Annotated in this window: 210 protein-coding genes, 5 tRNA genes, 4 other RNA genes and 1 pseudogene (2 of these 220 only partly in view); 133 read left to right on the top strand and 87 right to left on the bottom strand. The window is 64.4% G+C overall.

Annotation, left to right across the window (positions count from 1 at the left end):
• The 8 genes from RQH86_RS07405 to RQH86_RS07370 form a co-directional block, all read left to right on the top strand.
• A protein-coding gene (locus RQH86_RS07405; RefSeq protein WP_311239795.1) for a prolyl oligopeptidase family serine peptidase crosses the window boundary here: on the top strand, positions 1-94 show its end. It extends 2,351 nt beyond the left edge of the window; 94 of the gene's 2,445 nt are visible here — the last part of the coding sequence; its start codon lies beyond the left edge, outside the window; it ends in the stop codon at positions 92-94.
• 431 nt (positions 95-525) lie between these two features.
• Positions 526-3,240 (top strand): phosphoenolpyruvate carboxylase, encoded by a 2,715-nt coding sequence (ppc, locus tag RQH86_RS07400; RefSeq protein WP_311239779.1) that lies wholly within the window; start codon positions 526-528, stop codon positions 3,238-3,240.
• Positions 3,241-3,333: 93 nt separating this feature from the next.
• On the top strand, positions 3,334-3,906 hold the full coding sequence (locus RQH86_RS07395) for a TetR/AcrR family transcriptional regulator (protein ID WP_115512493.1): 573 nt from the start codon (positions 3,334-3,336) through the stop codon (positions 3,904-3,906).
• Positions 3,903-4,940: a DUF4105 domain-containing protein gene (locus RQH86_RS07390; RefSeq protein ID WP_115553052.1), complete on the top strand. Its 1,038-nt coding sequence runs from the start codon at positions 3,903-3,905 to the stop codon at positions 4,938-4,940. The genes RQH86_RS07395 and RQH86_RS07390 overlap by 4 nt, the downstream gene beginning before the upstream one ends.
• Positions 4,940-6,970 carry an alpha/beta hydrolase gene (locus RQH86_RS07385; RefSeq protein ID WP_311239778.1) on the top strand — a complete coding sequence of 677 codons (2,031 nt, stop codon included), beginning with the start codon at positions 4,940-4,942 and terminating at the stop codon, positions 6,968-6,970. The genes RQH86_RS07390 and RQH86_RS07385 overlap by 1 nt, the downstream gene beginning before the upstream one ends.
• A gap of 335 nt (positions 6,971-7,305) precedes the next feature.
• Positions 7,306-8,562: an OmpA family protein gene (locus RQH86_RS07380; RefSeq protein WP_311239777.1), complete on the top strand. Its 1,257-nt coding sequence runs from the start codon at positions 7,306-7,308 to the stop codon at positions 8,560-8,562.
• Positions 8,563-9,129: 567 nt separating this feature from the next.
• Positions 9,130-11,904, top strand: coding sequence for a TonB-dependent receptor (locus RQH86_RS07375; protein WP_311239776.1), 2,775 nt, complete (start codon positions 9,130-9,132; stop codon positions 11,902-11,904).
• A 22-nt stretch (positions 11,905-11,926) separates the two neighbouring features.
• Positions 11,927-13,432, top strand: a complete 1,506-nt coding sequence (locus RQH86_RS07370; RefSeq protein WP_311239794.1) for a histidine-type phosphatase — start codon at positions 11,927-11,929, stop codon at positions 13,430-13,432.
• Positions 13,433-13,817: 385 nt separating this feature from the next.
• On the opposite strand, the gene metK is transcribed toward RQH86_RS07370, so the two are convergent.
• Both metK and RQH86_RS07360 read right to left on the bottom strand, forming a co-directional pair.
• The gene (metK, locus tag RQH86_RS07365; RefSeq protein WP_055851016.1) at positions 13,818-15,029 is read right to left on the bottom strand and encodes a methionine adenosyltransferase; all 1,212 of its coding nucleotides are present in this window, start codon (positions 15,027-15,029) and stop codon (positions 13,818-13,820) included.
• A gap of 357 nt (positions 15,030-15,386) precedes the next feature.
• Positions 15,387-15,872: an OsmC family protein gene (locus RQH86_RS07360; RefSeq protein ID WP_311239775.1), complete on the bottom strand. Its 486-nt coding sequence runs from the start codon at positions 15,870-15,872 to the stop codon at positions 15,387-15,389.
• A 483-nt stretch (positions 15,873-16,355) separates the two neighbouring features.
• Here RQH86_RS07360 and RQH86_RS07355 point away from each other — a divergent pair, with 483 nt between their 5' ends.
• A complete protein-coding gene (locus RQH86_RS07355; RefSeq protein WP_311239774.1) occupies positions 16,356-17,456 on the top strand; it encodes a metal-dependent hydrolase in 1,101 nt (366 codons plus the stop codon).
• 214 nt (positions 17,457-17,670) lie between these two features.
• Here RQH86_RS07355 and dusB read toward each other — a convergent pair whose 3' ends face one another.
• The 4 genes from dusB to RQH86_RS07335 form a co-directional block, all read right to left on the bottom strand.
• A complete protein-coding gene (dusB, locus tag RQH86_RS07350) occupies positions 17,671-18,669 on the bottom strand; it encodes a tRNA dihydrouridine synthase DusB (protein ID WP_311239773.1) in 999 nt (332 codons plus the stop codon).
• 148 nt (positions 18,670-18,817) lie between these two features.
• Entirely contained in the window at positions 18,818-19,420 is a 603-nt protein-coding gene (locus RQH86_RS07345; protein WP_311239772.1) for a DUF4893 domain-containing protein, read from the bottom strand.
• Between the two features lie 104 nt (positions 19,421-19,524).
• Positions 19,525-20,478, bottom strand: coding sequence for a ribokinase (locus tag RQH86_RS07340; protein ID WP_115512485.1), 954 nt, complete (start codon positions 20,476-20,478; stop codon positions 19,525-19,527).
• Positions 20,479-20,557: 79 nt separating this feature from the next.
• Positions 20,558-21,856, bottom strand: a complete 1,299-nt coding sequence (locus RQH86_RS07335) for a nucleoside transporter C-terminal domain-containing protein (protein ID WP_055851040.1) — start codon at positions 21,854-21,856, stop codon at positions 20,558-20,560.
• Between the two features lie 169 nt (positions 21,857-22,025).
• Between RQH86_RS07335 and RQH86_RS07330 the strand changes: the two genes are divergently transcribed.
• From RQH86_RS07330 to RQH86_RS07310, 5 genes are all read left to right on the top strand, one after another.
• On the top strand, positions 22,026-22,994 hold the full coding sequence (locus RQH86_RS07330; RefSeq protein WP_115527128.1) for an aldo/keto reductase: 969 nt from the start codon (positions 22,026-22,028) through the stop codon (positions 22,992-22,994).
• 100 nt (positions 22,995-23,094) lie between these two features.
• On the top strand, positions 23,095-23,334 hold the full coding sequence (locus RQH86_RS07325; protein WP_005991480.1) for a hemin uptake protein HemP: 240 nt from the start codon (positions 23,095-23,097) through the stop codon (positions 23,332-23,334).
• Positions 23,335-23,606: 272 nt separating this feature from the next.
• Complete coding sequence (locus RQH86_RS07320) at positions 23,607-25,838, top strand: TonB-dependent hemoglobin/transferrin/lactoferrin family receptor (protein WP_311239771.1); 2,232 nt, start codon at positions 23,607-23,609, stop codon at positions 25,836-25,838.
• 5 nt (positions 25,839-25,843) lie between these two features.
• A complete protein-coding gene (locus RQH86_RS07315; RefSeq protein ID WP_311239770.1) occupies positions 25,844-26,476 on the top strand; it encodes a Hemin transport protein in 633 nt (210 codons plus the stop codon).
• 29 nt (positions 26,477-26,505) lie between these two features.
• The gene (locus RQH86_RS07310) at positions 26,506-27,447 is read left to right on the top strand and encodes a DUF6607 family protein (protein WP_311239769.1); all 942 of its coding nucleotides are present in this window, start codon (positions 26,506-26,508) and stop codon (positions 27,445-27,447) included.
• A 553-nt stretch (positions 27,448-28,000) separates the two neighbouring features.
• Here RQH86_RS07310 and RQH86_RS07305 read toward each other — a convergent pair.
• From RQH86_RS07305 to RQH86_RS07275, 7 genes are all read right to left on the bottom strand, one after another.
• Entirely contained in the window at positions 28,001-28,354 is a 354-nt protein-coding gene (locus RQH86_RS07305) for a DMT family protein (protein ID WP_055851451.1), read from the bottom strand.
• Positions 28,355-28,529: 175 nt separating this feature from the next.
• On the bottom strand, positions 28,530-29,414 hold the full coding sequence (locus RQH86_RS07300; RefSeq protein WP_311239733.1) for an ABC transporter permease: 885 nt from the start codon (positions 29,412-29,414) through the stop codon (positions 28,530-28,532).
• A complete protein-coding gene (locus tag RQH86_RS07295) occupies positions 29,411-30,244 on the bottom strand; it encodes an ABC transporter ATP-binding protein (protein WP_311239734.1) in 834 nt (277 codons plus the stop codon). Before RQH86_RS07295 ends, RQH86_RS07300 begins: the two co-directional genes overlap by 4 nt.
• Positions 30,245-30,247: 3 nt before the next feature.
• The gene (locus RQH86_RS07290; protein WP_311239735.1) at positions 30,248-31,294 is read right to left on the bottom strand and encodes an ABC transporter substrate-binding protein; all 1,047 of its coding nucleotides are present in this window, start codon (positions 31,292-31,294) and stop codon (positions 30,248-30,250) included.
• 43 nt (positions 31,295-31,337) lie between these two features.
• A complete protein-coding gene (locus RQH86_RS07285; protein ID WP_311239736.1) occupies positions 31,338-32,255 on the bottom strand; it encodes a TauD/TfdA family dioxygenase in 918 nt (305 codons plus the stop codon).
• A 249-nt stretch (positions 32,256-32,504) separates the two neighbouring features.
• Positions 32,505-34,988: an FtsX-like permease family protein gene (locus RQH86_RS07280; protein WP_311239737.1), complete on the bottom strand. Its 2,484-nt coding sequence runs from the start codon at positions 34,986-34,988 to the stop codon at positions 32,505-32,507.
• On the bottom strand, positions 34,985-35,584 hold the full coding sequence (locus tag RQH86_RS07275; RefSeq protein WP_055851076.1) for an ATP-binding cassette domain-containing protein: 600 nt from the start codon (positions 35,582-35,584) through the stop codon (positions 34,985-34,987). The genes RQH86_RS07280 and RQH86_RS07275 overlap by 4 nt, the downstream gene beginning before the upstream one ends.
• A gap of 109 nt (positions 35,585-35,693) precedes the next feature.
• On the opposite strand from RQH86_RS07275, the gene RQH86_RS07270 reads away from it, so the two are divergent.
• From RQH86_RS07270 to RQH86_RS07260, 3 genes are all read left to right on the top strand, one after another.
• On the top strand, positions 35,694-36,362 hold the full coding sequence (locus RQH86_RS07270) for an arylesterase (RefSeq protein ID WP_311239767.1): 669 nt from the start codon (positions 35,694-35,696) through the stop codon (positions 36,360-36,362).
• 91 nt (positions 36,363-36,453) lie between these two features.
• Positions 36,454-37,167, top strand: coding sequence for a response regulator transcription factor (locus RQH86_RS07265; protein WP_002811889.1), 714 nt, complete (start codon positions 36,454-36,456; stop codon positions 37,165-37,167).
• A 142-nt stretch (positions 37,168-37,309) separates the two neighbouring features.
• The gene (locus tag RQH86_RS07260) at positions 37,310-38,581 is read left to right on the top strand and encodes a HAMP domain-containing sensor histidine kinase (protein ID WP_311239738.1); all 1,272 of its coding nucleotides are present in this window, start codon (positions 37,310-37,312) and stop codon (positions 38,579-38,581) included.
• Positions 38,582-38,662: 81 nt separating this feature from the next.
• Here RQH86_RS07260 and RQH86_RS07255 read toward each other — a convergent pair whose 3' ends face one another.
• Positions 38,663-39,373 (bottom strand): SGNH/GDSL hydrolase family protein, encoded by a 711-nt coding sequence (locus RQH86_RS07255; RefSeq protein ID WP_311239739.1) that lies wholly within the window; start codon positions 39,371-39,373, stop codon positions 38,663-38,665.
• A gap of 183 nt (positions 39,374-39,556) precedes the next feature.
• On the opposite strand from RQH86_RS07255, the gene RQH86_RS07250 reads away from it, so the two are divergent.
• The 9 genes from RQH86_RS07250 (at position 39,557) to RQH86_RS07210 (ending at position 45,660) form a co-directional block, all read left to right on the top strand.
• Positions 39,557-39,937: a diacylglycerol kinase gene (locus RQH86_RS07250; protein ID WP_311239740.1), complete on the top strand. Its 381-nt coding sequence runs from the start codon at positions 39,557-39,559 to the stop codon at positions 39,935-39,937.
• A gap of 439 nt (positions 39,938-40,376) precedes the next feature.
• A complete protein-coding gene (locus RQH86_RS07245; protein WP_311239741.1) occupies positions 40,377-41,012 on the top strand; it encodes a LemA family protein in 636 nt (211 codons plus the stop codon).
• A gap of 326 nt (positions 41,013-41,338) precedes the next feature.
• Positions 41,339-41,413: non-coding RNA, sX9 sRNA (locus RQH86_RS07240), on the top strand.
• A 52-nt stretch (positions 41,414-41,465) separates the two neighbouring features.
• Entirely contained in the window at positions 41,466-42,362 is an 897-nt protein-coding gene (locus RQH86_RS07235; RefSeq protein WP_311239742.1) for a TPM domain-containing protein, read from the top strand.
• Positions 42,362-42,853: a TPM domain-containing protein gene (locus RQH86_RS07230; protein ID WP_311239743.1), complete on the top strand. Its 492-nt coding sequence runs from the start codon at positions 42,362-42,364 to the stop codon at positions 42,851-42,853. The genes RQH86_RS07235 and RQH86_RS07230 overlap by 1 nt, the downstream gene beginning before the upstream one ends.
• Before the next feature lie 54 nt (positions 42,854-42,907).
• A complete protein-coding gene (gene lgt / locus RQH86_RS07225; protein ID WP_055851103.1) occupies positions 42,908-43,798 on the top strand; it encodes a prolipoprotein diacylglyceryl transferase in 891 nt (296 codons plus the stop codon).
• Positions 43,795-44,589 (top strand): thymidylate synthase, encoded by a 795-nt coding sequence (locus RQH86_RS07220; RefSeq protein WP_311239744.1) that lies wholly within the window; start codon positions 43,795-43,797, stop codon positions 44,587-44,589. Before lgt ends, RQH86_RS07220 begins: the two co-directional genes overlap by 4 nt.
• A gap of 25 nt (positions 44,590-44,614) precedes the next feature.
• Positions 44,615-45,163: a hypothetical protein gene (locus RQH86_RS07215; RefSeq protein ID WP_311239745.1), complete on the top strand. Its 549-nt coding sequence runs from the start codon at positions 44,615-44,617 to the stop codon at positions 45,161-45,163.
• A 2-nt stretch (positions 45,164-45,165) separates the two neighbouring features.
• Positions 45,166-45,660: a dihydrofolate reductase gene (locus tag RQH86_RS07210; protein ID WP_115528209.1), complete on the top strand. Its 495-nt coding sequence runs from the start codon at positions 45,166-45,168 to the stop codon at positions 45,658-45,660.
• A gap of 56 nt (positions 45,661-45,716) precedes the next feature.
• On the opposite strand, the gene RQH86_RS07205 is transcribed toward RQH86_RS07210, so the two are convergent.
• The 10 genes from RQH86_RS07205 to RQH86_RS07160 form a co-directional block, all read right to left on the bottom strand.
• Positions 45,717-45,791: non-coding RNA, sX9 sRNA (locus RQH86_RS07205), on the bottom strand.
• A 57-nt stretch (positions 45,792-45,848) separates the two neighbouring features.
• Positions 45,849-46,865 carry a symmetrical bis(5'-nucleosyl)-tetraphosphatase gene (locus RQH86_RS07200; RefSeq protein ID WP_311239746.1) on the bottom strand — a complete coding sequence of 339 codons (1,017 nt, stop codon included), beginning with the start codon at positions 46,863-46,865 and terminating at the stop codon, positions 45,849-45,851.
• Between the two features lie 28 nt (positions 46,866-46,893).
• Positions 46,894-47,277: a Co2+/Mg2+ efflux protein ApaG gene (gene apaG, locus RQH86_RS07195; protein WP_046964432.1), complete on the bottom strand. Its 384-nt coding sequence runs from the start codon at positions 47,275-47,277 to the stop codon at positions 46,894-46,896.
• 36 nt (positions 47,278-47,313) lie between these two features.
• Positions 47,314-48,102: a 16S rRNA (adenine(1518)-N(6)/adenine(1519)-N(6))-dimethyltransferase RsmA gene (rsmA, locus tag RQH86_RS07190; protein WP_055851119.1), complete on the bottom strand. Its 789-nt coding sequence runs from the start codon at positions 48,100-48,102 to the stop codon at positions 47,314-47,316.
• A gap of 115 nt (positions 48,103-48,217) precedes the next feature.
• A complete protein-coding gene (pdxA, locus tag RQH86_RS07185; protein WP_311239747.1) occupies positions 48,218-49,189 on the bottom strand; it encodes a 4-hydroxythreonine-4-phosphate dehydrogenase PdxA in 972 nt (323 codons plus the stop codon).
• Positions 49,190-49,193: 4 nt separating this feature from the next.
• A complete protein-coding gene (locus RQH86_RS07180; protein ID WP_311239748.1) occupies positions 49,194-50,585 on the bottom strand; it encodes a peptidylprolyl isomerase in 1,392 nt (463 codons plus the stop codon).
• Positions 50,582-53,026, bottom strand: coding sequence for an LPS-assembly protein LptD (gene lptD / locus RQH86_RS07175; RefSeq protein ID WP_311239749.1), 2,445 nt, complete (start codon positions 53,024-53,026; stop codon positions 50,582-50,584). Before lptD ends, RQH86_RS07180 begins: the two co-directional genes overlap by 4 nt.
• 115 nt (positions 53,027-53,141) lie before the next feature.
• On the bottom strand, positions 53,142-54,050 hold the full coding sequence (locus RQH86_RS07170) for a histone deacetylase family protein (protein WP_311239750.1): 909 nt from the start codon (positions 54,048-54,050) through the stop codon (positions 53,142-53,144).
• Positions 54,051-54,088: 38 nt separating this feature from the next.
• On the bottom strand, positions 54,089-54,646 hold the full coding sequence (locus RQH86_RS07165) for a cob(I)yrinic acid a,c-diamide adenosyltransferase (protein WP_115561359.1): 558 nt from the start codon (positions 54,644-54,646) through the stop codon (positions 54,089-54,091).
• A 3-nt stretch (positions 54,647-54,649) separates the two neighbouring features.
• Entirely contained in the window at positions 54,650-55,228 is a 579-nt protein-coding gene (locus tag RQH86_RS07160) for a hypothetical protein (RefSeq protein WP_055851139.1), read from the bottom strand.
• Positions 55,229-55,410: 182 nt separating this feature from the next.
• On the opposite strand from RQH86_RS07160, the gene ubiH reads away from it, so the two are divergent.
• The 5 genes from ubiH (at position 55,411) to RQH86_RS07135 (ending at position 60,330) form a co-directional block, all read left to right on the top strand.
• Positions 55,411-56,619 (top strand): 2-octaprenyl-6-methoxyphenyl hydroxylase, encoded by a 1,209-nt coding sequence (ubiH, locus tag RQH86_RS07155; RefSeq protein ID WP_311239751.1) that lies wholly within the window; start codon positions 55,411-55,413, stop codon positions 56,617-56,619.
• Entirely contained in the window at positions 56,616-57,797 is a 1,182-nt protein-coding gene (locus RQH86_RS07150) for a UbiH/UbiF family hydroxylase (protein WP_311239752.1), read from the top strand. Before ubiH ends, RQH86_RS07150 begins: the two co-directional genes overlap by 4 nt.
• 126 nt (positions 57,798-57,923) lie before the next feature.
• The gene (locus RQH86_RS07145; protein ID WP_311239753.1) at positions 57,924-58,640 is read left to right on the top strand and encodes an alpha/beta fold hydrolase; all 717 of its coding nucleotides are present in this window, start codon (positions 57,924-57,926) and stop codon (positions 58,638-58,640) included.
• 108 nt (positions 58,641-58,748) lie between these two features.
• Positions 58,749-59,180 (top strand): nuclear transport factor 2 family protein, encoded by a 432-nt coding sequence (locus RQH86_RS07140; RefSeq protein ID WP_311239754.1) that lies wholly within the window; start codon positions 58,749-58,751, stop codon positions 59,178-59,180.
• 121 nt (positions 59,181-59,301) lie between these two features.
• The gene (locus RQH86_RS07135; protein WP_311239755.1) at positions 59,302-60,330 is read left to right on the top strand and encodes a transporter; all 1,029 of its coding nucleotides are present in this window, start codon (positions 59,302-59,304) and stop codon (positions 60,328-60,330) included.
• Between the two features lie 163 nt (positions 60,331-60,493).
• Here RQH86_RS07135 and RQH86_RS07130 read toward each other — a convergent pair whose 3' ends face one another.
• Complete coding sequence (locus RQH86_RS07130; RefSeq protein ID WP_311239768.1) at positions 60,494-61,168, bottom strand: GntR family transcriptional regulator; 675 nt, start codon at positions 61,166-61,168, stop codon at positions 60,494-60,496.
• A gap of 231 nt (positions 61,169-61,399) precedes the next feature.
• Here RQH86_RS07130 and RQH86_RS07125 point away from each other — a divergent pair, with 231 nt between their 5' ends.
• The 3 genes from RQH86_RS07125 to RQH86_RS07115 all read left to right on the top strand — a co-directional run bounded on the left by RQH86_RS07125 (position 61,400) and on the right by RQH86_RS07115 (position 63,732).
• Complete coding sequence (locus tag RQH86_RS07125; RefSeq protein ID WP_055851163.1) at positions 61,400-62,296, top strand: gallate dioxygenase; 897 nt, start codon at positions 61,400-61,402, stop codon at positions 62,294-62,296.
• A gap of 10 nt (positions 62,297-62,306) precedes the next feature.
• A complete protein-coding gene (locus RQH86_RS07120) occupies positions 62,307-62,666 on the top strand; it encodes a protocatechuate 3,4-dioxygenase (RefSeq protein WP_115512460.1) in 360 nt (119 codons plus the stop codon).
• Positions 62,667-62,730: 64 nt separating this feature from the next.
• The gene (locus tag RQH86_RS07115) at positions 62,731-63,732 is read left to right on the top strand and encodes a LysR substrate-binding domain-containing protein (RefSeq protein WP_055851169.1); all 1,002 of its coding nucleotides are present in this window, start codon (positions 62,731-62,733) and stop codon (positions 63,730-63,732) included.
• A 249-nt stretch (positions 63,733-63,981) separates the two neighbouring features.
• Here the strand turns inward: RQH86_RS07115 and RQH86_RS07110 are convergent, their stop codons facing one another.
• From RQH86_RS07110 to RQH86_RS07080, 7 genes are all read right to left on the bottom strand, one after another.
• Positions 63,982-65,460 carry an AMP-binding protein gene (locus RQH86_RS07110; protein WP_311239756.1) on the bottom strand — a complete coding sequence of 493 codons (1,479 nt, stop codon included), beginning with the start codon at positions 65,458-65,460 and terminating at the stop codon, positions 63,982-63,984.
• A 205-nt stretch (positions 65,461-65,665) separates the two neighbouring features.
• Positions 65,666-67,135, bottom strand: a complete 1,470-nt coding sequence (locus RQH86_RS07105; RefSeq protein WP_311239757.1) for an aldehyde dehydrogenase — start codon at positions 67,133-67,135, stop codon at positions 65,666-65,668.
• Between the two features lie 83 nt (positions 67,136-67,218).
• Positions 67,219-68,046, bottom strand: a complete 828-nt coding sequence (locus RQH86_RS07100) for a p-hydroxycinnamoyl CoA hydratase/lyase (protein ID WP_115561367.1) — start codon at positions 68,044-68,046, stop codon at positions 67,219-67,221.
• Between the two features lie 32 nt (positions 68,047-68,078).
• Positions 68,079-68,552 (bottom strand): MarR family transcriptional regulator, encoded by a 474-nt coding sequence (locus RQH86_RS07095; RefSeq protein ID WP_311239758.1) that lies wholly within the window; start codon positions 68,550-68,552, stop codon positions 68,079-68,081.
• Between the two features lie 143 nt (positions 68,553-68,695).
• Positions 68,696-69,091, bottom strand: a complete 396-nt coding sequence (locus RQH86_RS07090) for an EF-hand domain-containing protein (protein ID WP_311239759.1) — start codon at positions 69,089-69,091, stop codon at positions 68,696-68,698.
• A 189-nt stretch (positions 69,092-69,280) separates the two neighbouring features.
• A complete protein-coding gene (locus RQH86_RS07085) occupies positions 69,281-70,003 on the bottom strand; it encodes a hypothetical protein (RefSeq protein WP_115512455.1) in 723 nt (240 codons plus the stop codon).
• An 82-nt stretch (positions 70,004-70,085) separates the two neighbouring features.
• On the bottom strand, positions 70,086-70,991 hold the full coding sequence (locus RQH86_RS07080; RefSeq protein ID WP_311239760.1) for an SMP-30/gluconolactonase/LRE family protein: 906 nt from the start codon (positions 70,989-70,991) through the stop codon (positions 70,086-70,088).
• 256 nt (positions 70,992-71,247) lie between these two features.
• Between RQH86_RS07080 and RQH86_RS07075 the strand changes: the two genes are divergently transcribed.
• Complete coding sequence (locus RQH86_RS07075; RefSeq protein ID WP_115527161.1) at positions 71,248-72,357, top strand: Gfo/Idh/MocA family oxidoreductase; 1,110 nt, start codon at positions 71,248-71,250, stop codon at positions 72,355-72,357.
• A gap of 421 nt (positions 72,358-72,778) precedes the next feature.
• Here RQH86_RS07075 and rlmM read toward each other — a convergent pair whose 3' ends face one another.
• The 4 genes from rlmM to RQH86_RS07055 all read right to left on the bottom strand — a co-directional run bounded on the left by rlmM (position 72,779) and on the right by RQH86_RS07055 (position 76,292).
• Entirely contained in the window at positions 72,779-73,822 is a 1,044-nt protein-coding gene (gene rlmM / locus RQH86_RS07070) for a 23S rRNA (cytidine(2498)-2'-O)-methyltransferase RlmM (protein WP_311239761.1), read from the bottom strand.
• A gap of 21 nt (positions 73,823-73,843) precedes the next feature.
• Complete coding sequence (locus RQH86_RS07065) at positions 73,844-74,404, bottom strand: nucleoside deaminase (RefSeq protein WP_311239762.1); 561 nt, start codon at positions 74,402-74,404, stop codon at positions 73,844-73,846.
• A 24-nt stretch (positions 74,405-74,428) separates the two neighbouring features.
• Complete coding sequence (locus RQH86_RS07060; RefSeq protein WP_082473551.1) at positions 74,429-74,797, bottom strand: hypothetical protein; 369 nt, start codon at positions 74,795-74,797, stop codon at positions 74,429-74,431.
• A 565-nt stretch (positions 74,798-75,362) separates the two neighbouring features.
• Entirely contained in the window at positions 75,363-76,292 is a 930-nt protein-coding gene (locus RQH86_RS07055; RefSeq protein WP_311239763.1) for a DMT family transporter, read from the bottom strand.
• Between the two features lie 380 nt (positions 76,293-76,672).
• Between RQH86_RS07055 and RQH86_RS07050 the strand changes: the two genes are divergently transcribed.
• Positions 76,673-76,749: non-coding RNA, sX9 sRNA (locus RQH86_RS07050), on the top strand.
• A gap of 59 nt (positions 76,750-76,808) precedes the next feature.
• Here the strand turns inward: RQH86_RS07050 and RQH86_RS07045 are convergent.
• Positions 76,809-78,548 carry a glutamine--tRNA ligase/YqeY domain fusion protein gene (locus tag RQH86_RS07045; RefSeq protein ID WP_311239764.1) on the bottom strand — a complete coding sequence of 580 codons (1,740 nt, stop codon included), beginning with the start codon at positions 78,546-78,548 and terminating at the stop codon, positions 76,809-76,811.
• A 309-nt stretch (positions 78,549-78,857) separates the two neighbouring features.
• Between RQH86_RS07045 and RQH86_RS07040 the strand changes: the two genes are divergently transcribed.
• Positions 78,858-79,499: a glutathione S-transferase family protein gene (locus RQH86_RS07040; protein ID WP_311239765.1), complete on the top strand. Its 642-nt coding sequence runs from the start codon at positions 78,858-78,860 to the stop codon at positions 79,497-79,499.
• Positions 79,499-79,729: a DUF2007 domain-containing protein gene (locus RQH86_RS07035; RefSeq protein WP_181109036.1), complete on the top strand. Its 231-nt coding sequence runs from the start codon at positions 79,499-79,501 to the stop codon at positions 79,727-79,729. Before RQH86_RS07040 ends, RQH86_RS07035 begins: the two co-directional genes overlap by 1 nt.
• A gap of 151 nt (positions 79,730-79,880) precedes the next feature.
• Here RQH86_RS07035 and RQH86_RS07030 read toward each other — a convergent pair whose 3' ends face one another.
• From RQH86_RS07030 to RQH86_RS07020, 3 genes are read right to left on the bottom strand one after another with little or no spacing between them, the layout of a single operon-like run.
• A complete protein-coding gene (locus RQH86_RS07030) occupies positions 79,881-80,345 on the bottom strand; it encodes a response regulator (protein ID WP_055851215.1) in 465 nt (154 codons plus the stop codon).
• Positions 80,342-82,252, bottom strand: coding sequence for an ATP-binding protein (locus tag RQH86_RS07025; protein WP_055851218.1), 1,911 nt, complete (start codon positions 82,250-82,252; stop codon positions 80,342-80,344). Before RQH86_RS07025 ends, RQH86_RS07030 begins: the two co-directional genes overlap by 4 nt.
• The gene (locus RQH86_RS07020) at positions 82,249-82,956 is read right to left on the bottom strand and encodes a response regulator transcription factor (RefSeq protein WP_115527166.1); all 708 of its coding nucleotides are present in this window, start codon (positions 82,954-82,956) and stop codon (positions 82,249-82,251) included. The genes RQH86_RS07025 and RQH86_RS07020 overlap by 4 nt, the downstream gene beginning before the upstream one ends.
• Positions 82,957-83,080: 124 nt before the next feature.
• Here RQH86_RS07020 and RQH86_RS07015 point away from each other — a divergent pair, with 124 nt between their 5' ends.
• Entirely contained in the window at positions 83,081-83,596 is a 516-nt protein-coding gene (locus tag RQH86_RS07015) for an SgcJ/EcaC family oxidoreductase (protein ID WP_055851222.1), read from the top strand.
• A 96-nt stretch (positions 83,597-83,692) separates the two neighbouring features.
• Entirely contained in the window at positions 83,693-84,343 is a 651-nt protein-coding gene (msrA, locus tag RQH86_RS07010; RefSeq protein ID WP_055851225.1) for a peptide-methionine (S)-S-oxide reductase MsrA, read from the top strand.
• Between the two features lie 313 nt (positions 84,344-84,656).
• Here msrA and RQH86_RS07005 read toward each other — a convergent pair whose 3' ends face one another.
• From RQH86_RS07005 to ahpC, 6 genes are all read right to left on the bottom strand, one after another.
• Positions 84,657-85,226: a type 1 glutamine amidotransferase family protein gene (locus RQH86_RS07005; RefSeq protein WP_115553097.1), complete on the bottom strand. Its 570-nt coding sequence runs from the start codon at positions 85,224-85,226 to the stop codon at positions 84,657-84,659.
• Between the two features lie 426 nt (positions 85,227-85,652).
• Positions 85,653-86,621 (bottom strand): transaldolase, encoded by a 969-nt coding sequence (gene tal, locus RQH86_RS07000; RefSeq protein WP_115512445.1) that lies wholly within the window; start codon positions 86,619-86,621, stop codon positions 85,653-85,655.
• A 51-nt stretch (positions 86,622-86,672) separates the two neighbouring features.
• Positions 86,673-87,113 carry a nucleoside diphosphate kinase regulator gene (gene rnk, locus RQH86_RS06995; RefSeq protein ID WP_055851460.1) on the bottom strand — a complete coding sequence of 147 codons (441 nt, stop codon included), beginning with the start codon at positions 87,111-87,113 and terminating at the stop codon, positions 86,673-86,675.
• A 411-nt stretch (positions 87,114-87,524) separates the two neighbouring features.
• Positions 87,525-88,466 carry a LysR substrate-binding domain-containing protein gene (locus RQH86_RS06990; protein WP_055851233.1) on the bottom strand — a complete coding sequence of 314 codons (942 nt, stop codon included), beginning with the start codon at positions 88,464-88,466 and terminating at the stop codon, positions 87,525-87,527.
• 90 nt (positions 88,467-88,556) lie between these two features.
• Positions 88,557-90,149 carry an alkyl hydroperoxide reductase subunit F gene (gene ahpF / locus RQH86_RS06985; protein WP_055851236.1) on the bottom strand — a complete coding sequence of 531 codons (1,593 nt, stop codon included), beginning with the start codon at positions 90,147-90,149 and terminating at the stop codon, positions 88,557-88,559.
• 190 nt (positions 90,150-90,339) lie between these two features.
• Positions 90,340-90,903 (bottom strand): alkyl hydroperoxide reductase subunit C, encoded by a 564-nt coding sequence (gene ahpC / locus RQH86_RS06980; protein ID WP_011036070.1) that lies wholly within the window; start codon positions 90,901-90,903, stop codon positions 90,340-90,342.
• Positions 90,904-91,106: 203 nt separating this feature from the next.
• On the opposite strand from ahpC, the gene prmC reads away from it, so the two are divergent.
• Entirely contained in the window at positions 91,107-91,961 is an 855-nt protein-coding gene (gene prmC / locus RQH86_RS06975) for a peptide chain release factor N(5)-glutamine methyltransferase (RefSeq protein ID WP_311240395.1), read from the top strand.
• Between the two features lie 135 nt (positions 91,962-92,096).
• Entirely contained in the window at positions 92,097-93,038 is a 942-nt protein-coding gene (pip, locus tag RQH86_RS06970; RefSeq protein WP_115512442.1) for a prolyl aminopeptidase, read from the top strand.
• A 136-nt stretch (positions 93,039-93,174) separates the two neighbouring features.
• On the opposite strand, the gene RQH86_RS06965 is transcribed toward pip, so the two are convergent.
• From RQH86_RS06965 to RQH86_RS06950, 4 genes are read right to left on the bottom strand one after another with little or no spacing between them, the layout of a single operon-like run.
• Entirely contained in the window at positions 93,175-93,972 is a 798-nt protein-coding gene (locus tag RQH86_RS06965) for an N-formylglutamate amidohydrolase (RefSeq protein WP_311240394.1), read from the bottom strand.
• Entirely contained in the window at positions 93,953-94,504 is a 552-nt protein-coding gene (locus tag RQH86_RS06960; protein ID WP_005988855.1) for an NUDIX hydrolase, read from the bottom strand. Before RQH86_RS06960 ends, RQH86_RS06965 begins: the two co-directional genes overlap by 20 nt.
• On the bottom strand, positions 94,501-95,487 hold the full coding sequence (locus RQH86_RS06955) for a 5'-3' exonuclease H3TH domain-containing protein (RefSeq protein WP_115512441.1): 987 nt from the start codon (positions 95,485-95,487) through the stop codon (positions 94,501-94,503). The genes RQH86_RS06960 and RQH86_RS06955 overlap by 4 nt, the downstream gene beginning before the upstream one ends.
• The gene (locus RQH86_RS06950; protein WP_311240393.1) at positions 95,484-96,059 is read right to left on the bottom strand and encodes a nitroreductase; all 576 of its coding nucleotides are present in this window, start codon (positions 96,057-96,059) and stop codon (positions 95,484-95,486) included. The genes RQH86_RS06955 and RQH86_RS06950 overlap by 4 nt, the downstream gene beginning before the upstream one ends.
• Before the next feature lie 133 nt (positions 96,060-96,192).
• On the opposite strand from RQH86_RS06950, the gene RQH86_RS06945 reads away from it, so the two are divergent.
• Positions 96,193-98,442 (top strand): DUF1631 domain-containing protein, encoded by a 2,250-nt coding sequence (locus tag RQH86_RS06945; protein WP_311240392.1) that lies wholly within the window; start codon positions 96,193-96,195, stop codon positions 98,440-98,442.
• 205 nt (positions 98,443-98,647) lie between these two features.
• Positions 98,648-101,005 (top strand): DUF1631 domain-containing protein, encoded by a 2,358-nt coding sequence (locus RQH86_RS06940; protein WP_311240391.1) that lies wholly within the window; start codon positions 98,648-98,650, stop codon positions 101,003-101,005.
• 332 nt (positions 101,006-101,337) lie between these two features.
• Here RQH86_RS06940 and RQH86_RS06935 read toward each other — a convergent pair.
• Positions 101,338-101,413, bottom strand: a non-coding RNA gene (locus RQH86_RS06935) — sX9 sRNA.
• A 136-nt stretch (positions 101,414-101,549) separates the two neighbouring features.
• Positions 101,550-102,413: an alpha/beta fold hydrolase gene (locus RQH86_RS06930; protein WP_311240390.1), complete on the bottom strand. Its 864-nt coding sequence runs from the start codon at positions 102,411-102,413 to the stop codon at positions 101,550-101,552.
• 130 nt (positions 102,414-102,543) lie between these two features.
• Here RQH86_RS06930 and RQH86_RS06925 point away from each other — a divergent pair, with 130 nt between their 5' ends.
• Both RQH86_RS06925 and RQH86_RS06920 read left to right on the top strand, forming a co-directional pair.
• Complete coding sequence (locus RQH86_RS06925; protein ID WP_115512436.1) at positions 102,544-103,143, top strand: TetR/AcrR family transcriptional regulator; 600 nt, start codon at positions 102,544-102,546, stop codon at positions 103,141-103,143.
• Positions 103,144-103,275: 132 nt separating this feature from the next.
• Positions 103,276-104,367: an NAD(P) transhydrogenase subunit alpha gene (locus RQH86_RS06920; RefSeq protein WP_311240389.1), complete on the top strand. Its 1,092-nt coding sequence runs from the start codon at positions 103,276-103,278 to the stop codon at positions 104,365-104,367.
• 119 nt (positions 104,368-104,486) lie between these two features.
• Here the strand turns inward: RQH86_RS06920 and RQH86_RS06915 are convergent, their stop codons facing one another.
• The 3 genes from RQH86_RS06915 to RQH86_RS06905 are packed head-to-tail and all read right to left on the bottom strand — an operon-like array spanning position 104,487 to position 105,891.
• The gene (locus RQH86_RS06915; protein ID WP_055851463.1) at positions 104,487-104,978 is read right to left on the bottom strand and encodes a DUF3106 domain-containing protein; all 492 of its coding nucleotides are present in this window, start codon (positions 104,976-104,978) and stop codon (positions 104,487-104,489) included.
• Positions 104,979-104,983: 5 nt separating this feature from the next.
• Entirely contained in the window at positions 104,984-105,331 is a 348-nt protein-coding gene (locus RQH86_RS06910; RefSeq protein WP_311240388.1) for a hypothetical protein, read from the bottom strand.
• Positions 105,328-105,891, bottom strand: coding sequence for an RNA polymerase sigma factor (locus RQH86_RS06905; RefSeq protein ID WP_311240387.1), 564 nt, complete (start codon positions 105,889-105,891; stop codon positions 105,328-105,330). The genes RQH86_RS06910 and RQH86_RS06905 overlap by 4 nt, the downstream gene beginning before the upstream one ends.
• 113 nt (positions 105,892-106,004) lie before the next feature.
• On the opposite strand from RQH86_RS06905, the gene RQH86_RS06900 reads away from it, so the two are divergent.
• Together RQH86_RS06900 and RQH86_RS06895 are read left to right on the top strand one after the other, a co-directional pair.
• The gene (locus RQH86_RS06900; protein ID WP_055851467.1) at positions 106,005-106,316 is read left to right on the top strand and encodes an NAD(P) transhydrogenase subunit alpha; all 312 of its coding nucleotides are present in this window, start codon (positions 106,005-106,007) and stop codon (positions 106,314-106,316) included.
• A gap of 104 nt (positions 106,317-106,420) precedes the next feature.
• Positions 106,421-107,890, top strand: a complete 1,470-nt coding sequence (locus tag RQH86_RS06895) for an NAD(P)(+) transhydrogenase (Re/Si-specific) subunit beta (protein ID WP_115514445.1) — start codon at positions 106,421-106,423, stop codon at positions 107,888-107,890.
• A 772-nt stretch (positions 107,891-108,662) separates the two neighbouring features.
• Here the strand turns inward: RQH86_RS06895 and RQH86_RS06890 are convergent.
• Complete coding sequence (locus tag RQH86_RS06890) at positions 108,663-109,082, bottom strand: hypothetical protein (RefSeq protein ID WP_311240280.1); 420 nt, start codon at positions 109,080-109,082, stop codon at positions 108,663-108,665.
• 174 nt (positions 109,083-109,256) lie between these two features.
• On the opposite strand from RQH86_RS06890, the gene sufT reads away from it, so the two are divergent.
• The 5 genes from sufT (at position 109,257) to RQH86_RS06865 (ending at position 116,735) form a co-directional block, all read left to right on the top strand.
• On the top strand, positions 109,257-109,811 hold the full coding sequence (gene sufT / locus RQH86_RS06885; protein WP_011260066.1) for a putative Fe-S cluster assembly protein SufT: 555 nt from the start codon (positions 109,257-109,259) through the stop codon (positions 109,809-109,811).
• 66 nt (positions 109,812-109,877) lie between these two features.
• Positions 109,878-110,963 (top strand): branched-chain amino acid aminotransferase, encoded by a 1,086-nt coding sequence (locus RQH86_RS06880; protein WP_311240281.1) that lies wholly within the window; start codon positions 109,878-109,880, stop codon positions 110,961-110,963.
• A gap of 314 nt (positions 110,964-111,277) precedes the next feature.
• The gene (locus RQH86_RS06875; protein WP_311240282.1) at positions 111,278-113,023 is read left to right on the top strand and encodes a S8 family peptidase; all 1,746 of its coding nucleotides are present in this window, start codon (positions 111,278-111,280) and stop codon (positions 113,021-113,023) included.
• 263 nt (positions 113,024-113,286) lie between these two features.
• Positions 113,287-114,696, top strand: coding sequence for a S8 family peptidase (locus RQH86_RS06870; RefSeq protein WP_161961589.1), 1,410 nt, complete (start codon positions 113,287-113,289; stop codon positions 114,694-114,696).
• A 341-nt stretch (positions 114,697-115,037) separates the two neighbouring features.
• Positions 115,038-116,735: a S8 family peptidase gene (locus RQH86_RS06865; RefSeq protein WP_311240283.1), complete on the top strand. Its 1,698-nt coding sequence runs from the start codon at positions 115,038-115,040 to the stop codon at positions 116,733-116,735.
• Positions 116,736-116,910: 175 nt separating this feature from the next.
• Here the strand turns inward: RQH86_RS06865 and ybaK are convergent, their stop codons facing one another.
• The 6 genes from ybaK to wrbA all read right to left on the bottom strand — a co-directional run bounded on the left by ybaK (position 116,911) and on the right by wrbA (position 121,675).
• Positions 116,911-117,384, bottom strand: a complete 474-nt coding sequence (gene ybaK, locus RQH86_RS06860; RefSeq protein ID WP_311240284.1) for a Cys-tRNA(Pro) deacylase — start codon at positions 117,382-117,384, stop codon at positions 116,911-116,913.
• 4 nt (positions 117,385-117,388) lie between these two features.
• Positions 117,389-117,874, bottom strand: coding sequence for an asparaginase domain-containing protein (locus RQH86_RS06855; RefSeq protein WP_055851295.1), 486 nt, complete (start codon positions 117,872-117,874; stop codon positions 117,389-117,391).
• A gap of 289 nt (positions 117,875-118,163) precedes the next feature.
• Complete coding sequence (locus RQH86_RS06850; protein ID WP_311240285.1) at positions 118,164-118,766, bottom strand: hypothetical protein; 603 nt, start codon at positions 118,764-118,766, stop codon at positions 118,164-118,166.
• 215 nt (positions 118,767-118,981) lie between these two features.
• Positions 118,982-119,989 carry a hypothetical protein gene (locus tag RQH86_RS06845; RefSeq protein ID WP_311240286.1) on the bottom strand — a complete coding sequence of 336 codons (1,008 nt, stop codon included), beginning with the start codon at positions 119,987-119,989 and terminating at the stop codon, positions 118,982-118,984.
• A gap of 748 nt (positions 119,990-120,737) precedes the next feature.
• A complete protein-coding gene (locus RQH86_RS06840; protein WP_311240287.1) occupies positions 120,738-121,082 on the bottom strand; it encodes a DUF2069 domain-containing protein in 345 nt (114 codons plus the stop codon).
• A complete protein-coding gene (wrbA, locus tag RQH86_RS06835; RefSeq protein ID WP_005988829.1) occupies positions 121,079-121,675 on the bottom strand; it encodes an NAD(P)H:quinone oxidoreductase in 597 nt (198 codons plus the stop codon). Before wrbA ends, RQH86_RS06840 begins: the two co-directional genes overlap by 4 nt.
• Positions 121,676-121,785: 110 nt before the next feature.
• On the opposite strand from wrbA, the gene RQH86_RS06830 reads away from it, so the two are divergent.
• From RQH86_RS06830 to RQH86_RS06815, 4 genes are all read left to right on the top strand, one after another.
• Complete coding sequence (locus RQH86_RS06830; RefSeq protein ID WP_115527186.1) at positions 121,786-123,063, top strand: YihY family inner membrane protein; 1,278 nt, start codon at positions 121,786-121,788, stop codon at positions 123,061-123,063.
• Complete coding sequence (locus RQH86_RS06825) at positions 123,060-123,668, top strand: TlpA disulfide reductase family protein (RefSeq protein ID WP_115553114.1); 609 nt, start codon at positions 123,060-123,062, stop codon at positions 123,666-123,668. Before RQH86_RS06830 ends, RQH86_RS06825 begins: the two co-directional genes overlap by 4 nt.
• Positions 123,668-123,934, top strand: coding sequence for an acylphosphatase (locus RQH86_RS06820; protein WP_115553115.1), 267 nt, complete (start codon positions 123,668-123,670; stop codon positions 123,932-123,934). Before RQH86_RS06825 ends, RQH86_RS06820 begins: the two co-directional genes overlap by 1 nt.
• 84 nt (positions 123,935-124,018) lie before the next feature.
• Positions 124,019-125,248 carry a hypothetical protein gene (locus tag RQH86_RS06815; protein ID WP_311240288.1) on the top strand — a complete coding sequence of 410 codons (1,230 nt, stop codon included), beginning with the start codon at positions 124,019-124,021 and terminating at the stop codon, positions 125,246-125,248.
• Here the strand turns inward: RQH86_RS06815 and ppk2 are convergent.
• From ppk2 to hemA, 5 genes are all read right to left on the bottom strand, one after another.
• The gene (gene ppk2, locus RQH86_RS06810) at positions 125,230-126,012 is read right to left on the bottom strand and encodes a polyphosphate kinase 2 (RefSeq protein WP_311240289.1); all 783 of its coding nucleotides are present in this window, start codon (positions 126,010-126,012) and stop codon (positions 125,230-125,232) included. The genes RQH86_RS06815 and ppk2 overlap by 19 nt on opposite strands.
• Before the next feature lie 31 nt (positions 126,013-126,043).
• Entirely contained in the window at positions 126,044-126,562 is a 519-nt protein-coding gene (gene moaB / locus RQH86_RS06805; protein WP_115561393.1) for a molybdenum cofactor biosynthesis protein B, read from the bottom strand.
• A gap of 407 nt (positions 126,563-126,969) precedes the next feature.
• Entirely contained in the window at positions 126,970-128,676 is a 1,707-nt protein-coding gene (locus tag RQH86_RS06800; protein ID WP_311240290.1) for a tetratricopeptide repeat protein, read from the bottom strand.
• Positions 128,673-129,758, bottom strand: a complete 1,086-nt coding sequence (gene prfA, locus RQH86_RS06795; protein ID WP_055851331.1) for a peptide chain release factor 1 — start codon at positions 129,756-129,758, stop codon at positions 128,673-128,675. Before prfA ends, RQH86_RS06800 begins: the two co-directional genes overlap by 4 nt.
• The gene (hemA, locus tag RQH86_RS06790; RefSeq protein WP_055851334.1) at positions 129,736-131,034 is read right to left on the bottom strand and encodes a glutamyl-tRNA reductase; all 1,299 of its coding nucleotides are present in this window, start codon (positions 131,032-131,034) and stop codon (positions 129,736-129,738) included. Before hemA ends, prfA begins: the two co-directional genes overlap by 23 nt.
• A gap of 65 nt (positions 131,035-131,099) precedes the next feature.
• Between hemA and RQH86_RS06785 the strand changes: the two genes are divergently transcribed.
• The 53 genes from RQH86_RS06785 to RQH86_RS06525 all read left to right on the top strand — a co-directional run bounded on the left by RQH86_RS06785 (position 131,100) and on the right by RQH86_RS06525 (position 173,057).
• Positions 131,100-132,788 (top strand): tetratricopeptide repeat protein, encoded by a 1,689-nt coding sequence (locus tag RQH86_RS06785; protein WP_311240291.1) that lies wholly within the window; start codon positions 131,100-131,102, stop codon positions 132,786-132,788.
• Entirely contained in the window at positions 132,785-133,438 is a 654-nt protein-coding gene (lolB, locus tag RQH86_RS06780; RefSeq protein WP_311240292.1) for a lipoprotein insertase outer membrane protein LolB, read from the top strand. The genes RQH86_RS06785 and lolB overlap by 4 nt, the downstream gene beginning before the upstream one ends.
• Complete coding sequence (gene ispE / locus RQH86_RS06775; RefSeq protein WP_311240293.1) at positions 133,420-134,304, top strand: 4-(cytidine 5'-diphospho)-2-C-methyl-D-erythritol kinase; 885 nt, start codon at positions 133,420-133,422, stop codon at positions 134,302-134,304. The genes lolB and ispE overlap by 19 nt, the downstream gene beginning before the upstream one ends.
• Positions 134,305-134,307: 3 nt before the next feature.
• Positions 134,308-134,384 (top strand) — tRNA-Gln (locus RQH86_RS06770).
• A 160-nt stretch (positions 134,385-134,544) separates the two neighbouring features.
• Positions 134,545-135,504 carry a ribose-phosphate diphosphokinase gene (locus RQH86_RS06765; RefSeq protein WP_055851346.1) on the top strand — a complete coding sequence of 320 codons (960 nt, stop codon included), beginning with the start codon at positions 134,545-134,547 and terminating at the stop codon, positions 135,502-135,504.
• Between the two features lie 109 nt (positions 135,505-135,613).
• Positions 135,614-136,249 carry a 50S ribosomal protein L25/general stress protein Ctc gene (locus tag RQH86_RS06760; protein ID WP_023902813.1) on the top strand — a complete coding sequence of 212 codons (636 nt, stop codon included), beginning with the start codon at positions 135,614-135,616 and terminating at the stop codon, positions 136,247-136,249.
• A gap of 50 nt (positions 136,250-136,299) precedes the next feature.
• On the top strand, positions 136,300-136,884 hold the full coding sequence (pth, locus tag RQH86_RS06755) for an aminoacyl-tRNA hydrolase (RefSeq protein ID WP_311240294.1): 585 nt from the start codon (positions 136,300-136,302) through the stop codon (positions 136,882-136,884).
• 71 nt (positions 136,885-136,955) lie between these two features.
• The gene (gene ychF, locus RQH86_RS06750; RefSeq protein ID WP_055851351.1) at positions 136,956-138,047 is read left to right on the top strand and encodes a redox-regulated ATPase YchF; all 1,092 of its coding nucleotides are present in this window, start codon (positions 136,956-136,958) and stop codon (positions 138,045-138,047) included.
• Positions 138,048-138,200: 153 nt separating this feature from the next.
• Positions 138,201-138,286: transfer RNA gene (locus RQH86_RS06745), tRNA-Tyr, on the top strand.
• Between the two features lie 29 nt (positions 138,287-138,315).
• Positions 138,316-138,389, top strand: a tRNA-Gly gene (locus RQH86_RS06740).
• 33 nt (positions 138,390-138,422) lie between these two features.
• Positions 138,423-138,498, top strand: a tRNA-Thr gene (locus RQH86_RS06735).
• A gap of 46 nt (positions 138,499-138,544) precedes the next feature.
• Positions 138,545-139,735, top strand: coding sequence for an elongation factor Tu (tuf, locus tag RQH86_RS06730; protein ID WP_115527199.1), 1,191 nt, complete (start codon positions 138,545-138,547; stop codon positions 139,733-139,735).
• A 108-nt stretch (positions 139,736-139,843) separates the two neighbouring features.
• Positions 139,844-139,919, top strand: a tRNA-Trp gene (locus RQH86_RS06725).
• A 49-nt stretch (positions 139,920-139,968) separates the two neighbouring features.
• The gene (secE, locus tag RQH86_RS06720) at positions 139,969-140,379 is read left to right on the top strand and encodes a preprotein translocase subunit SecE (RefSeq protein ID WP_055846620.1); all 411 of its coding nucleotides are present in this window, start codon (positions 139,969-139,971) and stop codon (positions 140,377-140,379) included.
• Between the two features lie 13 nt (positions 140,380-140,392).
• The gene (gene nusG, locus RQH86_RS06715; RefSeq protein WP_005993332.1) at positions 140,393-140,950 is read left to right on the top strand and encodes a transcription termination/antitermination protein NusG; all 558 of its coding nucleotides are present in this window, start codon (positions 140,393-140,395) and stop codon (positions 140,948-140,950) included.
• A 197-nt stretch (positions 140,951-141,147) separates the two neighbouring features.
• The gene (rplK, locus tag RQH86_RS06710) at positions 141,148-141,576 is read left to right on the top strand and encodes a 50S ribosomal protein L11 (protein WP_055846621.1); all 429 of its coding nucleotides are present in this window, start codon (positions 141,148-141,150) and stop codon (positions 141,574-141,576) included.
• Between the two features lie 3 nt (positions 141,577-141,579).
• On the top strand, positions 141,580-142,278 hold the full coding sequence (rplA, locus tag RQH86_RS06705) for a 50S ribosomal protein L1 (RefSeq protein WP_055846624.1): 699 nt from the start codon (positions 141,580-141,582) through the stop codon (positions 142,276-142,278).
• A 546-nt stretch (positions 142,279-142,824) separates the two neighbouring features.
• On the top strand, positions 142,825-143,358 hold the full coding sequence (rplJ, locus tag RQH86_RS06700; RefSeq protein WP_055846625.1) for a 50S ribosomal protein L10: 534 nt from the start codon (positions 142,825-142,827) through the stop codon (positions 143,356-143,358).
• 55 nt (positions 143,359-143,413) lie between these two features.
• Positions 143,414-143,779 carry a 50S ribosomal protein L7/L12 gene (rplL, locus tag RQH86_RS06695; RefSeq protein ID WP_055846628.1) on the top strand — a complete coding sequence of 122 codons (366 nt, stop codon included), beginning with the start codon at positions 143,414-143,416 and terminating at the stop codon, positions 143,777-143,779.
• Positions 143,780-144,077: 298 nt separating this feature from the next.
• Positions 144,078-148,229: a DNA-directed RNA polymerase subunit beta gene (rpoB, locus tag RQH86_RS06690; protein ID WP_115512412.1), complete on the top strand. Its 4,152-nt coding sequence runs from the start codon at positions 144,078-144,080 to the stop codon at positions 148,227-148,229.
• 155 nt (positions 148,230-148,384) lie between these two features.
• Positions 148,385-152,602: a DNA-directed RNA polymerase subunit beta' gene (rpoC, locus tag RQH86_RS06685; protein WP_055846634.1), complete on the top strand. Its 4,218-nt coding sequence runs from the start codon at positions 148,385-148,387 to the stop codon at positions 152,600-152,602.
• A 223-nt stretch (positions 152,603-152,825) separates the two neighbouring features.
• Entirely contained in the window at positions 152,826-153,200 is a 375-nt protein-coding gene (gene rpsL, locus RQH86_RS06680) for a 30S ribosomal protein S12 (protein WP_002811712.1), read from the top strand.
• A gap of 12 nt (positions 153,201-153,212) precedes the next feature.
• The gene (gene rpsG, locus RQH86_RS06675) at positions 153,213-153,680 is read left to right on the top strand and encodes a 30S ribosomal protein S7 (protein ID WP_006450629.1); all 468 of its coding nucleotides are present in this window, start codon (positions 153,213-153,215) and stop codon (positions 153,678-153,680) included.
• A 137-nt stretch (positions 153,681-153,817) separates the two neighbouring features.
• The gene (gene fusA / locus RQH86_RS06670) at positions 153,818-155,935 is read left to right on the top strand and encodes an elongation factor G (protein ID WP_055846638.1); all 2,118 of its coding nucleotides are present in this window, start codon (positions 153,818-153,820) and stop codon (positions 155,933-155,935) included.
• 46 nt (positions 155,936-155,981) lie between these two features.
• Positions 155,982-157,172 (top strand): elongation factor Tu, encoded by a 1,191-nt coding sequence (gene tuf / locus RQH86_RS06665; RefSeq protein ID WP_115527199.1) that lies wholly within the window; start codon positions 155,982-155,984, stop codon positions 157,170-157,172.
• Positions 157,173-157,636: 464 nt separating this feature from the next.
• On the top strand, positions 157,637-157,948 hold the full coding sequence (gene rpsJ, locus RQH86_RS06660) for a 30S ribosomal protein S10 (RefSeq protein ID WP_003486723.1): 312 nt from the start codon (positions 157,637-157,639) through the stop codon (positions 157,946-157,948).
• An 11-nt stretch (positions 157,949-157,959) separates the two neighbouring features.
• On the top strand, positions 157,960-158,610 hold the full coding sequence (gene rplC / locus RQH86_RS06655; RefSeq protein WP_055846123.1) for a 50S ribosomal protein L3: 651 nt from the start codon (positions 157,960-157,962) through the stop codon (positions 158,608-158,610).
• 12 nt (positions 158,611-158,622) lie between these two features.
• Positions 158,623-159,228 carry a 50S ribosomal protein L4 gene (rplD, locus tag RQH86_RS06650; protein WP_055846344.1) on the top strand — a complete coding sequence of 202 codons (606 nt, stop codon included), beginning with the start codon at positions 158,623-158,625 and terminating at the stop codon, positions 159,226-159,228.
• Entirely contained in the window at positions 159,225-159,524 is a 300-nt protein-coding gene (rplW, locus tag RQH86_RS06645; protein WP_002811694.1) for a 50S ribosomal protein L23, read from the top strand. The genes rplD and rplW overlap by 4 nt, the downstream gene beginning before the upstream one ends.
• A 10-nt stretch (positions 159,525-159,534) precedes the next feature.
• Positions 159,535-160,362, top strand: a complete 828-nt coding sequence (rplB, locus tag RQH86_RS06640) for a 50S ribosomal protein L2 (protein WP_003486715.1) — start codon at positions 159,535-159,537, stop codon at positions 160,360-160,362.
• Between the two features lie 6 nt (positions 160,363-160,368).
• Entirely contained in the window at positions 160,369-160,638 is a 270-nt protein-coding gene (gene rpsS / locus RQH86_RS06635; RefSeq protein WP_005993369.1) for a 30S ribosomal protein S19, read from the top strand.
• Positions 160,639-160,650: 12 nt separating this feature from the next.
• A complete protein-coding gene (gene rplV, locus RQH86_RS06630; RefSeq protein WP_002811686.1) occupies positions 160,651-160,986 on the top strand; it encodes a 50S ribosomal protein L22 in 336 nt (111 codons plus the stop codon).
• 17 nt (positions 160,987-161,003) lie between these two features.
• Positions 161,004-161,738: a 30S ribosomal protein S3 gene (rpsC, locus tag RQH86_RS06625; protein ID WP_005993372.1), complete on the top strand. Its 735-nt coding sequence runs from the start codon at positions 161,004-161,006 to the stop codon at positions 161,736-161,738.
• A 5-nt stretch (positions 161,739-161,743) separates the two neighbouring features.
• Entirely contained in the window at positions 161,744-162,157 is a 414-nt protein-coding gene (gene rplP, locus RQH86_RS06620) for a 50S ribosomal protein L16 (RefSeq protein WP_003486706.1), read from the top strand.
• On the top strand, positions 162,157-162,342 hold the full coding sequence (gene rpmC, locus RQH86_RS06615) for a 50S ribosomal protein L29 (protein WP_055846121.1): 186 nt from the start codon (positions 162,157-162,159) through the stop codon (positions 162,340-162,342). Before rplP ends, rpmC begins: the two co-directional genes overlap by 1 nt.
• Before the next feature lie 11 nt (positions 162,343-162,353).
• Positions 162,354-162,623 (top strand): 30S ribosomal protein S17, encoded by a 270-nt coding sequence (gene rpsQ / locus RQH86_RS06610; RefSeq protein WP_065466070.1) that lies wholly within the window; start codon positions 162,354-162,356, stop codon positions 162,621-162,623.
• 14 nt (positions 162,624-162,637) lie between these two features.
• Positions 162,638-163,006, top strand: coding sequence for a 50S ribosomal protein L14 (rplN, locus tag RQH86_RS06605; protein ID WP_003486699.1), 369 nt, complete (start codon positions 162,638-162,640; stop codon positions 163,004-163,006).
• Between the two features lie 15 nt (positions 163,007-163,021).
• A complete protein-coding gene (gene rplX, locus RQH86_RS06600) occupies positions 163,022-163,339 on the top strand; it encodes a 50S ribosomal protein L24 (RefSeq protein WP_006450639.1) in 318 nt (105 codons plus the stop codon).
• Between the two features lie 11 nt (positions 163,340-163,350).
• On the top strand, positions 163,351-163,893 hold the full coding sequence (gene rplE / locus RQH86_RS06595) for a 50S ribosomal protein L5 (RefSeq protein ID WP_055846118.1): 543 nt from the start codon (positions 163,351-163,353) through the stop codon (positions 163,891-163,893).
• 18 nt (positions 163,894-163,911) lie between these two features.
• Positions 163,912-164,217 (top strand): 30S ribosomal protein S14, encoded by a 306-nt coding sequence (gene rpsN, locus RQH86_RS06590; RefSeq protein ID WP_005917137.1) that lies wholly within the window; start codon positions 163,912-163,914, stop codon positions 164,215-164,217.
• A gap of 204 nt (positions 164,218-164,421) precedes the next feature.
• Positions 164,422-164,820, top strand: coding sequence for a 30S ribosomal protein S8 (rpsH, locus tag RQH86_RS06585; RefSeq protein WP_055846115.1), 399 nt, complete (start codon positions 164,422-164,424; stop codon positions 164,818-164,820).
• Between the two features lie 15 nt (positions 164,821-164,835).
• Positions 164,836-165,363 carry a 50S ribosomal protein L6 gene (gene rplF / locus RQH86_RS06580; protein ID WP_055846112.1) on the top strand — a complete coding sequence of 176 codons (528 nt, stop codon included), beginning with the start codon at positions 164,836-164,838 and terminating at the stop codon, positions 165,361-165,363.
• Between the two features lie 88 nt (positions 165,364-165,451).
• Complete coding sequence (gene rplR / locus RQH86_RS06575) at positions 165,452-165,811, top strand: 50S ribosomal protein L18 (RefSeq protein WP_082473395.1); 360 nt, start codon at positions 165,452-165,454, stop codon at positions 165,809-165,811.
• 158 nt (positions 165,812-165,969) lie between these two features.
• Positions 165,970-166,512: a 30S ribosomal protein S5 gene (rpsE, locus tag RQH86_RS06570; protein ID WP_055846109.1), complete on the top strand. Its 543-nt coding sequence runs from the start codon at positions 165,970-165,972 to the stop codon at positions 166,510-166,512.
• Complete coding sequence (gene rpmD, locus RQH86_RS06565; protein ID WP_006450646.1) at positions 166,505-166,696, top strand: 50S ribosomal protein L30; 192 nt, start codon at positions 166,505-166,507, stop codon at positions 166,694-166,696. Before rpsE ends, rpmD begins: the two co-directional genes overlap by 8 nt.
• A gap of 4 nt (positions 166,697-166,700) precedes the next feature.
• Positions 166,701-167,144 (top strand): 50S ribosomal protein L15, encoded by a 444-nt coding sequence (gene rplO, locus RQH86_RS06560; RefSeq protein ID WP_012439114.1) that lies wholly within the window; start codon positions 166,701-166,703, stop codon positions 167,142-167,144.
• 7 nt (positions 167,145-167,151) lie between these two features.
• Positions 167,152-168,519, top strand: a complete 1,368-nt coding sequence (secY, locus tag RQH86_RS06555; protein ID WP_023902825.1) for a preprotein translocase subunit SecY — start codon at positions 167,152-167,154, stop codon at positions 168,517-168,519.
• Positions 168,520-168,852: 333 nt separating this feature from the next.
• Positions 168,853-169,209 carry a 30S ribosomal protein S13 gene (gene rpsM, locus RQH86_RS06550; protein WP_003486672.1) on the top strand — a complete coding sequence of 119 codons (357 nt, stop codon included), beginning with the start codon at positions 168,853-168,855 and terminating at the stop codon, positions 169,207-169,209.
• Positions 169,210-169,219: 10 nt separating this feature from the next.
• Positions 169,220-169,612 (top strand): 30S ribosomal protein S11, encoded by a 393-nt coding sequence (rpsK, locus tag RQH86_RS06545; RefSeq protein WP_003486671.1) that lies wholly within the window; start codon positions 169,220-169,222, stop codon positions 169,610-169,612.
• A gap of 15 nt (positions 169,613-169,627) precedes the next feature.
• Entirely contained in the window at positions 169,628-170,254 is a 627-nt protein-coding gene (gene rpsD, locus RQH86_RS06540; RefSeq protein ID WP_002811641.1) for a 30S ribosomal protein S4, read from the top strand.
• Between the two features lie 53 nt (positions 170,255-170,307).
• Positions 170,308-171,306, top strand: coding sequence for a DNA-directed RNA polymerase subunit alpha (rpoA, locus tag RQH86_RS06535; RefSeq protein ID WP_002811635.1), 999 nt, complete (start codon positions 170,308-170,310; stop codon positions 171,304-171,306).
• A gap of 180 nt (positions 171,307-171,486) precedes the next feature.
• On the top strand, positions 171,487-171,870 hold the full coding sequence (gene rplQ, locus RQH86_RS06530) for a 50S ribosomal protein L17 (RefSeq protein WP_003486665.1): 384 nt from the start codon (positions 171,487-171,489) through the stop codon (positions 171,868-171,870).
• 668 nt (positions 171,871-172,538) lie between these two features.
• Positions 172,539-173,057 (top strand): disulfide bond formation protein B, encoded by a 519-nt coding sequence (locus tag RQH86_RS06525; RefSeq protein WP_055846102.1) that lies wholly within the window; start codon positions 172,539-172,541, stop codon positions 173,055-173,057.
• Between the two features lie 453 nt (positions 173,058-173,510).
• Here the strand turns inward: RQH86_RS06525 and RQH86_RS06520 are convergent, their stop codons facing one another.
• A complete protein-coding gene (locus RQH86_RS06520; protein WP_311239730.1) occupies positions 173,511-175,634 on the bottom strand; it encodes a TonB-dependent receptor in 2,124 nt (707 codons plus the stop codon).
• Positions 175,635-175,879: 245 nt separating this feature from the next.
• On the opposite strand from RQH86_RS06520, the gene RQH86_RS06515 reads away from it, so the two are divergent.
• On the top strand, positions 175,880-177,277 hold the full coding sequence (locus RQH86_RS06515) for a 3-deoxy-7-phosphoheptulonate synthase class II (RefSeq protein WP_115561491.1): 1,398 nt from the start codon (positions 175,880-175,882) through the stop codon (positions 177,275-177,277).
• A gap of 85 nt (positions 177,278-177,362) precedes the next feature.
• Positions 177,363-178,490, top strand: a complete 1,128-nt coding sequence (locus RQH86_RS06510; RefSeq protein WP_115512406.1) for a mechanosensitive ion channel domain-containing protein — start codon at positions 177,363-177,365, stop codon at positions 178,488-178,490.
• Positions 178,491-178,581: 91 nt separating this feature from the next.
• Here the strand turns inward: RQH86_RS06510 and RQH86_RS06505 are convergent, their stop codons facing one another.
• The 3 genes from RQH86_RS06505 to typA all read right to left on the bottom strand — a co-directional run bounded on the left by RQH86_RS06505 (position 178,582) and on the right by typA (position 182,620).
• The gene (locus RQH86_RS06505) at positions 178,582-180,195 is read right to left on the bottom strand and encodes an amidase (protein ID WP_311239731.1); all 1,614 of its coding nucleotides are present in this window, start codon (positions 180,193-180,195) and stop codon (positions 178,582-178,584) included.
• A gap of 103 nt (positions 180,196-180,298) precedes the next feature.
• Positions 180,299-180,769, bottom strand: a complete 471-nt coding sequence (locus RQH86_RS06500; protein WP_055846090.1) for a DUF2127 domain-containing protein — start codon at positions 180,767-180,769, stop codon at positions 180,299-180,301.
• A gap of 21 nt (positions 180,770-180,790) precedes the next feature.
• The gene (gene typA / locus RQH86_RS06495) at positions 180,791-182,620 is read right to left on the bottom strand and encodes a translational GTPase TypA (protein ID WP_055846087.1); all 1,830 of its coding nucleotides are present in this window, start codon (positions 182,618-182,620) and stop codon (positions 180,791-180,793) included.
• Between the two features lie 243 nt (positions 182,621-182,863).
• Between typA and RQH86_RS06490 the strand changes: the two genes are divergently transcribed.
• A complete protein-coding gene (locus RQH86_RS06490; RefSeq protein ID WP_055846084.1) occupies positions 182,864-183,358 on the top strand; it encodes a peptidylprolyl isomerase in 495 nt (164 codons plus the stop codon).
• Between the two features lie 118 nt (positions 183,359-183,476).
• On the top strand, positions 183,477-184,463 hold the full coding sequence (locus tag RQH86_RS06485) for a malate dehydrogenase (protein WP_115512404.1): 987 nt from the start codon (positions 183,477-183,479) through the stop codon (positions 184,461-184,463).
• A 200-nt stretch (positions 184,464-184,663) separates the two neighbouring features.
• On the opposite strand, the gene RQH86_RS06480 is transcribed toward RQH86_RS06485, so the two are convergent.
• The 5 genes from RQH86_RS06480 to RQH86_RS06460 all read right to left on the bottom strand — a co-directional run bounded on the left by RQH86_RS06480 (position 184,664) and on the right by RQH86_RS06460 (position 192,103).
• Complete coding sequence (locus tag RQH86_RS06480) at positions 184,664-185,278, bottom strand: glutathione binding-like protein (protein WP_311239729.1); 615 nt, start codon at positions 185,276-185,278, stop codon at positions 184,664-184,666.
• Positions 185,279-185,802: 524 nt separating this feature from the next.
• Positions 185,803-186,264, bottom strand: a complete 462-nt coding sequence (locus RQH86_RS06475; protein ID WP_055846073.1) for a cell wall hydrolase — start codon at positions 186,262-186,264, stop codon at positions 185,803-185,805.
• A gap of 979 nt (positions 186,265-187,243) precedes the next feature.
• Positions 187,244-188,524: an MFS transporter gene (locus RQH86_RS06470; protein WP_311239728.1), complete on the bottom strand. Its 1,281-nt coding sequence runs from the start codon at positions 188,522-188,524 to the stop codon at positions 187,244-187,246.
• A 248-nt stretch (positions 188,525-188,772) separates the two neighbouring features.
• Positions 188,773-190,812, bottom strand: coding sequence for an NADPH-dependent 2,4-dienoyl-CoA reductase (locus RQH86_RS06465; protein WP_311239727.1), 2,040 nt, complete (start codon positions 190,810-190,812; stop codon positions 188,773-188,775).
• Between the two features lie 268 nt (positions 190,813-191,080).
• A complete protein-coding gene (locus tag RQH86_RS06460; protein ID WP_311239726.1) occupies positions 191,081-192,103 on the bottom strand; it encodes a zinc-binding alcohol dehydrogenase family protein in 1,023 nt (340 codons plus the stop codon).
• Between the two features lie 413 nt (positions 192,104-192,516).
• Here RQH86_RS06460 and RQH86_RS06455 point away from each other — a divergent pair, with 413 nt between their 5' ends.
• The 3 genes from RQH86_RS06455 (at position 192,517) to RQH86_RS06445 (ending at position 195,196) form a co-directional block, all read left to right on the top strand.
• Entirely contained in the window at positions 192,517-193,614 is a 1,098-nt protein-coding gene (locus RQH86_RS06455; protein ID WP_055846063.1) for an OmpA family protein, read from the top strand.
• Positions 193,615-193,815: 201 nt separating this feature from the next.
• Entirely contained in the window at positions 193,816-194,316 is a 501-nt protein-coding gene (locus RQH86_RS06450; RefSeq protein WP_055846060.1) for a hypothetical protein, read from the top strand.
• Positions 194,317-194,335: 19 nt separating this feature from the next.
• Positions 194,336-195,196 (top strand): pseudouridine synthase, encoded by an 861-nt coding sequence (locus tag RQH86_RS06445; RefSeq protein WP_311239725.1) that lies wholly within the window; start codon positions 194,336-194,338, stop codon positions 195,194-195,196.
• Here RQH86_RS06445 and RQH86_RS06440 read toward each other — a convergent pair.
• Both RQH86_RS06440 and kbl read right to left on the bottom strand, forming a co-directional pair.
• Positions 195,135-195,539 (bottom strand): HNH endonuclease, encoded by a 405-nt coding sequence (locus tag RQH86_RS06440; protein WP_311239724.1) that lies wholly within the window; start codon positions 195,537-195,539, stop codon positions 195,135-195,137. The two genes, RQH86_RS06445 and RQH86_RS06440, sit on opposite strands and share 62 nt — an antisense overlap.
• Positions 195,540-195,541: 2 nt before the next feature.
• The gene (gene kbl, locus RQH86_RS06435) at positions 195,542-196,750 is read right to left on the bottom strand and encodes a glycine C-acetyltransferase (RefSeq protein WP_311239723.1); all 1,209 of its coding nucleotides are present in this window, start codon (positions 196,748-196,750) and stop codon (positions 195,542-195,544) included.
• A gap of 92 nt (positions 196,751-196,842) precedes the next feature.
• On the opposite strand from kbl, the pseudogene RQH86_RS06430 reads away from it, so the two are divergent.
• From RQH86_RS06430 to RQH86_RS06410, 5 genes and pseudogenes are all read left to right on the top strand, one after another.
• Positions 196,843-197,939, top strand: a pseudogene (locus RQH86_RS06430) (sulfate ABC transporter substrate-binding protein).
• 2 nt (positions 197,940-197,941) lie between these two features.
• Positions 197,942-198,799: a sulfate ABC transporter permease subunit CysT gene (gene cysT, locus RQH86_RS06425; RefSeq protein WP_055846046.1), complete on the top strand. Its 858-nt coding sequence runs from the start codon at positions 197,942-197,944 to the stop codon at positions 198,797-198,799.
• Entirely contained in the window at positions 198,796-199,749 is a 954-nt protein-coding gene (cysW, locus tag RQH86_RS06420) for a sulfate ABC transporter permease subunit CysW (RefSeq protein ID WP_055846044.1), read from the top strand. The genes cysT and cysW overlap by 4 nt, the downstream gene beginning before the upstream one ends.
• Before the next feature lie 7 nt (positions 199,750-199,756).
• Positions 199,757-200,788 carry a sulfate/molybdate ABC transporter ATP-binding protein gene (locus RQH86_RS06415; protein WP_311239722.1) on the top strand — a complete coding sequence of 344 codons (1,032 nt, stop codon included), beginning with the start codon at positions 199,757-199,759 and terminating at the stop codon, positions 200,786-200,788.
• A gap of 286 nt (positions 200,789-201,074) precedes the next feature.
• Entirely contained in the window at positions 201,075-201,794 is a 720-nt protein-coding gene (locus RQH86_RS06410) for a TorF family putative porin (protein ID WP_115512395.1), read from the top strand.
• A 137-nt stretch (positions 201,795-201,931) separates the two neighbouring features.
• On the opposite strand, the gene tdh is transcribed toward RQH86_RS06410, so the two are convergent.
• Positions 201,932-202,966, bottom strand: a complete 1,035-nt coding sequence (gene tdh / locus RQH86_RS06405; RefSeq protein WP_193552432.1) for an L-threonine 3-dehydrogenase — start codon at positions 202,964-202,966, stop codon at positions 201,932-201,934.
• Between the two features lie 601 nt (positions 202,967-203,567).
• Positions 203,568-205,982: a TonB-dependent receptor gene (locus tag RQH86_RS06400; protein ID WP_311239721.1), complete on the bottom strand. Its 2,415-nt coding sequence runs from the start codon at positions 205,980-205,982 to the stop codon at positions 203,568-203,570.
• A gap of 104 nt (positions 205,983-206,086) precedes the next feature.
• Here RQH86_RS06400 and RQH86_RS06395 point away from each other — a divergent pair, with 104 nt between their 5' ends.
• The 11 genes from RQH86_RS06395 to RQH86_RS06345 all read left to right on the top strand — a co-directional run bounded on the left by RQH86_RS06395 (position 206,087) and on the right by RQH86_RS06345 (position 219,381).
• Positions 206,087-208,168 (top strand): phospholipase C, phosphocholine-specific, encoded by a 2,082-nt coding sequence (locus tag RQH86_RS06395; RefSeq protein ID WP_311239720.1) that lies wholly within the window; start codon positions 206,087-206,089, stop codon positions 208,166-208,168.
• 386 nt (positions 208,169-208,554) lie between these two features.
• On the top strand, positions 208,555-209,199 hold the full coding sequence (locus tag RQH86_RS06390) for a histidine phosphatase family protein (RefSeq protein ID WP_055846033.1): 645 nt from the start codon (positions 208,555-208,557) through the stop codon (positions 209,197-209,199).
• Positions 209,200-209,367: 168 nt separating this feature from the next.
• On the top strand, positions 209,368-209,940 hold the full coding sequence (locus tag RQH86_RS06385) for a hypothetical protein (protein ID WP_311239719.1): 573 nt from the start codon (positions 209,368-209,370) through the stop codon (positions 209,938-209,940).
• 160 nt (positions 209,941-210,100) lie between these two features.
• Complete coding sequence (gene folC / locus RQH86_RS06380; RefSeq protein ID WP_311239718.1) at positions 210,101-211,369, top strand: bifunctional tetrahydrofolate synthase/dihydrofolate synthase; 1,269 nt, start codon at positions 210,101-210,103, stop codon at positions 211,367-211,369.
• 67 nt (positions 211,370-211,436) lie between these two features.
• Positions 211,437-212,498 carry an SPOR domain-containing protein gene (locus tag RQH86_RS06375; RefSeq protein WP_311239717.1) on the top strand — a complete coding sequence of 354 codons (1,062 nt, stop codon included), beginning with the start codon at positions 211,437-211,439 and terminating at the stop codon, positions 212,496-212,498.
• Positions 212,499-212,724: 226 nt separating this feature from the next.
• Positions 212,725-213,480 carry a CvpA family protein gene (locus RQH86_RS06370; RefSeq protein ID WP_115527219.1) on the top strand — a complete coding sequence of 252 codons (756 nt, stop codon included), beginning with the start codon at positions 212,725-212,727 and terminating at the stop codon, positions 213,478-213,480.
• A gap of 30 nt (positions 213,481-213,510) precedes the next feature.
• A complete protein-coding gene (gene purF, locus RQH86_RS06365; RefSeq protein ID WP_055846019.1) occupies positions 213,511-214,977 on the top strand; it encodes an amidophosphoribosyltransferase in 1,467 nt (488 codons plus the stop codon).
• Positions 214,952-215,557 carry a hypothetical protein gene (locus RQH86_RS06360; protein WP_311239716.1) on the top strand — a complete coding sequence of 202 codons (606 nt, stop codon included), beginning with the start codon at positions 214,952-214,954 and terminating at the stop codon, positions 215,555-215,557. Before purF ends, RQH86_RS06360 begins: the two co-directional genes overlap by 26 nt.
• Positions 215,554-216,360, top strand: a complete 807-nt coding sequence (locus tag RQH86_RS06355; protein ID WP_311239715.1) for a ferritin-like domain-containing protein — start codon at positions 215,554-215,556, stop codon at positions 216,358-216,360. Before RQH86_RS06360 ends, RQH86_RS06355 begins: the two co-directional genes overlap by 4 nt.
• A 1,199-nt stretch (positions 216,361-217,559) precedes the next feature.
• On the top strand, positions 217,560-218,813 hold the full coding sequence (locus tag RQH86_RS06350; protein WP_055846011.1) for a zinc-dependent metalloprotease: 1,254 nt from the start codon (positions 217,560-217,562) through the stop codon (positions 218,811-218,813).
• 148 nt (positions 218,814-218,961) lie between these two features.
• Positions 218,962-219,381: a hypothetical protein gene (locus tag RQH86_RS06345; RefSeq protein ID WP_115512385.1), complete on the top strand. Its 420-nt coding sequence runs from the start codon at positions 218,962-218,964 to the stop codon at positions 219,379-219,381.
• Positions 219,382-219,803: 422 nt separating this feature from the next.
• Here the strand turns inward: RQH86_RS06345 and lpxH are convergent, their stop codons facing one another.
• The 7 genes from lpxH to phoB form a co-directional block, all read right to left on the bottom strand.
• On the bottom strand, positions 219,804-220,547 hold the full coding sequence (lpxH, locus tag RQH86_RS06340) for a UDP-2,3-diacylglucosamine diphosphatase (protein WP_311240561.1): 744 nt from the start codon (positions 220,545-220,547) through the stop codon (positions 219,804-219,806).
• Positions 220,548-220,740: 193 nt separating this feature from the next.
• Positions 220,741-221,283 (bottom strand): phosphatase PAP2 family protein, encoded by a 543-nt coding sequence (locus RQH86_RS06335; protein WP_115527224.1) that lies wholly within the window; start codon positions 221,281-221,283, stop codon positions 220,741-220,743.
• A complete protein-coding gene (locus RQH86_RS06330) occupies positions 221,264-222,400 on the bottom strand; it encodes a glycosyltransferase family 1 protein (RefSeq protein WP_311240560.1) in 1,137 nt (378 codons plus the stop codon). The genes RQH86_RS06335 and RQH86_RS06330 overlap by 20 nt, the downstream gene beginning before the upstream one ends.
• Positions 222,401-222,629: 229 nt before the next feature.
• Positions 222,630-224,150 carry an exopolyphosphatase gene (ppx, locus tag RQH86_RS06325; RefSeq protein WP_311240562.1) on the bottom strand — a complete coding sequence of 507 codons (1,521 nt, stop codon included), beginning with the start codon at positions 224,148-224,150 and terminating at the stop codon, positions 222,630-222,632.
• Between the two features lie 63 nt (positions 224,151-224,213).
• Complete coding sequence (ppk1, locus tag RQH86_RS06320; protein ID WP_055846336.1) at positions 224,214-226,316, bottom strand: polyphosphate kinase 1; 2,103 nt, start codon at positions 226,314-226,316, stop codon at positions 224,214-224,216.
• Between the two features lie 120 nt (positions 226,317-226,436).
• The gene (gene phoR / locus RQH86_RS06315) at positions 226,437-227,765 is read right to left on the bottom strand and encodes a phosphate regulon sensor histidine kinase PhoR (RefSeq protein ID WP_055845995.1); all 1,329 of its coding nucleotides are present in this window, start codon (positions 227,763-227,765) and stop codon (positions 226,437-226,439) included.
• A gap of 76 nt (positions 227,766-227,841) precedes the next feature.
• Positions 227,842-228,173, bottom strand: the 3' portion of a protein-coding gene (gene phoB / locus RQH86_RS06310) for a phosphate regulon transcriptional regulator PhoB (RefSeq protein ID WP_002806631.1). The gene runs 358 nt beyond the window's last position; the window shows 332 of its 690 coding nt (coding positions 359-690); the start codon falls outside the window, past its right edge — the gene reads right to left on this strand; the stop codon is at positions 227,842-227,844.

Genomic DNA, 228,173 nt, shown 5'->3' with positions numbered 1-228,173 from the left:
ATCGATCCTGCAGATGCTGGCCGAGAGCGAGCAGTGGTTGCAGAGCAATCTTGGTGAGCCGGTGAAGGAGAAGGGTGCTCCGCGCACGCGTTGATCGAGGGTGCGGAGCTGCGCGCGATGAGGTGTTACCGATCAAGCCTCGTCGCGCCCGGGTGCGCTCCTACGAGGGCGGTGCCTATGTGGTCGCAGGATGCGTGTGGCGCTCAGTGCGGAGTGGCGCTGCACGCGTGCGTTGGCGTGCGCGATCGGAGAGTGCGTCGATCAGGCCTCGTCGCGCCCTGGTGCGCTCCTACGAGGGCAGTGGCCTATGTGTTCGCAGGATGCGTGTGGCGTGTAGTGCGGAGGGGCGCTGCACGCGTGCGTCGGCGTTCGCGATCGGAGAGTGCGTCGATCACGCGCTGCTACGCAAGTCGTCGTGCTTGGGTGCGATGGTTCGTGCTGAAACCGTCGCGCTTGTCGCAACCCTCTAATCCTTTTGGGTTAGTCTTCGACGACTTTGCGCTTTGATGAGGGTGTGCGTTTCCGATGAATGAGTACCGCAGCAGTCTTGTGTTCGCTACCCCCGATCTTCCCTTGCGCGACGATGTGCGTCGCCTGGGTGCACTGGTTGGCGATCTGCTCGCCGAGCAGGTGTCTGCGGAATTCCTCGATGAAATCGAACGCGTCCGTACCACCGCCATTGCGCGGCGCGAGAGCGATGCGCCGCCCTCTACGCTGAGCGAGCAGCTGACCGGCCGTGAGCCGCGCGATGCCGAGTCGCTGGTGCGGGCCTTCAGCACGTATTTTCAGGTGGTCAACATCGCCGAGCGTGTGCATCGTATCCGCCGCCGCCGCGAGTACCAGCGCAGCGGCATCGATACGCCGCAGCCCGATGGCCTGCACGATGCCCTGCGCCGGCTCAAGGCGCAGGGCGTGACGCTGGAAGAACTCAGCGAGTGGTTGCCGCGCATCGACGTGGAGCCGGTATTCACCGCGCATCCCACCGAAGCGGTACGCCGCGCGCTGCTGGAAAAAGAACAGTTGATGGTCGCCAGCCTGGTCGACAACCTCGACGGCATGCGCACGCCCAACGAGCGCGCCAGCGATGCGGCGCGTTTTCGTATGGCTCTGACTGCTTCGTGGCAGACCGCCGACTCCTCGCCGGTGCGTCCCACCGTGGACGACGAACGCGAGCACGTTGGGTTCTATCTCACCCAGGTGCTCTATCGCGTCATCCCGGTGATGTACGAAACCCTCGAACACGCCATCGAAGAAACCTACGGCAGCGTGCCGACCCTGCCGCGCCTGCTGCGCTTCGGCACCTGGGTGGGCGGCGATATGGATGGCAATCCCAATGTGGATGCCACCACCATCGCCGGCACGCTGGATGCGCAGCGCCGCGCGGTGCTGGACCGCTATCAGAAAGAACTCTGGCAACTGGCCAGCCTGCTCAGTCAGTCGACCACGCTGGTGGCGGTGAGCCCGGCGTTGAGCGCACAACTGGAGCGTTATCGCGCCTTGCTGCCGGACGCTGCCGCACGCTCGCGCCCGCGCCACGGCGACATGCCGTACCGGCTGCTCAACGACCTGATGCGCGCGCGTCTGCAGGCCACGCTGGACGATGCCGATGGCGCCTACAGCGCACCGACGGAGCTGGAACACGATCTGCAACTGATCCTGGACAGCCTGCAGGCCAACAGGGGTCTGCACGCCGGCTGGTTTGCGGTGCGCCGGCTGTTGTGGCGCGTGCGCAGCTTCGGGTTCCATCTGGCGCGGCTGGATGTGCGTCAGGAATCGAGCGTGCATGCGCGCGCGGTGGCCGATGCCTTGGGCCAGGACGACTGGGACGCACAGGACGCCACACAGCGCGCCGCGCTGCTGGGCCCTTACGCGTCCGGCGAACAGGCATTGCCGCAAGTGGACGATGAAGGCAACGCGCGGCTGGATGCGGTGTTTGCCGCACTCGCCGATGCACGCACGCGCCACGGCGCCGATGCGCTGGGCAGTTACATCATCTCGATGGCGCATAACCGCGCCGATGTGCTCACCGTGCTCGCCCTGGCGCGGCGTGGTGGCTTGATCGATGACGCCGGTGCGGTGCCGCTGGATATCGTGCCGCTGTTCGAAACCGTGGACGATCTGCGGGGCGGGACCGGCACCGTGCAGGACCTGCTGGCCGACCCGGTATACCGCCAGCACTTGGCCGCGCGTGGCGATACGCAGATGGTGATGCTGGGCTATTCGGACAGCGGCAAGGACGGCGGCATCGCGGCCTCGCGCTGGGGCCTGCAGCGTGCGCAGGTCGAGCTGCTGGAAGCAGCCGCCGAGCTTGGTGTGCGGCTCACGTTTTTCCATGGCCGCGGCGGCTCGATCGCCCGTGGCGGCGGCAAGACCAGCCGTGCGCTGGATGCCGCGCCGCGCGGCAGCGTCGATGGTCGTTTGCGCGTCACCGAGCAGGGCGAGGTGATCCATCGCAAGTACGGCATTCGCGCGCTGGCATTGCGCTCGCTGGAGCAGATGACCAGCGCGGTGTTGTTGTCCAGCCTGCGTCCGCGCGCACCCGAGCCGCGCGAGGACAACTGGCGGCCGGTGATGGATCTGGTTGCCGAACGCAGCACGGTGGCGTATCGCGCCTTCGTCGGTGCGCCGGATTTCATGCAGTACTTCCGCCTGGCTACGCCGATCGATGTGATCGAACGCATGACGCTGGGCTCGCGTCCATCGCGTCGCTTGGGCCAGGACGCGGCGCTGTCGAATCTGCGCGCGATTCCGTGGGTGTTTGCCTGGAGCCAGGCGCGTGCGGTGATTCCGGGTTGGTACGGCGTGGGCAGCGGCTTGCAGGCGGCGGTGGATGCCGGGCATGAAGACAGCTTGCGCGAGATGGCGCAGGACTGGCCGTTCTTCCGCACCTTCCTGGACGACATCGCGATGGTGCTGTCCAAGGGCGACCTCAACATCGCCGAACTGTTCTCGCGCTTGTCGGGCGACCTGCACACGCGGTTTTTCCCGCAGATTCGCGACGAACTGGCGCTGACCAAGCGCTGGGTCAAGGCGCTGCTGCAACAGCAATCGTTGCTGCAGCACGACCCGCGGCTGGCGTTGTCGATCCGCCTGCGCAACCCCTATATCGACCCGATCAGCGTGTTGCAGGTCGACCTGCTGCAACGCTGGCGTGCCACCGATGGCGAAGACGACGACTTGCTGCGCGCGCTGGTCGCCTGCGTCAACGGCGTCTCGCAAGGCGTGCAGAACACCGGCTGATTCGACCGGCTGATCCGACCGTTGGTCGGAGAAGGGGCGGAATCGTCAAGCGGACTCTGGCATTAACGGACAAATCTGTCCGATAATGCCGGGATGACGACTCCCCGCCCTGATGCCGCGCTTCGCCGCCGGCAGATTCTCGATGCAGCCGACGAAGTGTTCAGCGAACACGGCGTCAATGCCCCGTTGGAACTGGTGGTGGAGCGTGCCGGCCTTGGCCGCGCCACCCTGTACCGCAATTTCCCGGACCGCGAGGCACTGATGACCGCCTTGATGGCGCGCGGGCTGGATGGCCTGGAGCGGCTGGCCGCCGATCTGGCCGACCGCCCGGATGGGTTGGCCGTGCTGCTGCACGACGTGGCCGAGCACATTGCCCAGTCTGCGCCGCTGGTAGATTTCTGGCGCTCGATGGAGCGCGCAAACCCGGCGGTGGAAGCGGCCGACCGGCGCGCGGTGGCGATCTTCCTGCCGTTCGTGCACCGCGCCCGCGACGCCGGCCTGTGCCGGGCCGATGTCGACGACGAGCAGTTGCTGCTGGTGATCGACATGCTGGGCAGCTGCCTGCGTGGTCACGACGAAGCGGAACGCAAACGTCTGGCGCATCGCTCGGCGGACCTGCTGATGCACGCGCTGGGCATGCACGTGCCGGAAGGCGGCACTCGATGACACCGGCCACCCGCGCGGTGATCGGCCGCTGGGCGCTGCGCGCGCTGCTGGTGCTGGCGGCGCTGTGGGGCGGCCTGGCGATTTATTTCGCGCTCACCGGCAACGCCTTGGTGCGTGGCGGCTGGGTGGCATCGTGGTGCGCGATGGCGTTGGCGGCGTTGTGGGGCTTGCGCCGTGGCCGCGAGAACTGGGCCCTGGTGGGCATCTTCGGTGCCGCGTTCGTGGTGCTGGCGGTGTCGTGGGGGTTCATGCAGCCCAGCCAGGACCGCGACTGGGCCGACGATGTCGCCCAGCGTCTGCAACCGGAGGTGCACGGCAACATCGTCACCCTGCACAACGTGCGTAATTTCGATTGGCATAGCGAAACCAACTACGTCCCGCGTTGGGAAACCCGCCAGTACGATCTGGATCGCCTGGTCAGCGCCGATCTGGCGTTGTCGTACTGGATGGGCCCGGCGATTGCGCACACGCTGGTGTCGTTCGGTTTCGACGACGGCTCGCACGTGGTGTTTTCGCTGGAAATCCGCAAGGAACGCGGCGAGTCGTTTTCTGCAGTGGGTGGGTTCTTTCGCAGCTTCGAAGAAACTCTGGTGGCCGCCGACGAGCGCGACATCCTGCGCGTGCGCACCAATGCGCGCGGCGAAGACATGTATCTGTATCGCCTGGCCATTCCCAAGGCCGGCCTGCGCCGCATGTTCATGGGCTACGTGGGGCTGGCTAACGATTTGAATCGCAAGCCGGCCTTCTACAACACGCTGACCAGCAACTGCACCACGATCGTGTTTGCCCTGGTGCGCCAGCTGCAGCCCACCTTGCCGCTGGATCACCGCTTGCTGCTGTCCGGCTACGCCGATGAATATGCGTACGACCATCACGGGCTGATGCCGGGTTACGACTTTGCGACGTTGAAGCAGCGTGGACATTTCACCGCGCGTGCCATCGCCGCCGACACCGCGGTGGACTTTTCCAAACGCATCCGCGCCGGCATGCCGCAGGCGCCAGCGCCCGGCGCGTCGACGAGTGCAGCGCGGTGATGTTGCACAGGCGTCTGCGTCGCGCCGCCATGGGGTTGGCGGCGGTACTGATGTGCATGTGGTTGAGCGGCTGCGCGATGGTCACGGTGCAATCGCGCAACAGCGGCGACTACATCGCGCAGACGCGCGGCGATGTGCTCAGCACCGGTGCGCTCAGTCAGGCCGGCAGCGAGACCTTGCAGGTGGCTGGGCTGCAACCCAAGACGTGCCGCAAGCAACCACTGCCTTGCGTGCAGCAGCTCACGAATGTAGCGGGTATCGGCGATGAGCGCCGCCTCGCCACGCAAGCCGAACTGTGGACCGCGCACGCGATCGACCTGAGTGGTCGCCACCCGGCGCAGATGAGCGACGCAGCGGTGCAGGCCTGGCTGGAAGCCGCGCGGCATGCCTACGCCTATCTGTTCTTTACCGCGCGTGCGCCGAGTGCGCGCGCATTCGAAAACCGCCAGACGCAGGTGCGCGACTACTACAACTACGCCGTGCAACAGGTAGTCGAGCGTTTGTTTGCGCGCGCCCAGCAGGCCGGCGTCACCGTGCCCACACCGACGCAGGTGGGCCGTTGGCAGGTGGCCGTCGATATGTCCGCGTATCGGCTGCCGGGTGGCGGCAACACGCCGCGTGCGATCTTTGCCGCTTCGGCGCTGCGCTTCAATGGATTGCGCAGCACCTACCGCCGCGATGGCTTCGGTGCCGAACTGGTGGCCGAAGTGGACCCGCAGGTGGTCGGCGACCCGGCCGGGCTGGCCTTGCAGCAAGCCATCCCCGCAAGTGCCTCGCCCGAACGCCCGCTGCCGACCTTCAGCGAGATGCCGTACGCACCGGCAACGCTGCTGTTGCGCTTCGATGGCGACACCCTGGATGCGGTGTTGCGGACCGATGCGGTGACCGTGGTGCCGTACGACCCGTATCGCCAGAACGAGGTGGTGCTGCATGGTCAGCACGTACCGCTGGCGGCCAACTTCACCGCTGCCTACGGGCTGTGGCTGGCCAAGTCGGGCTTTGCTGCGCAATCGCTGCGCTCGATGCTGGGCAGCGCGCGTGGCATCGATCGCCCGCATCTGTATCTGATGCAGCCTTACGACCCCAACCGCCGCGTACTGCTGATGCTGCACGGGCTGGCCAGCAGCCCGGAAGCGTGGGTCAACGTGGCCAATGAAGTGATGGGCGATGAAACCCTGCGTCAGCACTATCAGATCTGGCAGGTGTATTACCCGACCAACGCGCCGATTGCGGTCAATCGTGCGGAGATCCAGGCATTGGTGGAGCGCAGCCTGCGCCACTTCGATCCGTCCGGCACCGCGATCGCTTCGCACGACATGGTGTTGATCGGCCACAGCATGGGCGGCGTGATCGGGCGTTTGCTGGTGTCTGCGTCCGGCGAACAGCTGTGGAATTCGCTGCTGCAGGACTATCGGCTGGAGGGCGAGCGCGGCGCACGGGTGCGCGCGAAATTGTCGCCATTGCTGCATTTTTCGCCAATGCCGCAGATCGATCGCGCCATCTTCATCGCCGCACCGCACCGCGGCACGCCATTGGCCGAAGGTGGACTGGGGCGCTTCGTCGGACGTCTGGTGCGGCTGCCGATTGCCTTGCTGGATCGCTTCAGCGATGTGCTGCAGGATCTGGCCAACAGCGAGCGTGAGGGGCACGGCGGCGAGCACCGGCATAAGGGGCGCCTGCTGCCGCCCACCAGTATCGACAACCTGCGCGATACCGACCCGTTCGTCCGCGCCACGATGGATCTGCCGATCTCGCCACAGGTGCAGTACCACACCATCATCGGCCGCGAAAAACCGCAGGTGCCGCTGGCCGAGTCCGACGATGGACTGGTGCCGTATCGCAGCGCGCATCTGGACGGCGCTGCGTCCGAACTGGTGGTGACCTCCTGGCACAGCGTTCAGGAAACCCCGCAGGCGATTCTGGAGATTCGCCGCATCCTGCATGCGCAGCTGCAGGCCGAAGCCGGCGAGGCACCTGCGCAGGGTCAGTCGCCCGCACCCGTGCCCGCGGCGACGCCTGTGACGTTATAGGGGGACGCCACGCGCGATTGGTGGACGCTGCGGGCAGTTGCCGACAAATGCAGTGAAGCAGCAATGCAGCTGCGCGCGATGTCTACTGCACCTGGTGACGCGTGCGATGTACGCGACGGACGCCTGATGGTCGCGGCCCCCGCCTTTCATCCAGCAGCTACCCCTCTGACAACATCCTTGTGTTGTCGCTTGTCGCTTGTCGCTTGTCGCTTGTCGCGCTGCCGTGCCACCGTGCCACTGCACGGTCGGTCTCCGGTCGCGCAGCAATAGTGCGCAGGCACTTGCCGATAGCGCTGCCAGTGCTCTCGGCACGCATCCGCACTGGCCTTAGCACCTTGTTTACCGCGCTCGTGCTATCAGGCACGTCTCGTACAGACTCGAACAAGGAAGAGACGATGCGCAAGCTGTCGGCAGTGCTGTGGGTGCCCCTGTTGCTGGTTGGCTGCGGCCGTGGCGAAGGTCCGAAGGATGCAGCCGGTGCTGCCGCTGCCGCACCTGCGGCGAGCGAGGCTGCGCGCGCTCCGGATGCGCCGGCAGCAGCGGATGACAGCGTGCCGGAATTTCCGGCCATCCCCACCATCGTCATCCCCGAGATCGTCGGCGTGACCCCGGCGCAACGCGCGCTGGAGGCCTCGCTGCAGGATATCCTCGACCCGATCGAAGGCGTCAGCGTCGCACCTGCACGCTGCGGCGATGGCGGCACCTTGATCAACGATGCCGGCATTACCAGCATGGATGCCAACGGCAACCTGCTGCGCAACGGCGACGGCGGCCTGTTCAACCTCAAGGCCGACGGCAGCGGTACCGCCAACTTCGATGGCGGCCTGGTCAACGTCAATGCCGATGGCAGCGGCACCATCAACGCGTCCGGACAGGATGGCGACGACGCCCTCATCGACGTGCAGTCCAACGGCGGCGGCACCTACAACGGCCCGGCCGGCCTGATCAGTTTGAATGGCAAGGGCGCAGGCACCTGGAACAGCGACAAGAGCGGCCTGATCGATAATCACGGCGATGGCAGCGGCACCTGGAATGGGCCGCGCGGCCTGGTCACCATCAACGCCGATGGCTCCGGCACCTGGAACGGACCGGATGGTCTGGTGCAGAACCGCGGCGACGGCACCGGCACGGTCGGCACCCCGCCGCGCGAAGTGCGCATGCCGCCGCTGCCGAAAGTACCGCCGGCCGGCCGCTTCCCACCGCTGCAAAAGTTCGCCCCGTCCGGTGCAGCATGCGGCTATCTGATCACCTTGAACGACCGCATCCTGTTCGACTTCGACAAGTCCGACATCCGCCCCGATGCCGCGCGCGTGCTCGACACGCTGGCCGCCGCGCTCGGCAAGGTGACAACCCAAGAGATGGAAGTGCGCGGACATACCGATGCCAAGGGCGATGACGCCTACAACCAGGCGCTGTCCGAGCGCCGGGCCAATGCGGTGCTAGCCGCGTTGCGCACGCGCGGCGCCGCACAGGGCGCCGGCGCAAAGGGCTATGGCGAATCGCAACCGGTGGCGCCCAACACCGTCAACGGGCAGGACAATCCGGGGGGGCGTCAGCTCAATCGGCGGGTCGAGATCTTCTTGCGCTCGTGAATGAGGCTTGCAGCATCAGGTAAGCGGTATCGGGTGGGCGTGCGCGTTGCACTGGCGCCGGCATCGGCCACTCGATGCTGGTTTCGCGCACTGCCGCGCAGGGTGGTCGTGACGTCATCGTGGTCTCGGCCGCGACGCCGCACGTGACGTAATCGCTTGTGCCCACAGAAACCTTTAACCGCGTTTCGGGTGCTGTCTGCAAACACGGCAGGCGCCTTGCTGCGAGAGGCGTCGCTGACAATTCATGACGCCTCGGCAGCATGCGTTGTCATGTCGCGTTTTGCGAAGATGCGTGTGCGCCCGCGCCAGTAACCGTATGCGCATGCCGGCAGCGATACGCGCTTCCATACGCCAGCGACTATGCCGACTTGCGCGCTTGCTGCGCGCATTTGTCATGTCTGTAGCGTGCGTCATGGTTTTGAAATATGCCGTCACCACCATGCGCGGCGCCTGCTTGCAGGTGTGACGCAGGTCCGCTGCCAAAGGCCACGTCGCTCTCTCACACATCGTGGTGGCGCCGCCGTGGCTTAAGTCCATGGCGCGTTGCTGCACGCATCGGATTTGATCATGATCGCTCGTTCTTCGTTGCTGCGTCCTTCGCGCTTGTCGCAGGCCTTATGCGTGTCGTTGTCGATTTTTTGCGGCCATGCTGCCGCGCAATCCGCACAGGCTGCCGCAACCCCTGCGCAAGGCGAAATGGCCACGTTGGACAAGGTCACCGTCGCCGCCACCCGTTACAACGCGACCGACATGCAGATGGCCGCAACCAACACCGTCAACGTGTTGTCGGCCGACGATCTCAAGACCACTGCGGTACACAACGTGGCCGAAGCATTGGGCCTGATGCCGGGCGTCAACGTGATCAACACCGGGCAGTCGTATTTCGGCGGCATCGATGGCGCGGCGCGTGGCGAAGGTATGTTTTCATCCGTGCGCGGTCTCAATGCCGAATACAACGTCAACCTGATCAATGGCATCAACGTGGCACAGGGCATGCCGTATAGCCGTGGCGTGCAATTGAGTCTGTTGCCGCCATCGGGGCTGCAGACCATCGTGTTGAACAAGACGTCCACCGCCGACATGGATGGTGATGCGATCGGCGGCACCATCGACTACCGCACGCCCAGCGCCTTCGACTCGTCCGATCGCCAGGGCGGCAGCGTGACCTTGAGCGGACGCATGGAAAGCCGCGCACGCGACTACGGCGATTCCGGACTGGGAAGCGGCGCAGCCGGCGATTGGCATGCACGTTTTGGCGATGCCGGGCAGTTCGGTGTAGCGGTCAGCGCGTATTACGACGAGCGTCATTTCGTCAACAGCGAAGTGGCCGGCGCGTCTGCGGCGCGCAACGATGGGTCCTGGGAATTCGCGCGTGCCGATGCCAGCGGCAATCTGGCCGCAGGGAGCGACCCGCAACAGGTGCTGCAGAGCACGGGCATCAACATCGGATACTCGCAGGGCGACACCCGCCGCTACGGTGGCAATGCTGCCTTCGATTGGCGTGTGGACCCCAGCCTGCATCTGTATGCGCGCATGACCTACGCCTTCGCCAAGACCGAGCAGAACACCGGTTACACGCAGTTCGTGCCGGCCAATGTCAGCTTCACCCAGATCGGCACCAGTGGTGTGTATCAGCCGCAGATCAATCGCGTCGCAGTGCGCTACTGGTACGAAACCAACCCGGAAGAAGCAGACCTTGCCACCGTCCAGCTGGGTGCGGAAAAACAGCTGGGGCATTGGACGTTCGCGCCGAACATTTTCTACGGCACCGGCAACAACGATCGCCCGGATCACGTGGAAATTTCCGCACGCAACGATCAATACACCTCGACCAACTTCGCCTACGGCGCCAACCGCTTCATCAGTTACGACGGCGACGGCTTCCCGATCCCGTTGCTGACCCCGGCGATGCAGGCGCAGGCGTCCGATGTGGGCAGCCTGTTCGCGCGCCGCACCGGTCAACTTTCCAAACAGTACAGCGGCCAGGACAAGGGGGGCGGCAAGTTCGATGTGGGCTACGATTTCGATGACGGCCTGCTCAGCCGCATCGCGTTCGGCGTGAAGTATGTCGACAGCTCGCGCAGCTTCACCGATCGCAACTGGACCAATGCCAAGTACACCGACGGCACCTTGTTGCGCGACACCGGGTTGATCGCGCAGCGCTACGATGCGGTGTATCCGGGGCAATACGCACTGCCCACGGTGCGCTTGAGCAACGCCGCGCTCAACGACCTGATCGCACGCACGCTGACGCCGGCCAGCTTTGATAGTTGCGGGCAGCTGGCGGTCAACAACCTCAACTGCAACACCATGCGCGCCACCGAAGCAGTCAGCGCTGCCTACGCGATGGCGACACTGCGTACCGGAGATTGGGAAATCCTGCCGGGCGTGCGCTTCGAACATACCGCCATCACCAATACGTTCTGGGCGCAGCCGGCGGCCGTCAACGGGGCCGAGCAGGTCGGCGCATTTGCCAACAACCACACGCGTTACAACGTGGTCTTGCCGAGCGTGTTCGTGAACTACCGGCCCGCGGGCGACAGCGCGGTGTATCGCGGCTCGGTGTGGACCAGTTACACCCGTCCAGCGTTCGTGCAGCTGGGCGGTGGCCGCTCCACGGATATTTCCAGCGACGGCCAGACCATCATCACCGAAGGCAACCCGGATCTGAAACCGATCAAGTCGCTCAATGTGGATCTGTCCGGCGAATGGCAGAACGAGACCGGCGGTCACGCGATGCTGGCCGGCTATTACAAGCGCCTGACCGACTACATCTACGAGAGCGGTTCCAATGCGGCCAATGCCGGCGAAAGCGGCACTGCGAGTACGCGCTTCGTGCGTCCGCAAAACGGTGGCGACGGCCGCGTGCTGGGCATGGAAGCTGCTGTGCGGCAGACCTTCCAGGGTCTGCCCGCACCGCTGGATGGCATCGGCATCGGCGCCAATGTCACCCGACAGAGCACGCGCGTGGATCTGGGCGTAGCAGGCTTTGCGCACGAACGCATCCAGAATGCCCCGAACCTGCTCGCCAACGCAGAGCTGTTCTACGAAAAGGGACCGTGGTCGATCAATCTGAGCTACCACTACTCTGGCGAATACGTGTCGGTGTACGACTATCTCAATCAGGGCGCGCGCTGGGACAACCTGTGGATCAAGCCGATCACCCGCGTGGACCTGCACCTGGGCTATGCGCCGAGCGAGCATCTGCGCGTGGATCTGTCGGTTGCCAACCTCACCAAACAGCACAGCTATTGGGCGCATGTGGGGCACGACACCACGGCGATTTCCGACATCGTCGATTCGGGCATGACCAGCCTGGTGACCGCCAAATATGTGTTCTGAGTCTGATCGTGCAGGGTGGGGCATCTCAGCGCAGGTGCAGCAGCACGACAACGCCGCTGCGGGATGGGTCGACAACGCGGGGCAGGGCGCATCGCGCGGCGGCACGTTGGCTGGCGATGGGGAGCCGCTGTGGTCCGCAGGATATGGCGCGGGTGGGCGTGACGCGATGGGGATCGCGTCACCTTCGCTAAGCGCAGCGCCGGGGCGGCGTGGTGGTGGCGCGCTTGCGATCACCGGTGTCTGCCTGCTGCTGACGCTTGCAGCGGTGTTGGGTGGCTGTGCATCGCCGACGCGCAGCGCATCGGCAGGTCATGCAAGTGATCGATTGCCCGCTGACTCCCGCGGTGCCGCTGCCGTCGCGGATCGGCAGCCGGGGCAGACCGAGCAGTTGGAACGCGTGGTGGTGGTGTTCCGCCACGGTGTGCGTGCGCCGCTGCAGGGTGAAGCGGCCGCCGCGCAGTACGCCGACCAACCCTGGCCGCAGTGGTCAACCCCGGCCAGTCTGCTCACCCCGCGCGGGCGCAAGGCGGTGCGATTGAGCGGCGCGTATCTGCGTCAATGGTTGACGCAGCAGACGCTGCTGCCGCACACGGGATGCCCGGCGGCGGGGAGTGTGTCGGTCTGGGCCAATACCGATCAGCGCACCATCGACAGCGGTGCCTTGCTGGCCGATGCATTGGCGCCCGGCTGCGGCATCGTCGCCGGGCACCGCGAGGCGGGCAGTAACGACCCGTTGTTCCGGCCGATCGAGGCAGGCGCGGTGCCGTTCGATGCGGCTGCCGCAGTGGCATCGATCCAGCAGCAGACCGGCGGCCCTGCCGCAGTGCTGCAAGGCCATGCGGCCGAGTTGCAGGCGATGCAGCAGATCCTGGGCTGCACACGCACGCCCTGCGACTTTGCGCGCATGCCGTCCACGCTGGCGCCATCGGCCAATGGGCGTGGACTGGCCTTGGGTGGGCCGATTGACCTGACCTCCGGCACCGGCGAGGTGCTGTTGCTGCAGTACGCCGACGGTCTGCCGCTGTCGCAGGTCGGCTGGGGCCGCACCACCCCCGAACGCCTGGCGCAGGTCTCGCGCCTGCATGCGCTGCTGTTCGATATCTACGCGCGCCCGCACTACATGGCGCAGCGTTCCGGTGCTCCGCTGGCACGCGAGGTGCTGCAACGGTTCGGCGACGCGCAGTCGCCCACGCTGTCGGTGTTCGTCGGCAGCGACACGCATATCGCCGCGCTGAGCAGTTTGCTCGGTGTGCACTTCCATCTGCCCGGCTACGGCGCCGACGATCCACCACCGGGCGGTGCGTTGCTGCTCGGTCTGTGGCGGCAACCTGACGGAACGCGCGTGGTGCGTGCCCGCTACCTGGCGCAATCGCTGGATCAACTGCGCACCCTGGCACCGCTGGACCTGGCACACCCGCCGCTGCAACAGGAACTGGCACTGGATGTCTGTGCGCCCGAACAGCGCATGGCGTGCCCATTGCCGGCGTTTGCGCAGGCGCTGGAGCAACAGCTGCAGCTGGATCCGTAGGTGCGGTAGTGCGACGTCAGGTTGAAGCGCGCCTTTCTACCTGAAGCAACCGAATCGACGTGCCGTGCAGCGCGGCTTCGCCCCGCACCCTCACCCCAACCCCTCTCCCGCAGGGCGAGGGGCTTTGAATCCCTTCTCCCGCCGGGAGAAGGTGCCCCGCAGGGGCGGATGAGGGTGCGCGCGCAGCCTAATGGACGTGCCATGCAGCGCGGCTTCGCCCCGCACCCTCACCCCAACCCCTCTCCCGCAGGGAGAAGGTCTTTGAATCCCATCTCCCGGCGGGAGAGGGCCCCCACAGGGACGAATGCTGGCGCTAGGCCTCAAAACGCAATGGGCCGCGTTAGCGGCCCATTGCGACACACCCACGCTCCAAAGAGCGCGTGGCTTACTTCAGCTTCGCATCGGCGCGCAGGGCGTCTGCGCGGTCGGTCTTTTCCCACGAGAACGCGGTCGCGCTGTGCTGCGCGCCGGTGGCGTCGGTGTAGGTGAAATCCTTCGGCTTGCGGCCGAAGTGACCGTAAGACGCGGTCTGCTGATACATCGGGTGGATCAGGTCGAGCATCTGGATGATGCCGAACGGACGCAGGTCGAAATGCTTGCGGATCAGCTTTTCGATCTGCTCGTCGGCGATCTTGCCGGTGCCGAACGTGGTGACCGAGATCGAGGTCGGCTCGGCCACGCCGATGGCGTAGGAGACCTGCACTTCGCAACGGTCGGCCAAGCCGGCGGCCACGACGTTCTTGGCTACATAGCGTGCGGCATAGGCGGCCGAGCGGTCGACCTTGGACGGATCCTTGCCCGAGAACGCGCCGCCACCATGACGGGCCCAGCCGCCGTAGGTGTCGACGATGATCTTGCGGCCGGTCAGGCCGCAATCGCCCACGGGGCCGCCGATCACGAACTTGCCGGTCGGGTTGATGTGGAACTTGGTGCCCTTGTGCAGCCACTTGGCCGGCAGCACCGGCTTGAGAATCTCTTCGCGCACCGCTTCGATCAGGTCTTTCTGCTTGATGCCCGGGTCGTGCTGGGTCGACAGCACCACCGCGTCGATCGCGGTCGCAACGCCGTCTTCATAGCGCAGGGTGACCTGCGACTTGGCATCCGGACGCAGCCAGGACAGTGCCGAGTTCTTCTTCTTGCGGATCTTGGCCTGCTGCTCGACCAAGCGGTGCGCCAGGTGGATCGCGGCCGGCATGTAGCTGTCGGTTTCGTTGGTGGCATAGCCGAACATCAGGCCCTGGTCGCCGGCACCCTGCTGTTCGGGGTTCTTGCGGTCCACGCCCTGGTTGATGTCCGGCGACTGCTTGCCGATCAGGTTGAGCACGCCACAGGTCTCGCCGTCGAAGCCGACGTCGGAGCTGTTGTAGCCGATGTCCAGGATCACCTTGCGGGTCAGCGCTTCCAGGTCGATCCAGGCGCTGGTGGTCACTTCGCCGGCAACGATCGCAACACCGGTCTTGACCATGGTCTCGCAGGCCACGCGGGCACGCTTGTCCTGGGCCAGGATGGCGTCGAGCACGGCGTCGGAGATCTGGTCGGCGATCTTGTCCGGATGGCCTTCGGAGACCGATTCGGAGGTGAACAGGTAGCTGGACATCAGGCTTATATCCCTTAATTCGGATGAAAAGATGGCTGCGGATGATACACGCCCCGTGTGTCCGTTGCATTGTGCGCCTGAACGCGATGCCTTGGGGTTAAGCACAACCGACAAAACGCCCCGGCAGCGGGCTATGAGGTGTCTACATCACGCAACGGCGGCAATGCGCGAGCGAGGCATGCCGATCCCCACCGGCCAGTGCCGTCCCTTCGACAGCACGGCGGGCAAGGAGGGCGTCTGTCACTGCACGAGCTGCTCGAACATCTGGCGTGCACCGGTGTCGAGCGGCAAACGCTGTGGTCGGTGTTGGGCAGCTATCCCAGACAGCAACCGCTACAGCCTTGAGCAACCCACCGCTCAGGCCGATTCGGCCAATTGCAGCTGGGGTTCGTGGCTGACCGGGAAATTCATCGAGCGGGCGATGAAGCATTTTTCATGCGCGGTGTGGTGCAGCGCCCTGGCTTGCGCGAGATCGCTGCCCGGTGCCAGGGTCACCAGCGGGCGCAGCACCACCGAGGTGAACTGCCCGGCGCCATCGGCCTGCTCCAGCATGGCGCCTTCGGCGTTGTCCTCGTAGGCCTGCACGATGATGCCGGCATCGGCGCACAACCCCAGATACCAGAGCTTGTGGCAGGCCGACAGCGAGGCGACCAGCAGGTCTTCGGGGTTCCAGCGTGCCGGGTCGCCGCGGAAGCCAGGATCTGACGAGCCGTCGATCGCACTGGCCTTGCCCTCGGCCTCGATACGGTGGTCACGACTATAGGCGCGATACCCCGAGGTGCCGCTGCCCTGGTTGCCGGTCCAGGTGACCTTCACGCTGTACTGGTGCTGTTTGTCTGGCATTGCCGCACTCCTTGTCTGCGGCGCACAGTGTGCGCCTTCAACCCTGGCAGACAGGGTATTCGACCGCCCCGGTCTCTACCGGGGGCGGCACTTCCCAACGGTGGACCATCCGCGTCAGGTCGTTGTTGCGCAGGCTGCTGTCGCGCTGTCGCGCTGGCAGTGACGCCGATACATCTCTTTCTCTGTCTGCTCCAGCTAGCAGCGAGTCAATGGCGCGGGGTCGCTATGTAGCAGGTCGAGGGCCTTCCTGCGCATCTGCCGCGAAAGATGCGTAGCGTTCCCTACGAACGGCTGCCGCTCGTCCAGGCCGCGCTTGCGTATGCCTATCCACTGCAGCAGCGCAGCGTGCCGGCTGCTGCGATGCGATGCCGGTCGCCCCGGTGTGTCTCTTCAAGACCCGCCTTCGCAGACGCAGGTGTGTGCCGACCGAAAGCGCGTGGGTCGATGCCTATCCGTGCATGTCGGGCCTGCTAGCATCGGCCGATGGATTCCCTGACCCAGATCGTTCTTGGTGGCGCAATCGCCGCTGCCATTGCGCCGCCCGGACAGCGGCGTGCCGCGTTGTTGGCCGGCGCGGCCCTGGGCACCTTGCCCGACCTCGATGCGCTGGCGCTGCTGACGCTGACCGACGACCCGGTCACCCTGATGACCGTGCATCGCAGCGTGAGCCATTCGCTGTTTGTGCTGCCGCTGGTCGGCTGGCTGATCTGGTGGCTGTTCCGGCGCTACGGCAACGGGCGCGTGGCCAGTGCACCCACGCGCTGGTTCTGGGCGATCCAGCTGGCCTTGATCACCCATCCGCTGCTGGACGCCTTCACCGTGTACGGCACCCAGCTGTGGTGGCCGCTGCAGCCGCATCCGACCATGTGGTCGAGCGTCTTCATCATCGACCCTGCCTACACGCTATGGCTGCTGCTGGCTTGCGCGGTTGCCTGGTTCGCGCGCGCGCGCCCGCTGGCGCAGCACGTGCTGGTGATCGGGTTGGTGGCAAGTTCGGCCTATCTGGGCTGGTCGCTGATCGCCAAGCATCTGGTCGATCAGGAAGCCGACCGCGCGCTGGCGGCGATGGGGCTGTCCGATGCGCCACGCTTCTCGGTACCGATGCCGCTTAACACCTTGCTGTGGCGGGTGGTGGCGATGACGCCGAATGGCTATGTGATCGGCGAGCGTTCGCTGGTGGCCGACACCGGACCGATGCAGTTCCGTGGGTTTTCCAGCAATACCCAGGCACTGGGCGAAGTGGCGGCATTCGATTCGGTGCGCCGGTTGACCTGGTTCAATCGCGGCTTCATGCGTGCACGCCTGGTCGACGACGATTTGATGCTCAGCGATCTGCGCATGGGCCTGGAGCCGGACTACAACTTCAACTTCGTTGTGGCGCATCGCGACGGTGGGCAGTGGCAGCCCATCGTCCCGCGCCAGGTCCAGGCGGCCTATCGCGCACCGGTGGCACGCGATCAGATCGGTGCGGTGCTGGCGCAGATGTGGCACCGCATCTGGCATGCGCCGGCCGGCACGGCGCTGACTGGCGATCTGGAACAGATCGATACGCCGGTGGCTACGCCGGCAGCGTCGACGCAATAAGAGTCGCCCACAAAACGACTGTGCAGCCGCCAGGCGGGCGCTGCATGTGTCCGGTGCGGCATGTGGCGCTCGCACTGCGCTTGAGCGAGCCGCCTACACCCAGCTGACGCCTGCGCGCCAGGTGGGTTAGCCACGTCACGCCATGGCGCGCAGCGGATGGCAGCACGCGGCGCACGCATCGTGCAGGCGCGCATGCGAGCGCAGCCGGGATAGCTCAGGCGGCGTTCGGCAGCGGTGGCGCGACGCCGGCAATCAAGGCGTCGAAGTAATCGCGGGTCAGCGCCAGCTGCGCTTCGGGCGTTTCGGCGCGATTGACCACCGCGCGGAAGTCGGCGCTTTGCAGGTGATCCTTGGCGTACCAGCCCAGATGCTTGCGCGCGATGCGCACGCCCTGCGGTTGGCCGTAAAACGCGTGCAGCGCGTGTAGATGGTCGAGCAGGGTGTCGCGGACGAAGGACAACGTCGGCGCCGGCAACAGCGTGCCGGTGGCCAGGTAATGCGCCACCTCGCCGAAGATCCACGGCCGCCCCTGCGCGGCGCGGCCGATCATCACCGCATCCACGCCGGTCTCGCGCAGCACCAGCGCCGCCTTCTGCGGCGAATCGATATCGCCGTTGGCGATCACCGGGATCTCCAACGCGGCCTTGATCTGCGCAATCGTCGCGTACTCTGCGCTGCCGGTGTAATGCTGGTCGCGGGTGCGTCCGTGCACCGCCAGCGCAGCGATGCCGCACTCCTGTGCGATGCGTGCGATGGTCGGGCCGTTGCGATGGTCGCAATCCCAGCCAGTGCGGATCTTCAGCGTCACCGGCACATCCACTGCCTGCACCACTGCGCGCAGGATCCGCGCCACCAACGCCTCGTCGCGCATCAACGCCGAGCCGGCCCAGGCATTGCAGACCTTCTTGGCCGGGCAGCCCATGTTGATGTCGATCAGCTGCGCGCCATGGTCCACGTTGTAGCGCGCCGCGTCGGCCAGCTGCTGCGGCTCGGTACCGGCGATCTGCACGCTGATCGGGTCGGGCTCACCGGCATGGTCCATGCGGTGCAGCGACTTGCGCGTGCCCCAGAAGCGCGGATCGGAAATGGTCATCTCCGACACCGCCAGCCCGGCACCCAGCCGCTTGCACAGCAGCCGGAACGGCTTGTCGGTGACGCCCGCCATGGGCGCGAGGATCACCTTGGGGGCGATGGAGTAGGGGCCGATCTGCATGCGGGCATTGTCGCTGCGGTTGCCGCTGCTGCCAACTCGGGCGCCGCCGGAGGGGTGCATGCAGTAGCGAACGCGGACCTAGATTGCAGCAAGCCAGCGCACGCGTCAGCCGGATCGCGCGAAGGCGACCGGGCCGAACATTCCAGGATCAGCGGATCAGCTGATACAGCTCGAAGCCCTTGGCGCCACCGTCCAGGATCAGCAGTAGTTCGTCCGGTCCCAGTGCGACCAAGCGGCCGACGCTGTTGCCGTTGGTGCCGTCGGAGATGTTGCCGGGCGCGTAGCGGCCTTCCGGTTCGTCGTTGACCGTGCTGGCACCAAGGAATGCGAACTCGCGGCTGTCCTTGGCCAGTGGATACAGCGTGCCGCTGCGACGCTGCGAGCCGCTGACCTTGCTGAAACGATAGCCGCAGGCATCGCGGCTGATCTCGGCCTTGAAGTACGGGTAGGCATAGGCAAACCGCTGGTCGACCTGGATCGAGCGCACCTTCCAGCGGCCGTCCAGCTTGCCCGGCAGCTGCGGCGACTGCGCACGCTGCAGCAGCGTGCGCGCCAGCGCGGCGCCGTCTTCCTGCTCGGCATCGTCGTAGTGCGGTGCGATCGCCTGTTGCAGGCTGTCTGCAGACACGGTCACCGCCGCGCGGTCGGCATCGCTGGCAGTACCGTTCCAGTCGCAGCGCTGCGCAGCGGCCGACAGCGGGACAAGCAGGGCGCACAGCGCAGCGAACGGGATCAGGGAACAACGACGCATCGAACACTCCTTGTCGTAATGCAGGCCCGTCGCGGCGACGGGCGGTCAGTTATGGCGTGGCGGGGTGAGTGAACGCGAACCGATGCCGCTACAGGCGCAGGCAGTTAGCCGGCGTCCGGCAGCAGTCGCGGCATCGACGCGGCCGCACCTTCCACTTCGGTGGAGCGCGCTGCGTAGCGGGTGGCAAAACGCACGTGGGTGATGAAGCTGGCGCCCGGCGACTGCGCCAGCGAGGCCACCAGCGCGCCGTTGAAGGCGTCGCCGGCACCGGTGGTGTCCACCGTCTGCGCGCTTTCTGCGCCCACGCGGTAATGCGCGGCGGTGTCGCCGCGCAGCTGTTCTTCGGCGTGCGAAATGAAGGCGCCCACTGCGCCCAACGTCACTACCACGGTGCCACCCGGCAGCAACTTGCGGCACAGCGAATGCAGCGTGTTGCCGTCCAGCGCCGCGACATCGTCGGCGTTGATGCGCTCGCCGACGTGGCGGCCGAGCAGCGCAGCGAATTCGGTTTCGTTGGGGGTCAATACGTCGGACAGTTTGAGCAGGCCGATCGAGGTCGGGGCGTTGGCCGGCGCGGCATTGAGCACGGTCAGCACGCCGCATTCGCGCGCCAGTGCCAGCGCCGACTCGATCGTCTCGGCCGGCGATTCCAGCTGCGCCAGCAGCACGCGTGCCGAGGCGACCAGCGCGCGCTGGTTCTCGACGAACCCCGGGCTCAGCACCGAGTTGGCGCCGGCGCCGATCACAATCGTGTTGCGCCCGTGGCCGTCGACATAGATGCCGCCGGTGCCGGTGGGTTCATTGCTCGGTTCGGCGATCAGCGTAAAGCCGTCGTGCGCCGCCAGCGAGCGCGCCAGCGCGCCGCCGGCATCGTCGCCCAGCGCGCACAAAAAGTGCGTCTTGGCGCCGGCACGTGCGGCCGCGACCGCCTGGTTGAACCCTTTGCCACCCGGGCCGGTGCTGTAGCGGCCGGCGATGGTGGCACCCGGCGCAGGCAGCACATCGCAGCGCCACACGTGATCGACATTGAAAGACCCGACAACGACGACCGAACTCATAAATACCTGCTTGCTTGAATGACTTGAAGAAACGTGGCGTCCGGCGATTAGACCGTGACGCCGATGAACCCGCGCCGCCTCAACCGAAGTGCGAGAGCACGCCGGCAATGGTAGCGGTCATGAAGGTGGCGATCGAACCGCCGAGCACCGCACGCAGGCCGAATTTGGCCAGATCGTGACGACGTTCCGGCGCCAGCCCGCCAATGCCGCCGATCTGGATCGCGATCGAGCTGAAGTTGGCAAAGCCGCACAGGGCATACGTGGCAATCAAGCGGCCTTCGTCGCTCAGGCCTACGCCCGGCACTTCGCCCTTCACGATCCGCGACAGCTCGCTGTAGGCGACGAACTCGTTGATCACCACTTTCTGGCCGATCAGCGACCCGACCGTGGTGGCATCCACCCACGGCGTGCCGATCACCCAGGCGATCGGTGCCAGCACGTAACCGAAGATCGTGGACAGGTTGGTCGGCCGCCCCAGCGCTGCAGCGGCGCCAGTCACCTCGCCCAGCCAGGTCAGCGGTGCGTTGATCAAGGCGATCAGCGCGATGAAGGCCAGCAGCATCGCGCCGATGTTCAGCGCCAGGCGCAAGCCATCGCCGGCGCCGGCCGCAGCCGCATCGATGATGTTGCTGGTGGTTTTTTCCACTTCCATCTTGACCGTGCCGCGGGTCAGCGGCGTGCCGGTTTCCGGCACCAGCAGCTTGGCGACCACCAGCGTGGCCGGCGCGGCCATGATGCTGGCGGCCAGCAGATGCTTGGCGTAGAACGCCTGCTGCGCAGGATCGCTGCCGCCGAGCATGCCCACGTATGCGGCCAGCACGCCGCCGGCGATATGCGCCATGCCGCCGATCATCATCGTCAGCAATTCGGACTGGGTCATCTTGGGGATGTAGGGGCGCACCGTCAGCGGCGCCTCGGTCTGGCCGATGAAGACGCTGGCGCAGACGCTGGTGGTTTCTGCGCCAGACACGCGCATCACCTTGGTGATCGCCCAGGCCATCGCACGCACCACCACCTGCATCACGCCCAGGTGGTACAGCACGCCCATCAGCGCGGAGAAGAAGATGATGGTGGGCAGCACCTGAAACGCGAAGATAAAGCCGTAGCTTTCGATGTTCATCAGGCTGCCGAAAATGAAGGTGGAGCCTTCATTGACGAAGCTCAGCACCTTCACAAAGCCCTTGCCCAGCGAGTCGAACACGTCGCGCCCGCCCGGTACCAGCAGCACCAGCGAGGCGAACGAGATCTGCAGCAACAGGCCGGTGCCGACCAGCTTCCAGTCAATCGCGCGGCGGTTGGTCGAAAACAGCCAGGTGATGCCGATGAGCACCGCCAGACCGAACAGGCCGAAACCGATCCTTCCTAAACCTTCGACCATTCCATTCCCCAGGCTGCCAACGGCAAAACGATGAAGCCTAGAGCAGGGGGTGTCGGCGGGCAAGGCGAGCGGCATTCAGAAGGCCGGCACAGGGTTGCGCGGGCGCCCGGCCCGGTAAACTGCGCAAGCCGGTCCGGGGCAGGCGCCCCGGAGGTCGCAGGAGTTCGCCATGCTTTACCGTCGTCTGGGTTCCACCGGGCTGCAGCTATCGGCCGTGTCGTTCGGGGCCTGGGTGACCTTCGGCAAGCAGATCGGGCGCGGCGAGGCGCGCAACCTGATCGCCGCCGCCTGGGACAACGGCATCAATTTTTTCGACAACGCCGAGGTCTACGCACGTGGCCGCGCCGAAGAGGTGATGGGCGATGTGATCGCCGATCTGCGCTTGCCGCGCGATGGCTACTGCGTGTCGAGCAAGGTGTTCTTCGGTGCGGTGGACAGCCCGCGCCCGACCCAGCGCGGGCTCTCGCGCAAGCACGTCACCGACGCCTGCCATGCGGCGCTCAAGCGCTTGCGCGTGGAGTATCTGGATCTGTATTTCTGCCACCGGCCCGACCCGGACACGCCGATCCAGGAAACCGTGCGTGCGATGGACGCGCTGATCCGTCAGGGCAAGGTGCTGTACTGGGGCACCTCCGAGTGGAGCGCCGAGCAGTTGCGTGCGGCCATCGCGATCGCCGAGCAGGAACACCTGCATGCCCCGGCGATGGAGCAGCCGCAGTACAACCTGCTGCACCGGCAGCGGCTGGAGCGCGAGTACGCGCCACTGTGCGAGGCCGGGCTGGGGACCACCATCTGGTCGCCGCTGGCGTCGGGCCTGTTGACCGGCAAATACAACGGCGGCGTGGAGGCCGACAGCCGCCTGGGCCAGCCGGAGAATGCCTGGCTGCAGGACGAAGTGCTGGGCACACCGGAGTCGCGCCGTCTCGAGCGGGCCCGCGCGTTTTGCGCAGTGGCTGCCGAGCTCGGGCAGTCTCCGGCGCGGCTGGCCATCGCCTGGTGCCTGCGCAACCCGCATGTGTCCACGGTGATCCTGGGCGCGAGCCGGGTCTCTCAACTGGAAGAAAACCTGGGGGCGCTGGAGACCTTGGTGCAGGTGGATGCCGCGGGCTGGGAGCGGGTGGACGCGGCGACGCGTTGAGCGATGCGCCGCAAACGATTGGTTAGGTCAATCGAAAGGTGTAAAGCGATGCAAAGATCGAGAGCCTCAAATGAGAATGGCTCTTGATCATTAAATGAGAATGGTTATTATTTGTCTGGCCAACCGACTGGAGAACCAGATCATGACCGCTCATCCCGTGCTGCTCCGCTCCGAACCGGTCAACCTGCGCGACCGCGCCGTGCCGCGTGTTGTGCCTGCCGAAGACCTCATCAGCAGCGAGGCGCTGCTCAAGGGCCGTCGCGAAGTGCTGATCCAGCATGGCGACCGCGTCTATCGCCTGCGCCATACCAGTAACGACAAGCTCATTCTGACCAAGTAAGTCCTGCCGAGCCGACGCGGGCGACCCGATGCGGGTCGTCCGGCCACGGCCCTGAGGCAGACGCGTCGCGCAACCGTTCCAGGCGCGCCACGCAGTGATTGCGTGTTCGCAGCCGACGTTGCGCTGCGCAGTGCGGCCGTGCCGACCGGCATCCGCACAACACCACCGATGTGGGCACGCCGCCGCTGCCCACCACTGACCTCTCCACCCCGGTTGCCGCATGCGGCATGCCGCAGCGTGCGCTGCCGGGGGGCTCCCACAAAGGTTCCTAGATGATTCGCCTGCATCCGCTGGTGGTCGCGCTGTCGCTTGCGCTGCCTGCTGTTCCGTTGTGTGCACATGCTGCCGAATCAGACGCCGGCGGCGATGCTGCGCGTGAGGTGCACGACTTCGATCGCCTGCAGGTCACCGCCACGCGCACCCAGCGCGCACTGATCGATGTGCCGGCCACGGTGGATGTGATCGACCGCGAACAACTGGATAACCAGCTGGTGCGCGAACTCAAGGACCTGTTCCGCTACACGCCCGGGGTGTCGGTGACCAGCAACAGCGGTCGCTTTGCCGGCGCCAGCGGTATTCGCATTCGCGGGCTGGATGGCAACCGCGTTGCGATCCTGGTGGACAACGTACCGGTGTCGGACACCTTTGCCTTCGGCAGCTACCTCAATGCCAACCGCAATTTTGTCGACCTCGAAACGCTCAAGTGGGTAGAGGTTGTCCGTGGGCCGGCCAGCTCGCTGTACGGCTCCGATGCGCTGGGTGGCGTGGTGGCCTTTGTCACCAAGGACCCGTCGGATTATCTGAGCGCCGACAAGCGCAGCTATGTCGGGCTGAAGTTCGGTTACGAAGGCGACTGGAATGGTTTGTTTGCCGGTGCGACCGCCGCATTCGGTGGCGAGCGCTGGAGCGGCATGGTGGCCGTAGCGCATCGCCAGGGGCAAGAAGCGCAAAACCAGGGCGATAACCGCAGCCGCGACTTCACGCGCACCGCCGCCAATCCGCAGACCATCGACGGGCGCAGCGTGCTGGCCAAACTGGTGTACGCACCGAACGCGCAGCAGCGGTTCAAGCTCACTGTCGAAGGTAACGAGGACTATGGCAGCATCGAAGCGTTGAGCGGCATCGACCCGCGTGTGACCACGCCATCGCTGCGCATCCTGTCGCAGGACGGTCGCGATCACCAGACGCGCGCGCGGGTGTCGCTGCGGCATGAGCTGGACGCGCTGGATGCAGCGCTCGCCGACGATCTGCAATGGCAGTTCTATCGCCAGGACAGCGACAGCCTGCAACGCACCGACGAATTGCGTGGCAACAACACGCGCCGCCACAACGAACACACTTTCGATCAGCGCGTGTACGGGTTGCTGGTCAACGCGCACAAGCGCATCGAAACCGCGGCGTCGATCCACGACATCACCTACGGCCTGGACGGCACCTGGACCGATACGCGCGCCAAGCGCGATGGGTATTCGGTGAATCTGGCCAATGGCGCGATCACCAACCGCGTTGGCCAGGACGTGTTTCCGGTGCGCGATTTCCCCAAGAGCGAAACCACCAAGCTCGGTCTGTATGCGCAGGACGAAATCGATCTGCTGGATGGCAGGTTGTCGCTGACCCCGGGCGTGCGCGTGGATTATTTCCGTCTGGCGCCGCAGCTGGATGACATCTTTCGCGAAGACAATCCCGGCGTGGCGGTGGCAACCATCGACCAGACGCAGGTGTCGCCGAAATTCGGCGCGGTGTGGCGGTTCTCGCAAGCCTGGTCGGCGTATGCCAACTATGCGCACGGCTTTCGCGCGCCGCCCTACAACGATGTCAATATCGGCTTTACCAATCTGCAGGCGCGCTACACCGCCATCGCCAACCCGGAGTTGAAATCGGAGACCAGTCGCGGCGGCGAGCTGGGGCTGCGCTTCAACGATGCCGTCGGCTATCTGGGGGTGAGCGTGTACTACACCGACTACCGCAACTTCATCGAATCGTATGCACCGGCTGGCGTCAACGCGGAGGGTTTACTGCTGTTCCAGTCGCGCAATGTGGACGACGTGGTGATCAAGGGTGCCGAAGCGCGCGGCGGGCTGGATCTGGGCGCGCTGGCCGGCTGGCAGGGTTGGTCGTTGAACAGCGCGGTGGCCTATTCGGAAGGCGACAACCTCACCGACGACACGCCACTCAATTCGGTCGACCCGTTGCGCGGTACGCTCGGCGTCGCCTTCGACAGCGATGCTTTGGGTGCGGAATTGATCGGCACCTTTGTCGCACGCAAGCGCCGGCCGCAGCTGGACAGCTATTACACGCCGGCCGGCTATGCCACGCTGGACTTGATGGGCCATTGGGAATTCGCACCAGGCGCCAAGGTCACTGCAGGCATTTTTAATTTGGCCGACCGCCGCTACGTGGACTGGAATGTGCTGCCCAACGGCACGCTGGCCAGCAACACGGTGCTGGATCGGTTCACCGGCGCCGGCCGCACGGCGTCGGTCAGTCTGGCCGTGAGTTGGTAGCCGCCATGCCCATCGCCCGCTCACTCCCGTTGTCCTCGGCTGCACGTGCCGACCGCGCCGCATTGCCGCGCGCACCGCAGTTATCGGCGCTGGGCACGGTGCTGTGTTTGTATCGTCCCGCGCTGGGCAATGAACTCGATGGCTGGCAGCACGCGGTCGATGCCGCCGCCTCGCGCCTGGTGGACAGCGATGGCGTGCGCGAAAGCATCTGGTTCTTCGGCGCCGACGGCCAATGCTGCTGGCGGCTGTATCTATTGCCGGATAGCGATTTTTTGAGTTGGGATCGCCTGGTCTCGCGCTTGCCGCCACTACCGACGGAGACGCACGGCCTGGGCGTCGGCGAACGCTTATGGCGTCGTCTGGCTGGACGCATGCGCGGTGAGAGCTGGCGGTTAAGCGCACTGCGCCTGCAGTCCATCGCCAACCGCCAGCAGTCGCTGGCCGCCAATCTTGCGACCGTGTCTGCGCTGGGTGCGGACGTCGCCGCGCGCCTGGCCCGCGAAGAAGGCATCGACGGACGTGTGGCAGTGGACGATTGCTGCTGCGCACGCGCTGCCGCCTCGCGCGCTGCGCAGGCCACCTCACGCGGTACCGACCCCGCCGACATGACCACGTCGCTGCTGCGCTTGCGCCGCTGACGTTCCCACGACCACGACCGAGAATTCCGATGAGCCGATTGTTTCCGTATTTCCCTGCAGTGATGCTGAGCCTGTTACCGGTGGTCGCCACTGCGGCCGCAGAGCCCGAACGCGAACGCGATCGCGATCGCCAGAGCGTCCTGGCGATGCAGGGCGAATACGCGGTGGATTTCGCCTTCGACGAAACCGTGTTGCTCAAGCCCGGTTACGAGCGCGCATCGGCGATGCGCAGCGCTGCCAACGAAGTGGTGATCGTGGTGGAAGACACGCCACGCAAGATCGTGTTGCAACATTTGCTGGTGGATGAAAAAACCAAGCATGTGACCAAGCACTGGCGGCAGGATTGGGTCTACCAAGCGCCGCAGCGTTTTGAATTCAGCTCCGACCAGACCTGGCGGGTGCGCGCAGTGCCGGCAACGACGACTGCAGGTGCATGGACGCAATGCGTGTTCGAGGTGAGCGATGCGCCGCGTTATTGCGGCACCGGACGCTGGGACTACGCCGATGGTCACCCGACCTGGACCAGCGATCTGAGCTGGCGCCCGTTACCGCGCCGCGAATACACCAAGCGCAGCGACTACAACGCGCTGTCGGTGATCAATCGCCACACGCTCACGCCTAACGGCTGGACGCACGAACAGTTCAACACCAAGGTGCTGCGCAAGCTGGATGGAAGTCAGCAGGCCATCGCACGTGAGTTCGGCTTCAACGATTACCGCAAGACCAGCGACGTCGACTTCGCTCCGGCCTACGCCTACTGGAAGGGCACGCAAGGCTACTGGGCCAAGGTGCGCACGCGCTGGGCCGCATTCCTGGACACGCCACCGGGCCTGCATCTGAAAACCAAACCCGATGGCATGGCGATGATAATGCCGATGTTCGAACAAGCCGACACCGTGCAGAAGGGCAAGCCGGTCAAGGACGCGCAACTCGACGCGGTCTTCGCGCAGTGGGTGGAACCTGCGAACTAACCACCGGCTATCGTAGGAGCGCACCCGGGCGCGACGTGGTCTTCCTGGTAATGCCCGTCGCGCCCAGGTGCGCTCCTACGGGCAAGGCAGACGTTATTCCTTGAACATCAAAAACGCCGCCACCAGGATCAGGTCGAACGCGGTCTAGTGATTCCACTTCAACGACGTAAGGTCGAGAAGCCGGCAAATACCAGCAACCTGATCACCTCGTGTCGAGCCGATGAATGACGCACGAGAACGTCGTAGGAGCGCACCCGGGCGCGACGCGGCCTTCCTGGTAATGCCCGTCGCGCCCAGGTGCGCTCCTACGGGCAAGACCGCCGTTATTCCTTGAACATCAAAAATGCCGCTACCAGGATCAGGCCGAATGCGGCCCAGTGAGTGCACTTCAGCGACGTAAGGTCGAGAAGCCGGCAAATACCAGCAACCTGATCACCTCGTGTCGAATCGATGAATGACGCACAAGAACGTCGTAGGAGCGCACCCGGGCGCGACGCGGCTTTCCTGGTAATGCCCGTCGCGCCCAGGTGCGCTCCTACGGGCAAGGCAGACGTTATTCCTTGAACATCAAAAACGCCGCCACCAGGATCAGGCCGAACGCGGCCCAGTGATTCCACTTCAGCGACTGGCCCAGGTAGAAGGTCGAGAAGCCGGCGAATACCAGCAACGTGATCACTTCCTGCATGCCCTTGAGCTGCGGCGCCGAATACACCGCGCTGCCCATGCGGTTACCCGGTACCTGCAGGCAGTATTCGAAAAATGCGATACCCCAGCTGACCAGGATCGCGATCATCAGCGGCGTGCTTTTGTACTTCAGATGCCCGTACCAGGCGAAGGTCATGAACACGTTGCTGGCGAGCAGCAGCAGGATTGGGTACAGGTACGCAGTGAAGGCGGTCGTGGGCATGACGGCGGACGGCAGGAAAGGGGCCGGCAGCATAAGCCAGCGCCGTTAAGCGCACGCGACCGTTTCGATGCGCCGGGCGCAGGCTAAGGCGGTCGGAAGCCTGTGCGAAACGCTGGTCTGCAGCAGGGCCATGCAAAACGACTCGTCTTACGTCGCGGCCCCCACGCTCACCCTGCTAGCGCTGCATACCCCAGCGTCGCACGGTGAGCCGTTCGATGGCCTGGAACACCACGCCTTCCACCAGCAGACCCAGTACGATCACCATGGCCAGGCCGGCGAACACCTTGTCGGTGTACAGCTCGTTGCGGTTCTGGAAGATGTACCAACCCAGGCCGCCCTGGCCGGAGGTGGCGCCGAACACCAGCTCCGCTGCGATCAGGGTGCGCCAGGCGAACGCCCAACCGATCTTCAGGCCGGACAGGATCGCCGGCAGCGCGGCCGGGATCAGCAACTGCGCCACATAGCGTGGACCACGCAAGCCGTAGTTGCGGCCGGCCATGCGCAGGGTCTCAGGCACCGCCTGGAAGCCGGCGTAGGTGGTCAGCGCCAGCGGCCACAGCACCGAATGCACCAGCACGAACACCAGGCTACCGGTGCCCAGCCCGAACCACAGCAAGGCCAGCGGCAACAGCGCGATGGCCGGCAGCGGGTTGAACATCGCCGTCAGCGTGCCCAGCACATCGCGGCCCCAGCGTGTGGAGGCGGCCAGGGCGGTCAGCACGAAAGCCAGCACCACGCCGAGCACATAGCCCTGCGCCAGCACCTTTAGCGAGGCACCCACCCGGCGCAGCAATTCGCCCGACAGCAGCCCCTCATAAAACGCGCGTGCGGTCTGCCATGCGCTGGGCAGCATCAGATCGTCGCCGACCACGCGCGCGGCGATTTCCCACACCGCCACCAGCACCGCCAGCACCAGCGCCTTGCGCAGCCATGGCGGCGCCTGCCAGCGCGCGGGCGCGGCCGTGGCGATCAGTGCGGGGTCCAACGGCTGGACAGCCAGCTCGTACTCGGCGCGCACCGGCGGGAGCGGTGGCAGCCTGGCGGCAGGGCTGCGGCTCATGGCAGCGCCTCGCGTTGACGCATGGCCGGGCGACGCAAAGGCGCCACCTTGTCGTTGTCGAGCGTGGCGTCGGGCAGGTCGAACAGCAAGCGGTGAATGCGCTGCGCGGTCTGTTGAAACGCCACGCTGCCGGCGCTATGCGGGCCAAATGCGTGCGCGTTGAGTTCGGCGCGTACCTGGCCGGGGTGCGGCGACAGCAGCAACACACGGTTACCGACCACCAGCGCTTCTTCGATGGAGTGGGTGACAAACAACAGCGTGAAGCGCAATTGCTCCCACAGCTCCAGCACCTGCTCCTGCATGCGCGAGCGCGTCAGCGCGTCCAGCGCGGCGAACGGCTCGTCCATCAATAGCACGCGCGGGCGCATCGCCAGTGCGCGTGCAATGGCAACGCGTTGCTTCATGCCACCGGACAAGGTATGCGGGTAGGCCTCGGCAAACGCGCTCAACCCGACCTGCGCCAGACTTTCGTCGGCACGCTCGCGCGCTTCGGCGCGGCTGAGCTTGCGTGCTGCGCGCAGGCCGAAGATCACGTTCTCGCGCACGGTCTTCCACGGTGCCAGTTGATCGAACTCCTGGAACACCACCACTCGATCCGGCCCCGGTCCGGTCAGTGCGCGCCCGTCCAGACGGATCTGCCCTTCGCGCGGACTGACGAAGCCGGCCACCGCCTTGAGCAAGGTGGACTTGCCGCATCCCGACGGCCCCAGCAGCACAAAACGATCGGCTTCATGCACATCAAAGCGCACCCGATGCGTCGCGCGCACCACGCGCTGCGCGGATGCGTATTCCAGGCTGACATGATCGACTTGCAGCAACGGTGTGCTCATCGCTCAGCTCCCGCCTGCAATCAGCGGATCATCGAAGAAATAGTCGCCCACCTTGGCAGGCGCCTGCTTGATCGCACCGCTGTGCTGCATGAACTTGCCCAGCTTCAGCGTGTTCTGCGGCGCCACGGTGAACTGCACCTTGGGGTCCTTGAGAATCTGCAAGACCAATGCACGGTCGATGCTCGAACCGTTACGACGCAGGAAGATATCTGCCGCCTGTTCCGGATGCGCGGTGACGAATGTCGCCGCCTGATCCAGTGCGGCGACAAAGGCGCGATAGGTCTTGGGATTATCGCTGCGGAATTTTTCGGTGGCGTACAACACCGTGGCCGACGAAGGGCCGCCTTCGATGTCATAGGAACTGGTCACGATATGCGCGGCCGGGTTGCGCGCCAGTTCCTGTTCCTGAAACGGCGGGCTGGCGAAATGCGCGGTGATTTCGGTGCGGCCACGGATGATCGCTGCGGCGGCATCCGGGTGCGGCAATGCCACCTGCAGTGGGTCCAGCTGATGGGTGCCCTTGTCGCCCCAGCGTTGTTGAGAGGCATGCTGCAGAAACCGCGATTGCACCGACACGCCAGTGGCGGGCACCGCAATACGATCCTGCGGCGTGAAGTCGCCGATGCTCTTGATGCGCGGGTTATTGCTGATCAGGTAGTACGGAAAATTGCCCAGCGAGGCCACTCCACGCACATTCTGCCGACCACGCGTGCGGTCCCAGATGGTAAACAACGGCCCGACGCCTGCGCCTGCGATATCGATCGAACCGGTGAGCAAGGCATCGTTGACCGCCGCGCCGCCGGACAACTGCAGAAACTGCACATCGATGTCCACGCCAGCGGCCTTGCCTTGCTGCTCGATCAGCTTCTGGTCCTGTGCCACATCCAGCAGCAAGTAAACGATGCCGAACTGCTTGGCGATGCGCAGTTTTCCTTCTGCCTGCGCGGTGGCGCTCAGCAGCAACGGCAGTGCTGCCAGCAGCAACGCCGCGACGCGCCTTGAGACTGTGCGGCGCTGCGAAGGTGCGTGAGAAGTGACGGTCAAACGCATGCGGCGCTCCAGTCGAAAGGGGGAGGAGGGGACAGGCGCACGCTCAGAACGGCGCGTCGCCTTCGATGGTGGTGCGGTTGAGCCGGCGGCGCAGGTGATCGGGCGTGCCGGCGGCCAAATGCATCACCGAGCGGTTGTCCCAGAACACCATGTCGTGCGCCTGCCATCGATGCCGGTAGACCAATGCATCGCGGGTACTGTGTTCGAACAAGGTCTGCAGCAACGCAGCACTTTCGTCGTCGGGCAAGCCGACGACACGGGTGGTGAAGTGTTCGCTGACGAACAGCGCTTTTTGCCCGGTTTCCGGGTGCGTGCGCACGATGGGGTGCTGCACCGGCTTTACTTCGGCAATCTGTTCGGGCGTCAGCGCCGGGCGCCACGGATTGCGCGCGCGCAGCGCTTCGTACTTGGCGAGATAACTATGTTCGGCACGCAGGTCCTGCACGCGGCGCTTGAGCGGCTCGGGCAGCGTTTGCCAGGCCAGATGCTGATTGGCGAACAGTGTGTCGCCGCCGTCGCTGGGCAGTTCCTGCGCATGCAGCAGCGAGCCCAGGCTGGGCGTTTCCTTGTAGGACAGATCCGAGTGCCAGTAATGCCCGGCATCGCCCAGCCCGATCGGCTCACCGTTCTCCTTGATGTTGGACACCACCAGCACTTCCGGATGCCCGCGCAGCTGAAAGTTGCGCAGCACATGGATCTGCAACGGCCCGAAACGGCGGCTGAAATCCACCTGCTGCGCAGGCGTGATGCGTTGATCGCGGAACACCAGCACGTGATGGTCCAGATGTGCCTGATGGATGCGCGCAAAGGTGGCGGCATCCAGCGGCTGCGACAGATCCAGCCCGATGACTTCCGCACCCAGCGGCGCGTCGAATGGCACGATTCGCACGCCGGACGTCTGCACGGCGGCGGCATCGTTGCGCGGCGATTGCACGCGCGCTGCAGAACTCACGCTGGCCATGACGGTGGCACCTCGACGACAGCTAAAGGCCGCCCGAACGGCGACCGGACTGGTCACTCTAGGCAGTCGTGCCGCCGCTGCGAACGTACGATTGGCAAGGTGCTTATGCGCTGCAGGTATATGCGTTGCGACACAGGCGATGCCGATCGCTGCCGAAGACACAGCGCTGCATGACAGTGGGTCATACAGCGCATTTCGCGTCGCAGCACGCGGCCATTGGCCAACACTCGGCCGCGTCTAGCGCCGGCCTTACTCCGTGCGCAGCGCCAACGCAGGTGGCGTGGACAGAATGCGGCGGGTGCCCGACCAGCCCGCCAACAGGCTCAACGCCAGCCCGAATGCGCCGCCCAGCAGCAACCGCGGCCAATCCGGCGCAAGTGCGATGTCGAAGGCCTGCTGCCCGACCACCGCACCGATGACGGCGGCAGCCGTCACTGCCAGGCCCGCGGCCAGCAGCCCCAATGCGCCGAATTCCACCAACACCGCGCCACGGAGCTGCCCGCGCCGCGCACCCAAGGTACGCAGCACCGCGCTGTCGTAGCGGCGCTCGCCTGCCGTGGCCTGCAACGCGGCCAGCAGCACCAGCACACCGGCCAGCAGGCTGAAGCCCATCACCAGTTGCACGGCCTGCGCCACCTGGTCGATCACCTCGCGCACGCGGCCGAGAATCGCGTCGATATCCAACACCGAAATATTGGGGTAGTCGCGGCTCAGCGACGCCAGCTTGGGTGCATTGCCGGGTGGCAGATGAAAGGCGGAAATCAGGTTGTACGGCGCATCGCCCACCGCGCCCTGGTTGAGCAGCAGGAAGAAGTTGACCCGGAACGAATCCCAATCGGCCTTGCGGATGCTGGTGACGGTGAAGCTGCGCTGTTGTTCGCCCAGCAACAAGGTGATGCGGTCGCCGAGCTTGAGCTGATAGCGCTGTGCCCAGCCTTCTTCCACCGACGCCTCGGCCTGCGTGCTGTCGGCGCTCCAGAATTTGCCTTGCAACAAGGTGTTGGCCGGCGGAAATGCATGCCGCCAGGAAAAATTGACCGGGCGGTTGTCGCCATCGCCATCGTCTTGCGGGTCGCGGTCGCCGCGCACCGGGGGCTTGTCGTTGATCGCGATCAGCCGCCCGGTGGAAAACGGCTCCACCGCCGCGTTGTCCACGCCCAGACCGCGCAAGGTCTGCAGTACCGGCTCGGTCTGCTCGGGCTGGATGTTCATCAGGAAGTAGTTGGGTGTATCCGCAGGCAAGCGGTCGCGCCATTGGCCAAGCAGGCCCGGGCCGACCACCGCCAGCAGCAACAGCGCGCACAGCGACAGCGACAGGCCGACCAACTGCACCACGCTCAACCCGCGTCGGCGCGTCAGCGAGGCCAGGCCCAGCTTCCAGGCCCCGCGCAGGCGGTGCTGGATCGGTCGCAACAACGTCAGCAATCCCAGCCCCAGCAGCATCGCCACCACCGCCAGCGCCGCCAGGCCGCCCAACACCCAGCCGGCCAGCACCAGGTTGCCGGTGGCATAGACGGTGAGCGCCAGTGTGGCGGCCAACGCGGCCGCATACACCAGCAACGAACTCGGCGGCACCGCGGCAAAGCTGCGGTTGAGCACGCGCATCGGCGGCACGTTACGCAGCCGCAGTAGCGGCGGCAGGCCGAAGCCCAGCAGCAGCACAAGGCCGATGCCTGCACCTGCCAGCGCAGGGGTGGCCTGCGGCAGCGGCAGCCGGTTCGGGATCAGGCTGCCCAGCGCCTGCACCAGGCCTTCCTGCGCCAGCATGCCCAAGCCAATGCCGACCAGGCAGGCCGGGATGGCGGTCAACAGCAATTGCAGCGACAGCATCGCCAGGATGTCGCGCTGTTTTGCGCCAAGGCAGCGCAGCACCGCCACGGTGTCGATGCGCCGCATCGCAAAGCGGTTGGCTGCCAGTGCGGTGGCCACGCCGGACAGCAACACCGCCAGCAATGCCGACAGGGCCAGGAAACGCCCGGCGCGATCGAACGCGGCGCGCATGCCGCGCTGGGTGTCTTCGATGCCGACCAGGCGGTACTCGCTGGCGCGGGGCTTGAGCCACGCGCGCAGGTCGGCGATCGCGTTCGGCGCACCGGCAAACATCAGCCGGTACGAGGCGCGACTGCCCGGCCCCAGCAGACCGGCGCCCTCGATGTCGGTGCGGTTGACCAGCAGCGGCGGTGACAGCTGCATCAATTCGCCGGAGGCATCCGGCTCGGCGCGCAGCACGCCGGTAATGGTCAGATGGCCGGCGCCGAACTCCAGCTGTTCGCCTACGCGCAGGCCCAGGGCTTCCAGCAGGCGCGGGTCGGCATAGGCCTGGCCCGGCGGCGGTGCAGTGGCGGGGGTGCCTTCCGGGTCGCTACTGCCTTTGGAGACCAGCAACTGACCGCGCAGCGGATAGCCGGGACCCACGCCGCGGATATTTGCCATCTGGCTGGCCTCGCCATGAAACAACACGCTCGGGAAGCTGACCATGCGCGTGCTTTGCAGCCCACGTCGCTGCGCCTCGTCGGTGAAGTTGGCAGGGATCTCCTGGCGTCCGGTGACACCCAGATCGCCGCCCAGCACTTCGGCCGCGCTGGAGGTCAGCGCCAGGGTCACCCGGTCCACCAGGGTCCCGACCGCAGTCATCACCGCCACGCCCAGTACCAACGCGGCGAACACGGTCAGCAGGTCGCCTGCCAGGAATTCCCGCCGTACCGCACGTGCAGCCTGCCGCAGTACGTTCATGCGGTCGGGCCGGTCTGTGCGTGCAAACGGCCGCTGTCGATGCGGTAGATGTGATGGCAGCGCTGCGCCAGGGTCATGTCGTGGGTCACCAGCACCAGGGTGGTGTCGCTGGTGGCGTTGAGCGCGAACAACAGGTCGCTGATCTGCGCGCCGGTGGTTTGGTCCAGGCTACCGGTGGGCTCGTCGGCAAACAGAATGCGCGGCTTGGCCACGAACGCGCGCGCCAGCGCCACGCGCTGCTGCTCGCCGCCGGACAGCTGGCGCGGGTAATGCCGCGCACGTGCGCTCAGGCCGACCGCCTCCAGCACTTCACGCACTCGCGCCGGATCTTCGCGCCCGGCCAGTTCCAGTGGCAGCGCGATGTTTTCCTCGGCGGTGAGCGCCGGCAATAGATGAAAGCTCTGGAACACGAAGCCGACCTCGCGGGCGCGCAAGGCTGCGCGCGCTTCTTCGTCGAGCTGGCCCAGGTCCTGCCCGGACAGCGCAATGCTGCCGCGGGTGGGCAGGTCCAGCCCGGCGAGCAGGCCGAGCAGGGTGGTCTTGCCCGAACCGGACGCCCCAACGATGGCGATGCTGTCGCCTTCACTGACGGTCAAGCTGACGTTGTCGAGGATGTGGAGTGTTCCCTCCGGTCCACTGACGGATTTGCCGACCTCGCGGACGTCGATGGCGGTGCGGGTGCTGGAGCGGGGGGCCAGACTGTCGATGAGGAATCTCCGAATGCGTGAAAGAACACTGCGATATGGCGCGCTGGCCCTGTGGCTGCTGACACTGTCCCTGCTTGCGCCGGGAATTGCCTCTGCCAAAAGTCCGGCTGCGACCGCACCGATCCTGGTGGTCGGCGACAGCCTCAGCGCTGCGCACAACATCCCGGTGCAGTCCGGCTGGGTCACCTTGCTCGACCAACGCCTGAAACGTGACATGGCGACGCCACCGCCGGTCGTCAATGCCAGCATCAGCGGCGAGACCACATCGGGCGCGCTGACCCGGTTGCCTGGCCTGCTGCAAAAGCACCACCCCGGCGTCGTGGTGATCGAATTGGGTGGCAACGATGCCCTGCGCGGGCTGACCCCGGCCCAGCTCAAGGGCAACCTGGAAAAGATGATCCAGCTCAGCCAGCAGGCCGGCGCCAAGGTGCTGTTGCTGGGCATCGATGTGCCGCCGAACTACGGACCGGCCTACCGCGAGCGCCTGAAAGCCACTTACGCCGACCTGTCTAAACAGTACAACACCGCGTTGGTGCCGTTCTTCCTGGAGAAGGTCGCATTACAGCCCGGCTTGATGCAGGCCGACGGCCTGCATCCGACCGCGGCGGCGCAGCCCAAGGTGCTGGAAACGGTGTGGCCCGCGCTGCGCCCGCTGCTGGCGCGCTGAACTAGGCGCTTCATGTAACGTTATTTGGTCTTCACATACTTTCCACCGCCGATCCGGCATGTTTCACAAAGCTGAAGACCGAGGAAAGTCCATGCGTCAGACCAAGGAAACGTCCGGCCTCGTGCTGGTCGTCGAAGACAACCGCAATATCTCCGAAATGATCGGCGAGTACCTGGAAGGCCGTGGCTTCGAGGTCGACTATGCACAGGACGGACTGGACGGTTACCGTCTGGCCGCCGAGAACAGCTACGACGTAGTCGTGCTGGACCTCATGCTGCCACGCCTGGACGGGATCGAAGTGTGCCGCCGTCTGCGTAACGACGCACGCAAGTCCACTCCGGTGCTGATGCTGACCGCCCGCGACACGCTGGACGACAAGCTCACCGGCCTGGGTTTTGGCGCAGACGATTACCTGACAAAGCCGTTCGCGATTCAGGAACTGGAAGCGCGCCTGCGTGCCCTGATCCGCCGCGAGCGTCGTCAGGTGGGCTCGGAAGTGCTCAAGGTCGCCGACCTGGTGCTCGACCCGGTCAGCATGCGCGCCACCCGTGCCGGCACCGAGCTGCAGCTCTCGCCGATCGGCCTGCGTCTGCTCACCATCCTGATGCGCGAATCGCCGCGCGTGGTGACACGCCAGGAAATTGAGCGCGAGATCTGGGGCAATGGGCTGCCGGATTCGGACACCCTGCGCAGCCATCTGTACAACCTGCGCAAGATCATCGACAAGCCGTTCGACCGCCCGCTGCTGCATACCGTGCAGAGCGCCGGCTATCGCATTGCCGACATCGCCCAACCGATGGCCTGATGTCGCCGGCCGGCTGCCGACTGGCTGCCGGCCGATCCTGTAGGCGCACACGCGCCGCTCGTTCTCCCGTGCTGCCGTTTGGCTGCACGACGGACTCACGGAAGCGTTGCTTATAATCCGGCGCTCTCCCCTGGATGCAGCAATGCCACACGGGCTCCCGCGAAAAATACGTCTCGCCTTCCTGCTGCAGGTCGCGCTGGCGAGCTTGGCGATTGTGCTGGGCGGGTATCTGATTTCCTTCGTGATCAAGTACAGCCTGGTGCGCACCGTACTCGCCGATGAGGCAGTGCACTTCTGGCGCATGCAGCGCAGCGCGCCGGATCATCCGCCGCCGGATACGCGCAATATTCAAGGGTATTTCTCGCCGGCCGGTACGGGCCGCGACACCGCGCCGCGCGTGCTGCAGCGGTTGTCTCCCGGCTTTAGCGAAGTCGCCGCAGCCGATGCGCTGGTGTATGTCGATCAACGCCCCGAAGGCCGGTTGTATCTGGTGTTTCCGCGCGCGCGCGCGGCCCACCTGACGCTGTGGTTTGGCGTGGTGCCGGCGATCGTGGTGCTGTTGGGAATCTACGGGGTGTCCTGGTTTACTTACCGGGTTTCCAAGCGCCTGGTGTCGCCGATCAGCTGGCTGGCGCGGCGCGTTTCGCAGTGGGACCCACGCAACCCCGATGTGGACGAACTGGCACCCGAGCGGCTGCCTGCGGAACTGCAGGGCGAAACGCGGCAATTGGCTGCGGCCTTGCACACGCTCGGGCAAAAGGTCAGCGACCACGTCGCGCGCGAGCGCAACTTCACCCGCGATGCCAGTCATGAATTACGCACGCCGCTGACCGTGATTCGTGTGGCCAGCGACATGGCGCTGGCCGACGAGGAGCTGTCGCAACGTACCCAGCGCAGCCTGCGCCGCATCCAGCGCGCCGGCCGCGACATGGAAGCGGTGATCGACGCGTTCCTGATCCTGGCGCGCGAAGCAGAGATCGATCCGCAAAGCGAGACCTTCGATGCGGCCGAACTGGCGGGCGAAGAAGTCGAAAGCGCCCGCGAGTTACTCGGCGACAAGCCGGTATCGCTGCGGATGATCGGCGACGGTAGCCTGCAGATGTTCGCGCCGCCACGGGTGATGCGGGTGGTGCTCAGCAATCTGCTGCGCAACGCCTGCGCCTACACCGACACCGGCAGCATCGAAGTGGAAGTCAGCCAGGACCGCATCGTGGTGCGCGATACCGGCATCGGCATGAGCGAAGAGGCGCGTGCGCGTGCGTTCGAGCCGTTCTTTCGTGCCGACCCTACGCGCCCGCAGGGCACCGGTCTGGGCTTGTCGATCGTACGGCGTCTTTGCGATCGCTTCGGTTGGCGGATCGAGCTGCACAGCGAGGCAGGTCTAGGGACCTCGGTGGCGGTAGTGGTGGCGTAGGTCGGGTGGTGCTTGCCAGGCGCGTTGTCGCCGTTCGATAGCTTCGGCATGAGCTGTTCCACCAGATCGCTTCGCTGATCCTTATTTTTGCTCCAACACCGGCGCCACGGCCTTGCGCCAGAGCGCATAGCCGTCTGCAGTCATGTGCAGCATGTCCTCGCGAAACAGCGCAGGGCGCGGCTTGCCATTGGCATCGAGCATAGGCGTGTAGACATCCACAAAATCCACGCGCGGCAGCGGCGCAAGTGCGTCCTTGATCAAGCGATTGGCGGCGATGACCGACGGCAGCAACTGCGCACGCGAGGGACTGGGTTTGATCGACAGATAACTGATGCGCGTATCGGGCAGGTCGCGCCGAATGCGCGCGACGAATGCCACCACGTCATCGCGAACCTGCTCGGGCGTGCGGCCGCTGTTGAGATCGTTATCGCCGGCATACAGCAGCACCTGGCGTGGCGCATACGGAATCACGATGCGGTCGGCGTACCAGGTGCTGTCACGCACCTCCGAGCCGCCGAAGCCGCGATTGATCACCGGTTTGCCGGGGAAATCCTGTGCCAGCGTGTCCCAGAAGCGGATCGACGAACTACCGACAAACACGATGCCATGCTTGGGCGGCGGCTGGCGCGCATCGTTGGCGGCAAAGCGCTGCATATCGTCTTCCCAAGCCGCATTGGACACCTGCGCGGGCACCGCAGGCGCGGCGTGTGGGGCCTGATGGGCCTGCGCGATGGCCTGGCTGGACAGCAGTGCGAGGGTGCACAGCAGTGTGCGCAAGACGCGTCGAGTCATACGGAAACCTGCAGCGAGAGAGCGGGCTGCCCATGGTGCAGCAGTCTGCAAGCTGAGGGCAAACCGGGCCGTGGCTGGCGATGCGCAGCGTCACGGTGCAAGATTCGCACTTTCCCCAGCAGCGATCATGCCATGCGTTCTTCTTGTCCCCTGACGTGCCCTCGCGGCCGGAAGCACTGACGCATGGCCGATCAATTGGGACACGTGCCGCGCGGACCGCGCCGCATGCTCAAGGCTGCGATCTGGTCGTGGCAGGGCTTACGTGCAGCTTGGCTGCATGAATCCTCATTCCGGCTGGAAGTCTGCCTGGCCGTGGTGATGGCGCCGTTGGGCAGCTGGCTCGGTCAGTCGCCGCTGGAACGCATCGCGCTGATCGCGCCGTTGTTGATCGTGTTGGCGGCCGAGCTGTTGAATTCGGCCATCGAAGCGGTGATCGAACGCTATGGCCCCGAGCACCACGTGCTCGCCGGCCGCGCCAAGGACATGGGATCGGCAGCGGTGTTTCTGCTGCTGATCAATGTGCTGCTGTGCTGGGGGTTGATTCTGCTGCCGCGGGTGTTTTGAAACGCGTGCGATCTTGACGGTCATCTGGTCGCACGCCACATCCTGATTAATCACGCAGACGCGCAGACGCACCACCGCCTGGCGATCCTGCGTCGGCAGCCGCGCGCTGCTGTGCTCGGCAGGGATGGGCACGTCTTGCTCGACCGTGCGCGCGCCTCGCGTCACGACATTCGCACCTAGCGCTTGGGGCACTCAGGGTGGAGCGGGACGTGAGCTCGCGCGGCACGCATGGCCTGTCAATGCGCGGTGCGATGCGTCGATGGGCTCGCCTCAGGGTGCGAGCGCCGTCGCCACGGACCGCAGATCGACGTGGTTGCTCATCAGGGACTGCCGGTCGTTTCGGGGCGCACTACCCCTCGCACGCCTGGCAGGCGCATGTGCATGCGGGTTTGACTTGGCGCGTGGCATGCTGCGGCTCTCTTTCAACGGAATCGCCTGCATGTCTGTCCTGATGCGCGCTGTGGTGTTGCTGATCCTGACCGCCTCGCTGTCGGGGTGCGGGTACAACGCGATCCAGCAAAAAGAAGAAGGCGTCAAAGCCGGTTGGTCGGAAGTCCTGAACCAGTACCAGCGCCGTGCCGACCTGATTCCCAACCTGGTACGCACCGTGCAGGGCTATGCGCAGCAGGAGCGTCAGGTGCTGACCGAAGTCACCAATGCGCGCGCACGCGTCGGGCAGATCCAGGTCAATGCCGACGATGAAGCCTCGCTCAAGAGTTTTCAGCAGGCGCAGGGCGAACTGGGCAGTGCGCTGTCGCGGTTGCTGGTGGTCAGCGAAAACTACCCACAGCTCAAGTCCGACCAGTCGTTCCGCGATCTACAGGTGCAGCTGGAAGGCACCGAAAATCGCATCACCGTGGCACGCGGCCGTTATATCCAGACCGTGCAGGACTACAACACCTATATCCGCTCGTTTCCGCAGGTGATCACCGCCAAGATCTTCGGCTACCAGCCCAAGCCGAATTTCAGCGTGGAGAACGAAGCGCAGATTTCGCGCGCGCCGCAGGTGGACTTCGGCAATCAGCAAGCGCCGCAGCAACAACCGCCACAGCCGCAGCCGCAGCCGGCACAGTAGATACATGCACCGCGCAGTCTCAACTACTGCGCGGTGTGCTGCACGGCATGTCGAGGCAATCGCTACGTTTGCGATGGCAAGCAACCTATCGCCTGCGTGATCAACCAACGTTCAAATGCGCGGCATCAAGCCCCTCTCTCCTCGGAAGAGGGGTGGGGTGAGGGTACGGGACCAAGCCGTCGTGTAACGACACTGCACGTAGCTTCGCTCGTTCCTGCATTTTCCCCCTTCGGGGCACCTTCTCCGCAGGGAGAAGGGAAGCCAAGAGCGGCCAACACAACGACTGTGCTCACCGCCAGGCGGGCGCGGCCGGTGCTTGGTGCGGCATGGTCCACTCGTACACTTCGGTCTGAGCACGCCGTCCACACCCACCTGACGACTGCTCGCTACGTTTATTAGCAAAGCTTAAGTGTCAGTGCTGATTCACTGTCAGTACTTATCAAGGAGTTGGTAATGCGGAAAACGCACATGTGGGTGTTTTGGATGATGGCGCTACTGCTGCTGCCCGCCTCGGTGCTGGCGCAGGATCTTGCAGCCATCCCTCCACTGCGCTCTCCGGTGGTCGATGTCACCGGCACCCTGGATGCGGCGCAGATCCAGCAGCTTGAGCAGCAGGCGCTGGCGTTGCAGCAGCGCAAGGGCGCGCAGCTGCAGATCCTGATCGTGCCGACCACACAGCCGGAGGCGATCGAGCAGTACACCCAGCGCGTGTTCGATCAATGGAAGATCGGGCGCAAGGGCGTCGACGACGGTGTGCTGCTGCTGGTGGCCAAGGACGATCGCCGCGTGCGCATCCAGCCCGGTTATGGCCTGGAAGGCGCCATTCCCGACATCGTGGCCAACCGGATCATCCAGGAGTACCTGGCGCCGAGGTTCCGCGAGGGCGACTACGGCGGCGGTATCCGCGATGCGACCGCGACGCTGGCGGGCCTGATCGAAGGAGAAGCTCTCCCGGAACCGGTCAGCGGGCACGCCGAGGGTGGCGTCGGCAATGGGGCAGGCGGGAGTGGCTGGATCATGGCGCTGTTTATCGGTTTTGTGGTCGCGATGGTGGCGCGCGGCATCCTCGGCGCCCTGCCGCGTCCGCTGCGCGCCGTGCTGACCGGCGTTGCGTCCGGGGGCGCCGCCTTGCTGTTTACCTCGTTGCTGTTCGCCAGCGCCGGTGCAGCCGTCATCGGTCTGTTGGCGGGCCTGGTCTCCGGCTCACCGGGGCGCTTTGTCGGCGGCGGTGGCTGGGGCGGTGGTGGATTCGGAGGATTCGGGGGCGGTGGCCGTGGTGGTTTTGGCGGCGGCGGCTGGGGCGGCGGCGGTGGATCATCGGGAGGCGGTGGCGCCTCGGGGAGCTGGTAATGCGGTGGCTCAAGCATCTTTTTGCGCCGTCGGCGCAACGCAGGTTTCCTACCAGTTGCATGGATGCGATCACGGCGGCGGTGGCCGCCAGCGAGCGCAGCCATACCGGCCAGATCATGGTGGCGGTCGAAGCGGACCTGCCGCTAGGGGCGCTGTGGAGCGCACACACCGCTCGCCAGCGCGCCGATCAGGCGTTCGCGCAGCTGCGCACCTGGGACACCGAAGCCAATAACGGAGTGCTGATCTATCTGTTGCTGGCCGACCACGCCATCGAAGTGGTTGCCGACCGCGGCTTGCGCAGCCAGGTGCCGGAGGCGCAGTGGACGGAAGTGTGCCGGCGCATGCAGCAGTTCCTGCGCGAGCGCCAGTACGAGGTGGCCGTCCTGGCGGGGATCGAAGCGGTGACCGAGCTGCTGGTCGAGCATTTCCCGCGTGGCGCGGAAATGCAGCATGAAGACGAGCTGCCCGATCGGCCCCAGCTCTTAGGCTGAAGGCGTGCGAGGTGTCAGAATAGACGCCTCGCTTTTTTGTGATACGCGGTCCGCATGATCTATCTGCACGCCATCGACCCCATCGCCTTCTCGCTTGGCCCGGTGCAGGTGCACTGGTACGGCTTGATGTATCTGGCCGCCTTCTTCTCGGCCTGGGCGCTGGGCCGCTCGCGCATCTTGCGCGGCCGTCTGCCCGGCGTGGACATGGACGGTTTTTCCGACCTGTTGTTCTACGGCATGCTCGGCGTGGTGCTGGGCGGGCGCATCGGCTACATGCTGTTTTATGCGTTCGAGACCTTCCTGGCCAATCCGCTGATTTTGTTCAAGGTGTGGGAAGGCGGCATGAGCTTCCACGGTGGGCTGCTGGGCGTGTTGATCGCCTGCTGGCTGTGGGCTCGCAAGCATCGCCTGCACTTCTTCGACGTGATGGATTTTGTCGCGCCGTTGGTGCCGTTGGGCCTTGGTTTCGGGAGGCTCGGCAATTTTGTCGGCGGCGAGTTGTGGGGCAAGTTCACGCAGGCCGGCTGGGGCGTGATCTTCCCGCATGCGCCGGAACTGGCCGATATCGCACCAGCGCAGATTCACGCGCAGTACGCCGCCGGCGCATTGGATCGGTTCGCGCGTCACCCGTCGCAGCTGTATGAAGCCGCGTTGGAAGGCGTGGTGATGTTTGTCGTGTTGTGGGCGTTCTCGATGAAGCCGCGCGCGCGCTATGCGGTGTCGGGGCTGTTTGCGCTGCTGTATGGCGTGTTCCGCTTCATCGTGGAATTCGTGCGTGTGCCGGATGCGCCGATCGGCTATCTGGCCTTCAACTGGCTGACGATGGGCCAGATTCTGAGCTTGCCGTTGATCGCGGTGGGCCTGGTTTTGCTGGCGATGTCGCGCCGCGCGCCGGTGTTGCAGCCGGTGGTGCCGACCGCCGTAACGGTGGAGGCGGCGAAGTGAAGCCGTATCTGGATCTGCTGCAGCACGTGCTGGAACACGGTGCCGAAAAGTCCGACCGCACCGGTACCGGCACGCGCAGCGTGTTCGGCTGGCAGATGCGCTTCGATCTCACTGCCGGCTTTCCGCTGGTCACCACCAAGAAGCTGCATCTGCGCTCGATCATCCACGAGCTGCTGTGGTTTCTGCAGGGCGATACCAACATCGGGTATCTGAAAGACAACCAGGTGCGTATCTGGGACGAATGGGCCGACGACAATGGCGACCTTGGCCCGGTGTACGGCAAGCAGTGGCGGCGTTGGACCGGCCCGGACGGCGTCGAGATCGACCAGATGCAGTGGCTGGTCGATGAGATCAAACGCAACCCGGATTCGCGCCGGCTGGTGATCAGCGCCTGGAACGTCGGCGAGCTGCCACAGATGGCATTGATGCCATGCCACAGCCTGTTCCAGTTCTACGTGGTCGACGGCAAACTGAGTTGCCAGCTCTACCAGCGCAGCGGCGACCTCTTTCTGGGGGTGCCGTTCAATATCGCCAGTTACGCGCTGCTGACCCATCTGGTGGCGCAGGCCACCGGCCTGGGCGTGGGCGATTTCGTGCACACGTTGGGCGATGCGCATCTGTATTCGAATCACTTCGAACAGGCGCGCGAGCAGCTGACGCGCACCCCGCGCGCATTGCCGACCTTGCGCCTGAATCCCGAAGTGACAGACCTGTTCGCGTTCCGCTTCGAGGACATCGCGATCGAAGGCTATGACCCGCATCCGGCGATCAAGGCGCCGGTGGCGGTCTAGGAGTCACGTCATCAAGGAGGAGCGTATGCAGATGCGTTTGCTGGTTTTCATCGGCTTTATCGGGCTGGCGTCGACGAATGCAGTGGCGTTCGCCGAAACCGTGCGTGGTCCGGCCGGTCGCATGCAGTTGCCCGATGGTGTGACTGCGACGGTCGCGCCGTCCAATCCGACGCATCCGAATGTCGACGCCAGCGCGATCATCACGCTGACCAACGTGCAGCCCGGTGCGATCGGGCCGGTCACGATTGAAATGAGTTGCCCACCGGCAATCGGCCAACTGAATTCGGCCAAGGGCATGGAGCGATTGGCCGCCGTGACGTTTCAGTTGGACAAGACGCTGACACGTGAAAAGGCCGAATGGGTCGAACTCGATGCGCAGCAGACTTACCGTACCGATGCCTCGCGTGCCGATGGCACGCGGTTGACGCAGTGGCTGGTGCCCTTGGGTACCTCGTTTGCCTGGATCAAATTCGACAGGCCGGGCGCAGCGCCACTGCAGCAGGACGTGCTGGATGCCATCTCCGGGATCAAACTCCTGTGCGGTTCCATGGCTGAAAACAAGAAGGTCCAGTGATGTTGAAGCTTTCGCTCGTGGTGGCGCTGGACCGCAACAACGCCATTGGGCGCGATAACGATCTGCCGTGGAAACTGCCGGACGATCTCAAGCGCTTCAAGGCGCTGACGATGGGCAAGCCGATCCTGATGGGGCGCAAGACAGCGCAATCGCTCGGGCGTGCATTGCCGGGGCGCTTGAACCTGGTGCTGACGCGCTCGGGGCAAGTGCCGTTCGAGGGCATGCAGGCGGTGGCGTCGGTCGATCAGGCGATCGAACGTGCCGAGCAGGAGGGCGCGCAGGAGTTATGCGTGATCGGCGGCGGCGAGGTATATCGCCTGACGATGGCGCGCGCCGACGTGCTGGCGGTGACCGAGGTCGACACCGCGGTGGATGGCGCCGACACGCACTTTCCACCGATCGACCCGGCGGTATGGGTGCCAGCGCATCGCCAGACGCATGCGGCCGATGACCGCCATGCGTTTGCGTTTTCCTTTGTGGATTACCTGCGTCGCTAAGCCGGCAAGGACGCAGCGCGCGATCAGCGCGCCCGATTGCATGCAACTAAGCGCCGGTAAAGAAAAACCTAGCGAGCGGCTACCCGATGACCGTGGACGGCGCACCGGAGCGCAGCGTACGCGTGGCACATGCCGGTCCGAGCACCGGCTGCGCCCGCATGGGGGCGCAGCCGGTTGGTGAGTCGCTCTTACTCAGGAACAACGCCACCCTGTGGCTTGGCCGGTGCAGCCGTGCAGCTACCCGCATTTCCCGCGTTGTTGCCGCCACCGCCATTGCCACCGCCATTGCCGCCACCATTGCCACGTCCGCGGCCACGCCCGCGCGGGCGGCCCTGACCTTCGCGTGGACGCCGTGGAGCATTCGCGGCAGGTGTGGTCGGGGCAGTGACTTCGCGCCCCGGAACCTGCACCACGCGCAATTCGTCGGTATCCAGTTGCAGGGCGGTGAGCTTGCCACCCCACACCGCGCCGGTATCGATGGCATGCACGCCCTGGGTGATCGTCAATCCCAGCGCGGACCAATGCCCGCACACGATCTTGAGATCGCGCTCGACCCGGCCCGGTACCTCGAACCACGGGTAGAGTCCTTGTGCCTGCGTGCCCGGCGTGCCCTTGTCGTCGGTGGCGATGCGGCCGCGCGGCGTGCAATAGCGCATGCGCGTGAACAGGTTGATGATCGCGCGGCTGCGGTCGTACCCGCTCAGGCCCGGCGACCATCCCGGCTGATCGCCGTACATGTTGCGCAACAGTTTGCGATAGCCGCCGCCTTGCAGCTGCTGTTCGACTTCGCGCGCATGTTTTTCGGCCAGCTGCGTGGTCCACTTCGGCGCCAGCCCGGCGTGGACCATCATCCAGCCCAGCTCGCGATCCACGTGGGCCAGCTTCTGCATGCGCAGCCAGTCCAGCAGCACGTCGCGGTCCTCGGCCAGCACGACGCGCTGCAGATCCGGATTGACCTTGCGCTGCTCTTCCTCCGAGCGCGCACCGATCGCCAGCAGCGACAGATCGTGATTGCCCAGCACCACCACGCTGTGCGCGCGCAGCGAATGCACCAGACGCAGCGTTTCCAGCGATTGCCCGCCGCGGTTGACCAGATCGCCGCAGAACCACAGCGTGTCCTGTGCGGGGTCGAAATTGATCTTTTCCAGCAACCGCTGGGTAATGTCGTAGCACCCTTGCAGGTCGCCAATTGCCCAGACGCTCATCGCGTGCGCTCCATCAATCCAGCAGTCATCAGTGCAGCGTCCTGGGTACGCTCAGCACGAAGGCGGCGATCGGGGCGGTGAATTCGGTGCCATCGTCGGCCACCATGTCGTAGTGACCTTGCATCTGTCCCTGCTCGGTTTCCAGCAGCACACCGGAGGTGTAATGAAAGGCTTCGCCGGGGCGTAGCCATGGCTGCTCGCCGACCACGCCTTCGCCATCCACCTGCTCGGTGCGGCCGTTGGCGTCGGTGATCTGCCAATGGCGCGCGATCAGGCGTGCAGGCACGGCGCCCGCGTTGTGGATGCGGATGCTGTAGGCGAAGGCATAGCGGCCTTCTTCCGGGGTCGATTGATGAGCGAGGAAGCGCGGCGACACCTCGACCTCGACCCGATAGCGCGGATCATCTTGCATGGGAAAAGTCTAAATAAAACGGTGTGGGAGCGGCGCTCAAGCCAGCTCGACATTGGCCAGCCGAATGAAATCGGCGACCTCGAGTTGTTCGGCGCGGGCATCCGGACGCACGCCGGCTGCCTCGAAATGCGCGGGTTCGCAGACGGTGGACATGGCATTGCGCAGGGTCTTGCGGCGCTGCCCGAAGCCGGCGCGCACCACATCGGCGAAGCGACGGCGGTCGTTGATCATCACCGTGGCCGGGTCGCGCGGCACCAGTCGCACCACTGCCGAGTCCACCTTCGGTGGCGGCCGGAACGCGCCAGGTGGCACCACGAACAGCGCGGTGACCTCGCAGTACGCCTGCAGCATCACGCTGAGCCGGCCGTAGACCTTGCTGCCGGGACCGGCGGCCATGCGGTCGACCACTTCCTTCTGCAGCATGAAGTGCATGTCGGCCACCGCAGCGGCATGGTCCAGCGCATGGAACAGGATCGGCGAGGAGATGTTGTAAGGCAGGTTGCCGACCAGGCGGATCGGCGTGCCGTTGGCCAGTTCGGTGAAATCCACGCTGAGCACGTCGCGATGGATGATGCTCAGTTCGCCGATCGGTGCGGCGGCCTCGGTCAACGGAGCAATCAGGTCGCGATCGAACTCGATCACCGTCAACGCGCCATGCTTGCGCAGCAGCGGGAAGGTGATCGCGCCCTGACCGGGGCCGATTTCGACCAGGTGCTGGCCGGCGCGCGGGTCCACCGCCTGGACGATCCGGTCGATGTAATACCGGTCGGCAAGAAAGTGCTGGCCAAGCGACTTCTTGGCCGGTGCGCTGAAGGAATAATTCATGCGCGCAGTTTAACGGAGCCGGCGGCTGCACGCGGTGTCGGTGCTGCGCGTCCAGGCTGTCACAGTAAGGTAAGACGCTCATAACCTGCGGCGATCGCGCAGGTGGGGCGCGCGCTTAGCCGCGTGCCGCCAAGCGTGCGCACAACGCGGTTGCCGCCATCAGGCTGGATGGATCGGCGATGCCGCGTCCGGCCAGTTCCAGCGCGGTGCCGTGATCCACCGCCACGCGCGGGTAGGGCAGGCCCAGGGTGATGTTCACCGCCTGCTCGAAACCGCTGTACTTGAGCACCGGCAGGCCCTGGTCGTGGTACATCGCCACTACCGCGTCGAAGCCGCTCAATTTCTGTGGCAGGAAGGCAGTGTCCGCCGGTAACGGGCCGATCAGCTGCATGCCTTCGCCGCGCAGCTGCTCCAGCACCGGGATGATGATGTCCAGTTCTTCGCGGCCCAGGTGGCCGTCTTCGCCCGCGTGGGGATTGAGGCCGAGCACGGCGATACGTGGGTGCTCCAGGCCGAAGTCGCGACGCATCGCGGCGTGGGTGATGCGCAGGCAGCGCGCAACGGCGTCGGCGGTGATCGCATCGGCCACTGCACGCAGCGGCAGGTGTGTGGTCACCAGTGCCACGCGCACGATGCTGTTGGCCAGCATCATCACCACCGGGCAGTCGGCCTGATCGGCCAGCAATTCGGTGGTGCCGGTGTAGGCGATCCCGCCGGCGTTGATGACTGCCTTGTGCACCGGGCCGGTCACGATGCCTTGCCGTCGGCCGGCAAGACAGTCGCCGGCAGCGGTAAGCAGGCCGGCAATCACGGCCGCTGCATTGGCCGGGTCAGCAGTGCCGAAGCGGGTCGGGACGGGCTGGCGAATCGGAAACAGCGGTAGGTCGCCCGGCATGCGTGCCGGCTGATCGGGGTCGAGCAGGCGCACAGACAAAGACAGCGCCTTTGCGGCGCTGTTCAGGGTGTCGGGATCGGCATACGCAACCAGCTGTGCATCGGAGCGCGGCTGCTGGGCGAGCCGGATGCACAGCTCCGGCCCGATCCCGGCCGGCTCGCCTGGCACCAGCGCGAGCGACGGGACCATCATCGACTCAGCGCGCCGGCTGTGCCGGCGGCGGGGTCGGGGCCGCGGGTTCTGCCGGCTTGGTCGGCTCGGCGGTGGCATTGCCGTCGGCGCGATCGCCGGTGCGGTAGCTCACATAGGCCTCGCCACGCAGTTCCTGCAGGTAGCGGTTGTATTCCTCCTCCAGCTTGCGACGGCCGATCGTTTCACGGACCTGTGCACGTTGGTTTTCGGCACTGACGTCGGTCTGGCGGCTGCCGACGCGCTGCACGACATGCCAACCGGCTTGCGTGCGGAACGGCTCGGACACGGCGCCATCGGCCAAGCCCTCAACCTGCTTGCCGAAATCCGGGCCGAACGCATCGGCCGGGAACCAACCCAGGTCGCCACCCTGGCCGCGGCTGTTGGTGTCCTCGGAGGACTCCTTGGCCGTCGCCTGGAAATCAGCGCCGCCGGCAACGCGGGCGCGCAGCGTGTCGATCTTGGCCTTGGCCTGCGCGTCGGTCTGGTTGTCACCGATGCGGACCAGGATGTGGCGCGCGTTGTACTCGGTGACCATCTTCTTTTCGCCGCCGGCATTGGCGTCGCGCATTTCCACCAGCTTGAGCAGCTGGAAACCGCTTGGACCACGCAGCGGGCCGGCCACCTGACCAGGCTGCATGTCACGGATCAGCTGGGCAAATGCGTTGGGGATTTCGTCCAGGCTGCGCCAGCCCAGGTCGCCGCCTTCCAGCGCGTTCGGGCTATCCGAATAACGCACCGCTGCGGCGGAGAAGTCCAACTCGCCCTTGTCGATCAAGGCCTTGACGCCATCGACCTTCTTTTGACCGGTGGCGATCTGGTCGGCGTTCGCGCCTTCCGGCAGGCCCACCAGGATATGCGCCAGGTGATACTGGCTACCGGTGGTGGCCTGTTGGGCCAGTGCGGTATCCACCTCGCCTTCGCTCACGCTGATACGGCTCTGCGCAAAGCTCTGGCGCAGGCGCTGCACGATGATTTCGTCGCGCACCGAGGCGCGGAAATCGCCGTAGGCCATGCCGTCGGCCGCCAGCTTCTGGCGCAAGCCATCCACGGTGGTGCCGTTCTGCTGGGCGATGCTGGCAACGGCGCGGTTGAGTTCCTCGTCGCTGACGCGGATGCCGCTGCCGTCGGCACGGCCGATCTGCAGCTTGACCAGCACCAGGCGCTCAAGCACCTGCCGCTGCAAGACATCGTCAGGCGGCAGCTGGTTTTCACGACCGGCGTACTGCGACTTGACGTTGCGCACAGCGCGATCGAGCTCGCTCTGCAGCACCACGTCTTCGTCCACGATAGCGGCGATACGATCCAGCGGCTGGGATTGCTGCGCCGATGCCACCGGCGAGACCGTGCTGGTGATTACCAGCAACGAGGCAAGAAGAACAGAGAAAGGCTTGGTCATGGAATCAGGTTCGGATCGTAATCGTCCGGATTGGTCGTGGTGTTGCTGGGCGGGACCAGGTACAGGTCGTCGCGGTAATAGCCGAGAATAGCACGGCGCAAAGTGCGGTCCGTGTTCTGGCCAAACGAGCTCAAGCCCTTGAGCACGAACTCGAACTGGATGGAGTTGTCCATCTCGCCGTCGCGGTTACGCACGAACCGGCGTACCAGCGCGCGCACTGCCAGGCAACAGCTGTCCCACTGCACGCCGCCGATGATTTCCAGCGGTGTGCGGTCCAGCAGCGAGTAGTAGTAGCGACCGACCGCACTCCAGGTGGGATTGATCGGATACAGGAACGAGAAGTCGGCTTGCTTGAGCTGGTCGCTGTTGTCGATGAGGTTGCGACGGTAGCGGTAGGCCAGGTTGATGATGCCGTCGTTGTTGAGCAAATAGCGGGTGCGCAGGCTGGCAAGATCTTCCTTGCGCGAGTTCGGGTTCCACTGATAGGTGGCGCCCATCGACCAGCGGTCGTTGATCATGTAGTTGGCATCGGCCACCCAGGCGGACTTACCCTGCTCGATGGGCTGTTCGCTGCCGGCAGCGGAATTGGTGCTGTTGTTGATGGTGACCAGCGAGTCGTTGAAGTACAGGATCTGGCCAGCGCTCAGCGACAATTTCTCGCGGCCGTCGTCCTGGCGCAGCCAACGCGACGTCACCGCCAGGGTCAGCTGGTTGGCATCGTTCTGACGGTCGGCGCCGGTATAGCGGCTGTCGCGGAACAGCTGGCCATAGCTGAAGGTAAACGGACGGGTGTCGAAGACCGGCAGGTCGTCCTGGTCGCGGTAGGGCACGTACAGGTAGTACATGCGCGGTTCCAGCGTATTGAGATAGTTGGTGCCGAACAGCGAGGTCTCGCGATCGAAATACAGGCCGGCGTCCAGCGAAGCAATGGGCAGGCTGCGCGTGGGCGAACGGTCGCCGGTCAGTGGCGCAGTATTGGCCAGCGTCGAATCGAGTTGGTAGGCGGTGTAACGCCAGGCCACCGTCGGGGTCACGAACCATGCCGCACCCGACAACGGCATAGAGATATAGGGTTTGACGTCCAGGCGCGAGCCGCTGCCATAGTCAAAGTTACGGATATTGGTCCGGACGTATTCGTCGCCGTTGTTGTTGTTATTGCCGTTGGTGTTCGGGACGAAGTTCACCTGATATGAGTCGTCATGCGTAAATCGCACCGCCTCGGCATAGACACCGGCTTCGAAAATACCGAATGGCTTTTCCCAAGTGAAAAAGGCACGCGGCTGCCGGTTATAGGGCAGGGCTCGCTCGTCCAGGGTGTAGTCGGTCAGCTGCCAGCGGTCGGCCATCAGGCCGGCGGTCCAGGTTTCGCCGGTGCCGTAGATCCCGATGGTGCTCTGCAGGCTGGACGCCGAGCCCATGCCGTTCAAGCGGCTGGTGAAGTCTTCCACATAGCGGGTGTCGCTGACCCAGGAAATGCTGCTGCGCGCCTGCCAATGGCTGTTGACGTTGTGGTAGCCGCTGTAGAAAACGCTGCCACGGTCCTTCTCGCGCAACTTGTCGTTGGGCAGGTAGTTGCCGGTGATTTCGCCGCGACCGCCGTCGTACAGATACCGGAACTCGGTGCCGAACATGAAACCGCGCTTGCTCATATAGCGCGGCAACAAGGTGGCGTCGTAATTGGGCGCCAGATTCAAGTAGATCGGCTGCAGGTAGTCGAACCCGTTACGCCCGGACAGGCCGAACTGCGGAAACAGTAGGCCGGTCTGGCGACGGTCGTCGATCGGGAACTTGAACCACGGGAAGTACAGCACCGGCACCTTGCCGATCTGCAGCACGGCGTTACGCGCCGTACCGAAGCCTTCTTCGTTGTCGACGTCGATCTCGGGCGCGCGCACCCGCCAGATCGGCTGCGAGGGATCGCAGGTGGTGTAGGTCGAGCGATGCATCTGGCCGACCTGGCCCTGCAGGTCCACCGATTCCGCCACGCCATTGCCGCGGCGGTCGACCATCTGATACTGGATGTTGGAGACCTTGTGGGCGTCGGTGTCCTGATTACCCTCGGCGCGGTCGGCGACCATACGGAAGGAGGTGTCCTGGTAGCGGACATTGCCTTCGGCGATGTAGTTGCCGGTCTCGGTATCCATGCGCAGGTTGTCCGCGCCCAGGAACTGGTCGCCGCGCTTGAGCGCCACGTTGCCCTGGTACTGCGGGGTGGTGCTGGTGCCGGACAGCTGGTCGCCTTCGATGTCGGTCGGCAGCTGCTGGCGCATTTCGGCAGCCTTAGGGTCGGCGGCGGGCGCGCCATCGAAACCAGGCAGCGGGTCCACGGCCGGGCACAGTCCCCAATTCAACGGCTTGTCGGCAGCCATGGCCGGAAGGCAGATGGCGATGCTCAAGGGCAGGGGCAGCAGGCGGAGAACTCGGCGCACGCGTGGATTCAACCAGTAAAATGGCGACTAGCTTGCCGCATACCCCGCATAGGGGCAATGAAGAGCTCCAGCGTGAAGAGGACGAGGTTCATCGCAAACCGTGGCGCGACCGGCGTGCCGCGGCGGGTCAGCGCAGTGCGGCGACGTGGGCAACACTGCTTTCGCGCAAGGCCTGCAGGTCGTAACCGCCTTCCAGCATGGACACCACCCGGCCACGCGCATGCCGCTCGGCCAGGGTGCGTAGCGCGCCGGTCAGCCAGGCGAAATCATCGTCGTCCAGCATCAGATCGGCCAGCGGATCGCGCAGATGCGCGTCGAAGCCGGCCGAAATCAGGATCAGCTGCGGGCGGAAGGCATCGATCAGCGGCAGCATCTCGTCTTCCCACACGTTGCGGAAGCGCAAGCCATCGCTGCCTGGCGGCAGCAACAGATTGTGGATATTGCCAACGCCGCGCTCATGGACGCTGCCCGAATGCGGGTACAGCCCGGACTGATGCGTGCTCAGATACTGCACGGCCGGGTCGCGTTCGAAGATCGCCTGGGTGCCGTTGCCGTGGTGCACGTCGAAATCGACGATGGTGATGCGCTCCAGCCCGTGCCGGTCGCGTGCATGGGCGGCGGCCACGGCGATGTTGTTGAACAGGCAGAACCCCATCGACACCTGCGCGGTGGCGTGATGGCCGGGTGGGCGGACAGCGCAAAAGGCGGTGCGGGTGAGGTCCTGCATCACCGCGTCCACGGCGGCGATGCCGGCACCGGCGGCGCGCAGGGCAGCCGCGCGCGAGGCCGGCACCATGCGGGTGTCCATATCCAGTTGGCGATAGCCTTCGAACGCGGTCTCCAGCACCGCGTCCACCTGCTCGCGCTCGTGCACGCGGCACAGGTCGCCCAGCTTGGCCAGCGGCGCCTCGCGCCAGTCCAGGTCCGGAAAGGCCGCACGCAGAGCGTCGACGACCGCCTCCAGGCGGGCGGGGCTTTCGGGGTGCTCAGGGCCGGCGTCGTGACCGAGACAGGCGGGATGGGTAAAGACCAGCATGAGATGACTTTAGCCTGTCCGCCGCGCCAGGCACATGCTCAACCGCGCCGGCGGTCGTGCCGCCACAGCACTTCCTGCTGACCATCCACGCGTGCCAGCACGCGGGCCAGCACGAACAGCAGGTCGGAGAGCCGATTGAGATAGCCGATCGCCTCGCTGCGCACCGACTCCTGGCGCGACAGCGCAACGGTCTCGCGCTCGGCCCGGCGCACGATGGTGCGCGCCAGGTGGCAGCGCGCGGCCGCTTCGCCACCGGCCGGCAAGATGAACTCCTGCAGCGGCGGCAAGCTGTCGTTGAAGTGGTCCAGGTGGCGTTCCAGGGCCTGGATGTCGGCCGCCTCGATGGCGGCATGGCCGGGGATGCAGAGCTCGCCGCCCAGGTCGAACAGCTGATGCTGCACGGTGGTCAGCAGCTCGGCAATCGCAGTGGGCACGCCGGGTGCGGCCAGCAGCACGCCGAGCGCCGAATTGGCCTCGTCCACGGTGCCGTAGGCGTTGACGCGCAAGGCGTCCTTGCCGGTCCGGCTGCCATCGCCCAACCCGGTGCTGCCGTCGTCGCCGGTACGCGTATAGATACGTGAGAGCCGGTTGCCCATGGCTCAGCCGGCCTGGCGCTGGCGATGGGGCGCAGCCAGGCGCTCGGCAACCACCTGGATGACGGCTGCGGCCGCGACGTACAGCGCTGCGCTGCGCAGGTACGGCCAGAGCCAGTCGCTGTAGTTCTTGAACCAGCCGGCGAGGGTGGGTTCGCTCACGCTGGCGCTGATCCAGTAAAAGCTGCCCTGGGCGATCAGCTGACACAGCGCCACGGCGATGAGCAGGGCAGGCACCAGCGCGACCAGCGCAGTCCATTGGGCCCCGTGATAGTGCCGGCGCAGCCACACACCCCCGGCCCACAGCGCGAAGTACGCCGGGATCAGGCACCAGTACGCCGGCGACACACAGTAGTGCTGCCAGAAGCTCATGCCTTGCTGGGTGATGACCAGCCAGTCCACCGCGACCGCCAGGCCCATCAGCAGCGGAAACGCCAGTTTGCTGCGCGCAGCCAGATGAAACCCGCCGATGAAAAACACCGCCCAGGACGCGTCCGGGACCGGCGCGAAGTGATTGATCCGTGTGGCCGCCATCAGGACGGCGAGCAGGCTCAAAATCAGGGTGTCGTGCGAGCGAGAAGTCATGCGCGGGGGTTGCCGGATTACAGGTGCGGGAGTGTAGCGTGGAACCTGGCGTGCCCGCGCCACTGCCTGGCCTACGCTGCGCCGGGCATCGGCAGGCATGACAACGGCATACCGGCTGGACGCGTCAACGTGTCTCATCCGGCGCGCGCGATGCGCTGCGGGCGAGGGCTTATCATGGGCGAATGACATATCCACATGACGTTTTGATCGTTGGCGGCGGCCTGGTCGGCTCCAGCCTGGCGATTGCGCTGGACCGCCTCGGCCTGGATGTCGGGCTGGTGGAAGCCACGCCAGCCGGCACGCCGCCGGCCGTGTTCGATCAACGCAATCTGAGTTTCGCCGCCGCCACCGTCAACGCCTTGGGCGTGCTGGGCGTCATGGCCAAGTTGCGTAGCCCGCCCGGGCCGATCCGGCGCATCCACGTCAGTCGTGCCGGCGATTTCGGGCGCGTGCAACTGGACGCCGCCGATTACGGACGCGACAGCTTTGGGCAAGTGGTGGTGGCCCGCGACTTCGGCGACGCCCTGCAGGCACGCCTGGACGAATTGACGCAGCTGCGCCGGTATCGCCCGGCGCGCTGCATCGGCGTGGAACCGGTGCAGGATGGCGTGCGCACGCTACGGCTGGCGACCGACGACGGCGAGCAGCGCGTCCGCGCCAGGCTGGTGGTCGGTGCCGATGGCAGCCACAGCGCAGTGCGCGAACTGCTGCATATCCAGACCGACACGCACGATTTCCTGCAGACCTTGTTCGTGGCGCGCGTGCGCGCCTCCAGGCCGCCGGATGGCACCGCGTGGGAGCGCTTCGGCGAGCACGGGCCGACCGCGCTGTTGCCGCGGGGCGACCGTCATTACGGCGCAATCCACTGTGTGGCGCGCGCCGAGGCCGATGCGGTCGCCGCGCTCGACGAGGCTGGCTGGCTGGCCCGGCTGCAGCGCGCGGCCGGCTGGCGCGCCGGGCGCTTTGTCGCCAGCGGCGAACGCAGTGCATATCCGCTGGTGCAGGTGCTGGCCAACAACCTGATCGCCGAGCGCGTGGTGTTGCTCGGCAACGCCGCGCAGACGCTGCACCCCATCGGTGCGCAGGGCTTCAATCTGGGATTGCGCGACGCGCTGACCTTGGCAGAGCTGATCGAACACGATCGCAGCGATGCCGGGGCCGGCGCGCTGCTGGCCGACTATGTGGCGCGTCGACGCGTGGACCGCGAGCAGACGATCGGCTTCTCCAGCGGGCTGGCGCGGCTGACCGGCAATCCGGCACCGTTGCTGCGGCCGCTGCGCAGCCTGGGATTGCTCGCGACCTCGCAGGCCGCGCCGCTGCAATCGATGCTGGTCGGCGGGGCGATGGGGTTCCGTGGCGATGTGCCGCAGCTGTGCCGGGGGATCGCATGAGCCGCCGCGGTACGCGCGATGCGGTGATCGTCGGCGGTGGCGTGGTTGGTGCCGCCTGTGCGCTGGCGCTGGCCGACGCGGGTTTGAGCGTTGCGCTGGTGGAAGGGCGCGAGCCCGCGCGCTGGCATGCCGATCAGCCCGACCTGCGGGTCTATGCCTTCGCCGCCGACAACGCCGCGCTGCTCGACAGTCTTGGCGTGTGGGCCAGTGTGCGTGCGGGGCGCGTGCAGCCGTATCGGCGCATGCGGGTCTGGGATGCCGGCGGTGGCGGCGAGCTGCGCTTCGATGCCGACACCTTGGGCCGCGAACAACTTGGCTGGATCGTCGAACATGCGCTGCTGGTCGATCGCCTGTGGGCGGCCGTGCATAGCGCGGGGATCGAAGTGCATTGCCCGGCGCGCGTGGCCGAACTGGAGCAGGACGCCAACAGCGTGCGCCTGCGGCTGGACGATGGCAGTCGGCTGGAAGCGGCGATTGCCATCGCCGCCGATGGCGCGTCGTCCACCTTGCGCGACTTGACCGGCTTGCCAGTGTCGCGGCACGCCTACGCACAACGCGGCGTGGTTGCCTTCGTGGAGACCGAACAACCGCACCAGGCCACGGCCTGGCAGCGCTTTCTGACCACTGGGCCGCTGGCATTCCTGCCGTTTGCCGAAGGCCGCAGTTCGATTGTCTGGACCTTGCCCGATCGCGAGGCCGAGCGCGTGCTGGCGCTCGACGATGCGGCGTTCTCGCGCGAGCTGACCCAAGCCTTTGCCGCGCGTCTGGGCGAGGTGCGTGTGACATCCGCACGCGCTGCATTCCCACTGCAACGGCAGTTGGTGGAGCAGTACGTCAGTGGCCGCGTGCTGACCCTGGGAGACGCTGCGCATGTGGTGCATCCATTGGCGGGGCAGGGCGTCAACCTCGGCCTGCGCGATGTCGCTGCGCTGCGCGAGGAAGTGCGCGGCGCGCTCGCCAAACGTGCGGACTGGGCCGCGCCGCATCGCCTGCAACGCTGGGCGCGCACCCGCCGCAGCGACAATACCGTGGCCGCCTATGGCTTCGATGCGATCAATACGGTGTTCTCCAACGACGAAATGCACCTGACCCTGTTGCGCGGTGCCGCGCTTGGCCTCGCCGGCAGGTTGCCGCCGCTGGTCGATGTGCTGTGGAAGCGCGCCTCCGGCGGCGCGTAAGCCACCTCGCGTCTGCCGGCCTGCGCTGTGGCTAGCCGGCATAGCTGACGATCTATGTCTATTGGCTTATAGCGTAGGCCGCATCTTCCATACGACGCATGCGGCCGGCGTGGCTACAGTCGCGCCATGACTTCCGTTTCGCACACCTCCAGACCCACCTTGCTGCTGCTCTGCGGCCTGCTCTGCGACGCCGCCATCTGGCAACCGCAGCGCGACGCGCTGGCGGATCTGGCCGATGTGCAGGTGCTGGATTTCCCCGGATTCGACAGCATTGTGCAGATGGCGGCCCACGTGCTGGCTGGCGCACCGCCACAGTTTGCGTTGGCCGGGCATTCGATGGGCGGGCGGGTTGCGCTGGACATCATGCGTCAGGCGCCCGAGCGGGTGACGCAGCTGGCACTGCTCGATACCGGCATTGCACCGCGTCGCGATGGCGAACGCGAGGAGCGCCAAGCGCTGGTGGATCTGGCACAGACGCAAGGCATGCATGCGCTGGCGCTGGCCTGGTTGCCACCGATGCTGCACCCCGCACGCAGCGCCGATACCGGTTTGATGCAAGACCTCAGCGCAATGGTGCAGCGGCAGAGCGCGCAGAGTTTCGCTGGCCAGGTCAACGCGTTGCTGGAGCGCCCGGATGCCGCGCCGGTGCTTGCGCAGATTCGCTGCCCCACCTTGCTAGGGGTCGGGCGCCAGGATGCCTGGAGCCCGCTGGCACGGCATCAGGATATGGCGCGGCAGATTCCGCAGGCGCGCCTGGTCGTATTCGAAGATTGCGGGCATATGGCGCCGGTGGAAGCGCCCGCTGCGGTGAGCACCGCGCTGCGCGAGTGGCTGAGCACGTGATCGCCCGTACCGCAGGCGGCGGCAGTTCGGTCGTCTCGGTCATTGCCCTGCGCTGAAGTATCGCTAGCGCTTTGTTTGTGTCATTCCACCGCCAAGGGAGGCTGCTGCGTGTCTGCAGATATTTCGATCATCGTTGCGTGCGAACAGCTGATTCGCCGGTTCGCCCTGCATAACGACCGCCATGAGCACCAGGCGTTGGCTGCGCTGTTCACTGCCGACGGCGTCTTTGCACGACCGAGCGCGCCGGATGTGCCCGTGCATGGACGCGAAGCGATCTTGGAGGCCTTCCGCGCTCGCGCGCCACGCAACACCTGTCATTTGATGCTCAATACCCTGGTCAGCGTCCAATCGAGCACGCTGGCCCATGCGCAGAGCCATGTGCTGCTCTACAGCGCACCGCAGGCCGACGCGTCTGTCCCCTGGACGGCGCAGGCGCCTGCACTGATCGGCACCTTCGACGATGTGCTGGTGCACCAGGACAACCAATGGTTGTTCAAGCAACGCCTCGGCGCATTGCTGCTGCGCGTCGAGGCGCACTGACCGAGATTGATCGCTGTCTGTCTGTTCAACGATGCCGCCGGCCCTTACAGGCGACATCTCGACACTGCTCTCCCCCCAGTCGCGTTGCCTCAATCGCCCATCTTCGTTGGAGAATCGCCTAGTGGAACGCGCATGTTCGTCTGTTGGTCGTCGTCGCTCATCGCTCCGGTCGCATCGCCTGCGCGCCGGCAGCTTGACTCTGCTACTGGGTGCGCTGGCGCCGGCGGCGGCCTTCGCACAGGCCGTGCCTGACACAGTTCCGGTGCCGCAAGGCATCAACCTGGGGGGCACCAGTTTTTTCGATGGTTTTGGCTCCACCCAACCTGGCTGGACGGTGATCGAGTATCTGCGCCATGCGCACCTGAATGCCGTGCTGGATGCGCAAGGCAACGATTCGCCGGCGTTTCGTGATCCGAAGATCAGCAGCTCGGCAGCGCTGACCCAGCTCATCTACGTGACGCCCTACAAATGGTTGGGCGGCACGATTTCCGTCGATGCCATCGTGCCGCTGGTCAACCAAAATGCCTCGTTTGCCGCCGACAGCCCGGTGCGGTTGAGCGACAACGGATTCGGCGTTGGCGATATCGCGGTCGGGGCGGCGTTGCAGATGCCGCCGGTGATGCGCAACGACCGGATCTTGCTGTTTCAGCGCTTCGCACTGGTGGCATTTGCACCGGTGGGCAAGTTCGATCGCGACATCGCGATCAACCAGAGCACCGGCTACTGGTCGTTCTCGCCGCATTGGGCATTCACGGTACAGCCCACCGATAACTGGGAGGTCAGCATGCGGCTGCATTACATGTACAACTTCCGCACCGACCGTGCCGGTGGAGTGCCGCCAATTCCCGGTTTCCAGTTCCGCAACGGCCAGGCAGGCGATCTGGCGTGGCTGAATTTTGCCAGCTCGGTGAAGGTGACCGAGCAGCTGCGGGTCGGTGTCAACGGCTTCTACCTGCGGCAGCTGCAAGACAACCGGACCAATGGCCAGCGCGTGCCCGACAGCAAACGCACGCAGTTCTACATGGGGCCAGGGCTCTCGTGGCGGTTGGACCCGAAGAACGTGCTCAATTTCAATGTCTACCTGCCGGTCGAGGTCAAGAACTCGGTGGCCGGAAACACCTTCAACCTGATGTTCGTGCACTCGCTATAGCGCAAGCAAGCTGCCCTGCACGCCGACCGTCTTGGTCGGCGTGCATGGTCGAATGTAGCCATGTTTTGCTCTATGCGTGGTCCTGCGTCGCAGGTATGGCCGACATCTGCTCCACGCGCATCGATGCCATTGCCACTGCTCGGCCCCGTGCACCTACAAGGCATCACATGCCCATGCTGTGCCGTTGCGTATTGGCATGTTCGCGGAACAGCAACTCCGCCCGCGCGCCATCGCGTTGTTCGATGGCAGAGACGATCGCGCCATGCTGCCGGTGTCCATAATAAAGATCGTCGTAAGCCAGGGTGGCCGAGCGCTGACCGAACACCACGTTGACCGGGCTGACGAACGGCACCAGCGTGCAGCGGTCTACCGTCTCGGTGAGGATCGGTTTGTTCGCCGCCACCACGATGGCGCGATGGAAACGGGCATTGATCGCGCCGTAGGTCTGCTCATCGCCGGCATCGAGGCTGCGCTTGGCAAACAGCCGGTCGCCTTCGCACAGACAGGCGTGCAGGGTGGACAGCAATGCGGTCGACGCGCCCTGTTCGGCCACCGTACGCGCCGCCATGCCCTCCATCAGTGCGCGCACCTCCAGTGCATCCAGGCTTTCCTGTTGGCTGAAACGCCGTACCGCATAGCCACGGTTGCCGACCTGCACCAGCAGACCCTCCTGGCACAACGCCGGCAATGCCTGGCGGATGGGCGTGCGCGAGATGGCCAGGCGCTCGGCCAGGGCCGCCTCGGTGATGCGCTCGCCCGGGGCAAAAGCGCCGCACAGGATCAATTCGCGTAGCTGCTGGACCGCTTGCAATCGGTGGTTGTTCGCCATTGGCTCCATTCTCTCGCGCCGTACCGCAGCGCACGTTCCTTCGAAGGGGAAACTAGCAATTACTTGTATAAAAACCTTGCGGATGAGATCGCTTGATGGCACTTTGGATCCCAAGGATACCGTTTTGGAGATCCGCAGTGGTTGGTCGTCCGTGTTGGGATCCATTGCATCGTCGATCCTGACTCAATCAATGACGTGCGCTCTGCCTCTCCTGGCAGTGGTGCGCAGCAGGAGCAAAGCATGGCTAGCATCATCGGCGGCATCGGAACCTCGCACGTTCCCACCATCGGAGTGGCCTACGACAAGGGCAAACAACAGGATCCAGTGTGGAAGCCCTTGTTCGACGGCTACACGCCGGTGGCCGAGTGGCTGGCCGAACAACGGGCCGACGTGCTGGTGTTTTTTTACAACGACCACTGCACGACCTTCTTCTTCGATCTCTATCCGACCTTCGCCCTGGGCGTGGGTGAGCGCTTTCCGGTCGCCGACGAGGGCGCAGGGCTGCGCAACCTGCCTCCGATCCGTGGCGATGTACAGCTGCAGGCGCATATCGCCGAATGCCTGGTCAACGACGAATTCGACCTGACCGTATTTCAGGACAAGCCGATCGACCACGGCTGTGCGGCGCCGTTGCCGCTGCTGTGGCCGCATGTGCCGGACTGGCCGGGCACGGTGGTGCCGATTGCGATCAACGTCCTGCAGTACCCGCTGCCGACCGCACGCCGCTGTTTCCGCCTGGGCCAGGCGGTGCGCCGTGCGATCGAGTCATACCCGGAAGATCTCAGAGTGGTGGTGGTCGGCACCGGCGGGTTGTCGCACCAGATCCATGGCGAGCGCACCGGTTTCAACAACACCGACTGGGACATGGAGTTTCTGGACCGCTTTCAGCACGCGCCGGAAACGCTGACCGATCTCACCCATACCGACTATGTGCGTCTGGGCGGTGCCGAGAGCGTGGAGCAGATCATGTGGCTGGCAATGCGCGGTGCGTTGGATGGGCCGATCCGCAAACTGCATCAGAACTACTACCTGATGACGACGACCGCGATGACCGTGGTGCTGTACGAGCCGGGCGAAGAACGCGCCGATGCGCCGCGCTCGGCAGAGCTGCTGGCGCGCACCGCCAACGCGGCATGAGGGCCTGCATATGAATCCGCAAGTACACGGCATGGACAAGATCGACGGCACTTACCTGTTCGATCTGCGCACCAGCAATCGCGCACTGCGCCTCAATCGTTTCTTCTGGCATATGATCCGCGCCCCGTGGCGCGATCGTTTTTTGCAGGACGCGGAAGTGTTGATGCAGGAAGCCGAGCTCACCGAACACGAGAAAGCGCTGATCCGTGCGCGCGACTGGCTCGGACTGGTGCAGTACGGCGCCAATTTTTTTGTGATCGAAAAGTTCGCCCGCGTGGTGCGCACGACCAATCTGCAGGTCTACGCCATCATGCGCGGCGAGTCGTTCGAAGACTTCATGCAGACCCGGCGTGTGCCCGAGGCACGCTGAGCTGCGCGTCCCGGTCGCTGGCCGGGCGTTGCCATCCGACTTTCCAACGTAAGGCCCACCCCCTATGACCATGTCCTCCGTGTTCTTCGAACACCGCATCAAGGTCCGGCATCTACGTGTCATCGAGGCGCTGGATCGGCAAAAAAGCCTGCTCCGCGCCTCACGCGTATTGAACGTCACCCAACCTGCACTCACGCGTGCCTTGCAGGAGATCGAAGAGATCGTCGGTGCGCCCCTGTTCGAACGCCATTCGCGTGGCGTGCGTCCCAATGCGATGGGCGAGGTGCTGGTGCAGACCGCGCACGTTGTGCTCGGCCAGCTGCGCCGCGCACAGGACACCTTCGAAGGGCTGCTGCAGGACGATGCGCTCACCATCACCGTCGGCGCGTTGCCGGTGGCGGCGAGCGGCCTGCTACCGTCGGTGCTGGCTGCCTTATACCGTGCAGAGCCCACGCTGCGTGTGCGCCTGCTGCATGGCCGTACCGATGAGTTGCTGCCCAAGCTCGCCGGAAACGAGGTGGATCTGGTCGTTGGCCGGTTGTATCCGCTGGCCCGCTACGATGCGTTGGTCCGCAAGGTGCTGTACCAGGATCCGATTGCGCTGGTGGCGCGGAGCGACCATCCCTTGTTTGCCAATGGTCCGGTGCGCATCGCCGAAGCGGCCGCGTACCGACAGGTGTTGCCGACGCTGAGTCAGCATGTGGAGCGCGACGTGGCGCAGGTCATGCGCGAACATGGGCTGGCCACACGCGATCAACTGCGTTCCAGCTCTGCAAGCTTCACGCGCGAGATTCTGCTCGGCACCGACAGCATTGCGGTGATGCCAAGCATGATGGTGGCAGGCGACATCGCACGCGGCGAGTTGCGGGCCTTCCAGCTGCAGCAGCCGTCGCAGGCGCGCGCAGGTGGCGTGATCTATCGCGACAGCAGCGCCATCCTAAAACCCGGTGTGCGGTTGTTGATGCGCGAGCTGGAACACCAGCTGGCGCTCATGGCCCAGCAAGGCGCGGTGTGGGTGGACGACCAGATTGGCGAGCACGATATCCTGCTGGATGCGTCTGCATAACCGACGATGGAATCCCACAAGCGGGAGCTGCATCGTCGACCGGGACGGATGCGATGCAGCACTGGCCTGGGGAGTTGCACTGTGCGGCCGTATTCGCGGAATGCGAGGCGCGCTGAATTGAACGCTGCATGGTGCCCGGCTGGTCCCGCACCGGAATACTCGAGCAATATTCATCGCGGTGATCCGAGTAAGCAAAGTCCAAGTGTGGGCGGCAATGCGCACGCCCACGCCGCACATTTGCTACCGCTATCAGGCATCGTTTGCCAAGGCATCCTTCAACCGCGCCTTCTGCAGCTTGCCGGTTGCCGTACGTGGTAAGGCCTCGACCAGGCGTAGGTGTTTGGGGACCTTGTACTTGGCCAGGCGCTCGACCAGATAGCTGCGGATCTGCTCCAGATCCGTCGCCTCAGCGGCTGGCACGATCGCCAGGTAGCCCACCTCGCCCCATTGTGGGTCGGCGATGCCGACCACGGCGCATTCGCGGATGTCCGGGTGATCCGCCAGTACCGCTTCGATCTCGGCGGGATACACGTTTTCACCGCCGGAAATGAACATGTCCTTCTTGCGGTCCACCACCCAGAAAAAGCCGTCGGCATCGCGCTTGACGATATCGCCGGTGCGGAACCAGCCCTGTGCGTCGCGCATCTCCGCAGTGGCCTGCGGGTCGCGCCAATAGCCGGTGCTGAGGTTGGGGCCGCGCAATAACAGTTCGCCAGGCATACCCGCCGGGCAGTCGTTGCCATCGCCATCCACCACCCGCGTTTGCACGCCCGGCGACGAAATCCCCGCCGCACCGAGCTTGCGACGAATCACGTCGCAATCCACCGACATGCCGAACACCGTACCGGCTTCGCTCATGCCGAAGCCGCAGACCATGGGGATGCCATCGTCCAGCCAACCGAGCAGATCGTCGCTGGCATGCGGCGCGCCGCCGCTGACCAGCGCGGTGAGGTGACGCAGCGTTGACGGATCGAAACCGGGCTGGCTGCGGAACGCCTGCATCATCTGCGGCACGCCGACGTAGTGGGTAATGCCCAGCGCCGGGTTGCCGAGCCAGCTCAATGTACGCTTCGGTTCGAAGCCGCTAGACACCTGGATCGACCCGCCAAGCGCCAGCGCCGGCCGCACATTGGTCGCCAGGCCGATGATGTGGAACATCGGCGCTTCGCACAGGAAACTGCTGTTGCCATCCACACGTGTGGTCACGCCGAAGTTGTGGGCCACCTGCTGCAGATTCTGCTCATTCAACATCACGCCCTTGGGTTGGCCGGACGTGCCCGAGGTGAACAGGATCAGGCTCACGCGCTCGGGCGGGATGTAGGACGTTTCGGCGGGCGCCAGCGCCTTGGCACTGTCGATGAAGCTCGATAGCGCTTCCGCATGAGCGCGTCCGGCAGCGACATCGTCGCCCAGCAGCAGATGCGGCTGCGCACGCTGCAGCAAGGTGTCCAGCTCGGTGCCGCTCAGTCGCCAGTTGAGCGGCACATAGATCGCGCCGACCCGCGCACAGGCGAAGTGCAGCGCGACCTGCCAGACCGAATTGCGGGCGAGCACGGCCAGCCGTTCGCCGTCGACACAGCCGCGCATCTGCAGCAGGGCGGCGAGCTGGCCGATCAAGGTGTCCAGTTCGGCATATGTCCATTCCTGCTCCAGCAACAGGTCGCGCGCGGCAAGCCGGTGCGGTGTGAGGCGGGCATGGAAGGAAATCGAGTCGGTCGGCATGGTCATGGCGCTGTCTTTCCGAATGCAGAATGGGGAGTGACGGGCGTGAGTGCAACGGAGATGGCTGGAAGGTTGACGCGTGCGCGCAACCACGCATCACGCGTTCACAGACACGTTGCTAACACACCACCGGAGATGACGTGCCGTGGTGTACGGCACGGTGCATTGCGGCGACGCAGGCATGCTTGCCGCGTAGCCGGTGACGTAAAACTCAACCGAGATAGACGGTCTTGGTTTCGAGAAACGCATGCAGTCCTTCGATGCCGCCTTCGCGACCGATTCCGGAATGCTTGACCCCGCCGAACGGCATCTCGATATCCACCCACATGCCATTGATCGAATGGCTGCCGCTGCGCACGCGGCGTGCAATGCGATACGCGCGATCAACATCCTCGCTATAGACGGTGCCGTGCAAGCCGTAGTCGCTTGCATTGGCCTTGGCGATCATGTCGGCCTCATCGTGATAGTCGATGAAGCTCACCACCGGGCCGAAGATTTCTTCGCGGGCAATGGTCATGTCCGGCGTGACGTTGGCGAACACCGTCGGCTCGATGAAGAATCCACGCGGCAAATGCGCCGGGCGGTTGCCACCCATCACCAGCTGCGCACCTTCGGCGCTGCCCTGTGCGATGTAGGACTGCACGCGTTCCAGTTGCCGGCCGAGCGCCAGCGGACCCATGCCGGTGTCGGCGGCGAACGGGTCGCCGAGCTTAACTGCGCTCAGTGCCGCGCAATATGCCTGCAGGACTTCTTCGCGCCGCTGCGCCGGTACCAGTACGCGGGTCAGCGCGAAACATACCTGCCCGGTGATCGGCATGGAGTAGGGCACCAGGCTGGGCAGCACTTTGGCGAGGTCGGCGTCTTCGAGCACGATGGCGGCCGACTTGCCGCCCAGCTCCAGGCCGACCCGCGCCAGGCGTTCGGCGCAGGCCACGCCGATCAGTCGCCCGGCCTGGGTGGAGCCGGTGAAGCTGACCTTGTCGACCAGCGGGTGCCGGATCAGCTGTTCGCCGACCTCGCGACCGGCCGGCAACAGATTGAACACGCCATCGGGCACGCCTGCGGCGCTGATGCATTCGGCCAGGATGTACGCATCGATCGGGGTCTCTGGCGAGGGCTTGGCCACCACCGTGCATCCGGCAGCCAGCGCAGCGGCGACTTTGTAACAGAGCAAGACCAGTGGCGCGTTCCAGGGCGTGATCGCCACGACCACACCGACCGGTTCCTGCACCACATGCACGCGGCCGCCACTGGAGCGTTCGCGCGGCTCGACGAACGGATGCATGGCGATCAGATCGCCGTAGTAGTCGAACAGGCCGGGCGCCTGTTGCGAGGCGCGTCGGCTGAAACCGATGGTGGCGCCAACCTGGCCGGTCCAGGCTTCAGCCAGCTCCGGCATGCGTGCGCGCAGCTGGTCGGCGACGCGCTTGAGTATCACCCCGCGCTCGGGTGGCGACAGCTGCGGCCAGGGGCCGGTGTCGAAGGCGGCACGTGCCGCAGCCACCGCGGCTTCGGTATCTGCGTGCGATGGTTCGGTGTAGCGCAGCAGGCGTTCTTCGGTATGCGGGGCGATCACATCGACATGGCGATCGCCGGTGCTTGCGCGCCACTGGCCGTCGATGAACAGGCCCAACGGCCCACGCGCGGCAATCCCGCGCAGTGTTGCGGATAAGGCTTCCATACTCCCTCCTCGGTGCAGAAAACCACTGGCAGCGCCAGCGATGCGTGGGTTGCACGCATCGCTTCAGGCGCCGTAGGACGTGCTTAGGCGCTGTTTTTCTTGAGGTCGTATTCGCCCAGGCCAGGTTTGTAGCTCTTCTCGTCGATGAACTGACGGATGCCTTCCTTGCGGGCGTTGTTGTCGAACGAGTTGGCCGCTTCCTGCATGCGCACCAGATAATCTTCGGCTTCGTCGTATGTCATGGTGCCCACGCGGCGCACGGCGTCTTTGGCGTATTTCAGCGCGATCGGGTTCTTGCGCAGCAACAGCTCGGCCACTTCGCGCGTGCGTGCTTCCAGTCGCTCCAGCGGCACGCTTTCGTTGACCAGGCGCCATTCGGCCGCTTTCTTGCCGTCGACCATTTCGCCGGTCAGCGTCATCCACATCGCATCGCGCATGGATAGCAGTTCGACCGCCACCTTGGTCACGCCGCCGCCCGGCAGGATGCCCCAGTTGATCTCCGACAGGCCGAACTGCGCTTCATCGGCGGCAATGGCCAGATCGCAGGCGAACAAGGGGCCGAAGCCGCCACCGAAACACCAGCCGTTGACCATCGCGATGGTGGGCTTTTGATACCAACGCAGGCGCCGGAACCAGCCGTAGGACTCGCGTTGTGAACGGCGTACGCCGCGCATGCCCTGTGCTTCGGTTTCGCGGAAGTACTCTTTCAGATCCATACCGGCCGACCAGGCAGTGCCTTCGCCGCCGAGCACCAGCACGCCGACGCTGTCGTCGAATTCCAGCTCGTCCAGTACATCCATCATGCGGCGGTTGAGCGCCGGGCTCATCGCGTTGCGCTTGTCCGGGCGTGCAAACTTCACCCAGGCAATGCGGTTTTCGATGCGAACCGATACCACGTCATGCTCGTTCAAGCGGCGTCTCCTTCAAGTCGGGGGCTGCGGGTTTAGAGGTCTTCGGCCAACGCGGTCTCTGCCACGGTTGTCCGCTCCAGCGTGGCGCTGGCGTTCAATTTGCAGAGCAGGCGGAGCAGGGTTTGTTGCTCGGCGGCCTGCAGGCCGGTGCAGGTACGCGCGACGGCGCGCGCCAGGCAGGCCTGTGCCACCTCAAGCGTGCGGTGGCCCTGGTAGGTCAGATACAGGCCTTTACTGCGACGGTCGCGGCCGGCCAGGCGTTCGATCAAGCCTTGCTCGGCCAGCGCGTTGGCGATCTTCATGCCGGCGGCGCGGTTGACCAGCAGGCGGTTGCCGAGTTCAGTCTGGTCGCAACCGGGCTGGTCGCGGATGTGGATCAACGCAGTGACGCGTGCCGGGGTGAGATGCAGCTCGGCCAGTTCCTGGCGGGCGGCATGGCTGGACGCCAAGGTGGCCAGTTGCAGTTGGTAGCCGAGGTCTTTGGCAAGTGCCAGGCGAGCGGTCATCGATCCATCCAAATTGTATCCGTTAAATACAATCTAGCCGACCGAAGCGGGCGCTGCAAGGGGGACGGGCGTCGAAAACTGAAGTGCGGTGCGCGCCCGCGTAATACCGGCGCGCCTGCGTGCCGCCGAGCTGTGCGACGTGATTACTGGGTCAGCCAGCCGGCCAGCTGCTCGCGGGTCAGATAGCCGCTGTGGCGGGTGTCGAGTGCATCGAATTCATCGGCCAGCGCGGGGTTGGTCTGGGCTTCGGCACGGCTGATGCGGCCATCGCCATCCACGTCCATCGCCTGGAAATCGATGCGGTAGCTGCCGACCACGCTGCTGGGCTGGATCGAGCGCACGATCACGCTGGACTCGCCGCGCGGGCGTTCCAGTTGGGTCTGGTGCGTGATTTCACCGCTGGACAGCGGTTGGGTGCGGATGACGTTGGGCACATCGATCAGCGGCATGCTGCTGGCCGGCGTAGGTGCCTGCTGGGCGGAGGCGGTGCCGCAAACGAGCAGCAGTGCGGTGAGTGTGGCGATACAGCGAATGGTCATCAGATCCCCCTGATGTGGAACAGCCGGTAAGGATAGAGGGTGTGGGCAGCTTGCGGTGGGTGGCATGCGGGTGGGATGTGGCGCATCGCCAGATCCCTTGCGCAAGCTGGCCGCAGCGGGCGGGGCAGCGTCGGCATCAACGCTGAATCTGGCGGGGCGACGGCACGCTGCTGTCACCTTGCAGGTCACTCAGCCGGGGATGAAGGGAAACACGATCTTGAGCAAGCCCTTCAAGCCGCCTTCGGCGGTGCTGGCCACTGCCTTGGCGCCCAGACTGTTGAGTGCGCGACGCACATCGTCCCAGCGCAGCTGCGCAATGTCCTTTTTCAGCAAATCCGCCACTTCTTCGGCGGTGGGCGTGAGCTTCTGCAATTCGCGTACCGCCGCCTGCGGATCCTGCTGCAGATAGCCCCAGCGTTCGGCGATTTTCAGCAGCGTGTCGAAGCGCACCGCCACCACTTCGCGATTGCGTTCGTATACCGGCAACGCGCCGACATCGAGAATGGCTTGCTCGAATTGCTGTGCGTCGTCGGGATGTTCGATCCGCACCGCCAGGAACCCTTCTTTGCGGCTGCGTTCGCTGACGTGTTTGGCACCGGAGCGCAGATTGTCTTCGGTGAGCACGTTGGCCACGATGCGCTGCATCGCCGCGTCGCCTTCTTCGGGCACCAACGCGCGCCAGCGGGCATAGCCATCGCGACGCAAGGCCTTGACCTTGGCCGAGGTGACACGTAACTGCAGTGCGACAAGGGCGTTGGAGCTATTGCGCGAGATGGCGCCATCGCGCTCCAGCAGCACGAAGATCAACAGTTCCAGGTCGCGTTTGGTCAGCGACTGAAACCCCTGCAACAGGGTCAATCGCAGGAATTCGCTGCCAAAGGCGGCCGCGTCCTTGAGTTCGATGGGTTGCATGGGGGAGTCCTCCGCGGGTGACCTGCAGGATGCCAGGATGCTGTTGCGCGGCCTGAGAACCAATGCGACGCGCGCAGCAGTTTCAGCGTCCGGTTTCGCGCCCGGGGCGATCGGATCTGAACGTTTCAACTGCGCCGCGATCCTGCAACGTCACGAACACCTGTTTGCCGTCGCTGCCACCGAAGGCCACGTTGCTGGCCTTGCGGCCTTTCAGCGCGACCGTGCGCAGCAACTTGCCTGCCGGCGACACCACCGCGATCTGTCCGGCATCGTAACGGGCGATGTACAGATTGCCGTCGGCATCGCAGCGCATGCCGTCCATGCCGAAATCGGGAAACGCGATCAGCAGACGTTTGTTGCGCACGCTGCCATCGTCCAGGCGGTCGTACACCCACACCTTGCGCGACATGCTTTCGTTGACGTAGAGGTGCTTGCCGTCCGGGCTGACGTCCAGGCCATTCGGGGTGGTCATGCCTGATTCCAGCAGCCGCACTGCGCCATCGCGACTGATGTGCCACAAACGGCCGCTGTTGTCTTTCCAGTTCGGGTCGCTGGCATAGAAACTGCCATCGGGTGCCAGTGCCAGATCGTTGGGACCATCGGAATCGGGCAGTGAGGCGAAGGTGCTCACCGCGCGCGTCTGTAAATTCACTTGCAGGATCTTGTGGCTGGTGTAATCGGCCACGTACATTGCGCCGTCGCGAAAGCGAATGCCGTTGCCGGTGCTGCCGGCAGGCAAGGTGACAAACACCTCGGCAGTTGCGCTGCCGTCTGTTTGCAACGCGATGCGTGCAATGGTGCCGTCTTTGCCCAGATTCACCGCATACAGCGCGCCGTCCGGGCCTGCTGCCGGGCCCTCTGCGTTATGCGTGAATGCGCCTTCGCCAATCAGATCGCGCGCAACGAACGGCGGATCGGCAGCGGTGGCGAGCGAGCTGGACAACAATAGCGCCAGTGGCAGGAAACGATGGCGGGCAGCAGCGGTCATGCGGAGTCCTCCAGAGATGATCGTTGGCAGTGTGCCAGACCGTGCAGCGCGACCATGGCGATGATCACGTGCGATCAAGTAAGGTGCGCGGGCAGTGGTGGATCGGAGCGGCCGATACATGACGGCGTGTCGTCGAGCCGATGTGGCCGATGCGTGCCATGTCGCGCCTGCATCGCAATGTCCGCTGCGCTAATGCTGTCTGCACGATGCCGCTTGCCAAACGCTGGTCGCTATTCTCTCTAAGAAGGAGGTTTGCATGTCCGTGGAATCCTTGACACGTCGCCGCTTGCTTGCCGCCTTCGGCAGCGCCGGCATCCTGCTTGGCGCACCTGCATGGGCGTTGCCGAAAAAGAAGCCGGGAAAACCGCTCAATGTGGCACTGGCAGGGTTGGGGAGTTATGCCAGCGAGCAACTCGCGCCGGGCCTGGCTTTGACCAAACACTGCAAGCTGGCGGGCATCGTGACCGGCACGCCGTCGAAGATTGGGCAGTGGCAATCCAAGTACGGCATTGCCGATCGCAATGTCTACAACTACGACAACTTCGACCGTATCGCCGACAACGACGACATCGATGTGGTCTACATCGTCACGCCTACTCACATGCATGCACCGCTGGCATTGCGAGCGGCGGCGGCCGGCAAGCACGTGTGGTGCGAAAAGCCGATGGCGATGCATGCGGGCGAATGCGAGGCGATGATTGCCGCCTGCAAACGTAACAAGGTTGCATTGACGATCGGCTACCGCATGCAGCACGAACCCAATACGCGGCGCCTGATTGCGATGGCCGGCGAGAAGCCGTTCGGCGCGATGCAACGCGTGCGTGCCGAAGCCGGTTACAACGGCTATCGCGATACGACCAAGGCCGATCGCCCGTGGCGGCTGCGCTCGGAATTCGGTGGCGGTGCGATGTACGACATGGGCGTGTATCCGCTCAATGCCGCGCGGTACACCGTGGGCGCCGAGCCGCTGGCGGTGACCGCCAAGCGCTGGACCGACCGTCCCGAGTTGTTCGACGAGGTCGACGAACATATGGATTTCACGCTGGAATTTCCCAATGCCGTGCGTGCGGCATGCAAGACCAGCTTCGGTGCCAACATGAATGTGCTGCGCGCCGACTGCGAGCGAGGCTGGTACGAGCTGTCGCCGTTTCAGAGCTATCAAGGCGTCACCGGCAAGGCCAGCGACGGCCGCGTCTTCGATGTCAAAGTGCCGCATCAGCAGGCATTGCAGATGGACGAAGACGCCTTGGCGATCATCAATGGCACGCCGTTGCGTGCGCCAGGCGAAGAAGGCTTGCGGGATATCCGTATCGTCGATGCGATCTACCGCTCCGCGCGTGAAGGCAGCAAGCGCATCGTGCTGTAAGTCGGCAGGTTTCGGCGGTCGCTGGGCCGCCGAAACAATGAAGCAGCAAGTCGTGGCAACTAGCGGCCGGAGCATGGGGGTGGAAGCTTCCAGCACCCTTCAAGATCCACCACCAGCCACCGCTGCTCCAATTCCATTCCAACACCTCTGCACGCTAGGCACAGAGCTCACCGCGCAACGACTGGCGGAATTCATGGCTAACACGTGCCGGCAACGCGCCGATCAACCGCTTCTACGAATCCCGAGTCTCGAGCTCCCGCATCCCCGCATCCCCGCATCCGCTCCAGCGTCTGCACGGGCATCACACACACCGTGCTCACTGTGCAATGACTGCCGGAATCTACGGCCAACATGCGCAAACAACGCGCCGACCAACCGCTTTTACCATTTCCCAATCCCGACTCCCCAATCCCAGCTCAGCTCAGTCACGCATCGCCAGCACGGTGATCTCTTCGCGATCGTGATACAGCTGCTTGGCACGCACGGTCAGCGATTTTTCGGCCTGCTGTTCGAACAGGTCCAGGCACAGGCGCGTCTCGTCCCAGCGCTTTTTCATCGGCAGTTTGAGGTTGAAGATGGTGTGGCGGCACCAGCCTTCGCGTACCCAGGTGGCCATGCGTTCGGCCACGCGGCGCGGTTGCTCGACCATGTCGCAGACCATCCAGTCGAGCGGTTGCGCCGGCTTCCAGTGAAAGCCGTCGGCGCGCAGATGTTCGACCAGACCGGTTTCCAGCACATGCTCGCGTAGCGGGCCGTTGTCGACGCTGGTCACATGCACATGCTGGCGGGTGAGCACCCAGGTCCAGCCGCCGGGAGCGGCGCCCAGATCGGCCGCTCGCATGCCGGGTTTGACCAGACGCTCGCGTTCCTCGGGCGTGAGCAGGGTGAGCAGCGCTTCGTCGAGCTTCAGTGCCGAGCGCGATGGCGCTTCCGGCAGCAACTTCAGGCGCGGAATGCCCAGTGGCCACGGCGCACTGTCGTCGGCATCGGCTACCGCCAGCAGTGCGTGGTCGCCATCGAGAAAACACACATGCAAGCGCGGCAGTCGCGGTTGCGGCTTGTCGGTGAGCAGGCCGGCCTTGCGCAGTGCCGGGCGCAACGCATTGCCGAAGCTGCGCGCCAGGCCCGCCAGCGGTTTGCCGGCGTCCGAATCCGGGTGCTCCACCCACAGATCGCCAAAGCGCGTCTGCCCTTCCAGTGCGGCAAGAATCGGGGTGATGCGGTCCTTGGGGTCGATGCCCTTGAGTTCGGCCAGTACCACCAGTTTCTGTCGCGCGAAGATCAGCTCGCGCCAATGCAGCTTTGCCGCCAGTTGCGCGGCCTCATCGCAGACGAACAGCACATAGCCATCGTTGCGCTGCGTACGCGCATAGCCGGCGATGCCGACGAACGCGGCGCGCGCACTCAGTTCGGCCGCCAGTTCCGGCTCGAAGCCTTGGCGGCAATAACACAGCAGCCCGCTCATCGCAGCGCTCGCAAGGACAGGTCAATAATGATCACCGCCGCCCTCGCCGTAACTACGCAGCACCGCACAGGCCTGTTCGCGTTGCACATCGCGGACCACCTCAATGCCGCGGCGGGTGAGCTCGCCCACCCAGTCGACAGGCAGCGGGCCTTCATCGAATTCGGTCAGTGCCATCACGTCTTCGGCGCGTGCGCCGATCAACAGGCGGTCGATACCGGCCCATACCGTGGCGCCATAGCACTGGCAACACGGCTGCGCAGAAGTGGCCAGCGTCACCGGCGACAGCACGTCGTTCAAGCGTGGCGTCTGCAGGCGCTGCTGCGCGAGCATGTAGGCCATGTTCTCTGCATGCGCCAGCGAGGTGTTTTGCGGCACCACGCGGTTGACCGCAGCCGCGATGATGTGATGATCCGGACCGAACACGACAGCGCCAAACGGGCCGCCGCTGCGCGCTTCCACGTTCATCCGCGACAGTGCGATGGCCAGCGCCACCTTGTCGTCGTCGCCGGGATAGGCGCGGCTGGCGTCTACAAACTCATGAATCCAGGCGGGCAGGGTGAGGTGGACTTGCGCGTAGAGCATCAGTGGACCGGTTGCTGAGACGAATCAAGGTCTCAGTGTATCGGTCGTTGCCCGCGTTGCGGCACATTGGCCGGAAACGCACTGGCAGGCGTCGATCGGGCGGAAGCCGCAGACACCCACCATCCCGCTGGCCTGGCATTGCGCCGCAACGGCCTTGGGGTTGGTGGGGCTGTTGACGTTGACGCAGGCCGGCAACTTGCCGCAACAGCTGCCCACGTCCTTGACCATGCAGTCGGCATCGGTGCGGCAGGTGGTATTCACCTGGGCGAGCTTGATCGGCGACACCGCCGGACGGGTTGCCGCTTCGGTGGGCGGGGCAGTCACACAGCCCATCAGAACCAGGGATGCGATCAGGAACAGACTGCTCAGACACCAGGACAAGGCACGGGACATGTGGCTGCTCCGATCACGGTAAGTGAGTTTCATGGTAAGCCCTGGCCGCCGCGGATGTGGTCCGTATGACACCTGACGCATCGCAGAGTGCCTGGCCGGGTGACGCACTGCGCCATTTGCCGGTCACAACGCGCGCAAGAGCGAGCCGGCCGTAGAAGCGCGCGCCGATATGCAGTGGTGAAACGCGCATTGGTCATCGCAGTGGCGGGCGCCGTCACAGGCAATCGCCATTCGCTGGTGGGGACTGCCGGTTCTTGCGACGTCATCATCGGCGCCGACGCAGTGCAGAGCTGCAACGGTTGGCAAGCGCTAACTGCTGCATGCTTTCATCGCGGTCGGCGTTGGGCAGCTCGGCGTCGGGCGGGTTGGGGACGAACATGCACAGCACGTCGGCCGGAGTGACCGCTTGTACGGTTTGCTGCGGCTGCGAGCAGCCCGCCAAACCGATCGAAAGTGAAAAGACCGCTCCGTAGAGCGCTCGCTTGCCTTGTCGTGGGAGGCACATGGTGGTGTTCCATTGAAGACAGCGTGCAATCTAGGCCGATGCGCGCGCAGGCCGGTTGCGTCAATTCGCTTCCGCATGCAGCGCTGCGCACCACAGCACGCCGACCAGCAGGCAGGCGATCGCTGCCAGCTCCAGTGGCGTGGGCAGGCGCATTTCCCAGGCAAACCCGTAGAGCAGCGCAAACACGGTTTCGAACACGATCATCTGCCCGACCAGGGTCAGTGGCAGCACGCGGCTGGCGCGGTTCCATAAGGCATTGCCGATCACCGATGCCAGGATGCCCAGCAGCAGCGAAACACCCCAGAAACTGGCCCAATCGATCGTTGCATGCGCTGCGCTGCCAATCATCGCCGCCGGCGCCAGCAACGCGGCCAGTGCGCCGGTGACCACACCGGTCAGCAGCGACCAGTCGCCACCGGACAGGTCGGGACGGCGACGCAACCAGCGCGCATTGGCGATCGAATACGCCGACCACGAGACCAGTGCACCAACTGCGCACAGCAAGCCGGCGATGCGGGTGAGGCGGTCGCTCGCCTGTTGCCCGGAGTCGTCCTGCACGGTGTCCAGCGCCACCAGCGCCACGCCGATGACGCACAGCGCGCACGGCGCGGCAAGCCGCCGCAGTTGCACCGCGCCGGCAGCGCGCGTACCGATGATGGTGACCACCACCGGCAGCAACCCGATGATCAGCGCCGTGGCCGCGCTACCGGCCCACTGCACGGCGCTGCCAAGCAATATGTAATAAATTAGATTGCCCATCAGACTCAGACGGACCAGCGCCCACCACTCGGCGCGGCCCAACCGGGCGGCGGTTTGTCGTGCACGCGGTGCCAGCACCAGCGCGGCGACCGCGCCATACGACAGGTAGCGCGCCACTGCCAATTGCAGCGGAGTAAACGCCGACAACAACTGCGGCGCCAGAAACACCAGTCCCCACAACGCGCCCGCACCGATGCCGCAGGCGACGCCCATCATCATGCGCTCACGCATCGTGCGTCTCCTTCATGCCATCCACCGCAGCGTGCAGTGCAGCGCGGCGTTGATCAAGCTCGCCGATCACGCATGCTTGCCGCCCTGAGATGGCTGTGTGTCGCGATAAAGGGGGGCAACAGTCGTGCGCCCGTAAGCAGCGTGCCCTATGCGATCTGGCATTCCCTCAGCGATCGTTCAATTGCCGACGTCGCGCCGGACGATTGGCCGCCGCGTGCACGGGTGGGCATCGCGACTACGACACCGCAGCGATCAGCAGCCGAATGGCCGCAAGCTGGCTGTTCGAACAACGTGGGTGAACGCTTGCATGCGCACATTCAGAGCAGCTAGCAACGCTTCTTTGCAGCCGCCAGGCGAGCGAGGCCGCTGGCCGGTACGGCATGGACCACTCGTACACGCCGCTTCTGAGTGCGTCGTCCGCACCCACTTCACGATTGCTCGCTACGTTTTGTTGGCCGCTCCAACCACTCAGCGACGCCTGCGTTGCCGCAAGCATCGCCGAAGTGGTTGCCGTACTTACTTGGCCCAGGTATCGCGCAAGGTCACGCTGCGGTTGAACACCGGCGTGGCCGCGCTGTGATCGCGGCGGTCGGCAACAAAGTAACCGGTGCGTTCGAACTGGAACGCCTGCTCCGGTGCCGCCTGCGTCGCCGACGGTTCCACATAGCCGCGCACGCTGCGCTTGGACTCGGGGTTGAGATAGTCGCGGTAGGTCTTGCCTTCGGATTCGTCGTCGGGTTTTTCCACCGAAAACAGACGGTCGTACAGGCGGATTTCCGCTTCCACCGCATGCACCGCGCTGACCCAATGGATGGTGCCCTTGACCTTGCGGTTCGCGCCTTCCATGCCAGGGCGCGATTCCGGATCCAGCCAGCCGCGCAGCTCGACGATCTGCCCGGTGTCGTTCTTGATCACCTCGTCCACGCGCGCGATGCCGGCGCCACGCAGACGGATTTCGCCGCCCGGCACCAACCGCTTCCAGCCCTTGGGCGGGACTTCGGCAAAATCTTCGCGATCGATCCACAGCTCGCGTGCGAACGGCACCTCACGTGTGCCGAAGCTCTCGTCCTTGGGATGATTGGAAAACTGCAGTGTCTCGGTATGGCCGTCGGGCAGGTTGGTCAGCACCAGCTTGAGCGGGTCGATCACCGCCATGCGGCGCGCTGCGGTGGTATCCAGATCTTCGCGCAGGCAGCCTTCCAGTACCGAGAAGTCGATCAGCGAGTTCTGCTTGCTGATGCCCACGCGGTCCACAAACAGGCGCATCGCCGCCGGCGTATAGCCGCGACGACGCAGGCCCTGCAACGTGTACATGCGTGGGTCGTCCCAGCCATCCACCAACTGTTCTTCCACCAGCGCGGTGAGCTTGCGCTTGCTCATCACCGTGAAGTTGATGTTGAGGCGCGAAAACTCGATCTGACGCGGCTTGGCGGCTTCGCGCGGCAGGCCCTTGTCCAGCAGCGGCTGCAGCAGCGCCGGATGCCCGGCCAGGTCCACCTTGTCCACGCACCAGTCGTACAGCGGGCGGTGGTCTTCGAATTCCAGCGTGCACAGCGAGTGGGTGATGCCTTCCACCGCATCGCCCAGCGAATGCGCAAAGTCGTACATCGGATAGATCGGCCAGGCGTTGCCGGTGTTCTGATGCTCCACATGCTTGATGCGGTACAGCGCCGGGTCGCGCAGATTGATATTGCCGCTGGCCATGTCGATCTTGGCGCGCAGCGTGCGTGCGCCATCGGGGAATTCGCCGGCGCGCATGCGGCCGAACAGGTCCAGGTTTTCTTCGACGCTGCGCTCGCGGTATGGCGAATTGCGGCCCGGCTCGGTCAAGGTGCCGCGGTATTCGCGCACCTGCTCTGCACTCAGATCGCAAACGAACGCGTGGCCGTCGCGAATCAGCTTCTGCGCAGCCAGGTAATACACATCGAAGTAGTCCGACGCGTGGCGCAGCTGCGCCCATTCGTAGCCCAGCCAGCGCACGTCGTCCTGGATGGCGGCCGCAAACTCGGGGTCTTCCTTGGCCGGATTGGTGTCGTCCAGGCGCAGATTGCATAGCCCGCCGAACTCGGCTGCCAGGCCGAAGTCCAGGCAGATCGCCTTGGCGTGGCCGATGTGCAGGTAGCCATTGGGCTCGGGCGGGAAGCGGGTGCGGATGACCGTGTGCTTGCCGCTGGCCAGGTCCTCGCGAACGATCTGGCGGATGAAGTCTTTCTTCTCCGCCGGGGCGGTGGCGTCGGTGGCTGGAATCTCGGACATGCGGGGCATCGGCAATAAGTAAACCGCAAGTTTAGGCGGTGGCACCGGTTAGGGGTAGGCTGTGGGGCAGTGCGGTGCGTTTTGCGATGTTTTTACCGCAGTCGGCACCGTCAGTGGGCTCCGCGCGCCCGGCTAGCAGTGACATCCCGTGGTCAAGGGCCAGTCTTAGACCTTATCGAAGGACGTGGTGGCAGGCGGTGACGCCGTCGCGGCCGTGCGTGAAGGGCGCTGACAGCACCCGATCGGCCACGGCTGGCGGTGGCCGGCCCCGACGCGTACGCTGCGCCGACCCTCTGCAGCGAGCTGCGCATGCCCTTGCCCCGTCTGGTGATCGGCGACAAAACCCTGTCTTCCTGGTCGTTGCGGCCGTGGCTGCTATTGCGGCATTTCCAGGTGCCGTTCGACGAAGTCTGCCTGCCGCTGGACACGCCGCAGTTCCAGACGCGCATCGCCGGTTATTCGCCCACTCGCAGGGTGCCGGTGCTGTGGGACGACACCCTGCATGTCTGGGATTCGCTGGCGATTTGCGAATACATCAACGAGCGCTGGCTCGACGGCCGCGGCTGGCCGGCGGATCTGGCGGTGCGGGCCCAGGCACGCGCGGCTGCGGCCGAAATGCATTCGGGCTTTGCCGCCCTGCGCACGCAGCTGCCGATGGATCTGGCCCGTCCCCCCGGCCCGGCGCAGTGGGATGCAGCGGCCGAGCGCGACATCACCCGCATCCAGGCCCTGTGGGCCAGCCTGCGTGCCGAGCACGGCCATGCCGGTAACTTCCTGTGCGGCGAATTCGGCATCGTCGATGCGATGTACGCCCCGGTGGCGCTGCGCTTTGCCAGCTATGGCGTACCGCTGTTCGAGGCCGCTGGCGATTACCTGGCCGCTCTGGATGCGCTGCCGGCGCTACGCGAATGGCGCAACGGCGCAGAACGCGAACGCGCGGAGCGCGGTTGATGCAGATCGCCTATCGCGCCAGTCACATCATCGATGCGCATCTGGCCAAGCATGCACTGGAAGATGCCGGCATCACCGCCTTCGTGTTCGGCGAATCGCTGCTGGGCGGCGCCGGCGAATTGCCGGCCTTCGGGGTGCTGCAGGTGTGCGTGGCCGATCTGCAGCTGAGTCAGGCGCAGGCGGTGCTGGCCGAGATCGGCCTGTGCGGCGAGGTCACCCGCGCGCTATAGCGTTGAAGCAGCGCAGCGCCCCCCGTAGGAGCGCACCTGGGCGCGACGAGGCGTTTATCGGCAAAGCTTCATCGCGCCCAGGTGCGAACCTGCGCGGGCGTTATCGGCAAAGCCCGGTCGCGCCCCGCTGCGCTCCTACGACGCGCACGCATCATTCCGACTGACGCCATCCTGGCGGCGCGGCCTCTGGCGCGGCCAGCGCACGCAGGCGTTTGAACAGCACCGTGGTTTCGGCCACGTTCCAGACCCGCAGCGCGACTTCGAAGGTATCCAACGGCTTGGTCAAGAAGTCCTTGGCGCCCAGGCCCAGGGCGCGGTGGCGCGCGCTGCGGCTGGGGTCGGCGGTGAGCACGATCACCGGCAAGAAATGCCCCGGATCGGACAGCCGCGCCAGCTGTTCCAGCAACGCATAGCCGTCCAGCTCGGGCATCTTCAGATCCAGCAGGATCAGGTCCGGCGCGAACGCCGACACCAGCCCCATGACCCGCAGCGGATCGGTGGTGGCGATGACCTGCTGGAAGCCTTCGCGCTGCAGCAGGTCTTCGAGCAGCCGCACATTGGCCGGCTCGTCGTCGACGATGAGGATGCGGGAGCCCAGGATTTCGTCGCGTGTCATGCCAGCAGCCTGTCGATCACGGTGAAGAATTCCGCCACGTCGAGCGGTTTGGTCAGATACGCACGTACGCCCTGATTGCCGACGCGCGCCAGGGTGGCGGTGGTGGCATCGGCGCTGATCACCACTACCGGCACCTGCGCAGTGGCCGGCTGCGCTTGCAACTCGCGCAACAGCTCCTCGCCGTTGCCGTCGCTCAGGTGCAGATCCAGCAGGATCAGATCCGGCACGCCCTGCTGCAACAACTCGCGCGCCTGCGCCAGGCTGGCGGCTTCGAGCAAGTGCCATTGCGGGCGGCGCTCGGTGAGGGTGCGGATCAGCGCCTGGTTGGACGGGTTGTCCTCGATGCTCAGCAGCCGGCACACCGCGCTGCCGCTGGTGCTGGGCGGCAGCAGGATGCGTGCTGGCTCGTTGGGTTGCGGCTCGCCTTGCGGTAGCGAGATCCAGAAGCGTGCGCCATCGCGGCTGCTGTCCACGCCGATCTGCCCACCCATCGCCTCGATCAGGCGCTTGCTCAGTGCCAGGCCCAGACCCGTCCCTTCCACGGCCGATCGCTCGGCACCCAGTCGCTCGAACGGCGTAAACAAGCGCTCGATCTGCGCAGGCGTCAGCCCCGTGCCCTGATCGGCCACGGTGATGCGCAGTTGTTCGCCATCTGCCTGTGCGGTGACCTGCACCTGACCGCCGGGGCGATTGAACTTGACCGCGTTCGACAGCAGATTGAGCAGCACCTGACGCAGCCGCTGCGCGTCGGCGCGGACCGTCCACGGCCCCTCGATGGCGGCCGGTTGCAATGCAATGCCGTACTTGTCGGCATCCGGCGCGATCAGGCCCAGCGCTTCGTGCACGGCCGCGCGCACCGAAATGGGTTCCGGGCTGAGATCCAGTTGATCGGCTTCGATCCGCGCGATGTCCAGCAACTCGGTGATCAGCCCCAGCAAGTGCCGGCCGGCGCCCAGAATGTGCTGCAGATGGCGGCGGTGGCCCGGTTCGGGCAGGTCCATTTCCAGCACCTGCGCATAGCCCAGAATTGCGTTGAGCGGCGTGCGCAGTTCATGGCTGCTGCGCGAGAGAAATTCGGTTTTCGCGCGGTTGGCGGTTTCTGCATCGCGCCGTGCCAGTTGCGCTTCGGCCGCGCGTGCGGCCAACAATTCGCTGGCCTGCGCTAGCCGCTGGCCAACCTGGCCCAACTCATCGCCGGCGCGCGGTTGCGGTGCCAGCGGCAGGCCTTCGCCCAGGCGGTCGGCGTTGGCCGCCAGCGTGCGTAGCCGCCCGGACAAGGCCGAGGCGAACCACGCCACTGCAAACACTGCGCCCAGGCCGCCGAGCATGGCCGCGCTCAGGGTGATGATCAGATTGCGCTGGCGCAGCCCTTGCGCCTTGGCGGTGCGCACTTGCAACTGTGCGGTTTCGTAATTACGCAACTCGCGCAGTTCCGCACGCAGAATGTCGAGCTTGTACTTGCCGTCCCAGAGCTGACGGATCTCTTCTTCGCGGCTCAGGTCCGGTGCCAGCAAACGACGCCAACCCTGCATTTTTTCCGCAAATAGCGGCTTGATGCGCGCAAATCGCTGCGCCTGCACCGGGTCGGTGATGCGTTGCGAGAGCCGTTCGGCCACGCGTTGCAACCGCGGTTCGGCATCGCGGTACGGGGTGAGGAATTCATCGCGGCGCACCAGGCGATAGCCGCGCACACCGGCTGCTGTTTCGGCCAATAGCGCATGTGCTTCGTACAGGTCGCTCAACACTTCCAGTGTCTGGCGCACATCGTTTTCGGCGGCGATGTTCTGCCGCTCCACGCTATAGATCGCCATCAGCGCCACGGCCAGCAACAGCAACGGCAGTGTCACCACCGCCAGACTTTTACGGGTGATTGGCCAATCGTTCCAACGCACTGCCAATGCATTCATAGCGCGAGTCCGGCATGGACCGCGTACACCGCGGCCTGGGTGCGATCTTTTACCTCAAGTTTCTGCAGGATTCGCTCCACATGCACTTTTACCGTGCCGGGAGAAATCCCCAGTTCAGCTGCCAGCGTGGCATTGGTGAGTCCGCGTGGCAGCAGCGACAAGACCTGTTTCTCGCGTTTGCTCAGCGCACTGAGGCGGTCGTCCTGCTGGGGTTTGCGCCGACGCGTGGCGATCGGCTTGGCCGGTTCGGCCACCATCGCCGGCAGCAATAGTGCGAAGGCCTGCAGCGCCTGCACGTCATCGTTGCCGGGTGCGGTGCGGCTGTCGGTCCAGGCCACGCACAGCATGCCGTGGGTGGTGCCCAGGGCATGGATCGGTACTTTGGCTTCGCGCATGTCGCTTGGGCGCGGCGGCATCAGCCAGGCGGCTTCGTGACCGTCGCCGGCCGCACTGGCACCGGGCGGCAGTGCCCGCCCGCGGCTGGCAAGCACCTGCGCGCGCGGCCCGCGCTGCGCCAGCACGGCGCCGTGCTCCAGGCCCAGTAACAGCAGCACGCGGCCCAGTACTGCATCGCAGGCTTGCTCCGGCGTGTGGGCCTGACGCAGGGCCGCGGCCGCCTCCCAGAGCGCCTGCCAACGTGCGCTGTCTGAGGCCTCGCGCCGCAAGGTCAGGCGCCAATCGCCAGCATTGGTAGGGGCTTCCATAGGTTCGCTCTAGGCCGATCAGCATATTTGAGTATATGCCAATCGGCAGAATTGTTGGGGGTGCTTGATTTCGATACTGAGCTTGCCCGATGAGGCACCCACAACAACCTAACGGAGATTTTCCATGCGCCGCACCCTGTTCTCTTTGGTTCTGGCTCTGGCTGCCACCCCGGCGCTGGCTGGCGGTGTGATGCACTACGCAGACAAGGCCGCACTGCCGGCTGGCGGCGAAGAGCGCGAAGTCGCTGCGCTGTTCGACACCTGGAATGCCGCGCTGGCGACAGGTAACCCGCACAAGGTGGCCGATCTGTACGCGCCGGACGGCGTGCTGCTGCCGACGGTCTCCAACGAAGTGCGCGCCTCGCGCGAGCAGATCGAAAACTACTTCGAAATGTTCCTGACCAAAAAGCCCAAGGGCGTGATCAATTACCGCACCGTGCGCGTGCTCGATGACGACAGCGCGGTGGATGCCGGCGTCTACACCTTCACGCTGACCGACAAGAGCGGCAAGAAGAGCGATGTGCAGGCGCGCTACACCTTCGTCTACGAGAAGCGCGACGGCAAGTGGCTGATCATCAACCATCACAGCTCGGCGATGCCGGAAGTCGATACGCGTGCGGCGGTCGCCAAGGCCAAGTAAGCGCTGCATCGGCGGCGAGCGCCGGTCGGGCAGGCTTGAAAGCTGCTGCGGCCGGCGCCATCCAGCAGGCAATCCTCACGATTGCGGAGTTGCACCATGCTGGGAATCGGCGCCTTTAAACAACGTATGCCACGTCCGGGCGAGGCACTGCCAGGACGCGAGCAAGCGCTGCCGCTACACAACACGCACCTGATCAACGGTCACCCGTTGCGCGGGGAATTTACCGGCCTGGCCCAGGTGCAATTCGGGCTTGGTTGCTTCTGGGGCGCGGAACGCAAGTTCTGGAGCGTGCCTGGGGTGTACACCACCGCAGTGGGCTATGCGGGCGGCGAGACACCCAATGCGACCTACGCGGAAGTGTGCTCCGGACAGACCGGCCATACCGAAGCGGTGTTGGTGGTGTACGACGAAGCATCGGCGTCGTTTGCGCAGTTGCTGCGCACGTTCTGGGAAAGCCATGACCCCACCCAGGGCATGCAGCAAGGCAACGATGTCGGCACGCAATACCGTTCTGCAATTTATTGCACGACGCAGGCGCAATACGACGCGGCACTTGCCAGCCGCGACGCCTATCAGCAGCAGCTGGATGCCGCAGGGTATGGCGCAATCACCACGGAGATCCGTTTCCCGGCGCCCACGTTCTACTACGCCGAAGACGATCACCAGCAGTATCTCGCCAAGCACCCCAATGGCTATTGCGGGCTTGGCGGCACGGGAGTGAGCTGCCCGATCGGGCTGGATGCCTGACGGAAAGGCAGGCCGGATTGAAGCGCTGTCAACCACGTGATCGTGGCAGCGCGCCGATGGCCAATAGTGACCGGCAGCGTTATCACGATCAGGCAGCGCATGGGAGTGCATGCCAGGCAACTTGAATGGCTACGTCGGAGACGACGTAGCCATCTTTTTTTTGCGGCGTGCGCAAGACGCGCTGCCGTCGCCGTGTGTGGTTGATAAGCAAACTGGCCAGCGGATCATTGCAGCCAATCGCTGCAATGCATCGGTGCGGCGAATCACAGCACTCAGTGAGTGCAACGCGCTGGGCGTGCTTGAATCCGTGGACTCAGACGAATTCGCCGGCAAACATGCCGCGCAGCTGCGCAAGCGTATCGGTGCGTTCGGGATGCAGCAGACGCATGCAGGCCAGCGCAAAGCCGACCGGGCTGGTGCCGGGTGCGGTGATGACGCTGTCAGCGGTGACGACTTTCTCGTGGCGATACTGTGCGGCCCCGGCATAGGGCACCACATGTTCCTGCAAAAACGCCAGCGCGTTGCTGGTATGCGCGCGGTCGTCGAGCAGGCCGGCATAGGCCAAAGCGATGGTGGCGCCGCAGATGGCGGCGACCGGGCGCTGGTGTTGCACGCGCTCCACCAAGAGACCACTTAAGCCGGGGATTTCGCCTGCCTGCCAGCGCTCGCTGCCGGGCAGGATCCACAGGTCCGCGTCCAGCGGCGCCAGATCCGAGAGCGCGAATTCCGGAGCGATCCGCAGCCCGCCGATGGACTGCACCGGCTGACCATCGATGCTGGCAATGGCTACCTGATCGCCAAACCACTCGCGCGCCGCTGGCAGCACCACACCGATTTCCCAATCGGCTACACCATCGACCATCACCACTGCAATGTTTGCCATTGTCCGCTACACCAGTTGAGGTCTCTGGATTCTAGGCAGTGCGCGCGCGGCGATTGTAAGCAAGGTGTGCAGACGCGCAGGGGGCGGGCGGTATCGCGGCCTGGTCCATCGGCTGCTCGAACGGAGCTTGCTTGACAGATGCGCGGGGCGGCAGAGGATGGCCACGCTGTGCGAGGCACGCAGTGTCGATCAGATCCGTCGCGTTACCTGCGTTACCTCACTAGACCGCGTGGGCCAGCGCCAGAGAGGTGCGCGACGCAGCGGCATCGACTTGCGGGTGTTGTATCGGATACGCGGGAAGTCGTATCCGACCGGGATTCCACGCCCCGGTGCGACTGCCGCTGCAACCCCTTAGCAACCCCGTAAACGACAACGCCCGCAGCATCGGCCGCGGGCGTCGGTGGTCGCACTTGTACGTTGAGACGATCAGCCGGCCAGCTTGTCGGCGATGGTCTTGCGCAGGGCCTGCAGATCCTTGGCGAAGGTGTCGATGCCGCCGGCCAGCTTTTCGGTGGCCATGGGGTCGGCCGCCAGGTCGGTGGCGAAACTGTCGCTATTGATCGGCGTGATCTGCACGGTTTCGGCTTTGGCCGGGGAGAGCTTGCGCGGCAACTCGCCGTGTTCGGCGTCGAGCTTTTCCAGCAGATCCGGCGAGATGGTCAGGCGGTCGCAGCCGGCCAGCGCTTCAATCTGCGCGGTGGAGCGGAACGAGGCGCCCATCACCACGGTCGACGAGCCGCGTCGCTTGAACTCGTTGTAGACGGTGCGCACGAACACCACGCCCGGGTCTTCATCGATGTTGGCCGGGGTCTGCCCCTGGGCGACGTAGTAATCCAGGATGCGGCCCACGAACGGGGAAATCAGGAACACGCCGGCTTCCGCGCAGGCCAGCGCCTGCGAGTGGTTGAAGATCAGCGTGAGGTTGCAGTCGATGCCTTCGCGTTGCAGCTGACGGGCGGCTTCGATGCCTTCCCAGGTCGCTGCGATCTTGATCAGGATCTTGTCCTTGGACACGCCACGCTCGGCGTACATCGCAATGAACTTGCGCGCCTTGGCGATGGTGGCCTCGGTGTCGTGAGCCAGGTCGGCGTCCACTTCGGTAGACACGCGCCCCGGTACCAGTTCGGCGAGCTTGACGCCCACGCCGATGGTGAGACGGTCGGCGACCTCGTGGATGGTGGCGGTGCGATCGTCGCCGCCGTGCTCGCGGCCCCAGGCCAGTTCGCGCTCGATCAGATCGGCATAGACCGGCAGGTCCAGCGCCTTCTTGACCAGGGTGGGATTGGTGGTGCAGTCGACCGGCTTCAGTCGCTTGATGGCGTCGTAATCGCCGGTGTCGGCAACAACGACAGACAGGTCGCGCAGTTGGGCAAGCTTGGAGGGGGATGCAGTCATGCGGGTTCTCTCGAATCGTGGAACGGGTCGGGGATGACGCAGCGCGCTACGTTAGCGCGCCGCGCGCTGGAAGTCGCCCGCGGCTGCGGGTTGATCGTGCACGGCGGTCACGCGCAGGCGCAGGTCGCGCCCGTCAGGCGTGCGCCAGTCGATGCTCTGGCCGACCGACAGGCCAAGCAGCGCACTGCCCACCGGCGCGAGCACCGAGATGCGGCTGTGCTGGACATCGGCTTCATGCGGGTACACAAGGGTGAGCGTATGCCGTTCGCCGTGCAGCTGGTCTTCGCATTCGATGCGCGAGTGCATGGTGACGACATCGCCGGGAATCTGGTCGGGCGGCAGCACACGTGCGCGGCCCAGTTCGTCGCTCAGCGCAGTGGCGGCGGGATGCTTGTTGAAGGCGGGGGAATCGAGCAAGGCCTCAAGCCGCGCGAGGTCGTGGCTGGAAACAAGGATGGATGGCGGCAAGCCGCTGTGATGTTGGGAAGTCATGGCACTCTCCTGACGAATACGGCTCGCCAACATGGCAAGCGACACCGACAAGATGAGGGCGCCGTTGGCCGATCCCAATACATGCTGCCCGGCGGAAACATGTGGTGACTTGGGGCAGGCCGACGGGGTTCTTTTTTCAAGCCACTGGCGTTAACGCGGCGATCAAGCGAGCGCTGCGAGAGAGTTCTAAGGGCGCAGATGGCAGCATCAAATGCCTGCCCAGGTAAGCCAGACGGAGTGGCTACACCGACGAATCTGCAGCCGAAGAAAAACACCAGCTGGAAAAAACAAAAGGCGCCGCTTGCGCGCCGCCGATGTTTGTTGTCTACGCCTGTTGCGCAAAGCGACCACAGCCATGAAACGCTTTTGCGACTCCCGACTCCCGACTCCCGACTCCCGATTCCCGATTCCCTAAGCCGCCACCGCCTTGGGACCTGTCGCAGGCTGATCCAGCGTAAACAGGCTCTCCGGCAATTCCTTGAACAACTGCGACAGCTGCTCCAGGAAGGCGGTCATGGCCGAGCTGCGACGCCACGCCATGGCAATGCGACGGCTGGGTTGCTTGTCTTCGCGGAAGCGAATCAGGCGGATGTTTTCCGAGCGGGCGACCGGCGGCTTGACTGCCAGAAGCGGTAGCAGGGTGACGCCGACATTGGCAGCGACCATCTGACGCAAGGTTTCCAGGCTGGTGGCCTGGAATTCCGACTTCTCCAACGCGCCGGCCAGATGGCAGACATCCAGCGCCTGTTCGCGCAGGCAGTGGCCGTCTTCCAGCAACAACAGGCGTTGTTCGGACAGATCGTCCAGCGTCATGCTGTCGTGGCGCGACAGCGGATGGCCTTCCGGCACTGCCAGCACAAAGGGTTCTTCGAACAAGAATTCCGCATGCAGCTGATCGTCTTGCAACGGCAGCGCCAGCAGCGCCGCATCCAGGCGGCCTTCGCGCAACTGGTGCATCAGTCGGTCGCTTTTTTCTTCGATCAACAGCAGCTCCAGCCGCGGAAACCGCTCGCGGATGCGCGGCACCACATGCGGCAACAAATAGGGCGCCAGCGTGGGGAAGATGCCCAGCCGCACGGTACCCGCTTCCGGATCCTGGCTGCGCCGCGCGGCTTCCTTCATCTGTTCCACTTCGGCAACGATGCCGCGTGCACGCATCGCCGCTTCGCGGCCGGCCGGCGTCAGCATCACCTTGCGCGGTGCGCGCTCTACCAGCGGCACACCCAACTCGTCCTCGAGTTTCTTGATCTGGGTGGACAGCGTCGGTTGACTGACGAAACACGCCGTCGCGGCGCGTCCGAAATGCTTGTGGTCGGCCAGGGCTACCAGATACTTCAAGTCACGCAGATTCATGTGCAGCAGCCCTCAAGGCGGTGACGGTTAACGACTGACGCGTGATGCAGCTTAGCGCCCGGCATGGCCGGGCGATGGCTGTCGTTGCGCTTATGCGGCCTGCGCAACGTTTTCGGCGCTGACCGGTGCGCTGGAGCGGATCAGGTGATCGAATGCGCTCAGTGCGGCCTTGGAGCCTTCGCCCATCGCGATCACGATCTGCTTGTACGGCACCGTGGTGGCATCGCCTGCCGCAAACACGCCCGGCACGCTGGTCTGGCCACGGTCGTCGACGATGATCTCGCCGCGCGGCGACAGCTCTACCGTGCCACGCAGGAACTCGGTATTGGGCAGCAGGCCGATCTGCACGAACACGCCTTCCAGATCGATGTGCTGGCTGTCGCCGCCGGTACGGTCCTTGTAGACCAGGCCGGTGACCTTTTGCCCGTCGCCCAGCACTTCGGTGGTCTGTGCGCTGGTGATGATGCGCACGTTGTGCAGGCTGCGTAGCTTGCGCTGCAGTACCTCATCGGCACGCAGCTTGTCGTCGAACTCCACCAGGGTGACATGCGCCACGATACCGGCCAGGTCGATCGCCGCTTCCACACCCGAGTTACCGCCACCGATCACCGCCACGCGCTTGCCCTTGAACAGCGGGCCATCGCAGTGCGGGCAATAGGCCACGCCCTTGTTCTTGTACTGGTCTTCGCCCGGCACGTTCATCTGCCTCCAGCGCGCACCGGTGGACAGGATCACGGTCTTGCTCTTGAGCGAAGCGCCATTGGCCAGCTTGATCTCGACCAGGCCATCGGCACCGGCCGGGATCAGCTGCTCGGCGCGCTGCAGATTCATGATGTCCACATCGTACTGACGCACGTGCTGTTCGAGCGCGGCCGCCATCTTCGGGCCTTCGGTTTCCTGCACGGAGATGAAGTTTTCGATCGACATGGTGTCCAGCACCTGCCCACCGAAGCGCTCGGCGGCCACACCGGTGCGGATGCCCTTGCGCGCGGCATACACCGCTGCTGCCGCGCCGGCCGGGCCACCGCCGATCACCAACACGTCGAAGGCGTCCTTGGCGGCGATCTTGGCGGCATCACGCTTTGCGGCATTGGTGTCGAGCTTGGCGACGATCTGCTCCAGCGTCATGCGGCCCTGGTCGAACAGCTCGCCGTTCAAGTAGACGGTGGGCACCGACATGATCTGGCGGGTTTCGACCTCGTCCTGGAACCATGCGCCATCGATGGCGACATGCTTGATGCGCGGGTTGAGCACGGCCGCCAGATTCAGCGCCTGCACCACGTCCGGGCAGTTCTGGCACGACAGCGAGAAATAGGTTTCGAACTGGTAGTCGCCATCCAGATGCTGCACCTGCTCGATCAGCTCGGCGGCAGCCTTGGACGGGTGACCGCCCACCTGCAGCAGCGCCAGCACCAGCGAGGTGAACTCGTGGCCCATCGGCAGGCCGGCAAAGCGCAGTGAGATGTCCTGGCCCGGCGAGGTCAGCGCGAACGAGGGCTTGCGCTGGTTGTCATCGCGGTGGACGTCCAGGCTGATCTTGTCCGACAGCAGCACCAGGTCTTCGAGCAGGTCGAGCATTTCGCGCGAGCCGTCGCTGTCGTCGATCGAGGCGTGGATCTGGATCGGGCGCGTGACCCGTTCCAGGTAGGCAGTCAGCTGGGTCTTGAGATTGGCATCCAACATGGAAAACTCCTGGGAATGGGCAAGGGGAGGGCGTGGCGTCGCTGCCGAAGGGCAGGTCGCCGGGGAAGGAAGGAGGTGAACCGCAGCCGGCGCGAGGTCGGGATGCGTGCTGGCGATGGCTGGCGGGCAGCCTGGCACCGGCTCCGGTTCACCCCCGGCCCGATGAACCGGGCCAGGGATGCGCGGCGGCTTAGATCTTGCCGACCAGGTCCAGCGACGGAGCCAGGGTCTTGGCGCCTTCCTTCCACTTGGCCGGGCAGACCTGGCCAGGATTGTTGGCCACGAACTGCGCTGCGGTCAGCTTGCGCAGCGTCTCGGTGACGTCGCGGGCGATGGAGTTGTCGTGGATTTCCAGGGTCTTGATCACGCCTTCCGGATTGATGATGAAGGTGCCGCGCAGGGCCAGGCCTTCTTCTTCAATGTGCACGCCAAAGGCGCGGGTCAGCTTGTGGGCCGGGTCGCCGATCAGCGGGAACTGCGCCTTGCCCACGGCCGGCGAGGTCTCGTGCCACACCTTGTGCGAGAAGTGCGTGTCGGTGGTGACGATGTACACCTCGGCGCCAGCCTTCTGGAACGCGGCATAGTTGTCGGCGGCGTCTTCCACTTCGGTCGGGCAATTGAAGGTGAATGCGGCGGGCATGAAAATCAGCACCGACCACTTGCCCTTCAGGCTGGCCTCGGTGACTTCGATGAAGTTGCCGTTGTGGTACGCATTCGCCTTGAACGGCTGGACCTGGGTGTTGATGAGAGACATTGAGTTTCCTCGTGCGATGAAAGGGGGGCAGGGGATGGAACAGCGGTCATGGTAGGCAGGATCGATAGATTTCTCAAATCGATTAATGGAATTGCATAGATAGGTTTTGGCTATCGATATTGCAGACGGCATCTGGCGCTGCGGGTGGGCCGTTCCATCTCCGATAATGGTCGGCCGATGTTTCGCATGAGTGAATGACCCGTATGAGCGACGATCCTGCAGGCATCCCCGCCGAACAGCTGCTGCGGCAGGCTGCGCTGCGGATCGAGCGTGCCGATGCCGAGCCGCTGCTGCTGCATGCACTGGGCCGCGACCGCGCCTGGCTGTTCGCGCACGGCCGCGACCCGGTGCCGCCGACCATCGCGCAGGCCTTCGACGCCTTGGTGCAGCGGCGGCAGGCTGGCGAGCCAGTTGCCTACCTGACCGGTTCGCGCGGGTTCTGGACCCTGGACCTGGCCGTCTCCACGGCCACGCTGATTCCGCGTGCCGACACCGAAGCGCTGGTCGAGCTGGCGCTGGAGCGTCTGGACCAGGCGCCCGGCCGGCGCGTGGCCGATCTGGGTACCGGCAGCGGCGCGATCGCGCTGGCGATCGCCAGCGAGCGGCCGCAGGCGCAGGTGATCGCCACCGACGCCAGCGCGGCCGCGCTCGCCATCGCCCAGCGCAACGCCGACAGCCACCGCCTATCGAACGTGGAGTGCCGGCAGGGCAGCTGGTTCGTACCACTGGCCGGCGAGCGCTTCGATCTGATCGCCAGCAACCCGCCGTATATCGCAGCCGGCGACCCACATCTTGCGCAGGGCGATCTGCGTTACGAGCCGGCCAGTGCACTGGCCTCCGGCAGCGACGGGCTGGATGACATTCGTTCGATCGTGGCCGATGCGCCCGCACATCTGCGCGCAGGCGGCTGGCTGCTGCTTGAGCATGGCTGGGATCAGGGCGCGGCCGTGGCCGAGTTGCTGCGCACGCGCGGGTTTACGCAGGTGGCCACGCATCAGGATCTGGAACAGCGCGATCGGGTGACGTTGGGCTGCTGGGAGGAGGGCGCGACGCGGTAGTTCTGGCTGGTGCAACGTCGCCGACGGTGCAGTCATTGCGCGCCGGCATGCGCAGTCACACCTCGCCACGGGAAGACACCGCCGTTGGCTCCATCGTCGATCGCTACAATGCGGGTTTTCGCCCAGGACCGACGCATGCGCACGCTCTATCCCGAGATCACGCCCTACGAGCAGGGCAGCCTGAAGGTCGACGACCGCCACACGCTGTATTTCGAACAGTGCGGCAACCCGCAGGGCAAACCGGTGGTGATGCTGCACGGCGGCCCGGGCGGCGGCTGCAACGACAAGATGCGGCGCTTCCACGACCCGGCCAAGTACCGCATCGTGCTGTTCGATCAGCGCGGCTCCGGTCGGTCTACCCCGCATGCCGATCTCACCGACAACACCACCTGGGATCTGGTTGCCGACATCGAGCGCTTGCGCACGCAGTTGGGCATCGACCGCTGGCAGGTGTTCGGCGGTAGCTGGGGCTCGACGCTGGCCTTGGCGTATGCGCAAACCCACCCGCAGCAGGTCACCGAGCTGGTGCTGCGCGGCATCTTTTTGCTGCGTCGTTTCGAGTTGGACTGGTTCTATCAGGAAGGCGCCAGCCGGCTGTTCCCGGATGCATGGGAGCACTACATCAACGCCATCCCGGCCGACGAACGCGGCGATCTGGTCGCCGCCTTCCATCGCCGCCTGACCAGCGACGACGAGGCCACGCGTCTGGCCGCGGCCAAGGCCTGGAGCGTGTGGGAGGGTGCCACCAGCTTTCTGCATGTGGACGAAGACTTCGTCACCGGGCATGAGGACGCGCACTTTGCGTTGGCCTTCGCACGTATCGAAAACCACTACTTCGTCAACAAGGGCTTCTTCGAGGTGGAAGGCCAGTTGTTGCGCGATGCGCACCGCATTGCCGACATCCCCGGGGTGATCGTGCATGGCCGCTACGATGTGGTGTGCCCACTGCAAAGCGCCTGGGATCTGCACAAGGCGTGGCCGAAGGCGCAGCTGCAGATCAGCCCGGCATCGGGGCATTCGGCCTTCGAGCCGGAAAATGTCGATGCACTGGTGCGCGCGACCGACGGGTTTGCTTGAGCGAGCCGGTCGGGCGCAGGCGAGTGATGTGCCAGCTCACGCTGGTGCATGACCCGTAGGAGCGTGCCCGCGCGCGATGAGGCGTTATCGATAACGCTTCCTCGCGCGCAGGCACGCTCCTACGGGGGTTGTCGTTTCAGCGTTGCAACAGCGCCTGGGCCAGCGGCGGCAGGATGCGCGCCAATCGATCTGCCCATGCCTGTTGCCCGGTGGCGTCGCCAATCAGGTCCTGGCGGATTTCCAGTTCCACATGCAGCAGGTCGCGGCCTTCGCCATGGACCGGGATGGCGTAGTCGGTGGCATCGCTCACCGCATACGGTTGATTGTCGCCAACCACCAGATCCGGTTCTGCACGCAAGGCATCCAGCAAGCGATGCGCCAGTCGCGTGTCGCGGTGGTACAGCACGCCGGCATGCCAGGGACGTTCGTTGCCGGCCATCACCGGGGTGAAGCTGTGCATCGACACCAGCAGCGTCGGCTGGGCGCGCTGTGCGCGTGCATCCAGTTCGGCCGCGATGCGTGCGTGGTAGGGCGCGAAGATCGCATCGATACGTTGCTGGCGATCGGCGTCGGTCAACGCCAGGTTACCGGGAATGGATGTGCCGTCGCTGATCTCCGGCATTCGGCTGGCCGCGCCATCGGGCCGGTTGCAGTCGATCACCAGGCGCGAATAGGTCTGGGTGATGGCGATCGCATCCAGCGCGTTGGCCAGCAGGCGGGTGACCTGTGCGATGCCGATATCCCAGCCGATATGGCGGTCCAGCTCCTGCTGCGGCAGGCCCAGATTTGCCAGCCGTGCGGGCACGCGCTGGCCGGCGTGATCGGCGATCAACAGCCACGGCGATGCCGCCTGCGCGTTGTGCACGGTGAACGCTGGCGGATCCTCGGGGCCAAGCAAGTGACCGGCAGCGGCATCAACCACGCGGCGTGCCATCCAGTGCGTGATCGACCAGATACAGCCCGGCCCACAACTTGGGATCCATCTGATAGCCCTCGGCCATCTTCTGCACCAGCCACGCGCCGACTTGCGCGCGCGGGATTTCGTGCACGGTAATGTCTTCGCTGGCATCGCCGCCGCCTGCGCCGACTTTGCGCAGCCCGGTGGCGCGCACGAACGCGATCTTCTCGCTGCTCGCGCCGGCCGAGGTGGGGCCGATCATCAGCACTTCGGCGTGCTCGGCGGTCCAGCCGGTTTCTTCTTCCAGTTCACGGATCGCCGACAGCTCGATCGACTCATCGGCATGCACATCGCCGACCAGCCCGGCCGGCATTTCGATGGTGCGCGCTTGTAACGGTACGCGAAATTGCTCGACGAACAACATCGCATCGTCCGGCGTCACCGCCACGATGATCGCGGCCAGGCCGCCGGCGTGCACACGCTCGGAATATTCCCAGGTGCCGCGCACGACCATGCGCTGGTACTTGCCTTCGTAAACCACGGTGGGCGGGGTGTCGTGTCGGTTCATGGGTAGGTGCCTTGAGACAGGGAAGCGGGAGGGGGCGGCAGTGCGGCGCCGTCGCACACGGCCAGCAGGCGGCGGCGCGTGAGCGGCCCGAAACGCAGGCTGTCGCATAAGCCGATCAGCATGTCCGCATCGGCCTGCGTGCGCGTGAAGCCGGCATCGGTCAAGCCGAGCGGTGCGTCCAATGCGATGGTGGTGAGCTGGCGCCATAACAACGCATGGTCGCGCTGTTCGCGCAGCCGCACGGCCATTTGCGCGGCGCCGCGCAAGCGCAGAAACGGGATCTCGTCGATGCGCTCCAGCAAGGCATCCAGGCTGCCGAAATGCGCCAGCAGCACGGCTGCCGATTTTGCGCCGATGCCGGTGATGCCAGGAATGTTGTCGATCGCATCGCCGCACAGCGCCAGATAGTCGGCAATCTGATGCGCATGCACGCCATGGCGCGCCTTTACCCCGTCCATGCCCCAGCGCAAGTTGCGCGCGTAATCCCACTGTTCGTCATGCTCGAACAGCAACTGCGACAGATCCTTGTCGGCCGACACGATCACCCCGCGCAAGCCTTGCGCGCGCACGCTGTGCAAGGCGCTGCCGATCAGATCGTCGGCCTCGTACTCGCGGTGCGCCAGCACGCTCAGGCCCAGTGCCGCGCACAGTGCCTTGCAATGCGCAAACTGGCGCCGCAATGCATCCGGCGCCGGCTCGCGGTTGCCTTTGTAGGCTGGGTAGATGGCATGCCGAAAGCAGCTGTCCAACGCTTCGTCGAAGGCGATGGTGATGTACTGCGGGCGCTCGCGTTCCAGCAGGTCCAGCAGAAAACGCGCAAAGCCGTGCACCGCATTGGTCGGCCAGCCTTGCGCGTCCTGAAACTCGTCCGGGATCGAATGCCAGGCGCGAAACACGTACAGGCTGGCATCGATCAGATACAGCGGCTCCGGGCGCGGACCGCCCGGCAGCGCCGCGGCAATGGCACCCGGCAGCGTACTCATGGAGTCCAGTCGCGCAACAAGGCGCGCGGGTCCGGACGCTCGCGCTCGGGCACCTGCATGCGCGGCGTGCCGATATGAATGAAGCCGGCGATGCGCTCGTTTTCGCCCAGGCCCAGATAGCCGCTGACGGCCGGGTCGTAGGCCATCCAGGCGGTCAGCCACTGCGCGCCGAAGCCATGCGCCTGCGCGGCCTGCAGCAATGCAAAACACACGCAGCCGGCGGTGAGCAGCTGTTCCTGCTCGGGCACCTTGTGCTCGGGGCGCAGCGAGGCGATGACCACGATCGCCAACGGTGCGTCGCAGAAGCGGTTGCGGTCTTTTTCGACCGCCGCGGGCGGTGCCAGCGGATCGGCGGCCTGGGTGCGTTCGGCCAGAAAGTCGCCCAGGGCATGCCGCGCGTCGCCGCTGATGCGCAGGAAACGGAACGGCACCAGCTTGCCGTGGTCGGGCACCCGCACGGCCGATGTCAGCATGCGCAGCAAGGTGTCTTCATCCGGGCCGGGCTCGCCCAATTGTTTGGAGGGGACCGAACGACGCGCGTCCAGCGCCTGTAGCGAATACGGTGCATGCATAATTTGCGGTTCTGGGCGACGAATAAGTCAATTATAGACGGGCCCTTCCCAACGCCCGCCGCATGATGGCCGGCCGGGTGACGCCTGCTGCAACGGCATCACTCCTTCCTGCCCGCTCTTTCAGCGTTGTCCGATGACCCAGTTCGTGTCCACCGATCCTCTGCCCAGCCGCAACCCGCAACTACTCGATCAGGTGCGCGATATCGTGCTGGTGCCGCTGGCCGATGCATTCATCGACGTGCAGGACGCGCTGGCCGAGGCGTTGTTCCGCCTGGCGGCCGATGCCGGCGCGGCCCAGAACGATTTCATGGAAGCCATCCAGGCCTTGCGGCAGCAGCGCGAGCCGATCACCGCGCGTTTTCGCGGGCATCTGGCCAAGGCCTGGCAGGGCCTGGAGTCCGCGCGGCCGTTGTCGGCCGAACGCACGTTGGCACGCGGCGCGGCCGGGCTGACCCTGTTACCCGAACAGGATCTTGAAGTCCGGCTGGCGGTGCGCAATCTGGCCGGCGCGTTGCAGCATCAATGGCGGCCGGAATTGATGCGGCTCAATCGCTATCTGGGCTTCATCGCCGGCGGGCTGCGCATCGATGGCGACAGCAATCCCTTCGGGCCTGAGCACTTGGGCGTGGCGCTGTACGAGGCCTTCCAGGGCGTGACGCTGGCGGCGAAGGTGCATCTGGCGGTCATCAAGGTCTGCGAGCAGCAGCTGATGCCGCGCGTAGGCCAGCGTTACGCAGAGCTGGAACAGGCGTTGGCGCAGGTTGCCAGCCTGCGCGAGTTGCCGCAGGCGCGCCATCGCCGCGGCGGCATCCCGCGCCAGGGCAAGACCGGCAACGAGGACACCCCCGAGACGCCGGACTGGATCGCACGGTTCTTTGCCGACTGGTCCGGCGGGCAGGGGGCATTGGTCGGCGTCAAGGTGATCGACGTGCATCTGCGCAGCGGCCGCGAAGTGCTGCCGGCCGCGTTGCACCAGCGTCTGCAACAGGCGCGCCACCTGCGCGAGCCCGATGCCGGGCGGTTGGAGTCGTCTGCGCAGCGGCGGCTGTCGCCGCGTGAGGTGGTTTCGGCGTTGTCGCTGCTGCAGACCATGCCCGGCGCCGGGTTCGACAGCATCGACGACGGGCAGCGCGGCTTGCCGCACGCACTGCGGCAGCACCTCATGCGCGCGGCTGCCTCGCTTGGCGTCGACCCGGTCACCACCTGCCTGGACCCCAACGATGCCGATGCGCTGGACCTGATCGCGCTGCTGTTCGACGCGATCCTGGTGCAGAGTCAGCTTTCCGATGCGCAACGCCGCCTGCTGGGGCAGTTGCTGGTGCCGATGGCCAAGATGGCGATGCTCGACGGCCATCTGTTCGTGCGCGATGGCCACCCGGCGCGTCGTCTACTCAATCTGCTGGTGGATGCCTGCGACGGCAATGGCGGCGAAAGCGCGGCCGAACAGGCCTTGCTGGCGCAGGTGGAGGCGGCAGTCGTCACCATCGTGCGCGACTTCGACGAGCATCCAGCGGTGTTCTTGGCGTTGGAAGCCGAGTTCGGCGCCAGTTACGAGCAGTACCGGCGACGCGTGGAGATTGCCGAGCGCCGCGCCAACGAATTGCAACGTGCCGAAGAACGCCGCGAACGGGCACGCAGTATTGCCGCCCAGGCGCTGGCAGAGCGGCTGGCACGCGGATCGCTGTCGCCGGTGGTGGAGCACTTTCTCAGCCGCGTCTGGCATCCGAGCGTGCAACAGGCTGCGTTGCGCGCCGATGGCGCCGGCCCGGCCCTGGACGCCGCCATTGCGGTGGGCGACGCCGTGTTGGCGCAGCTGACGCCCGCGCGCAGCGATACCGGGCTGGATGCGCAGCGTGCGCCGTTGCTGCAGGCGTTTGCGCTGGCCGGGTTGGGGCCGCGCGAGGCTGAGCAGGCCTTGCAGGAATTGCTGCGCGCGCTGGCGCCCACGCCAGCTGCTGCCCATGCGGAAGCGCTTGCCCCCACCCTGACCGCATTGCGCTTGGTGCCCAGCCCCGCCGACCCGGTGGCAGAGCCGTTGACTCCGATGCTCGATGCGGGCGGGCAGGTGGAGTTCGACCGCATCACCGCTGACTTCTTTCGCGCCATGGCAATCGGCACCAGCCTGGACTTCGTCGACCGCGAAGGCCGCGTCCAACCGGGCAAACTGTCGTGGATCAGCCCGATTTCCGGGCGGCTGATGTTCGTCAATCGGCGCGGCGGGCGGCTGTGCGTGTCCTCGCCGGAAGAGCTGGCCATGATGGTCTGGCTGGACCGCCTGCGCCTGCACCGTGAAGAAGACGCTTTCTACAGCGCGATGCAGGACGTGGTCGACGGGCTGGACGCGTCTGACCCCCCTCAAGGCTTAACCCCCGCAGGCGTATAACGGGTGCCGGCAGGCTCCACCGCAAGGTTGCGGGCTACGATGTCTCCTTGACACGCAAACCCTGGGCGGTCACGAGTAAAGTGAGAGCTGCATCACACTTAACGAGCGAGCGAAACGCCTACCATGCGAGGGCGGAATTTGGGGCCGCGTCTGTTTTTACTCGTTTGAATATTTTCACGCCTGCAGAGGCGGGGAGCCTTTGCGCATGACTTTTCAGCCCAGTCCGTCGGGACAGCCGGGCCGTGACCAACGCTTGCTCGAGCAGGCGCACGACGCGTTCGTGCCCGCGCTGGTGCAGGTGTTTGCAGCTGCAGTCGCACATTTCGATGATGTCCTGTTCGATCGCGCCGAATCCGCCGGCGCGTCACAGTTGCTGTTTCTCGATGGCATGCGCGAGTTGCGCCGCAAGCGCGAAGACGTGACCACCCAATTCCGCCAACAGCTGGAAGACGGCTGGCAGGCGCTGTTGCTCGGCACGCCGTTGTCGGCCGAAGTGGTACTGGCCGGCGACATGGGCACCGGCCCGCTCAGTCTGGTGCCCGAGCACGTACTCGAATCGCGGCTGGCAGTGCGCAACCTTGCCACCGTGCTGCTGCGCGATTTCAAGCAGGTGCTGGCGCGTGTCGACCGCCGCCTGGGCTGGATTGCCGGTGGCCTGGAACTGGTGGCCGACACCAATCCGTTCGGTCCGGAACATCTTGGCGTGGCGATCCACGAAGCGTTCGCCACCTGCGATCTGGCGCCGGAAGTGCGCTTGGTATTGATCAAGCTATGCGAGCGCGACTTGGCCGAACCGATCGGCAAGTTGTATGCGCGTCTGGACGAAACCCTGGTCAAGGCCGGCGTGATGCCGGAAATTTCGCAGCCCAAGCGCCCGCCGCCGCGCATGCAGCCACGTGGCGAGACGCCCGAAGCGCGCGCGCAGGCCGACGCTTATGGCGGCGATGCCGAAATGGGCGGCGACGATCAAAACGACCAATACGCGCCAGCCTGGGCCAATCGCTTTCTGGACCGCTGGGCGCATAGCCGCGGCCGCATGCAGGCCGCTGCGCAGCGCGGCCATGCCGATGGTGGCGGCGCTGGCGGTATGGAAGGCGAGGCCGATCATCCTGGCGGCAGCCAGGGCATGCTGCTGGATGCCCTGCATGAACTGTTGCAGCAGACCCGTAGCGTGCGCGACAGCACGGCCTCGGCTGCGTCGGTGGCAGTGGGCCAGCAACGCCCGCTGAGCCAGCGCGAAATGATGTCGGTGCTGTCGTTGCTGCAGGCCACGCCCAGCGCAACGCTGCAGGCGGCCATCGGCGACGACAACGAATCGCTTGCGCAGCGTCTGAAAAACGAAGTGCTCAACAGCGCTACGCGTCTGGGCGTGGACCCGGCCACCGCAAAGCTGGACCCGATGGACGAGGATGCGATCGATCTGGTCGGCATGCTGTTCGACGTGATGCTGGACGAGCGCGATCTGGAAAATCGCTCGCGCGAGATGATCGGCCGGCTGGTGGTGCCCTTCGTCAAGGTGGCACTGCTGGACCGCAAGATGTTCGTGCAGAAGACTCACCCGGCGCGGCGCCTGCTCAATTCGCTGGCCGAGGCCTGCGAGGGCAACAACGGCGACAGCGCCGCCGAGCGCGTGCTGATGGGCAAGGTCGAAGAAATCGTCGACCGTCTGGTGGCCGAATTCAACGAGAACCTGGCGATCTTCCTGACCCTGGAAGAAGAGTTCCGTGACTTCCTGTCGCAGCACCGCCGCCGTGTGGAAATCGCCGAGCGCCGCGCCACCGAAACCCAGCGCGGCCAGGAAAAACTGGAGTTGGCGCGCAACCGCGCGCTGGCGGAGCTGGAGCAGCGCGTGCTGGCCGGTGCGCCGTTGCCCAAGGCGGTGGAAGACTTCCTGCGCCAGCCTTGGCTGCATCACCTGACCATGGCGATCCTGCGCGACGGCGACGAAGGTCCCGGCACGGTCGAGGCATTGGCGCTGGCCGATGGCGTGCTGGAAGAACTGAGCGAGGCGCGCCGCCACATCATCGGCAAGCCGTGGCTGCAGGTCTGGCAACCGGCGCTGCATCGCGTATTCGCCAGCGTGGGCCTGCATGGCGACGCGGTGGTGGTGGCGATCACGGCATTGCACGACACCTTGCAGGCCATCGCCGAGGCACGCCCGGAGCTGGAAAAAGCCTTGCCGGAATTGCCGCAGGTCAACCTGCCGCCGCCAGCGGCCGAAAGCGTCAGCGTAGTGCTGGGTGCCGAAGCGGTGGCGCAGAGCATCGACAGTGCCGACGCCGAACGGTTCCGTGCGATGGACATCGGCACCTGGCTGGATTTCGTCGACAAGGACGGCAAGGTGCAGGCCGGCAAGCTGTCGTGGGTCAGCCCGATTTCGCAGCGGCTATTGTTCGTCAACCGCCGCGGTGTGCGTTTCTGCGTCGCCTCGCCGGAAGAACTGGCGGTGATGGTGCGGCTGGGGCGCCTGCGCGAACACATCAACGACGGCGCGTTCGACAGCGCGATGCAGGGCGTGATCGACCGGCTGGATCCGCTGCACAACAACGGCACGGTGCACTGAGCGATTGCATCGATTGCGCAGCGCTTTCGCTGCGCGGCTGAGGCTGTATCGCTGCCTTCGGCGAGCGTGCTTTGAAGAATGGATGTGCGTCGCTGGCGTGACCGTTGCGAGGGTCTTGCTGTGCCGGCGTTTGGGCTCCTGGAGCCGTCGGGCTGCTGCAGCAGACGCCGGATGTTTGCGGCGTCGTGGCGGTTCGGATGGCCAGGCGACTCTTTCGAAGTGACTCATCGGCAGGCGCGGAATCATTGCAGCAGCAAACGCGACGTGTGCTGCCTTGTCGCGTAATACGTGAGCGCTGCATTTGCGATCGGATTGCGCAACACGCTTAGAACGGCTAACCAAACGTAACGAGCAGTCGCCAGGTGGGTGTGGACGGCCCGGAAGAACCGGAGCGTATGAGTGGCACATGCGGCACCGAGCACCGGCCGCGCCCGCTTGGCGGTGAGCACAGTCCTTTTTGTCAGCCGCTCTTACCCGATGCAGTTGCCTTGATCCTCGCACTCCGGCAATCACGCCCGCGATGACCGCATCCAGAGCGCAATTCTCAGCCGGATGCCGGGCCAATGAACTCCAGCGCCCGCGCGATCACCGAGGCGTGATCGACCATGCGGTTATGGCCCAGTCCTTCGGTACTGAACAGCTGCGCGCCTGGCCAGAGTGCGGCAAAGCGTGCGCCTTCTTCCCACGGCGTCTCGCGGTCGCGGCGGTCGTGGATGATCAGCGCCGGGCGATCGAAGTGCGGCAGGTGCGCGGTCGCATCGAAGTCGGCAAAACATTTGCCGGTGAGCTGGATCAGCCAGTTTTCGAACGGTGCGAATGCGCCGGGTGCAATACCGAACGCGCGGAACTGACGTTGCGCGCTGGCGGCCGGCGCCACCAGCGGGGCGATCAACACATAACGGGCCGGACGCCATGCCGGGTCGTCGGCAAACACCACCGAGGCTGCACCCAGCGAGTGGCCGATGAACACTGCAGGGCGGCCAAAGCGCTCGCCGATCTGGCGCAGTATCTTGACGAAATGCGGCATGTTGCTGATCTTGCCGCTGCTCAGGCCATGTGCCGCCTGGTCGAACGCGACCACCGCATAGCCAAGCGCGCGCAGCTGCGGCACCCAGGCCGCAAAGCGCAGGCCGTAGCTGGCCCAGCCATGCGACAGCAGCACATACGGCTGCTGCGCGGGGTCGCCCCATTGGTAGACGGCGATGTCGATGCCGTCGACGCGCAGGGTCTGCTGTTGCACATCGGTCAACGTCGCGGCGATGGTAGCCGCCTGCCGACGCCCTGCCGCACCCGGGGTGACGAAACGGCGCGCCAGAGAGCGGCCCGTCGGGCCGGGAGCCAGGCGACTGACTGTGCGCATCAGGCCGCGGAGCAGCCGCGCACGCAATTTGGCGATGGACGAGCTCATGGGGGAGTCCTTGTAGGGGAGGGCACGTCGCACATCTTGTCGCCGACAAGATGCGACACAAGTCTGCCGATTGAATCTTGTCAGCGTCAAGATGATCTGCTCCACTGAGCTCCCGATAAACGAAGCCGCCATGTCGCGATCAGACGTTCCTGCTGGCTATCACCACGGCGATCTGCCGGCCGCATTGCGTCGCGCTGGCTGGGAGCTGGTCGGCGAATCGGGCGTGCGTGGGCTGACCTTGCGCGAATGTGCGCGCCGCGCCGGGGTCTCGCATGCCGCACCCGCGCACCACTTCGGCTCGCTGGACGGGTTGTTGGCGGAAGTGGCGGCCGATGGCTACGAACGCATGCTCGCACGCATCCACGCAACCCAGCAGGAACTCGCCAACCCGCTGCTGGGCTGTGGACTGGGCTACCTGCGATTTGCCATCGACTATCCGCAGCAGTTCCGGCTGATGTTGGGCCTGGACCTGCGTTCGCGCAGCCTGCCACGGCTGCTGCAGGCCAGCGAGGCAGCCATGGCCTGCCTGCGCGACACGGTGCGCACACAGTGGAGTGCCCGTCACGGCAGCGCGCCAGACGCCGAGCTGCTGGAACAGCGCACCCTGCTGGCGTGGAGTGCAGTGCACGGCTATGCGTCGCTTGCGATCGACCGCAAGCATGACGCCTTGCGCGCGTTTGCGCCGGAACTGGTGTTCGCCCCGTTGCTGCATGCGGTGCTTGAACCCTGAGGCGCGATCTGCGGGGAAAACGCGGTACAGGCTGACGTGCGACCTGGCCGACAGCCAGCGCAGCACACGTGCCAGGCGCCGCGGCCACGCTCTGCTAGCATCGCCGCACTGAGCGCGAGACCGGAGCAACCCATGGCTGTGCAGGTGCTGGTGCTGAAAGAACAGGCAGCGGGCGAACGTCGGGTGGCGGCAACGCCGGAAACGGTCAAGAAGCTGGTCGCGCTCGGCGCCCATGTGTGGATCGAGCCGGACGCCGGCCGCGCCAGCAGCATGGACGATGCGGCGTATCTGCAGGCCGGTGCGCAACTTGCCAGCGCACACACGCTTGATCAGGCCGACATGCTGCTCTGCGTGCAGGCGCCGCCGACCGAGGTCCTGCTGCACTGCAAGCCGCAGACGGTGGTGATCGGCATGCTCGCACCCGATGCCGACCCGGCGCGTGCGCAGGCATTTGCCACGCGCGAACTGGTCGCGTTTCCGCTGGAGCGCCTGCCGCGTACCACGCGCGCGCAGTCGATGGACGTGCTGAGTTCGCAAGCCGGCATGGCCGGTTACAAGGTCGTGTTACTGGCCGCGCAACTGGCGCCGCGGTTCTTCCCGATGCTCACTACTGCCGCGGGCACGATGCGCCCCTGCAAGGTGGTGGTAATCGGTGCGGGCGTGGCCGGCTTGCAGGCGATCGCCACTGCCAAACGGCTGGGCGCGCAGGTGGAAGGTTTCGATGTGCGCCCGGAAACCCGCGAGCAGATCGCGTCCCTGGGTGCGCGCTTTCTGGATCTGGGCGTCAGCGCTGCCGGCGAAGGCGGCTACGCACGCCAACTCACCGACGACGAACGCGCCGAGCAGCAGCGCCGCCTGGCCGAGCATCTCAAAGGCGTGGATGTGGTGGTCTGCACTGCGGCCGTGCCGGGGCGACCAGCGCCAAAGATCGTGACCACGGAGATGGTGCAGGGCATGCGCGCCGGCAGCGTGATCGTGGATCTGGCTGCGGAAACCGGCGGCAATTGCGCGGCCACGCGTCCGGGCGAAACCGTCGATCTCGATGGCGTGGTGGTCGCCGGGCCGCTCAATCTGGCAAGCCAGGGCGCCGTGCATGCCAGCGAGATGTTTGCGCGCAACGTCTACGCGTTCGCCGCGTTGTTGATCAGCGACGGTGCGCTGTCATTCGACTGGGACGATGAGTTGCTGGCGAAGACGCGTTGGTCGGCCACACCGGCGACGTAAGGCGCCGTCTGTCTGCAACGCACGCGGCGACTTTCGAAGACCCGCTGGCGCGTGCTGGTGTCTGAACTCTGAAGGTGTGATCGCACGCCGGAGCATCCGGGCGGCGAGTGCAGCAGCGTTCAATCGTCCGTCGGCGGGTGGTCGCGTAACCAGGCGCTGCGTTCGGCCGGGCTCATCTTCTGCCAGCGTTGTTGCAGCTCATTGCGCTGTTGCGGGTTGAGCGCGCGCATGCGGTCGAACAAGGCCTTGGCTTCGCGGCGCTGGTCCGGGCTCATGTTGCGGAAGCGGTCCATGCCGGCCTTGGCCTGCTTGCGTTGTTCGGGGGTCATGTCCAGCCAGCGACTGGCGTGCCGGTACATGCGCGGGCGTTCTTCGGGCACATCGTTCCAACGCTCGCGCAGCGCATCGATCAGCACCTGGCGCTGTTGCTGGGTCAGCTTGTCCCACTCCGGCATCGGTGTCTCGTTGCGTGGGCCCGGGCCATGCGGGCCGTGTCCGTCCATCGGCGGTGGCCCCGGCGGGCCCGGCGGCGGGCGATCCTGCGCCAACAGCGACGCGCACGGCCCGGCGCAGAGCAGCAGGGTCAACAGCAGGCGGGTGGTGCGGGTCATCGTGCTCATTCCATGGCCAAAGCGGTATCGGACCCGAGCCAGACATACAGGTCGGGGTTCTGGGTCAGCAGGTCGTCGGTGTCGGTGCCGGCGCTGTTGCCGGCCACTGCCTGGGTCGCCGCGACGCTTGTGGGTGCAGTGTCGCCCGGTCGCAGTTGCAGGCCGATAGCGATGGCCAGCAGACCCGAACAGGCGGTGGCCAGCAACCAGTAACCGCGGCGTGGACGCGGCGCCGACGCGTGGCGTGCCTGGCGCAGGCGTGCCAGGGTCTGCGGCGGCAGGCTGGTGAGCGCGGCGGCGTGCAGGTGGCGCAGTTGCGCATCGAACTGGGCCGGATCGTGGGAGCGGTTCACAGGAAATCCTCGAACTGTTTTTGTAACGCGTCGCGCGCGCGCGACAGGTGAGTTTTGACCGAGCCTTCGGAGCAGCCCATCGCCTTGGCGGTGGTGGCCACATCCAGGTCTTCCAGCACGCGCAGCGTGAATGCCTCGCGCTGGCGCGCCGGCAAGCTACGCAACGCCTCAACCAGCCGTTGGTAGGCCTGCTGATGTTGCTGCACGCCGACCGGGCCGATGCCGGGGTCGGCCCACTCGATCGGGCCTTCGTCATCGGCGCGCTCGGCCGGTGCCCAGAATTTCAGCCGGAACGTGCGGCGGCGCTGCAGGTCGATGATGCGGCTGCGCAGGATGCTCCAGAACAGCGGCGTCCATTCCTCGGCCGGCCGCTCGCGGTAGCCGAGCAGCTTGACCATGGCGTCCTGCACGGCATCCAGTGCGTCTTCGCGGTGACGCAGACCGGCCTCGGCAAAACGGAACGCACGCGGACCGATGCCGGCCAAAAAGGCGTCCAGCGACACCGGAACGGCGGCGGCCGTTGTAGAAGGCTGCGGATCGAAAGGGGTTCCCACCAGCACAGCGTAGCTTCCGCGAAGACGATACGACGTCAACGGCCCAGCGCCGATTCGGTTGACATGCCCGATGCGTGGGTATGATCGGCGGGCCGCACCGGCCAGTGGAGCGAAAGACGATGAGCGACGGGTTCGTAGCGCTGTACATCTTCATGCTGGCGGCCATCGCCGGCCACGTGATCATCTCGCGGGTGCCGGTGATCCTGCATACCCCGCTGATGTCCGGCTCCAACTTCATCCACGGCATCGTGCTGATCGGCGCGATGGTGGTGCTTGGGCATGCCGATACCACGCTGGAAAAAGCGCTGGGGTTCGTCGCGGTGGTGCTGGGCGCGGGCAATGCAGCTGGCGGCTATGTGGTGACCGAGCGGATGCTGGACATGTTCAAATCCAGCAAGCCGGATCCGGCCAAGCGCGACGCGAAAGATTGAACGTACGGCGCCTACGCATCGCAGCGGTGCTGGCCGCGGCCGTGCTTGTCCCGCTGCTCGGCTTCGCGCTGGGCTTCCTGGTTTATGTGCTGCCGTTCGGGCAGATGTCCTTCTCTGGAGCGTGGCTGCTGATGCACCTTTTGCCGATCCTCATCAAGAGTAGCTACCTGATCGCCGCGACCCTGTTCCTGCTCGGCCTGCAACGCATGGCCTCTCCCAGGACCGCGCGTAGCGGCATCCGCTGGGCCGGCGCCGGCATGCTGATCGCCACGGTGGCCACGTTCTTCCTGCCGGAACTGCACAACGTGCCGCTGATCCTGGCAGCGCTGGCGATCGGCACCGGGGTGGCGTGGTGGTCGGCCAAGAAGGTGGCCATCACCGACATGCCGCAAATGGTGGCGCTGTACAACGGCATGGGCGGCGGCTCGGCGGCGGCGATCGGCGCGGTGGAGCTGCTGCGGTTTTCCTTCTTCGCCAATCGCGACACTGCGCACTGGAGCGCGCAGGCGATCGCCGAACTGGCAGCGCGGCGTCCGGACACCACCACGGTGATGCTGGCAGTGATCGGCTCGGCGATCGGTGCGGTGTCGTTGTCCGGCTCGATCATCGCCTGGGCCAAACTGGACGGCCGGCTTGACCGACGGGTGACATTTCCCGGTCAGCAGGCGGTCAATCTGCTGGTGGCGCTGGCAGTCCTGGCACTCGGCATCTGGGCCGCCACCAGCCTGCAGCCGCTGGCGATCATCGCCTTCTTCGCCGTGGCGCTCGCGCTGGGCGTGTTGATGACGCTGCCGATCGGCGGTGCCGACATGCCGGTGGTGATTTCGCTCTACAACGCCTTTACCGGCCTGGCGGTGGCGTTCGAAGGCTATGTGCTGGGCAACGAGGCGCTGATCATCGCCGGCATGATGGTGGGCGCGGCCGGCATCCTGCTGACGCGGTTGATGGCCAAGGCGATGAACCGGCCGATCAGCGGCGTGCTGTTTTCCAACTTCGGTGGGGGCGGGCAGGCGCAGGAGATCAGCGGCGCGCAAAAACCCATCGAGGCCAGTGATGTGGCCGCGATGATGGCCTTCGCCGAACGAGTGGTGATCGTGCCCGGCTACGGCATGGCGGTGGCGCAGGCGCAGCACAAGATCTGGGAGCTGGCGCAGCGGCTGATCGCGCGCGGGGTCAAGGTGAAGTTTGCGATCCACCCGGTCGCCGGGCGCATGCCCGGGCATATGAACGTGCTGCTGGCCGAAGCCGGCGTGCCGTACGACCTGATCGCCGACATGGACGACATCAATCCCGAGTTCGCCAGCACCGATGTGTCGCTGGTGATTGGCGCTAACGACGTGGTCAACCCGGTCGCCAAGACCGACCCGGCCAGCCCGATCTACGGCATGCCGATCCTGGACGTGGTCAATTCACGCAATACGGTGGTGATCAAGCGCGGCAAAGGCACCGGCTTTGCCGGCATCGAAAATGCGCTGTTCTACGCCGACAACACCCGCATGCTCTACGGCGACGGTGCCGAAGCGGCCAGCGCGCTGGTCAGCGAGTTGAAGGCGCTGGATGGGGGCGGGCATTGAGACCTCGTACGACTGATGTCGCGGATGCACTTGAGAAGCCGATTGGTCGAGGGCGGTGTGCTCTCTGCCAAGTTCCTTGCAGCTGAGGCGCAGATCGGCAGCTCACGCGTGATCTATCCGCAATCTCCAGCCAGTCGCACATAACCTGCCGAGTTTTCGAATCGCAGCAGTGTCCAGAGGTAGTCCAACGCTCAGCTCGTCGAGGGCGCGGTGCCCTCACCGCTTGCGGGACACGCCGTGAATCCGTTCCTGGAGGCTCCTTGGCGGCATCCATGCCGCCAAGGGTCCCGCAATCGGCGAGGACACCGCACCAGAGAGTTGGTCGGCTGCTTTCTTCAAAGCGTGCTGCGGGTCATGCGCTGCGCTATGCAAATGAAAGTGTTTGGATTGCGTGTTTGAAGCCGGTCTGCTGCTCGGCTTGCGATGAGAAGGTGGTGAGAAGCTGGTCGACGCACAGTGACCCGATCAGCGCACGCCATGCCCTGCTCGCAACCACACACACCGACCAGCTTGACTGGTCCTTGCCCACCCACCGTCGCGGGACCTTTGGCGGCATTGATGCCGCCAAAGAGCTTACAAGGACGTACTTGCAGCGTGTCCCGCGAGGGTGGGCGGGTAAGGGCCCTGCAGCCAAGTCGCAGAGCTCCAGGCATCGCTGCGTCGGCACAATGAGCAAGACAGTCTTCGAAGAACAGCGCCATCTGGATCTGTGTGATCGAGGCATCCGCTTCAACGCATCGCTGCTTCGGCTACCGCGACAACTGCGCCTTGCTCAGCGCGCAGCCCACCACGCCACGAGCACCGCTGCGAAATAACACAGCAGGTCGAACGCATTATTGGCCAGTTGCAGCAGGGTCCAGGCCAGGCGAGGGCCCATTTTCTGGGCCGAGGTCCACGGGTCCAGGCCCAGCGATCCGCCCAGTTGCGCCGAGGCAATGCCCCAGTTGGCGCCGACGATGATCAATGCGGTGGTCGCCACCGCCACGCCGATACGCAACCGGCCGGCGCGCAGTGTGCCCAGGCGCAGCATCCAGACCACTTCCAGTGCGACCAGTACCGCCATCCAGCCGGCCTGGTTGCCGAGCGCAAGGGCGATGAGCAGCCAGGCGATGAGGGCGGTGACGCTTCCCAGCAACAGGAGCGGGGGCCAGAGCCAGTGGGCGCTTCTGGCGGACGCGGGGGTGGGCGGCATTGGAGCTCCTGACAGTGCGCACATGATAGAGCGCATGCCGCACTTTGCGACGCACTGCATCGGCAGATGGAATGCAGCGTCGTTGAAGGGATTGGCGGCCAGCGGCGGCGGCGCCATCGCGGTCGGCTAGAATGGCCGACTTGCGCGCGTCCGGCGCGGCCCCATATCCAGCCCATGTACTCCCGTAGCAGCGAACCCGTCCAGTTCGAACGCGATTGCGATGCCGTCATGGTGCCGCAGGGCGATTCGGTGACCCTGCCCGCAGGCAGTTATGGCTATATCACCCAGGCCCTGGGTGGCAGCTACACGGTCTTTGTCGAAGGCAATCTGTTCCGCATTGCCGGCAAGGATGGCGATGCGATCGGCAAGGAGGCCCCGCCGGGGCTGGAATTGCCCGCCAACGCCAGCGACGAAGAAGTGGAAGCGCTGGTGTGGCAGCAGTTGCGCACCTGCTTCGACCCGGAAATTCCGTTCAATATCGTCGATCTGGGCCTGGTCTACGAAGCGGTGGTCAGCCATCGCGAAGAGGACAACCAGCGCCGGGTGGACGTCAAGATGACGCTCACCGCACCCGGCTGCGGCATGGGCGAGATCCTGGTCGACGACGTGCGCAGCAAGGTGGAAATGATCCCGACCATTGCCGAGGCCGATGTCGAGCTGGTGTTCGACCCGCCGTGGGGCCGGCATATGATGTCCGAAGCGGCCCGTCTCGAGACCGGCATGCTCTGATCGTCAAGGCGCCATGTCCGCAGATGTGGCGCCGCGTCCTTTCGCCCGCCATACAGGAATCTTCCGGTGTCCGTGTCCTTCGCTTCCACCCGTTCTCCGTCGCCGCGCAGTGCCGACGAACTGTCCGTGATCCTGGCCGCGCCCGGTTTCGGGCTTCACTTCACCGACCACATGGTCGCCATTTCCTGGAACAACGAGCAGGGCTGGCACGACGCGCAAGTGCGTGCCTACGGCCCGCTGCAGTTGGACCCGGCCGCGTCGGTGCTGCATTACGGCCAGGAGATCTTCGAAGGCATCAAGGCCTACCGGCATGCCGATGGCTCGATCTGGACCTTCCGCCCGCAGTCCAACGGCGAACGCCTGCAGCGCTCGGCGCGTCGTCTGGCGCTGCCGGAATTGCCGGTGGACCTGTTTGTCGAATCGCTGCGCCAGCTGGTGGCCGTGGACGCCGGCTGGGTGCCGTCGGCGCCGGAGACCAGCCTGTATTTCCGCCCGTTCATGATCGCCGACGAGGCCTTTCTGGGCGTGCGCGCCGCGCACAAGGCCTCGTATTACGTGATCGCCAGTCCGGCCGGTCCGTACTTCGCCAAGGGCGTGGCGCCGGTGTCGATCTGGTTGTCCACCGAATACGCACGTGCGGCCAAGGGCGGCACCGGCGCGGCCAAGTGCGGCGGCAACTATGCCGCTTCGCTGCTGCCGCAGCAGAAAGCCTATGCGCAGGGCTGCTCGCAGGTGCTGTTTCTGGATCCGGTCGAAGGCAAGTACATCGAAGAACTGGGCGGCATGAACGTGTTCCTGGTCTACCAGGACGGCACCTTGGTGACCCCGGAACTGTCCGGCAGCATCCTGGAAGGCATCACCCGCGACAGCATCCTGCAGCTGGCGCGCGACCGCGGCATGCGCGTGGTCGAGCGCAAGGTGTCCATCGACGAATGGAAGCAGGGCGTGACATCGGGCGAGATTGTCGAAGTGTTTGCCTGCGGCACTGCCGCGGTGGTTACCCCGATCGGTGAGCTCAAGGGCGACGGCTTTGCGGTGGGCGATCTGTCCGCGCCGGCGGGCGAGGTGACCATGTCGCTGCGCCAGGAATTGACCGATATCCAGTACGGCCGCGTGCCGGACCGGCATGGCTGGTTGGTACGTTTGTCCTGAGTCAGCGCTACAGCGTCAAAAACAGGCCTCTGCGCGTCAGCGCAGGGGCTTTTTTTTGCCTGCCATGCAGCAGGGCGACATGCATCCCGTCAAAAAACTGTGGGAAGCGGACTGAACAGATATGACGCTTGTCACAAAACTGATATTTAAGTTTCAAAAGTGTCGATTTCGTATTGTCCAGTTTGGTTGGAGTGGGATAGGTTCGCTGAACGGATCAATAACAGGGGATTGATTCGGGGACTCGGCGCCGACCTATGCAGGCGGTGCCGGATTACACCGCCAAGGCGGTTCTCTTTGATTTGGAAGGGAATTCGATGTCGAACGAGTCATTCCGCAAGCGTCCTCGCACGCTTACCGTCCTGGGCGCCACCGCGCTGACCTCCCTGTTGCTGGCAACACCTGCGTTTGCCGGTGAGGTCTACCTGGACGGTCTTGCCACTGCCCAGACCCACCAGAAATTCATCGTGACCTACAAGGACGGCAGCACTGCGCTGGCCAGTCCCACCGTGCTGAGCACCTCGCTGCGCACCGCCGCACGCGCGGTTCCTGCCAAGACCGGCAAGGCGCTGGGGCTGAACGCGGTGCGCCGCCTGGCGCTGGGGCCCGAGCTGATCAAGGCCGACCGCGCGCTGGACCGTGCCGAGGCCGAGACCCTGATGCGTCAACTGGCCGCCGACCCGAACGTGCAGAGCGTGGAAGTCGACCAGATCCTGCGCGCCACGCTGACCCCGAACGACACCCGGCTGTCCGAGCAGTGGGGCTTTGGCACCACCAATGCCGGCCTCAACATCCGTCCGGCCTGGGACAAGGCCACCGGGTCCGGCGTCGTGGTCGCGGTGATCGACACCGGCATCACCACGCATGCCGACCTCAGCGCCAACATCCTGCCCGGCTACGACTTCATCAGCGACGCGACGGCTGCGCGCGATGGCAATGGCCGCGACAGCAACCCTGCAGACGAGGGCGACTGGTATGCCGCCAGCGAGTGCGGCACCGGGATTCCGGCCTCCAACTCCAGCTGGCACGGCACCCATGTGGCTGGCACGGTCGCTGCGGTGACCAACAACAACACCGGCGTGGCCGGTACCGCCTACAACGCCAAGGTCGTGCCGGTGCGCGTGCTCGGCAAGTGCGGCGGCTCGTTGTCGGACATCTCCGACGCCATCGTGTGGGCGTCGGGCGGCAGCGTCAGCGGCATTCCGGCCAACGCCAACCCGGCTGAAGTCATCAATATGTCGCTCGGCGGCGGCGGTGCCTGCTCGACCACCATGCAGAACGCCATCAGCGGTGCGGTGTCGCGCGGCACTACTGTGGTGGTGGCGGCCGGCAACAGCTCGGCCAACGTGTCCGGCTCGCTGCCGGCCAACTGCGCCAACGTGATCGCGGTGGCGGCCACCACCTCGGCGGGTGCCAAGGCCAGCTATTCCAACTTCGGCGCCGGCATCGATGTATCCGCGCCGGGCTCGGCGATCCTGTCCACGCTCAATAGCGGCACCACCACCCCGGGCAACGCCAGCTACGCGTCCTACAACGGCACCTCGATGGCGGCGCCGCATGTGGCCGGCGTGGTCGCGCTGGTGCAGTCGGTCGCGCCGACCGCGCTCACTCCGGCAGCGGTGGAAACCTTGCTGAAAAACACCGCACGCGCGTTGCCGGGTGCCTGTTCCGGCGGTTGTGGTGCGGGCATCGTCAATGCCGACGCCGCGGTGACGGCGGCCATCAGCGGTAGCAACGGTGGTGGCGGTGGCGGAACCGGCAACACGCTGACCAACGGCACGCCGGTCACCGGCCTGGGTGCGGCCAGCGGTGCAGAGCTGAACTACACCATCGCCGTTCCGGCTGGCAGCGGCACGCTGACCGTGGCGATCAGCGGCGGCACCGGCGATGCAGACCTGTACGTGCGCGCCGGCAGTGCACCGACCGACACCACCTACGCCTGCCGTCCGTACCTCAGCGGCAATACCGAAACCTGCAACATCAGCGTGCCCTCCGGCACGTATTACGTGCGGGTCAAGGCGTACAGCACGTTCTCTGGCGTGACCTTGAGCGCCAGCTACTAAACGTTGCCGTTCGACGCTGTTGCGCTGTCTGGCCGCGTGGCCAGGCAGCGCTGTCCCAGCGCGACACCCCATCTGCGATGTCCGCCCACGTCTGCCGTTTCGGCAGGCGCAGGCAGGGCATTGCCGCTCGGCCGGAATGGACACCGGTCAGTCGTTTCGACGGGCGCCAGCGCCCGTTTCGTCCGGCCCGATCCGCGGTGTTGCGGCAAGGGCTCGGTCATCTCGCCGCAGCTGCGGCACTTCTACTTCTTGAGGAACGATCGATGTCCAATGTGTCGCAACGTCGTGCACCTGCACGCGCACTGGTGGTGCTGGGTGTTTCCGCGCTGACCTCCCTGCTGGCCGTGCCGGCGTTTGCCGGTCAGGTCAATCTGTCCGGTCTGGAATCGCAGCCCACGCTGGACCGCTTCATCGTCAAGTACAAGGACGGCAGCAGCCCGACAGTGAGCCCGACGTCGATGCGCGCATCGCTCAATTCGGTCGCCTCAGCCGTGCCGGCCCGCGCCGGTCGCGCGCTGGGTCTGAGCCACGTGCGCCGCACCGCGCTGGGGTCGGAAGTGCTCAAGGCCAGCCGTGGCCTGGACCGTGCCGAAGCCGAGACGCTGATGCGCCGCATCGCCGCCGATCCGAGCGTGGATTACGTGGAAATCGATCAGATCATGTATCCGACGCTGACCCCGAACGACACGCGGCTGTCCGAGCAGTGGGGCTTCGGCACCACCGCATCCAGCATCAACGTGCGTCCGGCCTGGGACACCGCCACCGGCACCGGCGTGGTGGTGGCGGTGATCGACACCGGCATTACCAGCCACCCGGATCTCAATGCCAACGTGCTGCCGGGCTACGATTTCATCAGCGATGCCACGCGAGCGCGCGACAACAACGGCCGCGACAATAATCCGGCTGACCAGGGCGACTGGAGCACGGCCAACCAGTGCTTCTCGGGTTCGCCGGCCTCCAACTCGAGCTGGCACGGCACCCACGTGGCCGGCACGATAGCCGCAGTCACCAACAACAACACCGGCGTAGCCGGCACCGCATTCAATGCGCGCATCGTGCCGGTTCGCGCGTTGGGCCGGTGTGGCGGCTCCACCTCCGATATCGCCGACGCCATCGTGTGGGCCTCCGGCGGCACGGTGTCCGGCGTACCGGCCAACGCCAATCCGGCCGAGGTGATCAACATGTCGCTGGGCGGCAACGGCACCTGTTCCAGCACCTACCAGAACGCCATCAACGGTGCGGTGTCGCGCGGCACCACGGTGGTGGTGGCGGCCGGCAACAGCAATGCCAACGTGGCCAACTTCACCCCGGCCAGCTGCGCCAACGTGATCTCGGTGGCGTCGATCACCTCGGCCGGTGCGCGTTCGAGCTTCTCCAACTTCGGCACCACCATCGACATCTCCGGCCCGGGCTCGGCGATCCTGTCGACCTTGAACAGCGGCACCACCACGCCGGGCAGCGCCAGCTACGCGTCCTACAACGGCACCTCGATGGCGGCCCCGCACGTGGCCGGCGTGGTTGCGCTGGTCCAATCGGCGGCCAGCCGTCCGCTGACGCCGGCGGCAGTGGAAACCCTGTTGAAGAACACCGCACGTCCGTTGCCGGGCGCCTGCTCGGGCGGCTGCGGCGCCGGTATCGTCAACGCGGCGGGTGCGGTCAGCCAGACTCCGTAAGGCGAAGGCAAGGCGCGATGCCGGACTGACCGTCGGCATCGACGTCGGGCCGGCCCCGACGCCGCTGTCGGTGTTTTGAATCCTGCACTGCCCCGCTTCGGCGGGGCAGTGTGCGTTTGGGCATAGGCCACGACTGGGCGTCGGCCAACCGGCGGCGGCAATGGCTGAACAAAGCGCATGGAGCAGCCTTGCTGCCGCTTCAGCCCCGCAAACGGCGCGCCGATAGCCACCGCACGTGAGGCATGGCCGTGTGCAACCGCCCCACGATCAGGCAGTGCGCGTCGCAGAGGGCGTCAGCGCGTTGTCTTCCGAATTTTCAGCTCCTTGGGGAGGGTTGATCCATGTCGCATGTCTCGGTTGGTGTGCTGCGCCACGCTGCGTTTGTCTGTGCGTTGTCCTGCACGTTTTATGCCACTGCCGGCGAGGTCAGCCTGCAAGGGCTGGCGTCCAGTTCCACCCATCAACGTTTCATCGTCAGCTACAAGGACCGTGTCGGCAGCAGCCGTGCGACCGGCCTGTCTGCGCCGTGGCGCGAGATCGCCAGCGCCGTGCCTGCACAGCGCGGGCGCGCGCTGGGGTTGTCCGCTACGCGCCGGCTCAGCACCGGCCCGATGCTGTTGGTGGCCGATCGCAAACTTGATCGCGTGGATGCGGAAAGCCTGATGCGGCGCCTTGCCGCCGACCCGGCCGTCAAACGTGTGGAAGTGGACGTATTGATGCGCCCCTTACTGGTGCCCAACGATCCCGGCGTGCCGCAGCAGTGGGCGATGGGTACCAGCACCGCCGGTCTCAACATCCGGCCGGCATGGGACCGCACCACCGGCAAGGGCATCGTGGTGGCGGTGATCGATACCGGCATCACCAAGCATCCGGATCTGGACGCCAATGTGCTGCCCGGCTACGACTTCATCGTCGACCCGGCGACGGCGCGCGACGGCAATGCGCGCGATGCCAATGCCGCCGACCAGGGCGACTGGACGGCGGCAAACGAATGCGGGCCCGGTGCGTCCGCCTCCAGCTCCAGCTGGCATGGCACACATGTGGCCGGCATCGCGGCGGCGGTCGGCAACAATGCAGGCGGCGTGGTCGGCACGGCGTTCAATGCCAAGTTGCTGCCGCTGCGCGTATTAGGCCGCTGCGGCGGGTACATGTCCGATATCGCCGATGCGATCGTCTGGGCATCGGGCGGCAAGGTCACCGGTGTGCCGGCCAATCCGAATCCGGCCACGGTGATCAACCTGTCGCTGGGTGGTGCGGGGAATTGTTCGACAACGCTGAGCACGGCCATCGCCGGTGCGGTGACGCGCGGTAGCTCGGTGGTGGTGGCGGCAGGCAACAGCAATATGGATGTGGCCACCAGCGTGCCGGCCAATTGCCCGAACGTGATCGCAGTGGCGGCCACCACCTCGGCGGGCGCCAAGGCCAGCTTCTCCAACTTCGGCAAAGGCGTGGATATTGCAGCGCCGGGGCAGGCCATCGTCTCCACGCTCAATAGCGGCACCACGGTGCCGGGGAATGCGGCGTACGCGTCGTACAGCGGCACCTCGATGGCTGCACCGCATGTGGCTGGTGTGGTGGCGCTGATGCAGTCGGCGGCACTGAATCCGCTCACGCCGGCCATGGTGAAAGCCCTGCTCAAAAGTAGCGCCCGGCCGTTGCCGGTTGCCTGCACGCAGGGGTGCGGTGCGGGGCTGGTCAATGCCGATGGCGCGGTGGCGGCGGTGATCGCGTCGACCACCTTGGACAGGAATGTGGCACGTACCGGTTTGAGTGCAGCGCAGTCGGACGTGCTGTATTACCAGATCAACGTGCCGGCCGGTACGCGCTCGCTCAAGGTGGCGCTCAACGGAGGCAGCGGCAATGCGGATCTGTCGCTACGCGCAGCTGCACTGCCCACCGACACCGCCTACACCTGCCGCAGTCTGCTGCCGGGCAATGCCGACAGCTGCACATTGAACGCACCGGCGGCCGGCACGTATTACGTGCGGTTGAAGGCGACGCTGGCGTTTTCAGGGGTCAGCGTCACGGCGACGTACTGAGCATCGCGGGAGCACGGCTCCCGATGCGGCTTAAGACCGCCGACACACCGGCTGCGCTCGCCACCAGGTGGGCGCGGCCGATGCTGGGTGCGGGATGTACCACGCCTACGTTCCGGTGCTGAGCATGCCGTCCATGCGGACCTGACAAGTGCGCGCTAAGGTTTGGTGGCCGCTGTTACTCGCACAGCACGCAGGCGCGTGCAGTGAGTGCCTGCAGCAGCTGCGCGCCGGGCAATTCCAGCAGCAAGCCACGCTGGCCGGCATTGATCCACAGTGCCGGTGCGTCCAGCGCGGTGGCTTCGATCAGCACCGGCGCCTGCCGCTGCTGACCGAGCGGGCTGATACCGCCCACTTTGTAACCGGTGCGGCGTTCGGCATCGGCCACGTCCATCATGCGTGCGGACTTTCCACCGCACGCGCTGGCCAGTTGTTTCAGCGACAGGCGCCGGTTGCAGGGAATGACTGCGCACACGGCCAGGTCGTCGACCCAGGCCATCAATGTTTTCAGTACCGTCTGCGGTGCCAGCCCAAGCGCGTTTGCCGCCTGCAGGCCTTTGGCGTCTGCGTCGGGTTGATAGTCGTAACGGTGCAGCACGTAGGCCACGCCGGCAGCATCCAATGCCTTGGTCGCGCGAGTGGCCTTGCTCATGACCTCAGAGCGATTCGAAACGGTTGGCAGCGACGTTCTTGCGCACCTGTTCCGGATTCCAGATCCGCCCGTTCATGGCGATATACACGCCGGCCGGCAGCGACTGCACCGCACCGACCGCGCAACCGATATTGAACTCCGCATCCGAGCCGCGGAAACGCGCCGGGTTGAGCGCGCCGGTCATCACGATGGTCTTGTCGGCGATCGACTGCAGCACCTTGCCGGTTGCCACCATCGAATCGGTGCCATGGGTGATCAACACGTGGCGGGTCGGTTGGGCGGCAATGGTGGCGCGGATCAGCTCGCGATCAGCCTCGGTGATGTGCAACGAATCCTTGCGGATGATCGGAATGACCGAGAAGCGGAAGGTCACGCCCAGCTCTTTGAGGATCTGGCCAATCTGCGGGTCGCCGATCTGGTAGTCGGATTTGTCGTCGAAGTAGATCTTGTCGATCGTGCCACCGGTGGTGACGATCAGGAGGTCTTCCATTGCTGCGGATCCTGTAGGGCCGGCACGGTGCGGGCCGCGCAAGGCCGTCATGATACGGCCCCGGCCGGCGCCCTGCAGGGCGCTGCATCAGCAGTGCAAGGCACCCCAATTGGATGAGGTTGTCATGATGTGGCTGCCCGCCGCAGTGATGCAGTTGGATGGGCACCTGTACAAAGTCCGTGCTTGCTAGGCAAGCACGGACTCCTTGTGTCACACACTTCAGGTCACGCAAACACGCCGAGGGTGCAAGGCCCGACGCATGACGGTCGAGTGCCCAGACGCGATGCGATCAGTTCACCCACGGGCGAACATACTGGCATCCATAGGCTCTGTACTCGGGAAGATAGCCTTGCGTGATGATTGGCGCTCCCGTGTATTGCCAGATCTTGCGGCCTTGATAATTGCTTACAAAGTGATTGGCTTCCACCTTGACAAAGGGAATCGCAAACACGCCCAGATACTTCGTTCGGCCAATGCGCTCGCTCACCAAAACCGCTGTTCCGCCCTTGAATCCTACATGGGGCGTACATTCGGTCGATTCGGAGCGTTCGTTGCACTCGGTCCAGCTATGGCTGGCACTTCCGCTCAACGACAATCCTGGGATCTTCATCGGTAGCTCCCAGTCTGCGCCGATACCGAATTCGGTACTCCGGCACGCGCCAACGGTGGAGGACTTGGTGCTGGCGCTGCAGCTTCCGTTGGTCGAGCTGAAGCAAGTGGACCAATTCTTGAAATCGCCGTCTTCATAGAACGCCTTTTGCGTCTTGCCGACCCAGCCATTGAATAACTCGATATCCTTCGCATGGATGGTTGCGGCATTGGCGCAACTGCTTGCAAACAAAACAGCCGCCGCAGCAATCAACCAAGTGGTTTTGAATTTTTTATTCAGCATTTTTCAACTCCGTTGAGAATGATAAGTTTTTGAATATTTGAGCGTGCGCACGGCTTAGGCCGGAGGGCTTTAAGTCATTGGGGATGCACCTTGAGTGATTTAGCGGCTTAACGACGTACGCATTCCATCCAGATCAGGCGGCGACGCCGTTCATGACCGGCGACCACGATGATGTGGTGTCATGCACTTCCCCCTCGTTCACGGTGAAAGCAGTCCTACGAGCCGCGTGCCTTGGTCAACGCGGCAAAACTTTGTATTTCCGATTGGGATGCCTGTGGACGGGACACGGCTGCGGCAAGTTTGGATCTGAGTGGCGGAGTCAGCTCCACATCTCCGCTGCGCACCGAATTGAGCGTTTCCATTACCAACGGATTGCTCGGGTTATGCGAAAGATAGTTGGTGGCTGCCTCTGCAGCCGCCTCTGGGGAAGACAGGCGATAGACTTTTTGAGCGGCAATGGCGCGCACGGTGTCGTCGCCATCGCCTCTGATCAGGGACTCCAATTGCGACAGTGCGCTTTGTCGAAGCGCGGCACCTTCGATGGAGGTGTCCTGTTCCAGGGTCCCGATGAAGTTCAGTGCTGAAATCGACGGATAGTCGCCATTGCTGCGCTCGCCTAGCGAGGAAATCGCATCGGCCAGGATGTTAGGAGAAGCAGTCCCGGGCATGTTGGCATATGTCATGTACATGCCCCGATACAGTGTCTTGTCCTTGCTTTGCCAAATGCGGTTTGCCTCGGTAACCAGCATCTCCCTGCCGGTTGCGTTAAGCACCAGCATGTTGCCAAGTTCGTCCCGGAGCATGTCATCAGGCATCTTGCTGAGGTAGTCTGAAACGGCAAGCTTCGCTTTGTAATCGGCCTCAATGCTTGCAACTAGACGTGCCGCGAACGCGCTGCGCTGTGCATCGGAGAGCGATGGGTCGGACAGTAGGCGTTCGAAATACTCCTTGACCCGGGATGCGATCTCGTCAGCAGAAAAGATGCCTTCATCCTGCGGTGACAGTGGATTTTCAGAGGCCAGGGCACGCGCATCGGTGGCGGGTGGCGAAAAATAATTGCGTGAAGAAGAAGCTTTTTTACTCAAAGAACTCCCGCTGGTTGAATTGCCGTATTTCCCATTGGGTGAAGGGGTGCCGGAGTAACTGTAGATCGCTATGCAGGCGATCACGCTGCCGATAGCGACGAATAAAAGATTTCGGCGTCGCGGTGTGTATTGGTGCATCGTTGAATGTCCCAGGAAGAGTGGGGTGCTCGGTTATAATCGCGCAGTTCGTGCCGGATAGTGATTGAGGTTGGCAAGTAAAACGGGACCGCGACGACGTGATTTATTCCGTCGTTACAGATTCACATTTTTACGAAAGGCAGTGCGTACTTAAGTTGAAGCGGGTGCCGCCCTGCGTCGCAAACGTACTGGTGCCTTTGATTGGCTACGTGTCATCGACTGACACTGTGTGTCGCTGCGCTAAAGATTCAGGCAAAGATAAAAATTAGATAGTTCGTTTAAATAATACTACTTCGCCAGGCCGTTTTGCGGTTATTGATTGGTCTCTAGGTGTGGTCATGTCTCCTGTGGCGATAGCCGGTTGGGCAGGAGAATATTTGATCATTTTAACGAAGCATTAAGCCAGTGGCTTTGAGTGTTGTGGAATCGATCTATTCCGTGTTGCGAGAATGTATTGGGGATCCGCACGGAAAGACAAACTCTGTTTTGTAGGAGTGGTCTCTAATATTTTCTTTATCTCTAATAATTCGGAGATGGATGTGTCGGCAAAAAATTAACGTCGTGTTCTTAAAAAATCCCGCGGTGTTTGGTGATTCGGCACACCAAGGGCAGTCTGGCGCTAGTGCCAATGATCAACATCAACGCCTGGCGCGCTTGCCGGTGACTGGTGGTGGCGTGCAACAGCGCCCGCCCGCCGCTTGGCAACGGGGGTGTTCCAGTACGTTGAGTGCCCGCGTGTCGCTTGCGGTTAGGGTGTCGGGCGGCGCTTACCGAAGCGCGCGGCAACGCCGGGCCCGCTGACCAGCCCGATGACCAATAGCGCCAGCAGCAGCTCCAGCCATGCCAGCCCACGGACGTGGGGCTGGCTCCAGGCCGCCATCACGCCGTGACTGAACCAGCCCAGCGCAAAGGTGCCGGCCCAGAAGCGGGCACGGGCACTGCGCACAGCCAGCAGGCCGGTCAGTGCCGGCGGCAGCGCGAAGACCAGCAAGGCGGCGGTGCGACGCGGGTCGTCGTGAAACCAGATCACGTACACCACAGTCAGCGCCAGCAGCGCAAACGTCAGCGACCAATGCACGGCGCGCAGGCTCACGGCGCGGCGAGCCGGCGTGCGATGTCGGCCACGCGGCGGCCGAGCGCGCGCGCCAGCAGGGCTTCGTCCTCGCTGGGTTGCGGGTCGCCACCGGCGCCGGACACATGGCTGGCGCCGTACGGGGTGCCACCACTGGTGGTGTGGCTGAGCGCGGCCTCGGTAAACGGGATGCCGACGATCAAGCAACCGTGGTGCAGCAGCGGCAGGTGCATCGATAGCAGGGTGGATTCCTGGCCGCCATGCATCGAGGCGGTGGAGGTGAACACGCCTGCCGGCTTGCCGGCCAGGGTGCCGGTGGCCCATTCGGCGCCCAGGCTGTCGAGGAAGTGTTTCATCGGTGCGGCCATGTTGCCGAAGCGGGTCGGGCTGCCCAGCAGCAAGCCGCTGCATTCGGCCAGATCGGCGCGGTCCACATACGGCGCGCCTTCGTCCGGCACCGGCGGGGCGCTGGTCTGGGTCACCGCAGCCACCGGCGGCACCGTGCGCAGCCGCGCACTCATGCCCGGCACCTCACCGATGCCGCGCGCGATCTGCCGCGCCAGCCGCGCCACCGAGCCGCCGCGGCTGTAATACAGCACCAGAATCTCCGCCATCGTGCCTCTGCCGCCTGTTGAGTTGCCGCAGTATCGGCCATGCCGCCGCCTGCCTGCACGCCGCAGGTGCGACAAGGCCGCGATGACGGCGCATCGGGTACCCTTGCGCGATGTCGCGTGTGAACAAACTCCACCAATGGAAAGAGCGTCTGCGCGATCGCGCGCGGACGGTGAGCTTCGGGCGCTTTCTGTGGCGCCGCTTTCTGGACGACCGCCTGTTCCAGGCAGCGGCCTCGCTGGCCTACACCACGGTGTTTGCGCTGGTGCCGCTGGCAATCGTGGTGTTCGGCGTGTTGTCGGCGTTTCCTGCATTCAACGAATGGAAGGACGCGCTCACCGACTTCATCTTCAACAACTTCGTGCCCGGCGCTGCGCGCTCGGTGCAGAACTATCTCAACCGTTCGCTGGAAGATCTGGGCAAGTTCACCGTCGCCGGTATGGTGGCGCTGGTGGCCTCGTTGTTGATCACCCTGCACAGCATCGAACAGACCTTCAACAGCATCTGGCGGGTGGCTGCCGCGCGGCCCAAGGTGACCCGGTTTTTGATTTACTGGACCGTGCTGACACTGGGTACGATGCTCGCCGCCGCCTCGATGGCGATGGCGGCCTATGTGTTCGCGCTGCCGCTGTTCCGCACCACCGAAGGCCAGTGGCTGGCCGAATTCGCCTGGCGGCTGGCGCCGATGGCGGTGGAGTTCGTCTGCATCGTACTGATCTACCGCGTGGTGCCGCAGCATGTGGTGCGCCTGCGTCACGCGCTGCCTGGCGCGCTGCTGGCGGTGATCCTGATGGAAATCGTCAAATGGGGCTTTGGCTTCTATCTGGGCAATTTCCAGACCTATCAGCGCATCTACGGCGCGCTGTCGGCGCTGCCGATCCTGCTGCTGTGGATTTATCTCAGCTGGGTGTCGGTGTTGCTGGGCGCGTCGCTGGCATCGTCGATGTCCGCGTTCCGCTATCAGCCCGAAGCCATGCGCCTGCCGCCGGGCTTCGAAATTTATGGCCTGCTGCGTCTGCTCGGCCGTTTCCGGCAGGCACGCATCCACGGCAACGGCCTGGACGAAGACCGCATTCTTGCGCTGGAGCCGATGCTCACCGATACGCTGATGCAGGAGCTGCTGTGCGAGCTCAAACGCATCCGCCTGCTGCGGCGCGACGAGCGCGGCCAATGGCTGCTGGCGCGCGATCTGGACGTGGTGCCGTTGGCCGAACTCTACGAAAACTGCCAGCTGCGCGTGCCGATCGAAGACCGCCCGCTACCGTGCCGCGACGATGCCTACGGCCAGGCCGCCGCCGCCGCGCTGGAACAATTGCGTCAACCGTTGCGCGGCGTGCTGGCGCAACCGGTCGGCGACCTCTACACCCACCTCCCCGGAGATCCTCCATGACGATGCGTCTTGTGCGCGGCGCGTGCGCGCTGCTGTTGCCGCTGTTGCTGCTGACCGCCTGCAAGCCCACCGGCGAGGGCACGCCCGCTGCGGCCGATTCCGCGGTTACGCCTGCCACGGCCACCCAGGCACCCGAAAAACCCGCCGCTGACCCGGCCAGCGTGGCCAACACCTCGGTGGTGCAGCAGACCGCCGAGATGCCCAAGCTGTCGCTGCCCACAGTGTCGGGAGAGACCTACGACCTGGCCGCGCATCGCGGCAAGTGGGTGGTGGTCAACTTCTGGGCCACCTGGTGCGCGCCTTGCCTGAAGGAAATGCCGGAGCTGTCGGCACTGCACACCATGCGCGACAGCGTCGAAGTGGTGGGCCTGGCCTACGAAGACATCACCGCCGCCGACATGCTGGCGTTTTTGAAGGATCACCCAGTGTCCTACCCGGTAGCGATCCTGGACCCGTATCAGCCGCCGCAGGACTTCGCCACGCCACGCGGCCTGCCAATGACCTATTTGATCGGCCCGGACGGCAAGGTCGCCAAGCAGTTCCTCGGCCCGGTCACCGCCCGCGACATCGAAGCGGCGGTCGGCATCACCGGCAAGGCGGGGTGATGCAGGCGGCGCGTTTTGTGGTCAGCGGGACAGTGCAGGGCGTGTGGTACCGCGCCTCCACCCGCGAGCGCGCGCTGGCGCTGGGTGTGTACGGGCACGCCCGCAACCAGCCGGACGGCAGCGTGGAGGTGGTCGCCGTCGGCAGCCAGGCCGCACTGGATGCGTTGGAAACCTGGCTGTGGCAAGGCCCGCCAGCGGCGCAGGTGACGTCGGTGACACGCACGGCGTGCGCGGTTCCGCCGACTGAAGAATTTGTAACTGGCTGAGTGCGTGCCGCCACGGCGGGGCAACAGAGTTGCGTTGCTTCGCCGATAACCTTCTCAACGCGATCAGGCGTTCAGGGGAATGTAATGGCCGCTCCATCTCAAGATCACAACGACGGGCACGCTCCGGCGGCACATCGCCGCAATCACCAGCTGACGCAGTTCGGGCCGTGGCTGTATCTCGGCGCGCTGCTGGGCAGTGGCTGGTTGCTGTTCGTGCAGCCGTCCACCCGCGTCCTGCAACCCGAACAGGCGGCTACCAGCTGGCTGCTGGCGTGGACGTTTGGCGGCATCGTGATCGGTGCGGTGGCGTGGAGCCTGCGTCTGGCGCGTCGCGGTCTGGCGCAGCCGGCGGCGACCTACCCGATGTCGGCACGCCTGCCCGAATCGTGGACCGATGCCTACGCGGCGCTGCTGCGCCCGGCGGCTCCGGTAGTGCCTGCCACCCCCCGCCTCGACCCGACCGACACCCAGCGTGGCGCCGCCTGGCACCGCTTTGGCGCCGGCATGCTCAGTGCCGAAACTTTCGACCCCAACGATGCCACCCGCGCGCCGTGGGATGGAATGGATGCCCAGGCCTGCATCGCACGTCTGGACGAGGTGCGCACCGCCTGGCAGAACGCCTCGGTCAACCGCGCGCTGCAGCAGGATCGCCGCTACTGGCTCGACGTGGTGCTGTCGCTGCTCGATCACGGTGTGATGCGCCCGCTGCAGGACGGTTATCTGCCGGATACCGCCGCGTTGCGCACCGAGCGTTTCCTGCTGGGTGCCGATGCGGGCCCGGTGGTCCTGGCCGATGTGCCGGCCCTGTTCTCGCGCCGCCTGGCACTGGCGATCGAAGCGATGCCGACCGCACAACGCGACGCGGCCGGCGTGCAGTGGCGGCTGCTGCAGCAACTGCATGCATTGGTGGCCGAAGGCCGCATGCTGGACGAGCGCTCGCAGGTGATCCAGGTGCTGGCATGGAACCCGGACGTGGACCTGGACCAGGTCGAAGTGGCCTACATCCTGGCCGCCGAATACCGCGAAGGCATGCGCGACTGGTTGCGTCGCGCTGCGCTGGTCCGTTTGCCCGACAGCGCCTTACGCCTGGACGAAGTGCTGTTGTCGTCCTGCAGCCCGCTCGGCGCACAAGCCGACGATGTGGACTACATGGAAGCGATGCGCCCGCTGCACCGCGGTTTCATGCAGTTGTTCAGTCAGCGCCTGAGCCAGCTGGTGCTGCAGGCCGAGCAGGCCGAACGTCAGGCCGGCCTGCATCCGCTGCCGCGCGCCACCACGGCCAGCGACGAAGTTTCTCAGGACTGGCCGGCGTAATCGTCGATCGGTTCCAGCACGCCGTAGCGCTCCTTGTGCGGCTTGCCGTGCAGGGGCGGCAGCGCTAGCGGCTCGTCGGGCACCGCGGTGTCCGGCAGCCGATCCAGCAGATCGCGGATCAGGCTCAGCCGGCCACGTTTCTGGTCGTTGAAGTCCACCAGCGTCCACGGCGCATCCGGAATATGGGTCACTTCGAGCATGCGCTCGCGGGCGGCGGTGTAATCGTCGTATTTGGTGCGCGATTGCAGATCCACCGGCGACAGCTTCCAGCCCTTGAGCGGGTCTTCGTGACGCTCGGCAAAGCGGTCTTCCTGCTCGGCCTGGTCCACGCACAACCAGTACTTGAACAGCAGAATGCCGTCATCGACCAGCATCTGTTCAAAGCGTGGCGCCTGCTCCAGAAACGCCTCGTATTGCGCGTCGGTGCAATAGCCCATCACCCGTTCCACGCCGGCGCGGTTGTACCAACTGCGGTCCATCAGGACCAACTCGCCGCCGGCCGGCAGATGCGTTACATAGCGCTGGAAATACCATTGCGTGCTTTCGCGGTCGTTGGGCTTGGGCAGCGCCACCACCCGGCACTGGCGCGGGTTGAGGTGGCTGGCGATGGTCTGGATCACGCCGCCCTTGCCGGCGGTGTCGCGGCCTTCCACCAGCACCAGGGCGCGTTGATTGGTGTGGCGCAACCAGCGCGCCATGCCGACCAGCTCCAACTGCAGCGGTGCCAGCAACTTTTTATAGGCCTTGCGTTTCAGGTGCGACATGCGGGTTCCGTTCGACGATCGAACGCGCAGGCTATTCGCCCAGCCGTGGACGCAATGTCGCCAGATTGCATGGCTTGGTGCGCGCATCCAGCTGCGCACGCACGATCTTTTCCCACGCCGTGCGGCACGCCGAGGTGGAACCGGGCAGGCAGAACACGAAGCTGTGATTGGCCAGCCCCGCAAACGCGCGCGATTGCAGCGAAGACGTGCCGATTTCTTCCACGCTGATGGCGCGGAACATCTCGCCGAAGCCCGGCATGATCTTGTCCAGCAGCGGCGTGATCGCCTCAGGCGTGCTGTCGCGGCCCGTAAAGCCAGTGCCGCCGGTGACCAGGATGCCGTCCACCTGCGCATCGGCAATCCATGCCGACACGACCGCACGCATGCGGTAACGGTCGTCCGGACATAGCGCACGGTCGTGCAGCACATGGCCTTCCTGGGTGAGGGCGTCGGCCAGGTAATCGCCGGAACGGTCGTCGGCCAGCGTGCGGCTGTCGGACACCGTCAGCACGCACAGGCGCAGGGGAATGAAGTCTGGAGTAGAAGGCATGCCGCAGCGTAACCAGCTGCAGCGGCCGGGTACAGCGCCGCAGTGTGAATTTGAAGGAAGCCTAGCGGTGGAGATCGATCACTGCTGGAATTCGTTCAATGTTGGACGTCGATCAGTGTTGGACTATCAAGCGTCAGCCACTACGCGCGCTGCGACTCTCGGCGCGCAGTGAAAAAAGCCCCTCTCCTGCGGGAGAGGGGTTGGGGTGAGAGTACGGGCGAAGCCTGCATGGCAACACTTGCTACATGGGGTGAGCACAAGGCAGCAGCGCTCAGTAGAGTCTCGAGCATTGACGATCGGTCGCAGCCTGCGCATTGCAGGCTTGCTCGCACCCTCATCCGGCGCTGCGCGCCACCTTCTCCCGACGGGAGAAGGGAGTAGGTCTATCGGCAGTGTTTGGCCTACATCTAAACCCCCAACCAACCACGCTCCCGCGCCATCGTCTGCAGCAGGGCCGCAAGATCGTCCGCAAACCCATCCATATCGAAAACGCCACTGCGCTGCCGTTGCTCAGCCAGCCGCGCACGCAGATCGGCCAACGCATCCGCATCGCTTGCCAATGCCACCGCCTTGGCCACAAACGCCGCGTCGTCGGCCACGTTCATCTCTTCCAGCCCCAGATGCTGATTGAGGCTGCCCGCGACCCGCGCGGCAAACGTCTCGCCGGGCGTGGTCAGCACCGGACAACCCGTCCACAACGCATCGGAGGCGGTGGTGTGCGCGTTATAAGGATGCGTATCCAGAAACAGATCCGCGTGCCGGTAACGTGCCAGATACTGCGGGTGAGGCAACTTCGGCATGAAGACCAGGCGCTGCGCATCCACGCCCTGCGCCTGTGCTGCCGCTCGCAACCGCGCATCGGCCTGGCCCGGCCCCGACAACAGCCACAGCACGCTGCCGGGCACCGCATGCAGTACCGCCAGCATGCGCGCCATGCTGCGCGGATTGAGTTTGTAGCTATTGTTGAAACAGCAAAACACCGTGCCCTGCGCGGGTAACCCACACGCGGCGCGTGACGGCGGTTCGCCAAGCGTGCGCGTGGTGTCCGACGGCTGAAACGCGCGGTTCAAGCGCAGCACCTGCTCGCTGTAAAACGGCACCAGCGACGGTGGCAATGCAAACGCGTCGCCCAGTACGTAATCCATCCACGGTGCACCGGAGGTGCCCGGGTACGCCAGCCAATTGATCTGCACCGGCGCCGGCCGCAGCGCGAACACTTCCGGGCGTCCGCCACCGCCCCAGCCGCGCAGATCGAACAACACGTCGATGCCCTGCGCACGGATGTGCTGCGCGGTGGCCAGATGCTCAAGCGCGGTGACATCGTGCAGGGTCGTGGCCTGCGTCAAGCGCGCGCGAATCGCGCTGCCGTCGTCCTGGCTGGTCGCGAACAGGTGCAGCTGCAGCTCCGGTTGGCGCCGCTGCAATGCCTCCAACAATGCCACCGTCAACACACCGGTGGGATGTGCGCCGAAGCCATTGGATACGAAGCCCACGCGCAACCCGCCGCGGCTGCGTAGCGCAACTGGTGGCAGTGGCTGCAGGCTTGAAGCGATCGCCTGCGCACGCGTGCGCGCACAGGCCAGTTGCTCGGCCGCAGTGGCGTCTTCGCTCAGAAACGCGAACGGCTCCACCGCCGCGGCGCCCTGTGCCACGGCGTTGCGGACCTGCGCGGCCAAGGCATCCAGGCCGCGCCAATCGCATAAACGACGTCGCCAGTTGAGCAGCTGCGCGGCGATGTACGGCTCGTCGGGCAGCAGGTGATACGCGCGTGTGTAGGCCGCTGCCGCTTGCTCCGGCTGATCGGCGTCTTCCAAGGCATGGCCCAGCCACAGCGCAATGCCTGGATGCTGCGGCACCAGGTCCGATGCCTGCTGCAGCAGACGCGACGCCTCGGCATGCCGCTGTTGCGCCCAACGCACGCGCCCAAGCCGCGCAATCGCTTCCGGGTGGCCGGGATGCAAGGCCAACGCGCGTTGCACGGCCAACTCGCCAGCAGCGATGCCGCCCATGCCGAGTTCGGCATCGGCCAGCATCAACCATGCAACGAAATCGCCGGGCTGCCGCTGCACCGCCTCGCGCAGCTGCAGCAGCTCGCGCGGGACGTTGGCACTCACGGGCTGTCGCTCAACCGCGCCAGTTCGTCGGCCTGATGCTCGTGCAGCAACCGTGCGACCAACGCATCCAGATCGCCTTCGATGATGTTGGGCAGGTCGTACAGGGTCAGCCCCTCCACGCGGTGGTCGGTGATGCGGCCCTGCGGAAAGCTGTAGGTACGGATGCGCTGGCTGCGGTCGCCGCTGCCCACCTGCAACTTGCGCGTGTGCGCTTCGGCGGCCGCGGCCTTGCTGCGTTCGGCTTCCACCAATTGCGCCTTCAGGCGCTTCATCGCCTTGTCGCGATTGGCGTGCTGGCTGCGCTCGGTCTGGCATTCCACCACCACGCCGCTGGGCACGTGGGTGATGCGGATGGCCGATTCAGTCTTGTTGACGTGCTGGCCGCCGGCGCCGGACGAGCGGAAGGTATCCACCTTCAAATCCGCCGGGTTGATCACGATCTCTTCCACGTCGTCGGCTTCGGGAATGATCGCCACCGTCGCCGCCGAGGTATGGATACGGCCCTGCGACTCGGTTGCGGGCACACGTTGCACGCGATGGGTACCGGATTCGAACTTCAGCCGCGAATACGCGCCGCGCCCGACCACGCGTGCCACCACTTCTTTGTAGCCGCCGTGTTCGCCGGGGCTGTCGGATTCGATTTCGACCTTCCAGCCCTGGCGCTCGGCATAGCGCGCGTACATGCGGAACAGGTCGCCGGCAAAGATCGCCGCCTCATCGCCGCCGGTACCGGCGCGTACTTCCAGAAACAGGTTGCCGTCGTCTCGCGGATCGCGCGGGACCAGCAGCAATGCCAGCTGTGCATCCAGTTCGTCCAGGCGCGCCTGTGCCGCAGCGATTTCCTCTTCGGCCAACTCGCGCATTTCCGGATCGTTGCGCATGGCTTCGGCAGCGCTCAGGTCGGCCTTGGCGCGCGCCTCGTCTTCCAGCGCTACGGCCACCGGCTCCAGTTGCGACAGTTCGCGCGACAAGCTGCGGAACTTGTCGTTGTTGTTGACCACGTCCGGGTCGGACAACAGGTGCTGCAGTTCTTCGCGGCGCTCGGCCAGCGCTTCGAGCTTACGGCGCAGGGTCGGCGTCATCAGTCCTCACGATCGGGGTAGCTACAGGGGGATGTGGGTAACCGGGTTTTTCCGGGAACAGCCGGTCGGCCGCGCTGGTCAATTCCAGGTCGTTGTTGAGCGCGGCATCGCGCAGCGCGGCGGTCGGCGGGTGCAACAGGCGATTGGTCAGCGCATGCGCCAGTTGCTCCAGTACTTCGTCGGCCGGCTTGCCGTTGCTCAACTGTTGACGCGCCTTGGCCAGCAGTTCGTCGCGGGTGCTGTCGCCGAACGCGCGCAGCCGCTTGAGCGGTGCCTGGCGCGCGTTGGCCTGCACGGTCTCGACATAGCGCGCCACCTGCAGGTCGATGATCGCCTCGGCCTGGTCTGCGGCTTCGCGGCGGCTGCGGCGGTTGTCTTCGACCGCGCGTTCCAGATCGTCCACGGTGTACAGGTAGGCATCGCTCAGCGTCGCCACCGAGGCTTCGATATCGCGCGGCACCGCCAGGTCGAACAACAACATCGGCTTGCGTTTGCGCGCGCGCAGCGCCTGTTCCACCTGCACCCGCGTGATGACCGGCTCGCGCGCGGCGGTGGCCGAAAACACCACATCGGCCTCGGCCAGATGGCGTTCCAGATCCGTCAGCGGCAAGGCATAGCCGCCGTGCTGGCTGGCCAGTGTCTGCGCATGCGCAAGCGTGCGATTGGCGATCAACAGGCGCCGCACGCGTCCTTCGCTCAGGTGCTTGGCGGCCAGCTCGATGGTTTCACCGGCGCCGACCAGCAACACGGTCGATTCGTTGAGCCGGGCAAAGGACTCCTGTGCCAGGCGCACGGCGGTGGAGGCCACCGACACCGGATTGGCGCCGACACGGGTATCGGTCCGCGCGCGCTTGGCTACCGAAAAGGTCTGCTGGAACAACCGATCCAACCCGCTTCCCAGTGCGCCATGCGCGCGCGCCACCGCCCAGGCATCCTTCACCTGGCCCAGGATCTGCGGCTCGCCCAGCACCATCGAATCCAGCCCGGTAGCGACCCGGAACAAGTGGCGCACCGCGTCGGCATCCTGATGCTGGTACAGATAGCTACTCAGTCCCGGCGCATGCGCGTCCAGCCAGCCGGCCAGCGCCTGCACGTCGTCCGCCATCGCATACAGCTCGGTGCGGTTGCAGGTGGACAGCAGCGCGGCCTCACGCACCTGCGGCAAGGCCCGCAACGATTCGAGCGCGCGCGGCAACGCGTCACCTGCGAACGCCGCGCGTTCGCGCAGGTCCACAGGTGCGGTCTGGTGATTCAGTCCGAGCACCCACAACGTCATTGTTCAGTTGCTTGCGATAAGCTGGCGGCCATTCAGGGCCCCATTTTACGGCCCGGTTGCCCCCGATGCCTGTACCGATTCGCATCCTGAGTGTTCTTTTGCTGGTAGCAGTGTCCGCCAACGCCACGGCAGCACCCAAAAAAGCACCGCCCGCTCCACCCGCCAGCAGTGCCGGCGCCACCTCGCTGGAACCTGTGCTCGCCGGCGAATTCGCCTTGCAGGCCGGGCAGCTGGACGAAGCCGCCCGCGCCTATCTGGACGCCGCCAAGGCCGAAGCCGGCGACGCCGGGCTGGCTGAACGTGCCGCCCGTATCGCCATGCTGGCCAATGACGACCCGCGTGCCATCGAAGCCCTGGCGCTGTGGCGCGCCCGTGCGCCGGCCTCGATGTCGATGCGCAGCACCGAAGCCTCGCTGGCCCTGCGCCGCAACGATCTGCGCACCGCGCGCCGCGACTTGCTGGGCCTGCTCAAAGAACCCGACCCGCGCGGCTGGCGTTTTGCATTGATCGCGCTGGCCAACGGCGGCCGCGAGCCGGAAGCCTCCGCCGACGTACTCGAAGACCTGGTCAAGGCCGGCGCCATCCCCAACCAGATCGAGGTGTGGCAGGAATTCGGCCGGCTCGCGCTGCGCATGGAGCGCCCGGCGCTGGCCAAACGCATCGTCGACGAAGTGGTGCGCCGCTTCCCCGAGGAGCCGCGCGTGGCCTTGCTGCATGCCACCCAGCTGCAGCAGGAAGGCAAGAACGACGAAGCGCTGGCGCTGCTGAAGAATGTCGAACCGCAGGCGGTGAAGGATTCCGAGCTGCGCGGCGCGCTGGCTTTCGCCTACGACGCCATGGGCCAGACCGAAGCGGCGGCGCGTGTGCTGTCCACCGGCCCGCAGGACACCCAGACCTACGGGCTGCGCGCGTCCATGCTCGCCAAAGAGAAGGACCGCACCGCGTTGGAAGCGCTGTATGGCGAGCTCAAGAGCAACGCCACCAAGCCCGACCCGGATCGCCGCCTGCTGCTGGGCAAGATCGCCGAATTCCTCAAGCGCTATGACGAAGCCGTTGAGTGGTACCGCGGCGTACCCGGCGGGCCGCAGATGAGCGAAGCGCGCTTGCGCGCCGCCAGCGCGCTGTACGAGCTGGGCCGCAAGCCCGAAGCCTTGGCCGAAGTACGTGCATTGCAGGGCGATGCCAGCGCCGACGACGATGCCCGTCGCGATGCCTATGTGCTGGAAGCCGAGCTGCATCAGCGCGCCGACGATGCCCCGGGCGAGCTGGATGCCTTCGAACGTGGCTTGGCCGCCTACCCGGACGACAGCGCGTTGCTGTACGCCCGCGGCCTGGCCTGGGAGCGTCGCGACGACGTGGCGCGCGCCGAGGCCGACCTGCGCAAGATCCTGGTCGCCGAGCCGGAAAACGTGGCGGCCTTGAACGCGCTGGGCTACACCCTGGCCGACCGCACCACCCGCTACAAGGAAGCGCTGGCGCTGATCGATCGCGCCCGCACCGCCGACCCGGACAACCCGGCCATCGTCGACAGCTATGGCTGGGTGCTGTATCGCATGGGCCGCACCAAGGAAGCGCTGGTGCAGCTGCGCCGCGCCTGGGCGCTGGTCAAGGACCCGGAGATTGCCGCGCACGTGGGCGAGGTGCTGTGGGTCAGCGGCAAGCAGGACGAGGCGCGGCGCTACTTCGACGAAGCCCGCCGGTTGGATCCTGACAACCGCGCGCTGCAACGCGCCGTGGAAAAGTTCGGGCTATGAGCGCTGCACGACGCGCGCTGGCCCTGAGCGGGCTGGTGCTGGTCGGCCTGTCCGGCTGCGTCAGCGTGCCGCGCGGGCAGGGTGGCGGCGCGGCGGTGGTCGAGCGCGTCTCCGATGAAGCACGTAACGCCGAAGCTGCGCGCCAGGCCTGGTTGCAGGCCCACCCACAGTGGTCGTTCCAGGGGCGGGTGGCGATCAGCAAGGACCGCAACGGCGGCAGCGGGCGCATCGACTGGCAGCAGAACGGCCCGCAGTACCGCGTGCAGCTCAGTGCCCCGGTGACCCGGCAGAGCTGGGTGCTCACCGGCGATACCACCACCGGCGCCGGTCGGCTCGAAGGGCTGGACGGCGGTCCGCGCAGCGGCCCAGATGCCGAACAGGTCTTGCTGGAAGCGACCGGCTGGACCATCCCGGTCAATCAGATGCCGGACTGGGTGCGCGCGCTGCGCATTGCCGATGCCGGCGCGCAGCGCGTCGATCTCGACGCTGCCGGGCGCCCGCGCACCGTGCAACAGGATGGCTGGACCATCGAATTTCTCGCTTGGGCGCCTGCCAGCGACGGCCAGCCCGCGCTGCCGCAGCGCATCGAAGCCCATAACGGCACCGCCAAGGTCCGCCTGTTGGTCGATCAATGGACGGTATCGCCCTGATGGCAGCGCTGGATAGCTGGTCGGCGTGGCCTGCGCCGGCCAAGCTGAACCTGTTTCTGCAGATCGTCGGGCGCCGTGCCGACGGCTACCACCTGCTGCAGACCGTGTTCCGGCTGCTGGACTGGGGGGACACCATTCATCTTCGTTTGCGCAGCGACGGCCTGATCCGGCGCATCGGCGACAGTTTGCCTGGCGTTGCCGAAGACGATGACCTGGTGATCCGCGCCGCACGCCTGCTGCAATCGTCTACCGGCACACGGGCGGGCGCGGAGATCCGCGTCGACAAGCGCATCCCCGCCGGTGGCGGATTTGGTGGCGGCTCGTCGGACGCAGCAACCGTGCTGGTCGCGCTCAATGCCTTATGGCGCCTGGGCTTGCCGGTCGATGCATTGGCCGCGCTGGGTCTGCGGCTGGGTGCGGACGTGCCGGTGTTCGTCCGCGGACACAACGCCTGGGCCGAAGGCGTGGGCGAGCAACTCACCCCGATTGCGCTTCCCGACGCCGCCTATGTGCTGGTCGATCCAGGCGTCCACGTGCCGACGCCGGCGTTATTTCAATCACAGGAATTGACGCGGGATGCTGCGCCCGTGAAAATAGCGGACTTCGCTTCCGGTTCTCTGCTCGACAATGCGTTCGAGCCGGTCCTGCGGCGCCGCGAACCTGCCGTCGAGGCCGTGTTCCAGGCGTTGTCCCAGATCGGCACGCCACGTTTGACCGGGTCAGGGAGTGGGTGTTTCGTCGAATTCGCCACGCGCGCTGCTGCAGAGCAGGCCTTGGCGCAATTGCCGGACAGCCTGCGGGCGTGGGTGGTGGAGGGTGCAGCGCACTCGCCATTGCTCGACGCACTGGACGCAACAAAGGTTTGATGCAGGGGCGTCGCCAAGAGGCCCAAGGCACCAGGTTTTGATCCTGGCATTCGTAGGTTCGAATCCTACCGCCCCTGCCAATGTACCGATGCAGGTCGCCCTGCAAGAGTTGTAGACGCAGATTCTTCTGCAAACGCCCGCACATCCACGTGCGGAGATCGAGGAACGGCCGGGCAACGGCTTGGCTCGTCTGCTCTTTCACCCACCCGCACGCTCTATCGCCGCCGCCTGAGAGATCCCATGCAAGACCAACGTAATCTGCTGGTGTTCTCCGGCAATGCCAACAAGCCGCTTGCCCAGAGCATCTGCAAGGAGCTGGGCGTTCGCATGGGCAAGGCGCTGGTCACGCGCTTTTCCGATGGCGAAGTGCAGGTTGAGATCGAAGAAAGCGTGCGCCGGCAGGAAGTGTTCGTCATCCAGCCGACCTGCGCGCCGAGCGCGGAAAACCTGATGGAGCTGCTGGTGCTGATCGACGCGCTCAAGCGCGCCAGCGCCGCCTCGGTGACTGCGGTGATTCCGTATTTCGGCTATTCGCGTCAGGACCGTCGCATGCGCTCCTCGCGCGTGCCGATCACCGCCAAGGTCGCCGCCAAGATGATCTGCGCGATGGAGGCCGACCGCGTGCTGACGGTCGACTTGCATGCCGACCAGATCCAGGGCTTCTTCGATGTCCCGGTCGACAACGTCTACGCCTCGCCGCTGCTGCTGGCCGACATCTGGCGCGCCTACGGCACCGACAACCTGATCGTGGTCTCGCCCGACGTGGGTGGTGTGGTGCGCGCGCGCGCCGTCGCCAAGCGCCTGGACGACGCCGATCTGGCCATCATCGACAAGCGCCGTCCGCGCGCCAATGTTGCCACCGTGATGAACATCATCGGCGACGTGCAGGGCAAGACCTGCGTGCTGGTCGACGACCTGGTCGATACCGCCGGCACCCTGTGTGCGGCCGCCGCAGCGCTCAAGCAGCGCGGCGCGCTCAAGGTGGTGGCCTACATCACCCACCCGGTGCTGTCCGGCCCGGCGGTGGACAACATCAATAACTCGCAGCTCGACGAGCTGGTGGTCACCGACACGATCCCGTTGAACGAAGCGGCGCGTACCTGCCCGAAGATTCGTCAGCTGAGCGTGGCCGAACTGCTGGCAGAGACCATCCGCCGCATCGCCTTCGGCGAATCGGTCAGCTCGCTCTACGTCGACTGATATCCCATTCGGCGCCCGGATCTCCGGGTGCCGTACTACGTCTCTCCTGGTCGCGGGTGAGACGCTTCATCGCCGCGAGGCGGTATTCCAATCTAGGTAGTGAAACAACATGGCAAAGACTCACGAAATCAAGGTCGAGCGCCGCGCGAACGAGGGGAAGGGTGCGAGCCGCCGCCTACGTCACGCTGGCGTCATTCCGGCCATCGTCTACGGTGGCGAACTCGAGCCGGTCAGCATCCAGCTCAACCACGAGCAGATCTGGCTCGCCCAGCAGAACGAGTGGTTCTACTCGTCGATCCTGGACCTGAACCTCAATGGCGACGTGCAGCAGGTGCTGCTGCGTGACATGCAGCGCCATCCGTTCAAGCAGTTGATCATCCACATCGACTTCCAGCGCGTCAGCGCCAACGAGAAGCTCAGCGCCGCGGTGCCGTTGCACTTCGTCAACGAAGCAACTTCGCCGGCTGGTAAGTCGAGCGAAGTGGTCGTGACCCACGAGCTCAACGAAGTCCAGGTGGTCTGCCTGCCGAAGGATCTGCCGGAGTTCATCGAAGTCGACCTCGGTGCGCTGGAAGTGGGCAATGTGATCCACTTGTCCGAAATCAAGCTGCCGGCCGGTGTGGAAATCCCCGAGCTGAAGCTGGGCAAGGAACACGATGTCGCCGTGGTTGCTGCCAAGCACGTGCGTATCGAAGAAGAAGACGCTGCCGGTGAAGAAGGCAGCGAAGGCGCAGAAACCAAGTAATCCGTCGGCCGGTTCCTCGTATCTGCGGGGAATCGGCTGCGGTGACTGGCATGTCTGCACTTCGGCTGATCGTCGGGCTCGGGAATCCGGGTCCGGAACACGCGCAAACCCGGCACAACGCCGGGTTTCGTTTCGTCGATGCCCTCATCGAGCGCAGTGGCGCCCGCTGGGGTCTGGACAGCAAGTTGTTCGGCGAAACGGCCAAGGTCGATATCGCAGGACAGCCGGTCTGGCTGCTCAAGCCGGCCACTTTCATGAATCTCAGTGGCAAATCGATCACCGCCGCCCTGCGGTTCTGGAAGATCGAACCGGAGCAGATGCTCGTCGCTCACGACGAACTGGATCTGGCGCCGGGCACGGCACGGCTCAAGTTCGACGGCGGACACGGTGGGCAGAACGGCCTGCGTGACACGATCCGCCTGCTCGGGCATGGCAAATTTCACCGCTTGCGCGTCGGCATCGGTCACCCTGGTCACAAGGACCGTGTGGTGCCGTGGGTGCTGGGGCGGGCAGGGCGTGACGATGATGCGGCGATCGGTAGTGCGGTGGATGCGGCCATCGATGTCCTGCCGTTGGCGATGGACGGCAATTTCAACCAGGCGATGAAGCGGCTGCATACCGCCAGGGACGCGTGATTGGGGAGTGGGGATTCGCAGCCGTAGGCGACGAATCTCCACTCCCGAATCCCGAATCCCGGATGTGACCCATGGGTATCAAATGCGGCATCGTCGGCCTGCCCAACGTCGGCAAGTCGACCCTGTTCAATGCGCTGACCAAGGCGGGCATCGCTGCGGCCAACTTTCCGTTCTGCACCATCGAGCCGAACGTCGGCATCGTGCCGGTGCCGGATCCGCGCCTCAACCAGCTGGCCGAGATCGTCAAGCCGCAAAAGTTGATTCCCACCGCGGTCGAGTTCGTCGATATCGCCGGCCTGGTTGCCGGTGCGGCGAGCGGCGAAGGGCTGGGTAACAAGTTCCTGGCGCACATCCGCGAAGTCGATGCGATCACCCACGTGGTGCGTTGCTTCGAGAACGACGACGTCATCCACGTCAACAACAAGGTCGACCCGATCGCCGATATCGAAACCATCGATACCGAACTGGCGCTGGCCGACCTGGACAGCGTGGAAAAGGCGCTCAATCGCGCCGAACGCAGTGCCAAAGGCGGCGACAAGGACGCAGCGGCACGCAAGCCGGTGCTGGCCAAGTTGCAGGCCGCGCTGGCCGAGGGTAAATCCGGCCGTGCAGCGGGTCTGGATGAGGAAGAGAAGGCGCTGGTGCGCGATCTGTTCCTGCTGACGCTCAAGCCGGTGCTGTACATCGCCAACGTGCTCGAAGACGGCTTTGAAAATAATCCGCACCTGGACGCAGTGCGCGCGCATGCCGCCGCCGAAGGTGCAGAAGTGGTGCCGGTCTCGGCCGCCATCGAAGAAGAACTGTCCCAGCTCGACGACGAGGACCGCGACACCTTCCTTGCCGATCTCGGCCTGAGCGAGCCCGGCCTGAATCGCGTCATTCGCGCGGCCTACAAGCTGCTCGGCCTGCAAACCTACTTCACTGCGGGCGTCAAGGAAGTGCGCGCGTGGACGGTCAGGGCCGGCTCCACTGCACCGCAGGCGGCGGCGGTGATCCATACCGATTTCGAGAAGGGCTTCATTCGCGCCGAGACGATCGGCTTTGATGATTTCATCAAGTATCGCGGCGAAGCTGGCGCGCGAGACGCGGGTCGTCTGCGCCTGGAAGGCAAGGAATACCGGGTCCAGGAAGGCGACGTGCTGCACTTCCGTTTCAACGTCTGATCCGGTGCGCGCGGCGCTGAGCGTCGCGCGTATTCAGTGGTGACGAAGAGTTCAAAATTTTTGTTGACACCGGGTGCGTCCCACAACAAAATAACGGGCTGCTTCACCCCGAACCGATTCGCCTCACGGCGCAACGGTCCGGTAGTAAAAGCTGGAGGGATACCCAAGCGGCCAACGGGGGCAGACTGTAAATCTGCTGGCTTACGCCTTCGGTGGTTCGAATCCACCTCCCTCCACCAGTTTAACGTTGTGGCATGCAGTTCCCGGCGCGGGAGTAGTTCAACGGTAGAACCTCAGCCTTCCAAGCTGATGGTGCGGGTTCGATTCCCGTCTCCCGCTCCATTGAACGCAAATGCATGGCATAATGCAAAACTCGCTCACGTAGCTCAGTCGGTAGAGCACCTCCTTGGTAAGGAGGAGGTCGAAGGTTCGATTCCTTTCGTGAGCACCATTACTCAATCGTCTTAAACTCCAAACGATTACCGAGACCTGCACCCATGGCAAAAGCTAAATTCGAGCGCAACAAGCTGCACGTCAATGTCGGCACCATTGGTCACGTTGACCATGGCAAGACCACGTTGACCGCTGCGCTGACCAAGATCGGTGCTGAGCGTTTCGGTGGTGAGTTCAAGGCGTACGACGCGATCGACGCAGCGCCGGAAGAGAAGGCGCGTGGTATCACGATCTCGACCGCGCACGTCGAATACGAATCCCCGAACCGTCACTACGCACACGTTGACTGCCCCGGCCACGCCGACTACGTCAAGAACATGATCACCGGTGCTGCGCAGATGGACGGCGCGATTCTGGTGTGTTCGGCCGCTGACGGCCCGATGCCGCAGACCCGTGAGCACATCCTGCTGTCGCGTCAGGTCGGCGTGCCGCACATCGTGGTGTTCCTGAACAAGGCTGACATGGTCGACGACGCCGAGCTGCTCGAGCTGGTCGAAATGGAAGTGCGCGAGCTGCTGAGCAAGTACGACTTCCCGGGCGACGACACCCCGATCATTCATGGTTCGGCGCGTCTGGCGCTGGACGGTGATCAGAGCGAAATCGGCGTGCCGGCGATCCTGAAGCTGGTCGATGCACTGGACAGCTTCATTCCGGATCCGACCCGCGACGTGGACCGCCCGTTCCTGATGCCGGTCGAAGACGTGTTCTCGATCTCCGGCCGCGGCACCGTGGTGACCGGTCGTATCGAGCGCGGCATCATCAAGGTTGGCGACGAAATCGAAATCGTCGGTATCCGTGATACGCAGAAGACCACCGTCACCGGCGTGGAAATGTTCCGCAAGCTGCTGGACCAGGGTCAGGCAGGCGACAACGCCGGTCTGCTGCTGCGCGGCACCAAGCGTGACGACGTCGAGCGCGGCCAGGTGCTGTGCAAGCCGGGTTCGATCAAGCCGCATACCGAGTTTGAAGCCGAAGTTTACGTGCTGTCCAAGGATGAGGGTGGTCGTCATACCCCGTTCTTCAAGGGCTACCGTCCGCAGTTCTACTTCCGTACCACCGACATCACTGGCGCGTGCCAGCTGCCGGAAGGCGTGGAGATGGTGATGCCGGGCGACAACGTGAAGATGGTCGTGACGCTGATCAACCCGGTCGCGATGGATGAAGGTCTGCGCTTCGCAATTCGCGAAGGCGGCCGGACCGTCGGCGCTGGTGTGGTTGCCAAGATCGTCAAGTAAGCAATGCCTGCAGTTCGGCGGCTTTGGCCGCCGACACTGCGCGAATGGCGGGCCGGCTGAACATCGGTCCGCCTTCGTTGTCTTGGGGTTTGCGGTAAACGAGTACATACGCCAGTAGCTCAATTGGCAGAGCAGCGGTCTCCAAAACCGCAGGTTGGGGGTTCGAGTCCCTCCTGGCGTGCCACTCCTCTTTCCGGCCCAGCGACTCGGGTCAGATCGGTAACTAGAGCCGGATGAATAGCAAAATCGAGCCTTCCAAAAGCGCGTCTTCTGCCAGCGCTGATATTGTGAAATACGTTCTCTCCGCGATCCTGGTGGTTGCGGGGTTGTTTGTGTGGTTCTGGTTTTCTGCGCCCGAGCGCGCCACGCAGTTGGGAGCCTGGACGCCGCAGTTGCGCGCGCTGGCTGTCATTGTTGGATTGGCGGCGGGTGCATTTGTGTTTTTGGGGACTGGCAAAGGCCGGGAAACCCGCGAATTCATGTCCGAATCCAGGTTTGAGTTGCGCAAGGTGGTCTGGCCGACGCGTCAGGAAGCCATTCGCACTACCTGGGTGGTGATTGTTGTTGTGATCATTCTGAGTTTGCTGTTGGGCGGCTTCGACTTCGTCATCCAGAAGCTCACGCAGTGGTTCCTGGCTCGTTAAGGAGAATCAAGCAGTGAAGCGTTGGTATGTCGTTCACGCCTATTCAGGCTTTGAAAAATCGGTTGCGCAGGCATTGCGCGATCGCATCGTTCGCACCGAAATGGAAGATCGTTTTGGTGACGTGCTGGTGCCGACCGAAGAAGTGATTGAAATGCGCGCCGGCCAGAAGCGTCGGTCCGAGCGCAAGTTCTTCCCCGGCTACGTGCTGGTGCAGATCGAAACCCACGAAGAAGCCGGTATTCCGCGCATCGACAATGAAAGCTGGCACTTGGTGAAGGAAACTTCCAAGGTCATGGGTTTCATCGGCGGTACGGCTGATCGTCCATTGCCGATTCGCGACGAAGAGGCTGATGCGATCCTGCAGCGTGTGCAGGATGGCGTCGAAAAGCCGCGTCCGAAGGTGCTGTTCGAGCCGGGTCAGATGGTGCGCGTCACCGATGGTCCGTTCAACGATTTCAATGGCGTTGTCGAAGAAGTCAACTACGAGAAGAGCCGGTTGCGTGTCGCCGTGCTCATCTTTGGTCGCTCCACGCCGGTCGAGCTCGAGTTCGGCCAGGTCGAGAAGGGCTGACCTGGGCGGGCGCCTGCTAGGCGCCTGCTTTAAATACTGCTATAGTGCGCGGCTCGCTGACCTGGCGACCGCCGGGAAATAATGGCTGCCGCATGGCAGCCATCTGCGTGTGGTACACAGCGCGACGCCGGGACGCGTGATTCTCCCGGTCCGATGGGGAGCCTGTTGTCAGGCGTTAGCACCCGGAGAGCATCGAAATGGCTAAGAAGATTACTTCCTACATCAAGTTGCAGGTTAAGGCCGGCCAGGCCAATCCTGCACCGCCGGTCGGCCCTGCACTGGGTCAGCGTGGTTTGAACATCATGGAATTCTGCAAAGCGTTCAACGCTGCGACTTCCAAGCTGGAGCCGGGTCTGCCGACGCCAGTGATCATCACCGCGTATTCCGACCGTACCTTCACCTTCGTCACCAAGAGCACGCCCGCCAGCGTGTTGCTCAAGAAGGTGGCAGGTGTTACTTCCGGTTCGAAGCGTCCCAATACCGACAAGGTCGGCAAGGTGACACGCAAGCAGCTGGAAGAGATCGCCAAGACCAAGGAAGCCGATCTGACGGCAGCCGAGCTCGAAGCGGCAGTTCGCACGATTGCGGGTACTGCCCGCAGCATGGGTTTGACGGTGGAGGGCTAAGACATGGCACAGAATAAGCGCGTTAAGGCCATTGCGGCCGCTGTCGTCCCGGGCAAGAACTATGCCTTCGAAGACGCAATCAAGATCCTGAAGACCGCCACCAAGGCCAAGTTCGTCGAATCCATCGACGTTGCTGTGCGCCTGGGCGTGGACGCCAAGAAGTCCGACCAGCAGGTGCGCGGTTCGACCGTGCTGCCGGCCGGTACCGGCAAGAGCGTGCGCGTTGCGGTGTTCGCACCGGCGGGCGCCAAGGCTGACGAAGCCCTGGCTGCAGGCGCCGAGGCAGTGGGCATGGACGACCTGGCCGAGAAGATGCAGGCCGGCGATCTGAACTACGACGTGGTCATCGCGACCCCGGATGCCATGCGCGTTGTCGGTAAGCTCGGCACCCTGCTGGGTCCGCGCGGTCTGATGCCGAATCCGAAGGTCGGCACCGTGTCGGCGAACCCGGGCGAAGCGGTCAAGAACGCCAAGTCGGGCCAGGTGCGTTACCGCACCGACAAGGCCGGCATCATCCACTGCACCATCGGCAAGGCCAGCTTCGACGACGAAGCGCTGAAGTCGAACCTGCAGGCGCTGCTGCTGGACCTGATCAAGGCCAAGCCGGCCACCTCGAAGGGGACCTACCTGCAGAAGGTATCGGTCAGCTCGACCATGGGTCCGGGCGTGACGGTTGATCAGTCGAGCCTGTCGCTGAAGTAATTGAATTCGTCGGGCGTCATGCGCCTGACGTGTTTGTGCAGTACTGCATTGTTTTTCCGGCCCGGGTAACCGTGTGCTGGGAGTCCGTTCCCTCCTTTGGGGTAACGGACATTTTGAAGGCGATCGCCGGCATGTCCGGCGGTAGCCGTCAAAGACCGCAGGCGCGGTCAGCGCAGATCGGCGACGGGCAGGGATGCTCGCACTGGCATGGAGTCGCCGTCGATGCAGCGGGATCGCTTAATTGGTTCGTTTCGAACTGGCCGGCGTAGATGGTGTCGCCCTTCTGGAGTTTTCTGGTTTACGCGCGTCTGGGACATCCCGGATCGAGTCCACTCCAGGTCTAGAACGGCCACCAAAGGAACATCGGTCGATGTTCCCGGCTTCCAGGATGGAAGCTGCCCTGGACCGCAACCGGCAGGAGCCGCGAGCGGAGTAGTTTGAAGCGGGGATGAAAGGGTCGGCATTGGGGATTTTCAGGGCTGCTGCATGGCCTTCGGCGAATCCCGAATCGCAAATCTCGCGTCCCAGCTTTAACGGAGGAGTGCAATGGCTCTCAATCTGTCCCAGAAGCAAGAAGTAGTCGCCGAGCTGGCAGACATCGCCGCCAAGGCCCACTCCCTGATCGCCGCCGAATACGCTGGCACCACGGTCTCCCAGATGACCGCGATGCGCAAGCAGGCCCGCGAAACCGGTGTGTTCTTGAAAGTTGTCAAGAACACCCTGGCTGTGCGTGCCGTCGAAGGTACCGAATTTGCTGTCGCGTCTGACAAGCTGGTCGGTCCTTTGGTGTATGCGTTTTCGATGGAGGAGCCCGGCGCTGCCGGTCGCCTGATCAAGGAATTCGCCAAGAGCAACGACAAGCTGCAGGCCAAGGTTGTGGCAATCGGCGGGGAACTGTTCCCGGCGAGCCACGTTGACGTGTTGGCTTCGCTGCCGACCCGTGACCAGGCTCTGGCCATGCTGGCCCGCGTGCTGTCCGAACCGGCTGCCATGTTCGCCCGTGCCGTCAAGGCCGTTGGCGACAAGCAGGGCGGTGGCGACGAAGCCGCCGAGCCGGTCGCCGAGACTGCCGAAGCTTGATGTCCTAGCGTCTGCTAGAAACCATTCCAGAATTAATTTCTAAAAGGTAATCACAATGTCCCTTACCAACGAACAGATCGTCGACGCCATCGCCGAGAAGTCCCTGATGGAAGTGATGGAGCTGGTCAAGGCCATCGAAGAGAAGTTCGGCGTCTCCGCCGCCGCTCCGGTCGCTGCCGCTGCAGCTGGCCCGGCTGCTGTGGTCGAAGAGCAGACCGAGTTCAACGTGGTGCTGGTCAACTGCGGCACCAATAAGGTCGGCGTCATTAAGGCCGTCCGTGCCGTGACCGGCCTGGGTCTGAAGGAAGCCAAGGATCTGACCGAAGCCGGTGGCATCCTGAAGGAAGGCGCGTCCAAGGACGAAGCCGAGAAGATCAAGAAGGAATTGACCGAAGCCGGCGCGACCGTCGAAGTCAAGTAAGCAGCATCTTGCATCGCCAGCGTTTTACGGTGATGCACTGAAGGCTGGGGGCCCAAAGCCCCCGGCCTTTGGCCGTTTCGGACGTGAGTCGGGAATGGGAGTTGGAGATCTGCAACTGCGAGGTTGCGCTTTTCCGAATCCCACATCTCCACTCCCGATTCGCGGCCTCACCGAGTTGGTAGTTGGAAGTAGCAAGAGAAGGCGTGCTGGTGCCGGCAATACCAGCGACTTCCAACTGACAATTTTGTTATTTCAGGGCCGCCGCGACGCGGCCCCCGCAGCCTAGGGTGAAGACCTCATGACGTCTTATTCGTTCACCGAAAAAAAGCGTATCCGCAAGGATTTCGGTAAGCAGCGCTCGATTCTCGAAGTGCCGTTTTTGCTTGCCATCCAGGTGGATTCCTATCGCGAATTCCTGCAGGAAGATGTGGAGCCGACCAAGCGCAAGGACCTCGGTCTGCATGCTGCTCTGAAGTCGGTGTTCCCGATCTCCAGCTACAGTGGCAACGCTGCGCTCGAGTACGTGGGCTACAAGCTGGGTCAGCCGGTGTTTGACGAGCGCGAATGCCGTCAGCGCGGCATGAGCTATGGCGCGCCGCTGCGCGTGACCGTGCGTCTGGTGATCTACGACCGCGAGTCGTCGACCAAGGCCATCAAGTACGTGAAGGAGCAGGAGGTCTATCTCGGCGAAATCCCGCTGATGACCGGCAACGGTACCTTCATCGTCAACGGCACCGAGCGCGTGATCGTGTCGCAGCTGCACCGCTCGCCGGGCGTGTTCTTCGACCACGACCGTGGCAAGACCCACAGCTCGGGCAAGCTGCTGTACAGCGCCCGCATCATTCCGTACCGCGGTTCCTGGTTGGACTTCGAGTTCGATCCGAAGGACGCGCTGTTCACCCGTATCGACCGTCGCCGCAAGCTGCCGGTGTCGATCCTGTTGCGCGCGCTTGGCTACAACAACGAAGAGATGTTGGCCGAGTTCTTCGAGATCAACACGTTCCATATCAATCCGGACGAAGGCGTGCAGCTGGAGCTGGTGCCGGAGCGTCTGCGTGGTGAAACGCTGAACTTCGACCTGGCCGATGGCGACAAGGTCATCGTGGAAGCGGGCAAGCGCATCACCGCCCGTCACGTCAAGCAGCTGGAAGCCGCCGGCGTTGCCGCGCTGGCCGTGCCGGACGACTATTTGGTCGGCCGCATCCTGTCGCACGACGTGGTCGATGGTTCGACCGGCGAACTGCTGGCCAATGCCAACGACGAGATCAGCGAAGACCAGTTGGCTGCCTTCCGTAAGGCCGGCGTCGACGCGGTTGGCACCCTGTGGGTGAACGATCTGGATCGCGGTCCGTACCTGTCCAACACCTTGCGCATCGATCCGACCAAGACGCAGCTCGAAGCGCTGGTCGAAATCTACCGCATGATGCGTCCGGGCGAGCCGCCGACCAAGGAAGCCGCGCAGAACCTGTTCCACAACCTGTTCTTCACCTTCGAGCGCTACGACCTGTCCACGGTCGGCCGCATGAAGTTCAACCGTCGCGTCGGCCGCAAGGAAGTGCTGGGCGAGTCGGTGCTGTACGACAAGAAGTATTTTGCCGAGCGTAACGACGAAGAATCCAAGCGTCTGGTCGCCGAGCACACCGACACCTCCGACATCCTGGAAGTGATCAAGGTGCTCACCGAAATCCGTAACGGTCGCGGCGTGGTCGATGACATCGATCACCTGGGTAACCGTCGCGTGCGTTCGGTCGGCGAAATGGCCGAGAACGTGTTCCGCGTGGGCCTGGTCCGCGTCGAGCGCGCGGTCAAGGAGCGTCTGTCGATGGCGGAGTCGGAAGGTCTGACCCCGCAGGAATTGATCAACGCCAAGCCGGTGGCCGCAGCGATCAAGGAATTCTTCGGTTCCTCGCAGCTGTCGCAGTTCATGGATCAGAACAACCCGCTGTCGGAAGTGACGCACAAGCGTCGCGTCTCCGCACTGGGCCCGGGCGGTCTGACCCGCGAGCGTGCAGGCTTCGAAGTGCGCGACGTGCATCCGACCCATTACGGCCGCGTCTGCACCATCGAAACGCCGGAAGGCCCGAACATCGGCCTGATCAACTCGCTGGCCGTGTTCGCCCGCACCAATCAGTACGGCTTCCTCGAGACGCCGTACCGGAAGGTGCTGGACGGCAAGGTGTCCGACGACGTCGAATACCTGTCGGCGATCGAAGAAAACGAGTACGTGATCGCCCAGGCGAACGCGTTGACCGACGTCAAGAACATGCTCACCGAGCAGTTCGTGCCGTGCCGGTTCCAGGGTGAGTCGCTGCTCAAGCCGCCGGCAGAAGTCCACTTCATGGACGTCTCGCCAATGCAGACCGTGTCGGTCGCAGCGGCGCTGGTGCCGTTCCTGGAACACGATGACGCGAACCGCGCACTGATGGGCGCCAACATGCAGCGCCAGGCCGTGCCGACGTTGCGTTCGCAGAAGCCGCTGGTCGGTACCGGCATCGAGCGTGCGGTTGCGCGCGACTCGGGCGTGACCGTCAACGCGCTGCGTGGTGGCGTGATCGAGCAGATCGATGCAGCCCGCATCGTGGTCAAGGTCAACGAGGCAGAAATTGGCGGCGGCACTGATGCCGGCGTGGATATCTACAACCTGATCAAGTACACCCGCTCCAACCAGAACACCTGCATCAACCAGCGTCCGCTGGTGAATGTGGGCGACGTGATCGCGCGCGGCGACGTGCTGGCCGACGGCCCGTCCACCGACATCGGTGAGCTGGCGCTGGGTCAGAACATGCTGATCGCCTTCATGCCGTGGAACGGCTACAACTTCGAAGACTCCATCCTGCTATCCGAGCGCGTGGTGGAAGAGGATCGTTACACCACGATCCACATCGAAGAACTGACCTGCGTTGCACGCGACACCAAGCTGGGGCCGGAGGAAATTTCCGCCGACATTCCGAACGTGTCCGAGCAGGCCTTGAACCGTCTGGACGAAAGCGGCGTGGTGTACATCGGTGCGGAAGTGCGCGCTGGCGACATCATGGTCGGCAAGGTCACACCGAAGGGCGAAAGCCAGCTGACCCCGGAAGAGAAGCTGCTGCGTGCGATCTTCGGTGAGAAGGCGTCCGACGTGAAGGACAGCTCGCTGCGCGTGCCCCCGGGCATGGACGGCACCGTCATCGATGTGCAGGTCTTCACCCGCGACGGCATCGAGAAGGACAAGCGTGCGCGCCAGATCGAAGAATCCGAGATCAAGCGCGTCAAGAAGGACTTCGACGACCAGTTCCGCATTCTGGAAGCGGCCATCTACGCACGTCTGCGCTCGCAGATCGTGGGCAAGGTCGCCAATGGCGGTCCGAACCTGAAGAAGGGCGACAACGTCACCGACGCGTATCTGGACGGACTGAAGAAGTCCGATTGGTTCCAGCTGCGCATGAAGGACGAAGACGCTGCCGACGCCATCGAACGCGCGCAGAAGCAGATCCAGGCGCACGAGAAGGAATTCGAAGCACGCTTTGCCGACAAGCGCGGCAAGATCACCCAGGGCGACGACCTCGCACCGGGCGTGCTGAAGATGGTCAAGGTGTTCCTGGCGGTGAAGCGCCGCATCCAGCCGGGCGACAAGATGGCAGGCCGCCACGGCAACAAGGGTGTGGTCTCCAACGTCGTGCCTGTCGAAGACATGCCGTACATGGCGACCGGCGAGCCGGTGGACATCGTGCTGAACCCGCTCGGCGTGCCGTCGCGTATGAATATCGGCCAGATTCTGGAAGTGCATCTGGGCTGGGCCGCCAAGGGCCTGGGTCGCAAGATCCAGCGCATGCTGGAAGCGCAGACCGCGGTCAGCGAGCTGCGCAAGTTCCTGGACGACATCTACAACCACGACAGCGCGATCAATGCGCAGCGTGTGGATCTGTCGCAGTTCAGCGATGAGGAACTGCTCAACCTGGGCAAGAACCTGATCGACGGCGTGCCGATGGCCACCCCGGTGTTCGACGGCGCCAGCGAAGCGGAAATCAAGCGCATGCTGGAACTGGCCGAACTGCCGCAGAGCGGTCAGACCCAGCTGTACGACGGTCGCACTGGCGAAGCGTTCGATCGCAAGACCACCGTTGGCTACATGCATTACCTGAAGTTGAACCACTTGGTCGACGACAAGATGCATGCCCGTTCGACCGGCCCGTACTCGCTCGTGACCCAGCAGCCGCTGGGCGGCAAGGCGCAGTTCGGTGGTCAGCGCTTCGGCGAAATGGAAGTCTGGGCGCTGGAAGCCTACGGCGCGGCCTACACCCTGCAGGAAATGCTGACGGTGAAGTCCGACGACGTGCAGGGCCGCAACCAGATGTACAAGAACATCGTCGATGGTGAGCACGAGATGGTCGCGGGCATGCCGGAGTCCTTCAACGTGTTGGTGAAGGAAATCCGCTCGCTGGCGATCAACATGGAACTGGAAGAGTAAGAGCCGGGACCCGGGACAAGGGGACCGGGGACCCGGGAAAGACAAGAGCCCAGCGCTCTTGATCTTCCGGGTCCCCGGGCCCGGGTCCCCAGTCCCGAACAGAGTTCTTCGCGTTTCATCTCAGATACGAAATTCCTCCGACCCGGAGATATCCAATGAAAGACCTGCTCAACCTCTTCAATCAACAGCGCCAGACGCTGGATTTCGACGCGATCAAGATCGCGCTGGCATCGCCTGACCTGATCCGTTCGTGGTCCTACGGCGAAGTGAAGAAGCCCGAAACCATCAACTACCGCACCTTCAAGCCGGAGCGTGACGGCCTGTTCTGCGCCGCGATCTTTGGCCCGATCAAGGATTACGAGTGCCTGTGCGGCAAGTACAAGCGCATGAAGCACCGCGGTGTGGTCTGCGAAAAGTGCGGCACCGAAGTCACCCTGGCCAAGGTGCGTCGCGAGCGCATGGGTCACATCGACCTGGCCTCGCCGGTCGCGCACATCTGGTTCCTCAAGTCGCTGCCCTCGCGTATCGGTTTGATGCTGGACATGACCCTGCGTGACATCGAGCGCGTGCTGTACTTCGAAGCCTACGTGGTCACCGAGCCGGGCCTCACCCCGCTCGAGCGCCGCCAGCTGCTGACCGAAGAGCAGTACCTGACCGCACGCCAGGAGTACAACGACGACTTCGACGCCGCCATGGGCGCCGAGGCCGTGTACGAGCTGCTGCGCACGATCGACCTGCAGTCGGAAATGACCCGCCTGCGCGAAGAAATCGCCAGCACCGGTTCGGAAACCAAGCTCAAGCGCCTGACCAAGCGCATCAAGTTGATCGAAGCCTTCCTGGAATCGGGTAACCGTCCGGAGTGGATGGTCATGACCGTGCTTCCCGTGCTGCCGCCGGACCTGCGTCCGCTGGTGCCGCTGGACGGCGGCCGCTTCGCGACCTCGGATCTGAACGATCTGTACCGCCGCGTGATCAACCGCAACAACCGTCTGCGTCGCCTGCTGGAGCTCAACGCGCCGGACATCATCGTGCGCAACGAAAAGCGCATGTTGCAGGAATCGGTCGATGCGCTGCTGGACAACGGCCGTCGCGGCCGTGCCATCACCGGCACCAATAAGCGTCCGCTGAAGTCGCTGGCCGACATGATCAAGGGCAAGCAGGGTCGGTTCCGTCAGAACCTGCTCGGCAAGCGCGTGGATTACTCCGGTCGTTCGGTCATCACCGTCGGTCCGTACCTCAAGCTGCACCAGTGCGGCCTGCCGAAGAAGATGGCGCTCGAGCTGTTCAAGCCGTTCGTGTTCGCCAAGCTGCAGCGTCGTGGCCTGGCCACCACCATCAAGGCCGCTAAGAAGCTCGTCGAGCGCGAAGAGGCCGAGGTGTGGGACATCCTCGAAGAAGTCATTCGCGAGCATCCGGTGCTGCTGAACCGTGCGCCGACCCTGCACCGTCTGGGCATCCAGGCGTTCGAGCCGGTGTTGATCGAAGGCAAGGCCATCCAGCTGCATCCGCTGGTATGTACCGCCTTCAACGCCGACTTCGACGGTGACCAGATGGCCGTCCACGTGCCGCTTTCGCTGGAAGCCCAGCTGGAAGCGCGTGCGCTGATGATGTCCACCAACAACATCCTGTCGCCGGCCAACGGCGAGCCGATCATCGTGCCGTCGCAGGACGTGGTGTTGGGCCTGTACTACATGAGCCGCGCCCTGGAGAACAAGAAGGGCGAGGGCATGGTGTTTGCGAACACCAGCGAAGTGAAGCGCGCCTACGACAACCGCGTGGTGGAACTGCACGCCAAGGTCAAGGTTCGCATCACCCAGGTGGACGTCGACGCCGTCGACGGCAAGCGCACCAGCGGCACCTCGATCGTGGACACCACGGTCGGTCGTGCGTTGCTGAGCGAAATCCTGCCCGAAGGCCTGCCGTTCCAGCTGGCCAACACCGAGATGACCAAGAAGAACATCTCGCGTCTGATCAACTCCAGCTACCGTCTGCTGGGCTTGAAGGACACCGTCGTGTTCGCCGACAAGCTGATGTACACCGGCTATGCCTACGCCACCCGCGCAGGCGTGTCGATCGGCATCGACGACATGCTGATCCCGGACGAGAAGAAGGGCATCCTCACCGAGGCAGAAGCCGAAGTGCTGGAAATCCAGGAGCAGTATCAGTCGGGCCTGGTCACCGCCGGCGAGCGTTACAACAAGGTCGTGGACATCTGGTCGCGTACCAGCGAGCGCATCGCCAAGGCGATGATGGACACCATCGGTACCGAGAAGGTCGAGAATGCCAAGGGCGAAACCATCGACCAGAAGTCGATGAACTCGCTCTACATCATGGCCGACTCCGGTGCGCGTGGTAGCCAGGCGCAGATCCGTCAGCTGGCCGGTATGCGCGGCCTGATGGCGCGTCCGGACGGCTCGATCATCGAGACGCCCATCAAGGCGAACTTCCGCGAAGGCTTGAACGTGCAGGAGTACTTCAACTCCACCCACGGTGCGCGTAAGGGTCTGGCCGATACCGCGTTGAAGACCGCGAACTCGGGTTACCTGACCCGTCGTCTGGTCGACGTCGCGCAGGACGTGGTGATCACCGAAGTCGATTGCGGCACCACCGAAGGGTTGATCATGACCCCGATCGTGGAAGGCGGCGACGTGGTGGAGCCGTTGAAGGAGCGCGTGCTGGGCCGTGTCGTGGCCGAGGACGTGTACCTGCCGGGCAACGACGAAGAGCCGATCGTCACCCGCAATACGCTGCTCGACGAAGCCTGGGTTGCCAAGCTGGAAGACGCCAGCGTGCAGTCGGTGAAGGTGCGTTCGACCATCAGCTGCGAATCGTCGTTCGGCGTGTGCGCACGTTGCTACGGTCGCGATCTTGCACGTGGTCACCAGGTCAACATCGGTGAAGCGGTCGGCGTCATCGCCGCCCAGTCCATCGGTGAGCCGGGTACCCAGCTGACCATGCGTACGTTCCACATCGGTGGTGCGGCATCGCGTGCGGCTGCGGTGGACAACATCACCGTCAAGACCACCGGTTCGGTGAAGTTCAACAACCTCAAGTCGGTGGCGCATGCCAGCGGCGCACTGGTTGCGGTCTCGCGTTCTGGCGAACTGTCCGTGCTCGATGGCCATGGCCGCGAGCGCGAGCGTTACAAGCTGCCGTACGGCGCCACCATCACCGCCAAAGACGGCGATGCGGTCAAGGCCGGGCAGGGCGTTGCCAACTGGGATCCGCATAACCACCCGATCGTGTCGGAAGTGGCCGGTTTCATTCGCTTCATCGACTTCGTCGACGGCGTCACCGTCATCGAGAAGACCGACGAACTGACTGGCCTGGCCTCGCGCGAAATCACCGACCCGAAGCGTCGCGGTGCGCATGCCAAGGAACTGCGCCCGATCGTGCGCATCGTCGATGGCAAGGGCAACGACCTGACGATCCCGAATACGGATCTGCCGGCGCAGTACCTGTTGCCGCCGCGCTCCATCGTCAACCTGCAGGACGGCGCCGCTGTCGGCGTGGGCGACGTGGTCGCAAAGATCCCGCAGGAAGCGTCCAAGACCCGCGACATTACCGGTGGTCTGCCGCGCGTTGCCGACTTGTTCGAAGCACGCAAGCCGAAGGATCCGGCGATCCTGGCCGAGCGCTCGGGCATCATCAGCTTCGGTAAGGACACCAAGGGCAAGCAGCGTCTGATCATCAAGGACACCGATGGCAGTGAACACGAAGAGCTGATCCCGAAGTACCGCCAGATCATCGTGTTCGAAGGCGAGCATGTGACCAAGGGCGAGACCGTGGTGGACGGCGAGCCGAGCCCGCAGGACATCCTGCGTCTGCTGGGTGTCGAGCCGCTGGCCGCGTATCTGGTCAAGGAAATCCAGGACGTGTATCGCCTGCAGGGCGTGAAGATCAACGACAAGCACATCGAGGTGATCACTCGCCAGATGCTGCGCAAGGTCGAGATCACCGACCAGGGCACCAGCAAGTTCCTCAATGGCGAGCAGGTCGAGCGTCAGCGCGTCATCGAGGAAAATGTCCGCCTGGTCAAGCGCAACGAACTGCCGGCCAAGTACGATCCGGTGCTGCTGGGTATCACCAAGGCCTCGCTGGCCACCGAGTCGTTCATCTCGGCGGCCTCGTTCCAGGAGACCACGCGTGTGTTGACCGAGGCTGCCGTGCGCGGTACCCGCGACAACCTGCGCGGTCTGAAGGAAAACGTGATCGTGGGTCGCCTGATCCCGGCCGGTACCGGTCTTGCCTACCACGCCGGGCGGCGTAAATCGTCCGGTCTGACCGACTCGGAAATGGAAACCTTGTCGGGCAAGCCGACGGTTGCTGAACCGGTCGTCGCTGTGGCGGACGCCGGCGCGGACGAGGAGTAAGCGCTTGCGACGGCGCTCGCAAGAGCGCCGTCAGCCAAGCGAGAGGAGGGCAGGAGGCCCTCCGTTTTCGGGCCTTTGGACGGGCCAGCAGGGTTGGGTTTCCGTGAAGTTGACGGAGTTTCGTCCTGCCAGCTATACTTCCCTGTCTCGGCGGGCCGTTTTTCGGCCTGCCTTCGTTTTCGTGCAAGGCCGTCTCGGCCTCTCTAATCAGAAGAATCAACTGATGACGACGATCAATCAGCTGGTCCGCAAGCCTCGGCAAGCGACCACCTACAAGAGTGCCTCCCCGGCACTGGACAAGTGTCCGCAGCGCCGCGGCGTCTGCACACGCGTCTATACCACTACCCCGAAGAAGCCGAACTCGGCCCTGCGTAAGGTTGCCAAAGTGCGCCTGACCAATCAGGAAGAGGTCATCAGCTACATCGGTGGTGAAGGTCACAACCTGCAGGAGCACTCCGTGGTCCTGATTCGTGGTGGCCGCGTCAAGGATCTTCCCGGTGTGCGTTATCACACCGTCCGTGGTTCGCTGGACGCCGCCGGCGTCGCAAAGCGCCGTCAAGGTCGTTCCAAGTACGGCGCCAAGCGCCCGAAGAGCTAAGGAAATACTCCAATGTCCCGTAAAGGTTCTACTCCGCAGCGCACCGTCCTGCCTGATCCAAAGCATGGCAGCGAAACCATTGCCCGCTTCATCAATATGGTGATGCAAAGTGGCAAGAAGTCGGTTGCTGAGAAAATTGTCTATGGCGCGATGGACGTCATTGGCGAAAAGAATCCGAATGCCGTCGAGCTAGTGCAGAAAGCACTGGACAACGTGGCCCCGGCTGTCGAAGTTAAATCGCGTCGCGTTGGTGGTGCTACCTATCAGGTGCCCGTCGAAGTGCGCTCCTCCCGTCGCACGGCGCTGGCAATGCGCTGGTTGATCGATTCCGCGCGCAAGCGTGGCGAGAACACCATGCCGCGCAAGCTGGCTGCAGAACTGTTGGACGCCTCGGAAAGCCGTGGCGGCGCGATCAAGAAGCGCGAAGAGACTCACCGTATGGCGGAAGCGAACAAGGCGTTCGCACACTACCGCTGGTGACCTCGGGGGCCTTGGTAACGGGGCCCTTCAGCACCATATGAGTGCTGTTTGCGACGCGTCTCGCGTCGCATTCAATCCGAAGGCCGCCGAAAGGCGGCGTTCGGCCATCCGAAATCCAAGAAATTGAGAGGCTCCCCGTGGCCCGCACCACCCCTATCGAGCGTTACCGCAACTTCGGCATCATGGCCCACATCGATGCCGGCAAGACCACCACTTCCGAGCGCATCCTGTTCTACACCGGTGTCAGTCACAAGATCGGCGAAGTCCATGACGGCGCTGCAGTGATGGACTGGATGGAGCAGGAGCAGGAGCGTGGTATTACCATCACCTCCGCTGCGACCACCGCGTTCTGGTCGGGTATGGACAAGTCCATGCCGCAGCATCGCCTGAACATCATCGACACCCCCGGGCACGTCGACTTCACCATCGAAGTGGAGCGCTCCTTGCGCGTGCTCGACGGTGCGGTGTTCGTGCTGTGCGCCGTGGGTGGCGTGCAGCCGCAGTCCGAGACTGTGTGGCGCCAGGCCAACAAGTATTCCGTGCCGCGCATGGCCTTCGTCAACAAGATGGATCGTACCGGTGCCAACTTCGACAAGGTCGTTGAGCAGCTGAGAGCCCGTCTGGGTGCCTACGCCGTGCCGATGCAGGTGCCGATCGGCGCCGAAGACGGTTTCGAGGGCGTGGTCGACCTGTTGAAGATGAAGGCGATTCATTGGGATATCGCGTCGCAGGGCACCACCTTTGAATACGGCGACATCCCGGCTGACCTGGTCGAGATTGCGACCGAGGCGCGTTCGTTCATGGTCGAAGCGGCTGCAGAAGCCAGCGAAGAACTCATGGACAAGTACCTCAACGAAGGCGACCTGAGCGAAGAAGAGATCCTGGTGGGTCTGCGCGAGCGCACCCTGAAGGTCGAGATCGTGCCGGTGTTCTGCGGCTCGGCGTTCAAGAACAAGGGCGTGCAGGCCATGCTCGACGGCGTCGTGCATCTGCTGCCGTCGCCGGCCGACCGTCCGCCGGTTGCCGGCATCGACGAAGACGAGAAGGAAGACAGCCGTCCTGCGACCGACACCGCGCCGTTCTCGGCGTTGGCGTTCAAGATCATGACCGATCCGTTCGTGGGCTCGCTGACGTTCTTCCGTGTCTACTCAGGCACGCTGAACTCCGGTGACCAGGTCTATAACCCGGTCAAGTCGAAGAAAGAGCGCGTGGGCCGCATCCTGCAGATGCATTCCAACAATCGCGAAGAGATCAAGGAAGTGCGCGCTGGTGACATCGCCGCGGCCGTGGGTCTGAAGGACGTCACCACCGGCGATACGCTGTGTGCGCAGGACAAGATCATCACCCTGGAGCGCATGATTTTCCCGGAGCCGGTGATCTCGATGGCGGTGGAGCCCAAGACCAAGTCGGACCAGGAAAAGATGGGTACGGCGCTGGGTCGTCTGGCGCAGGAAGATCCCTCGTTCCGCGTCAAGACCGACGAAGAATCCGGCCAGACCATCATCTCCGGCATGGGCGAGTTGCACCTGGACATCATCGTCGACCGCATGCGTCGCGAGTTCAATGTCGAGGCCAACGTTGGCAAGCCGCAGGTTGCGTATCGCGAAACGATCCGCAAGACCGACGTCAAGTCCGACTACAAGCACGCCAAGCAGTCCGGTGGTAAGGGGCAGTACGGTCACGTCGTGATCGAGCTGTCGCCGATGACCGAAGAAGATCGTAAGAACGATAGCGTCAAGGACGATTTCCTCTTCATCAACGACATCACCGGCGGCATCATTCCGAAGGAATTCATCCCCTCGGTCGAGAAGGGTCTGCGCGAAACGATCACCAGCGGTCCCATCGCTGGCTTCCCGGTGGTGGGTGTCAAGGTCAAGCTGGTGTTCGGCTCGTACCATGACGTCGACTCCTCGGAAATGGCGTTCAAGCTGGCCGCGTCGATGGCGTTCAAGCAGGGCTTTGCGAAAGCCAGCCCGGTGTTGCTCGAGCCGATCATGAAAGTCGAGATCGTCAGCCCGGAGGATTACCTGGGCGACGTGATGGGCGACGTGAGCCGCCGTCGCGGCGTGTTGCAGGGTCAGGACGACAGCCCGTCGGGCAAGATCATCAATGCGATGATTCCGCTGGGTGAGATGTTCGGTTACGCGACCTCGCTGCGCTCGATGAGCCAGGGGCGCGCAACGTTCTCAATGGAATTCGACCATTACGAAGAGGCGCCGACCAACATCGCCGACGCCGTCACCAAGAAGGGCTGAGTTCGCTCAGCCGCTTCAAAAATTTTCTAATTAGAGGTAGCAAGTCATGGCAAAAGCTAAATTCGAGCGCAACAAGCTGCACGTCAATGTCGGCACCATTGGTCACGTTGACCATGGCAAGACCACGTTGACCGCTGCGCTGACCAAGATCGGTGCTGAGCGTTTCGGTGGTGAGTTCAAGGCGTACGACGCGATCGACGCAGCGCCGGAAGAGAAGGCGCGTGGTATCACGATCTCGACCGCGCACGTCGAATACGAATCCCCGAACCGTCACTACGCACACGTTGACTGCCCCGGCCACGCCGACTACGTCAAGAACATGATCACCGGTGCTGCGCAGATGGACGGCGCGATTCTGGTGTGTTCGGCCGCTGACGGCCCGATGCCGCAGACCCGTGAGCACATCCTGCTGTCGCGTCAGGTCGGCGTGCCGCACATCGTGGTGTTCCTGAACAAGGCTGACATGGTCGACGACGCCGAGCTGCTCGAGCTGGTCGAAATGGAAGTGCGCGAGCTGCTGAGCAAGTACGACTTCCCGGGCGACGACACCCCGATCATTCATGGTTCGGCGCGTCTGGCGCTGGACGGTGATCAGAGCGAAATCGGCGTGCCGGCGATCCTGAAGCTGGTCGATGCACTGGACAGCTTCATTCCGGATCCGACCCGCGACGTGGACCGCCCGTTCCTGATGCCGGTCGAAGACGTGTTCTCGATCTCCGGCCGCGGCACCGTGGTGACCGGTCGTATCGAGCGCGGCATCATCAAGGTTGGCGACGAAATCGAAATCGTCGGTATCCGTGATACGCAGAAGACCACCGTCACCGGCGTGGAAATGTTCCGCAAGCTGCTGGACCAGGGTCAGGCAGGCGACAACGCCGGTCTGCTGCTGCGCGGCACCAAGCGTGACGACGTCGAGCGCGGCCAGGTGCTGTGCAAGCCGGGTTCGATCAAGCCGCATACCGAGTTTGAAGCCGAAGTTTACGTGCTGTCCAAGGATGAGGGTGGTCGTCATACCCCGTTCTTCAAGGGCTACCGTCCGCAGTTCTACTTCCGTACCACCGACATCACTGGCGCGTGCCAGCTGCCGGAAGGCGTGGAGATGGTGATGCCGGGCGACAACGTGAAGATGGTCGTGACGCTGATCAACCCGGTCGCGATGGATGAAGGTCTGCGCTTCGCAATTCGCGAAGGCGGCCGGACCGTCGGCGCTGGTGTGGTTGCCAAGATCGTCAAGTAAGCAATGCCTGCAGTTCGGCGACTCTGGTCGCCGGCGCAAATGAAAAAGGGTCGGCGCAAGCCGGCCCTTTTTTTTGGTAGCGGGTAGGTCAGGTGGGCGAGAAGCAGGATTAATTGAATGGACGCTTGTGCACCTAGATATCGCTCGCTATAATGCGCGGCTCGGTGTCCCTGGGTAGGGCGCTGAGTTCACAGCGAAAAGAACGGCAGGAAGCCGCTCGTGTTCGCCAGACCGGGAAGGTCGCGTTGCATGGAGCACTCAACAACTCAGTCGTTGTTGACCGTGCTCTAGCTGCGCATTATACTTTTCCGTCTGGGCAGGCCGGTTTACCGGGCTGCCTCAGTTTTTGGGCGGAGGAAAGCCCTCGTCGGCAGGATGTCTGGCGATTTCACCAATGCAGGAATACCGGGGCAGGTATCCCAGAGGCCTTGCCCGTCGCTCTTTTAACGAAGGAAGCTTCCGTCATGTCGGAACAAAAGATCCGGATTCGGTTGAAGGCGTTCGATCATCGTTTGATCGACCGTTCGGCCAGCGAGATCGTCGAAACGGCTAAGCGGACCGGCGCGCAAGTGCGTGGCCCGATCCCGTTGCCGACCAAGATCGAACGTTACACCATCCTCGTATCCCCGCATGCCGACAAGGATGCGCGTGACCAATACGAAACCCGCACGCATAAGCGTGTGCTCGATATCGTCGACCCGAACGACAAGACCGTGGACGCGCTGATGAAGCTCGAACTCGCGGCTGGCGTCGACGTACAGATCAAGTTGACCTGAGGACTACGACCATGACGAAGAAATATTCGTTGGGCTTCGTAGGCCGCAAGGCTGGCATGAGCCGCGTCTTCACTGAAGATGGCCGCTCCGTGCCGGTTACGCTGATCGAAGCAACTCCGAACCGCATCGCGCAGATCAAGACCGTTGAAACCGACGGCTACAGCGCAGTGCAGATTACCGTTGGCGCGCGTCGCGCCGCACTGGTCAACAAGCCGGCCTCCGGTCACTTCGCCAAGGCGAAGGTCGAAGCGGGTCGCGGCTTGTGGGAATTCCGCGTTGAAGATGCGCAGCTCGGCGATTTCGCCGTCGGCGGCGAAATCAAGGCGGACATCTTTGAGGTCGGCCAAAAGGTCGACGTCCAGGGCGTCACCAAGGGTAAGGGTTTCCAGGGCACCATCAAGCGCTACAACTTCCGTATGGGCGATGCAACTCACGGTAACTCGCTGTCGCATCGCGCGCCGGGTTCGTTGGGTCAGCGCCAGACCCCGGGTCGCGTTTTCCCGGGTAAGAAGATGTCGGGCCACATGGGCGCCGTGCAGCAAAGCACGCTGAACCTGGAAGTGGTCAAGGTCGACGTCGAGCGTGGTCTGATTGCTATCCGCGGCGCCGTGCCTGGCGCAGCTGGTGGCGACGTGATCGTCCGTCCGGCGAGCAAGGCATAAGGAGAGATGACGATGGAACTCGTTATCACGGGTAGCAATAACAAGGTCTCGGTCTCCGATGCCGTGTTCGGTCGCGAATTCAGCGAAGATCTGGTTCACCAGGTCGTCGTCGCTTATCGCAACGCCGGTCGCGCTGGTACCAAGGCACAGAAGACGCGTTCGGAAGTTGCGGGCACGACCAAGAAGTCGAAGAAGCAGAAGGGCGGCGGTGCGCGTCACGGCGCGTTGACGGCTCCAATCTTCGTCGGCGGCGGCGTGACCTTCGCGGCCAAGCCGCGCAGCTTCGAGCAGAAAGTCAACCGCAAGATGTACCGTGCGGCCATCTGCGCGATCTTCTCTGAGCTTAATCGCCAGGGTCGCCTGATGATCGTCGATGCGTTCGACGTCGAAACCACCAAGACCCAGGGTCTGATCGAGAAGTTGAAGGGACTGGATGTGGGCAAGCGCCCGCTGATCGTCACCGAAGAAGCTTCCGAGCACCTGTATCTGTCCGCTCGCAATCTGCCGTATGTGCAGGTGCGTGATGTGCAGGGTCTGGATCCGGTCGCTTTGGTCGGGGCCGATACGGTCGTGATCACCGCCGATGCGGTCAAGAAGATCGAGGAGTGGCTGGCATGAGCAGCAACGAAAAAATCTTCAGCGTGCTGCGTGCTCCGCGAGTCTCTGAAAAGACCGCGCGCCTGCAGGAAATCTCCAACCAGTATGTCTTCGAAGTTTCGAACGAAGCCACCAAGGCCGATGTAAAGGCCGCGGTTGAGCAGCTGTTCGACGTCAAGGTCAAGGCAGTCAACGTGGTCAACGTCAAGGGCAAGAGCAAGTCCTTCCGTAACCGTGCTGGCAGCCGTGGCAATTGGCGCAAGGCGTACGTCCGCCTGGTTGATGGTCAGTCCATCGACGTAACGGCCAAGGCCTGAGGTCCATCCCATGCCATTGATGAAGTTCAAACCCACCTCTCCCGGCCGTCGTTCCGCCGTGCGCGTGGTTACTCCCGATCTGCACAAGGGCGCACCGCACGCGGCGCTGCTCGATTCGCAGAGCAAGTCCGGTGGTCGTAACCACCATGGCCGCATCACCGTGCGTCACGTCGGTGGTGGCCACAAGCAGCACTACCGCATCATCGACTTCAAGCGCAACAAGGAAGGTATTCCGGCGCGTGTGGAGCGGATCGAATACGATCCGAACCGTACCGCTCATATCGCCCTGCTGTGCTATGTCGACGGCGAGCGTCGCTACATCATCGCCCCCAAGGGCCTGAAGGCTGGCGACCAGGTTATTGCCGGTGCCAATGCACCGATCAAGACTGGTAACACGCTGCCGCTGCGTAACATCCCGGTCGGTACGACGGTGCACGGTATCGAGCTGAAGCCGGGTAAGGGCGCTCAGATCGCACGTGCTGCCGGTGCAGCTGTCCAGCTGGTCGCTCGCGAAGGCATCTATGCCACGCTGCGTCTGCGCTCGGGCGAAATGCGCAAGGTGCCTGTCGAATGCCGTGCCACCATCGGTGAAGTCGGCAACGACGAGCACAACCTCGAGAAGTTGGGCAAGGCCGGCGCCAAGCGTTGGCGCGGTGTTCGCCCGACCGTTCGCGGTGCGGCCATGAACCCGGTCGATCACCCGCACGGTGGTGGTGAAGCGAAGGCTGGTCAGGGTAATCCGCATCCGGTCACCCCGTGGGGTGTTCCGACCAAGGGTTACAAGACGCGCAAGAACAAGCGCACCCAGCAATTCATCGTCCGCGATCGTAGGGGCTAATCGACCATGGCACGTTCACTTAAGAAGGGCCCGTTCGTCGATCACCACCTTGCAAAGAAGGTGGAGTCCGCTGCGGGTAGCAAGAAGCCGATCAAGACCTGGTCGCGCCGTTCGATGATCCTGCCGGAAATGGTAGGCATAACCATCGCCGTGCATAACGGCAAGAACCACATTCCGGTGCTCGTCAACGAGAATATGGTCGGCCACAAGCTTGGCGAATTTGCCGTCACCCGGACCTTCAAGGGTCACGGTGGCGACAAGAAGTCGAGCAGGTAAGGAGAGATGACGATGGAAGCGAAAGCAATCCTGCGCACCGCGCGCATCTCCCCGCAGAAGGCCCGCCTGGTCGCTGACCAGGTGCGTGGTTTGTCCGCCGAGCGTGCGGTCAATCTGCTGAAGTTCTCGGACAAAAAGGCTGCACACCTGATCAAAAAGGTTGTGGAGTCGGCTATTGCCAATGCCGAGAACAATCAGGGCGCGGATGTCGACGAGCTGAAGGTCAAGACCATCATGGTTGATGAAGGTCCGTCCCTGAAGCGTTTCATGGCGCGGGCGAAAGGCCGCGGTACCCGCATCCTCAAGCGCACCAGTCACATCACTGTGATTGTTGGCGCCGCCAAGTAAGCGGAAAGGAAAAGACCATGGGTCATAAAGTTCATCCGACTGGAATCCGTCTTGGTATCTCCAAAGACTGGAATTCCAAGTGGTACGCAAACAAGGGCGATTTCGCTGCCTATTTGGCAGCCGACCTGAAAGTGCGTGAAATGCTGCGCAAGAAGCTCGCGCAGGCAGGTGTCAGCAAGATCTTGATCGAGCGCCCTGCCAAAACCGCCCGCGTGACGATTCACACTGCCCGTCCGGGCGTGGTGATCGGCAAGCGTGGCGAGGACATCGAAAAGCTGCGTAAGGAAGTGAGCGAGCTGATGGGCGTTCCGGCGCACATCAACGTCACCGAAGTGCGCAAGCCGGAGCTGGATGCGCAGCTGGTCGCTGAATCGATCGCGCAGCAGCTTGAGCGTCGCATCATGTTCCGCCGCGCAATGAAGCGCTCGGTCGGTAACGCGATGCGCTTGGGTGCCCTGGGCATCAAGGTCAATGTGGCTGGCCGCCTCAACGGTGCAGAAATCGCCCGTTCGGAGTGGTACCGCGAAGGCCGCGTGCCGCTGCACACGCTACGTGCCGACATTGATTACGGTTTTGCCGAGGCGTCCACGACGTACGGCATCATCGGCATCAAGGTCTGGATCTATAAGGGCGAAGTCTTCGACTTCTCTCAGGTTGGCCAGGAAAAGCAGGACGACAGCCCGCGCAACGATCGTAACGATCGTGGCGACCGTGGTGACCGCCCGTCGCGCCCGGCTCGTGAAGCGAGGTAACGGCAATGTTGCAACCCAAGCGAACCAAATATCGCAAGATGCACAAGGGCCGCAATGACGGCCTGGCATGGAGCGGAAACGCCGTCAGCTTCGGCGAATACGGTCTGAAGGCCACGGCGCACGGTCAGCTGACCGCACGCCAGATTGAAGCAGCACGCCGCACGATCAGCCGCCACGTCAAAAAGGGCGGCAAGATGTGGATCCGTGTGTTCCCCGACAAGCCGATCACCAAGAAGCCGATCGAAGTCCGCATGGGCTCCGGTAAGGGCAACGTGGAGTACTGGGTCGCGCAGATTCAGCCGGGCCGCATGATCTATGAAATCGAGGGTATTCCCGAAGAGACTGCACGTGAGGCGTTCCGCCTTGCCGCTGCCAAGCTCTCGGTGACGACCACTTTCGTGACCCGGACGGTGCGCTGATGGATATCAAACAACTCCGCGAGAAGTCGGCTGACGAACTGAAGGCCCACCTGACCGATCTGCGTAAGGAGCAGTTCTCGCTCCGCATGCAGCAGGTCACCGGCCAGCTGCCGAAGACCCACGATACCCGCCGGGTGCGCCGCGAGATTGCTCGCGTCAAGCACCTGCTCGGCAGCACCAAGTAAGGACGGCCGCGATGAGCGACAACAACGAAAAGCAAACGCTGCGCACGGTCGAAGGCCGTGTCGTCAGCAACAAGATGGACAAGACGGTCACCGTGTTGGTGGAGCGCCAGGTCAAGCATGCTCTGTACGGTAAGTACATCAAGCGCTCGACCAAGCTGCACGCACACGATGCCGACAATGCCTGTAATGAAGGCGACGTCGTGCGTGTGACCGAGATTGCTCCAATGTCCAAGACCAAGAACTGGCGGGTGGTCGAAATCGTCACCCGTTCGGCCGGCTAAGGGAGATCTGAATCATGATCCAGATGCAGAGCTACCTCGATGTGGCCGACAATTCGGGCGCCAAGGAAGTGATGTGCATCAAGGTGCTGGGCGGCTCGAAGCGCCGCTACGCACACATTGGTGACATCATCAAGGTGACCGTCAAGGACGCCATTCCGCGTGGCAAGGTCAAGAAAGGCGAAGTCTACGACGCCGTCGTGGTGCGTACCCGCAAGGGTGTGCGCCGTCCCGACGGTTCGCTGATCCGCTTCGATGGCAATGCCGCTGTGCTGTTGAACAATAAGCAGGAGCCGATCGGGACCCGCATCTTCGGGCCGGTGACGCGCGAGCTGCGTTCCGAGAAGTTCATGAAGATCGTCTCGCTCGCTCCCGAAGTGCTGTGAGCGGAGGACATACACATGGCTAACCGTATAAAGAAGGGCGACCAGGTCGTCATCAACACCGGCAAGGACAAGGGTAAGCAGGGTGAAGTTGTGCGTGTGGATGGCGATCGCGTGATCGTCTCCAATGCCAACATCATCAAGCGCCACACCAAGCCGAACCCGCAGGCGGGTGTCGCCGGCGGCGTGGTCGAGCGTGAAGCGTCGATCCATATCTCCAACGTCAATATCGTCAACCCGGCAACGGGCAAGGGCGAGCGCGTTGGCTTCAAGGTGCTGGAGGATGGACGCAAATTGCGTGTGTTCCGCTCCAGCGGTGAGGCGCTCGACGCCTGAGGAATGAGATCATGAACACTCGTCTCGAAAAGTTTTACAAGGAAAACGTGGTGCCGGCCCTGATGAAGGAATTCGGCTACTCCAATCCGATGGAAGTGCCGAAGCTGGTCAAGGTCACGCTCAACATGGGCGTGGGTGAGGCGGCTACCAACAAGAAGATTCTTGAAAATGCGGTCGCCGACATGTCCAAGATCTCCGGTCAAAAGCCGGTGGTCACCAAGTCGCGCGTTTCGGTCGCATCGTTCAAGATTCGTGACGGTTGGCCGATCGGCTGCAAGACCACCTTGCGTCGCGCCAAGATGTACGAGTTCCTGGATCGCCTGATCAACATCTCGTTGCCGCGCGTGCGCGACTTCCGTGGTGTGTCCGGTCGTTCCTTCGACGGTCGTGGCAACTTCAACATGGGTGTGAAGGAACAGATCATCTTCCCGGAAATCGACTTCGACGCCGTCGATGCGATTCGCGGTATGGATATCGCCATCACCACCACCGCCAAGACAGATGCGGAAGCGAAGGCGCTGCTGGCAGCGTTCAAGTTCCCGTTCCGTAACTGACCGTCGAGGACATCCGAAATGGCAAAGACCTCCATGATCCACCGCGACATCAAGCGTGCAAAGTTGGCGAAGAAATTCGCCGGCAAGCGTGATGCGCTGAAGAAGATCCTCTCCAGTCAGGATGCGTCCTACGAAGAGAAGATCGATGCTTCGACCAAGTTGCAGAAGCTGCCGCGCGATTCGTCGCCGAGCCGCCACCGCAACCGTTGCGAGCTGTCCGGTCGTCCGCGCGGTGTGTACCGCAAGTTCGGTCTGGGTCGCAACATGCTCCGCAAGGCCACGATGAACGGTGACGTTCCGGGTCTGCGTAAGGCAAGCTGGTAACAGCATTCCGGCCGTTCGCGGCCGGTTTGAGCAGGATTGTTCTGTTCAACAAGGGAGTCCGACGCAAGTCGGGCTCTTTTGTCGTATACTTCCGCTTCTGTCTTGCCCGTACGGGCTCGGCGTAGCGTCAAGGGTCCTGGCCCATCCCCAGGAAAACACAAGATTTTCGCGAAAGCGGATATCGGTGCACTCAAAGGTACTCACATGAGCATGACTGATCCCATCGCCGACCTGCTGGTTCGCATCAAGAATGCGGCCGCGGTTGGTAAGCAGACGGTGAAATTGCCGTCATCCAAGATCAAGGTTGCGATCGCCCAAGTCCTGAAGGACGAGGGTTACATCACCGACCTGCGCGTAACGGCCACCGAGAACAATAAATCGGAGCTGGAAATCGTGCTGAAGTATTTCGAAGGCCGTCCGGTCATCGAGTCCCTGAAGCGTTTCTCGCGCTCGGGTCTGCGTCAGTACCGCGGCAAGACCGAGCTGCCCAAGGTCCTCGGTGGCCTGGGTATCGCCATCATCTCCACGTCGAAGGGCATCATGACCGATGCGCAGGCTCGCGAAGCCGGCGTTGGTGGTGAAGTCCTGTGCTTCGTGGCCTAAGGGAAGGAATCGAACATGTCCCGTGTAGCCAAGAAGCCTGTATCCCTTCCGAAGGGTGTTGAGCTCAACGTCCAGCCTGAGCTGGTTAGCGTCAAGGGCCCGAAGGGCACGTTGACCCTGCCGAAGCCGGTGGGCGTCGAAATCGCCATCGACGGCGATGTTGCAACCCTGTCGGCCAACGATCCGTCGCAGCTCGCCATCACCGGCACTGTGCGCGCCATCCTTGCCAATATGGTCAAGGGTGTGTCCGAAGGTTTCGAGCGCAAGCTCGAGCTCGTCGGCGTCGGTTACCGTGCTGCCATGCAGGGCAAGGATCTGAGCCTGGCGCTCGGTTTCTCGCACCCGCTGGTGTTCGTGGCGCCGGAAGGCATCACGTTGTCGACCCCGACCCAGACCGAAATTCTGGTCCAGGGCGCCGACAAGCAGCGCGTCGGCGAAGTTGCCGCCAAGATTCGCGGTTTCCGTCCGCCGGAGCCCTACAAGGGCAAGGGTGTGAAGTACGCCGGTGAAGTCATCATTCGCAAGGAAGCCAAGAAGGCTTAATGGCGAGTCCCTCGCAAGAGCCCGCACATCCATGTGCGGACTTTTAACAGGAGCGCGCTTTCCCTTCAGCTTCCGTAGGATAAATATCATGAGCATCAACAAGAACATCGCCCGTCTGCGTCGCGCCAAATCCACCCGCTCGCACATCCGCGAACTGGGTGTCGCCCGTCTGTCGGTGCTGCGCACCGGTCAGCACCTATATGCACAGGTCTTCACTGCCGATGGTTCCAAGGTGATCGCTGCGGCGAATACCCTGCAGGCCGACGTCAAGGATGGTCTCAAGAACGGCAAGAACAGCGATGCAGCCGTCAAGGTTGGCAGGTTGATCGCCGAGCGCGCCAAGGCTGCTGGTATCGAGAAGGTCGCATTCGATCGCTCGGGCTACCGCTACCACGGCCGCATCAAGGCGCTGGCCGATGCAGCTCGCGAAGGCGGCCTGCAGTTCTAAGCACTGCTGCGGATGTGGCCATCGGCTGCATCCGCGTTTCCGCCGGCAGGGAGATGCCGGACCGTCCTGTTCTTTTGTAGCGGCTACGGGAACACCGCTTCACTCCACAACCATAAGCGGCCTAGAGCCGTACATACTCAATCAATCAAGGAATCAAGATGGCAGAAGAACGTGCACCGCGGGGTCGTGATCGCGACCGTAACCGCGAAGAGAAAGTCGACGATGGCATGATCGAAAAGCTGGTCGCGGTTAATCGCGTCAGCAAGACGGTCAAGGGCGGTCGTCAGTTCACCTTTACCGCGCTGACCGTGGTCGGCGATGGTTTGGGCAAGGTTGGTTTTGGTTATGGCAAGGCGCGTGAAGTGCCGGTCGCCATCCAGAAGTCGATGGAACAGGCGCGCAAGAACCTGGCCAGCGTCGATCTGAATAACGGCACCTTGTGGCACGCCGTCAAGTCCGGCCATGGCGCAGCGCGTGTTTACATGCAGCCCGCCTCGGAAGGTACTGGCGTCATTGCTGGTGGCGCCATGCGCGCTGTGCTGGAAGCGGTTGGCGTGAAGAACGTGCTGGCCAAGGCAGTTGGTTCGCGTAATCCGATCAACCTGGTCCGTGCAACCCTGAAGGGTCTGTCGGAAGTGCAGTCGCCGACGCGTGTTGCGGCCAAGCGCGGCAAGAAGGTGGAGGAGCTCAACCATGGCTAAGGACACTGGCAAGACTGTGAAGGTGCGCCTGGTGCGCGGCCTGCGTGGTACCCAGTCGCGTCACCGCTTGTCGGTGCATGCGTTGGGCCTGAATAAGATCAACGATGTGCGTGAACTCAAGGACAGCCCGCAGGTGCGCGGCCTGATCAATACGGTTCACTACCTCGTCAAGGTTGAGGACTAATCCAATGACTATGCATCTCAATGACCTCAAGCCTGCCGATGGTGCCCGTACCGAGCGTACGCGCGTCGGTCGCGGCATCGGTTCTGGCCTTGGCAAGACCTGTGGCCGTGGCCACAAGGGCTCGTTCGCGCGTAAGGGCGGCGGCAAGATCAAGGCTGGCTTCGAAGGCGGCCAGACTCCGATGCAGCGTCGTCTGCCGAAGATCGGTTTCCGCTCCAAGATGGCGCGCGACAGCGCAGAAGTGCTGTCCTACCAGCTGGATAAGCTGGAAGCAGGTGAAATCGACTTTGCAGCGCTGCGTGCGGCCAATCTGGTCCCGAGCCGCGCCAAGAAGGCGAAGATCGTGCTGAAGGGCGAGCTGAGCAAGAAGTTCGTGCTGAAGGGCGTTGCGGCTACCGCAGGCGCCAAGGCAGCAATCGAAGCTGCCGGCGGCAGCGTAGAGGAGTAATCGGCAGATGGCGCAGGCTGGCATTGGTAACCTCGGTGGCGGGCTCGGCAAGTTCACGGAACTTCGTCAGCGGCTACTGTTCGTCCTCGGGGCATTGATCGTCTATCGCATCGGCTGCTATGTGCCGGTGCCGGGCGTGAATCCCGATGCCATGCTTTCGTTGATGCAGGCGCAGGGTGGCGGCATCGTGGACATGTTCAACATGTTCTCGGGCGGCGCCCTGCACCGTTTCAGCATTTTTGCATTGAACGTCATGCCGTACATTTCGGCATCGATCGTGATTCAGTTGGCCACGCACATCTTTCCCGCCCTCAAGGCGATGCAGAAGGAAGGCGAGTCCGGTCGACGCAAGATCACCCAATATTCGCGTATCGGCGCGGTGCTTCTGGCAGTAGTGCAGGGCGGCAGTATTGCGCTCGCGCTGCAGAACCAGACGGCGCCAGGCGGCGCTCCGGTTGTGTACGCGCCAGGCATGGGCTTCGTGCTGACCGCGGTCATTGCGTTGACCGCCGGCACTATCTTTTTGATGTGGGTTGGCGAGCAGGTTACCGAGCGCGGTATCGGTAACGGCGTGTCGCTGATCATCTTTGCCGGCATCGTTGCTGGTCTGCCGTCGGGCGCGATTCAAACCGTCGAAGCATTCCGCGAAGGCAACCTGAGCTTCATCTCGCTGTTGCTGATCGTCATCACCATTTTGGCGTTTACGCTGTTTGTGGTGTTCGTCGAACGCGGGCAACGGCGTATTACGGTCAACTACGCGCGCCGCCAGGGCGGTCGCAATGCGTATATGAATCAGACCTCGTTCCTGCCCTTGAAGCTCAATATGGCAGGCGTGATTCCGCCGATCTTCGCGTCGAGCATCCTGGCATTTCCCGCCACTTTGTCGATGTGGTCCGGTCAGGCTGCATCGGGTAGTGGTGTAGGCTCGTGGCTGCAGAAGATCGCCAATGCGCTTGGACCGGGTGAGCCGGTGCACATGTTGGTGTTCGCGGCACTGATCATCGGCTTCGCGTTCTTCTACACGGCGCTGGTATTCAACTCACAGGAAACCGCCGACAACCTCAAGAAGTCTGGCGCGTTGATTCCGGGTATCCGTCCGGGCAAGGCCACGGCCGATTATGTCGATGGCGTGCTGACGCGGCTGACGGCGGCGGGTTCGTTGTACCTGGTGATCGTCTGCTTGCTGCCGGAAATCATGCGCACGCAGCTCGGCACGTCGTTTCACTTCGGCGGCACCTCGCTGTTGATTGCGGTGGTGGTGGTGATGGATTTCATTGCACAGATCCAGGCGCACCTGATGTCGCATCAGTATGAGAGCTTGCTGAAGAAGGCCAACCTGAAGGGCGGCTCGCGCGGCGGTCTCGCTCGCGGTTAAGTGGTACACTAGATCTTCATTACGTGAAGACGGCCTGGTTCCCGGGCCACGATCTTCCGATCAGAAGGGCGGCTCGCGCGACGTCTCGCGCGCGGGTGTGACGGGGTGGTCCTGTGCGGGAGTAGCACAGGCGATTCGGAGAAGTTTTCTGGATCAACACCGTCCGGCGCCGGAGCGAGGGCACACTCCCCACGCCGGGTCCATGGAACTTCTGGTTCCACGGGCTTCAAAGCAATCCGAGGCCTTGCTATAATTCCGAGTTCACTTTTTGATCCATCCTGCCGGATGGCGCCTGGGCGCTGTCGGGCCATCACTCAGTTGGAGAATCGCGTCATGGCGCGTATTGCAGGCGTCAACCTGCCAGCCCAGAAGCACGTCTGGGTCGGGTTGCAAAGCATCTACGGCATCGGCCGTACCCGTTCGAAGAAGCTCTGCGAATCCGCAGGCGTTACCTCGACCACGAAGATTCGTGATCTGTCCGAACCCGAAATCGAGCGCCTGCGCGCCGAAGTCGGCAAGTATGTCGTCGAAGGCGACCTGCGCCGCGAAATCGGTATCGCGATCAAGCGACTGATGGACCTGGGCTGCTATCGCGGTCTGCGTCATCGCCGTGGTCTCCCGCTGCGTGGTCAGCGCACCCGTACCAACGCCCGCACCCGTAAGGGTCCGCGCAAGGCGATCAGGAAGTAAGGGATAGATCATGGCAAAGCCAGCAGAAAAGAAAACGAAGAAGAAGATCAAGCGCGTCATCACTGACGGCGTTGCTCACGTCCATGCTTCGTTCAACAACACCATCGTCACCATCACCGATCGCCAGGGCAACGCCTTGTCGTGGGCTACGTCCGGCGGCGCCGGGTTCCGTGGTTCGCGTAAGTCGACCCCGTTCGCTGCTCAGGTTGCCGCCGAAAAGGCTGGCCGCGCTGCGCTCGACTACGGCGTGAAGTCGCTGGAAGTACGTATCAAGGGTCCGGGTCCGGGCCGTGAGTCGGCCGTGCGTTCGTTGAACAACGTGGGCTACAAGATCACCAACATCATCGACGTGACGCCAATCCCGCACAACGGGTGCCGTCCGCCGAAGAAGCGTCGCGTCTAAAGGGAGCGATAAGAAATGGCTCGTTATATCGGTCCTACCTGTAAGCTCGCGCGCCGTGAAGGCGCCGACCTTTCCCTCAAGAGCCCGGCGCGTGCGCTGGACTCCAAGTGCAAGCTTGAGCAGAAGCCCGGCCAACACGGCGCGGCTCGCAAGGGCAAGCTCTCCGACTACGCTACCCAGCTGCGTGAAAAGCAGAAGGTCAAGCGTATTTACGGTCTGCTGGAACGTCAGTTCCGCAACTACTACAAGAAGGCCTCGACCAAGAAGGGCAACACCGGCGAGAACCTGCTGCAGTTGTTGGAAACCCGTCTGGACAACGTCTGCTACCGCATGGGCTTTGCCGTCACCCGTCCGGCCGCGCGCCAGCTGGTGTCGCACCGTGGCGTGCTGGTCAATGGCAAGTCGGTGAATCTGGCTTCGTACCAGATCAAGGCTGGCGATGCGATCACGCTGTCGGAGAAGGCACAGAAGCAGCTCCGCGTGCAGGAAGCCCTGACCGTGGCTGAGCAGCACGACATGACGCCGTCGTGGGTCGAAGTCGATTCGAAGAAGTTCAGCGGCGTGTTCAAGGCCGTGCCGGATCGCGCTGACCTGCCTTCGGATATCAACGAAGCGCTGATCGTCGAGTTGTATTCGAAGTAATTCACATTGGAGAGCCTCCGGCACTGCCGGAGGTTCGCAGGAGACCCCGCAACATGACGGTTACCGCCAACCAGGTTCTGCGCCCTCGTGGTCCGCAGATCGAACGTCTTACCGACAACCGTGCCAAGGTCGTGATCGAGCCCTTGGAGCGCGGTTACGGGCACACGCTGGGCAATGCCCTGCGTCGTGTGCTGTTGTCGTCGATCCCCGGTTTTGCGATTACCGAGGTCGAAATCGACGGCGTGCTGCACGAGTACACCACGGTCGAGGGTTTGCAGGAAGACGTGCTTGACGTCCTGCTGAACCTGAAAGACGTGGCGATTCGTATGCACAGTGGCGACAGCGCCACGCTTTCGCTGTCCAAGCAGGGTCCGGGTACGGTCACTGCGGCCGACATCAGGACCGATCACAACGTTGAGATCATCAACGGTGACCACGTGATCTGCCACCTGACCAAAGACACCGCACTGAACATGCGTTTGAAGATCGAGCGTGGGTTCGGCTATCAGCCGGCTGCTGCACGTCGTCGTCCGGACGAAGAGACCCGTACCATCGGTCGCCTGATGCTGGATGCGTCGTTCTCGCCGGTGCGTCGCGTTGCCTACGCCGTGGAAGCTGCACGTGTCGAACAGCGCACCGACCTCGACAAGCTGGTCATCGATATCGAAACCAACGGCACGATCGATGCCGAGGAAGCCGTGCGCACCGCCGCCGACATCCTCAGCGATCAGCTCTCGGTGTTTGGTGACTTCACCCACCGCGATCGCGGTGCGGCCAAGCCGGCTGCCAGCGGCGTGGATCCGGTGCTGCTGCGCCCGATCGACGACCTCGAGCTGACCGTGCGTTCGGCCAACTGCCTCAAGGCCGAGAGCATCTATTACATCGGCGATCTGATCCAGAAGACCGAAGTTGAACTGCTCAAGACCCCGAATCTGGGCAAGAAGTCGCTGACCGAAATCAAGGAAGTGCTTGCACAGCGCGGCCTTGCATTGGGCATGAAGCTGGAAAACTGGCCGCCGGCCGGTGTCGCCCAGCACGGCATGCTTGGTTAATGTTTCAAGGCATGGGCGTCTTCGGGCGCCCATGTTTGTTTTTCCACATCGACGGGCCAAAGCCCGCGATGACACCCGGTCGAAGGACGGCCGGTTCGGACCAACCGCAGTCCATTCAACAGCGCCAGGATGGCGACAACGTCTTTCAGTAGTCTCAACATTCCTTAGGAAATCACACTCATGCGTCACCAGAAATCCGGTCGTAAGTTCAACCGCACCAGCGCGCACCGCGAAGCCATGTTCCGCAACATGGCGGCTTCGCTGTTCAAGCACGAGCTGATCAAGACCACCTTGCCGAAGGCCAAGGAACTGCGTCGCGTCGCCGAGCCGCTGATCACCATCGGCAAGGTCGATGGCGTGGCCAATCGTCGTCTGGCGTTTGCTCGCCTGCGCGACAAGGAAGCCGTGGGCAAGCTGTTCGTCGAACTGGGCCCGCGTTACGCGACCCGTCCCGGCGGCTACCTGCGCATCCTGAAGGCCGGCTTCCGTGCCGGTGACAATGCGCCGATGGCGTATGTCGAGCTGGTCGACCGTCCGGTCGTGGCAGAAGAAGTGGCCGAGTAATCGGATCGCTTCACACAGATTCTCGAAAAAGCCCGGCTCACGCCGGGCTTTTTTATTGGGGCGTTTGGATTATCGATGGACGCGGCATGGGGTGCGCGGTTGGTTTGGTGCGCTTACGTGGCGCTGCGGTACTGCCTGCGTGGGTTGAAGAATCCGCAAATTCGTGTCGCCTGGGTTTGAATGCAGAAATGCGAGTTTGGAGCCGGGGAAGTTGGAGTGTGTGGGATAGGCGAGGCGGTATTGGGGCGCTGGAGCGACGCGCCGCAGATCAAGTGAGAGCCATCAACGTCGTGGATGGGGCGTGGGTCGACGGCTTGTTTCCGGCATCCGTTGGGCTCCCAGGTACCTGGTGGAGAGCGCAGATGGGGAGGTGGCGGATTCCCCGTGTAACGCCTTCATCTGTGTCCGTGTCAGGCAGTTAGCGGTGATGTGGTCAATGTGCGTCACCTGTTCGTGCCCGACCCCAGTCACCATCCACGCCGAGCGATCTGGATGGCTCGCCATCCGGGAGGGTCGCCTGAGTGCTCTGCACCTAAGCGATAAAGCCGACAGCACCACAGAGGTGTTGCAGCGCTTCGCAGCAGGCGCTCCGTCAGACGCATGCATCCGTGGTCATGGCGGCGGTCATGGCTGATAATCGACGCCTTGGTCCTAGGCAAGCAGTCACGATGAATCCATTCCGTTGGGGTTTCCGGGCACAGTTTCTGTTGGGGTTTGTTGCTTGCGCAGGGCTGCTGGCCTACGCGATCTATGTGCAATTGCACCTGGGGCTCGAGCCTTGCCCGCTGTGTATTTTTCAGCGGATCGCGTTTGCCGCGCTGGCGGTGTTTTTCCTGCTGGGTGCGCTGCACGGGCCGCGTGCTGCCGGTGGGCGCAAGGTATATGGCGTGCTGAGTTTCATCGCCGCCGGTGTGGGTATGGGTATCGCGGCACGGCACGTCTGGGTGCAGATCCGGCCCAAGGACATGATGTCGTCATGCGGCCCGCCGCTGAGCTTTCTGAGCGAGACGATGGGGCCGTTCGAAGTGTTCCGCACCGTGCTGACCGGCACCGGGGATTGCGGCAACATCGACTGGCGGTTTCTGGGCCTGAGCATGCCGATGTGGAGCATGGTCTGGTTCGTGTCGCTGGCCTTGTGGGCGCTGTACGCCGGCTTCAAAGCACGCCGGACGTCTGTGCATCACTGACGGACGTTGATCGCCGGCGATCAACTGCTCCGATGACCGGGGCAGTAGGACCGCTGCGCGAAATCGCGTTCTGTAAGCAGTCCGCTTCTGTGCGCAGTGCGCTGCGCGCTCACTCTCCGCTTGCTGGCCGTTACTCGTCGCGTAAGCCTGTGCCGTGGGTTGCGCATAGGTGATGCGGCTGGTTTGGTTGAGCATGTCGCTTCCGTGAGGTCGGCCGATTGCGTCAGCGATGGCACCGGCACGCGCTGGTCGGCGCCTGGGCAAGGCGTTACGTTGATGGACGTTACGACGCGCCGAAGCGCTGAGCTTGAGCCAGGAACATGGCAGGGACAGGCGTTTGACTACTCAGATCCAATACCCTGATTTTCGTTGTGCCTGAAAAAGCAGAAGGACCCGGAATCGACCAGGTCCTTTTGCTGCGTTGCGCAGTTACCGGTGCGCCGCGTGTTGCGCTCAGAATGTCTGCTGCAGACTCAGGTAAACACCACGGCGCGGCGCCCATTGCGGGGCGAACACGCCGATGCCGCCGCCGTCGCGTAGCTGGTAGCTGCGATCGAGCACGTTGAGGACGGCCAGTTGCGCGTGCAGCGGATGCGCGGTAAGCGCGAAATCGTGCCCTGCGCTGAGATTCAACTGGAAGTACGAGGGCAGTTCGCCGCCATTGGGCACAGTGTCGGTATCGGTGCGCAAGCCGCTGCCGTAGAGGTAATTCGCACCGATCCGGCTGCTGTCGCTGATGGCGTAGTTGATGCCGCCGGAGGAGGTCAGCTTCTGGTCGTGGTCCAGATGGATCCAGTTGTTTTGCGCGTACGCCAATGCGTCCGGGTCGAAGTTGTACAGGCTGGTCAGGACCTGTTTGCCCATCGCCTTGCTGTAGGCCAGATTGAAATATGCGGTGACCGGGCCATTGCTGTAGTCAGCGCTGAACTCGGCACCACGGATGCGGCCGTTGCGGTAGTTGAAGGTGGAATAGACATAAGCGGCGCCGAACTGGCCTTCGTCCTGCAACCGGGCGGCTTTGCGGTAGTAAGTATCCAGGCCAAGGGTCAGGTGATCGCTCACCACTTGCGAGATGCCGAGGTCGTAGTAATCGCTGCGTTCGCTGAGCGGCGTGGTCGGTCCGCCGTCGGTGGACTGCTGGTTGGTGGTGCCGTCGTACAGCGCGATATCACTGGTAGAGATCAGCTCGCTGGCAGGCGGCGTGAAGTAGCGCGCGTAGCCCGCATGCACGGTGGTGCTGTCGCTTGCTGTCCAGACCACGCCCAGGCGCGGGCTGAGCTGGCCCTCGCTTGCCCCGAAGGCCTTGTAACGGTCGCCACGCACGCCGTAGTTGACGGTCCAGTCGTCGCCGATCTTCCATTCGTCCTGCAGATACAGCGCGTACGTGCTGGCGTGGAAGCGGCTGCCATCGGCAATGAACACCGGCACGTTGCTGCTCTGGTTGCCGTCGGTATCGGCCGGGAAGATAAAAGAATTGTTGCTGGCGATGGCGTGTTCAAAATTGCCGTACAGGCCATAGCGCAGCGTGTGCGCATTGCCCCAGGGCGTGGAGAAATCCGCCTGCACGGTGTTGGCGCGATTGCTGCGGTCCACCTGGGAGGCGATGCCGTTGAAGATCAGATCGCCAGCCACATCGGGCGAGAAGGCGACGCTGCTGTAACGCTGGCCAGCCGACAGCTGATAGCTGGTGTCGCCGAGCATGCCCTGCAGTGCCAAGGTGCCAAAACGGGTGGTTTCGCGCTGGTTTTCGTCCAGGCGCGAGGAATCGAAATCGGTGGTGCCGAGGTAATCGAACGCCGGAGTCTGGCCGGGATTATTGGGAATCTGAAAGCGATTGTTGGCATAGCCGACCAACAGGCTGAGGCGGGTATTTTCGTCGATCAGATAGCTCAGATCGGCAAAGCCTTTGCCCTGATGGGTCTTGTCGTGGTCGGGCGAGCGGCTGTCGATCGGGTTTTCCAGCCCGTGGCTGTTCTGTTCGTAGTCGCCGGTCACGAACCAGCTCCAGCGCCCACTGCTGCCCCACAGCGAGGCGTTTGGATTGACGGTGTCGTAGGAGCCGCCGGTGATGCCGACGCTGCCGCCATTGCCCAGCTCGGCGCCGTTCTTGGTGGTGATGTCCACAACTGCGGCGGTGCGGTCGCCGAACTGCGCGGGCAAGGCGCCATCGAGCAGTTTGAGGTTCTTGATGATGCGCGGCTCCAGGCTCTGGCCGAAGCCGGAGATGGATTCGGGCAACATCACGCCATTGATGCGGTACTGCAGGTTGGCATGATCGCCGCGCACGTGAATGCCGCCGTACGAGTCCTGTACCACGCCCGGCGCTTGCAGCAGCACCTGGTTGAGCGGTGTGGAGGCGCCGAGTGGAAGGCGGTCGATGTCTTCGGCAGTGATGGTGTACTGGCTGCTGCCGATATCCGGGGACAAGGCGTTGCGCGCCGCCTCGAGCTTGGCGATGACGTTGACGGTGTCCAAATCGGTGGTTTGGTCGGCAACGGCATCTGCGGCGATTGCGGTACCGGCACAGGAAGACAGCAGGATGGAAACGATGGCGGCTGGGAGGCGGCGAGGGGTCATGGCGGTCGCAGGACGGCTAGGGAGGAGGGTGTTACCTCGTAACATTCTGCTTACGGGCGGGCGCTAGCGTAGGCCGAAAGTCATGCCTGGCCCGACGGCTTTGCTTGCGGTTCAGTCGCTCGCAACCGCTTGGCAGGCATTGCCGCGCCAACAGTGCTTTCGTCCCTGGGCGGCATCGGTGCAGAGCGCTTTGCGGGACGCGCCGGCTCTGCCACCATCGCAGGCTGTCCAGGAGTGCTGTTGCCATGAATCTTTCCGCCCCTTCTCCCGTTTCCGATTCCGCTGCCTCGGCGTGGGCGCCCGGTAGCTGGCGTGGCAAACCCGCGCTGCAGCTGCCGGTGTATCCGGATCAAGCCGCACTGCAGAGCGCCATGGACGAGTTGGGGCAGTTGCCACCGTTGGTGACCTCCTGGGAGATCTTCGCGCTCAAACGCCAGCTGGCAGAAGCGCAGGAGGGCAAGCGCTTCCTGCTGCAGGGCGGCGATTGCGCGGAGAACTTCAGCGATTGCGAGTCGGGCACGATCTCCAATCGGCTGAAAGTGCTGCTGCAAATGAGCCTGGTGCTGGTGCATGGCCTGCACCTGCCGGTGGTGCGGGTAGGGCGCTTTGCCGGGCAGTACGCCAAGCCGCGATCGGCCGATACCGAAACGCGCGATGGCGTGACCTTGCCCAGCTACCGCGGCGATGTGATCAATGCGCCGGCCTTCACCGAGGCGGCGCGTGTGCCTGATCCGCGCCGCATGATCACCGCGCACTCGCGTTCGGCGATGACGATGAACTTCGTACGCGCGTTGATCGATGGAGGCTTCGCCGACCTGCATCACCCCGAATACTGGAATCTGGATTGGGTGGGCTATTCGCCGCTGGCGGCGGACTACCAGAAGATGGTTGCGTCGATCGGCGATGCAGTGCGCTTCATGGAAACCCTGTCCGGATCGGAGGTGTACAACCTCAATCGCATCGATTTCTATACGTCTCACGAAGCATTGTTGCTGCCGTACGAAGAAGGCCTGACCCGGCAGGTGCCGCGCCAGTGGGGCTGGTTCAATCTCAGCACGCATTACCCATGGATTGGCATGCGTACCGCGGCGCTGGATGGCGCGCACGTGGAGTATCTGCGTGGCGTGCGCAATCCGATCGCGATCAAGGTGGGACCGTCGGTGCAGCCGGACCAGTTGCTGCGCCTGATCGATGTGCTCAATCCGGAAGACGAACCTGGCCGCCTGAGTTTCATTCATCGCATGGGTGCCACGCAGATTGCCGAGAAACTGCCGCCGTTGCTGGATGCGGTCAAGCGCGATGGCCGACGCGTGCTATGGGTCTGCGATGCGATGCATGGCAACACCGAAAGCACCGGAAATGGCTATAAAACAAGGCGTTTCGACAATATTCGCAGCGAAGTGGAAACCTCGTTCGATCTGCATGCGGCGGCCGGCACGCGGCTGGGTGGCGTGCATCTGGAACTCACCGGCGAAGATGTCACCGAATGCACTGGCGGCGCGCGCGAGTTGACCGAGCGCGATCTGGAGCGTGCGTATCGCTCCAGCGTGGACCCGCGCTTGAACTACGAGCAGTCGCTGGAAATCGCGATGGCGATCGTGCGCAAGCAGCAACAGGTGGCATCGCAGCCGCTGGGCGCATGAAGTCACTGTGCGTATGACGTGATGCTCATGCCGCATGCGGCATGCTCTTGCAGCCATCCCTCTTTCCCCCCACAGGAGGAACGGTTTGACTGCCGATTGGAACGTCATCCGCGAATACGCAATCCCGCTGGGCGCCGCGCTGCTGGCGGGCGTCGTTACCTGGTCGCTGATGCTGTGGCTGTTTCGCCGCATGCAGGGCCGCGATTACCGTCGCGCACGCATCATTCGCGTGGTCACGCTGCCGGCGGCCTTTATTCTGCCGCTGCTGTTTCTGGGTATCGCCACCGAGGCCACGCCGTTATCCGGCAAGGCGCTGGCCGCGGTGCAGCACTTGTTGCATGTCGGCATTGTCGGCTGCGTCACCTGGTTGTTGGTGCGTGCGGTCGCCGCCGGCGAAATGGCGATCCTGCGCAGCAATCCGATCGAGGTGTCGGACAATCTCACCGCGCGGCGTATCCAGACCCAGACACGGGTCTTGAGTCGCGTGGTGATGGGCACGGTGATCCTGCTCGGTATCTCGGTGGTGCTGCTCGGTTTTGAGCAGGTGCGCCAGATCGGCAAGACGCTGCTGGCGTCGGCGGGGATCATCGGGCTGGTGGCCGGTATTGCGGCCAAGCCGGTGTTCGGCAACCTGATCGCCGGCTTGCAGATTGCGCTGACTCAGCCGATCCGCCTGGATGACGTGGTGATCGTGGAAGGGGAATGGGGCCGTATCGAAGAGATCGGCAGCTCGTACGTGGTGGTGCGGATCTGGGACGAACGGCGCATGGTGGTCCCGTTGACCTGGTTCATCGAAAACCCGTTTCAGAACTGGACGCGCGCCAGTGCGGACCTGCTCGGTACCGCGTTCCTGTGGCTGGATTACCGCACGCCGATTGCGGCAGTGCGCGCGGAACTGGAACGCATCTGCCACAGCGAGCCGTTATGGGATGGGCGCGTCTGCGTCACCCAGATCACCGACACCAGCGACAACACCATCCAGGTGCGTTTGCTGGTGAGCGCGCGCAATTCCGGCGATGCGTTCGATCTGCGTTGCTTGGTGCGCGAACGCATGATCGATTTTCTGACCCGCGAGCACGCCTACGCGCTGCCCAGAATCCGCGCCGAGATTGCAACGCAGGAAAAACCGTCATCAGGCGCGAAGGAGCCGATCGCACCGGACAGCGTGCGTTCGCCAGGTGCAGAAGACGGCGAGCCTGCGGCTTCGATCTAGCTGTGCCTGCCGACAGGCTGCGGCAGGTTCGGTTGTGCGGCGTGCGGCATGCGTATCAATCGATGACCAGTGCTGCTTTACGGATTCTCAGTCAGTCGGGCGCCTTCGGCTGCGGTGCGGCCGGTGCCGCCGGCGATGCGCTGGGCGCATAGCTGGGCGCAAATCGCGCGTGGCTGCGTTGCTCATAGGCGTAGGCCAGTTCGATCAGGCGCGGCTCGCTCCAGGCGGTGCCCATGAACAGCAATCCGAGCGGCAGACCCTGGGTCTGCCCCATCGGCACGTTCAGGCTGGGATACCCGGCCACTGCTGCGGCGCCGTAGCCGGCACCGGGAAAGGTGTCGCCCTTGCCGAGCGTGGTGACCCAGGCAGCGCCGGTGGTCGGCACGATCAGTGCGTCCAGGCGGTCGGCTTTCAGGGCTGCGTCGATGCCTTGCTCGCCAGCGAGCCGCCTGGCGCTGGCGCGCGCGCTCAAATAGCCCGGGTCCTTCAGGCCGGGCGCAGCCTGCGCCTGTTCGAACAATTCCTGTCCGAAGTAGGGCATTTCACGCTGTGCATTGGCGCGATTGAAGGCGATCAGCGCGTCCAGATCTTTGATCGGCGCAGCGTGGCTGCGCAGATAGGCATTCAAACCGGCCTTGAATTCGACCAGTAAGACCGTCTGCTCAGCAGCATCCCACTTGCCATCCGTGACCAGGGCGGTCTCAACTACCGTGGCGCCGGCCGCGCGCAAGGTCTGTACGGCGCGATCCAAAGCTGCGGCGATCGCGGGATCCTCGCGCAGTGGATTGCGCAGCAGGCCCAGACGCGCGCCGCGCAGGCCATCGGGCTTGAGGTGGGCGAGATAGTTTGGTGTGGACGACGGCGCATGGCGCGTGGCCGGGTCCTGCGGATCGGGCGCGGCGATCGCCTGCAGCAGCGCGGCGGCGTCGGCGACGCTGCGGGTCATCGGGCCGGCGGTGTCCTGGCTGGCCGAGATCGGAATGATGCCGTCGCGGCTGACCAGGCCGACGGTGGGTTTGAGCCCGACCAGGCCATTGACCGCAGCCGGGCAGGTGATGCTGCCGTCAGTTTCGGTGCCGATGCCTACCGTGGCCAGGCTGGCAGCGATTGCTGCGCCGGTGCCGGCGCTGGAGCCGCACGGATTGCGATCCAGCGCATAGGGATTGCGGGTCAGCCCGCCGCGGGCGCTCCAGCCGGAGCTGGACTGGGTGGAACGGAAGTTGGCCCATTCGCTCAGGTTGGTCTTGCCCAGGATCACCGCACCGGCCGCGCGCAGGCGCTGCACCAGAAACGCATCGCGAGCAGGGCGAAACTCGGCCAGTGCCAGCGAGCCTGCACTGTTGACCATCGGCAGCGCGTCGATGTTGTCCTTGAGCAGCACCGGGATGCCGTGCAGCGGTCCGCGCACGCGGCCGGCGGCACGTTCTGCGTCCAGGGTGCGGGCGTCCGTTTCGGCCTGCGCATTGCGCTCGATCACGGCGTTGAGCGTGGGGCCGGCGCGGTCGATGGTCTCGATGCGCTGCAGATAGGCGCGCGTCAGTGCCAGGCTGGTGGTGTCGCCACGGGCCATGCGCGCTTGCAGGCCGGCGACGTCGGCATCGATCAGGTCGAGCGGTTTGGCAGCCGAAGCGGCGTCGGTTGCCGGACGCATCGTGTCATCGGCATGCGCACAGCCGCACAACGCCAGCAGCAGCGCAAAAGACAGGGTGGTGGAGCGCATGGTGGTTTTCCGCGGGGACTTTCCGCAGGCTAACGTCGCTGCGTCGGGGTGACAACGTGATCGCGCGCCCGTGGACGGGCAGGCAGGGTCAGCGACGTCGGCGCTTGACCAGATCGCGTGCCAGTACGCCGACCACGATCAGGTTGATCGCCAGCACGGCCCAAGCGGTCCAGCCAGGATGGCGGACGATGGCGTAGATATCGAAGGGCAGATAGATGGCCGCCGACAGGCAGCCCAGTACCGAGGCCCAGGCCTTGGCACGCCACAGACCCCAGGCTTCCACCACATGCAGCAGGCCGTAGGCCAGCATTGCGGCGGCCGCCAGATGCACCGCATCGGGGCTGATGGTCTTGAGTAACGACGGCAATGCGCCGTGGTCCGGATCTAGGTTGAAGCGGCGAATCAGCGTACTGACCGCATGTTGCAGCGGGAGCGGGCCCAGAATTTCCAGGCCCGTCGCCGCCAATAGCGCAAGCCCGCCCTTGACCGCCTCTAGCAAGGCGATCGCGTGGAGGCCCGGATGCGCGCGCGGATCCGGGCTGTAAGGCTTGTTGCTCACGACTGTGGCTTAGTCAGTAACTCAGCCGGAACGGCCAGAGCGCTTACGGTCGCTTTCGGTCAAACCCTTCTTGCGCAGACGGATTTCCTTCGGGGTGACTTCGACCAGCTCGTCGTCCTCGATGAAGTCCAGTGCCTGCTCCAGCGTGTACTTGATCGCAGGGGTCAGCTTGATCGCATCGTCCTTGCCCGAAGCACGCATGTTGGTCAGCGGCTTGGTCTTGATCGCGTTGACGGTCAGATCGTTGTCCTTGGAGTGGATACCGATCAGCTGACCTTCGTACACGTTGTCGCCTTCAGCGGCGAACAGACGGCCACGCTCTTCCAACGGCCCCAGCGCATAGGCCGGAGTGGCGCCCGGTGCGTTGGCAATCATCACGCCGTTCTGGCGCTTGGCGATGGCGCCCTGTTCCTTCGGGCCGTAATGGTCGAAAACGTGGAACAGCAGGCCCGAGCCCTGGGTCAGGGTGCGGAACTCGTTCTGGAAGCCGATCAAGCCACGCGCCGGGATCATGTAATCCAGACGCACGCGGCCCTTGCCGTCCGACTCCATGTTCTTCAGCTGGCCCTTGCGGCTGCCCAGCTTTTCCATCACGCCGCCCTGGTGCTGTTCTTCGATGTCCACCACGAGCTGTTCGATCGGCTCCATCTGCTTGCCGTCGATCTCCTTGATGATCACTTCCGGACGCGACACGGCCAGTTCGTAGCCTTCACGACGCATGTTTTCGATCAGCACCGACAGATGCAGTTCGCCACGGCCGGAGACCAGGAACTTGTCGGCGTCGGAACCTTCCTCGACCTTCAGTGCCACGTTGTGCACCTGCTCGCGGTCCAGACGATCGCGCAGCTGGCGGCTGGTCAGGAACTTGCCACCGGACAGGTCCTTGTTGCCGGCGAACGGCGAGTTGTTGACCTGGAAGGTCATCGAGATGGTCGGCTCGTCCACGGTCAGCGGCGGCAGGCCTTCCGGGGCGTCAAGCGCACACACGGTGTCGGAGATGGTCAGCTCGGCCACGCCGGAGATGGCGACGATGTCGCCGGCCTCGGCGGTGTCCTGCTCGATGCGCTCCAGGCCGAGGAAGCCCAGCACCTGCAGCACCTTGCCCTGACGCTTCTTGCCTTCGCGGTCGATCACGCTGACCGGCATGTTCTTCTTCAACACGCCGCGCTGGATGCGGCCGATGCCGATCACACCGACAAAATTGTTGTAATCCAGCTGGCTGATGCGCATCTGGAACGGGCCGTCCGGATCAACGTCCGGTGCCGACACGTGCTGCATGATCGCTTCGTACAGCGGGGTCATGTCGCCGTCGCGCACGTCCGAATCCAGGCTGGCGTAGCCGTTCAATGCGGAGGTGTAGACGATCGGGAAGTCCAGCTGCTCGTCGGTTGCGCCGAGCTTGTCGAACAGGTCGAACACCTGGTCGATCACCCAGTCCGGACGTGCGCCGGGACGGTCGATCTTGTTGACCACCACGATCGGCTTGAAGCCCATCGCAAAGGCCTTCTGGGTCACGAAGCGCGTCTGCGGCATCGGGCCGTCCATCGCGTCGACCAGGATCAGCACCGAGTCCACCATCGACAGCACGCGCTCGACTTCGCCACCGAAGTCGGCGTGTCCCGGGGTGTCGACGATGTTAATGCGGTTGCCCTGCCAGGTGATGGCCGTGTTCTTGGCCAGGATCGTGATGCCACGTTCCTTTTCCTGATCATTGCTGTCCATCACACGCTCAGCCAAGACGGTGCGTTCGGACAGGGTGCCGGACTGCTTCAGCAGGCAGTCGACGAGGGTGGTCTTGCCATGGTCGACGTGCGCGACGATGGCGATATTGCGGAGTTTTTCAATGGACATGCGGAAAGGGCCCCTGTCTGGCGCCAGTCTTGAGATGAGGTAAGCCGAATATTATAGCGGTTTCGTTGCGCTGCCGTTGCGGATTAGCTGAAGGCAATTCAGATCCCCCATTCAGGCAGCGTGACGGCGGGCGGATCCAGGCCCGGCGACGGCCTTGGACCATGGTCGTAACTGCGCGGTCGTCCACGCGCCCGGGTGTATCCTAATGGGCTGTTGATCACCCCAGAACCTGCAAGGATTTCCATGTCCCTGATCGCCACTTTCGACACGTCCCGCGGCCCGATCGTTGTTGAGCTGTACCCGGAGAAGGCACCGCTCACCGTCGCCAACTTCGTCAACTTGGCCAAGCGCGGCTTCTACAACGGCCTGAGCTTCCACCGCGTCATCGCCGACTTCATGGTCCAGGGCGGTTGCCCGGAAGGTTCCGGCCGCGGCGGCCCGGGCTATCGCTTCGAAGACGAAACCAACAATGGCGTCGGCCACGAGCGCGGCGTGCTGTCCATGGCCAATGCCGGCCCGAACACCAATGGCAGCCAGTTTTTCATCACCCACACCGCCACCCCGTGGCTGGACGGCAAGCACACCGTGTTCGGCAAGGTTACCCAGGGCCTGGACGTGGTGGATAGCGTTGCCCAGGGCGACACCATCAACACGCTCACCATTGAAGGCGACACCGACGCCGTGCTGGCCGCCAAGGCCGACCGCGTTGCGGAGTGGAACAAGATCCTCGCCGCCTGATCGCACCCCATCGAACGGCCGCCATGTGCGGCCGTTTGCTTGTCAAAGCGCGCCGCCAGGCCTTGCGCCACGCCAGCGCGCGACCCCCACCAACGCTTTTTAGCAGAGGAAACACCCCATGAAAGCACCTGTTCGTGTTGCTGTGACCGGCGCTGCCGGCCAGATCGGCTACGCCCTGCTGTTCCGTATCGCTTCGGGCGAAATGCTGGGCAAGGATCAGCCGGTGATCCTGCAATTGCTGGAACTGTCCAACGAGAAGGCCCAGGCCGCGCTCAAGGGCGTGATGATGGAGCTGGAAGACTGCGCGTTCCCGCTGCTGGCCGGCATGGTCGGCACCGACGACGCCGAAGTGGCGTTCAAGGACATCGACGTGGCCCTGCTGGTCGGCGCGCGTCCGCGCGGCCCGGGCATGGAGCGCAAGGACCTGCTGCTGGAGAACGCCAAGATCTTCACCGCGCAGGGCGCGGCGTTGAACAAGGTGGCCAAGCGTGACGTCAAGGTGCTGGTGGTCGGTAACCCGGCCAACACCAATGCCTACATCGCAATGAAGTCGGCGCCGGATCTGAACCCGAAGAACTTCACCGCCATGCTGCGTCTGGACCACAACCGCGCCCTGAGCCAGCTCTCGCTCAAGCTCGGCAAGCCGGTCGGCGGCATCGAAAAGCTGGTGGTGTGGGGCAACCACAGCCCGACCATGTACCCGGACTACCGTTTCGCCACCTCCGATGGCGCGTCCATCGGCGATGCGATCAACGACCAGGAATGGAACGCGTCTACCTTTATCCCGACCGTGGGCAAGCGCGGCGCGGCGATCATCGAAGCGCGCGGCCTGTCGTCGGCCGCATCGGCTGCCAATGCCGCCATCGATCACGTGCGTGATTGGGTGCTGGGCAGCAACGGCAAGTGGGTCACCATGGGCGTGCCGTCCGACGGTTCCTACGGGATTCCGGAAGGCGTGATCTTCGGCTTCCCGGTGATCACCGAAAATGGCCAGTACACCCTGGTCAAGGATTTGCCGATCGACGACTTCAGCCAGAAGTACATCGACAAGACCCTGGCCGAGCTGGAAGAAGAGCGCAGCGGCGTGTCGCACCTGCTGGGCTGAGGTTCGCAGCTGTAGTTGCTACAAGAACGCCGGGCACTGCCCGGCGTTTTTTTGTCTGCATGCAGGCGATGAACGTGCATGCGGAGTTCGATCTGCTGCGATGGTCTGCGGGCGACACAGCGCGATGATCTGCACGCGCTGCGATGCGCTGCCTTATCGTGTGACGTGGCATCACGTCACCCGTTACACCGCAGTGCCGATTACGACAGACCTTCGGCGTTCAGCGCGGCCTGTACATCCGCATCGGCCTGCATGCGCTTGAAGAACGCATCCAGTGCGGTCAGGCCGCTGAGGTCCACGCCTGCCTTATTGGCCCAGCGCAAGGTCACGAACAGATAGGCATCGGCGCCGGTATGGCTGTCGCCGGCCAACCACTCGCGGCCCTGCAGATGCGCATCGACGCGCGTGTAGAGCGCGCGCAACTTGCTGCGTGCATCGTCGTGACTGCGCGCGATCAATGCCTCGTCCTGCAGATACGCGGTGCTGCCGAAGATCGGCTTGAAGGTCGGATGCACATCGGCATTCGAAAAGGCGATCCAGCGATTGATTTCGGCGCGGCTACGCGCACTGCCGTCACCGCCCAGGCTGGTGAGCGGCGCAACATCGGCGACGTAATTCAGGATGGCCGCGTTCTGGGTCAACGCCCAATCATCGACTACCAGCAACGGCACGGCGCCTGCGGGATTGAGCTGCAGATACTCGGGCGACTTCATGGTGGCTGCATCGACCACGACCAGGTCGAACGGCAGCCCGGACCAACGCAGCACAATGTGGTCTGCAAGTGAACAGGCGCCGGGCTTGGTGTATAGCTTCATGTGCATCCAGGGAGGACTAGGGGATGCAAGCTTAGCCGGGTTGGGCGGCCAGCTGTGCTGCCATGAGATCAACGGCAATGCGCTGTAACGCTCGGCGCACTGCGACCTGCAGCGCGACGTGTAGCGCACTGCGTAACGTGGAAAAGCGTTTTCGTTCGAGACGACATGGCCGCGTGCACTGACGCTGTTGCCGCGTCGATGGCGATCGCATCAGTGCTGCAATCGCGCACGTGCGGCGCGGCCGTTGTCATGGGCGAACAGCATTCGCTACGCGACGCAGCCGATCACATGGCCGGCGCCGATGTTGGGTGCTTGTTGTCGCGGTCGCGCCACAAATGCTGCGCGTCATCGGCGTCATACGAGTAGCGATTTGCCGGCAGCGCACAAGTGGCGCTTGCGTGCATCGCGAGACACCGTGCGTAGAGCTACGCACTGATCGGCTCGTGCGAAAACGCGGCGTTATCAGCCGAATGCGGTATCGCAACGGTGTGGACACGTTGCACCGCGATCAGCCCACGAGGTCGTTACGACGCAGTGCGCGGCCGCAACTTCTGCACGCGGTAGAACGTGTGATCGCCGATGGTGGCAACCTGATACGCATTCCGCCAACTCGGGCTAGCAATCGCGCTCGCGGCAAAGTGGCTGGCGCCAGGCACGATCTCCTTGCGCTGACCCACAGGCAACGCCCAGTTACGTTCTGCGGCGAGTGCAACGCCCAATGCCTTGTTCCAGGCATCGTCGTTCTTCAACTGCGTGCCCGGCGCGACGATTGTCGGTGCGAACTGCTTGCGTGCAGTGACTACCTCGCACATCGAGTCGCCCCACAAACCGCTATCCAGTCGACGCAACGCAACTTCCGCAACAGCCTGCTGGCCGCGCAAGGTCTGGTCGCGCGCTTCCAGATAAACGGTCGTGCTCAAACACAGCGAATCTGCAGCTGGCTGCGGCATCAACTGCGCCAGCCAGAATATCCAAATCATCTTCATACAACTCCTTGCTCCGTATGGGCCGGTTCGTAGAGCATCCAAAGTGGATGCACCAGTACGAAAGGCTTGGCGTCATGGGGAGGCGACCTGTCACGGGCCGCCCGGTCTTCGGTGAAAGAGAGATCTACCGAAGGTGCCCACCAAATGAGGTGGGTCAAAAAGTTGGCGCAAGGTAGGCGCCAATCACACAATCTTGGCTGAATGGGCGGGGTTGACGCGGGCTTGCCTCGGCTGCGTCTAGGTTGCGTCAGTGATGCCTCACGCATCGCACCATGCGATGCGCGTCGCATTCGCGCGGCGACAGGGGATCATGTGCGTTGGGTGTGTTTTGACATTACGCAGATGGCACACCTGGATCGTTGGTGAGTTCTGCTTTCACGCTGGCTGCACGCGTTATCTGGGAACGAAAAAAACAGTCATTGAATTCGGGTGTCGTTGAAGTGGACGCACACAAGCAGTCGCACGTTTTGTACGCGTCGGCGCCGCACATCCTGCGGCATTGTTGAGCGAGCAGTTGTCTGCCCATGTACGCATGAAGTGTCGTAGACGATTACAAAACTGCGCTGCTGCATCGGTGTCGCAACGATCTCCACGACCCTCTCGTCGCAATCATCATTTGCTCAACTGTAGCGAGATCTGCGCGGGGTCTTGTTGGCTGGGCGGATATCCGAGATCGCCACATCTTATGGCGTGGTCGTCGCGGTCATGCGTCATCAGTGATCGATGTACACGGCCCTATCTACGATCACGCGTATTGCTCAGATTCGCATGTTCGAGGTGGCGCAATGATTCGGACGATTGCGTGTCTTGATTGCGAACGTGGTGTTGGCTAATGCAGCGACTGGATCTGCATCGTGCTTCGGCAATGGCGGCTAACACGACAGTGACGCGTGCGTGTCTGGTGCGCACCAACGACACGTTTTCGCACGGTAATCGTCGAGGAAATGCGTAACGTGCAACTAGGTGTGCGCGGTCAAGTTTATAGCGGTGTCGGTGTTGTTTCTGCAGGCAATCGCCGTGCAAGCGAGAAGGCGCGGGTGCTCCAGGCCAGCAGCAGGCAGGCCAAGCCGCAGGCGATGGGCCCGAGCGCCATCGACCATGCCAGGGACTCTTGAGGTGCATCGTGGTCGTTGTAGAGATGGAGCAGCAGCCCGACCACAGCACTGCCTAGCGCAAGCGCAATCTGTGCGACGGCGGTCAGCATGGCAAAGCGGCGAGCTTGGTGCGCCGGGTCGTAGTGCATGGAGAGTTCGGCATGACGCGCCCACACCCAGTTCCCCACGCTGCCCGCCGCCATGCCCACGCCAAGGGCCAGTGCTGCATCCGGCCAGACGCTGCGCGTTGTTTGCAATGCAAACAGCAGCCCGCAGCCGACCAACGCGATACCGCTGTATCCCAGTCGCTGGCGCGCGCTGGTAGGCAGGCGCGCGGCCAGCGGTTGTACGACCACGGAGCCAATGGCGTAGCTGATCAGGAGCGCGCTACCCCAACGCTGCGAGATGACCAGCGTCTGCGCCAGATACGGCGCCAGTTTGGTAAACGTCGGCAAGGCCAGCGACAGCAGCGCAATCACCACTATCGGCAACAGTGGATGGCTACGCGACGATGCGATCGATCGATCGGCAGGTGGGCTACTAACGCGCTGCGTGTGCGTCTGCAGCGTCTGGCGCAGCCACCAGGACGAGGTCATTGCGATGGTACTCACCGTGCCCACAACCGTCATTGCAGTCGCGGCCCCAGCATGATGCCCTGTGTGCAACAGCAGCCCGATCGCTGCACTCATCAATAATGCGGCCAAGCCGCTGCCGATCAATCGCAGCGCACTCACGCCTTGCGCTCCGCGCCATGGCCAACGGCACAGTCCAAGCAACGTGTTCTGCGCGACGTCACCCATGGCGTAGGCCGCACGAAACGGCAGGCTGAGTAACAGCACGCAAGGCAGGCGTGCAGGTGGTGGCAACACCGGTACCAGAAACAACAACGACATCGTCACTGCCGCCAGCGACATGCCTCGCCATTGCACGCGCCCCGCCCATGCGAGGCTGACACCCGCACGCCAGCGGTGCGCAGCGAACACCCCCATGCCTGCACTGACGAGCAGCCCGGCTGCAACCGACAAGCCGGCAGCGGTTGCACTCAGTTCCACGTATTCGGTCAAGGCGAAGATCAGCAACAATTCGCCGGTGTACCAGAGCAGGCTTTTGCCGAAGTGTGCAGCCGTATACGCCAGCAACGTGTCCGTTGACAGGGGAGGGAGCAAGCGCGTTGTCGGTGACGTCCGCATCCGCCGCTTATAGCCCCGATCCAAGACAATAAGAAGAACGCTGCATGCCACGGCAGCGAGAAGGCGATGAGGGCGTTATTGCAGGCGAGGGTCGCAGCCGTTCCGCTGCAACGTCAACGCCGCTTTCCCGTGGAGAAAGCGGCCTGCCGCTCGATTGCTATCGCGACTGGACGGTGCACCACAACCTTATCCCGGCCTTGTCTGGTGCGTCATCGGCTCACGCATTACAACGCCGCAGCGAGTCGGCTGGCCTGGTTGATCGCACGTTTGGCGTCCAGTTCGGCGGCCACGTCCGCGCCGCCGATCAGGTGCGGTTGCTGACCATTGGCCTGCAGGGCGGCCAGCAGCTCGCGTCGCGGTTCCTGACCGGCACAGATCACCACCGTGCCGACATCGAGCAATTGCTCGGCGCCGTCCACGCGAATGCGCAGGCCGGCATCGTCCACGCCCAGGTACTCCACGCCACCGAGCATCTTGACGCCCTTGGCCTTGAGCGTTGCGCGGTGGATCCAGCCGGTGGTCTTGCCCAGGCGGGCACCGGGGCGGCCGGAGCTGCGCTGCAGCAGCCAGACCTGACGGGTAGGGGGCTCGGGTTGCGGTTTGGCCAGCGCGCCGCGCGCTTCGAAGGTCGGGTCCACGCCCCATTCGGCCATCCAGCGCTGCGGATCCAGCGCTGGCGACTCCCCGGCGTGCACCAGAAATTCGCCGACATCGAAACCGATGCCACCCGCGCCGATGATCGCCACCTTGGTGGCGGCCACATGCCGACCCAGCACCACATCCAGGTAGTTCACCACCATCGGGTGATCGGCGCCGGGGAAGTCGACCTTGCGCGGCTCGATGCCGGTCGCCAATACAACCTCGTCGAAGTCCTTGAGGTCCGCTGCCTGCACGTGCGTGTCCAGACGCAGCTGGACGCCAGTCGCTTCGATGCGGTGACGGAAATAGCGCAGCGTTTCGTTGAATTCTTCCTTGCCGGGGATACGCCTGGCGACATTGAACTGCCCGCCAATCTCGCTGCTCGCATCGAACAAGGTGACGCGATGCCCGCGCTCGGCCGCCACCGTCGCGCACGCCAGCCCCGCCGGTCCGGCGCCGACCACGGCAATGCGCTTGGGTGTCGTGGTGGGCGTATAGATCAGCTCGGTTTCGTGCACGGCGCGCGGGTTGACCAGGCAGGTAGCCAGTTTGTTTTCGAACACGTGATCCAGGCAGGCCTGATTGCAGGCGATACACGTATTGATGGTGTGCGACTGCCCGGCGCGGGCCTTGTTGGTCCACTCCGGGTCGGCCAGCAGCGGGCGCGCCAGCGACACCATGTCCGCTGCGCCGTCGGACAGAATGCGTTCTGCCACTTCCGGCATGTTGATGCGGTTGCTCGCCACCACCGGAATGCCCAGGTGCGGTTTGAGCTTGGCGGTTACGCCGGCGAATGCGGCGCGTGGCACCGAGGTGGCGATGGTCGGTACGCGCGCTTCATGCCAACCGATGCCGGAGTTGATGATGGTCGCGCCGGCGGCTTCGATTGCCTGCGCCTGCGCCACGATCTCCTGCCACTGGTTGCCGTCTTCGACCAGGTCCACCAGCGACAACCGGTAAATGATGATGAAGTCCGGCCCGCAGGCTTCACGGATGCGACGCACGATCTCCACCGCAAACCGCATGCGCTTGGCTGCGTCGCCACCCCAGGCATCGGTGCGCTTGTTGGTCCGCGCGGCGGTGAACTCGTTGATCAGATAGCCTTCCGAGCCCATCACCTCGACACCGTCGTAGCCGGCCTCGCGCGCCAGCCGCGCAGCGCGCGCATACGCGGCGATCTGCCGGTCCACCGCCGCTGCCGACAGCGCGCGCGGGGTGAACGGGTTGATCGGCGCCTGCAGCTTGGACGGCGCCACCGACAACGGGTGATACGCATAGCGCCCGGCGTGCAGCAACTGCATGCAGATCTTGGCGCCGTTTTGGTGCACCGCGCGGGTGACCTGGCGGTGCGGGCGCACTTCCCAGGGCCACGACAGCTTGCCGCCGAACGGCTTGAGCCAACCCACCACGTTCGGCGAGAAGCCGCCGGTGACAATCAGGCCCACTCCGCCTGCCGCCCGTTCGGCGAAATAGGCGGCCAGCCTGGGGAAATCGCGCGCACGATCTTCCAGCCCGGTGTGCATCGAGCCCATCAGGACGCGATTGCGCAATTGGGTGAAACCCAGATCGAGTGGCGTGAACAGGTGCGGAAAGGAGGAGGCGGAAGGGCCGGTGGCGGGCGACATGATATGGATACGCTGGCGTACGGAGTGCGCACGATGCAGGCAAACGCGCGTGGCGGCAAGCCCTGGGTGTCGAATTCTGCGCTGCCGGCCGCGACGCAGCTGCAGGTTGGCCGACGTCACACCGTCCGCTAGGCCAAGACCTGCCTTGCGGAGCGTCTGCCCATGCGGCGGTGGCGCTTGATCACGGCGCTCGTGCAACCCGAAGGCGGGCGCGGGCGTCCTCGGGCTGCCTCACTGCCGTGCAAACAGGCGGCGCCAGCCACCGCGGCTACCACCCGGCCAGCACCAGTTTGCCGATCGTGCTGCCGCCCTCCAGCCGCCGATGTGCTTCGCGCAGGTTGTCTGCATTGATCGGCGACAGCGTCTCGGTGTGCGTCGTGCGCAGCTCACCAGCATCGATCAGGCTCGCAGTACGGTTGAGGATGCGATGCTGCTCCACCATGTCGTCGGTGGCGTAGCGCGACCGCGCAAACATCAGCTCCCAATGGATGCCGATGCACTTGGATTTGTACGGGTCGCCAATCATCAGCGGGCCGCGTGGCTCGACGATCAGACCGACATGCCCCTGCGGCGCCAGGATCTCGCCCAGCTGCTGCCAGTAGCGGTCGGTGTCGGCCAGATTCAGCGCTGCATCCACGTGCGGCAGACCTAACGCCTGCAACTGCGGCTGCAGCGGCTGGTGGTGGTCGATCACTTGCTGCGCGCCCATCTGCCGCACCCATTCGACGCTCTCCGGGCGCGAGGCGGTGGCAATCACCGTGAAGCCGGCGTGCCGCGCCAGCTGGATCGCGATCGACCCCACGCCGCCGGCACCGCCGATGATCAACAGATGCCGGCCGCGATTGCGTGCGCCATCGAACGCGAACGGCATGCGTTGGAACAGAAGCTCCCACGCAGTTAGTGTGGTCAACGGCAGTGCGGCCGCCTGCGCAAAACTCAGCGAGGTGGGCTTGCACCCGGCAATGCGCGCATCCACCAGCTGGTACTGCGCGTTGCTCCCCGGCCGGCCGATATCGCCGGCGTAGTACACCTCGTCGCCCACGGCAAACGCGGTGACCTCCGGGCCGACTGCTTCGATCACGCCAGCCGCGTCGTATCCCAGGATTTTCGGCTCGGTCAGGGGCTGCGGCTTCGGCGCCCGCAGTTTGGTATCGACCGGATTCACGGAGATCGCTTCTACACGTACCAATAAGTCATACCCCGACGGCGCCGCAGGGACGGGGATGTCGATGTCAAGCAGCGATGCCGGATCGTCGATCGGCAGATAGCGGGTGAGGGCGACGGCTTTCATCGGGGCTCTCCTGATGGGAAGTTCAGGGTGCGTTGTGAAGCGAGTCAGCTGCAACTACCGGCCCCACAATTCAGCTCGCACGGGGCCTTGCGTTCACCAATGTGGTTTTTGGCATGGTCGTGGCCATTGAAAACCAGCAGGCTTGTAATCGTATTCAACACGCTTGAGTCGGCTGCCGTTCAGATGGAGTGGCCGGTAAAAGTGAGTGCCCGGTCCTTTCCTTCATGAAACTGTATACGTAGTATTGGCTGGGGTTTGCAACCCTGGTGATTGCTTTCACATGTTATATGACCGTTAACGCGATCTTCACTGAGGCCGGCTTAATCTGCGCCCCGATGGCTCTGGATGTGACGAGCATCTTTACCAAGAACAACGCCTCTATCGGTTTATCTCCCAAAGAAGGAGCTGTATAAATGAACAAGAAAATTCTCACTGCCGCGTTGCTCGGCGGTCTGGCAGTTGCCCAGGCTGCGTCCGCGCAGGAGTTCGATGACCGTTGGTACCTGACCGGTAGCGCTGGCTTCAACTTCCAGGACAGCGATCGTCTGACCAATGATGCTCCGTTCGTCACCCTGGGCTTGGGCAAGTTTGTCAGCCCGAACTGGTCGATCGACGGTGAACTGAACTATCAGAACCCGAACTTCGATGCCAACCAGGATCAGAACTGGAGCCAGTACGGCATCTCGTTCGACCTGCGTCGCCACTTCATCCAGGAAGGCCGCGGCTGGAACCCCTACCTGCTGTTCGGTCTGGGCTATCAGCGTTCGGAAGAAGAGTTCGACGCAACCCCGAACCCGGTTTCGCCGGGCCAGCAGAAAGACGGCAACTTTGCCGCCAAGGCTGGTGTCGGTCTGCAGACCACCTTCGACAAGCGCGTCGCCGTGCGTGCTGAACTGGCCTACCGCGCCGACTTCAACGACCAGAGCGTTGCTGCTCCGCAGGAAGACTGGTTCGGCGACGTGCTGGCTTCGGTCGGCGTCGTGATCCCGTTGGGACCGGCTCCGTCGACCGCTCCGCCGCCGGCTCCGGCTCCGGTTGCTCCGAGCTGCGCAGACCTGGATGACGACGGTGACGGCGTCAACAACTGCGACGACAAGTGCCCGGCTTCGCAGCCTGGCCAGACCATCGGTCCGGACGGTTGCCCGGTGCCTGTGTCGATCGACCTGAAGGGCGTGAACTTCGACTTCAACAAGTCGACCCTGCGTCCTGACGCAATGTCGATCCTGAGCGAAGCGACCGAGATCCTGAAGCGTTACCCCGACCTGAAGGTCGAGGTTGCCGGTCACACCGACTCGAAGGGTACCGACGCGTACAACCAGAAGCTGTCCGAGCGTCGTGCGACCACCGTGTACGACTACCTGACCAAGAACGGCGTTGATGCGTCGCGTCTGGTCGGCCCGATCGGCTACGGCGAGAGCCGTCCGATTGCTCCGAACGCCAACCCGGATGGTTCTGACAATCCGGAAGGCCGTGCGAAGAACCGTCGTACCGAGCTGAACGTCCAGAACTAATTGGACCGCTAGCTTGTTCCATACAAAACCCGGCCTTGTGCCGGGTTTTGTCTATGTGCGCTCCAAACATCCCCAAATTCCTTCGCACACAGGCCGCAATGCTGTCTGTGTTGCCATCCAGGCACGGTTCCGGTTGAAACAGCGTTCATCGCTGCCTACACTCGCCGCGTCGACACCACACTTTTATTGGAAGAACCAACGATGCTGCGTACCGCTTCGGCAGGATTGCTCTGTCTCGCCTTGATTCCCGCCGCCTACGCCGCTCCGAACTGCGCCGGCAGCACGGTGTCCCAGCCGCTGCCGTTGCCCGCCACCGTCATCGCACCGGCAGCCGCCGAGTTCTACACCCGCAGCGTGCAGCTGGGCATGCCCACCGGCGTGCTGGCACAGCCGTACAGCAGCGATCAGTCGGTGGACCGCGTGCTACTGCGCCTGCGCGTGGAAGGTTGCCAGGATCTGGCCAAGGTCATTCCGCCGGGCGGCACCGTCAATCCGAACGATCCGGCGGCCTACAAGGCCACCACTGCGTTCGACAACACGCCGTGGCGCTTCGACATGAGCCAGAACGGCAAGCGCATGACCGCCGAAGAGTTCGATGCCTGGATGAAGGCGCGCGGCGTGCGTGTGGTCAAGGCGCGTCCGGTTGCGGCTCCGGCTCCGGCTGCGCCCGCAGCCGACGCCAAGCCGATCGAAAACAAGTAAGCCGCACGGTCGGGACGGCATGACCCGGCGGCCTCCGCCGGCAACGTCCCGGCATCGCAACCGTGGTTCGGCAGCGCCGACGCGCGTCTCGCGCCCATCGGCTGCAGGACCGGTGACCGCCGCGCCACGCCATGGGCTGGCGCGGGTGTTGTCCAAGCTAGGGGTGTGTTCGCGCACCGAAGCGGCACGCTGGATCGCCGATGGGCGGGTCAGCGTGGACGCGCGGGTGATCCGCGACCCTGAATATCCGATCCGTGCCGACCAGCATGAGGCGATCACGGTCGATGGCCAGCCGTTGGCCGGGCCTGCGCGGGTCTATTTGATGCTCAACAAGCCGCGCGGCGTGGTCACCACCGTGCGCGACGAGCAGGGCAGGGACACGGTGTATCGCTGTTTCGACGGCGCCGGCCTGCCGTGGATTGCGCCGGTGGGGCGTCTGGACAAGGCCAGCGAAGGTCTGCTGCTTTTCAGCAACGACCCGCAATGGGCGGCGGCGGTGACTGACCCGGCCACTGGCCCGGACAAGACCTATCACGTACAGATCGACTGCCGCCCTGGCGCCGAGCAGCTGGCGCAGTTGCAGGCCGGGGTGATCGATCCCGCTCCCGATGGCGACGGCGCGCTGCTGCGCGCCAAGCAGGTGCGTTTGCTGCGCGAGGGCGAGCGTAATGCGTGGCTGGAAATCGTGCTGGACGAAGGCCGTAACCGGCAGATTCGTCGGCTGCTGGCGGCCGTGGACATCGGTGTGCTGCGGCTGGTGCGCGTGGCGATCGGGCCGCTGCCGATGGGCGAGTTGGGCAAAGGCGCCTGGCGGATGCTCAGCGCGGAGGAAGTTCAGGCGCTGACGTCGGTTCCCACCAGCGTGCCAGACGCGCACTGAGCAGCGCGCTGACGACCTCGACGGCGCGTGCATCGCCGGCGCCATTTGCATCGTGGCGCCGTCCTTTGGCGTGATTGCAGCCGGCACAGGCCAGCGCCAGATTGCGCGCGTCGTTGGGGTGGTCGCCAACCACTGCGCACAGCGCTGCCGCCGCGCGGCGTCCGAACCAGGCCTGCGGGACCACGTGTTCGAGCGTGGTGTGGCCCAGCGGTTCGCCATCGATACGAATCTGCAGGCGGCGACGGCAATGCAGGCAGCGGGTTTCCCAACTGCCGGCGAGCAGCTGCGCCTGGGCATCGGTGTGCGCCGCGAGCAGGAGCCGTTGGCGCAGCACCGTGCGCATGCTCAGGCCTTGATGACGTCGAGTTCGCGGCCGATCTTGATGAAGGCGTCGATGGCCAGATCCAGATGCTCGCGGGTATGCGCGGCACTGATCTGGGTGCGGATACGCGCCTGCCCCTTGGGCACCACCGGAAAGAAGAAGCCGATGGCGTAGATGCCTTCTTCCAGCAGGCGCTCGGCAAACTTTTGCGCCAACGGTGCGTCGTAGAGCATCACCGGGCTGATCGGATGCACGCCGGGCTTGAGGTCGAAGCCGGCGGCGGTCATGCGCTCGCGGAAATAGCGGGTGTTGTCGACCAGTTGCGTGCGCAGGTCGCCGGCCGCTTCCAGCATGTCGAACGCCTTGATGCCGGCGGCTACCACGTGCGGCGGCAACGAATTGGAGAACAGGTAGGGGCGCGAGCGCTGGCGCAGCAGTTCGATCACCTCGCGCTTTGCGGTGGTGAAACCGCCCAGTGCGCCGCCCATCGCCTTGCCCAGGGTGCCGGTGAAGATGTCGATCTGGTCCAGCACGCCCTTGACCTCGGCCGAGCCGCGCCCGGTGGCGCCCAGGAAGCCGGTGGCGTGGCATTCGTCGATATGCACCAGCGCGTTGTACTTGCGTGCCAGCGCAGTGATTTCGTCCAGCGGCGCGATGAAGCCGTCCATCGAGAACACGCCGTCGCTGGTGATCAGTTTGGTCTTGCAGCCGGCCGCATCGGCGGCCTGCAGCTGCGCTTCCAGATCGGCCATGTCGCAGTTGGCGTAGCGGAAGCGCTTGGCCTTGCACAGGCGCACGCCGTCGATGATGGAGGCATGGTTGAGCGCGTCGGAAATGATGGCGTCGTGCTCGCCGAGCAGCGGCTCGAACAGGCCGCCATTGGCATCGAAGCAGGCTGCATAGAGGATGGTGTCTTCGGTGCCGAAGAAATCGGCAATGGTGTGTTCGAGCTGCTTATGCAGATCCTGGGTGCCGCAGATAAAACGCACCGAGGCCATGCCGAAGCCGTGCGTGTCCAGTGCGTCCTTGGCGGCCTGGATGATGTCCGGGTGGTCGGCCAGGCCCAGGTAGTTGTTGGCGCAGAAGTTGAGCACGCTGCGGCCGTCGGCCAGCGTGATCCGCGCCGACTGCGGGCCGGTGATGATGCGCTCGGACTTGAACAGGCCCTGGGACTGGATCGTCTCCAGTTCGGCGGCGTAGTGGGCGGTGAGCGCGGCAGGCGGACGGGTCATGGCGGTCGCTGTGGCAAAGAAAGAAGCGCAATGTTAACGATCACAATGGCATACCACTACGTCATGCAAAATCGGCATAAGCGGCGGCACTGATGTCATTTCACCGCCCGCGTGCCGCTGCGCAGCATGGCATGCTTGCTGTTCAGCTGCGCCCACCGGCCAGGAGATCGTTGTGACACACCCCCGTATCCGTCTTGCTTCCCTTCTTTGCACCCTGCTGGCCCTGGCCGGCCCGGCGGGGGCGCGCGACATCGGGCTGCTCAATGTGAGCTACGACCCTACGCGCGAGTTTTACCGCGACTACAACACGGTGTTTGCGGCGCAGTGGAAGCAGCAGCACCCGAAGGACACGGTCACCGTGGAGACCTCGCATGGTGGCTCCGGCAAGCAGGCGCGCGCGGTGATCGACGGGATCGAGGCGGACGTGGTCACGCTGGCGCTGGCGTATGACGTGGATGCCATCGCGCAGAAGGCCAAGCTGATCGATACCGATTGGGAGAAGCGACTGCCCGACAACAGTGCGCCCTACACGTCGACGATTGTGTTCCTGGTGCGCAAGGGCAACCCGAAGAACATCCACGATTGGCCGGACCTGCTGCGCTCGGGCGTGGCGGTGGTGACCCCCAACCCCAAGACCTCCGGTGGCGCGCGCTGGAACTATCTGGCTGCCTGGGCCTACGCCGATCACATCTTCAAGGGCGACCGCGAACGCATCCTGCGCTACATGCAGGCGCTGTTCCGCAACGTGCCGGTGCTGGATACCGGCGCGCGCGGCGCCACGACGACCTTCGTGCAGCGCGGCATCGGCGATGTGCTGCTGGCCTGGGAAAACGAGGCGTTGCTGGCGCGCGAAGAGTTGGGCAAGGACAAGTTCGAGATCGTGGTACCGAAGTTGTCGATCCTGGCCGAGCCGTCGGTGGCGCTGGTCGACAGGAACGTCGACAAGCACGGCACACGCGATGTGGCCGAGGCCTATCTGCGTTATCTCTACGCGCCGGAAGGCCAGAAGCTGGCCGCCAAGCATTTCTATCGCCCGCGCCACCCCGAATTCGCCGACCCGGCGGACCTGGCCCGTTTTCCGGACATCAAGCTGGTCACCATCCAGCAGGCGTTCGGCTCCTGGGATAAGGCGCAGCAGGAACACTTCGCCGATGGTGGCCTGTTCGACCAGATCCAGGCCAAGAAGTAGGCATGCAGACGTCGGTTGCACGCCCAGCGTCGCCATCGCGCCGACGCGTGATGCCGGGGCTGGGCCTGAGTCTGGGCATCACCCTGACCTGGCTCGGATTGATCGTGCTGATCCCGCTGCTGGGGATTTTCATCAAGACCAGCGGCCTGGGCTGGGAGGGCTTGTGGAAGGTGTGGAGCGAGCCGCGCGTGCTGTCGGCGCTGCGGGTGAGCTTTGGCACGGCCTTCGTGGCGGGCGCATTCAATGCGGTGATGGGCACCTGGGTGGCGTGGGTGTTCGTGCGTTACAGCTTTCCGGGCAAGCGCTTGTTCGATGCGGTGATCGATCTACCGTTTGCGTTGCCAACTGCGGTGGCCGGCATTGCGCTGACCGCGTTGTACGGTGAAAACGGCTGGGTCGGGCGCTGGCTGGAGGCGATCGGCATCAAGGTGGCCTACACCCAGCTGGGTATCGTGCTGGCGCTGGTGTTCGTGGGCTTGCCGTTTGTGGTGCGGGTGGTGCAGCCGGTGCTGGCCGAGAGCGAGCGTGAGCTGGAAGCCGCCGCTGCCACGCTGGGCGCCTCGCGCTGGCAGACCGTGTGGCGGGTGGTGCTGCCGGGGCTGTGGCCGGCAGTGCTGACCGGGTTTGCATTGGCCTTCGCGCGTGGGGTGGGCGAGTACGGCTCGGTGATCTTCATCGCCGGCAATCTGCCCAATTCCACCGAGATCGCGCCGCTGCTGATCACCATCCGGCTGGAGGAATTCGACTATGCCGGTGCTACTGCAATTGCAGCGGCAATGCTGTTGCTGTCGTTCGTGATCCTGCTGCTGGTCAACACGCTGCAGGCACGCCTGCTGCGCTATCAACAGAGGCCCGCATGAGTAATGCTGCTTCGTCGCTGCCTTCCATGTTGCAGACCCGCACGATGACCGAGCAGGCGCGCCGCATCACCGACTCGGCCACCAATGAGCCGCGCTGGGTGCAGTGGTTGATGATTCTGGGGGCGCTGGTCTTTCTGCTGGCGTTCCTGCTGCTGCCGCTGGTGCTGGTATTTGCCGAAGCGCTGCGCGGTGGTTGGGACGTGTTTCTGCGCGCGGTGGTCGACCCGGATGCGTTGTCGGCGATCAAGCTGACGCTGCTGGTGACGGCGATCGTGTTGCCGTTGAATCTGATCTTCGGCGTTGCCGCGGCGTGGGCCATCAGTAAACATCAGTTCTGGGGCAAGCGCCTGCTGGTCAGCCTGATCGATCTGCCGTTCTCGGTTTCGCCGGTGGTGGCGGGCTTGATCTTCGTGCTGATCTTCGGCCGCAGCGGTTGGGCCTGGCCGTTGATCGACGAAGGTTGGCGGGTGCAGTTGCCGGCCTTGGGCGAGCTGGTGATCCAGCTACCGCGGATCGTGTTCGCGCTGCCGGGCATCGTGCTGGCGACGACCTTCGTCACCTTCCCGTTCATTGCGCGCGAGTTGATGCCGCTGATGGAGCAACAGGGCAGCGACGAAGAACTGGCTGCGCTGAGTCTGGGTGCGAACGGCTGGCAGATGTTCTGGCGCGTGACCTTGCCCAATATCCGCTGGGGCCTGTTGTATGGCGTGTTGCTGTGCGCGGCGCGCGCGATGGGCGAGTTCGGTGCGGTGTCGGTGGTGTCCGGGCATATTCGCGGACGCACCAATACGCTGCCGCTGCATGTGGAAATTCTTTACAACGAATACGCCTACAGCGCCGCATTTGCGTGCGCGTCGCTGCTGGCCTTGACCGCGCTGCTGACGCTGGCGCTGAAGACGTATCTGGAATGGCGGCACGGCGATTCGCTGGCCGCCAACCACCGCCATTGAGGTGACCATGGGCATCCGCATCCACCGCCTGCGCAAGCAGTTCGAGACCTTCACCGCCTTGGACGACATCACCCTGGATGTGCGTCAGGGCGAGTTGCTGGCCTTGCTCGGCCCCTCCGGCTCGGGCAAGACCACGCTGCTGCGGATCATGGCCGGGCTGGAGCACGCCGATGGCGGGCAGGTGCTGTTCGGCGATGAAGATGCCACGCGTATGAGCGTGCAGTCGCGCCGGGTCGGTTTCGTGTTTCAGCACTACGCATTGTTCAAGCATATGGACGTGTTCGAGAACATCGCCTTCGGGCTGCGGGTGCGCCGCGGCAACGAGCGCTGGGCCGAAGCGCGTATCCGTGCGCGGGTGGAAGAACTGCTGGCGCTGGTGCAATTGCAGGGCCTGGAGCAACGCTATCCCACCCAGCTCTCGGGTGGGCAACGCCAGCGTGTGGCACTGGCGCGTGCGCTGGCGATCGAGCCGCGCGTGCTGCTGCTGGACGAGCCGTTCGGCGCGCTGGATGCGCAGGTGCGCCGCGATCTGCGGCGCTGGCTGCGCGCGCTGCACGAGCAGACCGGTTTGACTACGGTGTTCGTGACTCATGATCAGGAAGAAGCACTGGAACTGGCCGACCGCGTCGCCATCCTCAACCGTGGCCGCATCGAGCAACTCGACACCCCGGCGATGATCTACGACAAGCCGGCTTCGCCGTTCGTGTATTCGTTCGTGGGTGCGGTGAACCGCATTCCCGGTGTGCTGGCGCAAGGGCAGATCCAGGTGGCAGGTCACGCGTTGCCGGCTGCCAACGCCGCACTGGCCGCCGGCCCGGTCGAGGTGTATGTGCGTCCGGAAGATCTGGTGCCCGACGACGCCGGCTGGCCGGCCACGGTGGCATGGTCGCAGCGTAGTGGGGCGCGCCTGCGCCTGCGTGCCACGCTGCAGCCGGCCGGCAACGAGGTGGAAGTGGAACTGCCGGCCTCGGCAGGAAGCTTCGAGCCCGGCCAACAGCTGCGACTGTCCGCACGGCACTACGGCGTGTTTCCAGTCTGATGCAGGCAGGTGGGCGACGCCCTGCGTCTGGATAAGCGATCGGCACCAAAGATTCGCCAAAGGCGTCTTGCTGTGGCTGTTGCGAATCTCGACTCCCCACTCCCTGCCATCAAGATTCGGCCCGATCGGTCGATGAAACAGGCATCTGACCAGCGCATCGGCGACCAGAGATGTGCGCTGGATCGAGCGAGCGCGACTTTTATGTTGCGCTGCAATGACAGTTGGACTAAGAAGTCATTGCAGTCTTCGCTCGCCAACCGACCGCCCATCGTTTCAGGAGATGCCCATGAAGCCTTCCCCGCTCGCTTGTTGTCTGTCGTCGTTGCTGCTGTTGGGTGTGGTGCCGCTTGCACAGGCACAGGACGAAGAAGCGCCCGCGTCGCCGCTCAGCGGCACCTTTGCGGTGACCAGCGATTACCTGTTCCGCGGTATCTCGCAGACCAACGAAGAACCCGCGTTTCAGGCCGGGCTGACCTACAAATTGCCGTACGGGTTCTACGTCGGCACCTGGGCCTCCAATGTCGATTTCGGCGCTGGCGATCCGGATTGGGAAGTGGATGGCTTTGTCGGCTACAACACCGACCTGAGCACCAATTTCAACCTCGACGTGATGGTGAACCGCTACCAGTACCTGGGCGCGGGCGCTTCCAACTACGCCGAGCTGATCACTAAAACCACGTTCCTCAAGACCTACAGCCTGACCGTTGCCTACACCAACGATCTGTACGGCACCGACACCGATGGGTATTACTACGCACTGGACGCCAACTGGGCGTTGCCGCATGACTTCACCGTTGGCGCGCATGCCGGGCACAGCATTTACACCTCGGCGCTGAGCCAGGTGGACCACGACTACAACGACTTCGGCGTGAACGTGGGCAAGACCTTCGGCCCGCTGGGTCTCACCGTGGGCTATTACGACACCAGCGAAGCGGCCGAGTTCGGCTTTGGGCGGCAAAATTCGCAGAATCATCTGGTGGCGACCGCCACCGTCACCTGGCCGTGAGTGCGATGCGTTAGACGCGTGGCTGGTGCATGCGTGGCGGGCGATGACTGCCACGCGTGATGCAACTGTCTGACACCGAACACGCGACATGCAAAAGGCGCCTTGCGGCGCCTTTTGCGTTGCTCACTGCCGCTCGGTCAATTCCAGCTCAACACGACCTTGCCGGCCTTGCCTTCTTCCATCAGGTCGAAGCCTTTCTGGAAGTCGTCGATCGGCAGTTGATGCGTTAGCACTTTCTGCAGCGGGAAACCCGACAGCACCAGCTGGGTCATCTTGTACCAGGTCTCGTACATCTTGCGGCCGTAGATGCCTTGCACGGTGAGGCCCTTGAAGATGATCTTGTCCCAGTCGCAGCCGGCGCCGCGCGGCATGATGCCGAGCATGGCGATCTTGCCGCCGTGGTACATGCAATCGAGCATGTCGTTGAACGCGCGCGGGTTACCGCTCATTTCCAGGCCCACGTCGAAGCCTTCCATATGCAGGTCCTTCATCACCTCCTTCAACGAGGTGTTGGACACGTTGACCACGCGCGTGGCGCCCATGTCGGCGGCCAGCTTCAGGCGGAAATCGTTGACGTCGGTGACCACCACGTTGCGCGCACCGATGTGCTTGCAGATGCCGGCGGCAATGATGCCGATCGGGCCGGCGCCGGTGATCAGCACGTCTTCGCCGATGACATCGAACTCCAGCGCGCAATGCGCGGCGTTGCCGTACGGGTCGAAGAACGCGGCCAGCTCGGAGGGGATCTGGTCCGGGATCGGCCACAGATTGGACGCCGGCATCACCATGTATTCGGCGAATGCGCCGTTGACGTTGACGCCGATGCCCACCGTGTTGGGGCACAGGTGCGGGCGGCCACCACGGCAGTTGCGGCAGTGACCGCAGACGATGTGGCCCTCGGCCGAGACGCGCTGGCCGACCTGGTAACCGGTGACCGCTGAACCGAGCTCGGCCACACGGCCGACAAACTCATGGCCGATGGTCAGGCCAGGCGTGATGGTGCGCTGGCTCCATTCGTCCCACAGGTAGATATGCAGATCGGTGCCGCAAATGGCGGTCTTTTCCAGCTTGATCAGCACCTCGTTGGGGCCTGGCGTGGGCACGGGAACCTGCTCCATCCAGATGCCTTTGTTCGCTTCGCGCTTGACCAGCGCCTTCATCGTCTGCGCCATCTGGCGGGGCCTGCTGAGTAAAAGTAAGTTGCCGATTATATGCGGGGCGAGGTGGCTGCCATGCGGCGGTGCAAGAACCGGTCTGCAGTGATGGCTGCCGTTCGGGTGGGCGCTGGATGGGGTGGGGGCCGCATGCGTGGGTTGGCTGACGACTGCTGCCCCCATCCGCCCTACGGGCACCTTCCCCCGCTGGCGGGGGAAGGGTGGGGATGCCAGAGAAGCAGTGCACGTCGAGAAGGCGAATACGTCGACAAGTCGACAAGGCCAGAAGGCTCGCAGGCGAGAAGGCCAGGAGGCGAGAGGGCCAGGAGGCCAGGAGAAGGCCAGGAGTCCGGGAGGCCAGGAGGCAAGAGGGCGAGAAGGCAAGAGGACGAGAAGGATTGGGTCGGGCTACGCAGCGGCGGATCGACGCCAGATGCCAGGCGATCGTCCGCATCCCTTCTCCCGCGTGCGGGAGAAGGTGGCGCGCAGCGCCGGATGAGGGGTGCCTCAGGCACCGAGGCAGTCAGCCACACAACCGCGTCGCCATGCGCCCTCGCTTGGCGCCCGTCTCATCACCCCAACCTCTTCCCCAGCGGGAGAACGGCGATTGCAGGGCTGCTCAGAACTTCACGTCCAGACTCATGAAGTACTGGCGCGGGGCGCCGACCACCATGGTCTGGTTGTAGCCGTCCGGATCGGAAGCGACGTAGCCGTTGGTGCCGGTGCTGGCGAAGTAGCGCTTGTCGGTGAGGTTGGTGATATTGAGCGCCAGCGCGATATCCGCCACGCCGCCGACGCGACCGAAGTCGTAGCGCGCACCGGCGTTGAACAGCCAGTACGAGGGCACCTGCGAATCGTTGAGAAAGGTGATGTAGCGCTTGTCGACGTACTTGCCGTCCAGATCCAGGCGCAGGTTACCCAGCTGATAGCTGGCGCTGGAAGAGAACATCAGCGCCGGGATGCCAACCACGTCCTTACCCGAGGTCGCCACCACACCGTTGTTGAGGTAATCGTCCTGATAGCGCGAGCGATTCCACGACAGCGAGTTCAACCAGCTCAGGCCGTCGGTCGGGCGCCACATCACCGCCAGATCCGCACCGGCGCTATGCACCGCGCCGACATTGCTCAGGATCGAAGCGCAGGTCTGCACCGCGCTGCACGGCGAGGTGGTCAACAGACGGTTGGAGAACTTGGTGAAGTAGGCATCGGCCGAGAGCTGGAACTGCTCGTCCTGCATGCGGTAGCCCATCTGTACGGTTTGCGACTCTTCCGGCTCCAGCGTGGAGCGGCTGCGATCGAACGCGGCCTGCGAGGTGGCGAACGGGGTGAACCCGAAGGCGGCGATGTTCTTGCTGTAGGACGCGTAGATGTCCTGCCGTTCGTCGAGTTTGTAGTTCACGCCGACTTGCGGCAGAAAGCTGTCTTCGGCACGAATGCGGCCTTGCGCCAGTGATGTGGTGGGCACCAGCGACTGCGCGCGCGTGGTGGTGTTGAGCGCCTTTGCGCCGTAGTTGAGCGTCAGGCGGTCATCGAGCAAACGCACGGTGTCCTGCACGTAGAGCATGCGGGTCTGGGTGGTGTAGCGCTGCAGAAAATCGCGGCGGAACGGGGTCTGCGCTTCGTACACGTTGTACAGCGAGGTGTAGCCCTCGTTGCCGAGCGCGAAGTAGTTGCGGCCCTGCGTGGTGCGCGCATTCTCGGCCCACACGCCGGCTTCCAGATCGTGAGTGCCCCACGACCACTTCACCGCGCTGGTACCGCCGAAACGGTCCAGGCCATAGTCGGTGGTGCGCATCGACACCGGAATCTGCGCCGAGGTGACGACATACGGCGTGACCCACTGTCCTTCACCGCGATTGGCGTGGTAGTAGCCGGTGGCATCCAACGTGACACCGCCGAACACGAACGTACCCGACAGGCCGGCAAGATTGTCGCGGCGCAGGCCGCCGCCGGCGTAGTAACTGGCATCGAGCCAGCTGTAATCGCTGGGCAATCCGGCCAGCGATTGCGGGTAACCGTTGGCCACGCCGCTGGTGGCGCCTGTGCTCTGGTAGGCGCGCGCCATCTGCACGGCGGTGGCCCAATCCGGTTGCAGGTAGTCGTAGTCCCAGCCCAGTGCGCGCTGGCTGGTCAACGACAGATCCATGTAGTCGTATTCCTTGCGCCGCGAGGTATCCAGGAACAGGCTCAGACGATTGCCGTCGCCCCACTGGTACACGGTCTTGAGGTTGGCCTGTTCGGATTGCTGATCGCCGAAGCCTTTCCACTTGTCGGTAGTGGCATTGGCGTAGGACAGGTACGCCGACAAGCCATCGCGATCGCCGGTGTCGGCACGCACGAAGGTGCGTCGCGTGGCATCGCTGCCCACCGTCTGCACCAGCCGCGCGCCGGGCGTGGTCTGCGGATCGGCGGAGTAGAACTGCATGGTGCCGCCAAGGTTGGTGTTGGACGCGGTGCCGAGTGCGCCGGCGCCTTGTGCGATCTCTACCGAGCCGAGGTTTTCGGAAATGATGGCGCGGGTGATGTGCAGGCCGTTGGTGACGCCGTAGCTCATGTTGCCCAGCGGAATGCCGTCGAGCGTGTAGCCCAGGCGGCTCTGGTCGAAGCCATGCAGGGTGACCTGGGTAGACCACTCGTAGGTGCCGAACGGATCGGCGGACTGGAACTGCACGCCGGGCAGTTTTTCCACCGCCTTGAAGGCGCTGCTGCCTGGCGTCAGCTGCTCGATATCCTGCCGGCTGATGCGCTGCACCTGCCGCGTGCTGCCTTGCGAGACCACGTTGATCGCATCCAGCTGAGTCGCGTTGCTTACGGCATCGGCGGACGTGACCGGTGCGTCCGCCACGCTGGCAGCGATCGGATCGGTGGCGTGCGCAATGACGGGAAGCAGCGCGGCGAGGGCGAGTGCCAGTGGCGTGACATGGAAACGACGGGCGGGAGTCATGGGGGAGTCCTGTTCGAGCACGGCTGAGGGCGGACGCACGGTGCAAGACCGGCGTTTCGCGACGCAGGGTGTCAATGGCTCATGAAACATTGATGACGGTGGCTGTCGCAAAACTGTCGCGTAGGCCCGCTATACGTGTCGTGTGCGGCCGCCGTGTGCGCTGCACGTCACCGACTTTTGCAGGGTTTTTCGTCATGACGTCATCTTCTTCGCGCCGCGATTTCCTCAAGCGCGTTGCTGCGCTCACCGCCGCCGGGGCATTGCCGTCGTCGATCGGTCGCGCGCTGGCACTGCCAGCCAATGCGCGTACCGGTACGCTGCGCGATATCGAACATGTGGTGATCCTGATGCAGGAGAATCGCTCGTTCGATCATTACTTCGGCACGCTGCGCGGTGTGCGCGGGTTCGGCGATCCGCATGCACTGCAGTTGCGCGATGGTCAGCCGGTGTGGAGTCAGCCGGCGGCCGATGGGCGCCGACTGCTGCCGTTTGCCTTCGATGCGCAAACCACGAGCGCGCCGCTGATCAAAAGCCTGGATCATTCGTGGAAGGCCGGCCACGGGCAGGACCCGGCGCGCTGGGCCGAATACGACGCGTGGGTGCCCTACAAGGGCGAGTTGACGATGGGCTACTTCCAACGTCACGACATTCCGTACTACCACGCACTCGCCGATGCGTTCACCATCTGCGACGGCTACTTCTGCTCGATGCACGGGCCGACCAATCCCAATCGCATGTATCTGTTCACCGGCACCAGCGGGCTGAGTGTGGGCGATACCCGCGCGCAGGTGGCCGACAACGCCGATGACGGCAACTGGACCGCCGACATGGCGCGCGACAAACCCGGTTACGCGGCGATGGGTTGGACCACCTATGCGCAGCGCTTGCAGGCGGCCGGCATCGATTGGCGCGTGTATCAGGAATACGACAATTTCGGCTGCAACTCGTTGGCGTATTTTGCGCACTATCGAGGACTGGACACAGCCGACGAACGTTATCGCCGCGCGCGTGCCTGTGTGCCCGGATCCACCGCAGACAATGCAGCCAGCACCCAGGCTGACCACCTAATTGCCGCGATCGCTGCCGACGTGCAGAGCAATCGCTTGCCGCAGGTGTCGTGGATCATTCCGCCGACTGCATATTGCGAACATCCCGAAGCGCCGCCGGCTTACGGCGAATCGCTGGTGGCGCGGTTGATCGATGCGCTGACCTCCAATCCGCAGGTCTGGGCGAAAACAGCCTTGATCATCAATTACGACGAGAACGACGGCTTTTTCGACCATGTGCCGGCGCCATTGCCAGCGCTGGACGCGCGCATGGGTCGCAGCAATGTCGATGTGCGCGGCGAGGCCTACAACGGCGTGCCAGTGGGTCTGGGCATCCGCGTGCCGATGCTGGTGATTTCGCCATGGACGCGTGGCGGTTGGGTCAATTCGCAAGTGTTCGATCACACTTCGGTGCTGCGGTTGCTGGAACGTCGCTTCGGTGTGGCCGAGCCGAATATCAGCCCGTGGCGTCGCGCGGTCAGTGGCGATCTCACCAGTGTGTTCGATTTTCGCAAGCCGGACGATTCGGCGCTAAGCGCATTGCCGTCCATCGGCGACTACCGCGCACGCACGGCGGCGCTACGCAATAAGCCGTTGCCGGTGCCGCCGACCAACGCCGTCATGCCGCGACAAGAGCCCGGCCAACGCCCGGCGCGCGCGTTGCCATATGCCGTACAGGTGCACGCACGCGTGCAGGGCGATGGCGCGCTGCAGTTGCAGTTCGTCAACACAGGGACGGCTGCGGCGGCATTCAACGTCTACACCAGCGCGTCCACTGGCGGGCCTTGGTACTACACGGTATTACCTGGCACCCGGCTCGATGACGTTCCGATGGGCGCCGCGCACGACGGCGCATATGCGCTGCGCGTGCACGGGCCGAATGGATTTCTGCGCGAATTTGCCGGCGATCTGGCGACCACGCCGCAACCAGCGGCAGCACCATGGCTCGAAGCGCGCCAGGACGGCGGCACGCTGATCCTGGAGATCGGTAACGCCGGGCAACAGCCTTGCACGCTGCAACTGCGCGCGCTGGACTACGCAGATCCGATCCCGCGCGCGCTGCAACTTTCTGCAGGTCAGCGCCAGATCCTGCAGTTGCCGCTCGCCGCAAGCGATCACTGGTACGACGTGGTCGTCGAGCAACCGGGCGGCGCGTTCCGGCGGCGTCTGGCCGGCCATCTGGAAACCGGCAAGCCCAGTCGCAGCGATCCGGCGTTCGGTCGCGTCTGAGTGCGCCTGGCAGAGTGGCGGATATTGGCCCGGAACAGCGCCCTGCCGTATCGGGACGCGTACTGCGTGCAAGGGGCTGCAGGTCCAGCGTGGCGGCGCTGTTCGCTGCATCGCGCGCGTGACACCGGCACACAGCGGCCGATCTCCAGGTTGAACGCGCCGGCACCGCTGCCGGCCTCGACAAGTTCACCAGGATCCGAGGATCGGAAGCGCACAGCCTCAGCTTGGAGGGTCTAGAGGCTCAGATGGGGTGCGTAACGGCCGCGCGGCGGTCAGCAGGGAACAGGGCGTGCGCTGAAGCGCAGAGGGAAGGGGCGGGGAGCGGTTATGATGCGGTCCGGTTTCGCCGCGGCGTGCCGGCCCCTCCCCCAAGGAACTCTCAGCGCATGCGCATCCTGCTTGCTCGTCACGGCGAGACGCCGTGGAACGCCGAAGGCCGTTACCAGGGCCAGATCGATATTCCGCTGTCGCCGGTTGGCGAAGGCCAGGCACGTGCGTTGGGCGAGCGGCTGCAGGCGCTGCAGATCACCCGTGCGGTCGCCTCGCCGCTGTCGCGCGCGCAGGCCACTGCCAAGGCTGCATTGGGCGCATCGCGCGAAAGCCTGCTGCAGACCGATCCAGACCTGCAGGAAATTGCCCATGGGGAGTGGGAAGGCCTGCTGGCCAGCGAGATCAACGACAAGGACCCCGCGCGCCTGCGCGCCTGGCGCGAAGAGCCGGACACCGTGCTGATGCCGGGCGGCGAATCGCTGCGTCAGGTGCTGGACCGCAGCTGGCGCGGACTAACGCGCGCGGCCGATGGCCTGGGCGCCGACGACACCTTGCTGGTGGTCGCGCACGACGCGGTCAACCGCGTGATCCTGTGCAAGATCCTGGGCCTGCCGCTGTCCAAGCTGTGGAGCTTCCGCCAGGCCCCGACCACGCTCAACCTGCTCGAAGGCGACGACGTCGATCACCTGGAAGTGGTGCGCCTCAACGACTGCGCGCACCACACCCCGTTCTTTGGGGAAGCCAAGCATCGGGCGTTGTAGCTTTAGGAGCGACAGCGTTGCCCTCATGAAAGCTTGTTGCGGCGTTCTCGGTGCCCAGGCATGCGTGGTTTGTCTAGGTCAGGTGTATTGCCGCTTGCATCGCCCGTGGAATGTTGGCTGAGCCGAGTCCAGCTCTTCATTGTTCTGTTTTGTTCGGGTTATCTGATAATGCTTCCGAAGGGTTTTTTGGTGATGCCGAAGCCAAAGCTATTTGCGTTACTGAAAGTGGCTTCGATATTCGTGATCATGGGCCTCATTTTGCTGAGCCTGTTCACTGAATTCATCCCGGCCGAATTTCTACAGGGGCGTTACTGGAAGTGGCCCGCCTTAGTGGTCGGGATCCTGCTGGCTATGCTGCTTCGCAGGCGTAACCGTCGTCTCGGTTTGCCGCTCGAGCTTGATGGCGAAGGGAGGGTTACCAAGGTGGCCATGTTCTTCGGAATGCCGGTGATGATGGGATTTCTGTTTTGGTTGCTGTTGGCAAAAACCTTGCCTTGGCTATTGACGTTGACTTTTGGCAGTGAGTTTGAGGAGGCCTATGTCATGCAGACTTATTACCAGTCGAGTGCGGGATGTAAGTATCAGTTGCGAGGTGGGCCAGTGGAGCATGCATTTCCAAACTATCTGTGCATCAGTGAAGCGTCTTACCAGCGCTACCCTGATCAGCAGATTGCGGTGACATTGAACGGCCAGCGCTCACTCTTAGGCTTACGTGTCAGCAAAATCTACGGACCACAATAAGCAGCAAGGAAGCTTGCTTTCTCGTCACGCCCGTGCACGCCGCATGCCAGCTCCGTCAAATCAGTTCAGCTACGCTACGCAGAGCATCGGACAGTAAGCCGATTTTCTTGATGCATGGTGAAAGCGCGATAATGGCGGTTGCAAAACTCCAGGTAACCCCGTGACCACTCCCACCACACTCACCGACTGGCTCGCCTACATCGAGCAGCAACACCCCAGCAGCATTGCGATGGGGCTGGAGCGCGTGCGCGAGGTGGCTGCGCGGCTGCAGATCGAGGCGCCGGCCAAGCATGTCATCGTTGTGGGCGGCACCAACGGCAAGGGCTCGACGGTGGCTTTTGTCGAGGCGATCGGCCGCGCCGCTGGGTGGAAGGTGGGGGCGTACACGTCGCCGCATCTGCTGCGTTACAACGAGCGTGTGCGCATTGATGGTGTCGATGCGAGCGATGCCGCGCTGGTCGCCGCACTTGCGGCAGTGGAGGCGGCACGTGGCACGACGCCGCTGACCTATTTCGAGTACGGCACGCTGGCGGCGCTGTGGTTGTTTCAGCGGTCCGAACTTGACCTGGCGGTGCTGGAAATCGGCCTGGGTGGGCGCCTGGATGCGGTCAACCTCATCGATTCGGATGTGGCGGTAATCACCACCGTGGATATCGACCACACCGACTGGCTAGGCGAGGACCGAGAGGCGATCGGTGCCGAGAAGGCGGGCATCATCCGCGCGTGGAAGCCGGTGGTGCTGGGCGAGATCGACCCGCCCTCCAGCGTGCTGCGCCGCGCCTACCAACTTGGTGCCAACGCGATCCGCGCCGGCAGCGATTATTTCTTCGAGCCGATCGACGCACAGCATTGGCGCTGGCGCGATGTGGCGGTGCGCCTGGAGCTGCCGATGCCGGCATTGCAGGCCCCCGTGCAACTAGCCAACGCTGCCGCGGCCATCGCTGCGCTGCAGGCCTTGCCGGTGGAGCTGCCGCAAACGGCATGGGCGCTGGGCATCGCCGATGCCCAGGTGGCGGGGCGCCTGCAGCGCAGCGACGTTGCAGGCGTGGAAGTGTTGCTGGATGTTGGGCATAACCCGCAGGCCGCGCGCGCGCTGGCGCAGGCGCTAGGCGCGCAGCCAATTGCCGGCAGCACGCATGCGATCTACGCGGCGCTGGCAGACAAGGACGTCTCGGCGGTGGTGGAGGCAGTCGCCGCGCAGGTCGATCATTGGGCATTGGCCGGCTTGGAAGGCACGCGTGGCCAGTCTGCACAGGCTCTGCGGCAGCGCCTGCAAGACACGGTTGCTGCGCAGGCGCCATGCCATGACACCGTCGCCGGCGCCGTGCATGCGGTGCTCGCCATGGCCAACCCGGGCGACCGCGTGCTGGTGTTTGGCTCGTTTCATACCGTTGCCGACGCGCTGAACGCACTTCGTTCAGCCCACTAGGGTCGGCGAGGTGGCGCCGGCCTTATAATCGCCGCGGCACCCCGCCACGCCTGTAGCTCTCTTTACTGTGGACACTGCTCTGAAACAGCGACTGATTGGCGCCATCGTTCTGGTGGCGCTTGCCGTGATCTTCCTGCCGATGCTGGTCAAGGGCCCCGCGCCGTCCAGCGGTGTCGCCGATGTGCCGCTGGAGGCGCCTGCCGCGCCCGGCAATGGCGAGTTCGAAACCCGCGAATTGCCGCTGGTCACCCCTGGCAATGCGCCGGCGGGTGGTGCGCTGGGCATGGCGGGTGCCCCCAGCGCTCCGGCCGCGGTGCAGGACAACCCGGACGCAGCCGACCTGGCGAACCCCAGCAGCGCGCCGTCAGCTCCGGACGTGGCGGCCGGCAACTACGCGGTGAATTTTGGCGCGTATGCCACCAACGCCGATGCCGATGCGGTGATTGCGCGGCTTAAGCAGGCGCAGTTGCCCGGCTTCAGCGAGAAGACCCAGATCAATGGCCGCCCAGCCTGGCGCGTGCGCGTGGGGCCGTATGCCGATCAGGCGCAGGCCGAATCGGCCAGGCTGCAGGCAGTGAAGGTGCGCGGCGACGTCAATGCGCAGGTGGTGACGCTGGACGCCAATGCCGCCGCACCGGCGCCGGTTGCGACGCCAACGCCCGCGTCGGCTGCAAAACCCAGCAGCGTGGCCGCTGCCAGCGCGCCTGCTGCGCCCAAGATCGAAAGCCTGCCGCCGGAACCGGTCAAGCCGGTCGCCGCCGCTCCCAAGCCGGCCGAAGCGCCCAAACCGGCGCCGGCCAAGCCGGAAGTTGCCAAGGTAGAACCGACCAAGCCCGAGGCTGCGAAGCCCGTTGCCGCCGCACCCACCGTGCCGGCGGCCCCTGCCGCGAGCGGCGTCGGGTTTGCCGTGCAGCTCGGCGCGTTCGGCCGCGCCGAAGACGCCAATGCCCTGCGCGACCGTGTGCGCGCTGCCGGCTTCAGCGCCTTTGTCGAACAGGTCCGTACCGACAAGGGCGCGCTCAACCGCGTGCGCGTCGGCCCGGTCGCCAACCGTGGCGATGCCGAGCAGTTGCGCGCGCAGGTCGCGGCCAAGGTCGGCATTTCCGGCATGGTGCGTCCGCATCCTTGAGATGACCTCAACGCGTCGCGTCCCCGCCAGGCGAGCGCGGCAGTGGTGCGAATCGGTGGGAGCGACGCGTCCCGTCCACGTGTTGTAGGCACCGCAGTGGCGGATGATCAGCGCTGGCATCTTTCGGCCATACCCGCAATTTCGACAGCCTCACGCCCACGGAGGGGAAGGCAATGATCAGCAAGCCACGTTGGACCGGCCCATGCGCCGAGCGGAGAAGTCGCCAATGATCGACATGGTGCTGGGCGTCATCATTCTGGTGTCGGCCCTGTTGGGCTTGCTGCGCGGCTTTGTCGCCATCGTGGTCGGCACCTTGTCGTGGTTGCTGGCGGGCTGGGCCACATTTCTGTTTGGCGGCGCGGCCGCGCGTTGGCTGGCCGATGGCAAGCATCCGTCGGCCACTGAGTCGTTTGGTGGCTACGCCATGGTGTTTGTGGGTGTGCTGATCAGCGTGGCGGTGATCGGCATGGTCATTCGCGCCGGCGTGGATGCGGTCAAACTCGGCGGGACCGACCGCATGCTCGGGTTCGGTCTGGGCGTGGTGCGTGGCGGGTTTCTGGCCAGTGTGCTGGTGCTGCTGATGGGGTTTACGCCATTGCCGCGTGAGCCGGCGTGGCGGCAATCGGTACTGTTGCCGATCCTGCAGCCCGGCGCCGGCTGGATGCGAGCGCAACTGCCGGCCTGGCGCATGCCGTCGATGGACATGCCATCCATGGAACTCGGCAACTTGCCCACGGAGTTGGGGAAGTTGCCCTCGACAGGCGATAATACCGACCTGGGCAAAATGCTGTCCGGGTCCGGCTTGAGCGACACCGTGTCGCGGGCGCTCGGTAAACCTGGCAAACCCGGCAATGCCGCCAGCGACGGACGCGATCCGGCGCAGGCGATGCCGGCCAATATCGATCCGGCGCAGGTTCGCGGCGGAGAAAGCGACCCGGCTCGGGTCGAATCCCAAGGCCAGGCACGGCCACCTTCACAGTAACGGCGCAAGCCGCAGCGGAGAACGCGCACCATGTGTGGCATCGTCGGTATTGTCGGCAACCAAAACGTCGCCGGGCAACTTTATGACGGCCTGACCGTCCTGCAGCATCGTGGGCAGGACGCCGCAGGCATCGCCACCGCCGACGGCACGCGCTTGCGCGTGCAAAAAGCCAATGGCCTGGTGCGAGATGTCTTCGACGAAAAGAAGATGGCGGTGCTGGAAGGCCGCGTCGGCATCGCGCATTGCCGCTACCCGACCGCAGGCTCGGAAGGCATGGACGAGGCGCAGCCGTTCTACGTCAATTCGCCCTACGGCATCGCGCTGGCGCACAACGGCAACCTGATCAACACCGAGGCGTTGCGCCAGCAGGTGTTCGAAGCCGACCGCCGCAACATCAACACCGATTCGGACAGCGAAGTGCTGCTGAACGTGTTCGCCTACGAACTGGACGCACAGCGCATGCTGACTCCCGAGGCGGCGATCCGCGCGGTGGCCGGCGTGCACCGTCGTTGCAAGGGTGGCTACGCGGTAGTGAGCGTGGTGCTGGGTCTGGGCCTGGTGGCGTTCCGCGACCCGCACGGCATCCGTCCGCTGGTGCTGGGCAAGCGCGAGCACGCCGAAGGTACCGAATACATCGTGTCCTCCGAATCGGCTGCGCTGGACATCCTCGGCTACCAGCGCGTGCGCGACGTGCGTCCCGGCGAGGCGATGGTGATCACTGCGCGCGGCGAGCTGTTCTCGGAAGTCTGCGCAGCCCCGACCATCAATGCGCCGTGCATCTTCGAGTACGTGTACTTCGCGCGTCCCGATTCGATGATCGACAACATCTCGGTGCACAAGGCGCGCATGCGCATGGGCCTGAAGCTGGGCGAAAAGATCCTGCGCCTGCGCCCGGATCACGACATCGACACCATCATTCCGATCCCGGACACCTCGCGCGATGTGGCGCTGGAAATGTCCAACGTGCTCGGCGTGAAGTACCGCGAAGGCTTCGTCAAAAATCGCTACGTGGGCCGCACCTTCATCATGCCGGGGCAGGGCGAGCGGCAGAAATCGGTGCGTCGCAAGCTCAACCCGATCCACCTGGAATTCCGCAACCGCGTGGTGCTGCTGGTGGACGATTCCATCGTGCGCGGCACCACCAGCCGGCAGATCGTGCAGATGGCGCGCGATGCCGGCGCGCGGAAGGTGTATCTGGCCTCGGCCGCGCCGCCGGTGCGCTATCCCAACATCTACGGCATCGACATGCCGGCCGCCGAAGAACTCATCGCGCATGGCCGCAGCGAGCTGGAAATTCAGGAGTTTCTCGGCTGCGACTGGCTGATCTACCAGGACCTGGAAGATCTGGAAGTGGCGGTGCGCGAAGGCAACCCGGACATCAAGCAGTTCGATTCCTCGTGCTTCAACGGCGAGTACATCACTGGCATCGAACCGGGCTATTTCGAACGCATCCAGCAACTGCGCTCGGACGATGCCAAGAAGCGTCGCCGCGCCTGAACTGCTGCGTCGCCGCGGCCACCTGACCGTGGTCGCTGCCGGGGTGGCAGCGCTGCTGGCGGGCTGCGCCGCCGATGAGGCTGCGGCGATCCGCACGCTGGACGACCCGCGTTTGCGCAACGGGCAGGTGCCTGTTGCGCTGAGCACCACCTTGGACATGCAATTGGATTGGCAGCAACAGGCCGCGCTGGACCCCGCATTCGCCACGCCTGCCGGCGCGCAGCGGCTGGATCTAGCCGGCGCCACGCGCGTGGGCGAGTCACTTGTTGTCGTGCGCCTGCGCGCAGCGGCAGCCGCAGGCGCGCCGCCAGCGGGTTTGGCGGAATGGACGTACGCGGTGGATTGCCGCAGCGACCAGGCGCGTTTGCTCGGGGCAGGAATCGGTGTTGGTGCGGGTGGTCCGGGCGCGCTGCCGTCATCGGTGCCAGCGCCTGCGCAGGCCGATCGCACCCGTCTGTTCGCGCTGGTGTGTGCCAAACGCACCGCCTGCGAGTTGCGGATCAAGGCAAACGCCTGCGAACGGGTGCGTGCCGCATCGCTCGCGGCACTGGGTCAGCAACAGGTGCGGCAGGCGCCGTGATCACCGATCTGTTCGACGCCGCACGCGCCTGCCTGGATGCTGCCGATCCGCTGCAAAAAGTCGCGTTGACGCAACAATACGCCGCCGCGTTTCGCGATGGCGAGCTGCGGTTGAATGCGGCCGCGCCAGCACCTGCGCCGATCTGCATGCCGGGCCGGCCGGCCACACCGGCACTGGTGCATCCGCGCGAGTTGCCGCGGCGGGGACTGGGGACAGTGGAAGGGCGCGCGGCCTTCATCCATGCGATTGCGCATATCGAACTCAATGCGATCGATCTGGCCTGGGATGCGGCCTATCGCTTCCGCGGCCTGCCCGATGCGTTCTATGCCGATTGGGTGGCGGTGGCCGACGACGAATCCCGCCACTTCCTGCTGCTGCGCGCGCGCCTGCAGGCGCATGGACACGATTACGGCGACTTTGCCGCGCATAACGGGCTGTGGGAAATGTGCGAGAAAACCGCGCATGACGGTCTGGCGCGCATGGCGCTGGTGCCGCGGGTGCTGGAAGCGCGCGGCCTGGACGTGACACCGGCGATGATCGTCAAATTGCGCTCGCTCGGTGATGCCGCCACGGCCGAGGTACTGGAGACCATCCTGCGCGAGGAAGTGGCGCACGTCGCGGCCGGCTCGCGCTGGTACCGCTGGTATTGCGCGCAGGCCGGTATCGAACCACGGGCGCGCTTCAAGGCGTTGCTGCGCGAATACGCCGGCGGCTACCTGCATGGCCCGTTCAATCTGCAGGCACGGCTGCTTGCCGGTTTCGACGAAGACGAGCTGGCCGATCTGGTGGAGCAGGCTGGCTGAGTAAGCGGGTTGATCGTGCTGTTGTGGAGCGGAACACGCGCATGCCTGGTCGGGCACTGGCCGCAGAGTGGTGCGGTACGTGCGCTTGGCGTCATCGGAACTTCGCAAGCTGCGCTGGTCGATGCCGTAGTGCCTTCACCAGTCGGAAGGCACGCAGTGAATCCATTCCTGCCGCCGCCGTTTTTCCCGCAGGCAATGAGTACATCGCGTCGGAGCCTTGGCCGACTGTGCGATTGAAAACCAGACACACCGACCATCACGGCGTGTCCCGCGATGGTGGGCGGGCAAGGGCCCTGCAGATAAAACGCAGATCAAGCGCTCCGCAACCGACCCAGTCAAAGCACCCAAGCTTCCTAAGACAACGGAGAGCTCCATGGATGGATGCACGGCGTGTCCCGCGATGGTGGGCGGGCAAGGGCCCTGCAGATAAAACGCAGATCAAGCGCTCCGCAACCGACCCAGTCAAAGCACCCAAGCTTCCTAAGACAACGGAGAGCTCCATGGATGGATGCACGGCGTGTCCCGCGATGGTGGGCGGGCAAGGGCCCTGCAGATAAAACGCAGATCAAGCACTCCGTAACCGACCCAGTCAAAGCACCCAGGCTTCCCAAGACAGCGGAGAGCTCCATGGATGGATGCACGGCGTGTCCCGTGATGGTGGGCGGCCAAGGGCCCTGCAGATAAAGCGCAGATCAAGCGCTCCGCAACCGACCCAGTCAAAGCACCCAAGCTTCCCAAGAAACCGAGAACCCCCCTCGCTGTTAGAGCGGCTGACAAAACGCCGCGAGCGAGAGGCCGATGGCTGCAGAAGGCGCACCCAGAACCGGCATCCCGCATGTCCGCGTCATACAGGCAAAGCCGAACAACACCGACACCCGGCTGATCGACACGTAGTGGTGTGCTACCGGCTCTCAGTCTGTCGATGCACCTGCGTGAACCGGCTGACTCTCGCCGCCGCGATATCCGGGGTGCGGCACAACGCACGCGCATCACCGCCACCCCGGGTGACCGGAACTGTGCGCTACGTCGTTGCGCAGGCGCGCCGGAATCGCATCCAGTCATCGGCAAGCATCACAGAAATGTAATTTTCTTTTGCAACAACTTGCATTCGGTACATTCAGGCGCGCCCTAATGGCGTCCCGGGGACAGGGGCCCGGTGTTTCGCACCCGTTGCTTCCATGTCTTAGGAGAGAGAGACGATGAAGTCGAAGTCGATGTGCACCACAGTGGGTCTGATCGCCATGTGCCTGGCCGGATCGGCTGCCGCTGCCGGCAAGCCGCTGTATCAAACCGGTCCGGCACTCAGCCGCGGCGCCGCGGCAACCGCTACCGCAGAACCCTCGTTGCAACGCCTGTTGAGCGCCCCGTCCACCACCAACGCACAGGTGGTGCAGCTCGACGCCGGTGCAGTGGTTGCCGGTGAAAAACTGCTGGAACTGCAGCTGGATGGCCAGACCATCACCGCCACGCAGGCCAAGGTGGATGCGTTGGAAGGCGGCGATAGCGTGTGGTACGGCAACCTCGGCCCGCGTGCCGGCACCCGTGCACGCACCTTGTCGGGCGTGGATCCGCTGAACTCGGCCATCCTGGTGCGTAGCGGCGACACCGTCACCGGCACCATTCGCTATGCCGGCAAGCTGTATCGCCTGCGTCCACTGGCCGATGGCCGCCATGTGCTGGTGCAGGTCGACGAGCAGCGCATGCCGCAGGAGCATCCGGCCGAATACAGCCTGCTGCCCAAGTTCGACATGCCTGGCGATGGGCGCGTGACCGCGGCGGCCGCCTCATCCGGCAGCCCGGCCACCATCCGTGTGCTGGTCGTGGCCACCAACAAGGCGGTAACCGCGTACGGCGGCAACATGCAGTCGCTGGTGCAACTGGCGGTGGCCGAAGCCAACCAGGGCTACATCAACAGCAATGTCGGCATCACCTTGCAGCTGGCGCGGTACGAGACCACCAGCTACACCGAAACCGGCAACTTCACCACCGACCTGCAGCGCTTCCGCGTCACCAATGACGGTTACATGGACAGCATCCACACCAGCCGCAACACCTACACGGCCGATGTGGGGGTGATCGTGCTGGACAACAGCAGCTACTGCGGCTTGGCCTCGGGCATCGGCTCCACGGCCGCCAGCGCCTTCGCATCTGTGTACTGGGATTGCGCCACTGGCTACTACAGCTTTGCGCATGAAATCGGGCATTTGCAGAGTGCCCGCCACGATTCCACCAACGACCCGAGCACCTCGCCATACGCCTACGGTCACGGCTATCGCTACGGCAACAGCTGGCGCACCATCATGGCCTACGACTGCACCAGCGGCTGCCCCCGGCTGAACTACTGGTCCAACCCCAACATCAGCTACAACGGCGTGCCCATGGGCAATGCCAGCACCGCCGACAATCAGCGCGTGCTGGTCAACACCAAGGCCACGATCGCCGGCTTCCGCTGATCTTTGCGGCTTTCGCCGATTCCTTGTGTGATTGCGATGGCCCGGCACCGAGAGGTGTCGGGCCATTGCGCTACACCCGAGCGCGGTGATCGCGCAGACTAGACGCACCGTCGGCACCTGCCGGCCACGTCCCGTCAGCGGAGCACTCATGTCCATGTCCTCGCGTTATGCGCTGCTGTGCCTGGCCGCGCTGGCAGTTGCCGGATGCAAACAGCAACCGGCCGAGCCCGCCGCCACTCCACCCAAGCCCGCAGTTGCGGCGCCAGCGCCGACCACCGAAAACGCTGCCGAAGCGCGTGCGTTGCAGGTACTCGAAACGCGCTTGCAGAGCGACAAGGTGTACCCGGACAACTGCATCAGCATCATGGCCGAACAAGACGATCCGCCATCGCCGGACGTGTTTGAATTTGCCGTGCACGAACGCCACGGCGACGGCTGCCCAGGCGACCCGCAGACCAGCCCGGTGCGTGACCGCTTCCGCGTCCAGGCCGACGGCACGCTGTTCTGGTACGACGTGGTCAATGCGGATTTCGTCGACTATGCCGAGCGTGCGCGCAGCATGCAGTGACGCGTTGAAGTGGTTTGGTCAGGCAGGAGTGCGCGCCCGCGTTGGGTCGCCGCCGAGCGCTGAGAATTGAGGATTTCCGCACCAAAGCGCGCTATTGCTAGCGGCATCGGTTGTCGATGAGCGTTGCCAAGTGCGGCCCTTCAACAGCGCGATTCATCGATATGTCCGATGCCGGGTGGACTCGCTGCGACACTCGGATTGAAATGCAGAACGCGCGCGCTGCGTCGTTTTGAGCGCGCTCTTCATTGGCTGGCCTTACCGAACGTCCTTGCCGGTATCCGGTGGCACGCTGTCTTGCTTGCGAAGCGTGAGTCACGATTGGCCTGCGATGCGGATAGCAGCGGCGACGCGCGCGCAACCGGCGGCGTCAGGGCTCACCGCGGCGTGATCCTCGCATGCAGGTGCAGCTGCGAGTGCCGGATCTAAAGCGGCAACTGCTCCAACGCAACGCCATCGGCATCCACATGCAGTACCGAACCTTGCTCGTACCAGTCGCCCAGCACGATGCGCGTGCAGGTGTTGCCACCGGCGTGCAGGGTGTGGATTGCAGGGCGATGGGTATGGCCGTGGATCATGCGATCCAGCCCGTACCGCGCGAAGGTCGCTTCCACCTCGGCCGGCGACACGTCGGTGACGGTTTCGAGCTGCGCCTGGTCGCCCTGCTTGAGTTCGGCGTAGCGGGCCTGGCTAGCCGCACGCGCCTGCTGCGCAAACGCCACGCGCGCTGCCAGCGGCTGCGCCAGAAACTGCGCCTGGAACGCCGGGTCGCGCGTCTGCGTGCGAAACGCCTGGTAGGCGGTGTCGTCGGTGCACAGCAGGTCGCCGTGCATCAGCAGCGTCGTATGGCCGTAGAGATCGATCACGGTGGGGTCGGGCAGGATGCGGAAGCCCGCGCGCTGTGCGTATGCATCGCCCACCAGGAAATCGCGGTTGCCCGGCATGAAGAAGACCGGGACGCCGGAATCGGCCACTGCGTGCAGTGCCACCGCCACCTCGTCTGCCGCGGTGGACGGCGTGTCATCGCCGATCCAGGCTTCGAACAGATCGCCAAGGATGTAGAGCGCATCGCTACCGGGCACCTGCGTCCGCAGGAAATCCAGAAACAGCGTGGTGATCGCCGGCCGGGCCGGATCCAGATGCAGGTCGGAAATGAACAGTGTCGTCATCGCGCCATTGTACGGCGCGACCGCCGGATGGCGAGGCGCGGGAACTGCGATTGCGTGAGCGGGCGATTAGCGCATCGCAGCGGGACATGCCTGCGCAGGCAACTCGGGCAGAGTCCGCTCTCCTGCGGAAAACGACGAGGGCATGGAGCGAGGGCACATGCGAGGACGCGCAGTGCAGTGTCGCAACACAGCGCTACCCAATCAGTGCCGGCAGCCCCCACAACGACAGGCTTGCCAGCACCACCCCAATCGCCGTGGCGGCCAGTACGTCGCTTGGGTAATGCAGCCCGAGCACTACGCGCGACAGCGCCACGCATGCCGAAAATGGCACCAGCAACGGCGCGAGCCATGGGTAATAGGCCAGCGCCACGATGCTGAAGGACACCGCATGCAAGGTATGGCCGGACGGAAAACTGAACTCGTCCAGCGGTGCCACCCAGGCGCGGATACGCACGTCGGCCGCATACGGGCGCGGGCGGCGGGTCCAGCGTTTGAGTGCCTTGTACAGGGTCAATGCGAGCACGCCAGTGGCGGCCATGTGCGCCGATGCGCGAACGCCGTCCATGCCGTCGAGCAGCACCAGAATGCCCATCAGGCTGTACCAGAACACGCCATCGCCCAGGCGGCTGACGGTGGCGAATGCGCGGCGTACCGGGTGGCGCCGGCACCAGTGATTTGCGCGCCGGCACCAGCGCGCTTCGTGGCCGCGCAAGACCTCAAGCCGCGTTGACGACATAACGCCCCCGTGCCGCAGTGATGCCCAACAACAAGCCATCGAAGTCGGACACCACATTGTCCGGATGCAGCCTTTTCATCGCCTGCGCCGCCGCCGCACCGAGGCGTTGGCGCAGCGCGTCGTCTTGGGTAAGCGCGACGGCGGCCTGGATGAAGGCCGCATCGGTGTCTACCGCCGCGCCGGTCTGACCATTGCGCAGATATTCGCGGGCGGCACCGTAGTCGAAGGCGACCGTCGCCACACCGCTGGCCATCGCCTCCAGGGTCACGTTGCCGAAAGTCTCGCTGCGGCTGGGGAACAGGAACAGATCGCCGCTGGCAAAATGGCGCGCCAAGGCATCGCCACGCTGCACACCGCAGAAGATGAAGTCCGGATTTTCATGCGCGATCTTTGCGCGCGCCGGGCCATCGCCGACCCACACAAAACGCGCTTTCGGGCGGATCTGTTGCAACTTGCGAAATGCCTGCACCGCCAAGGGCAGATTTTTTTCGTTGGCGATCCGTCCCACATAGATCGCCGCAAAGCCGTCGCCTTCGATGCCCCACTCGGCGCGCAAGGCATGATCGCGACGGCCCGGATCGAACTGCTGGCTGTCCACAGCGCGTGCCAGCAACTGCACACGTTCGAAGCCGTCGTCGCGCAGCAACTGTTGCAGCTCGCGCGTTGGTACCAGCGTGGCGTCGGCCTGGTTATGAAAGCGCCGCATCCAGCGTAGCGCGGTGCCTTGCAGCCAGGCGGCACCGTAGTTCGGCAGGTATTCGTCAAAGCGTGTGTGGAAGCCGGATGCGACCGGAATGCCCAGCCGGCGTGCCGCCCGCATCGCCGACCAGCCCAGCGGGCCTTCCGTGGCCACGTAGATCGCATCCGGTTGCGTCGTTCGCCAATGACGGATCAGTCGCTGGGTCGCTGGCAGCCCGAATTTCAGCCCCGGGTAGCGCGGCAGCGCAGCGCCACGCACCAGCAACGCATCGGATGTGCCGGTGTCGCTGCTCTGACGTGGACGCACAACGTCCACCTGATGTCCGCGTGCGCGCAGGCCGGTTTCCAGGCCGTGGACGGTCAGCGCAACACCGTTGACCTCGGGGGGATAGGTTTCGGTAACGATCGCGTAGCGCATGCCGCTCTCCCGTTTTCGCTAGCTTCCGGCAGGGCGATGGCATTGATGTTGCGCCGACAAGACGCGGCAGTGACAGTGGAGCCGGGAATGGGGAATGGGGAATCGGGAATCGCAAAGGCAGCGTGCTGCATTCGTTCGGCGTAATCGCCGCCAGTCAGAAACTTCTCAGAGCCCCGTGGTCGTCTATTCCCGAATCCCCATTCCCGATTCCCGCCTGAGGCCGCAGGCCTCAGGTCACAAACGGTTTGAACGCGATGCCCAGGCCGGCCATGCTTTCGACTTCTCCGATCAGATCGGCGCGCAGCAGCGGGCGCGAATCGATCCAGCTTTGCGACAGGATCAACGACAGCCGCGTGTCGTCGGCGGTGAGTTCCAGTGTCGGAATCGGGTCCGATTCGTGCGCACGGTGCAGCAGCACTGCCAGCCGCAGCAGCGCAGCCTTGCGGCGGGTGGGCAGCAGCAGCCGGTCGGGAAGCGCGTCGAAGGCGGTCTTGGGCACGTTGCGTCGATGCGTGCGCACCAGCGAGGCCACGACCTGTTGTTCCTGCCGCGAAAAACCGGCGATATCCGAATGTTCCAGGATGTAGCTGCCATGCACGTGGTACTGGCTGTGCGCGATGATCAGGCCCAGCTCGTGCAGGCGTGCGGCACGCCGCAGCACCTGCGCGTCGTCGCCATCCAGCTGCCAGGATTCGCACACCTGATCGAACAGGCGGCAGGCCGTGGCTTCCACACGTTGCGCCTGTACCTCATCGATGCCGTAGCGCTGCACCAGCGAGGCCACCGAGCTATCGCGCGGGTCGTTTTCGCCGCCGCGGCCGAGCATGTCGTACAGGATGCCTTCGCGCATCGCCGCCTTGCTGACCATCAGCTTCTCCAGCCCCAGGGCCTGGAAGGCCGCTTCGAGCACCAGAATTCCACCGGCGATGATCGGCCGGCGCTCGGCCGCCAGGCCGGGCAACTGGATATCTTCGATGCGCTTGGCCTTGAGCAGCTCATCGCGCAGTGCCGGCAGTGCCTGCGCGGTGATCGCACCCTTGGTGAGCTTCATCGCCGCGCACATGTCGCCGATCGCCTTGTGCGTGCCGGACGAGCCGATCGCCTCATGCCAGCCCAGCGCCTTGTACTGGCCAGCAAATTGCTGGAATTCGGCGCCGATCTCGGTCAGCGCATCTTTCCATTTTTTCTTCGATAGCTTGCCACCCGGGAAAAACCGCCGCGTGCTGGCGATGCAGCCGGCCTGCAGACTCTCGCGTTCCAGCGTCTGAAACCCGCGGCCGATGATGAATTCGGTCGAGCCACCGCCGATGTCGATCACCAGCCGGCGTTGATCGGGTTTGGGCGGTTGCGCATGGGCAACGCCCAGGTAGATCAGGCGCGCTTCCTCACGCCCGCTGACCACTTCGATCGCGTGCCCGAGCGCAGTTTCCGCCGGCATCAAAAACGCTTGCGGCGAACGCAGCTGACGCACCGTGTTGGTCGCCAGCGCGCGCACGCGCAGCGAGGGCACTTCACGGATGCGTTGACCGAAGCGCGCCAGACACTCGAGCGCACGTTGCCGCGCTTCGTTGGACAGGCCACCCTTGCCATCCAGGCCGTCGGCCATGCGCACGGTTTCGCGCAGGCGGTCGACGACGCGCAGCTGACCCATCAGGTAGCGCGCAATGACCATGTGGAAACTGTTGGACCCTAAGTCGATGGCGGCAAGAAAATCACCGTCGCGCAGGGGCGGAATCGTGGGGGAGGGCATTGGCATGGCCGCATGGTAGCCGATGGGCGGTCGGCCACGTGAGAGGCCACAGCCGCGGCGTTCTCAGATCCGATCGAGCAAGGTCATCTGCGCCGAATGGGCCGGTTCGCCAGGGCCAGGGGTGCGCTTGTGGTACACGCCTTCGGCATCCAGTTCCCAGGCACTGACGTTGTCGTCCAGGTAGTTCTGCAGCACTTCGCGATAGACGCGCTTGGCCAGATCCGGGTCCAGGATCGGGAAGCAGGTTTCCACGCGGCGCAACAGGTTGCGTTCCAGCCAATCGGCGCTGGCGCAGTACAACTCGGCCGCCCCGTCGTTGCCGAACCAGTAGACACGGCTGTGTTCCAGGAACCGCCCCACGATCGAACGCACGCGGATGTTGTCCGACACACCCGGCACTCCCGGCCGCAGCGTGCAGGCGCCACGCACGATCAGATCGATCTGCACCCCGGCTTGCGAGGCGGAATACAACGCACGCACCACCTGCGGTTCGTTGAGGGCATTCATCTTGGCGATGATGCGGCCGGGGCGGCCGTTACGCGCCAGTCGGGTCTCGCGTTCGATCCGCTTCAGCACACCGGCATGCAAGGTGAATGGTGACTGCAGCAATTGTTCCAGCTTCATGCGCGGGGCAAGCCCCGACAACTGCTGAAACAGCATGTGCACGTCGTTGCCGATCTCCGCATCGGCGGTGATCAGGCTGATGTCGGTATACAGCCGCGCGGTACCGCTGTGGTAGTTGCCGGTGCCCAGATGCACATAGCGTTTGAGCTTGCGCCCCTCGCGCCGCACGATCAGCAGCATCTTGGCGTGGGTCTTGAAACCGACCACGCCGTAGACCACCTGCACGCCGGCTTCCTGCAACTTGTCGGCCAGGCCCAGGTTGGCCTCTTCGTCGAAGCGCGCACGCAGCTCCACCACCACGGTGACGTCCTTGCCGTTGCGCGCGGCCAGAATCAGCGCATCGACAATCAGCGAATCCTTGCCGGTGCGATACAGCGTCTGCTTGATCGCCAGCACGTTCGGGTCGACGGCGGCCTGGCGAATCACATCCAGCACCGCGGTAAACGCATCGAAGGGATGATGCAGCAGCACATCGCCCTTGCTGACAATCTGGAAGATGCCCTCGCTGTCGCGCAAAGTGCGCGGGTTGAACGAGGGGTACTTGAGCTCCGGGCGCTGCACCAGGTCGTAGACCTGGGTGACGCGGCTCAGATTGACCGGCCCGACGATGCGATACACCGCGTTCTCGTTCAAGCCGAAGTTCTGCAGCAAGGTGCGCATGATCGGCGCCGGGCAATCGTGCGCAATCTCCAGCCGCACCGCCGGCCGGTAGCCGCGCGTGACCAGCTCGTCGCGCAACGCAAGCGCCAGGTTTTCGACTTCTTCTTCGTCCACCACCAGTTCGGAATTGCGGGTGACGCGGAACTGGTAGGAGCCCTTGACCTGCATGCCCGGGAACAATTCGTCCACGAACTCCGACAACACCGAGGACAGGAACACAAAGCTCTGCGCACCCTCCGGCGACAGGCTGGCCGGCAACTGGATGATGCGCGGCAACGAGCGCGGCGCACGCACGATGGCCAGATGGCCGGCACGCCCGAACGCATCCTGGCCTTCCAGCACCACCACGATGTTCAAGGTCTTGTTGAGAATCTTCGGGAACGGATGCGCCGGGTCCAGACCCAACGGCGACAGCACCGGCATGATTTCGTTGCGGAAGTAGGCACGCAACCAGCGCTTCTGGCGCGAGGTCCACGTCGCGCGGCCGAGCACGGCAACGCCGGCCTCTTCCATCGCCGGGCGCAGCACGTCGTTCCATGCGTGGTACTGCTGCTCCACCAGTTTGGCCGCGCGGTCGTGCACAGCGTTGAGGATGGCCGTGGGGCTCAAACCGTCCGGCGCCGGCGGCAGGCCGAACTCCTGCGCATGCCGCACGGTGGCGGCGCGGATCTCGAAGAACTCGTCCAGGTTGGTGCACGAAATGCACAGGAACCGCAGCCGTTCCAGCAGCGGCACCTGTTCGTCCAGCGCCTGCGCCAGCACCCGGAAATTGAAGTCCAGTTGCGACAGTTCCCGATTGATGTACAGCGCCGGATCACGCAAGGGATCGGTGGCGATGTCTTCGGAAGGTGTGACGTCGTGCAGTTGTTTGGCGTGGCCCATGGAGTCGGTCATCAAGACGAGTTGGTGTGCGGTGTTGCTACAGGCGCGTTGCGGTGCAGCGCGTGCAACGTGCGTTGCGCAGGTGCATCGCGTCGCGCGGCGACGCGCACTCCCTACATATCATGCCAAGCGTGACAGTGGCAGGGACTGTTCGCGCTGCACGATGCGTGCGCCCACAAAATGGCACGAGAATTCGCTGCCGCGTCCCACTTCGCTTTCGATCTCCAGCCGTGCCTGGTGCAGCCCCAGGATGTGCTTGACGATCGACAGCCCCAGCCCGGTGCCGCCGCTCTCGCGCGAGCGGCTGCTGGACACGCGATAGAAGCGCTCGGTGATGCGCGGCAGATGCGAGGCAGGAATGCCGTAGCCGGTGTCGCGCACTGCCAACGCCGCGCCATCGCCTTCGCGCATGAAGCGGATCGTCACCGTGCCGCCGCCGGGCGTGTAACGCACCGCGTTGGTGACCAGATTGGAAAACGCGCTGTGCAATTCCTTGTTGGAGCCGAGCAGGTCCACGCCGGCCTCATCAATCACGTCCACCGTATGCCGGCCCTGGCTATGCGCCTCGGCCTCGCGGCGGAGTGTCGAAAGCATCGGCGCCATCGCCACGTGTTCTTCGCCGAGTTCTTCCTGCGATTCCAGCCGCGACAGGGTCAGCAGATCTTCGACCAGCTGCGCCATGCGCTGCGACTGCTTGCGCATCTCCGCCAGCATCGGGCCGGAGTCCGGGAAGTCCTCCGGATCGAGCATGTCCAGATAGCCGTGCACCACCGTCAATGGCGTGCGCAGCTCGTGCGACACATTGGCCACGAAATCGCGACGTACCTGTTCCAGACGCAGCAGCTTGCTGACATCGCGTGCCACCAACAGCCAGTAGTCGTCGGAGTAGGGGATCAGGCGCAGATTCAGGCGCAGATCCGGGTCCACTGGCGAGGCCGCATCCAGCATCGGCTCGGCGTTGCGACCGGCTGCCAGCCAGTGCGCCAGCGGCAACGGCTGCAGCCGCTCCACCACCGACACGCCCATGTCGCCGGGATGGTGCAAGCCCAGCAGCCCGCCGGCAGCCTTGTTGAACCACTGCACGCGCTGGCTGTTGCGATCCACTACCACCACCGCATCCGGCAGCGCCTGCGCGGCGGCGCGGTAGGTGCGCAGCATGTCGATCAAGCGGCGCTTGCGCCCACGCATTTCGGCCTGGCTGCGATACAGCAGACGGTCCAGTTCGTTCCAGGCACCCACGCCGGCGGCAGGTTCGGCACGCTGGCGTGCGGTGAGGCGACGCAGCACTTGGCGCAGCCGCCAGTAATGCCAGGCCAGCACGCCCAGCGCGGTGAGCGTCAGTGCCATCCACACATGCCCGATCAGCACGCCCGCTACGACGGCAGCGCCCAATAACAGCGCAAGGGTGCCGAGCGTCTTGAGCCAGGCGGAACGGATATGTTGGGGCATGGAAGGCGTTACCACGAAGCGTCAGGTAGGCAGCCAACCCGGCCAGGCAGCGGCCGGGTTGCCGTGCGGCACGTACTTAAGTTGCCGACGAAAAACGATAGCCCGAGCCACGCACGGTCTGCACCATGTTTTCCAGGCCGAACGGTTCCAGCGTCTTGCGCAGGCGGCGAATGTGCACATCGATGGTGCGTTCTTCCACATACACGCTGCCGCCCCAGACATGGTCCAGCAACTGGGTGCGGGTGTACACACGCTCCGGATGGGTCATGAAGAAGTGCAGCAGGCGGTATTCGGTCGGGCCGATCGGCACCGGCGCATCACCGGCAAACACGCGGTGCGCCGCGCCATCGATGCGCAGCCGGCCCACGGCCACGCTGCCGTCTTCGTCGTCCTCGCGGGTGCGGCGCA

The organism is Xanthomonas sp. WCS2018Noco2-27, from assembly GCF_031843525.1.
Classification (GTDB): Bacteria; Pseudomonadota; Gammaproteobacteria; order Xanthomonadales; family Xanthomonadaceae; genus Xanthomonas.
Note: the sequence above shows the minus strand (reverse complement) of the source record. Positions and strands in the feature narration are given on the sequence as shown.

What these genes read in the sequence shown, in the direction of transcription:
- ppc (WP_311239779.1), top strand. Translation starts at nt 526, where the DNA reads ATGAATGAGTACCGCAGCAGTCTTGTGTTCGCTACCCCCGATCTTCCC.
- RQH86_RS07395 (WP_115512493.1), top strand. Translation starts at nt 3,334, where the DNA reads ATGACGACTCCCCGCCCTGATGCCGCGCTTCGCCGCCGGCAGATTCTC.
- RQH86_RS07390 (WP_115553052.1), top strand. Translation starts at nt 3,903, where the DNA reads ATGACACCGGCCACCCGCGCGGTGATCGGCCGCTGGGCGCTGCGCGCG.
- RQH86_RS07385 (WP_311239778.1), top strand. Translation starts at nt 4,940, where the DNA reads ATGTTGCACAGGCGTCTGCGTCGCGCCGCCATGGGGTTGGCGGCGGTA.
- RQH86_RS07375 (WP_311239776.1), top strand. Translation starts at nt 9,130, where the DNA reads ATGATCGCTCGTTCTTCGTTGCTGCGTCCTTCGCGCTTGTCGCAGGCC.
- metK (WP_055851016.1), bottom strand. Translation starts at nt 15,029, where the DNA reads ATGTCCAGCTACCTGTTCACCTCCGAATCGGTCTCCGAAGGCCATCCG.
- RQH86_RS07360 (WP_311239775.1), bottom strand. Translation starts at nt 15,872, where the DNA reads ATGCCAGACAAACAGCACCAGTACAGCGTGAAGGTCACCTGGACCGGC.
- RQH86_RS07355 (WP_311239774.1), top strand. Translation starts at nt 16,356, where the DNA reads ATGGATTCCCTGACCCAGATCGTTCTTGGTGGCGCAATCGCCGCTGCC.
- dusB (WP_311239773.1), bottom strand. Translation starts at nt 18,669, where the DNA reads ATGCAGATCGGCCCCTACTCCATCGCCCCCAAGGTGATCCTCGCGCCC.
- RQH86_RS07345 (WP_311239772.1), bottom strand. Translation starts at nt 19,420, where the DNA reads ATGCGTCGTTGTTCCCTGATCCCGTTCGCTGCGCTGTGCGCCCTGCTT.
- RQH86_RS07340 (WP_115512485.1), bottom strand. Translation starts at nt 20,478, where the DNA reads ATGAGTTCGGTCGTCGTTGTCGGGTCTTTCAATGTCGATCACGTGTGG.
- RQH86_RS07335 (WP_055851040.1), bottom strand. Translation starts at nt 21,856, where the DNA reads ATGGTCGAAGGTTTAGGAAGGATCGGTTTCGGCCTGTTCGGTCTGGCG.
- RQH86_RS07330 (WP_115527128.1), top strand. Translation starts at nt 22,026, where the DNA reads ATGCTTTACCGTCGTCTGGGTTCCACCGGGCTGCAGCTATCGGCCGTG.
- RQH86_RS07325 (WP_005991480.1), top strand. Translation starts at nt 23,095, where the DNA reads ATGGTTATTATTTGTCTGGCCAACCGACTGGAGAACCAGATCATGACC.
- RQH86_RS07320 (WP_311239771.1), top strand. Translation starts at nt 23,607, where the DNA reads ATGATTCGCCTGCATCCGCTGGTGGTCGCGCTGTCGCTTGCGCTGCCT.
- RQH86_RS07315 (WP_311239770.1), top strand. Translation starts at nt 25,844, where the DNA reads ATGCCCATCGCCCGCTCACTCCCGTTGTCCTCGGCTGCACGTGCCGAC.
- RQH86_RS07310 (WP_311239769.1), top strand. Translation starts at nt 26,506, where the DNA reads ATGAGCCGATTGTTTCCGTATTTCCCTGCAGTGATGCTGAGCCTGTTA.
- RQH86_RS07305 (WP_055851451.1), bottom strand. Translation starts at nt 28,354, where the DNA reads ATGCCCACGACCGCCTTCACTGCGTACCTGTACCCAATCCTGCTGCTG.
- RQH86_RS07300 (WP_311239733.1), bottom strand. Translation starts at nt 29,414, where the DNA reads ATGAGCCGCAGCCCTGCCGCCAGGCTGCCACCGCTCCCGCCGGTGCGC.
- RQH86_RS07295 (WP_311239734.1), bottom strand. Translation starts at nt 30,244, where the DNA reads ATGAGCACACCGTTGCTGCAAGTCGATCATGTCAGCCTGGAATACGCA.
- RQH86_RS07290 (WP_311239735.1), bottom strand. Translation starts at nt 31,294, where the DNA reads ATGCGTTTGACCGTCACTTCTCACGCACCTTCGCAGCGCCGCACAGTC.
- RQH86_RS07285 (WP_311239736.1), bottom strand. Translation starts at nt 32,255, where the DNA reads ATGGCCAGCGTGAGTTCTGCAGCGCGCGTGCAATCGCCGCGCAACGAT.
- RQH86_RS07280 (WP_311239737.1), bottom strand. Translation starts at nt 34,988, where the DNA reads ATGAACGTACTGCGGCAGGCTGCACGTGCGGTACGGCGGGAATTCCTG.
- RQH86_RS07270 (WP_311239767.1), top strand. Translation starts at nt 35,694, where the DNA reads ATGAGGAATCTCCGAATGCGTGAAAGAACACTGCGATATGGCGCGCTG.
- RQH86_RS07265 (WP_002811889.1), top strand. Translation starts at nt 36,454, where the DNA reads ATGCGTCAGACCAAGGAAACGTCCGGCCTCGTGCTGGTCGTCGAAGAC.
- RQH86_RS07260 (WP_311239738.1), top strand. Translation starts at nt 37,310, where the DNA reads ATGCCACACGGGCTCCCGCGAAAAATACGTCTCGCCTTCCTGCTGCAG.
- RQH86_RS07255 (WP_311239739.1), bottom strand. Translation starts at nt 39,373, where the DNA reads ATGACTCGACGCGTCTTGCGCACACTGCTGTGCACCCTCGCACTGCTG.
- RQH86_RS07250 (WP_311239740.1), top strand. Translation starts at nt 39,557, where the DNA reads ATGGCCGATCAATTGGGACACGTGCCGCGCGGACCGCGCCGCATGCTC.
- RQH86_RS07245 (WP_311239741.1), top strand. Translation starts at nt 40,377, where the DNA reads ATGTCTGTCCTGATGCGCGCTGTGGTGTTGCTGATCCTGACCGCCTCG.
- RQH86_RS07235 (WP_311239742.1), top strand. Translation starts at nt 41,466, where the DNA reads ATGCGGAAAACGCACATGTGGGTGTTTTGGATGATGGCGCTACTGCTG.
- RQH86_RS07230 (WP_311239743.1), top strand. Translation starts at nt 42,362, where the DNA reads ATGCGGTGGCTCAAGCATCTTTTTGCGCCGTCGGCGCAACGCAGGTTT.
- lgt (WP_055851103.1), top strand. Translation starts at nt 42,908, where the DNA reads ATGATCTATCTGCACGCCATCGACCCCATCGCCTTCTCGCTTGGCCCG.
- RQH86_RS07215 (WP_311239745.1), top strand. Translation starts at nt 44,615, where the DNA reads ATGCAGATGCGTTTGCTGGTTTTCATCGGCTTTATCGGGCTGGCGTCG.
- RQH86_RS07200 (WP_311239746.1), bottom strand. Translation starts at nt 46,865, where the DNA reads ATGAGCGTCTGGGCAATTGGCGACCTGCAAGGGTGCTACGACATTACC.
- apaG (WP_046964432.1), bottom strand. Translation starts at nt 47,277, where the DNA reads ATGCAAGATGATCCGCGCTATCGGGTCGAGGTCGAGGTGTCGCCGCGC.
- rsmA (WP_055851119.1), bottom strand. Translation starts at nt 48,102, where the DNA reads ATGAATTATTCCTTCAGCGCACCGGCCAAGAAGTCGCTTGGCCAGCAC.
- pdxA (WP_311239747.1), bottom strand. Translation starts at nt 49,189, where the DNA reads ATGATGGTCCCGTCGCTCGCGCTGGTGCCAGGCGAGCCGGCCGGGATC.
- RQH86_RS07180 (WP_311239748.1), bottom strand. Translation starts at nt 50,585, where the DNA reads ATGACCAAGCCTTTCTCTGTTCTTCTTGCCTCGTTGCTGGTAATCACC.
- RQH86_RS07170 (WP_311239750.1), bottom strand. Translation starts at nt 54,050, where the DNA reads ATGCTGGTCTTTACCCATCCCGCCTGTCTCGGTCACGACGCCGGCCCT.
- RQH86_RS07165 (WP_115561359.1), bottom strand. Translation starts at nt 54,646, where the DNA reads ATGGGCAACCGGCTCTCACGTATCTATACGCGTACCGGCGACGACGGC.
- RQH86_RS07160 (WP_055851139.1), bottom strand. Translation starts at nt 55,228, where the DNA reads ATGACTTCTCGCTCGCACGACACCCTGATTTTGAGCCTGCTCGCCGTC.
- ubiH (WP_311239751.1), top strand. Translation starts at nt 55,411, where the DNA reads ATGACATATCCACATGACGTTTTGATCGTTGGCGGCGGCCTGGTCGGC.
- RQH86_RS07150 (WP_311239752.1), top strand. Translation starts at nt 56,616, where the DNA reads ATGAGCCGCCGCGGTACGCGCGATGCGGTGATCGTCGGCGGTGGCGTG.
- RQH86_RS07145 (WP_311239753.1), top strand. Translation starts at nt 57,924, where the DNA reads ATGACTTCCGTTTCGCACACCTCCAGACCCACCTTGCTGCTGCTCTGC.
- RQH86_RS07130 (WP_311239768.1), bottom strand. Translation starts at nt 61,168, where the DNA reads ATGGAGCCAATGGCGAACAACCACCGATTGCAAGCGGTCCAGCAGCTA.
- RQH86_RS07125 (WP_055851163.1), top strand. Translation starts at nt 61,400, where the DNA reads ATGGCTAGCATCATCGGCGGCATCGGAACCTCGCACGTTCCCACCATC.
- RQH86_RS07120 (WP_115512460.1), top strand. Translation starts at nt 62,307, where the DNA reads ATGAATCCGCAAGTACACGGCATGGACAAGATCGACGGCACTTACCTG.
- RQH86_RS07115 (WP_055851169.1), top strand. Translation starts at nt 62,731, where the DNA reads ATGACCATGTCCTCCGTGTTCTTCGAACACCGCATCAAGGTCCGGCAT.
- RQH86_RS07110 (WP_311239756.1), bottom strand. Translation starts at nt 65,460, where the DNA reads ATGACCATGCCGACCGACTCGATTTCCTTCCATGCCCGCCTCACACCG.
- RQH86_RS07105 (WP_311239757.1), bottom strand. Translation starts at nt 67,135, where the DNA reads ATGGAAGCCTTATCCGCAACACTGCGCGGGATTGCCGCGCGTGGGCCG.
- RQH86_RS07095 (WP_311239758.1), bottom strand. Translation starts at nt 68,552, where the DNA reads ATGACCGCTCGCCTGGCACTTGCCAAAGACCTCGGCTACCAACTGCAA.
- RQH86_RS07090 (WP_311239759.1), bottom strand. Translation starts at nt 69,091, where the DNA reads ATGACCATTCGCTGTATCGCCACACTCACCGCACTGCTGCTCGTTTGC.
- RQH86_RS07085 (WP_115512455.1), bottom strand. Translation starts at nt 70,003, where the DNA reads ATGCAACCCATCGAACTCAAGGACGCGGCCGCCTTTGGCAGCGAATTC.
- RQH86_RS07080 (WP_311239760.1), bottom strand. Translation starts at nt 70,991, where the DNA reads ATGACCGCTGCTGCCCGCCATCGTTTCCTGCCACTGGCGCTATTGTTG.
- RQH86_RS07075 (WP_115527161.1), top strand. Translation starts at nt 71,248, where the DNA reads ATGTCCGTGGAATCCTTGACACGTCGCCGCTTGCTTGCCGCCTTCGGC.
- rlmM (WP_311239761.1), bottom strand. Translation starts at nt 73,822, where the DNA reads ATGAGCGGGCTGCTGTGTTATTGCCGCCAAGGCTTCGAGCCGGAACTG.
- RQH86_RS07065 (WP_311239762.1), bottom strand. Translation starts at nt 74,404, where the DNA reads ATGCTCTACGCGCAAGTCCACCTCACCCTGCCCGCCTGGATTCATGAG.
- RQH86_RS07060 (WP_082473551.1), bottom strand. Translation starts at nt 74,797, where the DNA reads ATGTCCCGTGCCTTGTCCTGGTGTCTGAGCAGTCTGTTCCTGATCGCA.
- RQH86_RS07055 (WP_311239763.1), bottom strand. Translation starts at nt 76,292, where the DNA reads ATGCGTGAGCGCATGATGATGGGCGTCGCCTGCGGCATCGGTGCGGGC.
- RQH86_RS07045 (WP_311239764.1), bottom strand. Translation starts at nt 78,548, where the DNA reads ATGTCCGAGATTCCAGCCACCGACGCCACCGCCCCGGCGGAGAAGAAA.
- RQH86_RS07040 (WP_311239765.1), top strand. Translation starts at nt 78,858, where the DNA reads ATGCCCTTGCCCCGTCTGGTGATCGGCGACAAAACCCTGTCTTCCTGG.
- RQH86_RS07035 (WP_181109036.1), top strand. Translation starts at nt 79,499, where the DNA reads ATGCAGATCGCCTATCGCGCCAGTCACATCATCGATGCGCATCTGGCC.
- RQH86_RS07030 (WP_055851215.1), bottom strand. Translation starts at nt 80,345, where the DNA reads ATGACACGCGACGAAATCCTGGGCTCCCGCATCCTCATCGTCGACGAC.
- RQH86_RS07025 (WP_055851218.1), bottom strand. Translation starts at nt 82,252, where the DNA reads ATGAATGCATTGGCAGTGCGTTGGAACGATTGGCCAATCACCCGTAAA.
- RQH86_RS07020 (WP_115527166.1), bottom strand. Translation starts at nt 82,956, where the DNA reads ATGGAAGCCCCTACCAATGCTGGCGATTGGCGCCTGACCTTGCGGCGC.
- RQH86_RS07015 (WP_055851222.1), top strand. Translation starts at nt 83,081, where the DNA reads ATGCGCCGCACCCTGTTCTCTTTGGTTCTGGCTCTGGCTGCCACCCCG.
- msrA (WP_055851225.1), top strand. Translation starts at nt 83,693, where the DNA reads ATGCTGGGAATCGGCGCCTTTAAACAACGTATGCCACGTCCGGGCGAG.
- RQH86_RS07005 (WP_115553097.1), bottom strand. Translation starts at nt 85,226, where the DNA reads ATGGCAAACATTGCAGTGGTGATGGTCGATGGTGTAGCCGATTGGGAA.
- tal (WP_115512445.1), bottom strand. Translation starts at nt 86,621, where the DNA reads ATGACTGCATCCCCCTCCAAGCTTGCCCAACTGCGCGACCTGTCTGTC.
- rnk (WP_055851460.1), bottom strand. Translation starts at nt 87,113, where the DNA reads ATGACTTCCCAACATCACAGCGGCTTGCCGCCATCCATCCTTGTTTCC.
- RQH86_RS06990 (WP_055851233.1), bottom strand. Translation starts at nt 88,466, where the DNA reads ATGAATCTGCGTGACTTGAAGTATCTGGTAGCCCTGGCCGACCACAAG.
- ahpF (WP_055851236.1), bottom strand. Translation starts at nt 90,149, where the DNA reads ATGTTGGATGCCAATCTCAAGACCCAGCTGACTGCCTACCTGGAACGG.
- ahpC (WP_011036070.1), bottom strand. Translation starts at nt 90,903, where the DNA reads ATGTCTCTCATCAACACCCAGGTCCAGCCGTTCAAGGCGAATGCGTAC.
- prmC (WP_311240395.1), top strand. Translation starts at nt 91,107, where the DNA reads ATGAGCGACGATCCTGCAGGCATCCCCGCCGAACAGCTGCTGCGGCAG.
- pip (WP_115512442.1), top strand. Translation starts at nt 92,097, where the DNA reads ATGCGCACGCTCTATCCCGAGATCACGCCCTACGAGCAGGGCAGCCTG.
- RQH86_RS06965 (WP_311240394.1), bottom strand. Translation starts at nt 93,972, where the DNA reads ATGGCACGCCGCGTGGTTGATGCCGCTGCCGGTCACTTGCTTGGCCCC.
- RQH86_RS06960 (WP_005988855.1), bottom strand. Translation starts at nt 94,504, where the DNA reads ATGAACCGACACGACACCCCGCCCACCGTGGTTTACGAAGGCAAGTAC.
- RQH86_RS06955 (WP_115512441.1), bottom strand. Translation starts at nt 95,487, where the DNA reads ATGAGTACGCTGCCGGGTGCCATTGCCGCGGCGCTGCCGGGCGGTCCG.
- RQH86_RS06950 (WP_311240393.1), bottom strand. Translation starts at nt 96,059, where the DNA reads ATGCATGCACCGTATTCGCTACAGGCGCTGGACGCGCGTCGTTCGGTC.
- RQH86_RS06945 (WP_311240392.1), top strand. Translation starts at nt 96,193, where the DNA reads ATGACCCAGTTCGTGTCCACCGATCCTCTGCCCAGCCGCAACCCGCAA.
- RQH86_RS06940 (WP_311240391.1), top strand. Translation starts at nt 98,648, where the DNA reads ATGACTTTTCAGCCCAGTCCGTCGGGACAGCCGGGCCGTGACCAACGC.
- RQH86_RS06930 (WP_311240390.1), bottom strand. Translation starts at nt 102,413, where the DNA reads ATGAGCTCGTCCATCGCCAAATTGCGTGCGCGGCTGCTCCGCGGCCTG.
- RQH86_RS06925 (WP_115512436.1), top strand. Translation starts at nt 102,544, where the DNA reads ATGTCGCGATCAGACGTTCCTGCTGGCTATCACCACGGCGATCTGCCG.
- RQH86_RS06920 (WP_311240389.1), top strand. Translation starts at nt 103,276, where the DNA reads ATGGCTGTGCAGGTGCTGGTGCTGAAAGAACAGGCAGCGGGCGAACGT.
- RQH86_RS06915 (WP_055851463.1), bottom strand. Translation starts at nt 104,978, where the DNA reads ATGACCCGCACCACCCGCCTGCTGTTGACCCTGCTGCTCTGCGCCGGG.
- RQH86_RS06900 (WP_055851467.1), top strand. Translation starts at nt 106,005, where the DNA reads ATGAGCGACGGGTTCGTAGCGCTGTACATCTTCATGCTGGCGGCCATC.
- RQH86_RS06895 (WP_115514445.1), top strand. Translation starts at nt 106,421, where the DNA reads ATGTCCTTCTCTGGAGCGTGGCTGCTGATGCACCTTTTGCCGATCCTC.
- RQH86_RS06890 (WP_311240280.1), bottom strand. Translation starts at nt 109,082, where the DNA reads ATGCCGCCCACCCCCGCGTCCGCCAGAAGCGCCCACTGGCTCTGGCCC.
- sufT (WP_011260066.1), top strand. Translation starts at nt 109,257, where the DNA reads ATGTACTCCCGTAGCAGCGAACCCGTCCAGTTCGAACGCGATTGCGAT.
- RQH86_RS06875 (WP_311240282.1), top strand. Translation starts at nt 111,278, where the DNA reads ATGTCGAACGAGTCATTCCGCAAGCGTCCTCGCACGCTTACCGTCCTG.
- RQH86_RS06870 (WP_161961589.1), top strand. Translation starts at nt 113,287, where the DNA reads ATGTCCAATGTGTCGCAACGTCGTGCACCTGCACGCGCACTGGTGGTG.
- RQH86_RS06865 (WP_311240283.1), top strand. Translation starts at nt 115,038, where the DNA reads ATGTCGCATGTCTCGGTTGGTGTGCTGCGCCACGCTGCGTTTGTCTGT.
- ybaK (WP_311240284.1), bottom strand. Translation starts at nt 117,384, where the DNA reads ATGAGCAAGGCCACTCGCGCGACCAAGGCATTGGATGCTGCCGGCGTG.
- RQH86_RS06855 (WP_055851295.1), bottom strand. Translation starts at nt 117,874, where the DNA reads ATGGAAGACCTCCTGATCGTCACCACCGGTGGCACGATCGACAAGATC.
- RQH86_RS06850 (WP_311240285.1), bottom strand. Translation starts at nt 118,766, where the DNA reads ATGCTGAATAAAAAATTCAAAACCACTTGGTTGATTGCTGCGGCGGCT.
- RQH86_RS06845 (WP_311240286.1), bottom strand. Translation starts at nt 119,989, where the DNA reads ATGCACCAATACACACCGCGACGCCGAAATCTTTTATTCGTCGCTATC.
- wrbA (WP_005988829.1), bottom strand. Translation starts at nt 121,675, where the DNA reads ATGGCGGAGATTCTGGTGCTGTATTACAGCCGCGGCGGCTCGGTGGCG.
- RQH86_RS06830 (WP_115527186.1), top strand. Translation starts at nt 121,786, where the DNA reads ATGTCGCGTGTGAACAAACTCCACCAATGGAAAGAGCGTCTGCGCGAT.
- RQH86_RS06825 (WP_115553114.1), top strand. Translation starts at nt 123,060, where the DNA reads ATGACGATGCGTCTTGTGCGCGGCGCGTGCGCGCTGCTGTTGCCGCTG.
- RQH86_RS06820 (WP_115553115.1), top strand. Translation starts at nt 123,668, where the DNA reads ATGCAGGCGGCGCGTTTTGTGGTCAGCGGGACAGTGCAGGGCGTGTGG.
- RQH86_RS06815 (WP_311240288.1), top strand. Translation starts at nt 124,019, where the DNA reads ATGGCCGCTCCATCTCAAGATCACAACGACGGGCACGCTCCGGCGGCA.
- ppk2 (WP_311240289.1), bottom strand. Translation starts at nt 126,012, where the DNA reads ATGTCGCACCTGAAACGCAAGGCCTATAAAAAGTTGCTGGCACCGCTG.
- moaB (WP_115561393.1), bottom strand. Translation starts at nt 126,562, where the DNA reads ATGCCTTCTACTCCAGACTTCATTCCCCTGCGCCTGTGCGTGCTGACG.
- prfA (WP_055851331.1), bottom strand. Translation starts at nt 129,758, where the DNA reads ATGACGCCGACCCTGCGCCGTAAGCTCGAAGCGCTGGCCGAGCGCCGC.
- hemA (WP_055851334.1), bottom strand. Translation starts at nt 131,034, where the DNA reads ATGACGTTGTGGGTGCTCGGACTGAATCACCAGACCGCACCTGTGGAC.
- RQH86_RS06785 (WP_311240291.1), top strand. Translation starts at nt 131,100, where the DNA reads ATGCCTGTACCGATTCGCATCCTGAGTGTTCTTTTGCTGGTAGCAGTG.
- lolB (WP_311240292.1), top strand. Translation starts at nt 132,785, where the DNA reads ATGAGCGCTGCACGACGCGCGCTGGCCCTGAGCGGGCTGGTGCTGGTC.
- ispE (WP_311240293.1), top strand. Translation starts at nt 133,420, where the DNA reads ATGGACGGTATCGCCCTGATGGCAGCGCTGGATAGCTGGTCGGCGTGG.
- RQH86_RS06765 (WP_055851346.1), top strand. Translation starts at nt 134,545, where the DNA reads ATGCAAGACCAACGTAATCTGCTGGTGTTCTCCGGCAATGCCAACAAG.
- RQH86_RS06760 (WP_023902813.1), top strand. Translation starts at nt 135,614, where the DNA reads ATGGCAAAGACTCACGAAATCAAGGTCGAGCGCCGCGCGAACGAGGGG.
- pth (WP_311240294.1), top strand. Translation starts at nt 136,300, where the DNA reads ATGTCTGCACTTCGGCTGATCGTCGGGCTCGGGAATCCGGGTCCGGAA.
- ychF (WP_055851351.1), top strand. Translation starts at nt 136,956, where the DNA reads ATGGGTATCAAATGCGGCATCGTCGGCCTGCCCAACGTCGGCAAGTCG.
- tuf (WP_115527199.1), top strand. Translation starts at nt 138,545, where the DNA reads ATGGCAAAAGCTAAATTCGAGCGCAACAAGCTGCACGTCAATGTCGGC.
- secE (WP_055846620.1), top strand. Translation starts at nt 139,969, where the DNA reads ATGAATAGCAAAATCGAGCCTTCCAAAAGCGCGTCTTCTGCCAGCGCT.
- rplK (WP_055846621.1), top strand. Translation starts at nt 141,148, where the DNA reads ATGGCTAAGAAGATTACTTCCTACATCAAGTTGCAGGTTAAGGCCGGC.
- rplA (WP_055846624.1), top strand. Translation starts at nt 141,580, where the DNA reads ATGGCACAGAATAAGCGCGTTAAGGCCATTGCGGCCGCTGTCGTCCCG.
- rplJ (WP_055846625.1), top strand. Translation starts at nt 142,825, where the DNA reads ATGGCTCTCAATCTGTCCCAGAAGCAAGAAGTAGTCGCCGAGCTGGCA.
- rplL (WP_055846628.1), top strand. Translation starts at nt 143,414, where the DNA reads ATGTCCCTTACCAACGAACAGATCGTCGACGCCATCGCCGAGAAGTCC.
- rpoB (WP_115512412.1), top strand. Translation starts at nt 144,078, where the DNA reads ATGACGTCTTATTCGTTCACCGAAAAAAAGCGTATCCGCAAGGATTTC.
- rpoC (WP_055846634.1), top strand. Translation starts at nt 148,385, where the DNA reads ATGAAAGACCTGCTCAACCTCTTCAATCAACAGCGCCAGACGCTGGAT.
- rpsL (WP_002811712.1), top strand. Translation starts at nt 152,826, where the DNA reads ATGACGACGATCAATCAGCTGGTCCGCAAGCCTCGGCAAGCGACCACC.
- rpsG (WP_006450629.1), top strand. Translation starts at nt 153,213, where the DNA reads ATGTCCCGTAAAGGTTCTACTCCGCAGCGCACCGTCCTGCCTGATCCA.
- tuf (WP_115527199.1), top strand. Translation starts at nt 155,982, where the DNA reads ATGGCAAAAGCTAAATTCGAGCGCAACAAGCTGCACGTCAATGTCGGC.
- rpsJ (WP_003486723.1), top strand. Translation starts at nt 157,637, where the DNA reads ATGTCGGAACAAAAGATCCGGATTCGGTTGAAGGCGTTCGATCATCGT.
- rplC (WP_055846123.1), top strand. Translation starts at nt 157,960, where the DNA reads ATGACGAAGAAATATTCGTTGGGCTTCGTAGGCCGCAAGGCTGGCATG.
- rplD (WP_055846344.1), top strand. Translation starts at nt 158,623, where the DNA reads ATGGAACTCGTTATCACGGGTAGCAATAACAAGGTCTCGGTCTCCGAT.
- rplW (WP_002811694.1), top strand. Translation starts at nt 159,225, where the DNA reads ATGAGCAGCAACGAAAAAATCTTCAGCGTGCTGCGTGCTCCGCGAGTC.
- rplB (WP_003486715.1), top strand. Translation starts at nt 159,535, where the DNA reads ATGCCATTGATGAAGTTCAAACCCACCTCTCCCGGCCGTCGTTCCGCC.
- rpsS (WP_005993369.1), top strand. Translation starts at nt 160,369, where the DNA reads ATGGCACGTTCACTTAAGAAGGGCCCGTTCGTCGATCACCACCTTGCA.
- rplV (WP_002811686.1), top strand. Translation starts at nt 160,651, where the DNA reads ATGGAAGCGAAAGCAATCCTGCGCACCGCGCGCATCTCCCCGCAGAAG.
- rpsC (WP_005993372.1), top strand. Translation starts at nt 161,004, where the DNA reads ATGGGTCATAAAGTTCATCCGACTGGAATCCGTCTTGGTATCTCCAAA.
- rplP (WP_003486706.1), top strand. Translation starts at nt 161,744, where the DNA reads ATGTTGCAACCCAAGCGAACCAAATATCGCAAGATGCACAAGGGCCGC.
- rpmC (WP_055846121.1), top strand. Translation starts at nt 162,157, where the DNA reads ATGGATATCAAACAACTCCGCGAGAAGTCGGCTGACGAACTGAAGGCC.
- rpsQ (WP_065466070.1), top strand. Translation starts at nt 162,354, where the DNA reads ATGAGCGACAACAACGAAAAGCAAACGCTGCGCACGGTCGAAGGCCGT.
- rplN (WP_003486699.1), top strand. Translation starts at nt 162,638, where the DNA reads ATGATCCAGATGCAGAGCTACCTCGATGTGGCCGACAATTCGGGCGCC.
- rplX (WP_006450639.1), top strand. Translation starts at nt 163,022, where the DNA reads ATGGCTAACCGTATAAAGAAGGGCGACCAGGTCGTCATCAACACCGGC.
- rplE (WP_055846118.1), top strand. Translation starts at nt 163,351, where the DNA reads ATGAACACTCGTCTCGAAAAGTTTTACAAGGAAAACGTGGTGCCGGCC.
- rpsN (WP_005917137.1), top strand. Translation starts at nt 163,912, where the DNA reads ATGGCAAAGACCTCCATGATCCACCGCGACATCAAGCGTGCAAAGTTG.
- rpsH (WP_055846115.1), top strand. Translation starts at nt 164,422, where the DNA reads ATGAGCATGACTGATCCCATCGCCGACCTGCTGGTTCGCATCAAGAAT.
- rplF (WP_055846112.1), top strand. Translation starts at nt 164,836, where the DNA reads ATGTCCCGTGTAGCCAAGAAGCCTGTATCCCTTCCGAAGGGTGTTGAG.
- rplR (WP_082473395.1), top strand. Translation starts at nt 165,452, where the DNA reads ATGAGCATCAACAAGAACATCGCCCGTCTGCGTCGCGCCAAATCCACC.
- rpsE (WP_055846109.1), top strand. Translation starts at nt 165,970, where the DNA reads ATGGCAGAAGAACGTGCACCGCGGGGTCGTGATCGCGACCGTAACCGC.
- rpmD (WP_006450646.1), top strand. Translation starts at nt 166,505, where the DNA reads ATGGCTAAGGACACTGGCAAGACTGTGAAGGTGCGCCTGGTGCGCGGC.
- rplO (WP_012439114.1), top strand. Translation starts at nt 166,701, where the DNA reads ATGACTATGCATCTCAATGACCTCAAGCCTGCCGATGGTGCCCGTACC.
- secY (WP_023902825.1), top strand. Translation starts at nt 167,152, where the DNA reads ATGGCGCAGGCTGGCATTGGTAACCTCGGTGGCGGGCTCGGCAAGTTC.
- rpsM (WP_003486672.1), top strand. Translation starts at nt 168,853, where the DNA reads ATGGCGCGTATTGCAGGCGTCAACCTGCCAGCCCAGAAGCACGTCTGG.
- rpsK (WP_003486671.1), top strand. Translation starts at nt 169,220, where the DNA reads ATGGCAAAGCCAGCAGAAAAGAAAACGAAGAAGAAGATCAAGCGCGTC.
- rpsD (WP_002811641.1), top strand. Translation starts at nt 169,628, where the DNA reads ATGGCTCGTTATATCGGTCCTACCTGTAAGCTCGCGCGCCGTGAAGGC.
- rpoA (WP_002811635.1), top strand. Translation starts at nt 170,308, where the DNA reads ATGACGGTTACCGCCAACCAGGTTCTGCGCCCTCGTGGTCCGCAGATC.
- rplQ (WP_003486665.1), top strand. Translation starts at nt 171,487, where the DNA reads ATGCGTCACCAGAAATCCGGTCGTAAGTTCAACCGCACCAGCGCGCAC.
- RQH86_RS06525 (WP_055846102.1), top strand. Translation starts at nt 172,539, where the DNA reads ATGAATCCATTCCGTTGGGGTTTCCGGGCACAGTTTCTGTTGGGGTTT.
- RQH86_RS06520 (WP_311239730.1), bottom strand. Translation starts at nt 175,634, where the DNA reads ATGACCCCTCGCCGCCTCCCAGCCGCCATCGTTTCCATCCTGCTGTCT.
- RQH86_RS06515 (WP_115561491.1), top strand. Translation starts at nt 175,880, where the DNA reads ATGAATCTTTCCGCCCCTTCTCCCGTTTCCGATTCCGCTGCCTCGGCG.
- typA (WP_055846087.1), bottom strand. Translation starts at nt 182,620, where the DNA reads ATGTCCATTGAAAAACTCCGCAATATCGCCATCGTCGCGCACGTCGAC.
- RQH86_RS06490 (WP_055846084.1), top strand. Translation starts at nt 182,864, where the DNA reads ATGTCCCTGATCGCCACTTTCGACACGTCCCGCGGCCCGATCGTTGTT.
- RQH86_RS06485 (WP_115512404.1), top strand. Translation starts at nt 183,477, where the DNA reads ATGAAAGCACCTGTTCGTGTTGCTGTGACCGGCGCTGCCGGCCAGATC.
- RQH86_RS06480 (WP_311239729.1), bottom strand. Translation starts at nt 185,278, where the DNA reads ATGAAGCTATACACCAAGCCCGGCGCCTGTTCACTTGCAGACCACATT.
- RQH86_RS06475 (WP_055846073.1), bottom strand. Translation starts at nt 186,264, where the DNA reads ATGAAGATGATTTGGATATTCTGGCTGGCGCAGTTGATGCCGCAGCCA.
- RQH86_RS06465 (WP_311239727.1), bottom strand. Translation starts at nt 190,812, where the DNA reads ATGTCGCCCGCCACCGGCCCTTCCGCCTCCTCCTTTCCGCACCTGTTC.
- RQH86_RS06460 (WP_311239726.1), bottom strand. Translation starts at nt 192,103, where the DNA reads ATGAAAGCCGTCGCCCTCACCCGCTATCTGCCGATCGACGATCCGGCA.
- RQH86_RS06455 (WP_055846063.1), top strand. Translation starts at nt 192,517, where the DNA reads ATGAACAAGAAAATTCTCACTGCCGCGTTGCTCGGCGGTCTGGCAGTT.
- RQH86_RS06450 (WP_055846060.1), top strand. Translation starts at nt 193,816, where the DNA reads ATGCTGCGTACCGCTTCGGCAGGATTGCTCTGTCTCGCCTTGATTCCC.
- RQH86_RS06445 (WP_311239725.1), top strand. Translation starts at nt 194,336, where the DNA reads ATGACCCGGCGGCCTCCGCCGGCAACGTCCCGGCATCGCAACCGTGGT.
- RQH86_RS06440 (WP_311239724.1), bottom strand. Translation starts at nt 195,539, where the DNA reads ATGCGCACGGTGCTGCGCCAACGGCTCCTGCTCGCGGCGCACACCGAT.
- kbl (WP_311239723.1), bottom strand. Translation starts at nt 196,750, where the DNA reads ATGACCCGTCCGCCTGCCGCGCTCACCGCCCACTACGCCGCCGAACTG.
- cysT (WP_055846046.1), top strand. Translation starts at nt 197,942, where the DNA reads ATGCAGACGTCGGTTGCACGCCCAGCGTCGCCATCGCGCCGACGCGTG.
- cysW (WP_055846044.1), top strand. Translation starts at nt 198,796, where the DNA reads ATGAGTAATGCTGCTTCGTCGCTGCCTTCCATGTTGCAGACCCGCACG.
- RQH86_RS06415 (WP_311239722.1), top strand. Translation starts at nt 199,757, where the DNA reads ATGGGCATCCGCATCCACCGCCTGCGCAAGCAGTTCGAGACCTTCACC.
- RQH86_RS06410 (WP_115512395.1), top strand. Translation starts at nt 201,075, where the DNA reads ATGAAGCCTTCCCCGCTCGCTTGTTGTCTGTCGTCGTTGCTGCTGTTG.
- tdh (WP_193552432.1), bottom strand. Translation starts at nt 202,966, where the DNA reads ATGGCGCAGACGATGAAGGCGCTGGTCAAGCGCGAAGCGAACAAAGGC.
- RQH86_RS06400 (WP_311239721.1), bottom strand. Translation starts at nt 205,982, where the DNA reads ATGTTTCATGAGCCATTGACACCCTGCGTCGCGAAACGCCGGTCTTGC.
- RQH86_RS06395 (WP_311239720.1), top strand. Translation starts at nt 206,087, where the DNA reads ATGACGTCATCTTCTTCGCGCCGCGATTTCCTCAAGCGCGTTGCTGCG.
- RQH86_RS06390 (WP_055846033.1), top strand. Translation starts at nt 208,555, where the DNA reads ATGCGCATCCTGCTTGCTCGTCACGGCGAGACGCCGTGGAACGCCGAA.
- RQH86_RS06385 (WP_311239719.1), top strand. Translation starts at nt 209,368, where the DNA reads ATGCTTCCGAAGGGTTTTTTGGTGATGCCGAAGCCAAAGCTATTTGCG.
- RQH86_RS06370 (WP_115527219.1), top strand. Translation starts at nt 212,725, where the DNA reads ATGATCGACATGGTGCTGGGCGTCATCATTCTGGTGTCGGCCCTGTTG.
- purF (WP_055846019.1), top strand. Translation starts at nt 213,511, where the DNA reads ATGTGTGGCATCGTCGGTATTGTCGGCAACCAAAACGTCGCCGGGCAA.
- RQH86_RS06360 (WP_311239716.1), top strand. Translation starts at nt 214,952, where the DNA reads ATGCCAAGAAGCGTCGCCGCGCCTGAACTGCTGCGTCGCCGCGGCCAC.
- RQH86_RS06350 (WP_055846011.1), top strand. Translation starts at nt 217,560, where the DNA reads ATGAAGTCGAAGTCGATGTGCACCACAGTGGGTCTGATCGCCATGTGC.
- RQH86_RS06345 (WP_115512385.1), top strand. Translation starts at nt 218,962, where the DNA reads ATGTCCATGTCCTCGCGTTATGCGCTGCTGTGCCTGGCCGCGCTGGCA.
- lpxH (WP_311240561.1), bottom strand. Translation starts at nt 220,547, where the DNA reads ATGACGACACTGTTCATTTCCGACCTGCATCTGGATCCGGCCCGGCCG.
- RQH86_RS06335 (WP_115527224.1), bottom strand. Translation starts at nt 221,283, where the DNA reads ATGTCGTCAACGCGGCTTGAGGTCTTGCGCGGCCACGAAGCGCGCTGG.
- RQH86_RS06330 (WP_311240560.1), bottom strand. Translation starts at nt 222,400, where the DNA reads ATGCGCTACGCGATCGTTACCGAAACCTATCCCCCCGAGGTCAACGGT.
- ppx (WP_311240562.1), bottom strand. Translation starts at nt 224,150, where the DNA reads ATGCCCTCCCCCACGATTCCGCCCCTGCGCGACGGTGATTTTCTTGCC.
- ppk1 (WP_055846336.1), bottom strand. Translation starts at nt 226,316, where the DNA reads ATGGGCCACGCCAAACAACTGCACGACGTCACACCTTCCGAAGACATC.
- phoR (WP_055845995.1), bottom strand. Translation starts at nt 227,765, where the DNA reads ATGCCCCAACATATCCGTTCCGCCTGGCTCAAGACGCTCGGCACCCTT.